Here is a 217,150-nt window from a genome sequence, read left to right on the forward strand (position 1 = left end):
CCGGCGCGGGCGCCCCCCCCCCCCCGGAACAGGAACCCGGATTTGGGGAACTGGCCCGAGGTACGGTAGAGTCTTATCTCGGCCCGGTGAGGTATCGGGGCGTATAGCTCAGGCGGTTAGAGCGCTTCGCTGATAACGAAGAGGTCCCAGGTTCAAGTCCTGGTACGCCCACGGAAGATCATGAAAATGATCGGCCACAACGGCAAGGAGACACTGTGAAGAAGTTGTTCGCGATTGCAGCAGCCGCAGCAGCAGGAGTCTTCGCCTTCAAGAAGTGGCAGGAAACTGCCGCGGAGAAATCCGCCTGGAAGGCCTCGACCGATAAGGTCGAGTAGCTCCATCAGGACCGGATTGGTTTTGACCGCCCCCACGGGTGGGATATACTGAATCTGGTTCAATTCGGGGGCATGGCGCAATTGGTAGCGCACCTGCTTTGCAAGCAGGGGGTTCGGGGTTCGAGTCCCCGTGCCTCCACCGAAAGAAAGTCCCGGTCACAACGACCGGGACTTTCTGCTTTAACCCGGCCTCCGCGTCCCGACCCGGAGCGTGCCGGTCAGCGGAACCGCTGGGCGGCAGGCACTGGCCATAACCTTGTCCCATGACCTTTTTCCTTGCGGCCGTGGGCGTGCTGGGTGTCTCAGCCTCCGGCCCCATTATGGCGGCAACAGCAGCTCCGGCCCTGGCCATCGCGTTCTGGCGCAATGCCCTGGGCGCCGTCATCATGGGTGTGCCCGCCGGTCTGCGGGACAGGGACGGGTTCCGCAGACTGAGCCGGACCGAACTGAAGTGGGCCGCACTGGCAGCTCTCGCCCTGGCCCTGCACTTTGCCTGCTTCATCTCCGCGCTGCGGCTCACCTCTGTCGCCGCCGCTACCGCACTCGTCTGCCTGCAGGCAGGCTGGATCGCGCTCTTTGACCTGTTCCGGGGAAACCGTATGGCCCGGCAGACCCTCGCGGGACTGTTCCTGGCATTCGCCGGCGTCGTAGTTATTACCGGTTTCGACGTTGCTCTCTCGCCGGAAGCGCTGACCGGTGATGCGCTGGCCCTCGCTGGCGGCGCCCTGGCCGGGCTCTACACGGTCGCCGGCGGCAAGGCCCGCCGGACCATGTCCACCGGCACCTACACAACCCTGTGCTACGGCGCCTGTGCCCTCATCCTGCTGGTCCTGTGTGCGGCGTTCAGGCAACCCCTCATTGGTTTCGAGCCCGCGGCCTGGGCCGGGATCCTGGCCGTCACGCTGATGGCCCAGCTGCTCGGCCACACGGTGTTTAACCATCTGCTGGCGGTGATCAGCCCGCTGGTGGTATCGATGATCATCCTGCTCGAGATTCCCGGTGCAGCCCTCCTGGCTGCGGTATTCCTCGGCGAGGCACTGCCGGGCGGCACCTACGCCGGGCTGGTGATCATTCTGGCCGGGCTGGCCGTTGTTCTCTGGGGACAGGCCCGGGGACGGGTCCCCGCCACCGGCGACAGGCTTGCAGGACAGATTCCCCCGGCGCCCCCGGCGCTGGGCGGAGACGTCGAAAAGTAACCTTTCTGAACTTCCGGAACCCGGCTTAAACCGAAAGGGACCCCGGAGATCCGGGGTCCCTTCCTGTTTTTTTGCGCTGTTACTTCTCCGGCTTGTCAGCCTTGGCCTCAGCAGAGGTGCCCGTGTGGGCACCAGCGGGCTTCGAAGCTGTGGCAGCGGCATCCTTGCTGTGCTTGGCGGCGTCTGCGGCCTTCTCGCCTGCCTTGGCGGCAGAGGAGGCTGCAGCTTCCTTGACGCCCTGCGCTGCTTCCTTGGTCTTCTGGGCCGCAGTGGCGGCGCTTTCCTTGGCCTTTTCAGCGGGCGCAGCGGGCTTGGGTGCGGCAGACGTGCTGCTATCGGCCGGCGCAGCCGGGGCCGGTGCGGGGACCGGAACGACGGCGGGCTTCGGCTGGGAAGGAGCCGGCGTCTTCCAGGGATCTTCAACCGGGCGGGAAGCCCGCCAGGCAGCAACTGCGGCCACAACCGCCGAAGCGACGATGCCGAAGACCAACCAGCCCTTGCCGCCGCGCCTCTGCTGCTTCTTGAGTTCCTTTGCCGCCTTGGCAGCTGCCTTTTGCGCCTGCTTCAGAGCCTTCTTGTTGCCGGTGGCTTTGGCCACCGCAGTCTGAACGGGCACCGAAGCATTTCCGAGTCCGCGGGAGACGGATTCAGCGGCGTCGCCAAGCCGGGTGGAGATCGTGGGGATGTAGCTGTCCACAACCTTGTCCTTGGCATGGGTCAGGGCCGGTGTCGCCTTGTCCAGGGTGGTCTGGATCCGCGGAGTGGCGTCGTCAACAACCTGGCTGATCCTGGGACCGACTTTCTGGAGTCCATCCTGGAGCCGGGGGGTCACGACGGCGACACCCTGAGCGATCTCATCGGCGGCACGTTTGAGCCCGTCCTGAATCTTCGGTGAAGCGGTTTCGATCCCCTTTTCGATGCGGGGAACTGCCCAACCAACGGCGGCCTCTACCTTGGGGGTTGCCCAGTCACGTGCCGATTCCACGCCTGCGGTGACATTCGCTTCGAAGTCACGGGCAATGCGGTCCTTCTTGTTCAAAACTACCTCCCGGGATAGTGACGGTTCAGCCTTAGCCTACGTGCAATGACTCTTCTGTGCTATCAGCGGGCCCCTGGGCGCCAAGTTTTCACTGTGCGCTGAACAGCCCGGATTCCGCGCGTATAAAGGGCTGCCGTGGAAGAATAAGCTCATGACTGCTATTCCTACCGCAAAAGCGACCCTCCATACCTCCAAGGGCGATATCCGGATCAACCTCTTCGGCAACCACGCGCCGAAGACGGTCAAGAACTTCGTCGGCCTGGCAACAGGTGAGATTGAGTGGACCGATCCGGCCACCGGCGAGAAGACCAGCCGGCCGCTCTACGACGGCACGATTTTCCACCGCATCATCAAAGACTTCATGATCCAGGGCGGCGACCCGCTGGGCCGCGGCACCGGCGGACCGGGCTACCAGTTCGACGACGAGATCAGCCCCGATCTTGACTTCACCACCCCGTACAAGCTGGCCATGGCCAACGCGGGGATCCAGATGGGCCGCGGCACGAACGGGTCTCAGTTCTTCATCACCTCCGTCCCCACCACCTGGCTGCAGGGCAAGCACACCATCTTCGGCGAAGTTGCAGACGATGAGTCCAAGGCCGTTGTGGATGCACTGAACGCAGTAGCCACCGACATGCGGGACAAGCCCACTGAAGACGTCGTGATCAACAGCGTCACCGTGGAACAGCTCTAACCCTGGTTGGCAGCACACCCCGGCCGGACCTCCGGCCGGGGTTTTCCCATAAGAGCCCCTGGAGCCAAACCCAACATGTCCTACGGAATTCCGGCCGGCCAGCCGGCCCCTGAAGTACCGGTCTGTCCGCGGCATCCGGACCGTGTCAGCTATATCCGCTGCCAGCGCTGCGGCCGGCCCGCCTGCCCCGAGTGCCAGCACAGTGCACCCGTGGGAATCCAGTGCGTTGACTGTTTCCAGGAGAGCCGCCGGAATGCCCCCGCATACCGGACCCCCTATGGGGGCGCCGCCCGGCCCGGAAAGCCGGTTGTCACGACAACACTGATGATTCTGTGCGGAATCGCCTACGCCCTGCAGTGGCTGGTTCCGGGTTTCTCCGAACAGTTTCTGTTCGCCCCGATCCTCGCGGCCTCCGAGCCCTGGCGGCTGTTCAGTGCTGCGTTCCTGCACTCCCCCGGATTTATTCTGCACATTGCGTTCAACCTTTATGCCCTGTGGCTCCTGGGCCGGTCCCTGGAACCACTGCTGGGGCGGGTCCGATTTATCCTGCTGTATCTGATTTCCGCCTTAGGCGGCTCCGTCGGGGTGCTGCTGCTGGCCCCCGCCTTCCAGGCGGTAGTGGGCGCCTCCGGTGCCATCTTCGGACTTTTTGGTGCTCTGTTCGTCATTCAGCGGCAGCGGGGCGGAGACGTTAAGGCCCTTCTGATCCTCATCGGCATCAACCTGGTGCTGGGGTTCGTCTATCCCAGCATCTCCTGGCAGGCGCATCTAGGCGGTCTGGTGACAGGAGCCGCGTGCGCTGCGGTGCTGGCCTACGCACCCAAAGGCCCGCGCCAGCCGCTGGTGCAGTTCGGCGGCCTCGCAGCGATAGCCCTGGTACTGCTCGGTCTCGCTTTTTTCTGGACCCCCAGCTTCTAGCGACCCGTTATCGCAGCTGGCCCCCGGTAAACCCGGGGGCCAGCTGCGTTTAAGCCGTCATCACCAGACCCACGCAGGTGAGTTATCCACAGAGATACCCACACTGTTAGTAACTTACAGGCGTGTAACTCAAGGGTCTGGAGCATCTCCGCCGCTCCAAATCAGGCGGCTAGCGGGTGGAGCGGCCCGTTACCCACAGGCACATTGGTGAGTTATCCACACCCGGTGGGAAACTGCGATGTGAAGTTATCCAGTGCACGGACTGAGTTACACACATGTAATTCCACAGCTGTGGATAACTAGATCCCTGTCAGCGCGGCAAATCCGGCCGGCTTGGCCACAGAGTTACCCACAGTTGTGGATAACTCTGTGCACATGGTGGGTACAACCTCGGGTCCGGCCCGAGTCGGTTGTCCCCAGTTTTTCCACCGGTGCTGTGGAAAACCGGGGAGATGTTCTGTGAAGCAGGCCTGCCCCAGCGGATCCCTGTTCTGAACAGGTTATGCACGCCTGTGGAAAACACCCTGTGGAAAAGCGGGCCGACTGTGGGTAAGGCTGTTTAAAACGCGAACTCCCGGCACACGCAGGAGTGCGTACCGGGAGCTGGGCCAGCTGGGGGTGTCTTACCGCCAGCGGGTTGTCATCAGGAAGCCGACGATCGCCAGGCCGAAGCCGACCAGGATGTTCGCTGATCCCAGCGCCGGAACCGGGTAGACACCCTGGGAGATGTAAAAGACGATGATCCAGATCAGGCCAACAAGCATCAGCCCGAACATGACCGGCTTGTACCAAACCGGGTTCGGTTTGGGCGCACTCTTGGCCTTGGCGGGAGCGGGTGCATCAGCGGCTGACGCCTTCTTGCGGGACTTCGACTCGGGCACGGATCCTCCTAGCGGAACCGGCTCACTTCACGCCGGTGCGGTTATGGTCTGCGGGAGCTCCGCACGCCCCGCTTCCACTGACGATATCCTGACTGGGTGTCGGCGGTAAGCTGGGGGGCTTGCAGGTTCCCCTCGTCCAATCGTAGCGAATGACCAGCAGCACAATGCCCGGTACCACCGGCTGAATATGGAGAGGACCGGGGACCGGTTGCAGAGTTCAACGGACAACATCACAGGGACAGTTCCTCCTGCACCCGAATCCCGCCGGGCCCGCCGCCGCCGTCTGCAGGGGGCACCCCGCGGCCGCGGATCCATGGCCGTTCAGGTCCTTGGGGAGCTGCTCATCACTGCGGGACTGGTGCTTGTCCTGTTTGTCGCCTGGGAACTGTGGTGGACCAACATCGAAGCTGACCGCCGGCAGGAACAGGCCATGGAGGAGCTTTTTTCCGGCTTTGACATCCCTGCGGCACCCGCCGAGGCGGCCGGCCCGGAAGGCTACGGCGATCCCCCGGTGCTTCCCGCTCCGGATGCTGACGGGGACACCTTTGCCGCCATTTACATTCCGCGTTTCGGTCCGGAGCATGCCCGCCCGGTTACCCAGGGAGTGGGAACGGAGGTCCTGGACACCCTGGGCCTCGGTCATTACCCGGAAACCGCAATGCCCGGGGACGTAGGAAATTTTGCTCTGGCCGGCCACCGGCAAACCCATGGCCAGGTCCTGGACGCCGTCGACACCCTGGTGCCGGGCGACCGTATCTACGTGCAGACGGCGGAGGGCTACTACACCTACATCTACCGGAACAGCCAGATCGTTCTGCCGGACCAGGTGGACGTGCTGGCACCGGTGCCCGCAGAGCCCGGCGCGGCGCCCACAGAACGAATACTGACGCTGACCACGTGTAATCCGCGCTTTGGCTCGCAGGAACGCTTCATCGCCTATGCGGTGATGGAATCCTGGCAGCCGGCTTCTGCCGGCCCCCCGGCCGAGATCGCAGCAATTGCAGCAGGCAAGACAGGAGGACAGGGATAAAATGTACGCTTGGATCTTCCGGCATCTGCCCGGCCCGCTGTGGGTGCGCATCATCACCTCCGTAGTGCTGGCCGCGGCCGTGGTGCTGGCACTGATGGTTTATGTTTTCCCCTGGTTCTCGGAATTCAGTTTCCTGAGCCCACTAACGGATTCAACGATTGGCGGTTCCTGAGGCAATGAGCACGCGTATCCTCGTGGTCGATAACTACGACAGTTTTGTCTACACGCTTGTGGGCTATCTCCAGCAGCTGGGTGCCCAGACAACTGTGGTGCGCAACGATGATCTGAGCCTGGATGAAGCCAAGGAGCTGGCCGCGGCCCGGGACGGTGTGCTCGTCTCCCCCGGTCCCGGAGCTCCTGCGGACGCCGGTGTCTGCATCGAACTCATCCGCTGGTGCGAGGAAAACGCCAAGCCGATGCTGGGGGTCTGCCTGGGGCACCAGGCACTGGCCGAAGCCTTCGGCGGCACCGTCACTCATGCCCCGGAACTGATGCATGGCAAAACATCGGAAGTTGAGCACCAGGGAACGGACGTGTTCAACGGGCTTCCCAGCCCACTGACGGCCACCCGTTACCACTCCCTTGCCGCTGTTGCGGAGCAGATTCCGGCTGAACTGGAAGTCACCGCCCGGACTGCCAGCGGCATCATCATGGGACTGCGGCACCGGAGCGCACCTCTGTCCGGGGTGCAGTTCCACCCGGAATCCGTCCTCACTGAAGGCGGCTACCAGATGCTGGGCAACTGGCTGGAAAGTCTGGGGCTGGAAGGCGCCGCAGCACACGCAGCAACGCTGAGCCCGTTGATCAGCTCCGGCTCGTAGTTCCTTCCGCCTCTAGTCGTCGTCCCGCCGGTTACCGGAGCTGGACGGGGACGCGGAGGAACTGGGTGATGCCGACGGCGACGGACTCGGCGGCTCCTTAGCCACCGTCAGCGTGACGGTGCTGCCCTGTGGAACATCCGATCCTGGCGGGGCGCTCTGATCAATGACGGTACCCGGCTTCACCACCGAGTTTTCGACTTCCTCCACTGCCACCTCCAGCCCGTAGGCAGGATCAGCCAGATAGGCGCGGGCCTCTTCGATGCTCACGTCCCGGAGATTGGGAACCGTGACCTTTCCTGAGGACAGCACCAGGTCAACAGTGCTGCCAACCTGGACCGACGTTCCGATCCCCGGCGTGGTTTCGATGACCCGGCCTTCCGGCACAACCGGACTGTTAGCCGTGACGGTATTCCCGCCCTGCAGCCCCATCAGGCGCAGGACATCCCTGGCCTGGGCCTCACTCATGCCGGGCAGGGTATTCGGGATTACCACCGCGGACGGGCCCTGGGACACGAACAGCGTGATGTCGGCGTCGAACAGTGTGTCTGTCCCGGCCGCCGGAGAGGTTCCGATGGCCAGACCGGACTCAACCGTGTCGCTGTACTGCTGTTCGATCACGGGTGCCCGGAACCCCTCGCCCATAATGGTGTTGATGGCCTCCGTCTGCGTCATATATTCCACATTGGGAATACTTCCGGTGGGTGGGGGCGGCGGCGGCTGGTTGGCCAGGCTGTAGGCGAAAACCCCGCCGGACGCGAGCAGCAGTGCCACCCCAAGGAACAGTGTGATGATCCAGGCCCGGCGGCGTTTCCTCTGCTTCGGGTCCCGCTCCTGGACAGTGCCTGCCGGCAGCCGGGAAAGGCCCTCTTCCTCGCGCAGGTCCTCGGCCGGCATGCTCGTGAGCGGACCGCCCTCCATGACGCGGGCCATGGCACGTGTGCGTGGTTCCTCTTCAGGCCATGCCTGGACAGAGGTCTTAGGGATCTGGATGGCTTCGGTGGCGGCGGTTCGCACCGGCTCCAGCTCACCGCGGCGTGCAGCCTGGAGGGCTTCGCTGAAGGCATGTGCGTTCTGATACCGCTCATCCCGGTTCTTAGCCAGGCCGCGCTCCAGCACGGAGTCCAAAGCCGGAGACACTTCCCCATTGAAGCTGCCGGCCTTGGGCGGCTGTTCCCGCACATGCTGGTATGCCACAGATACCGGGCTGTCCCCCAAAAAGGGCGGGCGTCCAGCAAGCATCTCAAAGAACAGGCAGGCAGCGGAGTACAGGTCGCTGCGTGCGTCGACCGTTTCGCCGCGGGCCTGTTCCGGGGACAGGTACTGCGCGGTGCCAATTACCGCCTGGGTCTGCGTCATCGTCGCAGCCGAGTCAGCGATGGCCCGGGCAATGCCAAAGTCCATCACCTTGACGCGCCCGTCGGCAGCAACCATAACGTTGGCGGGCTTGATATCCCGGTGCACAATCCCGGAGCGGTGGCTGTACTCGAGGGCAGCCAGCACACCGAGCGTGTAGTCCACCGCCGCGTCAATGCTGATCTCCCCGGCTTTGATGAGGTCGCGAAGGGTGCGGCCGGAGACGTATTCCATGACGATAAAGGGCAGACGGACCTCATCATGGGAGCCGTCCTCCGCTTCCTGGTCCCCGGTGTCATACACGGAGACGATGGAGGGGTGGTTCAAACCGGCGACAGCCTGTGCTTCCCGACGAAACCTGGATTGAAACAACGGATCACGCGCCAGGTCCGGCCGGAGCACCTTGATGGCCACTGAGCGTCCCAGCCGGGAGTCACGGCCGAGGTAGACGTCGGCCATGCCGCCGCGGCCGATGAGTTCACCTACCTCGTACCGCCCGTTGAGGATACGGTCAGTGTTCAGCGTTGGGTGTCCTTTCAGGAAATCCGCACTCATGGTCGTTAAGGACTGGCGGGGCCGGAAGCACCCGCAGCGGGTTGTGAGGGCTCAGCGGGAGGTCCGCTGGAGACAACTACCGTCACGGTCGATCCGGCGGGGACGGTTGCCCCTTCACCGGGGTTGACGCTGATGACAGTGCCGGCGGCGGCGTTGTCGGAGGGCTGCTGCACCTCGTCGGGCACGAGCCCCGCGGCCACGATCGCCTGACTGGCAGCGGACGCCTGCGAGTTCCGCAGCCCACCCGGGACCGTGACCATTTCAGGCCCGGATGAGAAGGTCACAGAGACAGCATCTCCCCGGGACAGCGCGCCCACGGGATTAACATCGAGCACGGTGCCTTCCGGCTGGTCCGAGGCAACGGGGACGCGGCTCACGGCCAAGCCCAGGGCACTGAGTTCCTGCGACACGCTGTTTACATCCCGGCCCTGGAACTGGGAGGCGTTGATGGTGATTTCCGGCGCCGTCGTGCTGGGGCTCGCCGAAGGGGTAGTCGGTGATGCCGAGCTTGTGGTCGGTGAGGCACTGCTCCGGGTGGGGCTGGCCGACGTCGACGGCGAGGAAGAGGTGGACGGCGACTTGGTGGTCTCGTTGTTGCCGGCCGGATCGGAGTTCAGGTTCACAGCGATGACCGCAATGATGGCGATCAGCGCCAGGGACAGGAACACGATGAGCGGAATGAGCCACTTTTTGCGCTGCGGCTGGTCATCGTAACCGTCGTCGCTGCCGTAGCCATCACCATCACCGTCACCGCCGTCGATGTCCTCGTCCGTCCAATCGCGCGAGGCTGCCAGGGCACCGGTTTCCTGCCCGTTGGCTGCCGAGGAAGCCACCGGCAGTGCGGAGGTCGCCGGCGAAGTATCCACCACGCGCGTTGCGGAGGTATTGCCGGGCATCGGAACCGGAGCCGTGACGGCACTGGTTGCCGCAGTTCCGGCGGCACCAAAGAGGAGCATGCCGGGGACGGCCTGCTGGGCGGCGCTGATATCGCCACGGCGGATGGCTTCAACAGCACGGGCCAGGGCCTCGGCATCGGCAGGGCGGTCCGCCGGGTCCTTGGCCAGCATGGACATGATCAGGGCCCGCACCGGAGCGGGAATGGACTCCGGCAGCGGCGGCGGAGTGTCGTTGACCTGGGCCAGGGCAATGGCGATCTGGGATTCGCCGGAGAACGGGCGGGTGCCGGCGAGCAGCTCGTAGCCGATCACACCGAGGGCGTAGATGTCGCTGGACCCCGTTGCCTGCTGTCCCGTTGCCTGTTCCGGCGCCAGGTACTGGGCAGTTCCCATGACCTGTCCGGTGGCGGTGAGCGGCACCTGGTCGGCAAGGCGCGCAATGCCGAAGTCGGTGATCTTCACCCGCCCGTCGGGCATGATCAGCAGGTTCCCGGGCTTTACATCGCGGTGCACCAGGCCCTGCCGGTGGGCGACAGCCAGTGCAGTGGCGGTCTGGCCAATGATCGAAAGGGTCCGGTCCGGGGAGAGAACCTTGTCGCGTTCGATGATGCTGGAGAGCGGCTGGCCCGGGACCAGTTCCATGACCAAATAGGCTGAGCCCTCCTCCTCGCCGTAATCGAAGACGTTGGCGATGCCCTCGTGATTCAGCAGGGCGGTGTGGCGTGCCTCGGCGCGGAAGCGGTTGAGGAAGCCGGGGTCGCCGGTGTACTCCTCCTTGAGGATCTTGATGGCAACGATCCGGCCCAGGACAAGGTCCCGTGCCTTCCAGACCTCGCCCATGCCGCCGATGGCTATACGATCGGTCAGCTGGAACCTGCCGCCTAAGGTGATACCCGAAGTAGGCCTCACTTATTCAACACCGCCTCTAGGAGTTTTTGCGCGCTTGGAGTGGTCAATTGGGAACCGGTGGCCAGGTCAACGTCTTCCATGACGATCGAGATGGCCACCTGGGGGTCGTCTGCCGGGGCGAACCCGGTGAACCAGGCGTTGTCGCCGCGTCCCTCGACTTCGGCGGTGCCCGTCTTGCCTGCCACCTTGAATCCGGGAACACGGGCCGCGGACGCGGACCCGTTGTCCACAACGCTCACCATCCAGTCCGTCAGCTGCGCGGCTGTGCCGGGGCTGACAGAGGTGTTGAGCACGGTGGGTTCCGGTTCGTCGATCACTGACAGGTCCGGTGCCCGGACCACCTTGATCAGGTTCGGGGTCATCTGTACGCCATTGTTGGCGATCGCAGCAGAGATCATGGCCACCTGCAGCGGGGTTGCCGTGACACTGCCCTGGCCAATGGAGGACAGTGCCAGCTCGGCCTGCCCCTCCGTGTCGGGGAACTGGCTGGCCGTGACATCGGTGGGGATATTCAGCGTCTGGCCGAACCCGAACTTTTCCGCCTGCTGCGCCACTGCGTCCTCCCCGACATCCCATGCAACCTGGGCGAAAACGGTGTTGCAGGACTGCTCGAGAGCGAACTCAAGGTCCGCTTCGCTTCGGGTGGAACACAGCCCGTTGGTGAAGTTCGGCAGCGAAATCGTGGTTCCCGGCAGCGGCAGGGCAGCAGGGTTCGGGATTACGGACTCCGCGTTGAATTTACCGGTTTCCAGTGCTGCCGCTGCGACCACCAGTTTGAAGGTGGAGCCCGGGGCCAGGAGGGACTGGGTTGCCGGGTTCGTGTACGGGGAGAGCCCCGGAACGCCCAGCAGTGCTTCCATGTTGGCCTCAACCTCGGGCGTGTTGTGACCCGCCAGGAGGTTCGTGTCGTAGGAGGGCTTGGAAACCATCGCCAGGATGTCGCCGGTCTTGGGATCCATCATCACGATCGATCCCTTCTGCCCGTCGGGAATCAGGTCGTAAGCCATCTGCTGGAGCTCCGGGTCGATGGTGAGCTCGACGGACGCCCCCTCAGCCTGCGCGCCGGAGAACAACTGGACCAGACGGTCGTAGAACTGCTGGTCACTGTTGCCGGTGAGTTCGTCGTTCATGGCCTGTTCCAGCTGGGTCACTCCATATACCAGGGAGAAGTACCCGGTGACGGCCGAGTAGACCTCGGCGTTGTTGTATACCCGCTGGAAGTTGAACTCGTCGTTGGAGGGCACCGATTCGGCGATCGGAACCCCGTCTACCAGAATCGAACCGCGGTTCTGGCCGAAGTCCTGGTAGAGGCTGCGGACGTTGATCGGATCCTTATTGAGCTGGTCCGCGGCGAAGAACTGCACGTACGTCAGCGAACCAAGGATGGCCAGGAACATGGCCAGTGCCACGATCCAGCTGTTGCGGATGGCCTGGTTCACGCGCCCCTCACCTCCGTGGTCTCGTTGCCGGAGCGCCGCAGCGGGTTCCCGGTTTCAGCAGGTGAGGCCAGGGCAGGCTCCATATCAGTAATCATGCCGGTGGCGGCGGGACGCCGGGCGGCGTTGGAAATCAGCAGCAGCAAGGCAATGATGATCCAGTTGGCCAGCAGCGAAGAGCCGCCGGCGGACATAAAGGGTGTGGTGAGACCGGTCAGCGGGATGAGCCGCGTGACTCCGCCGATCACGACGAAGCACTGGAGGGCGATGGTGAAGGACAATCCACAGGCCAGCAGCTTGCCGAACCCGTCCCGCGTACCGAGTGCCGCCCGAAAACCGCGCGAAACGAGCAGCACGAACAGCAGCACAATCGCAAAGACGCCGATCAGCCCGAGTTCTTCCCCGAGGGCCGCGATGATCATGTCCGAGTTCGCGTAAGTCACCAGGTCAGGGCGGCCTTGTCCGAGACCGGTGCCGGTCATGCCGCCGCTTGCCAGGCCAAAGAGGCCTTGAACGACCTGCCAGCTGCCACCGGGACTGCGGTTAATGACTTCCGGTTCAAAGGCGTTGAGCCAGCTGTCGATGCGCAGAGCCACATGGCTGAACAGCTGGACGGCAACCAGCCCGCCGGCGCCGATCAGGGCCAGGCCGATCAGTACCCAGCTGACGCGGCTCGTGGCGACATAGATCATGGCCATAAACAGGCCGAAAAACAGGATCGATGAACCCAGGTCCCGCTGGAAGACGAGGACTCCGATACTCACGCCCCAGGCGGCCATCATCGGGCCCAAGTCCTTGAACCGGGGGAACTGCAGCGGGCCCACCTTCCGGCCGGCAAGCAGGATCAGGTCCCGGTTGGTCGAAAGATACCCGGCCAGGAATATGGCGAGGGTGATCTTGGCGATTTCGCCTGGCTGGAACGTTCCGAAGCCTACGTTGATCCAGATTCGGGCGCCGTTGATGGTCAGGCCGAGCGGAGTCAGCGGCAGCAGGAGCAGGACGGCACTGACAATCAGTGAGATGTAGGTGTACCGGCGCAGGATGCGGTGATCCTTGATCACAAACAGCACACCGATCGCGGCGGCGACGGCAACCGTGCTCCACAGCAGCTGACGGTCTGCAGCCGAATCGCCTTCGACAATGTCCAGGCGGTGGATCATGGCCAGGCCAATACCATTCAAAGCCGTGACGATCGGAAGTATTACCGGATCGGCATATTTCGCCCGAATGCGAAGCACAATGTGGAAGGCCAGGACAAGTGCCACCAGGGTTCCGCCCTGGATCCAAAAATCCTCGTCAAAGGCGCGGTCCTCGTCGATGCCGACGAGCATATTGGCGCCAATGCCCACACCGAGGGCGAGCAGCAGCAGGACAGCCTCAACATTGCGCCGGGGCTTTGCGGGAGCGGCGAGTTCCGACATTATTTCTGCCCTCCACACGGGTTGGTGACGGTGGGCAGGGAGTCCGGATCCGCCGTGGCCTCCAACGCGTCAGCGAGCACAGTAGGTGAGGGCGAAGGGGCAGCATCGTCGGGGGCCGGGCAGAGAATCGCTTTTGCGGTGCCGCGCAGCTGGCTCACGATCTGTTCGGCATGTACGAGGTCCCTGGCAGGGACGGTGTCGTTCACCCGGCTGCGCCAGTATTCGGGCAGGCTGTCGACGGGAATGTCGGTTGTCTCCGTGACCTGTGACAGCTTGATGGGGCCCAGTGTCTGCGAGACACCGTTGAAGATAGCCACGCGGTTGTCCGAGGAACCTACGTAATAGCGGGTCTGGGTCCAGGCATAACCGACCCACAGCACCGAGGCCAGCAGGGCCGCCAGGACAGCGAGCACCACCACGAGGATCCAGCGCCTCCGCTTGGGCGGTGCCTCTGGTTCCGCGGCACTGTCATTGGTGCCGGCGTCGTCGGCCTTATGCATAAGCATGCGGGCAGCGCGGCGCTCCGCAGTCCGTTCCGTAACGATCGGAATCTGCCCGGTTTCCGTCGCCAGGGAAGCGGCTCCCACCAGGAGGTGGGGCCGGGAGGCAAGGTCCTGCCGGATCAGCTCGGCGCGGACGGGATTGTCAACATCCCGGTCTCCGTCACTTTCCGGAACCGGTGCCGGAACATCCCCGGCAGCAGGAGAAGGGTCAGGTTTGCTTCCCCGTGCTTCGGCAGGAGATGGAACAGATGCATTTGAGATAGCAGTGCCACCGGTGACCGGAGCGGGTTCCCGCTGCGGACGCAGGATATCCGGGGCGGCATCTGCCGGTTCTTCAGCGATTTCGACGACGGCAACAGTGACGTTGTCCGGGGAGCCGCCGGCAAGGGTGAGGTCCACCAGGGTGTCGACGGCATAGTCAATGTCTTTTGACCCGCGCAGGACGGACTCGATGTCGCTGTCGCGCAGGACGGCGTTCAGGCCGTCGGAGCACAGCAGCCACCGCTCTCCGGCCGTGACCTCGAAAGTGGCCAGATCGAGTTCAGGACTGGCATCAACATCGCCGAGGACCCGCATCAGGACATTCTTATGCGGATGAATTTCGGCTTCCTCGGGCTTCAGCCTGCCCTCATCGATGAGCCGCTGGACGAAGGTGTGGTCAACGCTGATCTGCTCGAAGACGCCGTCCTTGAGGCGGTATGCACGGGAATCGCCAATATGCGCGAGAGCTGCACGGTTCCCCTGAAGGAGCATGGCGGTAACCGTGGTTCCCATGCCGGAAAGTTCCGGAGACGTGGTCACCAGTTCCGAAAGCAGCGAGTTGGCCGCCTGGATCTCGTCGGCCAGCACGGTCACAGCTTCGTCGTCCAGGTCCGGGCGGTCCAGATGGACCAGATCCAGCACGGTGGACGCAGATGCCACGTTGCCCCCGGCGTGGCCGCCCATACCGTCGGCGACAACGGCGAGGTAGCGGCCCACGTACGCAGAATCGTCGTTCTTAAGCCGGACCATGCCCACATCTGAGCGGGCAGCGTAGCGAAGGACCAAAGCCACTGCTATGGCCTCAATTCGATGACCGTTTTACCGATGCGGATCGGCACGCCCGGGTCAACGGGCTGGGCACGGGTCAGCTGGGCGCCGCCCAGGAAAGTTCCGTTGGTTGACCCGAGGTCTTCAATGAACCACCGGCTGCCCTGCGGGAAAAGGCGGGCGTGCCTGCCGGAGGCATAATCGTCCTCCAGCACAAGGGTGGCTTCCTGGGCGCGGCCCAGCAGGATGGGGCTGGAGGCGAGTTCCAGGGTGGTGCCCCGGAGCGGACCTTCGGTGACGACCATCTGGCGGGCCGTCACCCGCGCGGGCGGCGGCGTTTCGCGTTCCAGGGCCGGATTCTTGCGGACCTGGCGGGCGGACGGTGTTCCGGTCCGGTTCCGCATGCCAAGCACCAGATCCCGCCGGATTGCTCCGACCACCCCGAGAACCATGACCCAGAGCAGGATCAGGAAGCCGTACCGCAGCAGGGTCAGCGTCAAAGAGCCGTCCACTAGCGCCCCCCGGAACGGATCGGAAGAAGACGGAAGGTGATGCGGGTCCGTCCCATGGCAATAGTGGAGCCGTCGGTGAGGATGGTTTCCCCCTGTACTTTCTGGCCGTTGACGTAGCTGCCGTTGGTTGAGCCCAGATCAATTGCCCTGACCGTGCCGCCTTCGGTACGGATTTCCAGGTGCCGCCGGGACACCCCGGTGTCGTCAACCAGGATGTCCGCCTCGGAGGATCGGCCAAGCACCACCGAGGCAGCATTCAGGGAATACCGCTGGCCGTCTATGTCCAGCACAGGCTGCATCCGGGTCGGGCTTTGGCGCGGGGCCGGAGGCTGAGCCTGGCGTGGCCCTCCTGAGTGGGACTTCTCGGTGGCGGAATCCACTTCAAGGGAACCGGGTTTGAGGGACGAATCCCGGGTAAAAGACACCCGGACAGGGCCTTGAAGGGTGTAGGACTGGCTGCGCGCGTGTTTGATGACGACGTCGCAAAGCTCTTCAGCGAGGGGCGCACCCCATTCCTGGGCGCGGGCAAAGTCTTCATCGGAAAGGCGGGCAGTGAAGACATTGGGGGCGAGCGTGCGGCCCTGTGCCAGCGTCATGGACTTCTCATCCAGCTCACGGCGGAGGGTGATTGCCAGTTCGAGTGGTTCAACGCGTCCCGAGGAACTGGAAAACGCCCCTCGGACCATCCGTTCGATGCCTCGTTCGACGTTGTCGAGTAGACCCATCTCTGCCTCCTTCCCTCTGCCTGGTGTTTTCTAACCTTGCTGACGGCTTCTTCCTGCGCTGTTCCGGGCCAATCCGCTGGTCAAAGGTCCGGCGGCCTGGCCCAGTGAGTGTAACTGCGGCACGCTTCCTGCCAGCCGTATGAAACGCGGACGTGCAGGCAGGCGGCGTGTCTATCCATTCCGATACTACTGGGGTCAGCTGATAAATGTCTTAACGCCTGGGCGGTGTCCCCGGCCGGTCTCCTGCGGTCCCGCTCACAATGCGGGACGGGTTTCGGTGCGTTGAACCGCCAGGGAGAACACTGTTTTCGGTGCGGTTCCAACCCCAGGAAGCGCGCTGTCAGGCCTCATCAGGGCCCGTTTAGGTGTTTGGCGGAAATGCCGGTATGCTTGATTCTGCTGTTCCCGAGGAAACGGAATACAGGATCTCGCCGATGTGGTGATATTCACGGTAATCCCGCCGAGGGAAGACACTTTGCGCGAGTGGCGGAACGGCAGACGCGCTGGCTTCAGGTGCCAGTGTCCGAAAGGGCGTGGGGGTTCAAATCCCCCCTCGCGCACCAATGAATATGGCCCCTGATCCGGTGTTTGAACTCCGGATCAGGGGCCATTTTCGTTAAGGAACGGTCATGTACCCCCGCCGGGTCTTTGGGCCACGGTTCGCGGGTGGCAGTGTCCACTTCCGCCGATGCCGGCGGCACGCGAACCGTTTCTCACTGACCAGCTAGGGAGCCCGGAGACAGATCCGGGCATCGAATGGAGAACACAGATGCCTGTTCGGCACTCCGCGGCCGGCCCGCGCCCGGCAACCGGGATCCCGCCGTGGATGATGGCTGTCGCCGCCATGCTCGCCGTGCAGCTCTCCAACGCCCTTTCGGTCGGAGTGGTTGAGCAGGTCGGTGCGGCCGGGACGGCTTGGCTGCGCATGTGTTTCGGAACGATGCTGCTGTGGATGATCGCCCGGCCGGCGTTCCGGTCGCTGCGCCGCAAGGATGTTCCGGCGCTGATCGTGCTCGGCGTAGTTACCGGATTTATGACCGCTTTTTTCCTCGGCGCCGTCGAGCGCATTCCGCTGGGCACGGCGGTCGCGATCGAGTTCCTCGGTCCGCTGACCGTGGCCGGTCTCATGAGCAAACACCGCAAAGCGCTGGTCTGGCCGCTGCTCGCCCTAGTGGGCATAGTGCTTCTGACCGAGCCGTGGCACGGGGACATCGACCTGGCGGGCGTCGGGTTAGCACTGGCGGCGGGGGCCTGCTGGGGACTGTACAACGTGTTTACGCAGCACGTAGGCGACCGGTTTTCCGGCATCAGCGGGCTCTCACTGACTATTCCGGTCGCGGCGCTGGCCACCATGCCGGCCGGCCTGCCGCAGGTCATTGGCGCAGATTTCACCTGGTGGGTGCTGCCTGCCGCTGCGGGCATCGCATTGATCAGCCCGGTCATCGCGTTCGGACTGGAAATGCTTGCCCTGCGCCACATGACCCACACCGCGTTTGGCACGCTGCTGTCCGTCGAGCCAGCCTTCGGGATCCTCCTGGGCCTGCTGATGCTCGGTCAGACTCCGGCGCTGATGCAGCTGCTCGGCGTCGCCATAGTCATCCTCGCGGGTGCCGCCGCGCAGCGTGACGGCACCCGTCCGGTGGCTCCGGTACCGGAGTCAGCATTGGAGCTGCAGAAGGGCTCCTGACCGGGACAAGCGGTTCTTAGGCGCGGGACTTCCTGGCTGCTTCGTCCTTAACCCGCTTGGCTTCGGCCCGGACAGCAGCGAAGCTGGCGCGTTCGGAAACAAGCCACTGGGGAGGAGCAGCGAGCAGCTCGGTGATCTGCGCCGTCGTCAGCGGATCCGTGATGCCGCCACGGGCGAGACCGCCGATGGAGATATTCAGTTTCTGTGCAACGACCGGCCGGGGGTGCGGCCCGTTGCGGCGCAGTTCGGCCAGCCATTCCGGGGGCGTGGCCAGCAGTTCATCGAGTTCGGCACGGGTTACAGGCTTCTCCTGGAACTCCTTCGGTGCCGCGGGAAGGTAAATACCCAATTTCTTAGCGGCCGTTTCAGGCTTCATGGATTGGGAAGATTTTTGGGACGTCATAGCTTAAGGGTATCCGCCGTCTCCACAGGGGATGGTGAGCTAGTGTGAACAGGTGCCCCAAGAGTCCCCGCCGCTGTCCGGTCCTGCGGTCCCGCCGCTGAAAATCGCCTATGTTCCCGGAGTGACACCGGGAAAATGGATTACCCGCTGGACCGAACGCCGCCACCGCGGCCTCGAAGCCGAACAGGTTGAGGAAACAGCCGTTTTGCAGCGTATGGAGAGCGGCTCGGCGGATCTGGTGTTCCTCCGCATTCCGGAAGAAGGATTCCGGCGCCCGGAGGGCCTGCACGCGATTGCGCTTTACCTGGAGCAGCCGGTGGTTGCCGCGCCCAAAGATCATCCTGTGGCGGCGTTCGAAGAGGTGGACCTGGCCGACCTGTCCGGTGAGAACCTCATGGAGGCAGCTGAACTCGGTGGAACTGCCATGGCGCTGGAGGTTGTTGCTTCCGGTGCCGGCCTGCTGATCCTGCCCATGCCCGTGGCCCGGGTCCACTCCCGGCGGGACATCATCAGCCGGCCCGTACACGGTGTGGCGGGGACCCGGATAGCCGTGGTGTGGCGCGAAGCCGCCGAGGACCCGGACATCGAAGAGTTCATCGGGATTGTCCGCGGCCGCACCGCCAACAGCTCCCGTCAGCCTTCGGCGCAGGGAGAACCCTCAAAGACCCGGAAATCCACGGCCCGCGGCAAAGCAGGCGCCGGATCCACCAGCGGCAGGACGGCTGCCGGCAGGACAGCAGGGGGCAAGGCTGCCGGCAGGAGCCGGAACAGCAATCCGGACAAAGCAGGCAAGTCCCGGCGCCGGCCCGGGAAGGGGCGCGGCTAACCCTGAGGCGCGCTGGCCTTAGGCCAGCAGTTCACGGAGTGCGGCGAATCCGGCTTCAATGACCCCGTAGATGGCATAGACCGAGACCGGGACCATGATCGCCCATTCCCGCCAGGACCCGGCGCGTCCGATGATCGGCACGGAGAGCGATCCACTGGCCTTCCACAACTTGGACAGCACCGGCATTGAGGCTATTTTGCGGGGGCGTTTAATCCGCAGCGGCCACAGCACCATGACGCCCTGATGGGTCAGCAGATCCCCGATGATGTGCACCCCGACACCGAGTCCCACGGCGACGGGGAGCCATCCGTTGTTCTCCGGCGCGTACAGGGCGATGAACAGCGACAGAAGAATAGCCAGCAGCCAGCTCCGGGCCGCTCCGCCGGCAATCTTCAGCGCTTTCAGGGCGAATCCCATCAGCAGGACCGACAGCATTCCGGCGCCGATCTCCACGGTTCCGAGGCCACGGATTTCCGCGGTCATGTTGCCCAGTGCGCCGGCAAGTGCGACGAACACGGCCAATCCCAGCAGGGAGTGGGTTCCGCGCCTGTGGCCGCCGCTGATCCGTTCCGTGATGCGGGCAAGGACCCGGGTCAGGGGCGGGAGTGAGTTGGCTATGGTTCCGCTGTGGTGGTCGAGATCCGGCAGCAACGCGGCGCCGGCTGTCAGCAGGGCTCCGCTGACAATGCCGAGCGGACTGACCGGGTACCAGCCCAGTGCGTAGGGGGCGGTTGAGGCTACGGCTACCCATGCCGCTGCGCCGCTCGCGGCGTGATGGCCACCCATCATGGTGTCTTGCGTTCCTTCCGGGCAGTCCATGCGCCGGGAATCCGGCAGTGTTACATGCTGTCACCTGCCACTGACATTGCCAGCGGCGGACGCCTGGTCCGTTGTGTCCGGGCCAGGTCCAGGCCGCGGCTACGCGATGTCCAAGAGCAGTCTGTCGAGGATCTCCGCCGTGATCTGGGCAGGGGTCTTGAGGATGTCAACGGTGAGTCCGGGCTCGTCAGCACCCAGCGGTTCCAGCGCAGAGAGCTGGGAGGGCAGCAGGGACGCGGGCATAAAGTGACCGCGGCGGGACTGCATCCGCTCGGCAAGAACTTCCGGCTGCCCGTTCAGGTGGACGAAGTGGACCTGTCCTTCCGCCTCCGCCAGCACATCGCGGTAGCTGCGTTTCAACGCCGAACAGGTGATGATGGTGCAGCGTCCGTTCTGTGCCTGGGTGCTCATCCAGCCGGTGATGGAGAAGAGCCACGGCCAGCGGTCGTCATCGGTCAACGGCACACCGGAAGTCATCTTTTCAATGTTCGCCGCGGGGTGGAATTCATCAGCCTCGGCGGCAATCCACCCCAGATGCTCGGAGAGCGCCGTAGCGGTGGTGGTCTTTCCTGAACCTGCCACGCCCATGATGACCAGATGCTGGGTGGGGGAATTCACGGTACTGCTCCTCAGGACGCCGTTGTCGCCGAAGATGGGATACCCACGCTTCGATCCATGGTGCAGTCAAAGGTATCACCATAGACTGAGGGTGGGATGCCCACTGAGGGGATACGCTGGATGAGCCTGGTCACGGACCTTGCCGGACCACAAAGGATGAGCCTTGCAGGACAATGGAGTTATTGAGCGGGACCGCCCTGCCGCCGAGGTGATGAACAACCGGATCATTGAGGTTGTCGGCAGCGAGATTGTGACCGGTGCCCTGACTCCCGGGACGCGGCTTACCTTAGACGGACTCCAGGAACAGTTTGGCGTCTCCCGTACCGTTGTCCGCGACTGTATGCAGATCCTTGAAGCCATGAACCTGGTGTATTCGAAACGGCGCATCGGGATTGTGGTCCTGGAAGCAGAACACTGGAACGTTTACGATCCGCGGATCATCCGGTGGCGGCTGGCCGGGCCGGGACGCAGCAGCCAGTTCCGTTCCCTCACGGAACTGCGCATCGCCGTCGAACCCCTTGCCGCCGCCGGGGCGGCACGCGCTGCAAGCGCTGAGCAACGCCGGGCCCTGGAGGATCTGGCGGCCCGGATGCGCCGTGATGCCGGTGATCCGGAAGCTTTCCTGGCAGCCGACATTGCCTTCCATGCACTGCTTCTACAGGCCAGCGGCAACGAGATGTTCGCTTCCCTGCGCACGGTCTTCGCGGAGGTGCTTTCCGGCCGGAGCCGGCAGAATCTCATGCCGGCCGGCCCCCGTCCGGAGGCGTTGGACCTGCATGCCGGTGTAGCCGAGGCCATCGGCCGGGAAGACCCGGCGGCAGCCAGGGCATGCATGGCCGAGCTGCTGGTTGAGGTTGAGGAAGCCATTCGGCTTCAGGGCTGAATGGCCGCAGGGAACCGGCCGGATCCTGCACTGGAAGGTGCCGGGCCCGGCCGGAAGGTGCGCGGACTAGACAGTGGCCTTTTCGTTGGCACCCTTCGCGGTCACAACTTTTGCGGTCGGCGTGATGTTTTCGGCGTCGACCATCCAGGCGTACTGTTCCAGCTTTCCGATGAAACCATGGAGGATGTCCGCCGTCGTGGGGTCCTCTTCGTCAACCTGGTCGTGGACGTCGCGCATCGTCTTGACGGTGCCTTCCAAGAGCGCGACAACGAGCGTTACTGTGTCCCGGGTGTCAACCAGGCCTGCGGGGAAGGGCGGCAGCGAGGTGCCTTCGGCGACGGCCCGGCTGCGTCCGTCCGGAACAGCCTGGAGGGCGCGCATGCGCTCGGCGAGCTCGTCGGCGAACAGGCGGGCGTCTTCAATGATCTCGTCCAGCTGCAGGTGGAGGTCGCGGAAGTTCTTGCCGACTACGTTCCAGTGCGCCTGCTTGCCCTGCAGGTGAAGCTCGATCAGGTCCACCAGAATGGCCTGGAGATTAGTGGTCAGCTGTTTTGATGCCTTCATGTTTCCTCCTGTATTGACGAAAAATGTTGACTCTAAGACCCAAGCCGGAAATGGGTTTCTCCCGTTCAGCTGTGCCTCTATAAGCAAGCTTACCTTCAGGTTGTGATCCATTGTCCAGTTCGTTACCGTGAGGGGACGGGGCTCAATCAGCAGCCTTACTATCGGACACTACTATCCGGTGCGTTCCGTTGGAACCGCCGATATCCGCGACCGAAAGGACAGTATGAACACCGTAGAAGAATCCATTGACGTTGCAGTGCCTGTGACCACCGCCTACAACCAGTGGACGCAGTTCGAGTCCTTTCCGCACTTTATGAAGGGCGTTGAGTCCGTCACCCAGGTCACCGACAAAGAGTCCCGGTGGGTTACGAAGATCGGCGGTGTGGAACGGACCTTCGACACCACGATTACCGAGCAGCACCCGGACGAGCGGGTGGCCTGGAAAAGCACGGATGGCAAATCCCACGCGGGCGTGGTGACGTTCCACCGGCTCAGCGACAACGAAACGCGGGTGACGGTCCAGCTGGACTGGGACCCGGAGACCTTTGCGGAGAAGGTTGGTGCCGTTGTTGGCGCCGATGACCACCGCGTTAAGGGAGACCTCAAGCGGTTTAAAGAATTTATTGAGTCGAGGGGAGCAGAGACAGGTTCCTGGCGCGGAAACGTGGACGCGGCCCCCACCGCCGCCACAGGAGACGGCGGCCTCAAGGCTGCCCCAACCGCAGACCCTTCGCTCGATGACCCGGAATCGGGTGGACCCAGGGCAGCGGGTATCTAGCCGCAGAAGCGGCAGGATCGGACGGAAAAGCCCGGTGTTTCCTACCCCAGCTTTGGGGAGGAAACACCGGGCTTCTGTGCGTCAGGAAGCGGGGCGTGCCGGCGTCCGCAGATCAGGCTGGATCCAGCCGTCAGGCCGGGTTCAGCCCCCGGGTGGCCGGTCCTTCGAGCAGTTCTCCACTGGCGGCAAAACGCGACCCGTGCAGCGGACAGTCCCAGGATGTTTCGGCGTCGTTCCAGGTAAGAATTCCGTGCAGATGCGGGCAGATGGCGGACCGCCGGGTAGTGACTCCATTTACCGTGCACACTGCCACAGGCGACCCTCCTTCCCGCACAACAACGCCGAGCCCCTCGCCCGGTGCGGCATCGGTGGTGCGGGCCAGGCCGCCGGCCCAGCCGCTGACCATCTGAAGGCCTACCTCGGCGTTGTCCTTGACGGTGGTCACGGCGTCCGGAACACTGATCCGGGCTTTGAAGAGGCCTCCCGCAGGGTCGGGCCGGCCCAGGATCCGGGAACTGATAGAGAGGGCGGCAGCCACACCATTGGTCATTCCCCACTTATTGAATCCGGTTGCCGCGTAGATCCGCCGTCCCAGCACCGGAAGCTCGCCAACATACGGAACGGCCGCCGCCGGCTGGTAGTCCTGTGCCGACCATTGATAGCGGGCTTCTTCCACACTGAAATGCTCCTGAGCCCAGCGTGAGAGGCCGGTCAGTCTGTCTCTGGTGTGCGCAGCCCGCCCCACCGGATGCCCGTTTCCGCCCGCCAGAAGGTACTTGGTGCCTCCTGCCTCCGCCGTCCGGAGCGACTTGGCAGGCTGATCCACGGAAAGATACATATCCTCCGGCACGGGACCCGTAATCGGGAAAGCCGCCGCATAGGAGCGCATTGGCTTCACGACGGCGAAATATCCTCCGCGGTCAAGAATCGGGATGCCTGTCGCCAGAACCACCGAGCCGGCGTCCAGATCTCCCGCGGCAGTGACCACCCGCACCCGTTCTCCGGTATGCAGCACTTCCGTGACACGTGATCCTTCCACCAGCACCCCGGACCGCTGTCTCAGTTCCGCCGCCAGCGCACCGAGTGCCTCCAGCGGATGAAACTGCGCCTGGTCCGGGAGTTTCAGGGCTGCTTCAACAGGGAACGGGAGTTCAGTTTCGACGCTGCTTTGGACCGGCAGTCCCGCGGCACGGCAGGCATCCCGTTCCTCCACGACCGCGGCGGCCCCCTGCGCGCTGACGGCGTAGGTCCAGGCATCCCGGGTCTCATAGCTGACGCCCGCATCGGCGCAGAACTGCAGCAGCCAGTCCTGACCGCGCCGGTTGGCGTTGACGTACTCGGTTGCGGTGCCGGTGTTGTGGTGCTTCGCCACCCCGGAGACCACGCTGCCCTGCAGGAGACTGACTTTTGCGGTCGTGTTGCCGGTGGTAACGGCGCCTACCGTGCGGGCTTCCAGCACGGCCACGCGCTGGCCGCTCCTTGCCAGTAAGACGGCGGTCACCAGGCCTGTCAGTCCGGCGCCGACGACCACGGTGTCGAAGGACGATTCGGGGACAAAGGTGTCGGTGGGGATAACTGGTGCGGTGTCGATCCATAGCGATGGCATGGGGGTCCTTCCTGCTGGAGCTCCAGCCCACAGGGTCGCAGGCCATCCGTCAAGGCTCCTGCGGGGCTCTTGTGAGGTAACCGCAGGGTGAATAGTAAGCCTACTTCCCAACCAACAGCCGCTGTGCAAGAGTTAAATGCGTACGATTACGGGCCTCCGTATGGCCGGAGTCCACGCTCTCCGCCGGAGTTAGGAGTTGGCCATGTCATACGCAAGCAGCAGTCAAGGACTTTCAGCCCGAAGGACAAGCGCCCAAGTGGCAGCCCTTGTTTTTGGAATTATTTTCCTGGTAATCGGCGTACTTGGTTTCATCCCCGGGATAACCGCCAACTACAGTGCGCTCTATTTTTCCGGCTACGATTCGGAAGCCGTCCTGCTGGGAGTCTTTCAAGTTTCCGTGCTCCACAACGTGGTCCACCTGCTCCTCGGGTTCCTCGGGCTGTGGATGGCCAGAACGCATTCATCCGCCAAGACCTACCTGATCGGTGCCGGTGTCCTTTACCTGCTCCTGTTCCTCTACGGGTTGATCATCCCGCTGAACGGGGCCTGGAACTTTGTGCCGTTCAATTGGGCCGACAACTGGCTGCACCTTGGCCTGGGGGCAGTGATGATCATTCTCGGATTCGTCCTTGGATCAGACAACACCCGGCGTACCAGCGGCAGCCGGGGATCGCCTGGAGAGGGACAGATTCCCAACTAGCAGCAGGAAATCCCGGAAAAGGCACGGCTGGAAAGCCGTGCCTTTTGCTGTTTTCTCCGTCCGATGTCTTCACGGTAAATTAGACAGCACCCTTAGAAAGGAGGGCTGGGTCTGTGTCGAAGAAGCTGTCTCACGCCGTTCTCTGCCCGTTGTGCACCAAGGATGCGCCCGCTGCTGACCGTTCTGCCGGGGGTGGCGCATGATCCGCCCGGTGCAGCTCGGGCCAGACCCGCTTTCCCATAGTGACGGCGCTGCCCTCACCGACCTGGGAACGCTGGCTGCTGAAACCAATGGTTCAGCCGTCGCCGCCCTGGAACTGATCAAGCCCGCCACCGCCAACGCTCCGCTTCCCGGGCAGGGGTCAACGCTCCGGCTTTGGGAGCTGCTGGCGACCCTTGGCGCGGCGGACCTCACCGCAGCCAGAGTGATTGAGCCGCACCTGGACGCCGCGGCGATCCTCGCCCAAGCCGCTGACGAAGCAGGCACAGGCAAATATGCCACAGAAGGAATAGACCCATCCGCCGGCGCCTGGGGGGTTTATGCCGCTGAGTCATCCGGTACCGTCCTGGTGGCGGACAAGCACGACGGCGGCAGCTGGCATCTGTCCGGCACGAAACCCTGGTGTTCCCTGGCTGCCCAGCTGGACTACGCGGTAGTCACCGCCCACACAGGGCCGGAGTCCCGGCGCGCATTCGCCGTCGACCTCCGGAATCCCGGCGTCCGGGCAGGACAGGGGCTGTGGGTGAGCCGCGGCCTTGCTTCAGTTGAGAGCAGCGCGGTTGACTTCTACGACGTTCCCGCCGTCCCGGTGGGCGCGGACAACTGGTACCTGGAACGCAGCGGGTTCGCCTGGGGCGGGATGGGGGTGGCTGCCTGCTGGTACGGCGGAGCGGTGGGGGTTGCCCGCCGGATAGCCAAGGCCAGCCGCCAGCGCCAGCCGGACCAGATTGCCCACATGCTGATTGGTCAGGCGGATGCGTCCCTGCATGCTGCCCGGCAGGTGCTGGCCGCTGCAGCCGCGGACATCGATGCCGGCCGCGCGGACGGTGCTGCCGGCGCCGTCCTGGCCCACCGTGTCCGCGCCGTCACAGCCGGGGCTGCCGAACGGGTACTCGCAGCCGCCGCGCACGGACTTGGCCCTGGGCCATTGGCTGCGGATGAGGAGCACGCCAGGCGAGTTGCTGACCTCCAGATCTACGTCCGCCAGCATCACGCCGAACGGGACCACGCCGCGCTGGGGAAGGCGCTCCTGGCCGAAGGCGGAGATCCATGGTGACCTTTACGCACCAGGACCCAACCCGAAGCGAGGAAGCCTGGCTGGAACTGCTGAGCGGTGTACCCGATCTGGAACAGATCCTGCCTCAGCGTCCACGGCGTCTGGTGGTTCTTGCAGCGCATCCGGACGATGAGACGCTGGGGGCAGGCGGTCTGATTGCGTCCCTGGCGGCTACCGGAACCGCCGTCGACGTCATTGTGGCCACAGCGGGGGAGGCCTCGCATCCGCACTCACCGACCCACACCCCCCAGGTGTTGTCCGAAGTGAGGGAGAAAGAGCTGCGCGGCGCCGTCGAGCAGCTTGCCCCCGGGGCCAGTGTCCGGCTGTTGGGCCTTCCCGACGGAGGCCTGGCCGGGCACCGCCAGGAACTGGCCCGGGTCCTGGCCGGGCTGGTGGCAGATGGCGGGGACGATGTGTGGCTGGCTGCTCCGTGGCGCGGTGACGGCCATACGGATCATGACACGGCCGGGGCCGTTGCCGCTGAGGTCGCCAAGACCATGCGGATTCCCCTGCTCGAGTACCCGATCTGGCTGTGGCACTGGGGAGCGGCGGCAGACCTTCCTGAAGGCCTGCATCTTTTCGGGCTGGATGGCACCTCGGAGAACCGTAAGAGTTTTGCGATGGCCGCCCACCACAGCCAGGTGGCCCCGCTCTCGGATGCTCCCGGAGACGAGGCGCTGCTGGCTCCGGACGTCCTTGAGCATTTCAGGCGACCGTTCGAAGCGTTCATCCTCACTGTTCCGCGGACAGCGCGGCGGGTCTTCGAGGAGCTCTATGCAGCCTCCTCGGATCCGTGGAACTTTGAGGAGAGTTTCTACGAACACCGCAAACGTGCACTGACCCTGGCGATGCTGCCGCGGGAGCGTTTTGCCCGGGTCTTCGAACCGGGCTGCTCCATCGGGGTGCTCACCGCGGGTTTGGCTGCGCGGTCGGACTCTGTGGTGGCCATGGACATCAGTGAACGGGCCCTTGTACTGGCCCAGGAACGCCTGGCTGGAACCGATGGCGTGGAGTTGGTTCAAGGCTCCATCCCTGCGAACTGGCCGGAGGGCAGCTTCGATCTGGTGGTAATTTCTGAAATCGGCTACTTCTTGACTGCCGGCCAGCTGCAGGAAACGGCGAAGCGCGCTGCCGCGTCCTTGACGGAGGAGGGTGTGCTGCTGCTATGCCACTGGCGGCATCCGAATGACGGTTGGCCGTTAACCGGAGATGACGTGCATGCGGCATTCCGTGCCGGCAGCGGGCTCCGGATCCTGGCAGAACACTGCGAGGAGGACTTCCGGATTGATGTCCTGACGCGCCCGCCGGTGCGCTCCGTGGCCCAGCGCGAAGGCCTGCTGTGACGCCACGCCACACCGGCGTCGTTATTCCAGCCCGTAACGAGGAAGAGCTCCTGCCCCGTTGCCTGGCAGCGGTAGCGGCAGCCGTGAAAAGCGCGGAATCTGAAGGTCCCGCACGGGTCAGCGTCGCCGTCGTTCTTGACTCCTGTACTGACCGCTCCGCGGCGGCTGCAGCAAAGGCAGGCCGTGACCACGGGCTGGAGCTGCACCTGTTGGAGACGGCAGCCGGGACGGTGGGCGCAGCGCGGGCGCTGGGTGTTGAGGCGGCGGTGCGGCTGGGGGCCCAATGGATTGCCAATACGGACGCGGACACCGTGGTGCCCCGTAACTGGCTTCTGACGCAGCACCAGCTGGCAGAGGCGGGCTACGGCCTTATCCTGGGCACGGTGGTTCCCGACTCCGCCGATCTGACTCCGGAGCACCTGAGCATCTGGCATTCGCGCCATCAGCTGGGCGAAAACCATCCGCACGTGCACGGTGCCAACCTCGGGTTCTCTGCCGAGTCCTACGCCGCCGGCGGCGGATTCGCTTCCGCAGCTGTGCATGAGGACATCCAGCTCGCCGAACGGATCAAAGCAGCGGGGGTGCCCTGGCTGGCCACTGACTGGATTCGGGCGGTGACTTCCGGACGCCGCGACGGCCGGACCCCCGAGGGATTCTCCGGGTTCCTCCGGCAACTGCTCAATTGATCCGTCCCACGCTGGGGGGCTATGGTGCAGGACTGCCGGGCTGGTTAGCGTGGGTGAATGGATACTTCAGAAATTCAGCAGCAGATCCAGGCACTGGTGGAGCGCGAACAGGCGCTGCGTGACGCCGGCCCTGCCGCGGACCCGGACCAGCATGCCGAGCAGCTCCGACAGGTAGGTGAACAGCTGGACCAGTGCTGGGATCTGCTGCGGCAGCGCCGGGCCCGCCTGGAGGCAGGCGAAAACCCGGATGATGCAGCCGTGCGGCCCGTGAGTGAAGTCGAGGGGTACCGCCAGTAAGGTCCTGTGGTCAGCGGGTGAGGGACCGCACCAGTGCCGCTGCGCCCACCGTCCGGCGGAACGGGCTGCGGCCGCCGAAGGCCTCGCCGGCGGCCCACCACATCATTGCCGCCTGGCTGGCCCGGTGCAGCAGGCTGCGGTAGCGCGGCGTCAGCGCCATGCCCGAAGCCGCGCCGAAACCGGCCCAGGCCAGCAGCGGCAGGTTAGGCGGCAGGAAGACAGTCTGCCTGCCGGCACGGTCGCGGAAAAATCCTGTGATGGCCATCCTCAAGCGCCTTTCCTGGTTTTTTTGCCGGCAGATTTCGCTGCTGGTTTCTTGGCTCCGGCTTCCTTCTCCGGTACGGCCCCGGACTTCTTTCCTCGGTTCTTCTCCACGCTTCGGCGCAGGGCTTCCATCAGGTCAAGGACCTTGCCGCCCTCTTCCTCGGATTCTTCGCCGAAGGTCTCCTGGGTATCGAGGGCTTCACCCTTTTCCAGCTTCGCTTCAATGAGCGTGCGCAGCTGCTCCTGGTACTCATCGGTGAAGCCGGAAGGGTCAAAATCGGAGCTGAAAGACTCCACCAGTGCCGAGGACATCTCCAGTTCCTTGGCCGAAATGCGGACGGTCTCCTCCAGCGAGGGGAAGGCCGCCTCCCGGACTTCGTCCTCCCAGAGGAGGGTCTGGAGGGTCAACACGTCGCCGCGGACCCGCAGTGCACCCAACCGGCTCTTCTGCCGCAGCGAGAACTGCACAATGGCGGTGCGCTCTGATTCCTCCAGGGTGCGGCGGAGCAGCACATAAGACTTGGTGGACTTCGAATCCGGCTCCAGGTAGTAGGTGCGGTCAAAAAGGATGGGATCCACCTGGTCACTGGGGACGAACTCCACCACTTCAATCTCCCGGCTCTTCTCGACCGGCAGGGACGCGAGGTCTTCATCGGTCAGGACGACCGTCTGCTCGCCATCGTCGTAGGCCTTGGCGATGTTCTTGTACTCCACCACTTCACCGCAGATTTCACAGCGGCGCTGATACCGGATGCGGCCGCCGTCCTTTTCATGCACCTGATGCAGGCTGACGTCGTGATCCTCGGTGGCCGAATAGACCTTGACCGGCACGTTGACCAGCCCAAACGCTATGGCACCCTTCCAGATGGCTCTCATGTACCAAGTGAACACCAAGCAGGCTGAGAGTTGCCAGACTTTGGCCGGACCTAAGTCCCCCGGGCGCAGCACGGTCTTTCCCGCCCACCCTTGGCGTCCGGTGGGCGCGTGCATACCCTGTGAGCAGTTTTCCGGTGCTCAGGCCGGCGCATCCGCCAAAGACCAGGTGACCACCCCAACCCGCCGGGAGCAGCCATGATTCAGGAAGCAGACCTTGAAGCACTCCGCGGGAGTGTCCGCGGCATCGTGAGCAGGCCCGGCGAGGCCGCCTACGCGGAAGACACTGCAGCCTACAATCTGTCCCAGGTGCACCGGCCGGAGGTTTCCCTGGGGGCGCTCGACGCCGATGACGTCGCCAACGCGGTGGCCTGGGCTGCGCAGCGCGGAGTCCCGCTCGGCGTGCAGGCGACCGGGCACAGTGCTTCAGCACCCATGGACGAAGGGCTGCTGATCAACACGTCCCGGCTGCAGAACGTTGCCGTGGACCGTGCGGCGGGAACGGTGACGGTGGGGGCGGGAGTCCGCTGGGCCGCTGTCCTGGAGGAACTGGTGCCGCTGGGCCTCACCGCTGCCCACGGTTCAAATTCCCGTGTGGGAGTGGTCGGCTACACCCTTGGGGGTGGACTTCCGCTCATGGGCCGGTCCCTCGGATTCGCAGCGGATCATGTGCGCAGCTTCGAGGTGGTCACGCCGGATGGAACGGCGCGCCGTGTTGATCCGGACCAGGAGCCGGAGCTGTTCGCCGTGCTGCGCGGCGGCAAGGGAAACTACGGAATAGTCACCGAAATGACCTTTGGGGCAGTGCCGCTCGGCGAGTTCTACGGCGGGCAGATAGTGTTCCCGGAAGAAGCCGCCGGGGAGGTGCTGGAGGCCTTCCGGCAGTGGGCGCCGGACCTGCCGCATGAGGCATCCGCGTCGCTGGCCTTTATGCATCTTCCGGACGTCCCTTTTGTTCCGGCAGAGCTCCGCGGGACCGCACCGGTTCTGCTGCGCTTTGGTTTCTTCGGCAGCCAGGAAGCGGGCAGTGCCCTGCTCGCGCCAATGCGCATGCTTCCAACGCTGAGGGACACGGTGAGCCCGATGGACTACGCCGCCGTGGATTCCATTCATGACGATCCCGCGGGTCCCCTGCCCAGTGTGGAGCGCGGCATGCTGCTCGCGGACTTCGGGGAGGAGGGTGCAGCGGAACTCCTGCGCCACATCGGCCCCGGTTCGGGCACACCCCTTGTTATGGCCGAACTTCGACTGCTGGGCGGTGCCCTGGCCACGCATCCCGCCGTGCCGGATGCGGTGTCCGGCCGCGGCGCCGGTTTCCACCTCTTTATCCTGGGAATCCCGGGGCTCCCCGCGGAAGACGCCGTCGAGGCAGCCCTGGTGCGGCTGGCCACGGGATTCGAACCCTATGCCGTCGGCAGCCTGATTAACTTCCATGGCCCGGCGGGGGATGAACAGGACAGGTCCCGTGCGTGGGGGCCGGAAGCATATGAGCGCCTGCGGTCGGCCAAAGCAACCTGGGATCCGCAGAACCTCTTCCGGTACGGCCATGCCGTTCCACCCCTTGGTTTAATGGACTCAGCAGCCGGCTGAGCTTCAGCCGGCGGTGTCGGCAGGCAGGGCAAGGCACGAAATGAACGGACAAAGCCAGATCCCCGGTGAGCTGAGCGTGGGGCAGGTGGCAGACCGAAGCGGCGTAGCTGTGTCTGCGCTGCATTTTTACGAACGGCAGGGCCTGATCCAGAGCCGCCGGACCGCCGGAAACCAGCGCCGCTTTGACCGCTCGGTGCTTCGGAGAGTGGCAGTGATCCGTGCGGCGCAGCGGGCCGGAATTCCGCTGTCCCATATCGCCTCGGCACTGGCGGAACTGCCCCACGACGGCGTTCCGGACCAGGCGGACTGGCAGCGCCTCTCGGCGGCCTGGCGCCAGGACCTGGACAGCCGGATCCACCAGCTGGAGGCCCTGCGGGACAGGCTCGGCGGGTGCATCGGATGCGGCTGTCTTTCCCTGGCTGAATGCGGGTTCGTCAACCCGGACGATGCCTCCGGGCTGCATTCGCACGGTGCACCCCTGCTGGAACCGGAAATTTGACCTCAACTAATGTTGAGGTTCTACGCTAAGGGTATGACTTCAACGGCAGTTACCAACCCTGTGGTGGATGAATTCAAGGACGCGTTCCGGGGCCATCCCGCCGGCGTCGCAATCATTACCGCCTCGGGGTCCGACGGTCCGGTGGGACTTACGGCCTCATCAGTCGCGTCCGTGTCCGCTCTCCCGCCCATCCTGGCGTTCTCACTGGCCTCGACCCAGGGGACCGCCGGTGTTATCGCTGCCGCTGACACCATTGTGGTCCACCTGCTCGGTGCCGATAATGCTGGCCTGGCGGCACTCTTTGCCGCACGCGGCGCAGAACGTTTCGGTCCGGACCTGGAATGGGACACCCTGCCCGGCGGTGAGCCGCTGCTGAAGGGGGTGCCACGTGCGCTGCTCTGCCGGGTGCTGTCCCTGACCCAGGCCGGAAGCTCGACCCTCGTCGCAGCCGCTGTGCAGGAAATTTACACCGGTCCGGCGGCCGCGCCCCTGGTCTACCACGACCGGACGTACCACCGCCTGAGCACGGACTCGGCTCTCTAACAGGTCCCTGACACGCCAGTACTAGGCCAGCGCCCGGGCGGCTGCGCCGGTCAGGGCTTCGGCGACCCGGGAGAGGGCGGGGAGATCCACCCGCCACTGCTGCCAGAACAGCGGGACGTCGAGGGAGTGGCCGGCGTCGAGCAGTATCAGCGAACCGTCCGTCAGCAGCGGTGCCGCCTGGAGGTCCGGGAGCACAGCCCAGCCAAATCCCAGCCGCGCTGCCTGCAGGAAGTCCCAGGATGCCGGAACGAAGTGGTGCGGCGGAGCCAGGCCGGGTCCGAAGCAATCTGAAAGCAGCCTTTGCTGCAGGGAGTCCTTGCGGTTGAACACCAGCATGGGTGCTGCGGCGGCGGAAGTGCGGTTCCAACCATCCGGAAGCCAGCGCCGGGTGAAATCCGGGCTGGCCACGGGGAGGTACCGCATAGTGCCCAATGCCTCTACCGAGCAGCCCTGCACCGCTGCGGAACTGGAGGTGACGGCTCCCATGGCCGTGCCGTCGCGCAGGCTCTGCGCAGAGTAGTCCTGGTCCTCCAGGGTGAATTCAAAACTGATGTCCTGCAGCGGGGCAAGTGCCGGCAGCACCCACGTTGCCATTGAATCCGCGTTGATGACCAGCTGCACCCGTGGCCGCCCGGCGTGCTCACCCAGTCCCAGCCGCCGCGCGGCGTCGGCCTCCAGAGCCGCGCTCTGCCGGGCCAGCCGGAGCAGGACAGCCCCGGGTTCCGTGACTGCGGCCGGCTTCCCGCGGCGGACCAGGACGGCGCCCACCTGCTTCTCCAGTCCCTTGATTCGCTGGCTAACGGCCGAGGGCGTGAGATGCAGGGCCGCGGCAGCCGCGTCGAATCCGCCGTGGTCGATCACGGCGCACAGCGCACGCAGCTGTTCAGAATTCAGGTCCACATTAGCGATTCTAAACTTCCGTAAAAACTTTTAGCTGGTTTTACCCCTCGGTTTTCACTTAGCGTCGCAGAGTGACCACAGTCGATTTGTCTGCCTTCTTCACCGGCCTGGGCAGCGGCCTGGCCCTTATTGTCGCGATCGGGGCGCAGAACGCCTTTGTGCTCCGGCAGGGTATCCGCCGGGAGCATCTGTTCCCGGTGCTGGCGGTGTGTATCCTCAGCGACGCCGTGCTGATTCTGCTGGGCACGGCAGGGATCGGAAAGCTGACGGAAACCGCGCCGCTGGTCCTTGATGTGATCCGCTGGGCAGGAGCCGCGTTCCTGCTGGCCTACGCCGTCCTGTCCTTCAGGCGTGCCATCCGGCCGGCTGCGCTGGAGGCCACAGGCGGTGGACGCCGAACAGTGGCCGCGGCGGTCCTCACCTGCCTGAGTCTGACCTGGCTTAATCCGCACGTGTATCTGGACACGGTGGTGCTGCTGGGCTCCTTGGCGGCTTCCCAGGGCCCTGAGGGCCGGTGGGTGTTTGCAGCCGGAGCTGTCGCGGCCAGCACCCTGTGGTTCAGCGCGCTCGGATTCGGGGCGCGGCTGCTGGCCCCGGTGTTTGCCCGGCCCATTGCCTGGCGGGTCCTCGATCTGGCTATCGGCGTTTTTATGGTGGTGCTGGCCCTCAGCCTGATGCGAAGCTCACTGTGACCGGCAGCATGCACGGAACGGTGGTAGGCTCCCCGGTAATCTGCGGCCGCTGCGGGCCACAACAACCGGGGGGCAGGACATGGGGACATCACAGCTGCTGGGTGCGCGCCAACGGCGGAAAAGGCCCGCCGCGGCTTGGGCGGCCCTGGCGGCAGCGGCTGGACTGCTGCTGGGTGGCTGTTCAGCGACGCCGCCCCCGTTCGGCATTTTCGACACCGAAGCCGGTGAACAGGACGTTCTCCCCAGATGGGTCAGGCTGGAGGTCGGCGGCGAAGAGGTCCGGTACCTGACCTCGAACGAGACGGCGCGCTACTACGTTTCCCGCAGCAGTACCGACCACTGTCTGGTGGTCGTCTTCGAAGACCGGGATGAAAGCTGGTCCGCCGCTTGCAATGGCGGGCTCGGAAGCGGCCTGGTAGTCGAAAGTACCGCGCCCGGCAGTCACACGGCCCTGGTGGTGGATGGCTACGCCGAAAGGAACAACATAGCCGAAGAAGGATGGCAGCAGCTGCACGAGAACGTGCTGGTCAAAGCCGGAAAGTCCGCTCCCTGAGATTTTCGTCAGTCGTCCGGGCGGATACGTTTGACGGGAGTGATTTCTCTTCAGAACGTCCGAAAGGAGTGCCATGTCCGATTACTTCGCGGGCGATGAACGGTCCATGCGTGAGCGGATGCAGGCGGGTGAAATGTACATCGCCGATGACCCGGAACTCGCCGCCGACAGCCGGCGGGCCATTTCGCTGGCCGACCGGTACGCCCGCCTCTGGCCCCAGGACCCCGATGCTGCCGCCGGACTGCTTCACGAACTGCTCGGCACGATCGGTGAAGGAACCGAGGTGCGCCCGCCGCTCTACGTCGATTACGGGAAGTACATCAGCATTGGTGCGCGGACGTTTATCAATTACAACTTCACCGCCCTGGACGTCGCGCGGATCACCATTGGCGATGACGTGCAGATCGGGCCGAATATCCAGCTGCTCACCCCCACCCATCCGCTGGAGCCGGGACCGCGGAGGGACAAGCTGGAAGCTGCCCGGCCCATCAGCATCGGGAACAACGTCTGGCTCGGCGGCGGCGTGATCGTACTGCCCGGTGTCAGCATCGGGGAGAACACGGTGGTGGGTGCCGGCGCCGTCGTCACGAAGGACCTGCCGCCCAACGTCGTCGCCGTTGGCAGCCCGGCACGCATCGTCCGGGAACTGGACGCAGACGCCTAAGGCGGCCGTTACCTACCGTGGGAGAGGCGGGAAGGATATTTCCGCCTTCGTCGAGACAGGAGAACCAGGAATGGGTCAGATCAGCGTTGGCACGGAAAACAGCACCTCCATCGACCTGTACTACGAGGACCACGGCTCCGGGCAGCCCGTTGTCCTGATCCACGGCTACCCCCTGGACGGGGCCTCGTGGGAAAAGCAGACGGCGGCACTCCTCGACGCCGGTTACCGGGTGATCACGTACGACCGGCGTGGTTTCGGCAAGTCCTCGAAACCCGCCACCGGCTACGACTATGACACCTTCGCTGCGGACCTCGATGCCGTGCTCACCACCCTGGACCTCCAGGACGTTGTCCTGGCCGGTTTCTCCATGGGAACGGGAGAAGTGGGACGCTACCTGGGCACCTACGGCTCGGCCCGGATCGCCAAGGCTGCCTTCCTCGGGTCCCTGGAACCGTACCTGCTCCAGACCGAGGACAACCCCACCGGCGTTCCGCAGGAGGTCTTCGACGGCCTGGTCGAGGCAGCCACCGCGGACCGGTATGCGTTCTTCACGGAATTCTTCAAGAACTTCTACAACGCCGATGACCTGCTGGGTACCCCGCGGCTCAGCCAGGAGGTCATCAACGCCGGCTGGAACCTGGCAGTGTCCGCAAGCCCGGTCGCCGCGGTTGCGGCGCAGCCGACCTGGCTGACCGATTTCCGCAAGGACATCCCCAAGATCGATGTGCCGGTCCTGATCGTCCACGGCACGGCAGACAACATCCTGCCCATCGATGCGACCGGACGGCAGTTTGCCAAGGCCCTGCCGTCCGCCGACTACGTGGAAATCGAGGGAGCGCCGCACGGCCTGCTGTGGACGCACGCTGCCGAGGTCAATGAAGCGCTGCTGAAGTTCCTCGCCAAGTAGGTAACCGCCCTCCCGGGCCCGGCGGCTTGGGATCGGTTACTGTTTGCTGCATCAATGGGGGAGGGGCCGGCGACGGCGGGTGCCGGGATGCCTGAGGCGCCCGCCCGCCGGTCACCCCGGGCCCCCGTACGACGAAGGGGATGGGTGCACGATGACCAGCAGGCGGAGCGACTTCGATCCACGGTACGACGAGGCGTATCAGCGTGGCGGCAATGCCGGGGATTTCCGGGACGCTGCCCCGCAGGCGCCACAGGTGATCGAAATCAGCGATGTCCCGCAGCACCAGGCCGGCGCCACGCCCCAGGCATGGGCAGATCTGGAGTTCCGGCAGCGCAGGTACCGGAGGATCGTCTGGGCGCTGGCCGGCGGACTGCTGGCTCTGGGCCTTTTTGGCCTCTTCGCGGACCTGGTCTTTCCGCCCGATCCTGCCTACATGCAATCAAACAACTACGGCTATATGACGGAGCACTGGTCCACCAGGCTGCGCTACGCGGCGCCGAATCTGATCAATCTGGGTGTCCTCGCGGCCATCGTGCAGCTCGTTCTGGAACAGCTGCAGATTTTCCGGCTCCGAACCGGCCGCTGAACCGGCGCCTGTACCGGCACTCGCGCTAACCCTGAATTACCCGCCCAACACAACAAGGAGAACCCATGAGCAGGAAAAAGACCTTCAAGGACCTTACGGCAGAGCAGAAGAAGGGACTGGGGATTCTCTCCGCCGTCCAGTTTCTGCTGGCAGGTGCTGCCCTGGTGGATATCTGGCGCCGCCCCCGGACGGAAATCCGTGGTTCCCGGGCCGCGTGGAGTGCTGCCTGCGCAGTGAACTTCGTCGGCCCGCTCTCGTACTTCGTGTTTGGCCGCCGCCGCTCCTAGCCCTTGGGCTGGGTGGAGTATTCCGGCCACGGGACATTCCAGTCCCCGTAACCGTCCCACATGGCCGCCGGGCCAACGCCCGTGTTCAGCACCTGCACCAGGTCTCCCGGCTCAAACGTGTCGTAAAAGTACTTGGCGCCTTCAGGTGACATGCCGACGCAGCCGTGGGAAACGTTGATGACACCCAGTGCCCCAATTGCGCCCGGAAGTGCTTCGTGCACAAACACTCCGCTGTTGGTCAGCCGGCTCGCCCAGGACGCATCGAAGGGTTCGTAATACGCCGGATCGCCCGGCTTCAGCCCGATGCTTTCGGCCCGGAACGGCAGCGTCGCGTGCTGGCTCATAACCACCTGATAACCGCTGGGTGAGGGCCATTCCTCGTCCCCGAGCGTCACCGGGAAGCTGCGGGTGAGCTGCCCGTCGATGAAGACCTGCATGGTTTTGGTCAGGTTATCAACGACGGCGATCCTGCTGTTGTGCACCGAGAAGGTCCGCGTCTCGTTGAAGTTCCCGATCATCGAGTTGCCGAAGTCCACGCCGAACAGGGCCATGTCCACGGTCACGGTGGAGTTCGGTTCCCAGAAGGTCTCCGGCCGGTAGCGGACCTTGGTGTCGGAGATCCAGTAGAACGCGCCCGTCTGCGCGCTTGAGCTGGTGACGGTGATGGCCTCTTCGACGGCGGTTTTGTTGGTTACCGGTTCGCTGAAGTTGATTTCGATGGGGTGGCCGATGCCAACCACGGATTTATCCAGCGGACCCATAAAGGCGTTGGCTTCGTGCGGAGGGGTCACGGTGTGGAACGTCTGCGATGAGGTTGTGGTTTTACCGTTGGTGTCCGCGAGCGTGAATTCGAAGGTGTACTCGGTGTTGAACTGCAGCGGCTCGGACGCAGTCCATTCAGTCTTCGCGCCGGACAGGTCGCCGGAGACTCCGGCGCCGCCGCCGCGAGGGGTCAGGGTGACGGAATCGATGGTCCCGTGTTCAACCTTGAGCGTAGGAACTGTGACGGGGTTGACCTCCACCGCCTGGTCAGCCGGTTCGGCTGTGAACTCCACGGGGACTGCGGGAGCCGCGGATTCACTGGGCGAGGAGGAGGGGCCGGAGGTCTGGGCGGAGGAATTCCCGCCCTCGAAGGCGCCGCTGGCAACGGCCACACCCACTGCCCCGCCGACCACCAGCACAGCTGCCGCTGCGGCCAGGGCTATCCACCGCTTACGGTTGCTCTTTTCCTGCACTATTCTTCCCCTACGTTCGTCTCTGGCTGAAGTTATCCTACGTTAGCCAGCCATCCTGAAAGTGCGCCGATGGACCGGGCGCTTTCCTCAGTCCTGCTCTGCCAGCCGGGCTGCCTGGCGGGTGATGTTCTTGGCCATGGACGGGAAGATCAGCCCGTGGAAGGGGTAGATCAGCCACCAGTACAACCGGCCCAGCAGCCCGCGGGGAAAGTAAATGGCGCGCTGGCTGTAGACGCTCCCGTCGCCGTCGGGGTCCACCCGCAGCTCCAGCCAAGCTTTGCCGGGAACCCGCATTTCCGCCCGCAGGCGCAGCAGGGTGCCGCGTTCGAGCAGTTCCACGCGCCACCAGTCCACAACGTCCCCGGTGAGCAGGGTGGCCGGGTTGCGGCGCCCGCGTGTCAGGCCGGCCCCGCCCACTGTCTTATCCAGCACACCCCGGATGGCCCACGCCATCGGCAGCGAGTACCAGCCGTTCTTGCCGCCGATTCCTTCGATAACCTGCCACACGTGCGCCGGATCGACGGCGGTGCGGCGCCGGCGCTGGTCCACGTAGACAGTCTGGCCCGCCCAGTCCGGGTCCGAGGGCAGCGGTTCCGAAGCCAGATCCGCGGCACTGGAGGCGCTGGCCCAGGTGGTTTCCACCTCACCGCGGGCTTCCTTGCCCAGTGCCCGGGCGACGGCGTCGCGGTAGTTGGTCAGGCCGCCTTCCGGCGGCGGGATGTACTCATCGATGTCCCATTCCTTGGCCACGGCATCATGCTGCAGCGACTCCACCAAAGGCCGGGACATGGAGAGCGGAATGGGGGTCACCAGCGCCACCCAGAGCCCGGCCAGTTTGGGTGCGGGAAGCGGCAGCGCATAGATCCGGCGTCGGGGCAGCCCCGCCACTTCGGCGTAGCCGTTCATGATGTCCGCGTACTCCAGGACCTCCCGGTCGCCGATGTCGAAGGTGCGGTTCATCCCCTCGGGGAGATCGACGGCGCGGGTCAGGTAGTGCAGGACGTCGCGGACGGCAATCGGTTCGATACGGCGGCGCACCCAGCTGGGAGCGGGCATCACCGGAAGTGTCTCGGTCAGGTGCCGGATCATCTCGAACGACGCGGAGCCGGACCCGATCACCACCCCGGCCTGGAACACAATCGCCGGAACCGCACCGTCCAGCAGAATCCGGCCCACGGCGGTCCGCGACGCCATGTGCGGTGACAACTCACCCGTCTCCGGATGCAGCCCGCCCAAGTAGACGATGCGTTTTACCCCGGCGGCCTCGGCGGCTTTGGCCACATTCCGGGCAATCGCCTCCTCCTGGGCAGCGAACCCTTTGCCCGACGCCATGGAGTGGACCAGGAAGTACACCGTGTCCACATCCGCAAAGGCTGATTCCACCGAGCCGGCGTCGGTCAGGTCTCCCTTAACGATCTCCACGTCGTTATGCCATGGCACATCGTTGAGTTTTTCCGGCGACCGGACCAGCACGCGGACCGTGTGGCCGTCCGCCAGCAGCAGGGGCACCAGCCGCCCGCCGATATAGCCGGTGGCACCGGTGACCAGGACCCGCTGAGCATCAGTCATTTTCCCAACATACACACCGTGGCTGGAGGCCGGGGTGTGCCGGCTGATCTGCCGTCCTTCCCACCGCAACATTTTGTAAGCATGCTGATCTCTACTGGCAATTGGCTCCGGATCCCGGTAAGACTAGAGGGCATGGCGAGAACGGGAACGGGCCCGAAGCAGCGGGAAACGGTCAATGTGGACGGACACCGGCTGCGCCTGACGTCGCTGGACAAGGTGCTGTACCCGGAAACCGGCACCACCAAGGCCGAGGTGCTCTCCTACTACGCGGCGGTTGCCGGGGTGATGATTCCCTACGCCCGCAACCGTCCGGCGACCCGCAAACGGTGGGTCAACGGCGTCGGAACCCCGGACAAGCCCGGGCAGGTGTTCTTCCAAAAGAACATTGACGATTCCGCGCCCAGCTGGGTTAAGCGGTACACGATTGAGCATAAGGACCACGCCAGCATTTATCCGCTGGTTAACGACCTCGCCACCCTCACCTGGCTGGCCCAGCTGGCTGCCCTGGAGATCCATGTGCCGCAGTGGCAGTTCGGTCCGCGCGGCGTGAGGCAGAACCCCGACCGCCTGGTCCTGGACCTTGACCCCGGGGAGGGCGCCTCATTGGCCGAGTGCGCCGAGGTAGCCCGGCTGGCCCGCAGCATTCTGTCCGATATGGGCCTGGACACCCGTCCTGTCACGAGCGGTTCCAAAGGCATCCACCTCTATGCCGCCCTGGACAGGAAGCAGACCTCTGAGGAGGTCAGCGCCGTGGCACACGAACTGGCGAGGGCGCTGGAAGCCGACCACCCGGAGCTGGTGGTCAGTGACATGAAAAAGACCCTGCGCAAAGGCAAGGTCCTGGTGGACTGGAGCCAGAACAACGCCAACAAAACCACCATCTGCCCGTATTCACTGCGCGGACGGTTCCTCCCCATGGTTGCCGCGCCCCGCACCTGGGAGGAACTGGAGGATCCGGAGCTGGAGCAGCTGACCTACGAGCAGGTCCTGGAACGGGTGGAGAAGATCGGTGATCCCCTGGCCGGCATGCACAGCGGCGAAGCCGACCCGTCCGGGCTTCCGCCGGACGGGGATTCGCCGCCCCAGGACAAGCTGCACAAATACCGCAGTATGCGGGATGCGGCGAAAACCCCCGAACCCGTGCCGCATGAGCCGGTGGCAGTGGAGGGGAACGGCAACAGCTTTGTCATCCAGGAACACCATGCCCGGCGGCTGCACTGGGACTTCCGGCTGGAGCGGGACGGTGTGCTGGTCTCCTGGGCGGTACCCAAGGGCCCGCCCAACACGCCGAACAAGAACCATCTGGCCGTGCAGACCGAGGACCACCCGTTGGATTACGGGGGTTTTGAGGGAACGATCCCGAAGGGCGAATACGGTGCGGGAGAGGTGACCATTTGGGACCACGGAACTTATGAGGCGGAGAAGTGGCGGCCGGGCAAGGAAGTAATCGCCACCGTGCACGGCCAGCCCGACGGCGGACTAGCCCGGGACGGATCAGCGGACCGGCGCTTCGCCTTTATCCACACCGGAGGTGAGGACGGTAAAAGCAACTGGCTGCTGCATCTGATGAAGGACCAGCGGCCGGGAGTCCCTCAGCACGCGGACACCCCGCAGGCCGACGCCGGGAAACAGAAGCAAACGCCGCCGCCGCAGGACAACCCGGCGCAGACGGCGTCCGCCGCAGCGAAATCCAAACCGGCGCCGCTGCCGCAGCCGGACGCGGCTGCCATTAAAGCTGACATCCGGGAGTCAGGCATGCCCGCGCTGAAGCCCATGTTCGCCACTCTGGGCAGCCGGGCGGACGTAAACGACGACGCCGAATGGGCCTTCGAAATGAAATGGGACGGTGTGCGGGCCATCGCCGAGGTCACTCCGGAAGGAACCCGGCTGATCAGCCGGAACGGAAACGACATGACCACCGCCTATCCCGAGCTGCAGGAGCTGGGGGAGCGGCTGAACGGCGAACGGGCGGTACTCGACGGGGAGATCGTGGCGCTGAACAAGGCCGGACGTCCTGACTTCGGTCTGCTCCAGCCGCGGATGCACCTGACCCGGGCCAAGGACGCCGAGGCGGCTGCCGCCAGGACCCCCGTCCAGTTCATGGCCTTCGACCTGCTGTGGCTGGACGGCAATTCCCTGGTGGAGCTGACCTACGGGCAGCGCCGCGAAATCCTGGAGCAGGCAGTGGAATCCGCGGATGCGGACGGCCACGTTCAGGTGCCGCCCGCCCTTGACCTCTCCCTGGACGAGGCTGTGGCTGCCAGCAAGGAGCTGGGACTGGAGGGTGTGGTGGCAAAGCGTTTGGCTTCGGATTACTCGCCCGGCCAGCGGTCCCGCAGCTGGATCAAACTCAAAAACCAGCTCACCCAGGAAGTGGTGGTGGTCGGCTGGCGTCCCGGACAGGGAAACCGGGCGAACAAGGTTGGTTCGCTGCTGGTCGCGATCCCGGACGGCACCGACTTGAAATACATCGGCCGGGTGGGCTCCGGACTCAGCGAACGGGACCTCGCCGCCGTCGGCTCCCGGCTGAAAAAAATCGGCCGCAAAACACCGCCGCTCGATGATGTGCCCCGGGCCGACGCCTCCGACGCCCGCTGGGTGCGTCCGGTCCTGGTGGGCGAAGTGACCTATGCGGAGCGGACCGGCACCGGTAAACTCCGGCACCCGGTGTGGCGCGGGCTGCGGCCGGACAAGAGGCCCTCCGACGTCGTACCGGAGGTGCCGGACGTTCCGGACCTGCCGGAAGGTCCAGAAACCTAACCCACCTGTCCAGACGTCCCCCAACGGGAGGAACAGCAGAAGATGACCGACACCCAAACACCCCAATCGCGTCTGCCCGGCACCGCCGTGCCACTCGAACCCGAACTGGACGGGGTTGATGCGTGGTGGAGGGCTGCGAACTACCTCTCTGCCGGACAGATTTATCTGCGGGACAATCCGCTGCTGCGCCGCCCGCTGGAACCGGCTGACGTCAAGGCCCGGCTGCTGGGCCACTGGGGAACCACACCGGGCCTGAACTTCATCTATGCCCACCTCAACCGGCTGATCAACGAATCCGGCCAGCAGTTCCTGTTCATCACCGGACCCGGCCACGGCGGCCCGGCCAACGTCGCGAACGCCTGGCTGGAGGGCACCTACTCGGAGATCTACAGTCACGTGGGCCTGGACGAGGAGGGGCTGCGCACCCTGTTTAAGCAGTTCTCCTACCCCGGCGGCGTCCCCAGCCACGCTGCTCCGGAGACGCCGGGGTCCATCCATGAAGGCGGAGAACTGGGCTACTCGCTGGCCCACGCCTACGGCGCCGTGTTCGACAATCCGGACCTGATCGCCGCCACCGTGATCGGCGACGGCGAGGCCGAAACCGGCCCGCTCGCCGCCAGCTGGCATTCGAACAGCTTCCTGGACCCGGCCGTTGACGGCGCGGTCCTCCCGATTCTGCATCTGAACGGCTACAAAATCGCCAACCCCACGGTTCTGGCGCGGATGCCCGAAGCGCAGCTGCTCAAACTCCTGGAAGGCTACGGCTTCCACCCGCACGTGGTGACGGTGGAGGATCCAGCCGCGGTCATGGCCGCGCATGAGGACTTCGCCGCTGCGCTGGGCACCTGCCTCGCCGAGATCCGCGCCATCCAGGAGCCCTACCGGACGGGGAGCAAACTGGCCGTCCCCGCGGACGCTCCGCAGGCCGCCGCCACCCATGAACGCGCCCAGGAGCACGCTCCGCGCTGGCCGATGATTGTTTTCCGCTCCCCGAAGGGCTGGACCGGGCCGCAGACCGTGGACGGCAAGCAGGTTGAGGGTACCTGGCGGGCCCACCAGGTGCCGCTCTCCGAAGTCCACGAGAACCCGGAGCACCTCGCGCAGCTTGAAGAGTGGCTGCAGTCCTACCGGCCCGAGGAACTGTTCGACGGCGCGGGGCGGCTCCGCCAGGAAATTGCCGGCCTGGCACCCGCCGGGGATGCACGGATGAGTGCCACCCCGTACGCCAACGGCGGGCACCTGCTGCGCGACCTCCGGCTGCCCGCCTACGCCGACTTCGCCGTCGAAACCGCTCAGCCCGGCAGCGAGCGGGTCAGTCCGATGCTGAACCTGGGCCGCTACCTGGCGGAAATTATCCGGCTAAACCCGGAAAACTTCCGCATCTTCGGGCCGGACGAAACGGCGTCGAACCGGCTGCAGGAGGTTTACGGCGTTACGGACAAGGTCTGGCAGCAGCGGATCGAGGCGGTGGACGAGCACCTGGCCCGCAGCGGCCGGGTGATGGAAGTGCTCAGCGAACACCTCTGTGAAGGCTGGCTGGAGGGCTACCTGCTGACCGGCCGGCACGGCGTCTTCAACTGCTACGAAGCCTTCGTCCACATTGTCGACTCCATGTTCAACCAGCACGCCAAGTGGCTCAAGGTCAGCCGGGAACTGTCCTGGCGCCAGCCCATCGCCTCGTTGAACTACCTGCTCTCCAGCCACGTCTGGCAACAGGACCACAACGGTTTTTCGCACCAGGACCCCGGCTTCATCGACCACGTGGTCAACAAAAAAGCTGACGTCATCCGGGTGTACCTGCCGCCGGACGCCAATACCCTGCTGGCCGTCGCCCAGCACATCCTCGGTACCCGGAACCGGGTGAACGTGGTGATCTCCGGAAAGCAGCCGGCCCCGGTCTGGCTGGCCCCGGAGGAAGCAAAACTGCACGTCAAGCGCGGCATCGGGGTGTGGGACTTTGCCGGCAGCGAAGACACCGGGCCGGGCGCGAAACCTGATCCCGACGTCGTTATGGGCTGTGCAGGCGACGTCCCCACCCTGGAAACCGTGGCCGCGGCTGCCCTGCTTAAGGAGCAGCTGCCCGAGCTGCGGATCCGCGTGGTCAACGTGGTGGACCTGATGCGCCTGCAGGACTCCGCCGAGCATCCGCACGGACTCTCCGACCGGGATTTCGACACCCTGTTCACCCAGGACAGGCCGGTCATTTTCGCCTACCACGGCTATCCGTGGCTGATCCACCGGCTGACCTACCGGCGCACCAACCACGGCAACCTGCACGTGCGCGGCTACAAGGAAGAGGGCACCACCACCACGCCGTTCGACATGGCCATGCTGAACCAGATTGACCGGTTCCAATTGGCCATCGACGTGCTGGACCGCGTACCGTCGCTCGGATCCACGCAGGCCGGTTTCCGGCAGTGGCTCCAGGACGAGCGGGAACGCTGCCGCCAGTACACCCGCGACGAGGGCCAGGACCCGCCCTTTATCAGCGGCTGGACCCTCGAAGAGGCACAGCGGTCCACCGCTGACTAAGATTTCCCGCGCCGGGCAACCGCCCGTGCGGGGATGGCATGATCCGTCTACACGAAGGAGAAATATGTCCACCGAGCAGTCAACCATTTCCGTTTCCCGCGTTATCGACGCCGCAGCAGGGGATCTTTTCCACCTGCTCTCCAACCCCGAACGGCATCCCGAACTGGATGGCGCCGGCATGGTGATTTCGGATGAGAAAACCGACCGCATCGCCAAGGTGGGTGATGTGTTCACCATGAACATGCACAACCAGAAAATGGGCGACTACAAGACGGACAACCATGTGACCGGCTTCGACCCCAACAAGCTCCTGGCCTGGCAGACCGCCGTGGCCGGCACGGAGCCGGCGGGCTGGGAATGGATGTGGGAGCTGGACGCACTGGGTCCGGAGTCCACCGAAGTCACGCTCACCTACGACTGGAGCAAGGTCACCGATAAGGAGACCTTGAAGAAGGTGTCCTTCCCGATGATCAGCAAGGATGAGCTGGAGGAGTCGCTGAATAAGTTGGCGGCTGCAGTGTCCGGCTCCTAGTTTCATAAAGCACGACGGCGGCCGGTTCCCTTCGCAGGAAAGGGAGCCGGCCGCCGCCGTTGTTCGGGAGCTGTGCTTAGACCGCGGACCAGCCGCCGTCGGAGGGCAGGATTGCGCCGTTGATGTTCACGCCGTCGTCGCTGAGCAGGAAGGTGATCGAGGCAGCGAGATCCTCGGCTGAGGCGATGCTCGGGACGTTGCTGCGGGCCGGGCCCAGGCGGGCTTCGCCGTACTCCGAGACTGTCCCGCCCATGGGAATACCGGTGGCCACACCGCCCGGAGCAACAGCGTTCACACGTATGCCTTCCTTGGCATACATAAATGCGGCGCTGCGGGTGATGCCCACAACGGCGTGCTTCGACGCGGTATAGGCCACACCGGAGGAGGAGCCGCGCAGGCCGGCCTCTGAGGTGACATTGACGATCGACCCGCGGCCGGCCGCCAGCATGGGCGGCAGGACCGCGCGGGTCAGACGGACGAGGCCGTCGACATTAACCGCGAAGACCTTCTGCCACATGGCATCGGAAACCTCGTGCAGCGGGCTGAAATCATCGTTGATTCCGGCCACGTTCGCCAGGGCATCGATGGACCCGCCGGCCGCGGCGATGATCCGGTCCACAGCGTCCAGATCGGTGAGGTCCGCGGACACGGGAACAATGGCTTCGCCCAGCTCCACGGCCAGTTCCTTAACCCGCTCTTCGGCAATATCCACCGCAATCACGCGGCCGCCTTCCCGGGCGATGCGGGCTGCCGTGGCACGGCCGATGCCGGCGCCGGCACCGGTCACAATGACGGTGCGTCCCTCGAACCGGCCTTCGACGGCCGGCAGGACCGTCTCTTCCAGCTCGGGCATCACCCCGCCGTTGGCCTGCTTCACCAGCTCATCGACCGCAGCCTGCGGCATCTGGCCCTGGCTGAGGTCCACCAGCTGCTGCAGTTTCAGGCTCCGCGCCGGGCCGAGAGCGGCTTCGTCGCTGCCGCTCTGCGCCAGGAAACCGCGCAGGATCGGGCCGCCTTCCGGGTGGGCCAGCCACTCCTCGATGGTGTTCCGTGCGGTCAGGGGTTTGGAAGCTGCCATGGACGTTCCTCTCGCTGAAGGGCGGCCGCAGGTGCCAGGCCGTTTGACCTCGAACTTACACGTCAATCCAAGGATCGGGTCAGATTGTCGACCCGGGCCGGTTCGCTCCGGTTCGGGCCATCGCTGCCGCCGCGGGCCGGAGCGATGTCCCCAATCGGCAGCAGAAACAAGGGTCAGTTCTCCCGCGCCCGATAGAGCTGCATCTGCCGGTAGCGCCGGCCCAGGGATTCGCGCCGCGGTTTGACCGGAGCGTCCTCCGGCTCGGCGGTGAGATCGATGTGCGCCTTGCCGAACCGCCAGAGCAGCAGGTCATCGAGCAGCCGGTCGGGCCCGGGCGAGTAGCGGTGGTCCAGGGCTTCGCGCACCCGGGTGATGGCGTCCGCCTGCAGCAGACCGGCCAAGTCCATGGTGGTCTTCAGCCCGTGGGCGGCCAGCAGCTCCGCTGCCCACCCCCAGTCGTCGCCGGCCTTGCGGTTGACGTGGGGCAGCAGGGTCATCCAGATATCGCGGATCCGGTTCGGGGTCAGCGGTGCACTGCCCTCACCGTCCTCGTCCCAGAAACCGGTGACCGTTTCATACCGCTCGTGGAGCTCAGCAAACTCGTTCTCCACCGTCTCCAGCATGGCCGCGGTGGCAATGAACTGCCGGTCGAAATACGGGCTCCACGCCCGCGGGTCGCCGGCCTTGAACCGGATGTCGTGTTCGATTTCAGACCAGGCATGGGCCAGCACGGTGCGGATCTGCACCTCGAAGAGGTAGCTGCCGTTGGGCTTCTGCGTGGGTTCCAGCAGCCGGTGGAACTCCCGCACCGTCTCATTCTGGATGGTGCGCAGAATCAGGTGCCGGCTGGAATAACCGTAGGTGCCGGATTCGATCGACCCGATGTCCTTCTCCCGGTCGCCGCGGCAGTCGAACTCGGCACGCTGCCGCTTGATCAGGTTCGCGGCTTCATCAACCTCGTGCGGCAGGGTCATGATCACACGGACACCCACCAGGTCCGTCAGGTTCCGCAGTGGGTCAGGGAACAGGAGGGTAGGGACTTCGCTGGCATCTTCGGCCGGGAGTGTCCGGGAAGCCTTGTCCCGGAAGGACTCCACGGTTTTGGTCCGGGAGGCGATGAACAGCGGCTTGACCGGGCTGTCCGCGAAAACTGCCCGCAGGCTGGCTTCCATCTCCGCCGTCACGGACTCCAGCGCCGGGCGGACCCGGGCATATTCATCCGTACTGGCCTGGACTATCGGCCGCAGCCGGTCATCCAGGGTGTCCCACGCGCTCACGATTGTCCTTTCGCCGTTTCTGCCAGCCTAGGCCACGCCGGTGACGGCGCGGGCGGACCTCCGCGTCCTGCGGATAGGCTCATCTCCAGATTAGGACGACGGCGGCCCAGTTGCGCGCCGGCCCAGTTGCGCGCCGGTCCGATGCCTGCCGCGGGGCCGGCACGGTCCGGAGGTGGGACCGGGCAAGATCCGGCGCCTGCCCGCGCCAGAAACAGGGGGAGCCATGCCGGAACGGTTTCAGTACGGGGATCATCCGGACCAGTTCGGCGAGCTTACGCTCCCGCCCGGGCAGCGGGCCCGGGGAACCGTGGTGATTATCCATGGCGGGTACTGGCGCTCCGGGTACACCCTGGACCTGGGCCGCCCGGCAGCGGCGGACCTCGCCGCCCGCGGCTGGGCGGTGGTCAACCTGGAATACCGCCGGGCGGGTAGCGGCGGCGGCTGGCCGGAAACCTTCCAGGACGTCGCCGCCGGCATTGATGCGTTGGCAGAACTGAAGGCTCTCCAGGACCCCCAGGGGAAAATCCCGCCCCCGGTTATTGCACTGGGCCACTCCGCCGGCGGCCACCTCGCGGTGTGGGCGGCGGGGGACCGCTGCACGGGAACCGGCGGCCCGGCCAGCCGCAGCCCGCGCGCCCGGGTACCGCTGGCCGCCGTCGTCAGCCAATCCGGCGTGCTGGATCTGCGCCGCGCCCACGACCTGGGATTAAGCGGCGGCGCTGTCAGTGACTTTCTCGGCGCCCGCCCGGACGAGGACCCGGACCGGTACCGGCTGGCCGATCCAACTCTGCAGGTCCCCGCGGCTGCTCCGGTTTTCGTCCTGCACGGAGACCAGGACGCGGATGTGCCGCTGGAGCTGGCGGAGTCCTACACGGCGGCGGCTGTGGCAGCGGGCGGCGCGGCGGAGCTGCGCCTGGTTCCCGGTGATCACTACGGCCTGATCACTCCCGGCACACCGGCCTGGAACGGCGTCCTCCAGGCGCTGGCTGACGCAGCCCAAGCTGCCGCCGGGTAGCGCCGCGCCCTGTCCGGTCGGTAGGTTGAGGGCGTGCTCACAGTCATTGGCGAAGCCCTGGTCGACGAAGTCCTCAGCGATACTGCACCCCGCAGGTCCCATCCTGGCGGGAGCCCCATGAATGTTGCCGTTGGCGTGGCCCGCCTGGGCCGCCCGGTCCAGTTTGTGGGCCGGTTCGGCGCTGATGCCTACGGGCTGCTGATTTCCGAGCATCTCAAGGAAAACTCAGTCCTGAACGCCTTCCCCGCGGATGACCGGCCAACCAGCGTTGCGACCGCCACCCTGGATCCCGCCGGCGGCGCACGGTATACCTTCGACCTTGAGTGGACGCTGCCGGGACTGGCGGATGCCTTGCCCCGGCTGCTGGAGGGCACCACGGTGCTGCACACGGGATCCATCGCGACCATGCTCTCGCCCGGTTCGGATGAGGTCCTGACCGCCGTCGAACGCGCACATCCCCAGGCCACAATCACTTATGACCCGAACTGCCGCCCCACCATCATCACCGATGTGTCCTACGCCCGGGACCAGGCGGAGAAGTTCGTCCGCCTGGCCGACGTCGTTAAGGCCTCGGAGGAGGATCTCGCCTGGCTCTACCCCGATGAACCGGCGGAGTCCTCCGCACGGCGGTGGCTGGGAATGGGCCCGGGAATCGTCGTCGTGACCCGCGGGTCCCGGGGACCCTGGGCCGTGGCTGCCTGCGGAGCCTGCGAGGTCCCCGCCGTGACCGTGAGCGTTGCAGACACCGTCGGTGCGGGGGATTCCTTTATGTCGGCGCTGCTGGCCGGGTTGATGGACCGGAACTTCGACGGCGGTGCCCGCCGGCCGGAACTGCGGAAGATCGGCGTCGGAGACCTGGAAGCGATCCTTGCCTACGCTGCCCGCGCCGCTGCGATCACTGTCTCGCGTCCTGGAGCCGACCCGCCCTACCGTTCCGAACTTCGCTAGCACCGGCTGGCTGCGGGCGGCGGGCTGCCCGGGGCATAAACACGCCGGCCGGGCTAGTCTGGAAGCCGACGAAAGGGCGGGACATGCGGCTGGTGGCAAGTGACCTGGACGGGACCATTCTGGGGCCGGACAACCGGATCAGTGACCGGACGGTCAACGCGTTCCGTAAATGCATGGACGCCGGAATTGAAGTCGTTTTCGTCACGGGACGTCCGCCGCGCTGGTTGAATCCGCTGCGGGAGCAGATTGGCCACACCGGAACCGTCATCTGCTCCAACGGGGCTATCCTCTACGATCTGCTGGCCGGCGAAGTCACCTGGTCCCGGCCGCTGGGGCTGGAGGGTATGTTCCAGGCTGCCGGCATTATCCGCAGCCTCTATCCCGCCGTCAGTTTCGCGGCCGAAACGGTGGAGGGTTTCCACCTGGAACCGGGCTTCCTGGAATCCGGCGGTGCTGACCTGCTGGGAGAAGTCACTCCGGCGCCCTTGAAACAGTCCCTCGGTGCTGATGCGCGCGTGGTGAAGTTTTTGGCCCGGGTGGATAACGTCCATCCGGATGAGTTCCTGGCGGCTGTCCAGCCTGCGGTTGCCCATCTGGTGTCCACCACGCACTCGGCACCCTCGGTCCCGCTGCTGGAGATGTCCGCCCCGGGACTGGACAAGGTAGTGACCCTCGCCGAATACGCCGGTTCGCTCGGGATCAGACCGGCCGAGGTAGTGGCGTTCGGCGATATGCCGAATGACCTGCGGATGCTGTGCTGGGCCGGCCGCGGGTACGCCATGGCATCCGGCCATCCGCAGGTGCGGGCCGCAGCGTCCGCCGTCGCGCCGTCCTTCGCCGAAGACGGCGTGGCGCAGGTGCTGGAGGACCTGCTCCGGGAGCTCTAATTCCTGCCGGCTTCATCCGCCGCCGGTCCGGACCCGCCGTCTGCAGCGGTGTTCCGCCGGTGAAGCAGCTGGTGGACGGTGATGATGATGGCCAGCCACGCCAGGCCGAGGGTCCATGCGACCAGCACATCCGTGAGCCAGTGATGGCCCAGGTAGACCCGGCTTAACCCCACCGCGGCAATAAAAACGGCGGCCCCGGCTAGAACGGCGGTCCGCACCCAGCGGGAGTGCAGGTACAGCACCAGGAGATACGCCAGGGTGCCGATAACCGCCAGGGAGTTCAGCGAATGCCCGCTCGGGAATGACGCTGAATATTCGTACGGCGGCACGGCGTCTTCCAGAGCCGGCCGGTGCCTGCCCACAATCGACTTTCCTGCCACGGTGAGCAGCAGGGAGCCCGCGGCGGCCGTTGCCACCAGCAGCAGCGGGGTCCAGCTGCGTTTCCACCAGCACAGGGCCAGGACCGCGGCACCGGCGATCAGCGGCAGGCCCACCGTGCCGCCCAGGTTCGTCAACCACGTGACCGCACTGTCCAGTGCGGGGCTGCGGACGGCCAAAGCCGCTTCAAGCACGGGCTGGTCCAGGCCGGCCACACCGTCCTCTTCCACCACAGCGTCGTAAACGCCGGCAGCAGCCAGGGTGAGGAGCAGGGCTGGAACCAGGCCGGCTGCCAGGGTCAGGACGAGGGCTCCGTGACGGCCCAGCACGCCGGTCACTGCGGCGAGCAAGTGCTCCAGCTGGCGGCGGGCGGCCTCGATCATTGTCCTAGTATGCCAAGGCGCCGGCCCAGCCAGTCGAGGTTGTTGACCAACCCTGCCTTCCAGACCGTCCAGGAGTGCCCGCCGTCGAGTTCCTGGAGCTGGACGTCCATCCCGGCGGCTTGCGCGGCGTCGAACACCTGCTGCCCCTGGGGTGCGTAGAGCGAGTCGTCCCGCCCCACCACCACGATTCCGGCACTGTCGGGGAAACGACCCTCCTTGAGCAGGTCCAGGGGGTTCTGCGCGGCGAACGCCGAAGCGTCACCGCCGAAGTAGGTCTTGATCAGGGCCCCGCGACCGTCCGGCACAGTGGGTTCGCTCTCCCCTGCGATATCCAGGAACGTGGGATAGACCTGCGGAAAGTTGACCGCCAGCTGCAGCGAACAGGTTCCCCCATAGGAGTACCCGGCAACAGCCCACTGCCGGGCATCGGTGAGTCCCGAGGCGAGGTTTTCCCTGACCCAGGCCGGAAGGTCCACGGACAGGTACGTCGCAGACCGGCCCGCGTTTGAGTCCAGGCACAGCGGCCAGTTGGCGGCCCCGGCGGCCGAGAGATCCGGCACAACGACGACGGGCGCCAGTCCGTTGTGCGCCGCAGCGAAATCATCCATGACCTGGGTGAGCTGCCCTGCGGTGAACCAGTCCGAAGGGGCACCCGGCTGCCCGTGGAGCAGGACCAGCACGGGAAGGTTCTGCGCCGGAGGAGAGGCAAGGTACGCGGGTGGCAGGTAGACCAGGGCGGGGTTGGACGGATACCCGGATCCCGATTCCGGGATGGTGACGGAGAAGACACTTCCCGTGTGCGGCATGTCCGGCGGCGGCTGCCAGGACGTTTCGTTGACCGGAGGGGGAACCGGCTCCGGCGGGGTGCGGGTGGGCAGAGGCCCGCTGGATGTCCAGGGCTGCGCGAAAAACGCGGAAAGGGTTGGGTATTGGCCAAAGGCCGTGTTAACCGCGGAGAAGAGCGCCGCAAGGACGAGGGCCCCGGCCAGGACGGGAAGTGCCCGCCGGACAAGTCCGCTGGCGGTCAGAAACCGCCGGACCGCCAGGAACTCAGCAAATATGGCCAGGAAGGAATATAAGTACAGATAGCGCGGCAGTGCCGCGTTCCACCAGTGAAACGCATACTCAGCCAGGAAGAACAGCACCAGGGTGAAAGCCGCTGCGGTCAGCGCCGCCAGGGGAACAACCCGGGTGAGGTGGCGTCTGGGCCCCCAGCAGAGCCAGATGACTGACAGCGCCCCCAAGCACAGCGCTGCGATCGGCACGGCGCCGGTGGTCAGGGGGACATTCATCGGAACCGGTCCTTCACCGCGGGGTGCCGACGATTCGGCGGGCCATGCTCAGCCCCTGGCCCACGGAGACGTGGGGCAGGTAGGCGCGGCTGAGCGAGTTTCCAATCGCCGGCAGAGCAGCAGCGTCCGGATAGGCCATGTACAGCGGAATGTAGCGCGGCGCGAATTTGGCTTTGAACGCCAGAAGGGACCGGAACCCGTAGACCGGTTCCAGGGCCGTGCCGAGGCGGTCCAGGAGCCAGTCCATCGCCGGAGGGTTCTCCTCCCGCCCGGCGCTGTCCCTGGCCCGCGCCAGCGGTGCGCCGGAAAGGCTGAGGAACCTGTACCCCTCTTCCTGCAGGGACAGGGCGGCCGAAGCGATCAGGAAGTCCATGGCCGCAGGAAATCCGCGGCTGCGCCGCCGCATAAAGTCCAGCGTCCAGCCGCGGATGCGGCCGTCCTGATAGACGGGCAGCCAGGACGTTACGCCGTGGACGGTCCGGTCCTCATCGATGGCAACCAGCAACCGGACCCCGGGATCCTCCATTTCCTCCAGCCCGCCGAGGGTAAATCCCATCTCCGGCATGTGCTTGTCTGCCACCCACTCTTCGGAAATGACATGGATCTGGTCGATCACGGACAGGGGTGCGGTGCCGAGCGTGGTCCATTCCGCATGGACGCCGGATTTTTCCGCCCGGTTCAGTGCCGTGCGCAGGTCCTGGAACTTCTTGCCCTTGAAGGCCAATGAGCCGAGTTCCAGGACAGTTTCTTCAGCGACCTGAAGACTGGCGAACCCCTGACCGGAGGTAATGCCCTCCGTTCCTGCACCCACCGAATAAAAGCAGGGGGTTGTGCCCTGGTCACCGCAGAATGCCAGGAACCCCAGGATGGCTTCCCGGCGTTCAGCTTCCGGGCCCACCGGATCGCCGACTGTCAGTGCCACGCCAAACCCTTCCCGGTAGGCGATGTAGGAGTTCCCGGTCGGGGCGAACCAGTAGGAGTTCCCGGCCCACAAGGTCATCCAGGACAGTGTGCCGCCGCCCTGGCTGGTCAGCAGAGCGCGGGCGCGGTCCACGTCCTCGGGGTGCTGCTCCGGCGCCGGGAGGAGGAAGGAGCGTATGAGCAGAACACAGGTGAGGGCCCAAAAGAGAACACCCACTCCCTCATACAAAATGGCTGCCGGAAGCGTCTGGGGAAGGAGGGAGGGCGAGTGGTTCCTCAGTTCCAGCACAGGGAGGAACCGTTGCGGCAGGTCCGCCAGCAGAGCCTGCGCCGTCGCTTCCGGAGTGAAACCGGTGCGGACCACATAGCCGCCGGCGACATAGCAGGCCGCAAGCACCACCGCGGAAAGAGCAACGCGCACCGTGAGCCTGCGGTAGGTGCCGGAGGGAGCCGAAACCGTAAACAGCCTCCCGGTGGCCGCCAGCAGCACAATGACAGCCACCGGAACCAGCATGGGCAGTACCAGGGCCAGCGGTTGTTCCACCTCGCCAAACTCGTACCGTTCTCCGGCAGGATTTCCGGTCAGGAACCGGTAGATCCGGAAACCGGCCGCCACCGTGAGGCCCGCCTGCAGGATCAGGGCGGCCACCCAGGCGAAGCGGCGGCCCCGGCGCAGTCCGTCCGAAAAAACCAGCAGCAGCACCTGCGGCAGGATGGCCAGGAAAAACCCTGCCGGACCGGCATGAAGCTCAAAGCGGGCGGCACTGCACTCGACCCGGCGTCCGGCGTCGGCGCACAGCTCGGCCAGATCCTGGGGGTTGGTTGTCTCCACATAGGTGAAGAGGTAGCGCAGCACGGACAGCGGGCCCACGGCGTGGGCGTTTAGGGCGGCCAGGACAGGACCAACAGCGGAGGCCAGCACCGCCAGAGCCACCAGCACCCGGGCCTCCCGGCGCGTGGAGGCGATCTTCCACCGCAGCCGGGGGCGGCGGTGGAACAGCAGCGGACCGCAGAATCCCCCCGTCACTGCGGCGCCAAGGGCCATAACGTCCTGGAAGGAACCCGAATACAGGGCCAGCAGTACCAGCAGGGTGAAGAGGAGCAGGCGCAGCCGCCGGCGCCAGAGGGTTTCGAGGCCTGCGCTGGCTGCTGCCGCCGCTCCGCACAGGAAGGCCACCGGCCCCACAAATGACTCCGCTGTCAGTTCCCGGCCCCAGTCGCCGAAGAAGAAGCCCGAGACGGCAGCGAAGCCGGTGGCGAGCAGGGCACCTGAGACCTGGGTGCAGAGGGCTGCCGCGAGGAACCGCCTGCTCCCCAGGATTTTTTCTGCGGCGGCTCCCATTACCAGCGCCAGGACGGTTCCGCTGATATAGCCGGGCAGGCCGTTGGCCCACAAAGCGGAAAGGAGCAGCGAGGGCCAGTATTCCGGCAGGGACTCGGAGGAGACGCTGACCCAGTCCAGCAGCGGTTCCTCCGGACCCGACGCGATGGTCGCGGTCAGGAGGCCGAGCACCCAGAACAAAACCACGAAACAGAGCGTTACCGGCGCCCGGCGTACGCTTCTCCGCAGCGCGTCCGCCGGCCACCGCACTAACCGCCGGCCCCGGTGCCAGGCAGGGACTCTGTGCTGCATTCGGCCACCTCCCTGGCTGCTGCGCCGCAGGCTCCCGCCCGTGCCGCCATTGTAGTGGCGCTCCCGGCACGGTGGACCGGTGCCGGGCCCCCGCAGCTGCCGCGCGCTGAGGATAAAGTACACCCTGTGAACCCTGCCGTGCCGAACTCATTGCCGTACTACGTTCCCCCAGCGCCGGGCTCCGCGCCCGGCCCGCTTGGCCTGTCCCACCGCGGCTTCTCTCCGGCGGGGCTGGAAAACACCATGTTTGCCTTCAAAGCTGCCGCGGAACTGGGATTCGGCTACTTGGAGACAGATGTCCGGACCACCAGCGATGGTGTCCTGATGGCCTTCCACGACGAGACACTGGACCGGGTGACGGACGCCAGCGGCCCCATCGCCAGCAGAAGCCTGCGGGAGCTGCAGGACGTCCGGGTGGGGGGAACCGAGCCCATTCCAACGTTCGAGGAGCTGCTGGTCCGCTGGCCCTGGATGCGCCTGAATGTGGACATCAAAGACACAGCCGGAGCCGAGGCGCTCGCAGCGCTGATCGAAAAGCACCAGGCCCATGACAGGGTCCTGGTCACCTCGTTCTCCGACCGGCGCCGGCTGCGCTGCCTGCGGAAGCTGAGCCGGCCCGCGGCCAGCTCCGCCGGATCCTTCGCCACCGCACTGCTGCTGCTTTCTCCTCTCGGACTGGGCCGCATGGTGGCCCGGGCGGGACGGTTCCAGTGCGTCCAGGTTCCGCTGCGTTTCCGGACGCTTCCGGTGGTGACTCCGGCATTCCTGCGGCGCTGCCACCGCGCCGGCATCCAGGTGCACGTCTGGACCGTCAACCAGAAGGAACTGATGGAGTCCCTGCTGGATCTCGGCGTCGACGGACTGGTCTCCGACCGCGCCGATGAGCTGGCAGCGGCGCTTCACGCCCGTGGTTCCTGGCCGCAGGGCCCGGCGGACTGAGGGCTCCCCGGCGCGCCTGGTGTCCCGCTGTCCCGGCCACGGAAACGCTGGCAGGATGGAACCCATGCGCGTCCTCATAGCCCCGGATAAGTTCAAAGGCAGCCTCAGTGCCGACGAAGCCGCAGCAGCCATGGCCCAGGGTGTACTGGCGGTGTATCCGGACGCCGAAGTCACCCGGCTGCCCGTCGCGGACGGAGGCGAGGGAACCCTTGAGGCGGCGCTGGCCGCCGGGGCGGTGGAACAGACCAGCCGCGTCCGGGGACCGATGGGCCGGGACATCACGGCCGTATGGGCCTTGGACGGTACGACGGCGGTCATCGAGACCGCTCGCTCCTCCGGGCTGATGCTGGTGGAACCCACCGTGCAGTCCTCCCTGGCCGCTTCGAGTTACGGCGCCGGCCAGCTCATCAGCGCGGCCCTTGACGCCGGCGCCAGCGAGATCATCCTCGGCATCGGCGGATCAGCCATGACCGACGGCGGTGCCGGTGCGCTCCAGGCGCTGGGACTGCAGATCCTGGCGGCGGACGGCAGCCCCGTGCCGCCCGGAGGAGCCGGACTGGCCCTCGCCGCCGCCGTCGACGGATCCGGCCTGGACCCGCGGCTGGCGGACATCAGCATCCGGATCGCCGCCGATGTCACCAACCCGCTGACCGGATCCGACGGCGCTGCGCAGGTTTTCGGCGGGCAAAAGGGGGCCGACAGCTCCGCCCGGCTGCTGCTCGACGAGGCGCTGGAGAACTGGGCCCGGCTGCTGAAGGAAGCCACCGGCGTCGACGTCGATATTCCCGGCGCCGGTGCAGCCGGCGGATTTCCGGCAGCGTTTCTGGCCTTCACGGGCGCCGTGCTGGAACCCGGATTCGGTCTTATCGCGGACCTGGTGGGGCTGATTCCCGCGCTGGCCGGCGCGGACCTGGTCCTGACCGGCGAAGGATCACTGGATGACCAGTCCCGGTTCGGCAAGGCTCCCCTGGAAGTTGCCCGCTTGGCGGCCAGTGCCGGGATCCCCGTGGTGCTGATTGCCGGGAGGATCACTCTGGACCCCAAGGATTTGGCGGAATACGGGGTGGAGGCTGCCGTCAGCCTGCTGGACCTGGCACCGAGCCCGGAAGACGCAATGGCCCGGGCAGACTATTACCTCGCCCGGGCCACCCGTGCGGCCCTCGAAGGGGCCTGAACCAGCTGTATCGCCGCTCTTAGCCGAGGCTGGAGGGCGTCGCGCCGACGTCTTCCTGCGGCTCGTCCGGCATGGTGCCCCGCCAGCGGGCGATCGCGGACATGCCGTGGTAGATCACCAGGGTTGCGGCCGTGCCAAGCGCAATGCCTTCAAAGGTCAGCCCGGCAACGTTCCAGGTGTAGTTGGCGATGCCGACCACCAGCGCCACGCCGGCCACGGAGAGATTGATCGGGTTGGAGAAGTTCACCCGGTTGTCGACCCAGATCCGCACGCCCAGGATGCCGATCATGCCGTACAGCACCACGCCGGCACCGCCGAGGACACCGGCGGGAATGGTGGCGATCAGGGCGCCGAACTTCGGGAAGAGGCTCAGCAGCACGGCCACGATGCCTGCCACCCAGTAGGCCGCGGTGGAGTACACGCGGGAGGCTGCCATAACACCGATGTTCTCGGCGTAGGTGGTGGTGCCGGAGCCGCCGCCGGACCCGGCCAGCATGGTGGCGACGCCGTCGGCCATCAGGGCACGGCCGGTGTAGGGGTCCAGGTTGCGGCCGGTCATCGCTGCCACGGACTTCACGTGGCCGATGTTCTCGGCAACCAGCACCAGCACCACCGGTACGAAGAGCCCGATGACGTTGAAGTGGAAGGTGGGCGCGGTGAACTCGGGCAGGCCGAACCAGCCGGCGTCGTTGATCGCCTCGAAGTCCACTTCACCCTGGATGATTGCGGCCACGTAACCGGCGAGCACCCCGACCAGGATCGAGAGCCGGCCGATCAGGCCCTTGAACAGCACGGTGCACAGCAGGATCGCCACCACGGTGATGGTGGCTGTGACCGGACCGGCCTCGTAGTTGGTTTTGGTGGTGGGAGCCAGGTTCAGGCCGATCAGCGCAACGATCGCGCCGGTGACGATCGGCGGCATGAGGACCTGGATCCAGCGGGTTCCGGCCAGCTGCGCTGCCAGGCCGATCAGGAAAAGCGTGGCGCCGGCCATGATGATGCCGCCCAGGGCTCCGCCGGGACCGTGCTGGTTCACGGCGGCACCGATGGGTGCAATGAACGCGAAGGATGAGCCCAGGTAGCTGGGAACTTTTCCTGCCGTGATGATCAGGAACAGGATGGTCCCGATGCCGGAGAACAGCAAAGTGGTGGCCGGCGGGAACCCGGTCAGCAGCGGAACCAGGAACGTGGAGCCAAACATGGCGACCACGTGCTGGGAGCCGATCCCGATGGTCCTGGGCCAGGAGAGACGTTCGTCGGGGGCTACATAGGCACCGGGCCGAATGGTCTTGCCATCGCCGTGAATCGTCCAGTCTGTGCCGAGCCTGCTCATACGTGTGCCTTCCAAAGGACAAGGGGGAATGAATCGTGGAGAATGTTACCGGTGCGGCATGGCTAGCACGCCTAAAGTTGCACGCCACCGGATATTTTACCGGCAAGGAGCGGGCCGTCCTGCGGGGGTGCTGATGGCGCCGGAGCCGTACCCCGCTGCGCGGGACCAGCAGGAGCAGCAAAACCAGGACCAGCAGAACCAGGGAACGAGGATCCGGGCATGAGCGCAGAAACTGAAACCCGTTGGGGAACCGGCGTTGAGAGCGTTCCGGCGCGCATAGCTGCGGTCCGGAAGACCTACGATTCCGGCCGGACCCGCCCGCTTTCCTGGCGGCGCGGGCAGCTGAAGGCACTGCTGGAGCTGCTCTCCGAACGCGAGGAGGACCTGGTCGCGGCTCTGCGTGCTGACCTGGGCAAGAATTCGCTGGAGGCCTACCTGACGGAGGTTTCCATCACGCGTTCCGAGACCGAATACGCGCTGAAACACCTGGACGGCTGGGCCCGTAGCCGGAAGGTGCCGGTTCCACTCGGCCTGCAGCCGGCGTCGGCCCGCACCGAACCCCAGCCCCTGGGCGTGGTGCTGATCATCGCCCCGTGGAACTACCCGGTGCAGCTGCTGCTGGCGCCGCTGATCGGTGCCCTGGCAGCCGGCAACGCCGCGGTCCTCAAACCCAGCGAACTTGCCCCGGAAACCTCACGGACACTGGCCCGCCTGCTGCCCCGGTATTTGGATTCCGAGGCCGTGGTGGTGATCGAAGGGGCGCAGGCGGAATCCGAAGCGCTGCTGAAGGAACGCTTCGACCACATCTTCTTCACCGGTGGTGAACGTGTTGGCAAGGTGGTGATGCGGGCCGCCGCGGAACACCTGACGCCGGTGACCCTGGAGCTGGGCGGCAAGTCTCCCGCCGTCGTGCTGGACGGGAACCTGGCCACCGTCGCACGGCGGCTGGTGTACGGAAAGCTGTTGAACGCCGGGCAGACCTGCGTGGCTCCGGACTATGTGCTGGCGACGCCGGACGTTGCACCGAAACTGGTGAAGCACCTCGGCGAGGCCATCCGTGAGTTTGTTGGCAAGGATCCGTCCCGGAGCCCGGACTTCGGCCGAATCATCAATGAAAGCCATTTCGACCGGCTCAACGCCTACCTCCAGGGCGGGACAGTCGCCTTCGGCGGGCGCAGCGACCGGGACAGCCTTTACCTGGAGCCGACGGTGCTGACCGGGGTCCCGCTGGACGCGCCCGTGATGCAGGAGGAGATTTTCGGGCCGATCCTGCCTGTGCTCACCGTGCCGGACCTCGGTGCCGCCCTGGACATCATCAACTCGCGGCCGGCTCCGCTGGCGTCCTACCTGTTCACCTCCTCTGCGGCGCAGCAGCGGCGGTTTGAGGAAGGAATCCGGGCCGGCAGCGTGAACCACAATGCGGCAATCGTGCAGCTGGCCGTCCCCGAACTGCCGTTTGGCGGCACCGGCGCCAGCGGAATGGGCGCGTATCACGGCAGGGCTTCCTTTGACACGTTCAGCCAGCTGCGGCCCGTATTCTCCAAGGGCACGCTGCTGGACACCCTGCGGTTCGCCTATCCGCCCTACAACGGGCTCAAGTCCCGGATCCTGCGCCGCCTGCTCTAACCGGCCAAAACTGCCTGCGGCTCCCGGCGAAGGCCAGGAGCCGCAGGCAGTTGGGTGATCAGCTAGGAGATGACGCCGTCGACGATCGCCTTGGCCTCGTCCTGGACCTGGCGCAGGTGCTCTGCCCCCTTGAACGATTCGGCGTAGATCTTGTAGACGTCCTCGGTGCCGGAGGGGCGGGCCGCGAACCAGGCGTTCTCCGTGGTGACTTTGAGGCCTCCTACGGCCGCGCCGTTGCCCGGCGCCTCGGTCAGGCGGGCGGTGATGTCCTCGCCGGCCAGGGTGGTGGCGGTGACGTCCGACGGCGCCAGCTTGGACAGCGCTGCCTTCTGTTCCCGGGTGGCCGGGGCATCAACCCGGGCGTAGACCGGATCCCCGAAACGGCCGGTGAGTTCGCGGTAGTGCTGCGACGGGGTCTTCTCAGTGACCGCTGTGATTTCGGAAGCGAGCAGGGCCAGCAGGATGCCGTCCTTATCCGTGGTCCAGGCCGTTCCGTCCAGGCGCAGGAAGGACGCGCCGGCGGATTCCTCTCCGCCGAAGGCCACTTCGCCGGAGAGCAGGCCCGGGACAAACCACTTGAAGCCCACCGGGACCTCCATCAGGCGGCGGTCCAGGCTGGCGGTGACCCTGTCGATCATGGAGGAGGAGACGAGGGTCTTCCCGACCATGGCATCCCCGCGCCAGCCGGAGCGGTTGGCATAGAGGTATTCCACGGCCGCGGCAAGGTAGTGGTTCGGGTTCATCAGGCCGGCGTCCGGAGTGACGATCCCGTGCCGGTCGGCGTCGGCGTCGTTACCGGTGGCGATGTCGTACTGGCCCGCCTGGGCGATCAGCGAGGCCATGGCGTGGGGAGAGGAGCAATCCATCCGGATCTTCTCGTCCCAGTCCAGCGTCATAAAGCCGAACTGCGGATCCACGCTGGGATTCACCACGGTGAGGTTCAGGCCGTAATGTTCACCGATGGCAGCCCAGTAGTCGACCGAAGCCCCGCCCATGGGATCGGCGCCGATGTGCAGGCCCGAGGAAGCGATGGCCTCCATGTTCAGGACTGAGCCGAGATCACCGACGTAGTGCTGCAGGAAATCGTACGACCCCACGGAGTCCGCCAGCCGGGCCTGGCCCAGCGGGATGCGCTTGACGCCCCGCAGCCCGTTTTCGAGCAGTTCGTTGGCGCGGTTAGCGATCCAGGACGTGGTTTCCGAATCTGCGGGCCCGCCGGAGGGCGGGTTGTATTTGAAGCCGCCGTCGGCCGGCGGGTTGTGGGACGGGGTGATCACAATCCCGTCCGCCTGGTCGGTCCGGGTGGCGTTGTGCGTCAGGATGGCGTGGCTCAGCGCCGGGGTGGGTGTGTAACCGGTCCGCGCGTCGATCAGCACGTTGACGCCGTTGCCCGCCAGTACCTCCAGGGCGGTGTTCTGTGCCGGTTCGGAGAGGGCATGGGTGTCCTTGCCCATAAACAGCGGTCCGGTGATTCCCTGGCCGGTGCGGTACTCCACGATCGCCTGCGTGATGGCGGCGATGTGCGGTTCATTGAATGCCGCGTTGAGTGAGCTGCCGCGGTGGCCCGAGGTGCCGAACGCGACGCGCTGTCCCGGATCCGAGAGGTCGGGTGCGACGTCGAAGTAGGCATCCAGAAGCGCCGTCAGGTCAACGAGGTCAGAGGGCTGGGCAGGGGTACCGGCTCGGTTAGACATAGAACCAAGCATGCCAAAGATTCCAGGATCTCCGCAGCGAAACGACGGAAAGTGCCCCCGTCGATGTTTCGCGAAGGGGGCACTTTCGGTATCTGCTGTCCGGACGCCGCTACTGAAGCAGGGTCCTGTCGTCCAGGCTGCCCTTGATCTTCTCGAACTCGTGCAGCAGGTCGGGGACGGTCATTTCGGCCTTCTGCGTGCTGTCCAGATCCAGGATGATCCGGCCCTCATGCATCATGATCAGCCGGGTGCCCAGGTCCAGTGCCTGCTGCATGTTGTGCGTGACCATGAGGGTTGTCAGCCGGTGGCGCTGCACAATCTCTCCGGTCAGCCGGGAGACCAGCGCGGCGCGCTGTGGATCCAGGGCTGCTGTGTGCTCATCCAGCAGGAGGATCTTGGGTTCGCTGAAGGTGGCCATCAGCAGGGACAGGGCCTGGCGCTGGCCGCCGGAGAGCAGCCCCACCTTGGACTTCAGCCGCCCTTCAAGGCCCAGTTCCAGGGACTTCAGTTCTTCCTGGAACAGTTGGCGCTTCTTGGCTGTGACACCCCAGCCCAGGCCGCGGGCCTTGCCGCGCTCGTAAGCGATGGACATGTTCTGTTCAATGCTCAGCTGGGGTGCGGAGCCGGCCATCGGGTCCTGGAACACGCGGCCGATGTAACGGGCCCGCTGGTGGTCCTGCAGCCGGGTGACGTCCCTGCCGTCAATGACGATTGACCCGGTGTCCGGCCGCAGCTTGCCGGAAACCATGTTCAGCAGCGTGGATTTGCCGGCGCCGTTGCTGCCAATCACCGTGAGGAATTCCCCGGCAGCCAGCTCCAGGTCGATGTTCGCCAGCGCAATCCGTTCGTTGACGGTTCCGGCGAAGAAGGTCTTCTGTACGTTCTGGATTTTCAGCATCGTTTCGCTTCCCGGCTAGCTCGACGTCGTAACGGTGGACTTCCGCAGGCTGCGGAAGGTGGGTAGCCGCCGGAACAGTTTCCACTGCGGCAGCACCAGGGCCACCACCACCAGCACCGCGGAGATGAGCTTCATATCCGAGGGGTTGAAGCCGATGTCCAGGGCCAGGGCAATGACGATCCGGTAGACGATGGACCCGAGGATGACGGCCAGGGTGGAGATGACGATCAGACGGCTGCCGAAGACGGCCTGGCCCAGGATCACAGAAGCCAGACCCACCAGGATCAGGCCAATGCCCATGCCGATGTCGGCGAAGCCCTGGTACTGCGCCACCATGGCGCCGCACAGGCCTACAAAGCCGTTGGAAAGTGCCAGACCGAGGATCTTCATCCGGTCGGTGCTGACACCAAAGCTGCGGATCATTTCCTGGTTATCGCCGGTGGCCTGCATAGCCAGGCCGAGGTCGGTGTGCAGGAACCAGTCCAGGAAGAGCTTGACGCCGATGGCCAGCAGGGCGAACAACGCAATGGAGACGATGCCGCCGAGGTAACCGTTCTCCCGCAGCGGCGTGATGAGGGTTTCTTCGCGCAGGAGGGGCAGGTTGGCCTTGCCCATGATGCGAAGGTTGATCGAGTACAGCGCAATCATGGTGAGGATGCCGGCCAGCAGCCCGTTGATTTTACCCTTGGTATGCAGCAGTCCGGTGACGCAGCCAGCCAGCAGACCGGCTCCGAAAGCGGCAGCCGTGGCGGCCAGGGGCGGAGCCCCGTTGATAATCATGACGGCCGCCACGGCCGCACCGGTGGTAAAGCTGCCATCGACTGTGAGGTCCGGAAAATCCAGGATGCGGAAGGTGACGTAGACACCCAGGGCCATCACCGCGTAGATAAGCCCCAGTTCAACAGCTGTGATCATGGAAGATCCGTTCCTTCAAGCAGGTAGTGATGGCAGTGAGCGGTTATTCGATGACCGTGTCGGCCTTGTCCAGCAGGGAAGCAGGAAGCTCGACCCCCATGTTGGCTGCAGCGGACTTGTTAACGAACAGCTTGATATCGTCCAGGGTTTCGATCGGCATGGTGGCTGGATCGGCGCCCTCCTTGAGGATCTTCACCGCCATCAGGCCGGTCTGGTAGCCCAGTTCTTCATAGTCGATGCCCCACGTTGCCAGGCCACCGCCTTCAACGCTGTCACCTTCGCCGACCACCAGCGGAATCTGCTTGGACTCGGCAATCTGGATCATGGACTCGAGGGCATTCACCACGTTGTTGTCGGTGGGGACGTAGAGCGCATCGACGTCCAGGGACTCGGCGGCCTGCTGCACTTCGGCAGAGTTGCTGACGGTGGCCAACTTCAGCTCCAGGCCGAGCTTCTTGGCGGTTTCCTTGGCGAGTTCCACTTGGACCTCGGAATTGACCTCACCGGAGCTGTAGACGATGCCCAAGGTCTTGGCATCCGGGGCGAGTTCCTTGATCAGCCCCAGCTGGTCCTCCACCGGGTTCAGGTCGGACGTTCCGGAGACGTTGCCGCCCGGGGCATCCCAGGAGTCGACGAGGCCGGCTTCCTCGGGCTCGGTGACCGCGGTGATCAGGATGGGAATGTCAGTGATGGCCTGGGCTGCCGCCTGGGCGGTCGGAGTTGCGATGGCGAGCACCAGATCCACCCCGTCCGAGGCAAACTTGGAGGCGATGGACGTGGCGGTCGCCTGGTCGTTCTGCGCATTCTGCTCGTCGAAGGTGATGTTCTCGCCTTCGGTGTACCCGTTTTCCAGCAGGGCACGCTTGAAGCCTTCACGGGAAGCGTCCAGCGATGGGTGTTCCACGATCTGGGTGATGCCGATGCGGACCATGTCATTGCTTCCGGCGGCTGTGTCGCCTCCGCAGCCGGTGGCTGCCAGCGATACTCCCAGCAGCAGGGCCCCCAGTGCCCCTGTCTTAGACCGTTTCATCGTTGCCCTTTCAGTGCGCTGCCCAGCGGCGGACGGCGCCGGGGCAGAGTGACGTGTGTCCGGGCGGGGCCCCGGATCCCTTGGACCGACGTCGTTAGCGGTCCTTCGGTGCTCGGGTGCCTTTGCGCACCGGCTGGTCCCACGATACTAACTGTGAGGGTGGTCACATTGTCTAATTCGACGCGCACTGAGAAGACAGTTGACTGGTTGCATGCGGCCATCAAGGACAAAAATCGTGCGCAGGTGAGGCAGCACCGTCAGATTGTCTAGGTAGCTGTCAGTTGTCCAGGGGTCCGGAACGCAGAAAGTGCCCGCCTGGTACTTCAGGCGGGCACTTTCTTGGCTGTGGGGGAGGGGTTACCGAACTCCGCCCATGAGCTTCTTGATCGACGGAGCGCAGAGGGCAAGGATGATGCCCAGCACGATCGCGGCGATGCCGAGGAAGGAGAAGTAGGACACCTCGGTCTCGGTGGAGTAGAACTGCGCGAGCCAGCCCGAGAGCGTGCTGCCCAGGGAAACCGAGAGGTAGAACAGGGCCACCATCTGGGTCGGGTAGGCCGCCGGGGCAAGCTTGGTCGCTGCAGAAAGGCCGATCGGGGAAAGCGAAAGTTCAGCGAACGTGAACAGCAGCAGGATGCCGGCCAGGGCCAGCAGGGGTGTGCTGTTGGGTCCGCCCCCGGAGAACGGGATGAAGGCCAGGAAGGCCAGTCCCATCACGGCCAGGCCGATGGCGAACTTAACCGGCGTGCCCGGCTGGCGGGTGCCCAGCTTGGTCCACATGCTCGCGAAGACGGCCGCGAAGATGATGATGAAGATCGGGTTAATCGACTGCACGAAGCTCGGCGGCATCTGCCAGCCGAACAGGTCCAGGTTGAGCGAGGAGTCGGCGTACAGCGCCACGACGGTGAACTGCTGCTGGAACAGGGCCCAGAAGGCGGTGCTGGCCACGAAGAGCGGCATAAACGAGTACACCCGGCGGCGTTCGAGCGTATTGACGCGCTTGCTGGTGAGGATCACCGCAAAGTAGCCGATCGACGCCAGCAGCGCCAGGATGGCCATAACGCTGACCAGGTTTTCGCTCGTCACGAGGCCGAAGCCGATGGCCAGTGCAACGACAACCAGCACGGCTGCGGCGATTCCGCCCATGCGGGCGTACTTGCTCTTAGGCAGCGGGTTGGCGACGATGTGGGCGGACTCGGGCAGGTGCTTGCGGGTCGCCGCGTACTGGGCCAGGCCGATGGCCATGCCGACGGCTGCCAGGCCGAAGCCGAAGTGGAAGCCCATGCTGTTCCAGACCAGGCCGGTCAGGATGGGGCCAATCAGACCGCCGATGTTGATGCCCATGTAGAAGATGGAGAAACCGGCGTCGCGGCGTTCATCCTTCTCCTCGTAGAGCGTTCCCACAAGGGCGGTGGCATTGGCCTTCAGGCCGCCGGAGCCCAGGGCGATCAGCACCAGGCCGATGGCCAGTCCTGCGTAGCCCGGAACCAGGGAGAGCGAAATATGGCCAAGCATGATGATGATGGCCGAGTAGAAAAGGGTCCGTTCCGAACCGAGGATGCGGTCCGCTACCCAGGCACCGAGGATGGTGGAGAGGTAGACGCCGCCGCCGTAGGCGCCGACAAGTCCTGCCGCGACCCCTTCGTTCATGCCCAGGCCGCCGTCGGTGACGGAGTAGTACATGTAGTACAGCAGGATGCCCTGCATGCCGTAGAAGGAGAACCGCTCCCAGAGCTCAACGCTGAACAGGTTGGCTAGCATCCGGGGGTGGCCGAAGAAGGCCTTGCGCGCAGGTGCTGCGGACGCGGGTTGTGTGGAGGGAGGACTTGAAGTCATGTCTCCATCGTCGCAAAGCCTAACGAAGGCACGTTTGAGCACTTAGCCCAAAAACCGGATGCTTCTAGGGGTTACAAGCAAGGTTATGTGTGTAGAATCACCGCAAATTGCTCACTTTTGTCCACATGTTGGACAAAGTGGCCCCAGATGAAGGCGTGGACCTGTTATTGGGACTCCAGCTGGGCGGCAACGGCAAGCAGTTCGGCCTCCGCTCCGGGGCGCCCGATGAGCTGGATGCCCATCCAGAGTCCTTCCGCGGTGCGGTAGGTGGGAACCGTAATGGCCGGCAGGCCGCTGACGTTCACCATGGACGTGTACGGCGAGTACTGGCACTGCCGCGCATAGTCCTCATCGGCGTCGCCCGTCCAGTACCAGCCGATGGGGCGGGGAGTCATGCCCAGCACCGGGGTAAGGATCATGTCCCATGCTGCATATTGCCGGATGGTGTCCTCCTCGAAGCCGCGCAGGATGTCCACGGCCTCGGCCAGATCTGCTGCGGAGCGCTGCAGGGCACGACGGCGCAGGGTTGCGGTCAGTGCCGTCAGCTCGGCTTCGCTCTCGGCCGGCAGCGGAATGTTGGCCAGCGGGGCGGTCCACACCAACCGGAATGCGTCCGGATACCGCTCGTCATAGTGCAGATCGGCTTCTTCAACACTGTGCCCTGCGCCGGTCAGGGCCAGGATCCCCGCTTCCAGCCCGAGGACCGCTTCGGGATCCAGAGTGATGTCGAGGCGTGACTCAAACGGGGAGCGGGTGCTGACCCCAATCCGGAACCTGCCCTCCGCCCGCAGCGCAGCCGCCAGAAACGTTCCTTGGCTGGCCGGAGCGGACGTGGCGTGGAAATTCGGCTCGGCCACCATGGCGTCCAGCAGCAGCGCCGCGTCCGCTGCGTTGCGCGCCAGGGGGCCGGCGACGACGAGCTGGCCGAGGTCGCGCTGCCCGCCGCCCGCCGGGATCCGGCCGCGGTTCGGTTTCAGGCCAACCAGTCCTGTGGCGGCAGCGGGAATGCGGACGGATCCCCCGCCGTCTGTGCCGGGTGCAAAGGGAAGCATGCCTGCGGCCACCGCCGCAGCGGATCCCCCCGAGGAACCGCCGGGGCTGAGGGCGGGATCCAGTGGATTACGTGCCGGCGGTGCAATGAGGTTCTCGCTGTAGCTGGTGAGGCCGAATTCCGGCACCTGCGTCTTGCCGAGACTGATGGCACCTGCGGTACGCAGGACGGACACCAGGGGTCCGTCCTCTGTGGCAGGCACCGCAGGCACTGCGGCGCTGCCCATGGTGGTGGGTACGCCGGCAACATCGGTGAGGTCCTTGTGTGCCAGCGGCATGCCGTGGAGCAGTGCCGGGGACTGGCCCCGGGCAAAGGCTTCATCGGCCCGGGAGGCCTCAGCCAGGGCCAGGTCCGCGGTCACCGCAATGAACGAACCCAGTGACGGATTCAGGGCGTCGATCCGGTCCAGGTAGTACCCTGCCGCCTCCCGTGCGGAAACCTCCCCCGCGGCCAGGGCATTTCTCAGCTCCAGGGCGGTTAGCCCGCCCAGCCCGGCAGGTTTATCTGCGGCATTCTGCACTGGCGGGCCAATGGGCATTGCTACCTCCGGGGTGGGGCTGTTTGGTTCTCTGGCGGTGCATCCCACTATAGGCTGGGATGCAGATCAAGGCCGCCCGTGCCAGCTGGCGCTCGCCGCCTTGTCAGGCCCGGAAAGATTATTGCGAGGAAGCTATGAGCGAGATGGAAAACGTGTCAGTGGAGGCCATTCCCGTAGGCGCCAAAATACTCGATGTCCGTGAGGACTATGAGTGGGAGGCCGGGCACATCGCCGATGCCGTGCACATCCCCCTGGACCAGCTTCCGGAACGCCTGGATGACCTTGACCCGGACGGCGATCTCGCCGTCATCTGCCGCACCGGCGGCCGCAGCGCCCGAGCCACGCAGTGGCTGGAAGCGCACGGCTACTCCGCCGTGAATGTCACCGGCGGCATGGGTGCCTGGCTCGAAGCAGGCAAGCCCATGGTCTCCGATACGGGGACGGAACCGACTGTCGTATGAGTGCTCCCGGCAAGGCTGCTGCGCGGGACTCCCGTCTGCCTGGAACCATGGTCTACACGTTTCTGGGGCCGGAGGGAACCTTCACGGAGGCTGCTCTGCTCCAGGTTCCCGGCGCCGAGGAGGCTGTCCGGATACCCTCAAGCTCGGTCAATGCGGCACTGGAAATGGTCCGCTCCGGACATGCCAACGCTGCCGTGGTGCCCATCGAGAACTCTGTCGAGGGCGGGGTCAGTGCCACCCTGGATGCCATCTCCGTGGGTCAGCCGCTGAGGATTCTGCGGGAGATCCTGGTCCCGATTACCTTCGTGCTGGCTGTCCGTCCGGGGATTGAACTGGCTGATATCCGCCGGGTTTCCACCCATAGCCATGCCTGGGCGCAGTGCCGCAACTGGGCCGAAGCGAATATTCCGCAGGCGGAATATCTTCCCTCCTCATCCACGGCGGCGGCCGCCGTCGGGCTTGCCGATGAGGAGGCCGGATTCGACGCCGCGATCTGCGCGCCGCTGGTTGCCTCCAGGCTGGGGCTGAATGTGATTGCCCGCGGAATCGGGGACTATGCGGAGGCTGTCACCCGGTTCATCCTGGTCAGCCTGCCGGGCCTGCTGCCCGAACCCACCGGCGCTGACAAAACCACCGTGGTCATCCCGCTGCCTGAGGACCGGCCCGGCGCCCTGATGGAGATCCTGGAGCACTTCATGGCCCGGGGCGTGAACCTGAGCCGCATCGAGTCCCGGCCCACCGGAGCTTTCCTGGGGGACTATTTCTTCAGTATCGACGCCGACGGGCACGTTTTCGATGCCCGCGTGGCAGACGCCCTGAAGGGGCTGCACCGGGTATCCCCGGACCTGCGGTTCCTCGGCTCCTACGCACGGGCAGACTACCGCCGTCCGGAAGTGCTGCCGCATACCTCGGACCAGGCCTTCGAAGCCGCTGATCAGTGGCTCGAGTCCCTGATAAACGGCTGACACCATGCCCCGCCTGCGCCGCAGTAACTGTGAACACCCGGGCTACACCCGGCGCCGCTGGGGCCGGGGGTTCAGTTACCGCGGCCTGAACGGGGAAGTGCTGCGGGACCCCGCGGAACTGCGGCGCATCCGCGGCCTGGCCATACCCCCGGCCTGGGAAGACGTCTGGATCAGTCCGTACCCGAACGGGCATATCCAGGCCACCGGGCAGGACGCGGCCGGGCGGCGGCAGTACATCTACCACCCGCACTGGCGTGAGCTGAAAGACCGGGAAAAGTTTGACCGGGCGCTTCAGCTGGCCCAGGCGCTGCCGGGGGCACGGCGGATTATCACCAAGCACCTGCGGGCTGAGGGGAACGGGCCTGAGCGTGCGTTTGCCGCCGCCCTGCGCATCATCGATTCGGGTGCGCTGCGGGTTGGCGGGTCCCGCTACGCAGAAATGAACGGTTCCTACGGAACAACCACGCTGCTTACGGAGCACGTCGCACTGGAAGAAACCCGCCTGATCCTGCACTTCCCGGGCAAAAGCGGGCAGGAGTGGCATGTGGAGCTCGACGACGAGGACCTGGCCGCAGCTGTCCGCCCCATGCTGGCGCGCCCGGACCCCGATACTGCCCTGGCCTACATTGGCGTTGACGGGCAGTGGCACAGTATTGATGCAGCCCAGTTGAACGGTTTCCTGAGGGAGGTTTCTGGGGGCGATTTCTCAGCCAAGGACTTCCGGACCTGGCAGGCTACGGTTTCCGCTGCCATGGGCCTGGCACGCGCTGACAGTCCCGGGGCCACCAAGCGGGAGCGGGAGAGGGCAGTGGCTGCAACTATCCGGGCGGTGGCGGAACGGTTGGGCAACACTCCTGCCGTGGCCCGGAAGTCCTACGTTGATCCCCGGATCGTTGACCGGTTCCGCAGCGGTGAGGTTATCCCCGTGGCTGGTTACTCCGCCTCCGAAACCGCTGTGCGGGAGATGCTCGGCGGATAGGGCTGCAAGTCACTGTCCAGCGGCGGGGAGGTGTGCGCGGGGTGATGTGGCTATGCCGGACAAGTTGTGAGGGCGCGGCCCCGGTGTCAGTTCCCGCGGACGCCGGGTGAAGCATTCCGTGCGCAGGTGTGTGCATGTGTGTGCGGGTACGTGTGTGCGTATGGCATGAGTGACGACAGCCCGTCCTGATCACGGTGACCGGCTCGGGGCAGGCGGATGGAAAAACTCCGGTTTGGCTGAAATCGTCCTTTTTGGGATTTCCCTGCCACGGCGCAGAGGAGGGAAACCCCATTCCGGGAGGATTTTCCCAATTCGGATGGAAATCGTGCCACAGGACGGCCGAGAAGTCCCAAACCGGAGGGGAGGGGGGACGGTCAAGGCTGACGGCACAGCCAGCGAGAACCGTTAGCACCTGATCCGGAGATGACACAGCCCCAGACCGTCGAGAGATTCGGCAGCGGAGAGGCTACTCCATGCCCGGTCGCTTCGCCTCCGAGGCGGCCGGGGCGAGAGATGACCAACGGAAAGACGCGCCTTTGCATGCCAGCCTATGGTAAGTATGCTTATAGACCCGATGCCGGGAGGTGTCCGGGCAAGCCAGCGAATGAAAGGCGGACCATGAGCGAGTACCCGAACGAAGAAGAGCAGCTCAAGAACCCCAAGCCCAGCGGCCAGTCCACGGGCGATGACAACTGGCGTGGAGACGCGGCGGACCAGGGCAACGACATCCGCTTCGCCGAGGAGCAGGAACTCATCCGCGAACAGGCTTCCCCGGAATCTGTGCGGCGGGATGACGAGGGTGAATACACCGACGCCGAAGGGTCCAAGGAGCCACCGGCCGGCAAGGACAGCACGCACGGCAGGCATGGGACTTCCGGATCCAAGGAAACCGAAGGCGGTTACACGGATTCCGAGGGCACCCAGGACTGACCTGACTCCGGCAGCAACTGACCCGGCGCCGCCAAAAAGCGCGTAGCCGGGCCTGGGGTGCTGAACTGACGTTGCAACCCTGAACAAACGTTGCCCCGGACCCGCCGCTGTCTGACCGCTCGGGTCAGTACCCCTAAGCGGCGGGTCCCGGGGTGTCCGCAGCAGCGGCCAGGGCGCGGATCCGCAGTGACTGCGGATCAATGGTGACGGACACACTGGTGGCCGCACCGCTGAGGTCGCCGTCGAGCTGTGTGATCGTAGGTTCTTCGGTACTCACCGTGATCGTGCGTGCCCGCTGGTATTCGATCAGTGGAAGCTCCCGGCGGTTCCGGGTCACCACTTTGCCCAGCACCGCTGCCCAGCCAAACACGGTGCGCGGACTGAGCACCACGATGTCCAGCAGCCCGTCGTCGACCGCGGCCAGCGGGATAAAGTCGATCCCCGCGGGCAGCTGTCCGGTATTCGCGAACAGAACGCTGCTGACCTTCCGGACCTCGGCCGGACCGTCGTCGATTTGGATGCGCATCCGGCGCCGCGGCCCCGGGAGCAGTCTTATCCCTGCCTCGCTGTAGGCCAGCCATCCCACCCGCTTCTTCAGCCCTTCACGGGTTGCCGCGATGACCTCCGCGTCCAGGCCGATCCCGCCCATCACGAGGAAGTTGCTGGTGGCTCGGTGGCCGGTGTGGGAGTTTTCCACCACGATGCGGCCCATGTCGATCCGGCGTTCGGCGCCGTGCAGGGCCGTCTGGATACTGGCGTGCAGATCATTCACCGGGAAGCCGAGGTTGCGGGCAAGCAGGTTGCCGGTGCCCAGCGGGAGCATGCCCATGGCTGCCGGTGAGTGCGCCAGGGCGCGGGCAACCTCACGGATGGTCCCGTCTCCTCCGGCGGCGAGGACGACGTCGGCCCCGGCCGTGAGGGCCTGCTGCGCCTGGGCGAACCCTGGGGATTCGATCGTGGTCTCCAGGATGAGCGGCGGCTCCCAGCCGGCCAGCTCGCAGGCTTGCACCACGGCGGTCCGGGCGGGACCGGCCTGCGCCTTGACCGGGTTGATGACCATGGCGACCCGCTGGTTGGGCGCGGCTACCGGACGGGTGACCCGTTCCGCGGCGGCCTGCCGCCGGTGCCGGCGGGAGGTTATCTGCCACGTGGCCACGGAAGCGATGACGGCGGTGGCCAGGAGCAGGATTAGCGCTAATTCGGCAGGCATGGTGTCCTCAAGACTAGCCGCAGCAGGGCGTGCAATCCCCGAAGTGGGTTTTCGGTACCCTTGAGACGTGATCGATGTTAATGAACTGCGAGAAAATCCCGACAAGTTCCGAGCTTCCCAGCGCGCCCGGCTGGCCGAGCCGGAGCTGGTGGACGCAATCATTTCCGCGGATGCCCGCCGGCGCGAGTCCCGTACCCGCTACGAGACGCTGCGTGCGGAGCAGAACGCCTTCGGCAAGCGCGTAGCCCAGGCCAAGGGCGAGGAGAAGCAGGCGCTCCTGGCTGAGGTCAAGGAACTCGCCGCCGCAGTCAAGGCTGCCGGCGCCGAGGCTGACGCGCTGCAGGCAGAGCAGGAAGCTCTCGTCCGCCGCGTAGCCAACGTTGTTGAAGAAGGTGTTCCCGCCGGCGGCGAAGACGACTTCACCGTGCTCAAGACGGTCGGCAAGCCCCGCGACTTCGAGGCCGAGGGCTTCACCCCGCGTGACCACCTGGAACTGGGCGAACTGCTGGGTGCCATCGACATGGAGCGCGGTGCCAAGGTTTCCGGTTCACGCTTCTACTTCCTGCGCGGCGTGGGTGCCCGCCTGGAGCTCGGCCTGCTGCAGATGGCCATGGACCAGGCCGTCAAAGCCGGCTTTGTTCCGATGATCACCCCCACGCTGGTCCGTCCGGAAACCATGCAGGGCACCGGCTTCGACGTCGCCCACGACGCCGAGATCTACCGCCTGGCCGAGGATGACCTGTACCTGGTGGGCACCTCCGAGGTTCCGCTGGCCGGGTACCACGCTGACGAGATCATCGACCTCAACGGCGGCCCGGTCCGGTACGCCGGCTGGTCCTCCTGCTACCGCCGCGAAGCCGGCTCCCACGGTAAGGACACCCGCGGCATCATCCGCGTGCACCAGTTCAACAAGGTGGAGATGTTTACCTACACCAAGGTTGAAGACGCCGCCGCGGAACACCAGCGCCTGCTCGCCTGGGAAGAGGAAATGCTGGCCAAGGTGGAGCTGCCCTACCGGGTCATCGAAACCGCTGCGGGCGACCTGGGTATGTCGGCCGCCCGCAAGTTCGACTGCGAGGCGTGGGTTCCGACGCAGGGCGCGTACCGTGAGCTGACCTCCACCTCCAACTGCACCACGTTCCAGGCCCGCCGCCTGAACATCCGTGAGCGTGAGGACGGCAAGACCCGCGCGGTCGCTACCCTCAACGGCACCCTGGCCACTACCCGCTGGATCGTCGCGATCCTGGAGCACCACCAGAACCCCGACGGCTCAGTCAACGTTCCCAAGGCCCTCCAGCCCTACATGGGCGGCCTGGAAGTATTGCCCGTTCTCTGACTCCTGCTCTGCGGGCCGGCCGGCTCATCCGCCGGCCCGCAGACCGGACCCGGTGCCGGTCCTCTGATCCTGTTCCTCCCGGGTTCGCAGGGTGTTCACCCGGAGTGTGAAACGCGTCCTACCGGTATTCACCACCGTCTGTTTATATAAAGCGATGACAACTCTCACTTCCGCCGGCATCGAAGACCGGCTCAGCTCAGATACCAAACACCTCGTGGCCCTCGACGTCGACGGAACCCTCGTTGACCATGACGGCCACATGTCTCCCAACGTACGCTCCGCAGCCATGGACGCGATTGCCGCTGGCCATCACCTGGTCATTTCCACCGGCCGCTCTTTCGGGGCCGCGCTGCCCGTGCTCAAGAACATCGGACTGACCGAGGGCTACACCGTCTGCTCCAACGGCGGCGTGACCCTCCGTGTGGACAGTTCGCTGCCCGAAGGCTACGAAATCGTGGACCGCGTGGTCTTTGATCCGCGCCCGGCACTGGATGCCCTCCGCGTCCAGCTGCCCACCGCAAAATTTGCCCTCGAGGACCACGAAGGGCGCTTCCTTTCCACGGAACGCTTCCAGGACGCCAGCTTTGGTGCCGAAGCGCAGGCCGTGGACTTCGAGTACCTGCGCGAGAGCAAGGCCGTCCGCGTAGTGGTTTTCAGCACCGACAGCACAGCCGAGGAATTCGGCGACGCCGTTGCGGCAATCGGGCTGCACGGCGTCACCTACTCCGTCGGCTGGACCGCGTGGCTGGACATCGCCGCGGCTGGAGTCACCAAGGCCTCCGCCCTCGAACAGGTCCGGCGCCGGCTGGAGATCGACCCCCGGAACACAGTGGCCGTCGGAGACGGCCGCAATGACATCGAAATGCTGTCCTGGGCTGCCCGCGGGGTAGCCATGGGTCAGGCGCCGCAGGAGGTTCTTGCCTCGGCAACTGAGGTCACCGGAACGGTCTATGAAGACGGCGCCGCCGCGGTGCTCCGCAGCCTCGTTGAAGCCCGCTGATTCCGGCCGCGAAACTCTATGGCACCGGGCCGGGAAGCAGTGCCTCCGCAGGGTGCTGAACGCCCGCAGCGGCCGCCCGTCCTGGCGTCCTTAGCGGTCTGACGGTTGCGGCGGCCGGCGGGCCTGGCGGCCGGAAGTCCTGAACCGCGCCTACCGGCCGTAAGTCATCGCCGCGGGCGGAAGGGCTGCCGGTCCCGCTGCCAGGTCAAGCAGTCTGGCCGCGGCAGGCCGGGTGGCCCACTCCTCGGTCCAGTACGAACGGACCACGGCTTTGCTCACCGCCTGGGTGGTGATTCCGAGCGCCTCTGCCACGTACTTCTGCTGGCCGCGTGCGCCCGGCGTCATCAAGTCCAGGACCTTCCATTCCGCTGCCGTCCGGCCCGCAACGATCTGGCCGAGCAGCCGCAGCACTGCCTCCGCCTCCGCCGCAACCTGGGCATCGGGTCCTTCCACGGCCAGGGGGATCCGGTCACCGGTGCGCTGCGCGCGCTCAACGGCCCGGCGGGCGTAAACCAGGCCGAATCCCTCTGCCTGCATCACATCGGCGGGCAGGGGCCGGTGCACTTCGCCAACGCCGAGGCCCACGTGCCACCGGCGGGCGCGGACTGCCGCCAGGGCGGCGCCGACCGCCGCCGCCGGATCGGTCAGGATGCCCTGGGCTTCATCGCCTACTGAGCGCTGGAACGGCACTGCTGCCGGAATGTGCCGCAGCGAGCGCAGCAGCTCCGGAACCTGGTCTCCCACCTCACGGGTATCCCGCTGGTTGATGGTCAGCACAAAATGCATGGCATCAGCATGCCAGAGACTGCCTGCAAACAACCGAAAACGGTTGATTGGGCGCGGCGCGTCCCGATGCGCATCCAGCACCCCTGCCCGGGGATGCCTGACGCAAAAATATAATGCCTTTACATTTCTCCGGACCCCACGTAGCGTCGCGTGCACATACCAAACCCGTCAACGGAGACAGGACTTTCAGGATGCCGCTCACCAAACAACCACGTCCGATCGTCATCATTGGGGCTGGGCCGGCGGGGATGGCGGCTGCGCTGTCCCTGCACGCCGTGGGGCTCAAACCGGTGCTTCTGGAGCGTTACTCAGAGGCCCGCCCGGCCGGGAACATCCTCAATCTGTGGCCGCCACCCATCAAAGCCCTCCGCGAAATGGGAGTGGACACCACTGACCTCGGCGCCCCTTGCCGGACGACCTTCCGCAACGTCCACGGTCACATCCGGGCTGACATCCAGATCCCGGCGGAGGTAGTCCAGGAGTATGGCGGCGGATTTATCGGGCTGCTGCGCCCGGAGCTGTACCGGCGGATGCTGGCTGCTATGCCCCCCGGCGTGCTGCGGACCGATCAGCGGGTTGCCGGAATTGTGGATCACGGCAACGGTGTCCGGGTGGACCTCGCGGACGGCACGAACATTGAAGCGGCAGTGGTCCTGGGCGCGGACGGAATCGACTCGATGGTGCGCACCTCGCTCTGGGGGGCCAGCGAACGGCGCGAACACAAGCTCCACATCATCGGTGGATATACCTTCGACGACGTCCCCGGGCTGGAGCGCAACGAGGTCGTCCTCACGCACAGCCGGCAGGTGCAGGGTACCTATTCCTCAATCCGGGACAAGGGGCGGGACGGTGTTCAGTGGTGGGTGCTTGAGGCGTGGAATCCGGCGGCACCGGCACCGGATGACCTGCAGGCACACGCACTGAACCTGGCCCGGCAGTTCCCGGGTCCTCTCGCCGGCCTTGTGGGCGCAACCGGGAAAGGACAGATTCAGCGCTGGCCCATCCGTGACCGGAAGCCCCTGAAAGCCTGGTCGAAAGGACGGATTACGCTCGCGGGCGACGCGGCACATGCGACCTCCCCGTACGCCGCCTACGGTGCCGGGATGTCCATCGGCGACGGCTACGTCCTGGCGCAGTGCCTGACCGGCGTCGACCTCGATGACACCGCTGCCGTGACCGGAGCCCTGCTCCGCTACGACCAGCGCCGGATTGCCCACACCACCTCTCAGGTCCAGCAGGCATATGTGCTTGGCAAGGCGTTTCACCATGCACCGGCGGCACTTCGGCCGATCCGTGATTTCCTCCTCGACCACACGCCGCTGCTCCAGCGGCAGGTCGGAGAGAAAAGCCCCGGCGAGATCGTTGCCCAGCTTCATGAGATGGGAACGGGACTTGCCCGGTCCGTCTAGCCTTAGTCCATGAGCCCATCCCCGTCCCGTGCGGAACGCCTACCGCAGCAGGAGAGGAGCAGGCGCACCTGGGACCGCGTGCTGGAGGCCGGAACCGAGCTTGTTGCCGAAGAAGGATGGTCCGGACTGACCATCACGGGTGTCTGCCGCCGGGCAGGCGTCACGGCCCCCTCGATCTACGCCCGGGTGGACGGCAAGGCAGGGCTGTTTCTTGCTGTTCATGAGCGCCAGCTCGCGCAGATGCGGGTCACCGAAGATGAACTCATCGCCCGGTACGTCCGTGACGGTGCGCCGGCAGAGCAGGCCGCGGCGGCGGCAGCCACGGTCATAGCCGGAGTGTTCGAGATTCACGGAAAGATGCTTCGGTCACTGATCGACCGCAGCGCGCACGATTCCCAGATGCTGGACCGGGGCAGTGCCGCCTCCCGTGCGCTGCTCTCCCGGCTGGCTGAACACATCCCCCTGGATGAAGGCCGGACGTGGATGCTCCTGCGCGCGGTCTACGCTGCCTGCGTCATGCGCACCATGTACGGCGCGTCCCTGCTGCAGCCGGCCGGCAGCGGCGGGCCATCGCTGGAGGAGGAAGCGGTCAGCCTCGCCCGGACGATCGCCTCCGCCGGCGCTGTACCCGGCTAAACGACAAAGCGGCCGTCCACCCAATGGGTGAACGGCCGCTTCGCCGGAACAGCGGAAAACGTTAGTTGTTCGCGGGGTCGGCGTCGACGTCGCGGCCCTGGGGCTCGTCCTCTTCGCTCTTTTCGCCCAGCGCCTCAAAGCGTGCCAGGGACGCCTCGACCTCAGCCTCGGCGGCTTCGCGGCCGGCCCAGTCAGCGGCTTCAACCCACTTGCCCGGCTCCAGGTCCTTGTACTTGGTGAAGAAGTGCTTGATTTCATCGAGCAGGAAGTCTGAAACGTCGGACAGGTCCTGGATGTGGTCAAAGCGGGGGTCCGCCGGAACGCACAGCACCTTGGCGTCGCCGCCGCCGTCGTCCACCATGTTGAAGACGCCGATCGGGCGGGACTCCACCAGGACGCCGGGGATCAGGTCGAAGTCCTGCAGCATCACCAGGGCGTCCAGCGGATCGCCGTCTTCGCCCAGCGTGTTTTCGAAGTAGCCGTAGTGGGTCGGGTACTGCATGGAGGTGAACAGCACGCGGTCCAGGCGCAGGCGGTGCGTCTCATGGTCAATTTCATACTTGACGCGGGATCCCTTGGGGATCTCGATCGTGACGTCGAGTTTCATAACGGCTCCTTGAAAGCGGCCCTTCGGCCACGCAAACGGACAGACGGTTTCTGCACAATTCATGCAGGGATCATGAACTAATGAACAATGGACGCAGCCGGAATTCCCCGTCCATTTGGGAATGTCCGTTTGGCTCGCCGCGCCGGTCTAGTGTTAAAGATATATGTCCTGAGGCGTTTCCGGGTTCTTCCCGGTCCCTGCCGCCTCTCAGCGCCCGCCGCGGAGGCGGAATCGAAGGCATCAGGGAAGTAACGAGACTGAAATTGGTGGCCCGTGGCTAGGATGTTCTCCGGCATTGCCCTTGTGCTGGCCTTTGCCGTCCTGCTCGTGCCCCTGGCCGTCTATGCCGGGCCTCCCGTGCTGAAGGCCCTCAGCGGGACCGGTGTTGAACGCCAGGCGGCGGTTCCCTCCTATCAGCGGCCCCCGGCGGAAATGACCCAGGTCCCGTACGCGGCGACGCTGGACCCTTCGGCGCCTTTGCCGGATGCCGCTGTTCTCGCGGCGCTGCTCGACGGCGAACTGGAGCTCACCGGCAGCGGAACCGTTTCCGCCGTCGTCACCGATGTCCGCACCGGGACCGTTCTCTACGACCGGAACGGCGCGGCCGCCGGGATGCCCGCCTCCACACTGAAGATCCTGACGGCGGTGGCCGCAGCCTCCACGCTGGAGCCGGACTCACGGTTCGAAACCACCGTCCACGCCGCCCCGGCCACCGGCGGCGGGACAGCGCTGGTGCTGCGCGGCGGCGGTGACGTGCTCCTGGGCTCCGGAATCTCCGACGACGACGCCGTGGTGGGCCGGGCGGGCCTGGCCAGTCTTGCCGAAGAGAGCGTCAAGGCCCTGGGGTCCTCCGCGGGGACCGTGCGCATCCAGGTCGATGACACCCTGTTTTCCGGGCCGTCCCTCTCCGATGCCTGGAATGCGGCCGACGTGGAGGCCGGCGAAATTGCGCCCATTTATCCGCTGGCCGTCAATTCCGCGTGGACTGATGAGTCCCGTCAGTCCGGAGAACGCGAGGAAGACGCCGCCCTTGCCGCCGCCGAGGCTTTCCGTGCGGCGCTGGCCGAGGCGGGCCAGGACCGGGGGCTCGAGGTGGCGGAGAGCGTCGAGCGCGGAACCGTTCCTGCCGGTGCCCGCCGGATTGCCGCCGTCGAATCCGCGACCGTCGCCGAGCAGCTTGAGCAGATGCTGCTGATCTCGGACAACTATCTGGCCGAGGCGCTGGCCCGCTCCGCAGCCCTGGCCGCCGGGCGGGACGCATCCTTTGCCGGAGCCGTGGACACGGTGAAGGCCCAGGCCGCGGCCCTGGGCATCGACACCACCGGCATGGCGCTGGCCGATGTGTCAGGACTCGCGGCGGAGAACGAAGTCAGTGCCAGGCAGCTGACCGAGGCAGTAACGCTGGTGCTTACGTCCAACGACGAAGGCCTGCGCGCCGTGGCCCGCGGCATGCCCGTGGCCGGGCTCAGCGGGACCCTGCAGGGCCGGTATGACGATGATGCGGACGACGCCGCCGGGGCCGGGCTGGTCCGTGCCAAAACCGGAACGCTCTTCGAAGTCACGGCGCTCGGCGGCTATGTCACCGATGCGGACGGCCGGCTCCTGGCCTTCGCACTGGTGGCGCGCGGACTGGAGGGCAACACGGGACAGGCCCGCAGCGCCGTCGACTCCGCGGCAGCAGTGCTTGCAGGCTGCGGCTGCCGCTGAGCGCGCACCCGGATTGCTGCCGGCGGGAGCGCATTCGGCTGCGGCTGTGATCGAATGGAGCAATGGAGAGCAACCAGCAGCACCTGAGCCAAGAAACCGCCGCCCGCCTGGTGAACTGGGACTTCGCCGCTGCGACAGCTGCCACCCTCGTGGCGCCCGGCCCCAAGATGTCCCGGCGCGAAATCCAGGACGCCGTCGCGGACCTGCGCCGGCAGGCTGACGACGCCGTTTCCCACGTCCACCGGATCACCGGGCTGGACGCTGCGGAGAACCTGCGTGATTCCCAGGTCCTGATCGTGGACCGTGCATCCTGGGCCAAGGCAAACTCGCAGAGCTTCGCCGCCCTGATGAATCCCATGCTGCAGCACCTGGCCAAAACCCGGCCGGAAGCCGTGAATTCCACGAATACGGCCGTGGCAGGCACGCTTACCGGCGCCGAACTGGGTGCGGTCCTGGCCTTCCTGGCCAGCAAGGTCCTGGGGCAGTACGACCCGTTTGCGGCGCTGGCTTCGGACAACCCGGCTAAGACGGCAGGCCGCCTGCTGCTGGTGGCGCCCAATATCATCAGCACAGAGCGTGAGCTCAACGTGGACCCCACCGACTTCCGTCTGTGGGTCTGCCTGCACGAGCAGACCCACCGGGTGCAGTTCGCCGCAGCGCCCTGGCTGCGCGACCACATGCTGGAGCAGATCGGCGCGCTCAGCAGCGGCCTGATGGACAAGACCCAGGGCCTGCCGGAACGGATCAGCCAGCTGGCCAAGCAGCTGTCGGCCGCCGCAAGAAAGGACAAGCAGGACACGCCGTCCAACGGTGTTCCGGCCCGGCAGACCGACGTCCTCTCCCTGCTCCAGGACCCCGAGGACAAAGCCCGGCTCTCCCACCTCACCGCCGTGATGAGCCTGCTCGAAGGCCACGCCAACGTGGTGATGGACGCCGTGGATGCCAGCATCATTCCCAGCGTGAAGACCATCCGCCGGCGATTCAACGACCGCGGTGCGAACCGGGGCTGGCTGGATAAGTTCTTCCGCCGGATCATGGGGCTGGATGCGAAGATGCGGCAGTACGCTGACGGATCCAAGTTTGTGCGGGCCGTGGTGGACAAGGTGGGTATGGAAGGCTTCAACCGGGTCTGGGAAGGCGCGGAGAACCTGCCCACCGAGGCGGAGATCCACAACCCTGATCTCTGGATCCAGCGGATGGGTCTGTAAAGCACCAGTGACCGATTCACCAGCTTCCCCCATGCCCTCCTCTGTGCCTTCCCCCGTGCCTTCCCCCGTGCCTTCCCCCGTGCCCGCAGCACGCCCCCGCCAGCGGCTGAACCCCACGCTCGGAAAGGCCCGCGGCCTGCTCCGCGACGCCCTGCGCGACGCCGGGATCCAGCCCGGCGGAGACGCGCCACCCGTGCTCCTGGTCGCCTGCAGCGGCGGGCCCGACTCGCTGGCGCTCGCAGAGACAGCCAGCTTCTTCAACCGCCGCGGTGACTACCGGGTAGGTGCCGCCGTCGTCGACCATGGGCTGCAGCCCGGCTCCGCCGACGTTGCGCAGGCCGCCGCCGCCAAGCTGGCAGCGATGGGGCTTGAACCGGTGACCGTTCACCGGGTGCACGTGCCGGAAACCGGCATGGGCCCGGAAGCGGCCGCCCGGAGCGTGCGGTATGAGGCCCTGGATGAGGCCGCCGACGCGTCCGGGGCAGCTGCTGTGCTGCTCGGGCACACCCTCGATGACCAGGCAGAGCAGGTGCTGCTGGGCCTGGCCCGCGGTTCCGGCACCCGCTCGCTGGCTGGCATGCCCGAACGCCGCGGCCGCTACCTCCGGCCGTTCCTGGGACTGCGGCGGGCCGAGGTGGAGGAAATTTGTACCGCCCGGGAAGTTGATCCGTGGCATGACCCAACCAATGCGGATCCCGCCTACGCCCGGTCCCGGGTCCGCACCACGGTCCTGCCGTTCCTGGAACGCGAGCTGGGACCTGGAATCGCGGAGGCCCTCTACCGCAGTTCACGGATCCTGGCCCAGGACGCCGACTACCTCGAGGCACAGGCTGCCGAAACCTATGCGCGGCTCCGGCAGGAATCCGCCGGCGCGGCGGCCCCGGATGAGATCCTGCTCTCGGAAGAATCCCTGCGCGCCCTGCCTCCGTCCCTGCGGCAGCGGGTCCTGGCCCTGGCCGCCGTCGAGCTTGGCGGCGCCCAGCCGAGCTGGGAACGCGTGCGTGCCGTGGAGGCCCTGCTGCGCCGCGAAGGCTCGGCAGGACCGGTCCAGCTGGTGGGAAAGGTCAGTGCCTACCGCCAGGTACGCGGCAAACCGGTTCCCCAAGGGGACCCAAGCTATGGCAATCTTGTTTTTAGGAAAAAGAGCAGCGCCTAACTTCAGCTGCAACATCTCGTACCCGGGAGCCATTCGTGGATTCACACGACGTCCAGTCAGACCTCAAACACGTTCTTTACACCAGGGAACAGATCGCCGATCGGATCAAGGAGCTGGCGGCCGAGATTGACCGCGACTACGCCGGACGCGACGTCCTGCTGGTCGGAGTCCTCAAGGGCGCCGTTATGGTGATGGCGGACCTGTCCCGCGCGCTGCACAGCCACGTGTCCATGGACTGGATGGCCGTGTCCTCCTACGGCTCCGGAACCCAGTCCTCCGGCGTCGTCCGGATCCTGAAGGACCTCGAGACAGACCTGCTGGGCAAGCACGTGCTGATCGTCGAGGACATCATCGACTCCGGCCTGACCCTGTCCTGGCTGCGGACCAACCTGGAATCCCGTGGCCCGGCCAGCGTGGAAATCTGCGCACTGCTGCGCAAGCCCGCTGCGTCAAAGGTGGACATCGACGTGAAGTACGTCGGCTACGACATCCCGAACGAATTCGTGGTTGGCTACGGCCTGGACTTCGCCGAGAAGTACCGCAACCTCGACTTCATCGGCACCCTGGCGCCGCACGTTTACGAGTAAGCCGAGTAAAACCAGGCGCGTTCGTGCCCTGCCCGCTGACCCGGGGCCGCGGCAGCCAGCAGTGAAGCTGCCGGCCGCCGCACCGGGGCAGCGGGCTTTTCGCTATCCTCATGAGGCGGATCACGCCGCCGGGATACGCCCTGAGGGAACTAATGCACCCCGTGGCCCGTGTATTTCTGGGGACGGTGTATAGCTAGAGACTGCTAGCCAACGAAATCCCGCGCACTATAAAGCGTTGTTGATCAGGAGGGACGGGGCATCTGCCCTGACGACGAATGAAATCCAAGAACTTCTTCAAGGGACCGATCATTTGGATCGTGCTGGCGCTGGCCGCACTGCTGATCATCCTTCCCAACCTTTCCAACTCCGGCGCGTCTCAGGTGGACACGAACGTGGGCCTGCAGCTGCTGCGGGACAACAAGGTGGAGCAGGCGAAGATCTATGACGGTGACCAGCGGGTAGACCTCACGCTCCGTGAGCCGTATGAAGACAAGGGGGAGAACGTCCAGTTCTTCTTCGGATCCGCCCGCGGCGAGGACATCGTCGAGGCCGTGAACAACTCCGACGTCGACGGCTTCACGGACCAGCCGGTCCAGACCAACTGGTTCACCAGCTTCCTGGGCCTCTTCCTGCCCATCATCATCCTCGGCGTGATCTTCTGGTTCCTGCTCTCCCGGATGCAGGGCGGCGGTTCCAAGGTGATGCAGTTCGGCAAGTCCAAGGCCAAGCTGACCAACAAGGACATGCCCCAGGTGACCTTCGCCGACGTCGCCGGCGCTGACGAGGCAGTGGAAGAGCTGCACGAAATCAAGGAATTCCTGAAGGAACCGGCAAAATTCCAGGCCGTCGGAGCCAAAATCCCCAAGGGTGTGCTGCTCTACGGCCCGCCCGGCACCGGTAAAACGCTCCTGGCACGTGCCGTGGCAGGCGAGGCCGGCGTGCCCTTCTACTCCATCTCCGGCTCGGACTTCGTGGAGATGTTCGTTGGCGTGGGTGCCTCCCGCGTCCGTGACCTGTTCGAACAGGCCAAGAACAACGCACCGGCCATCATCTTCGTGGACGAGATCGACGCCGTCGGCCGTCACCGCGGCGCCGGCGTGGGCGGCGGCAACGACGAACGCGAACAGACCCTGAACCAGCTCCTGGTGGAGATGGACGGGTTCGACAGCAGCACCAACGTCATTCTCATTGCCGCGACCAACCGTCCGGACGTGCTGGACCCGGCCCTGCTGCGTCCGGGACGGTTCGACCGGCAGATCGGTGTGGAAGCCCCGGATATGCAGGGTCGCCTGCACATCCTGCAGGTCCATGCCAAGGGCAAGCCGATGGCCCCGGGCGTTGACCTGGAGTCCGTGGCCAAAAAGACCCCCGGCTTCACCGGTGCCGACCTGGCCAACGTCCTGAACGAGGCCGCCCTGCTGACCGCACGGTCCAACGCCCAGCTCATCGACGACCGCGCCCTGGACGAGGCAATCGACCGCGTGATCGCCGGCCCGCAGAAACGCAGCCGCGTGATGAAGGAACTGGAACGCAAGATCACCGCGTACCACGAAGGCGGCCACGCCCTGGTGGCAGCGGCCCTGCGCAACACCGACCCGGTCACCAAGGTGACCATCCTGCCGCGCGGCCGCGCCCTGGGCTACACCATGGTGCTGCCGCAGGACGACAAGTACTCAATCACCCGCAATGAACTGCTGGATCAGCTCGCGTACGCCATGGGCGGCCGGGTCGCGGAGGAAATCGTGTTCCACGATCCGTCCACCGGAGCCTCCAACGACATTGAAAAGGCCACTTCCACGGCCCGCAAGATGGTGACCCAGTACGGCATGAGCGAACGGATCGGTTCCGTGAAGCTCGGCTCCGGCGGCGGCGAACCGTTCCTGGGCCGGGACATGGGCCAGGAACGGAACTACTCCGATCAGGTGGCCTACGTGGTGGATGAGGAAGTCCGGCGCCTGCTGGACAACGCGCATGACGAGGCATACCAGATCCTGACCGAGAACCGGGACGTGCTGGACCGGCTGGCACTGGAACTGCTCGAACGCGAGACGCTGAACCAGGCGGAGATCGCCGAGATCTTCCACGATGTCCGCAAGCGGGACCTCCGTGAAGTCTGGCTCTCCAAGCCGACCCGTCCGGTCCACGATATTCCGCCGGTTGTTTCGCCGCGTGAACGCCAGGAGGCAGCTGCCGCCGGTGAGCCGGATCCGGACACCGTGGCCCCGCAGGACCAGATCGCCGACGCCGACATCCCGCAGGATTTCGACGTCACCAGTGACGGGCTCCCCGAGCCCGAAAACAGCGGCCAGGGCAGCCACCACGGCTCCCCCCGCAACAGCGAATAGCGCAGGCCGGACGGCGGCCGGGTGTTGGCCGGCCGCCGTCCGGGCCGCTTCGGCGTCCACGGTAGGATCAAGCAGTGACCGATTTCGACGACGAACTAACCTTGACCGAGCTGACCGACACGGCTTCACCGGTTGACCAGCCCCGGATCGAACGGGCCGTACGGGAAATTCTGCTCGCGATTGGGGAGGATCCGGACCGGGACGGCCTGCTGAAGACGCCCGAACGCGTAGCCAAGTCCTACGCGGAGATTTTCGCCGGGCTGCACCAGAGCCCCGAGGACCTGCTGGCCACCACCTTTGACCTGGACCATGAGGAAATGGTGCTGGTCAAGGACATCCCGTTCTACTCCACCTGTGAACACCACCTGGTCCCCTTCCACGGGTCCGCCCATATCGGGTATATCCCCTCGCATGACGGGAAGGTGACCGGACTGAGCAAGCTGGCGCGCCTGGTGGACGTCTACGCCCGGCGCCCCCAGGTCCAGGAACGGCTCACCACCCAGATCGTCGATGCGCTGATGAGCAATCTGGAGCCGGTGGGAGCCATTGTGGTCATCGAGTGCGAACACCTGTGCATGTCCATGCGCGGCGTGCGGAAACCCGGAGCCAAGACCGTCACCTCCGCGGTCCGCGGCCAGCTCCGCGAGACCGCCACGCGTGCTGAAGCAATGAGCCTGATTCTCGGACGATAGGACGCTACGAATGGATTCCCTCGCCGCCGCCCCCGGAACCGGGCCGGCCACTAACCCGCTGCCCGTGATCCGCGCCGGCGTGAAGCCGCGCCGGTTCGAGGACCTGCCCACCGGACGCACGCTGGTCATGGGTATCCTCAACGTCACCCCCGATTCCTTCAGCGACGGCGGAGAACACGCCACCACTGACGCCGCTATCCGCGCGGGCCTGAAGATGCACTACGACGGCGCGGACATCATCGACGTCGGCGGCGAGTCCACGCGGCCCGACTCCGAGCGCATCAGCGAGGAGGAGGAGCAGCGGCGGATCCTTCCCGTGGTCCAGGCACTGGTGAAAGCCGGAGCCCTGATCAGCGTGGACACGATGAACGCCTCCACGGCGGAAAAGGCCATCGAGGCCGGTGCCGGCATCATCAACGATGTGTCCGGTGTGCAGCTGGATCCCCGGATGCCGGAACTGATTGCCCGGACCAAAGTGCCGTACATCCTCATGCACAGCCGCGGCAGTGTCCGCAGCCAGGATCCCCGGGCCGACTACGGCGACGTGGTGGAAGAGGTCATTTCCGAACTGACGACACTGCGTGACCGTTTCTACGAGGCCGGGGTGGCACCGGAACAGATCATCCTGGACCCGGGACTGGGCTTCGCCAAGAACGCCGAACACGACTGGTCGCTGCTGCGCAACATTGACCGGTTGACCGTGCTGGGGCACCGGGTGCTCATCGGCGCCTCCCGCAAGCGTTTCCTGGGCTCCCTGCTCACCACGGCGGGCAAGGCGGCACCGCCTGCTGAACGGGACAACGCCACCCTGGCCACCTCCGTCCTCGCGGCCAGCCAGGGCGTCTGGGGCGTGCGGGTGCACGACGTCGCGGCCAATGCCGACGCCGTCAAAGTCACCGCCGCCTGGCAGGGCTAACCGTGTCCCTGCCAGCCGGCCAGCCGGCCCAGCGGGACCGGATCCGGCTCAGCGGTCTCAGCGCCACCGGCTACCACGGAGTTTTTGACCACGAACGGCGCGAAGGTCAGCGCTTCGTCGTCGACCTGGTGCTTTACACGGACCTCCGGCCGGCCGCAGCCGCCGACGATCTCACCCTGACCGCCCACTACGGCGAGCTGGCGGAACAGGTCTGCGCGATCATCGAAGGCGAACCGGTGAACCTGATTGAAACCCTCGCCGAACGCATCGCCGCCCACGTCCTGAACGCCTTCCCGGTGATTGAGGCCGTGGACGTCACGGTGCACAAGCCGCAGGCTCCCATCACCGTCCCCTTCGGCGATGTCGAGATCCTGATCCACCGGGAGCGGGCATGAACACGCCCGCGGCGCGCACCATCCTGGCCCTGGGAAGCAACCTCGGAGAGTCCCGCAGCACCCTTTCCGACGCCGTCGCCGCCCTGGCCCGCCACCCGCAGATGACCCTCGTGGACGTTTCCCCGGTGGCCCGGACCCGGCCCGTCGGCGGGCCGGAACAGCCGGACTACCTGAATCTGGTCGCTGCCTTCGACACCACTCTGGACCCGCACGCGCTGCTGGACCACTGCCACGACGTCGAAAACCGGCACCACCGCAAGCGCGAGGTGCGCTGGGGGCCGCGGACGCTCGACGTCGACATCATCACGTACGGCACGGAACGGGTTGACGATCCGGACCTGACCATCCCGCACCCGCGGGCCGCGGAGCGTGCCTTTGTGCTGCAGCCGTGGGCCTGGATGGACCCCGGAGCCGTCCTGGACGGTATCCCGGTGGCAGAATTGGCTGCCAGGGCAGCCGACCTGCCCGGGCTTGAACGCTTCGAGGGGGAGTGAACTCCGCGTGAGGACCATCAGGTACCGCTGGCTTGCCGCCACCGCCGTGGTCTTTGGGATCGCCGGCTGGCTGGTGAATTCCTGGGCCACCCGCAACGGTTACCCGGCTCCGGTCCTGAACCTGACGGCACTGATCACCCTGGCGTTCATCGTCGGGTTTACCCTCTTCCTGGGCCTGCGGGTCCGCCGCTGGCGGGACGGCAACCGTGAGAAGCAGCTGGACCCGATCGCCGCCGCCCGGACCCTGGTCCTGGCGCAGGCAACCGCCTACGCCGGGGCGCTCCTGCTCGGCTGGCACGGCGGCATCTTCCTGGACCAGGTGAGTCTGTGGGAGATGCGCCCCAACCACGCGCCCACCTGGGCTTCGCTTGCCATGTCAGCCGGCGGAATCATCATGATCGCCACCGGGCTGGTCGTGGAACGGTTCTGCAAACTGCCTCCGGAGGATAAGAACGGCAGTGAAAACAACATGCCAGATGACGGAGGGGACTATGCGTAGCCGAGCCATCGATCCACAGGACGTGGACTGGCAGCGGGTCTCCCCGCGGTTCCTGACGCTGCGGGTGCTCTCCCTGGCCGTGGAGGCAGTTATCACCCTGGCCGTGGTCTCGGTGCCCCTGGTGCTCCGTTCCCTGGAGATCTGGCCCGGCTTCCCTGCCTGGATCGCCTGGGGACTTCCCGCACTGTTCCTGGTCATGTTCATCTGGCGCGGAATCCTGCTGCCGCGTCAGGTCCGGGCCATCGGCTATGCCGAACGGCGGGAGGACCTGCTGCTGCGCAGCGGCATTTTCTTCCAGCGCACCCTGGTGGTCCCGTACGGACGGATGCAGTACGTGGACGTTGGCGTTGGCCCGCTGGAGCGGATGTTCGGCTTGTGCACACTCAAGCTCCACACCGCGGCCCCGGGAACCAACGCCACCATTCCCGGCCTCCCCGCCCCGGAGGGTGAACGCCTCCGCGAGCACCTGTCTGCGCGCGGCGAGGCGCAGCTGGCGGGCCTGTGACAGCCGCCTCCGGGGACCGGGAAAACCAGGAACTCCCGCCGGGCCCTGTCCCAGCCGCCGAACCGGACTGGAAGCGGGTCCACCCCGTCTCCCCGCTGGTCCGCGGCTGGATTGCCCTGGCGGCGATCGCATACTTCGTGGGGCGGGACCGGGTGGAAGCGATCATCCGCAACGAGTCCGGTTCCGGACCGCTGCCGGCCGGAACGCCGGTACTCTGGGCGGTGCTCGGGCTGCTGGCCGTGCTCCTGGTTGTTGCCGGTATTTTCTTCCTCTCCTGGTGGTTTACCCGGTACCAGGTCACGGCAGACCACGTCCGGGTCCGTTCCGGTGTTCTCTTCCGCCAGCACCGGCAGGCCCGCCTGGACCGGGTCCAGGCAATCGACATTGTCCAGCCGCTGCTTGCGCGGCTTTTTGGGCTGGCTGAGCTTCGCTTCGAAGTGGCGGACGCCGGAGAATCCGCGGTCCGTCTGGCCTTCCTGCGCCTGGACGAGGCACGGACGCTGCGCGCCACCATCCTGGACCGCGCGTCCGGAGCCGAAGCGGAGACCGGCACGAGTAACGACGGCGCGGAGCGCACCCCCGCTTCGGAAGCGCCGGAGTACCCGGTCCTCGCCCTGGCCCCGCAAAGGGTGCTGGGCGCAACACTGCTCTCCGGCAACACGGTATTCCTGCTTCTGGGTACAGCCTTTGTAGTGATCCTGGCTGCCGTGACCCAGTCCGGCATCTCCCTCGCCATCATCATTCCGGTGGTCCTCGGCGTTGCCGGCGGCTACTGGTCCACCTTCAACAGTGCCTGGAACTTCCGCGCTGCCGTATCCCGGGACGGGATCCGGATCCGCTACGGACTGCTGGATACCCGGACCCAGACCGTCCCGCCCGGACGTATCCAGGCTGTCGCGGTCTCCCAGCCGCTGCTGTGGCGGCTCACCGGCTGGTACCGCATCTCCGTGAATGTGGCCGGTTACGGGACCGGCGCCACCTCGGAAGGCGCTGCCCGCACCCGCCTGCTTCCGGCGGGAACACTGGAAGAAACCATGCAGATCCTGGCCATCGTCCTGCCCAATCCCGGTTCAGCGGATCCGCGGGGACTTTTTGCCGCCGGGATCGCAGGCAGCGGGGAAGACCACGGATTCACCGTCTCCCCGCGGCGGGCACGGTGGGTCGCGCCTCTGCAGTGGCGCCGCAGCGGCTTCGCAGTGACACAGACGGCGCTGCTGTGCCGGTCCGGACGCCTCTGGCGGAGCCTCGCCGTCGTCCCGCATGAGCGGGTCCAGTCCATGGCGCTGGAACAGGGCCCCCTGGCCCGGAAGCTAAGGATCGCGGACCTGCGGCTGCATTCCACACCCGGGCCGGTCGCCCCGCGGATCCGCCAGATCGACTCCGCTGCCGCCCTGGAGCTGTTCGACGAGCAGTCCCTGCGGGCCCGCGACGCCCGCCGGCGGGACCGGACCGAACGCTGGCTGCACCGCGAAACGGCCACCGGACCGGCGCCGGCCGCCGCGGGAGCCAACAATCCGACCGACGTGCCGCCCGGAACGCCGCTGCCGGACGGGCAGGCAGGCGCTGCTGCGGATTTCCCGGAACCGCCGCAGACACCGAAGGCACCGCCGGAAGCGCGGTCCGCCGGCACCCCCGCCACCACGACTGAGGAGAACTGGAATGAACACCGCTGATCAGCGCCGGCGGGGCCGGCTCGGAATCGGCATCATCGGTGCCGGAAAAGTGGGCGCCGTCCTGGGTGCTGCGCTCCGGGCGGCCGAACACGCCGTCGTCGGCGTCTCTGCGGTGTCAGAGGCCAGCCGGGAACGGGCCGAGAACCTGCTCCCCGGCGTGCCGATCCTGGAAATCCCGGACATTGTGGAGCGTTCGGAACTGGTGCTGCTCGCAGTGCCCGACGACGCCCTGCCGCCCCTTGTCTCCGGCCTCGCCGCCACTGGCGCCTGGCAGGCCGGGCAGCTGGTGGCCCACACCTCCGGCCGGTTTGGTACAGAGGTGCTGGAACCTGCCCGCCGGGCCGGCGCGATTCCGCTGGCCCTGCACCCCGCCATGACCTTCACCGGCATGAGCCTGGACCTGACCCGGCTGGCCGACTGCTCCTTCGGCGTCACCGCCCCCACGGCCGTGCTGCCGATTGCCCAGGCACTGGTGGTGGAGATGGGTGCCGAGCCCGTGGTCATTGATGAAGCGGACCGTGTTCCGTACCACGCAGCCCTGGCGCACGCCTCCAACCACCTGGTGACCATCGCCGCACAGTCCTCGGAGCTGCTGCGCAGCCTGGGCGTGGAACAGCCTGCCCGGCTGCTGGGCCCGCTGATGCGCGCTTCGCTGGAAAATGCCCTGGCCTCCGGAGAACATGCCCTGACCGGTCCGGTGGCCCGGGGGGACACCGGCACAGTCCAGGCGCATACGGAGGCGCTGCGGGACGGGGCTTCCCCGGACCTGGCAGCTGCCTACCGGGCGCTCTCGGCAGCCACTGCCCGGCGGGCAGTTGCGCGCGGGATGCTCAGTGAGGCCCAGGGAGAGGCCATTATTAAGGTATTGAATTCCGACCCAGAAGGACCCCGGTGACCCATCCCCGGTTGGCAGCAACCCCCGCAGAACTCAGCAAGGCACTGGCCGAACTCCTCGAGGCGGCCGGCAAGGACCGCCCCGGTCTTGGACTGGTCCCCACTATGGGGGCCCTCCACCAGGGCCACGCTGCGCTGGCACAGGCCGCCCGCGCCGAGAACGACGTCGTGGTGGCCAGTATCTTCGTCAACCCGCTCCAGTTCGATGACCCGGAGGACCTCGCGCGCTATCCCCGCACGCTGGAAGCGGACCTGGACCTGCTCGGAGCCGCGGGTGTGGACCTGGTGTTCGCCCCCACCGAGGAAACCCTGTACCCCGGAGGCCTGCCGCTGGTCCGGGTCAGCTCCGGCAGCCTGGGAACCCGCTTTGAAGGCGCGTCGCGGCCCGGACACTTCGACGGCGTCCTGACCGTGGTTGCGAAACTGCTGCACTGTGCCCAGCCGCCCGTCCCCGCCGCGTACCGGGCGTACTTCGGCCAGAAGGACGCGCAGCAGGTGGCACTGATCCGCCGCATGGCCGCCGATCTCAACTTCCCCGTGCAGATCCGGCCGGTGCCCATCGTCCGGGCAGCGGATGGCCTGGCGGAGTCCAGCCGCAATGTCTTCCTCAGCCCGGAAGACCGCCGGAACGCACTGGTGCTCTCCACCGCCCTGCGCCAGCTGCGGGACCGCGCCGCGGCGGGCCGGCCGCTGGACCTGCCTGCCGCGCTCGAGCTCATCAGGGAGCAGGACGGTGTGGAACTGGACTACCTGCAGGTTGTGGACCCGCTCACCCTGGACCCTGTCCCGGCCGGCCCGGAAGATACGCTGACCGGTCCTGCCCTGGCCCTCGCAGCGGCCCGCGTGGGGGGAATCCGGCTGATCGACAACATGGAACTGCCGGTCTGAACGGCGGTTCCCGGGCAGCACCGTCCGGGACCCGCCGCCCGGCTGGGTAGACTTAAGAACCGTGACCACCTCTAGCCCCGTTCCCGAAGCAGCCGATTCCTCCGAGCAGATGCGCATCCGCGCAGAAAAGCGCGCCAAACTGCTTGAACGCGGCGAGGAAGCCTACCCCGTAGGCGTGGAGCGCACCCACTCCCTGCGCGAGGTCCGGGAGAAATACGGACACCTGCAGGCCGATGAGACCTCCGGCGAGACGGTGGGCGTCAGCGGCCGGGTGATCTTCATCCGCAATACGGGAAAGCTGTGCTTCGCCACTCTGCAGGAGGGGAACGGTACCCGCCTGCAGGCCATGCTGTCCCTGGCCTCGGTTGGCGAGGAAGCCCTTGCGGACTGGAAGGCGCTGGTTGACCTGGGAGACCACGTCTTCATCCGCGGCGAAGTGATCTCCTCCCGCCGCGGAGAACTCTCCGTGATGGCCGAATCCTGGTCCATGGCGTCCAAGGCCCTGCGTCCGCTGCCCGTCCTGCATGCCGGCCTGAACGAGGAAACCCGGGTCCGCCAGCGGTACGTGGATCTGATGGTCCGTGACGAAGCGCGGGAGATGGTCTACAAGCGGGCATCGATCATCCGCGCAGTCCGCGACACCCTGCACGATCACGGCTACGTCGAAGTCGAAACCCCGATGCTGCAGCTGATCCACGGCGGCGCCGCTGCCCGGCCGTTCGAAACCCACCTGAACGCCTTCGACCAGCCGATGACCCTGCGCATCGCCACCGAGCTGTTCCTCAAGCGCGCGGTTGTTGGCGGGATTGAGCGTGTCTACGAACTCGGCCGCATCTTCCGCAACGAAGGTGTGGACTCCACGCACAGCCCTGAGTTCACCACTCTGGAGTGCTACGAGGCCTACGCCGACCAGTTTGTTATGGCCGAGAGGATCAAGGAGATCATCCTCAACGCGGCCGATGCCGTGGGTACCCGGCAGATCGAAACCGAAGCCGGAACGATCGACCTCGACGGTGAATGGCGCTGGCTGGCAGTCTACCCGGGCCTGTCCGAAGCCGTTGGAACTGAGATTACGCCGGATACGGACGCGGAAACCCTGCGCCGGATTGCCGGTGAAAAGGGCGTGAAGGTGGACCCGAAGTGGGACGCCGAGAAGCTCGTCGTCGAACTGTTTGGCGAAATTGTCGAGCCGACGCTGCTGCAGCCCACCTTTGTGTACGACTACCCGCCCTCGGCCCAGCCCCTGGCCCGCCCGAACCGCAACGATCCCCGCCTGATCGAGGCCTGGGACCTGATTATCGGCGGGATGGAGCGGGGAACCGCGTTCTCCGAGCTGATCGACCCGGTGATCCAGCGCGAACGCCTGACCGAACAGTCACGCCGCGGTGCTGCGGGAGACGAGGAAGCCATGTCGCTCGACGAGGACTTCCTGCGGGCCCTGGAGTACGGTGCACCGCCCATGGGTGGCATCGGCCTGGGCATCGACCGCCTCGTGATGCTTTTCACGAACGTTGGAATCCGGGAAACAATTCTGTTTCCTCTCCTGAAACCGGAAATGGGTTAGAAGATGGAATATGTGGAAGTTCTACTGCCCTCTATTTGTGTCGCAGCTCTCTTCTTTTTCGTAATGAAGGCGCTGTTGAACGCTGATCGTTCCGAGCGAAAAGCCCTGGCAGAAGCTGAACTCGAAGCTGATCAGAAGGCTAACGAAAGGCCGGAGCCGGCAGGCAGCACCGCCGAACCAGCTGATAAAGAATAGTTTTGAAAAGGCCTCCTCTGCTTTGACGGGGCATAACCAATTGCGTCATACTCGAAGTAGTCTCGAATTATCTAACATTCCGCTGCTTTGACTCATAGGAGCCTGACATGGCGCAAAAAGTAAAAATCATTCTGGTTGACGATCTTGACGGTGGAAGCGCGGATGAAACAGTCCGTTTCGGACTCGATGGGTCACAGTACGAGATTGACCTCTCAACTGACAATGCGAAGAACCTCCGCGCAGCATTGAAGTCTTATGTAGATGCCGGCCGTAAAACCAGCGGACGCACGGGACGCCCCCGCAGCACGGGCGCCGCACGCAGCAATGAGGCAGCCCAGATCCGCGAATGGGCCCGGAACAACGGCTACACCGTTTCGGAGCGTGGACGTGTCAACAGCGAAATTATCGAGGCTTACCGCGCAGCCCAGGGCTAACACCCTGCGTGAGGTCACGCCCATGGCGAACACGCCCCTTAACCGGGGTGTGGAGCCGTAGCATCGAATTACGCGTTAGCTAGGAGTGTGCCTCATGTTTGAAAGATTTACCGACCGTGCCCGTCGCGTTGTCGTGCTTGCCCAAGAAGAGGCACGCATGCTCAACCACAACTACATCGGCACCGAGCACATCCTGCTTGGGCTCATTCATGAGGGCGAGGGTGTTGCTGCCAAGGCCCTCGAATCCCTGAGCATTTCCCTGGGTGCCGTCCGCGAGCAGGTGCAGGAGATCATTGGTCAGGGCCAGCAGGCCCCGTCCGGACACATCCCCTTCACGCCGCGGGCCAAGAAGGTCCTGGAGCTCTCACTGCGGGAAGCCCTGCAGCTGGGACACAACTACATCGGCACCGAGCACATCCTGCTGGGCCTCATCCGGGAGGGCGAGGGCGTTGCAGCGCAGGTCCTCGTCAAGCTGGGTGCAGACCTGAACCGGGTCCGCCAGCAGGTCATCCAGCTGCTCTCCGGCTACCAGGGCAAGGAGCCCGTCTCCGCCGGTGGCCAGCAGCAGGAAGGCCAGCCGGCGGGCTCGGTGGTGCTCGACCAGTTTGGCCGCAACCTCACACAGGCAGCGCGTGAAGGCAAGCTTGATCCGGTCATCGGGCGCGAGCACGAGATGGAACGGGTCATGCAGGTGCTGTCCCGCCGCACCAAGAACAATCCCGTCCTGATTGGCGAGCCCGGCGTCGGCAAAACCGCCGTCGTCGAAGGCCTCGCACAGGCGATTGTCCGCGGCGATGTCCCTGAGACCATCAAGGACAAGCAGCTCTACACCCTGGACCTCGGTTCGCTCGTTGCCGGTTCCCGCTACCGCGGTGACTTTGAGGAACGGCTCAAGAAGGTCCTGAAGGAAATCCGCACCCGCGGCGACATCATCCTCTTCATCGATGAGATCCACACCCTTGTGGGCGCCGGTGCCGCTGAAGGCGCCATCGACGCAGCCTCGATCCTGAAGCCGATGCTGGCCCGCGGGGAACTGCAGACCATCGGCGCCACCACGCTCGATGAATACCGCAAGCACATTGAGAAGGACGCGGCACTCGAACGCCGTTTCCAGCCGATCCAGGTCAACGAACCTTCCGTTGCCCACGCGATCGAAATCCTCAAGGGCCTGCGGGACCGCTACGAAGCGCACCACCGCGTGTCCATCACCGATGCGGCACTGGCCTCGGCAGCAACCCTTGCCGAACGCTACATCAGCGACCGCTTCCTGCCGGACAAGGCCATCGACCTGATCGATGAAGCCGGTGCCCGGCTGCGCATCCGCCGAATGACTGCTCCGCCGGAGCTGAAGGAAATCGACGAGCGCATCTCCGCCCTGAAGATGGAGAAGGAGTCCGCGATTGACGCGCAGGACTTCGAAGGTGCTGCCTCCCTGCGGGACAAGGAGCAGAAGCTCCAGGACCAGCGTGCGGAAAAGGAACGCCAGTGGAAGTCCGGCGGCCTGGACGACATCGCCGAGGTGGACGAGGAACTGATCGCCGAAGTTCTGGCGAACTCCACCGGCATCCCCGTGGTGAAGCTGAACGAAGAAGAATCCACGCGGCTGCTCAAGATGGAAGATGAACTGCACAAGCGGGTCATCGGCCAGGATGAAGCCATCAAGTCGATCTCGCAGGCCATGCGCCGTACGCGTGCCGGCCTGAAGGATCCGAAGCGTCCGGGCGGTTCGTTCATCTTCGCCGGCCCCACCGGCGTCGGTAAGACCGAGCTCGCGAAGGCACTGGCAGAGTTCCTCTTCGGCGACGAAGAAGCCCTGATCACCCTGGACATGTCCGAGTACTCCGAGAAGCACACGGTTTCCCGCCTGTTTGGTGCCCCTCCCGGATACGTCGGCTACGAAGAAGGCGGGCAGCTGACCGAAAAGGTCCGCCGCCGTCCGTTCTCCGTGGTGCTGTTCGACGAGGTTGAGAAAGCCCACGCGGACCTGTTCAACTCGCTGCTGCAGATCCTGGAAGACGGCCGCCTGACCGACTCCCAGGGCCGGGTGGTGGACTTCAAGAACACCATCATCATCATGACGACCAACCTTGGCACCAAGGACATCTCCAAGGGCGTTATGACCGGCTTCCAGTCCGGCACGGACACCAAGACCGGTTACGACCGGATGCGGGCCCGGGTCACGGAGGAGCTGCGCCAGCACTTCCGCCCCGAGTTCCTCAACCGTGTCGATGACACCGTGGTGTTCCCGCAGCTGACCCAGGACGAAATTGTCCAGATTGTGGACCTGTTCCTGGAGCGCCTGGGCAAGCGCCTTGCGGAGAAGGGAATGAGCATCGAGCTCACCCCGGCCGCCAAGGTTCTGCTGGCCACCCGCGGCTACGATCCCGCAATGGGCGCCCGCCCGCTGCGCCGCACCATGCAGCGCGAGATCGAGGACCAGCTCTCCGAGAAGATCCTCTTTGGAGATCTCAAGCCCGGTGAACTGGTTTCCGTTGACGTGGAGGGCGAGGGCGACGACGCGAAGTTCACCTTCGTGGGTCACGGAGCCCCGCGTGCCATCGAAGAAGCCCCTTCGGCCATCGAGGCCGGCGTGGGCGACACCAAGTAGGACCAAGCAAAACCAAGCAGAGGGAGCTCCCGGAAATCCGGGGGCTCCCTCTGCGTTAACCCCCGGCCGCCGAATCCGGTTCGCTGCCGCACCCGGAGAAAGTCCTAGACTGAACCAATGACGCTTACCGCACAGACCGCACCGGTCACTGTCCGGCGTGCCCGCACCTCCGACGTGCAGTACATCCGTGAACTGGTGGCCCCGCTCGCCGACGAACGGGTCCTGATCGCCAAGGAGGCGGTGGCCTACTACGAGGGACTGCAGGAGTTCCGGATTGCCCAGGACGCCGAAGGAAACGTGATTGGCTGCGGCGCCCTGCACGTTATGTGGGAGGACCTGGCTGAAGTCCGCACTCTGGCGACACATCGGGACTGGCGGGGCCGCGGCGTCGGCCACCTGCTGCTGGAGCAGCTGCTTGCCGATGCGGTGGAGATTGGAGTTTCGCGGGTTTTCTGCCTGACCTTCGAGGTTGATTTCTTTCAACGCCACGGTTTTGAGGTGATGGAGAATCAGTCCGCAGTTGATCCGCAGGTTTATTCCGAACTCCTGCGCTCCCAGGATGAGGGAGTGGCTGAATTCCTGGACCTTGCGCGGGTGAAGCCGAATACGCTCGGCAATACCCGGATGATTCGAACTGTTCGCGGGTAGTGAACCGGCCATAATTACTGGCATATGCGCCGGCAATCAAGTACAGTAAGGGTACTTAGCATCCACTAATGCCGGTGGTTGTCCCGGGCTAACCGAATGGTTGTCCCACAGCGGGAACGCCGCCGGTCGATCAGAAAGCGGGTACCTATTATGGGCGCAGATGACAAGATGCAGAACAAGGGCGAAGAAGTCGGCGGCAAGGTGAAGGAAGGCCTGGGAAAGGTCACCGGAAACGAGCGTATGGAAGCCGAAGGTCAGGGAGACCAGGCCAAGGCAAACGTGAAGCAGGCCGGCGAACACGTCAAGGATGCTTTCAAGGGTAAGTAACCCCAGCGCACGGATCACTTTCCGTGCACCTCTTCCGGCCGCTGTTGTCGCTGTTGGCCGGGGAATACTGAAGGAAGGGCCCGTGGCCCTTCCTTCAGTGCGTTCGGGTGTCTTCCAAGCCTGTGCAGCGTCCCCGCCGCGGGGTAGGGTTGCCTGAATCAGTGAACGGGCAGGCGCCGTCGCCTGTCCGGTTTCCAACCCGTCTTCTGTGGGTAAGAGGAGCGTCAGGCCATGAAGAAACTCATCAATGATCCCCGCTCGGTGGTCGCTGAATCCCTGGAGGGATTCGGGCAGGCCCACCACGACCTCGTTACCGTCCACACCGACCCCGCCTACGTCCTGCGCCGGGACGCGCCGGTGTCAGGGAAGGTCGCACTGGTTTCGGGCGGCGGAAGCGGCCACGAGCCGCTGCACGCGGGCTATGTCGGCAGAGGAATGCTCGACGCCGCCGTGCCGGGGGCTGTTTTCACCTCGCCCACGCCGGACCAGATCCTCCCGGCCATCACCGGCACGGATTCCGGTGCCGGAGTGCTGCTGATCGTGAAGAACTACACCGGTGACATCCTCAACTTTGAGACAGCAGCGGAGCTGGCCCAGGTGGAAGACATCCAGGTCCGGACCGTTGTGGTCAATGACGACGTCGCGGTGGAGGACTCGCTGTATACGGCCGGACGGCGCGGGGTGGGCGGCACGGTACTGCTGGAACGGATTGCCGGCGGCGCGGCCGAGCGCGGCGATTCCCTGGACGCGGTGGCTGCGGTTGCAGAGCGGGTGAACGCGAATGTCCGCTCCATGGGTGTTGCCCTCAGCGCCTGCACGGTTCCGCACGCGGGTGAACCGAGCTTTGAGCTGGCTGAGAACGAGATTGAGCTTGGCGTCGGCATCCACGGTGAGCCGGGGCGGCGGCGGATGCCCATGGCAGACGCAGATTCGATCACCGACCAGCTGCTCGAACCGGTCCTCGCCGATCTGAAAACGGCTTCCGGGGACCGGGTGCTGCTTTTCGTCAACGGTATGGGCGGCACCCCGCTGAGCGAGCTGTATATCGTTTACCGCCATGCCGCCAAGTTCCTGGCGGACCGCGGCGTGCACGTGGAACGTTCCCTGGTGGGCAACTACATCACCGCTTTGGAAATGCAGGGGGCCTCGGTGACCGTGCTGAAACTTGATGACGAGATGATCGATTTGTGGGACTCGCCGGTGCAGACGGCGGCCCTGCGGTGGGGAGTGTAGGAATGGATCTGAACGCCCAGTGGGCCGCTGCCTGGATGCGCGAAGCAGCTGCGGCCATGGCCGGCAACCGGCAGCGCCTGATCGACCTGGACCGGGCAATCGGCGACGCCGACCATGGGGAGAACATGGACCGCGGCTTCAGTGCGATTGTGGAGAAACTCGACGCAGACGGCGTCCCAGCCACCCCCTCGGAGGTCTTCAAGCTCGCGGCCATGACACTGATGTCCAAGGTGGGCGGCGCCGCCGGGCCGCTGTATGGCACGGCGTTCCTGCGCGGTTCCACCGCCGTCGCCGGCAAGGAGGAGCTGAGCGCTGAGGACGTTGTCGCCTTCCTGACAGCCGCCCGCGACGGGATTGTCAGCCGCGGGAAGGCTGAACCGGGGGACAAGACCATGGTGGACGCCTTTACCCCCGCGGTCGAAGCAGCGCAGACGGCTGCCTCCGCTGAAGCCAGCGGAGCCGAAACCCTCTCGGCAGCCGCGAACGCTGCCGAGGCAGGCCTGGCCGGTACGGAGCCGCTCATCGCGCGGAAGGGCCGGGCCAGCTATCTCGGGGAGCGCAGCGCGGGCCACCTCGATCCCGGCGCAGCGTCAACAACCCTCATCCTGCAGGCGGCGGCCTCCGCCGCCGGGGAGAAGGCATGAGGGTCGGGCTCGTCATCGTTTCGCACAGTGACAAGCTCGCCGAGGGCCTCTGTGAACTTGCCGGTCAGATGGCCCCCGATGTTGCCCTCATCGCCGCCGGCGGCACCGACGACGGCGGAATCGGAACCAGCCTGGAAAAAATCCAGGCGGGCATCGCCCGGGCGGACGGCGGAGCCGGCGTAGTGCTGCTTGCCGATCTCGGCTCGGCTGTGATGACCGCGGAGATGGCGCTGGAGTTCCTCGAAGAGGATCAGCGCGAAAAGATCCGGCTCGCTGACGCGCCCCTGGTCGAAGGTGCTGTTGCCGCAGCCGTGGCTGCCCAGACCGGACAGGACCTGGCCGCCGTGGTCCGTGACGCGGAAGCGGCAGCCGCATCGATGGCCGGAGCGGCAGCGGAAAGCGGTGCAGCCCCGGCGGATGCCGCGCCCGAACTCGATGACATTGACCAGGACGACACCGGAGTGCTGGAGGCGTCGTGGGAGCTGATCAACCCCATGGGACTGCACGCCAGGCCGGCTGCGGTAGTGGCTCAGGCCATGGCGGACCTGGACGCGGACATTACGATCAACGGCGTCGACGGCAAGTCGGTGATGATGCTGATGACCCTGGGGCTGAAGGCGGGGGACACCCTCACTGTTTCGGCGCACGGACCGGATGCGGAGCGCGCGGTGGAGATGCTGGGTCTGGAAGTCCGGAACGGATTTGGGGAAATCTAGGCCGGCAGCCGCAGGCCGTCCCCGGAAAGCTCAGCCAGGCCGTCACGCACCAGACCGTTCAGTGCCCGTTCGAGCTGCTCCTGCGGCGCTGACAGGGCGTGCAGCGCGGCCAGCGGAGTAGTCACCGTTTCCTGCCCGGCGGCCAGGTCCACCGGGCCGGCGAGCAGCAGATCGCGCAGCACCGGCCCCTCAGCTTCCCGGAGCACCGCCATCATGGCCCCGCGCACCTGGCGGTCGGTTCCGTGCCAGGCCTGGCCCTTGGGCACGTAGTGCGGCTCCGGCCGGCCGGCGCGCACCCAGGCGCAGTCCGCCAGCACCGGGCAGTCCTCACAGCTGGGGTTCCGGGCAGTGCAGACCAGTGCGCCGAGTTCCATCACCGAGGCATTCCAGGCGACCGATCCGGCGTCGTCGTCAGGCAGCAGCGAGACCGCCAGGCGCATCTCCGCCGCCGTCAGGGACTGCGAAGGAAGTGCGTTGCCGGTCACCAGCCGGGCGTGGACCCGGCGGATGTTCGTATCCACCACCGTTTCGCGCTGCCCGAAGGCGAAGGCCGCGACGGCCGCCGCGGTGTAGTCCCCAACCCCGGGCAGGGTGAGCAGAGCCGCATGGGTATCCGGAACCAGGCCGCCGTGCTCAGTGACTATGGCTGTGGCTGCCGCATGCAGGCGCAGCGCCCGCCGGGGATAACCCAGCCGGCCCCAGGCGCGGACGGCCTCGCCGCTGGGTTCTGCCGCCAGGGCAGCCGGCTCCGGCCACCGCTGCATCCATTCCTGCCAGACCGGCAGGACCCGGACAACCGGAGTCTGCTGCAGCATGACCTCGCTGACCAGGACGCCCCACGGACTGCAGTCCGGTTCGCGCCACGGTAGCGGGCGGGCGTTGCGGGTGAACCAGGAAGTGATCCGGCTGTGCAGCTGCGAAAGATGCTCTGCCTGCTCCGGTTCCATGCGCTTCCCTCCGTGTTGACCAGCAATACTCTACTGACCGGCGTGGGGTCCGCCGTAATCCCGGCCTGGCTCCCTAGCCTTAAACCATGGCGGCAAAAGGATCCAGCAGAACCCAGCCCAGCAAAGCGGTGTACCGCCGGCGCCGGCTGGTCCTGCTGCTTGCGGTTGTCCTTATGCTCGGCGTCCTGATCTGGGGAGGCTCCGCCCTGGCGGGGGCCCTGCGCAGTGACAACGACGCCTCGGCCTCGGAGGCATTCCTCGCCGCACCGGATTCCTCCTCGCCGTCCAGCCCGCAGAGCAGTGCACCGGGCAGTGCCGGCGCATCGGACCCGGCTGCATCCGGCAAGTCCGAGGAGCCCGATACCAAATGCCCGCCTGCGTCGGTGAAGGTGGCAGCATCCACCGATGCCCCCGCTTATCCAGCCGGGAGTAATCCTCTGCTGACGCTCTCGGTGACCAACACCGGCACGGCACCGTGTGAAATCAATGTCGGCACCAACCAGATGGAATTCATCGTCACCAGCGGCTCAGACCGGATCTTCTCCTCCGCGGACTGCCAGGACGGCGGAGCGGACCTGATGAAGGAATTTGCTGCCGGCGCCACCGAGAAGGCCAACTTCACCTGGGAGCGGCTGCGTTCAGCGCCCGGGTGCGGGGCCGTTGCCAGCAACCCGAATCCGGGCTGGTACGTCTTTACCGCCCGTCTGGGAGAGGTCACCAGCGAGAAGGCCGTTTTCCAGCTGGACTGATCCGCCGAACGGGTGGCCTGGCTGCGCAGCCAGTTACATAAACCGGTCCAGCAGGCTCGTTTCGGCAATCCGGGACAGGCCCTCGCGGACCGTGCGGGCGCGCTGCTCGCCGATTCCGTCCACCTGCATCAGGTCTTCGATGTTCGCTGCCATCAGGTTCTGCAGGCCGCCGAAGTGGTCCACCAGCCGGTTGGACACCGCTGGGGGAACACTCTTGATGTTGCTCAGCAGACGGTAGCCGCGCGGTTGGACCACCGCTTCCAGCGATTCCTGGCCGGGCTGGAAACCGACCACCGTGGCGATCCTGCCCAGATCCACCATGTCCGAGGAACTGAGGTTCTGCAGCGTTGCCATGCGTTCCTCAATGTCATCCACGCTGCCGCTGGCGTCTGCGTAGTCCCGGATGATCATCTCGCTGCCCGGGCCCAGCCCGGTGGTCAGTTCCTCGAGCTGAAGGGACAGCAGCCGGCCGTCAACCCCGAGTTCCAGGACATACTGCGAGATTTCTTCGGAGATGCGGCGCACCATTTCCTGGCGCTGGAGCGTGACGGCGACGTCCCGCATGGTGACCATCGCTTCGATTTCCAGTGCGGAGAGGGAGTTGGTGACCTGGTCCAGGCGGGCCCGGTACCGCTCCAGGGTGGCGAGTGCCTGGTTGGCGCGGGCCGCCACCGGCTCGGAGCCTTCCAGCACATGGCGCAAACCGCCCACGTAGAGCTGGATGATCTGCATGGACTGGCTGACCGATATGACGGGGAAGCCGGCCTGGATGGCCACCCGCTCAGCGGTGCGGTGCCGGGTTCCGGACTCGTGCGTCTCGATGGTGTGGTCCGGCACCAGCTGGACAGCGGCGCGGAGGATATTTGCGCCGTCCTTGTCACAGACGATCGCGCCGTCCATCTTGGCCAGTTCACGCAGCCGGGTGGAGGAAAACTCAATGCCAATGTCGAACCCGCCGGAGCAGATGGAATCCACCGTGCGGTCGAACCCGAGGACGATGAGCGCGCCGGTACGGCCGCGCAGAATCCTCTCAAGCCCGTCGCGCAGTGCAGTTCCGGGCGCTACCCTGGCCAGGGTGGCCTTCAGCGCATCCTCGGGGGTGCGAGCCGCCATTGTCACTTCCTTCCGGCCAGTCCGGCCCGGGGTGTTCTGGGCATGGGTGCGCAGACACTTCACCATAGTAATGCGCGAAAAGGCAGCGTTTTGCACATCCGGCACCGGAGTATGACAAATGAAACATGATGCCCGGTCCGGCGGGAACGGCCTAGAAGAGCAGTTCCAGGGCCTCGGAGAGCGTTGACACCTCTTTCACCTTGAACCCGGCAGGCACCTGGCCCGGCCCGTTGGGGGACGCCGGAACCACGGCATGGCTGAAACCAAGCCGTTCGGCTTCCTGCACCCGGCGCGCGATGCCGGGGATGGGGCGTACTTCTCCGGCCAGCCCCACCTCACCGAAGGCGATGAGCCGGGCGGGCAGCGGTTTGTTCATTTTGGCGGAGGCAACGGCCAGCGCGACGGCCAGGTCGGTGGCCGGTTCCGTCAGTTTCACGCCACCTACTGTCGCCACGTAGCTGTCGTCTTTGGCCAGGTTCATTGATGCCCGCTGCTGCAGCACAGCCAGCAGCATCGCCACCCGGGCCGAATCCAGACCGCTGGTGGCTCGGCGTGCCTGGGCATTGCCCGTTTCGGCCAGCAGCGCCTGCACCTCCGCAACGAGCGGACGCCGCCCCTCAAGGGTCACCGTGATGCAGGTGCCGGAAACCGGGTCCTTGGTCCGGGAAACAAAGAGTCCGCTGGGATCAGCGAGTCCTTCAATGCCGTCCTCGGTGAGGTCGAAGCAGCCGACTTCGTCCGTGGGCCCGTAGCGGTTCTTGACGGCGCGGAGCAGCCGCAGACGGGAGTGCCTGTCGCCGTCGAACTGGCAGACCACGTCCACCAGGTGCTCCAGCAGCCGCGGGCCGGCGATGGAACCGTCTTTGGTCACGTGCCCGACTAGCAGCGTGGTCATATTGCGGGTCTTGGCCGCGTTGATCAGGGATGCCGCGACCTCGCGGACCTGGCTGACGCCGCCGGCACTGCCGTCAACGGCTGCGCTGCTGAGGGTCTGGACGGAGTCAACGATCAGCAGGGCCGGTTTGACCTGGTCCACCTGGCCCAGCGCCTGGCCAAGGTCGGTTTCGGCGCTCAGGTACAGGCTGCCGGACACCGCGCCGATCCGCTCCGCACGCAGTTTGACCTGGGCGGTGGACTCCTCGCCGGTGACATACAGAACGTCCCGCCCCAGGCCGGCCACGCGGGAGGCGACGTCCAGGAGCAGGGTGGACTTCCCGACGCCGGGCTCCCCGGCCAGCAGGATGACGGCACCGGGCACCAGCCCGCCGCCCAGGACACGGTCCAGTTCCCCGACGCCGGTCGGCTGGTAGGCGGCCGTGGTGGCATCGACGTCGGCAATCAACTGGGCAGGGCGGGCAACCGTTGCTGCCGCCGTAGTGCGGGCCAGGACCTCTCCGGCTTCCTCCACCGTTCCCCACGCCTGGCACTCACCGCACCGGCCCACCCACTTGGCCGCGGTCCAGCCGCACTCGGTGCAGCGGTAGTTGGCAGTCTTCACCCGGGATGTCTTCGTGGCCATGCCATCAGGCTATCCCGCGGCACTGACAGTGCCCGGCCGGAAAAGACGCCGGGCACAGGGGAAAGCTAGACCTTGGAAAGGCAGCTCACTGCTTCCTCATGGGTGAGGCCGGTGGCTTCGAGCAGATCCACAACCAGGGGGCGGAACAGCATCACCAGGGCATCGCCGTGCAGGTCGGTGACGGCCAGGGACGCCGGGTGCAGGCGGGAGCCGACGGCGGCCAGCTCATTCCGGGCCTGGCGCAGGTGGCGTTCGCGCATGGCAGGGGATTCGCCGCCGCCGAGCGCGCGGGCCAGCACATCAACGGCGTCGGCCGTGTCATTAATGACCTCGGAGACCTTCTCCACCGCCTCATCCGAAAGCGCTGCATGGTTGATCACCGATGTGGTCCGGCGGGCCAGCACACGGGAATTCCGGATCGCCAGGTCCAGGTAGCTGACCGAGCCGCGCAGGTCCCCCAGCTCGGCGAGGTAGCGGCGGTAGGCCGGGGAAATCCGGGCGACCTCCCGCGCGTCCCGGATACTGCGCGAGAGCATGTCCAGCTGCGGCTGGGTGTTGCGGGCCCGGACCAGCGCGTGCCAGGCCAGGGTGGAATCGCTGCGGGCCAGGGCATCAGCGGTCTGGCGCAGCACAGCGGAGAGCTCGCTCAGCAGTTCCCGCACATTGGACTTCGGTTCCCGCCGGGGATCACGCGGCGCCAGCATGGTGACAACCAGTGCGAAGACGCCGCCCACCACGGCGTCCGCGCTGCGGGTAAAAACACCGCCGTCGGGAGCCGGAAGCAGCACCACGAGCAGTGACTGCAGGCCCAGCTGGGTGGTGAAGATGACTCCGCGGTCCAGGAAGCGGGCCAGCAGGAGGGAAATAAAGAGGACGACGCCGGCCTGCCAGAGGCCGTTGCCAAGCAGATGCAGCAGGAGTTCACCGACCGTGATGCCCAGGGTGCAGCCGATCCCGACCTCCAGCACCCGCCGCATCCGCGGTTCCCTGGAGAACCCCAGGGAGATCAGCGCGGCCGTCGCCGCGAACAGGGGCCCCTCGTGGCCCAGCACATACTCAGCGAAGGCATAGGCACCCACCGCGCAGATGGTCATCTGCAGGGCGGGGAGGACCGAGGCGCCGCTGCGTTTGAGGCCCACCCGGATACGGTCCCGCAGGAAACCGCGGGTGGCGGAAAGACGGTCACGGGCGGGCATGCCAACAGTCTAGGCGGCGGGGGCCGGTCAATGCCGAGCCGGCGGGAGTGTGACCCCGGTCAGGGGCCGGCGGGAGCATTCCGCGGACCGACGCAATGGCCGGTGAAGAAAGGCCCGTTTCCGGTTCCGGCGCAGAATTCCCGAACTGCTTGACCCGGGTTAACCTTCCGTTCACCTTGGCGGGCCAGTCTCAATCCGGGACGACCAAACGTCCCAGCGAACAGACTCCCGGCGTTGACGCGCCGGATATACCACCCTTGAAAGGGACCACAATCGTGAAGGTATTCCGCTTTGGCCGCACTGCGGCCGTTCTTTCGGTGGCAGCACTGTCCCTGGCCGCATGCGGCAGCGACAACGCCACCGACGCCGCCGGCACTGAAACTTCTGCCTCCGCTTCCACCGTCTCGGGGACGCTCTCCGGTGTTGGCGCCAGTTCCCAGGCAGCGGCCATGGACGCGTGGATCGCCGGATTCAACGCCGCCAACCCCGGCGCATCGATTCAGTATTCGCCGGACGGTTCCGGAGCCGGACGTGAGGCCCTGCTGGCCGGCGGTGCGCAGTTCGCCGGCTCGGATGCCTACCTGAAGGATGAAGAAACTGCCGCTTCACAGGAGGTCTGCGGCCCGGACGGAGCCTTCAACGTTCCCGCCTACATTTCCCCGATCGCCATCGCCTTCAACCTGGAGGGCATCAAGGAACTGAACCTGGACGCCGCCACGATCGCCGGCATCTTCCGCGGCGAGATCAGCACCTGGAACGATGCGGCCATCGCCGGGCAGAACGAGGGCGTCAAGCTGCCCGCCACCCCCATCACCGTGGTCCACCGGGCAGATGACTCCGGAACCACCACTAACTTCACCGACTACCTCGCTGCCGCGGCTCCGGAGGTCTGGACCACGGAGGCCGACGGCGAATGGCCGGCAGAGCTCGACGGCCAGGAGAACGCGCAGGGCACCAGCGGCGTCGTCTCCGCGGCAAGCGCCACCGAAGGTGCGATTACCTACGCTGACGCCTCCGCAGTCGGCAGCATGGGCAAGGTCTCGGTCAAGGTGGGGGACGAGTACGTTGCCTACACCTCCGAGGCCGCGGCCAAGGCTGTGGAAGCCTCGACGCCGGTCACCGGTGAAGGCCGCCCTGACGCGGACATGGCTATGGACCTGGCCCGCGACACCACGGAATCCGGCGCCTACCCTGTGGTTTTGGTCTCCTACCACATCTACTGCACCACCTATCAGGACCAGGAGACGGTGGATCTGGTCAAGGCTTTTGGTGAATACGTCGTCAGCGATGAGGGGCAGGCAGCAGCTTCCGACGCCGCCGGTAACGCCCCGCTGTCCGCTAACCTGCAGGAGCAGGCCGTTCAGGCCCTCCGATCCATCAAGGCCGCGTCCTAAGACCCGGCCAGCCGCGGCAGGCCCCCGCACAGCGCCACGGCGCGCTGCGGGGGCTTTGCCCGGCCAGGGAGCCAGCTTGAAGTTCACCGGCTGACAGTGAAAACTGGCGAGTGCGGTGTCTTGTCCACAGTGAAGCAAGTTGCCAACAAAAGTTCGAAGGGTTGTGCAGTGTCAAGCAAGTCAATACAGGGCGCCGGCGGTGCCGGCCGCGCAGGAGACAAGGTCTTCTCCGGCATCACACTGCTGGCGGGTTGCCTGATCCTGACTGTCCTGTTCGCAGTGGCCGCGTTCCTGCTCTGGCAGGCGCTTCCCACCTTCACTGCACCCTCGGCGGACATCTCGGGCGGATCAGGCTTCTTCACCTATATCTTCCCGCTGGTCATTGGCACGGTCATCGCGGCCGCGATCGCACTCCTGATCGCCACTCCGGTGGGAATCGGCGTCGCCCTCTTCATCTCGCACTATGCTCCGCGCCGGCTCGCCCAAAGCCTCGGCTACGTCGTGGACCTGCTGGCAGCGATTCCCTCCGTGGTGTACGGCGCCTGGGGCATGACAGTCCTGGCCCCCGCCCTGGTGGGACCGTACAACTGGCTGGCCGAGAACGCCGGCTGGATCCCGATCTTCGCCGGCCCCGCAAGCCAGACCGGCAAGACCATGCTGACCGCCGGCGTCGTGCTGGCCGTGATGGTGCTGCCGATCATCACCTCCCTGACCCGGGAGATTTTCCTGCAGACTCCGAAGCTGCATGAGGAAGCGGCGCTCGCCATGGGCGCCACGCGCTGGGAAATGATCCGGATGGCCGTGCTGCCCTTCGCCCGCCCGGGCATCATCAGCGCCGTCATGCTGGGCCTGGGACGCGCCCTCGGCGAGACCATGGCCGTTGCCCTGGTGCTCTCCTCCGGCGGACTGATTGCCAGCCTGATCCGGCCGGGCAACCAGACCATCGCCGCAGAAATTGCCCTCAACTTCCCCGAGGCCTACGGGCTGCGGCTGTCTGAACTGATCGCCGCCGGCCTGGTCCTGTTCGTGATCACCCTGATCGTCAACGTGATTGCCCGCTGGATCATCAGCCGCCACAAAGAATTCTCGGGAGCCAACTGATGATTGAAACCACGCTGACCCGTTCTTCCGCCCTGACCAAGAACAAGCTCCCCGGCTACGCCATGTGGGCCGTGCTGGCCGCTTCGATCGTCCTGGGAGCGGCGCTCTCGGCCCTGCTCGGGTTCCACATCGCTTCCTTCGCCATCTTCGCCGCCATTCTCTTCGTGGCCGGCAGCACCATCGTGACCCGAATGGTGGAAGGCAGCCGGCGGGCCACCGACCGGTTCGCCACCAACCTGATTTTCGGTGCGTTCATCCTGGCGCTTGTCCCGCTCATCTCGGTCATCTTCACCGTGCTGGTCCGCGGCCTGCCCGGCCTAAGCCCCGACTTCCTGTTCACCTCCATGGGCGGCATGACCGGAACCGTGGACAACAACACCGTCGAAACCGGCGGCCCCGTCCTCGGCGGCGCCTACCACGCGATCATGGGCACGCTGCTGATCACGCTGTGGGCAACCATCATTTCCGTGCCGATTGGCCTGCTGACCGCCGTCTACCTGGTGGAATACAGCCGCGGCGGCCCCCTGGCCCGGGCCATCACCTTCTTTGTCGACGTGATGACAGGCATCCCGTCGATCGTCGCGGGCCTGTTCGCCGCCGCGTTTTTCGGGCTGCTCTTCGGCCCCGGAACCCGCACGGGCTTTGTCGCCGCCGTCGCGCTTTCGGTCCTGATGATCCCCGTGGTGGTGCGTTCCACCGAGGAAATGCTGAAGATCGTTCCCAACGAACTGCGTGAAGCCGCCTACGCCCTGGGTGTGCGGAAATGGCGGACCATCCTGAAGGTCGTCGTTCCCACCGCCATCTCCGGCATCGCCTCCGGCGTGACCCTGGCCATCGCCCGCGTGATCGGGGAAACTGCGCCGCTGCTGGTGACCGCCGGATTCGTGAACACCATCAACCTGAACGTGTTCGCCGGCTGGATGTCCAGCCTGCCGACGTTCATCTACCGCCAGCTGATGAGCCCCACCTCGCCCACCAACACGGACCCGAGCACCCAGCGTGCCTGGGCCGCGGCGCTGCTGCTGATTGTCATGGTCATGCTGCTGAACCTCGGCGCCCGCCTCGTTGCCCGGATCTTCGCGCCCAAGACCGGCCGCTGACCCTCCAGACCCGGCCGCTGCGGCGGCACCGGAGAATCCGACTGGATGCTCCACCGGAACAGAACAGAAGGAAACACATGTCCAAGCGAATCGACGTCAAGGGCCTCAACGTCTTCTACGGCGACTTCCTGGCGGTCGAAGACGTCAGCATCAAGATGGAACCGCGGTCAGTCACGGCGTTCATCGGCCCGTCCGGCTGCGGCAAGTCCACCTTCCTGCGCACCCTGAACCGGATGCACGAAGTCCTTCCGGGCGCACGCGTTGAAGGCGAAGTGCTGCTCGACGGCGAGAACCTGTACGGACCCGGCGTTGATCCGGTGACCGTCCGCAGCCACATCGGCATGGTCTTCCAGCGGCCCAACCCGTTCCCCACCATGTCCATCCGGGACAACGTGCTGGCCGGAGTGAAGCTGAACAACAAGCGCATTTCCAAGTCCGACGCCGATGACCTGGTGGAGAAGTCCCTCACCGGCGCCAACCTCTGGAAAGAAGTCCGGGACCGGCTGGACAAGCCCGGTTCCGGCCTTTCCGGCGGGCAGCAGCAGCGCCTGTGCATTGCGCGCGCCATTGCAGTGTCTCCCGAGGTGATCCTCATGGACGAGCCGTGCTCCGCCCTGGACCCCATCTCCACGCTGGCCATCGAGGACCTGATCGAGGAGCTCAAGAGCGACTACACGGTTGTGATCGTCACGCACAACATGCAGCAGGCCGCCCGCGTCTCGGACAAAACAGCGTTCTTCAACATCGCCGGCACGGGTAAGCCCGGCAAACTGATCGAGTACGACGACACCACCGTCATCTTCAACAACCCGTCGGTGAAGGCCACCGAGGATTACGTCTCCGGACGCTTCGGATAACCCCACCTCTACAGCCGCAGGGCCGGACACCGCTGGTGTCCGGCCCTGCGGCGTCTGGGCGGCTTCTGCGGGGCGCGGAGCCTACAGGAGCGGGCTCAGGGCCAGGAAGAAGATTCCGCCCAGCAGGGCCGCGGCAGGGGCCGTGATCAGCCAGGTCCCCAGGATGTTGCGCAGCGGGATGAACCGGACGGCGGCAAACCGCCGGTTCGCGCCGGCGCCGACAATGGCCGCCGTCATGGTCTGGGTGCTGGAGAGCGGGATGTGCAGCCACAGTCCGCCCAGGAACAGCATTCCGGTGGCCACCGCCTGCGCGCTCATGCCGCGCAGCGGATCGATCCGCACCAGCCGGTAGCCGAGCGTATGGGTGATCCGCCACCCGCCGAACAGCGAGCCGGCGGCCAGCGCGGTGCCGGCAAAGACCTGCACGCCCCACGGGATTTCCGTCCCGGTCGAGTAGCCGGCGGCCACCAGCCCGAGCACCAGCACCGCCATCGTCCGCTGCCCGTCCTGCATGCCGTGGCCCACCGAAAACGCGGCGGAAAGCACTGACTGCGCAATGCGGTTCCCGGCGTCGCCGCGGCGCAGCGAGCTGTACCGCATCAGCCACATCACCGGGTAGACCAGCAGATAGGCCAGCACAAAGGCAATTACGGGGGAGAGCAGCAGCGGAAGGGCGATCTGGTCCCAGAGGATCCGGAAGGACTCGGTGATGCTGGGCCCGCCGACCAGGGCCGATGCGGCGCCGGAACCGATAATGCCGCCCACCAGTGCATGCGTTGAAGAGGACGGCATCCGCCGCCACCAGGTCCACAAGCCCCAGGCGCAGGCCGAGGCCAGGCCGGCCATAAGAATCCCCAGGCCGCTGCTGCCCGGGGGCAGCTTGACGAACAGGTCAGCCAGGACCAGGGCCAGGGCCGTGCTCATGAGGGCGCCCAAAAGGTTGAAGACACTGGCCAGCACGACGGCGACGCCGGGTGTCAGGGCACGTGTCCGGACCGCTGCGGCAACGGAGTTGGAGACGTCGTGGAAGCCGTTGATGAAGGCGTAACAGCCCGCGAAGGCGAAGACGGCGACGAGCAGTGCGGTGGTCAACCTACGATTCCCGCACGAGGATGTTGCCGACATAGGTGCCGACCCGGCGGAGTTCCTTGGACGCCGCGGCGAGCTGGTCGGCCAGGTCCCGGTGGCGGATGTAGGACAGGGCCTTGTGGTCGTTCATCAGTTCGGCCAGCCACATCCGGTGGGTCCGCTCCACCCGCTTGCTCAGGCGCAGCATTTCGATCCAGTAGTCTTCGAGGTCTTCGAGGGACGCCAGGGTGCGCATGGCGGCAACGGTCAGCTCGGACTGCCGGCCCAGGACCTCGAGCTGTTCGGCGGCCCGCCGGGAAACGTTCGTCAGCTTGTAAAGCGAAATGATCTCTGCCGCGCTGTCCAGCCGTTCCATCACGGTCAGCAGGATGAGGGACAGGTCATAGAGGTCTTCGCGGGGCAGCGGATTGATGAAACTGGTCCGCATCTGAGTCATCAGGGCAAAATGCAGCTCGGTGGTTTCCGCTTCCAGCGTGTGCAGCTCTTCGGCGAGGCGCGGAAACTCAGCAGACTCGGCGCCCAGCGCCTCCGACAGGGTCGCAGTGCCGCGCACCGCTTGGACCGCCATGCGGGAAAGCAGGTCAAGTCCCGCGCTTTCCTGGGGGAACAGCCGGAGCTTCATCGGACAGGCCGGGTGTGCTGGGAGCTCATCACACCGGTAAGAATATCCGATGGGGAAGATGGGAGCGGTGCCGGACCGGGAGCGCCTCTCGGCGGAAGGCCGCTCGAAGCGGCTCTAAGTTGAAGCCCGGGGGTTCCGCGGTCCGACACCAATTTCAGTTTTCTACTCCCCGTCCCTGATGTCAACTGGAGTGTCCACAGGCCTCCGCAGCGGCGCGTGCGGCCTAGTCCAGCTCTCCGCGGCGCCACGCCTCGGCGGAATACTCCAGATCTTCGGCTGTCACCACCAGCTGCCGGGCATTGCGTGTCAGCTCGGTGGCACGGGCACTGTTGCCTGCTTCCGCCGAGTCCGCATGGTGGGTTTCGCCCAGTGAGATGACCCGGCAGAATGCAGCGAACCGCTCCAGGGCGACGTCGAAGTCCCCCTTGAAGGCGCCGGACAGGATCGTATCCGCCATGGCCCGCACCTCATCCGCGCCCAGCGGCTCGGCAACACCGGCCACCACCTTGGAGACCTGCGCGGCTTCCTTGCCGGCGGCATACAGAGCGGCAACACGCTCGGGGTTCTGCTGGACCGCCGCACGGAGGGCATAGAGCCGCCAGAGAGCGCCGGGGAGGGAGCGCGCGGGGCTGGTCGCCCAGATCTCCGCTACGGCTTCGAGGCCCTGCTGGTCTCCCAGTTCCACCAGACGGCGGGTGACCTCCGGATCGTCACTTTCCCGGCCATGACTGACCAGGGCCTGGGCCGCCAGATGGGCAGCCTCGGAAACCCGGGCAGGGTCCGCTCCGCCCGGATGGTTGGCAAAGTCCATGGGTGCATAGAGCTTCGGCTTGTGATGGCGGGGGGCTGACGAATCCGGATCACTCATGGTTTGAGAATACTCCCGCCGGCACAGGGAATCGAGGCGGCTGCCCGCCTCGGAAGCCGGACCCGGAAGGGCAGCCGGAGCAGCCGTTGCTGGAACAGCGGAGAGGGTTTCCACGATTCCTTGGCCGTGCGATAAAGTGGAAAAGTCAACGCGGCAGGTGTGTTCTGTTTCTCAGGATCAGCACCTGCTCTGTTGGTGGGGGCCTTTAGCTCAGTTGGTAGAGCATCGGACTTTTAATCCGTGGGTCGTGGGTTCGAGCCCCACAGGGCCCACCAGCTGGCCGCCGGGCGAATGAACCGGCGGCCTTGCGTCCCTCACCCGCCGGCACTGTGCACGGACCGGGCCGTCGCCGGAGGGCTGCCAATCTCCTGAACACTGTGGCCCGAACACCGCGTTCTGGTCACGCTCGCCCGCTCAATGCGCGTCATAAGGAACCAGCGCATTTCATTGCGCAGCCGGCACCACCCGATCAAATACCACCGGCCGTTGGTGGACGCGAAAATCACCGGTTCGACATCGCGGATAGTCTTGCTGCCGTCCCCCGAGGTGTAGTGGATGCGCACAACATATTGATCGGCCATCGCGTCTTCAAGCGCGGATCTGACTGTCCGCGCCGGGGCCGGTTCCGGGTTTACCCAGATACGGCGAGCAAGCTCGTCAGCCCGTTTCCGGGTCCGCGGGTCAAGGACGTCCAGGATCTTCCGGATGCCGGCTGAGGCAAGGTCGGAGTAGGGGGCGTCCGGGGCAGCCGAGACAGCCGCGAGGAGCGCCACAGCCTGGGACGGGGACAAACTGATCGGCGGGAGGCTGGACCGGGCGGCCAGGCCGTAGCCGCCGCCGGGGCCCGGACGCGACCAGATCGGCACCCCGCTGTTCTCGAGCGCGTCGAGGTCCCGCTTGACCGTGCGCACCGACACGCCGAATTCGCCCGCCAGCCGGTCCGCCGTGCACCCGCGGGCACCGCTGCGCCGCAGCATCTCGGTGAGTGCGTGGAGCCGCTCTCCTCTTTTCATCGTTCTACCCCCAGCCAAGAATCATGCCAGAAATAGTGACACACCAGTGTCCAATCGGCCTGCGAAGATCGTGGCATGACAACCGACACGCAGAGCCCGACCATCCTTCTGATCCCCGGACACTGGCTGGGAAGCTGGGCCTGGGACGAGGTGCTGGAGCACCTCACTGCCATGGGCCGGCGGGCTGTCCCGATCACCCTGCCCGGCCTCGACGAATCAGACCCGGAAAGAGCGTCCAGGACGCTCGACGATCAAGCTGCGGCGATCGAGCAGGCCATGGCCGTGGACTCCGGCCCGGTCGTCATCGTTGCGCACAGCGGGGCTAACGCCCCCGTCAGTCTTGTGCTCGACCGGCATCCCAGCCTGATCCGCAGGGTGATCTGGGTCGACAGCGGCCCGGCCGCGTCCGGCACCGCCTTCGCCCCGGACGCCCCCGCGGAAATGGAAGAGCTTCCGCTGCCGCCCTTCGAAGCGCTTGGGCAGCAGGCCAGCCTCGAAGGCCTGAGCACCGGCGTTCTGGAGCGTTTCCGGAGCCGGGCAGTGCCCGAGCCCGGACCCGTACTGCGCCAGAGCGTAGAGCTCAGCAACGATGCCCGGTTCAAGGTGCCGACCACCCTCGTCTGCTGCTCGATCCCGAGCAGCCAGATGATGGAGCTGGCCAGCTCCGGCCATCCCGTGTTCGCCGAAGTTGCCAGACTCGAGAACATGGACCTGATCGACCTCCCGACAGGCCACTGGCCCATGTGGAGCCGTCCCGCCGACCTTGCCGAGGTTCTCGCAGCAGCAGCTTCACAGGCCGGCTATAGCGCACAGGCAGGGGCCGGCAGCATCAGCTGGCCCTGCTGCATTCACAAAAGGGTTTACCGGGGGTGGGAACCGGCGCCCGGCTGCATGGCCGGTGACGGGTAGACGGTGAAGACGCGCTGGCCGTCCAGCCACTGGGTGAGCCGGCGGGCTTCGGCTGCCAGCGCTTCGTCCTCATCCGGGGAAAGACTGGCGTCGAGCAGCCGCAGTTCGACGGCACCGTCCGGGTCCTGCACCCACGCCCCGGCAACGCGTCCGTTGACCCAGGCCGTGGTCCCGGCATTCCCAATGCTGTCGAACAGCTGGGGTCCATGTCCGCCGAGATAAAAGCCCCGCTCCTTCCACCCCATGACCGTCGGATCCAGCAGCGGCAGGAGCGCAGCCCACGGTTCGGGGGCAGCAACGGGCTCCAGATCGTCGGCGCGCAGCCACCCTGCCGAACCGTCCGCCAGAGACACCGTTTCCGCGCCGAGGTCATCAAGGGCCGTCCGGACCGCACCCTTGGTGCCGCCAAGCCACCAGGCGATGTCTTCCACGGTGCCCGGCCCGTAGGACCACAGCCACCGGTCCACCAGCTCGGCGTACCCCTCGCGCGATCCAAGGGCACCGGGAACCGGCTGTCCCCACCACTCCTGCACTGTTGTCCAAGTAGGGCGGCTGGCGTACCAGGCTCCGGCATTTCCGGCCCGCGCAACTGCGCCGTCGAAGCCCAGCTGGGCGAGTACACGCGGTGCGATTGCCACCGGCCCGCCCCAGGACTTCCCCGGCGCCTGCACGATCACGCCATCGGCTTCGGGTACCTCTTCCCGGATCTGCTTGGAGGACCGCTGCACGCCGTCGGCCAGGCATTCGAGCACCGCATTCTCGGCCGCGGCAAGCCAGGCGGCACCGTGCCCTTCGCCGGCCGGTCCCCAGCGTTCGAGGTCCCGGACCAGCCGCCTGCGGTGGGCTGCTGCCACCCGGGCCGCCGCACTGCCCCAGACCGCGGGCACCAGCTCCCGGGGAAACACGAAGAGGGTCTCGCGCATGGACTGCTGCTTGACGAGCGAACGGGAATCGTAAAGCGCCCGTTCGACGTCGTCGACGCTGAGCTGATTGGTGCGCGCCCAGCAGGACAGGTGCACGCTCGGCGCCTCTGTTGCGTGCAGGCACACCAGCGCCCGGGCCGCCTCCTCCGGTGATCCGGCCTTTGCCGAGGGCGCCAGGGCGTGCCGCACCCCGATGCGGGCGCGGCGCTCCTCATCGCTGACCAGGCGGATGGGCCGGGTCAGGACTTCACCAGGCGGGCGATGGCGTCGGAAGCTTCCTTGATCTTCTCGTCCGCTTCCGGACCGCCGGCCTTGGCTGCATTAACGACGCAGTGTTTGAGGTGGTCATCGAGCAGGGCCAGGGCGACGTTCTCCAGGGCCGAGGTCAGGGCACTGATCTGGGTGAGGATGTCGATGCAGTAGGTGTCTTCATCCACCATGCGGTGAATGCCGCGGGCCTGTCCCTCGATCCGCTTGAGGCGGGCGAGGTAACGGTCTTTGTCACTGATGTAGCCGTGGGCGGTTCCGCCGGACGGCTTGGTGCTGGCAGCCATTGTGATGCTCCTGATTCGTGATGCTGGTTAGTTGCTGGTGGTGCTGGGCTGTGGGGTGCTGCCGGTAAAGCGGGCGGCACTGGTGGCCGGCGAAAGGTCCAGGCGCCGCAGCAGCTGGGCGTTGAGGGCGACGACGACGGTGGACGCGGACATAAGGACCGCACCAACGCTCATCGGCAGCACGAACCCCGCCGGGGCCAGGACCCCCGCAGCCAGAGGCACGGAAATGAGATTGTAACCGGCGGCCCACCACAGGTTCTGCTTCATCTTCCGGTAGCTGGCCCGGGAGAGATCGATGACCGAGAGCACCGAGCGCGGGTCGGAACTGGCCAGGATCACTCCGGCCGAGCCGATGGCGACGTCGGTGCCCGCCCCGATCGCGATTCCCACATCGGCCTGGGCCAGGGCAGGGGCATCATTGACGCCGTCGCCAACCATGGCGACCCTCCTGCCTTCAGCCTGGAGCTCCGCCACCTTCGCGGCCTTGTCTTCGGGACGGACTCCGGCGAAAACCCTGTCGATGCCCAGTTCCCTGGCCACGGTGCCGGCGACCGCCTGCGCGTCGCCGGTGATCATCACCACCTGCGCGCCGGTGGCGTGCAGAGCGTCCACCGCCTGCCGGGACTCGGGGCGGATCTCATCGGCCAGCCGAAGGGCGCCAATGACCGCACCGTCCGCGACAACGTGCAGGATGATGGCGCCTTCAGTCCGCCAGGTATCTGCGATCGGCAGTTCGGCGGCCGCGTGTTCCTGGAGCAGGTAGGGCCCGCCGACTTCCACCGTTGTGCGTCCGTCCGGTCCGGCGACGGCGGCCTTCACCCCAACCGCCGGTGAGGAGAAGAAATCCGATGCCCTGGGCACGCTCAGGCCGCTGGTACGCGCGGCACCGGTGATCGCCTTGGCCAGGGGATGCTCACTGTCAGCTTCGGCAGCAGCAGCCAGTGCAAGGACAGAGTCCGCCGTATGTCCGTCAACGGGTTCGACGGCGGTCACCGTGGGTTCCCCCTTGGTCAGCGTGCCCGTCTTATCAAAGAGCACCGCGTCCACGGAGCGCATGGACTCCAGCGCCAGGCGGTCCTTAATCAGCACACCGCCGCGGGCGGCGCGCTCGGTCGCAATCGAAACCACCAGCGGGATCGCCAGGCCCAGCGCGTGGGGGCAGGCGATGACCAGCACGGTGATGGTGCGGACTACGGCGTCGTCCGGCAGTCCGAGCAGGGACCAGACGACGGCGGTGATGGCCGCGGAGCCGAGGGCGAACCAGAACAGCCAGGCCGCCGCCGTGTCGGCGATCCGCTGGGCACGCGAGGAAGAGGCCTGGGCATCCGCCACGAGTTTCTGGATACCGGCCAGGGCCGTGTCATCCCCGGTTGCCGTGACTTCGACCCGCAGGCCGGAATCGGCCGCAACGGTCCCGGCGACCACGGCATCGCCACGGCCGCGGCGGACGGTCCGGGACTCACCGGTGACCATCGATTCGTCCATGCTGGCCGAGCCCTCAACGATTTTCCCGTCGGCAGGAACGGCGGAGCCGGGGCGGACGACGACGATGTCTCCCACCGCCAGGTCTGCGGGAGAGACCTTGATGACCCCGTCCCCTTCAACCTTCTCCGCTTCGTCCGGAAGCAGGGCAGCGAGCGAATCCAGTGCGGAGGTGGTCTGGGCCAGGGACCGCATCTCGATCCAATGGCCCAGCAGCATGATCACAACCAGCAGGGCCAGCTCCCACCAGAAATTCAGCTCAGCATCGAGCAGACCCAGGCTCGCGCCCCAGGACGCAATGAAAGCCACCGTGATCGCCAGTGCAATCAGCAGCATCATTCCGGGTTTGCGGGAGCGAACCTCAGAAACGGCCCCGGTGAGGAAGGGTTTGCCGCCCCAGACGTACATAACCGTGCCCAGGATCGGGGACACCCACCAGACCCAGGAAGCGTCCGGAAGGTGGTAGCCGATGAGGTGGGCGAACATGTCATTGAACCCGACCACGGGAACGGCGAGGACGAGCATGATCCAGAACAGCCGCCGGAACTGCCCCACGTGGTCACCATGCCCCCCATGTCCGTGACTGCCGTGCCCGTGGGCATCGTGATCCGCAGGGGCGTGGTCCGCATGCCCGCCATGGTCTGCCGCTGTGCTGCCGCCATGCCCGGCCACCGTCTGGCTGTGGTGGCCGGCATGGGGGACGGGTCCAGCGGAGGATTCAGGATCGTGGGGATGTTCGTGCCTGCTCATGCATCCACCCTATACCCCCTATGGGTATAGAACCAGTCCTGAAAACCGCAGGCCGAAGTCCCGCAGCACGCCCGGCTAAGCCGGCGCGGAGCTGTTTTTCAGCAGCTTGTGCGTACCGTCGCACCAGGGTTTGATCTTTGATCCACCGCAGCGGCACAGTGCCACAGTTTCCCGGTTTTTGGGAACGGGGGTGCCCTCGGCGTCGACAATCTCAAAGTCTCCGCGCACCAGCAGCGGGCCGCCCGGGCAGGCCATAACTGATACCGGCTCAAGGGTGCCGGCCGGTCCGTTCCGGTCCTGCGGGGCTGCAACCACGCTTACGCCGGTGGCCTCGACCACCGCGGCCTCTGAGCCGTCCCGGGCTGCGCTCACGGCGAAACCCCGGCTGCGGCGGCATCGGCGGCCAGGGCGGCGGCCGCCGGATGCTGATCCGGGCCGGCATCACGCAGCGCCGATTTGCCCTGCTTCCATGCTGCCAGTTGAAATTCGCCCTGCAGTGCGTCAAGGGTCAGGACGGTCGAGGCTCCGAACAGGATGTCCGGCAGAAGGTCAGGTTCGGCCTCGGCGAGGCCGCCGGCGAGGTCGCGGGCGGCAATCTGCTCGTGCACGGCGTCGGCCTCGACGTGCTCATCGAAATAGAAGGTGACGTCGGAGTCGAATCCCGCCCGGCGGAAACCCTTGGCGTAGAAGGAATTCGGGATGGAGGATGTCATCTCGAACGCGGCCAGGTGCCCTGCGATGCTGCCACGGAGGCGGCGGTTCAGTCCGAAGAGGGACATGGCGTTGGAGGAGGCGAGCACGAGTGCCGGAATCCTGTCCAGATAGCAGCCGTACCGGGTATCCAGTCCCAGTCCCTCCATGGTGCGGGCGAACAGCTTCGAGTGCATCCGCTCCGGCCGTCCGCCGCCGTACTCATCCGCCTGAATTTCCACCAGCGCGGCCTTGGCCCGTCCGACCGGAAGCCGGGGGATGGCCCAGCTGTGGGGATCCGCTTCGCGCAGCTGGTACACGGAGCGCAGAATCAGGAATTCGCGCAGCTGATCCACGGTGGCGTGACGGGCGACGAAACGGGACACGGAGGGACCGTCATCCTCAGCCGCCAGGCCGAAGAGAATCTGAGCCACAGCTTCAGCGTCCGGCTCCGGCGCCTCCGGAGCGGGAACCACGTTCCGGAGGGTCGCTTCGAAGGCGGATTCAAGCACCAGCCGCAGCCGGATCAGCTCCGGCTCCCACTCCAGTGCGGGATCCACGCCATCCAATCCGCTGTAGTGCAGCTCATAGAGGCAGAACAGGGCAAGCTGAATATCGTCGTCGCGCAGCAGGTCTTCGGTGGCAGCAACAACGCTTTCACCCAGGGCTGTGAGCTGGTCGAACCTCCCGGGCGCGGCACTGCCGCCGGCCAGCAAGCTGTCGAGAAGCGCGGAGGTCAATACTCCGCGGGGGGCAGGTAGCAACATGTCGTTCCTTAGTTGTGAGGCGTCATGCGATGCTGGAGGTCCAGCAGTTCCAATGGCAACTCCGGATGTAAGCATACTTGGTATTTTCGGGTTATCCCGAACCCTGCCGGTGCCGGCAGGGACAGCAAAAGGGGGACGTTATGCCTGGCATGGACGGCAGCTTCCTGGCTGCGATTCCTGCAATCCTGCTTGCGGCTGCGGCAGTTCTCTTCACCGCGCCCGCACTGGATGCCGCACTGCGCCGCGACGACGGCGAACGTCTGTTCTGGGTGGGCTTCACCGGGCTGCTGACCGGAATCCTCGCGGTAGCCTGGGCGGGACTGGCGGGTACCGGTGCCGCCGCTGCCACCGGCCTGGTCCTGGTGGCGGGATCCGCCGGAGCCTGGATCTGGCTGCGCCGCCGGCACCGTGCCAGGAAACAGGCACGCGCCGAAAGGATCTTCTCCAAGCGGCTCCATGGCCTGGACCGCCGGCGGGAAACGGTTCTGCGCGAGTGGAGTTCCTATGAGCTCGACCCGTGGAAAGGGGTCGAATATCCGGGGCTGGGAGATGTGCGCCAAGCGGAGACGAGCCGGCTGGCACGCGCGTCACGGGATGCCCTGGCGGCGCAGGAGGCTGCTCAGCTGCCGTCGCACGGGAGCGATGCGCTGGGGACCTATGCTGCCGCCGTCGACCGTCTGGAAGAAGCCTGGGAAGCGGCGCGTCACGCCGCACGGCGGCGGGCCGGGTGAAACTGCCGTTCTGCCGCGGACACTGCCTGTTAATTGGAGCTGGCTCCCGCCTCTGCATATGGGGGGAACACAGAGGGGGGAGCCAGTTCCAGAAGTATACTAACTGCTTACCGGAGAATCCAATCGAGGAGGGGCAATGGGGGTAGCCGCCAAGGCATTCCAACATTGGCGCGCAACCGTAGCCCCGGATGAATCCACTACAGACCTGTGCCGGATGACCGGAATCAAGCGCTCAACGCTCGCCCAGCAACTGGTCCGCAACAAGGTTTCCATGGCCACAGTGATCCGGGTGGCCCGGGCCTACGGGCAGGATCCAGTCACGGCACTGTCCTCCTTTGCGGAGTTCGCCGGCCTGGAGGAAGGCAGGCGTGAGCCCACCAAGGCTGAACTCATCAGCCAGGTGCCCTATCCCTGTATCCTCAAGGCGCTCCTGGAGCGGGCCACGGCAGCCGAAGGCGGAGAAATCCCCGAACCCGAACTGTGCTCGTATCCACACGCCGGATCGGTGCGGCAGTGGTTCGACGCCATTGACCCGGGCGATCTCCGTCAGCAGCTTTCGGCAGCCACCGGAACGGCTCCCCAAAACATTTCTGCGCAGCTGACCGCTGGCCGCCTGGCGCCGGACCTCGCCATAGCCGCTGCCCGGCTTGCGGGTGTATCCCTCACGAGCGGGCTGGTGGTTACCGGTGTGCTGCTCCCCGAAGAGGGTGGGTGGCCGCCAAGGGGACGCGAGCAGGCCATAGCAGAGCTTTCCGACGTCGAGCTGGTGACGCTGGCGAGAGACCGCCTTGATGCACTGTCGAAGGTGCTGCGTAAGCGGGAACTGGATGCAAAGTTTGATCACGCACTTTTGGAGAATCTGGGATGACCGTAGCCGTTGCCGTCCAAGTGGCGGCCTTTGGACTTAGTGCCCTGCTCGCCCTGCTTCGGTTCCCAGGAGCTCTGCGGGGCCGGAACCGCGGAATGTTTACCTGCATGGTGCTGATAGCACTGGCGATGGCACTGAGTCTTCCGGTGTTCTACAACGCCGTGGATGCCCTGCTGGGTGGACGAAATCTCACCAACCTTGTGCTCCGGCTGGCGTTGTATGCGGTATTCGTCATTCTTGGAGTGAAGGCCGCGGCAGCTTTTGGCGCCCCGCGGGCCGGGAAACTCATTGTCGGGCCCATTGGCCTCGTGGTGCTCGGCCTAACGGTGGGGTTGACGGTGTACCTTTTTGCGGCCAGTGAGCTGCCGGTTTCTTCGGCGGGCCTGATGATTTACGACGACCAGCGGTCAGTCCAGTTGTATGCATCGGTGGGCCGTCTCTATCCCGGATATGTGGCGGCGTGTATCTGCCTTCCGGCGCTCGCAGCCGCCGCCAACACACGGCTCAAGCCACTCCACCGCCTGGGTGCGGGGCTTGTCGGTTCCGGGCTGGTCATCGTTGTGATCTTCTGTGCCCTTATCGAGTTGTTCTTCATTGGGGTCTTTGGGCTGCTGCTGCCGTTTACGGCGGTCATCCTGGTCACCCTGGGGCTGACAGTCATGTGGGTTTCACATCTTCGCCAGCGCCGAAGGCCGTCCCGTAACCTCCTGGCGGAAAGTTACCAAAACGTGAGTTGAATTTCACAGATTTTGTTCACAAGTTCATGACCCTGTGCCAGACTAATGAATATGTAACGTCCGCTGCCTGTGGGGGGTCAGCGAGAAGTTGCTACCGAAGCCAGCGGCCCCGTGCCGCTGGCTTCGTTGTTCCCGAAGGGAACGGGGTTGGGCGGGGATCCCGGCCCTACTCGGCGTCCAAATCCGTCTCCAGGATCTTGACCAGTTCATCCAGGGCAGCGTCGGCTCCTTCCCCTTCGGCCCGCAGGACGACGACGTCGCCGTGCGAGGCGCCGAGACTCATCAGCGCCAGCATGCTCGTGGCATCCATTGCATCTTCTGCCGGGTCGCCCTCCTTGCCGATCGTGACCTCCACCGGCTGCGCTGCGGCGGCTTCCGCGAAGACGGAAGCCGGGCGGGCATGCAGCCCAACGCGGCTGGCTATGGTTGCAGAACGTTCTGGCATCGGAGGTTCCTTCCGGTTGGGTTGGCTGAAGCTTCGCCGCGGCGCGGCAGCTACAGACCGAGTTGTTCGAGAATGGGCAGCTTGGCCCGGACCTGCGTCCTGGCTTCGCCGGCAGTGTGGGAGGAGAGCGCCAGGCCTGCAAGCTCCCTCGCCTGAGCCAGGGTGACCGAGGCCAGGACCGTTCCCACGCTGGACAGGGCCCGCGGTGTCATGGACAGGGTATTCACGCCCAGGCCGGTCAGGACGACGGCGAGGGCTGGATCGGCGGCCGCCTCACCGCAGACTCCCACGCTCCGGGACTTGCCGTCCGCTGCTGCCGCCTGGCCGGCGCCGTCCACGGTCATGCCGATGAGCTGCAGGACGGCGGGCTGCCAGGGATCGTTGAGCGTGGCCAGGGTACCGAGCTGACGGTCCGCCGCCATCGTGTACTGCGTGAGGTCATTGGTGCCCAGAGAGGCGAATTTCACTTTGGCGAGCACGGCCTGGGCCTTGATTGCCGCGGCCGGGACCTCGATCATAACGCCCGCGGTTGCCAGTCCGGCAGCGGCACACATCACCGCGAAATCGCCGGCCTCATCGGCCGTTGAGATCATTGGTGCCATGACCCACACATCCGCCTCGTGCGCTCCGGCCGCTGCGGCAATGGCCTCCAGCTGACGTTGGAGGACACCCGGCGAGGAGCGGTCAGTGCGGTATCCCCGGACGCCAAGGGCGGGGTTGGGTTCCGTGGCGTCGGTCAGGAACGGCAGGGGTTTATCAGCCCCGGCATCCAGGGTCCGGATGACAACCTTGCGGCCAGGGAAGGCCTTGAAAACGTCGCCGTAGGCGGCCACTTGTTCCTCGATGCTGGGTTCGGTGTCCCGCCCGAGGAAGCAGAACTCAGTCCGCAGCAGACCCACGCCCTCGGCCCCTGCGGCGGCAGCGGCGGCCGCGTCCTTACCCGACCCCACATTTGCCAGCAGCGGCACCCGGTGTCCGTCCGACGTCGTGCCGGTTCCGTCGAAGACGGGAAGTGAAGCCCGCGCGGCGTACTTCTGCGCGGCTTCGCGTTCAGCCGTGCCGGGATCCACCACCACATGTCCGCTCGCACCGTCGAGGTAGATTTCCGCACCGTCGGCAATCGAATCGGCGTCCGCCGCTCCCACCACCGCCGGCAGCCCCAAGGAGCGGGCCAGGATGGCGGTGTGGGACTGGGGTCCGCCGCCGCTGGTGACCAGGCCGATGACGAGGGAGGGATCCAGTGTGGCGGTATCAGCCGGTGCCAGTTCCTCGGCCGTGAGAATAAAGGGAACGTCCGACGCCGGGATCCCGGGAGCGGGCAGCCCGTCCAGCTGGGCGACAATGCGGGCCCGGACGTCCAGGACATCCTGGGTCCGTTCGGCCATGTACCCGCCCAGGCTCTGGAGCATCGCGGCAACCTCGAGCCCGGCCTCCCACACCGCGCGGTCTGCTGACATGCCGTTGTTGATGTGCTTGCCGGCCGCCTTCAGCAGCATGGGGTCCGTTGCCATCATCGCGGTGGCGTCGAGGACCGCCCTGGCATCGCCTGACGCTGCGGCTGACCGCCGCTTGAGGTCCTCCCGCACACTTTCCGCTGCATCTTTCAGGCGTTCCTTTTCCGCGTCCACGGAACTGCCGGGACCGAACTTCGCCCCAGCGTCGGGTTCCGGGACGGGCGGGGGCATCCGCAGCGACGGGCCGAGGACGCGGCCCGGGCTGACTCCGATTCCCTTGATGGTGCGCATTTCCGTACCTCTCTGTGGGCTCATTCCAAGCCCCTAGGCCACAACGGGTTCTTCTGCCTTTTTGGGGGCGGTTGTGCGTTTCAGGCCCACCAGTACCAGTGCCGTGACGACCATACCGGCCAGGATGGCCACGATAAACATCAGCACATTGCCGATGGCGAAGAAGACGAAGATTCCTCCGTGCGGAGCCTGGGACGTTACACCGGCTGCCATGCAGATGGCACCCGCAACGGCGCCGCCCAGCATGGTGGACGGGATAACGCGCAGCGGATCCGAGGCAGCGAACGGGATGGCGCCCTCGGAAATGAACGCGGCGCCCAGCAGCCAGGCCGCCTTGCCGTTCTCCCGCAGGGCCATGCTGAACTGGCGCTTGTCCAGCACCGTGGCCAGGGCCATGCCAAGCGGCGGCACCATGCCGGCGGCCATCACCGCGGCCATGATTTCCCAGGGGGCCGGATTCTCGAACGATGCTTCGCCGAGTCCGGCGACGGCAAATGCATAGGCGACCTTGTTGATCGGCCCGCCGAGGTCCGCACCCATCATCAGGCCCAGGATGACACCAAGGCCGATAGCTGCCACTCCGGTCAGGCCGGAGAGCCAGTCGTTCAGGGCAAGGGTGAGCGCAGCGATGGGGCCGCCCAGGACCAGCAGGAGCAATCCGGAGGCTATCAGTGAGGCAAGCATTGGAATGATGACCACGGGCATCAGGCCGCGCAGCCAGTTTGGCACTTTCCAGCGGCCTATCCACATGGCCACATAGCCGGCGAGGAGACCGCCGGCGATGCCGCCGAGGAAGCCGGCGTCCATAAAGAGCGCCACGGCACCGGCGGTGAATCCCGGCGCAATTCCGGGCCGGTCCGCGAGGGCGTAGGCGATGTAACCTGCCAAAGCAGGGACCAGGAAGCCGAGGGAAATGGTTCCGATTTTCCAGAACACGGCGCCCAGGTAGGCCAGCAGCCCTTCGGGCGGGAGGTCAAAGATGCCGGTTCCGGCCAGCAGGGTATCCCCGTTGGCTACACCGGCCTCGTCGGAGAGGGCGAGTTCATATCCGCCCAGCAGGAAGCCCAACGCGATCAGCAGGCCGCCGCCGGCCACGAAGGGAATCATGTAGCTGACGCCCGTGAGCAGGGCCCGTTTCAGCTGCCCGCCGAAGCTCTCGCCCCCGGCGGCCGCCCGCTCATCACCGCTGTCTCCTCCGCCGCCGGCAACCTTCCGGGAGTTTGGATCCTTCGCGGCGGCCAGGGCCTCGTCAATCATGACCCCGGGCTCATCGATTCCGCGTTTGACCGGGCCGCTCACCAATGGTTTGCCGGCGAACCTGCCCTTGTCCCGGACATCAACGTCCACCGCGAAGATCACGGCGTCAGCGTTCTTGATAATTTCCGGATCCAGCGGGGTCGAGCCCGCCGAACCCTGGGTTTCCACCTGGAGGTCGATCCCGCGTTCGGCGGCTGCGGCGGCCAGGGAATCGGCGGCCATGTAGGTGTGGGCGATTCCAGTGGGGCAGGCGGTGACGGCGACCAGGTGCTGCGGGTTTGCTGTGCCGGACCCGGCCGCGGCTGCCCCATCCGCCGCAGCCGCTCCGCTGCCGTCCGGTCCCCGTGTCTCCCGGGCACCGGCTGCCCCCGCCCCGGCCGCTGCTCCCGCCCCGGCCGCTGCGGCTGCTCCGGAAGCGCTCCCGGCCTGGTGGGCGCCGGCCCCGGGTTCGCCCGCGCCCGCCCCGCCCGGCGCCTGACCGCCCTCCGGCTGCTGGTCCAGTCCGAGTGCTCCATCGACGAGTTCCACCACGGCCTGTGGTGTCTCGGCACTGCGCAGCGCGGCCGTGAAGTCTTTCTTAATCAGTGACCGTGCCAGTTTCGCCAGCAGCTGCAGGTGTTCCTGGTCGGCTCCTTCCGGAGCTGCGATGAAGAAAACGATGTCCGCCGGTCCGTCCTTGGCACCCCAATCCACCGCAGGCTGCAGGCGCGCCATGGCCAGACTGGCCTGGGTGACGGCGGCGGAACGGCAGTGTGGAATGGCGATGCCGCCAGGGACACCGGTTGCCGTCTTCTGCTCCCGGGCCATGGCATCGGCGTACAGCTCATCAAATCCCGTGGCGCGGCCGGCGGCGACCACCTTTTCCGCAAGGTAACGAATGACCTGGTCCCGTGAACCGCCGAGATTGCGGTCGAGTGTGACCAGCTCCGGTGTAATGAGTTCTGACATCAGGATTGCTCCTTAGATGAGGTTGGTGCAGGTCCGCGCCTGGTGCTGGAGGCAGGAACCGACTGCGGCTCCACCGGAGTGACGGTGACCTCCTCTGGCCGGGTCTCGTCCCATGAAGGCACTGTGGTGCCGGGCAGTGCGGCGGCCGCTGCACCGTGGGCTACAGCCTGCCGAAGACAGTCCTGGGGCTGATGTCCGGCAGATTCGGCCAACAGGTAGCCGGCGAGTGCGGAGTCGCCCGCACCGACCGTGGAGCGGGGCGTGACGGGAGGGCGGGTCGCCAGCCAGGCGCCGTCGGGCGTTACCAGGAGGGCGCCTCTGGCTCCGAGCGTGGCCAGGACAGCCCCCACTCCCCGCTCGATCAGCGTACGCGCTGCACCGGCGGCGAGGGCGGGGTTTGCTTCAAGTTCCTCGCCGGATGAGATGCCGGTGACTTCCGCCAGTTCATCTCCGTTGGGTTTCAGCAGGTTGGGCGCCGCTCCGTGCAGCAGAGCTCCCAGCAGGGGCTGCCCGGAGGAATCGATGGCCAGGGCGGGTGTGTTGCTGGGAAAGCGCCGCCGAAGGGCATCCGCGGCCACAGCGTAGTAGTCCGCCGGGACGCCGGGCGGCAGTGATCCCGCCAGTACCAGCCAGCGGGCCGGCGGGTCACCTTCGGGACCGGCGCAGGCCTCCAGTGCCAGGGCCAGCAGGCGCTCCTGAATCCCTGCGTCCAGTTCCGGGCCGGGGAGGTTGACCTTGGTGGTGGTTCCGTCCGGTTCGGTAAGCGTGAGATTGGCGCGCAGCGCCGCTCCGATCGGCAGGTTCCGGTAATCGACCCCCGCAGACCGCAGGCCCGCCATCACCGGATCCTCGTCGTCCCCGGGCAGAACGGCCAGGCACCCGGCACCGGAAGCCTTCAGTGCCCGGCACACGTTAACGCCCTTCCCGCCGGGTTCCTCGTGGAATCCTGCGGCCCGCTGGACAGTTCCGCGGGCCAGAGTCCCGGAGAGTTCCACCGTCCGGTCCAGGCTGGGGTTGGCGGTCAGCGTCACTATGGCGCTCCGGTTCGTCCCTGAGTACATGAGCCCCCGCTATCAGCAGCCGCGGCGCACATCTATGCGCTGTTTGAAACTGTAGATTCCCTGCCGTGCCCAACACAATGCCCGGCCGCCGGGCAGGCGGACGTGGGAGCAAACGCGCACCGGCCCCTACTCTGGAGGCATGCATCACCTCATCTGGTCAGCCCCTGCCGCCGAGCGTCCGGGCACCCACCTTCTGATCATGCTTCACGGCTACGGCTCAGATGAAACTGCCATGCAGGAACTGTTCCCTTCCCTGCCGCCCGGCGTCACCGGAGCAGCACTGCGGGGCAGCTTCGACGTCGGCGGGACTTTCGGCTGGTTCCTGCTGGATCCGACGCTGGATTCAGATCCCGCGGAGGTTCTGCAGGCAGGGACGGAGCTGCTGGCCACGATCTCCCTGCTGGAGCGGCAGGGGAGCTTCACGGGTGTTTCGCTGCTCGGGTTTTCCCAGGGGATGGCGATGGCCGTGACCGCGCTGCGGCTGCGGCCGGCGGCATTCACCAGCGCCGTGGGGCTGTCCGGGTTCGTGGTTGAAAGCGAGCTGCTGGCCATGGCGGAGCCGCTGTCCCCGCGGATCCCGTTCTTCTGGGGCAGGGACCGGGCCGACTGGGTGATCCATCCCGATGCCACGGCAGCCACCGGCCGGTGGCTGGAGCTCAATACCCAGCTGACCGCCAGGACGTACCCCGGTATGGGGCACCGGATCGGAGCGGAGGAAAAGCGCGATACCGCCGTCTTCCTACGCCGTTTCGCCTCGGCAACACAAAAAAATAAGGTCACTGAGTAACGCTCTGACTAGGCACGATACAAAAAACTGAGACAAATCTATGGAAAACTGACTTCGCATAAGCATGCTTATGAAGTAGGCTTATGGAAAGCGTGGCCCACAGGCCATGTTGACTTTCACCAGTCACTCACACAGCGAGGAGTATTCACATGGGTATCATTGCTTTCCTTATTCTGGGACTCATTGCAGGTGCTATTGCGAAGGCTCTGCTTCCGGGACGCCAGGGCGGCGGATGGGTTATCACCCTCGTTCTCGGCGTTGTAGGCGCCCTTCTGGGCGGTTTCATCGGTAACGCCATCTTCAACGTTGGCCTTGAGAACTTCTGGTCGCTGCAGACCTGGATCGTGGCCATCCTTGGCTCGATCGTCGTCCTGCTGGTTTACGGCATGATCACCAAGCGCGGTGCTCGGGCCTAACCAGGCAAGGGCGCGGGCTAGGCCCGCAGCCAGCGAACGGGTCCACGGAAGAAATTCCGTGGACCCGTTCGTCTTTAACTTCGTCCGCGTAGGCTAAGCGGGCGGATGGATCCGGTAAACGTAAGGAGCATGTCCATGGGCTTCAAGACCACCAGTGCACTCAGGGTTGCCGGCGGGGCTGTTTTTGACCGGGACGGCAAGCCGAAGTCCCACATTGCCCGCGGCATCGAGCGGGCCGTGGAAGTGCAGCGACCTCTGGTGCTGGCGAATATCCGCCGCCTCCAGCGCAGGCACCCCGAGGCCTCAGCCGCGGAACTGGTCAAAATCCTTGAGCACCACTACCTGGCCGCCGTCGCCGGGGGAGGCGCCGCCGTCGGCGCCACCGCTGTTGTTCCCGCGGTGGGAACCGCCGCGGCCCTCGGGCTGTCCGCGGCCGCGACCTTTGGCTTCCTGGAAGCCACCGCGCTCTACGCCCAGTCCGTGGCGGAGCTGCACGGTGTCCGGCTTCAGGATCCGGAGCGGTCCCGCACCGTGGTCATGGCGATCATGCTGGGCGAAGAGGGAACAGCCATGATGCAGCAGCTGAGCAAGGGAAAGCCCTGGGGCAGTGCCATGGGCACCGCATCCTCGGGAATGCTGGGCAGCATCGGTTCCTCCATCCGCAAACAGTTCATGCGGAAGATGCTGGCCCGGCAGGGTTCAGTCATTATTGGGCGGGCTCTGCCCCTGGGCATCGGGGCTGTGATCGGCGGTGCCGGGAACTACACCATGGGCCGCTCGGTCATCAAAGCCACCCACCGGGCGTTCGGCGACGTTCCGGGGGCTATCCCGGGCGAGCTTGCCGCGGAAATCCGGGCCCTTCCTGAGCGCCGGTCCGCCTAGCCGAAGACGGCGTGGGCCACCGTGAAGATGGCCAGTCCGGCGAGGGAACCCACCACGGTGCCGTTGATCCGGATGAACTGCAGGTCCTTACCGACCTGCAGTTCGATTTTCTCCGAGGTTTCCTCGGCATCCCAGCGTTCCACGGTTTCCGTGATCACTCCGGCGATGTCCTTGCGGTAAGTGCGCACCAGGTAACCGGCTGCGTCCGCAATATAGGCGTTGACCTTCGCTGCAAGTTCCGGGTCGCTGACCAGGCGCGCACCGAAATCCTGGACGGCTGCCTTGAAGTTGGTGGTGAGTTCGCTTTGGGGATCGTCCACGGCATCGGCGAGTGCCGTCTTGATGGTGCTCCAGGTTTGGGTGACCAGTTCCCGCACCCGGGGATCGTCCAGCACCTGCTCCTTGATGCGCTCGGCCTTGGCCATGGCTTCAGGATCATGCTGCAGGTCCCGGGCAAGGCCGCGCAGGTAGTTGTCCAGCGCTACCCGGACCTGATGGTTCGGGTCCTGTTGTACGGCCGCGAGGAAACGGTTCAGCTCCACCTGGACGCGCTCGCCCACCAGATCATCCAGGAAACCCGGAACCCAGGAGGGGGACCGTTCAGCGACCAGCCGGGAAACGACGTCGGGGTTCGACTGCACCCATTCGCTCAGGCTGTCCACCAGCAGATCAACCAGCTGGTGGTGGTGGCCTTCCTCAAAGATCCGTTCAGCCATCCGGCCGGCCGGAGGCCCCCAGGGCACATCCACCACGTGCCTGCGGAACATGGATTCCAGGACGTCCCGGACGGCCTCGTCGTCGAGCACCCGGAGGATGCCGCGGATCGCCGCGGCTCCTTCCTTCGCAACGCGGTCCGCGCTTTCCGGACGGGCCAGCCAGGCACCGGCCCGCTGCGCTATCCCGATGGAGGCCAGCTTGGCTTCCACAACCTCATCGGAGAGGAAATTGTCCTCCACGAAGTCACCCAGGGTGGCACCGATCTGGTCTTTGTTGCGCGGGATGATCGCCGTGTGCGGGATCTTGAGCCCCAGCGGATGCTTGAAGAGGGCAGTCACCGCGAACCAGTCCGCCAGGGCACCAACCATGCCGCCCTCAGCGGCAGCCCGGACATACTGCAGCCACGGGTACTGGTCCTGCAGGGCGAAGGCCACAACAAAAATAAGGCCCAGAATAACCAGCAGGCTGGTGGCCACGAGCTTCATCCGGCGCAGGGCGGCGGCTTTCACCGCATCCTTTTCCAGCAACGGCGTGCTCATCGGTGTGCCCCGGAACCGGCTGCAGGCCGGGCAGTCGAAAGGAAAGCGGCGGGCCTGAAAAACGGGCGACCAAACATGGGCAGCAACTCCTGGACTAGAACGCGGGTCAACGTACTGCAGGCATCCGGCTCTTCCGGAGCCTGCGCCAACCGGCACTGCCATCTAACCAGCACCGGAGACACCCGCGCCACGCGCAGCAGGATTCACCCGCCCCCTGCGCGGCATCACGCACCCGGTGCCACGCGGGGTCAGCGGGCCGGCAGCACAGCCGGCTGGCGTAGCGTGGAGCGCGTGCAGAAACACCGCGGCGAAAGGCCAGACATGCGATCCCTCATCTACGCCCACCGCGGCTCCAGCGGTGCCTACGCGGAGCATACGCGTGCGGCCTATCTGCAGGCCCTGGCCGACGGCGCTGACGGCGTGGAGTGCGATATTCACCTGAGTCAGGACCGCCAGCCCGTACTCATCCACGATGCGGCGGTTGACCGCACCTCAAACGGGACGGGGCCGGTCGCTTCCCATACCGTGGAGCAGCTGCGGCAGCTGGACTTCAGCGGCTGGAAACAGGTCCCGGTTCCGGCTGCCTACGGGACCAACGCCCAACAGTTCCTCACCCTGGCCGAACTGCTGGACCTGCTCGCCGGAGCCGGCCGCCGGATTTCCCTGGCGGTCGAATTCAAGCAGCCCGGGCCTTTCGGGCTGGACCTGGAGGACACCGTCCTGGCTCTGCTCAAAGCCCGGGGCTGGGAACCGGAGACCTCCCGGCTGGGGCTGATCACGGTCAGCTTCATGAGTTTCAGCCCGGACTCCGTCCGCCACCTGCGCCGCAGCGTGCCGGCCGCCTTCGTCTGCCAGCTGCTGGCCGACGTCGACGACGCCGCCATTGCCGAGGCAGCGCTGCTGCTGCCGCCGGGGTTCGATACCGCCGGAATGCTGAACCGTGCGCTGGCCGAGGGTGAAGAGATCGTATCGACGGGTGAGGCGGGCATTGCTGGTCCGGGCGTCGAGTACCTGCGGGCGCATCCGGAACGGGTCGCCGGATGGGCGGCGGCGGGCACCACCATCCGGGCATGGACGGTTGACGATCCTGCCGATGCGCAGGCAGCGTACCGGCTGGGAGTGCAGGAATTCACCACCAACTATCCGCAGACGCTGCGCAGTGTCCTGGCCGCACTGGAGCGGGCAGACCAGGGCGGGAACGGCTAAGCCCGCACCATAGGCCGCGGACGCGGTGTGTGGTTGAGTGGTGCAATGGCCACTCCGATCGAGGACTACGCCCTTATTTCAGATCTCCACACCGGAGCGCTGGTATCCCGTGCCGGGAGCATGGACTGGTTGTGCCTGCCACGCTTTGATTCGCCCTCGGTCTTCGGTGCGCTCCTTGGGACCAAGGATCACGGCCGCTGGCTGCTGGAACCGGTCGCCGAAGGGGCCAGGGTGCTTTCCCGCACCTATCTGGATGCCACCTTCATCCTGCAGACCGTCTGGCGGACCGACGGGGGAGAGGTCCTGGTCACGGACTTTATGCCTGTTGGCGACCGGCGGGCGTCGGTGATCCGGCGCGTGCGGGGACTGTCCGGCACGGTTCAGATGCGCCAGGAACTGGAGGTCCGCTTCAACTACGGGGACACTGTCCCCTGGATGCGGCGGGAAAGCCCGGCGGGGACCGAGCAGCTGCTGGCTATCGCCGGACCGAGCGCCATGGTGCTGCACGGCGGCAATATCCCCCACGGCAGCGACCACCGGCATACCGGCGAGTTTACGGTCAGCATGGGGGAGACCGTGGACCTGGAACTGCTGTGGTACCGCTCGCACCGGCCTACGCCGGCAAAAACCGACGTGGATGCTGCCCTGGCGGCCACCAGACGGTACTGGCAGGACTGGGCCGGGCACTGTGTGGACCTGGACCGCTACCAGGAGCCGGTGCGGCGCTCGCTGCTGGTGCTGCGGGCACTAACCCATGAGGACACCGGCGGAATCGTGGCGGCACCCACAACGTCCCTTCCGGAGGAGTTCGGCGGCACCCGCAACTGGGACTACCGGTACTGCTGGCTGCGGGATGCGGCGCTCACGCTGGAGGCCATGATGACCCACGGCTACCAGGATGAGGCCCTGCACTGGCGCAACTGGCTCCTGCGCGCGGTGGCCGGGGACCCTGAGGACCTGCAGATTATGTACGCGGTGGACGGCGGCCGGGATCTTCCGGAGCGGATTCTGCACCAGTTCCCCGGGCATTCCGGTTCCCGTCCGGTCCGGCTCGGCAACGGTGCCGTGGGTCAGTACCAGGCCGACGTCGTGGGCACCGTCATGGTGTCCCTGGCCCGCCTGCGGGAGCGGGGCGTGAAGGAGGACAATTTCTCCTGGGCGCTGCAGCGCGCCCTCCTGGGTTTTCTGGAACGGCATCTGGAGGACCCGGACCACGGTATCTGGGAGGTCCGCGGGGAACCGCGGTTCTTCACGCACTCCCGCGTCATGATGTGGGCGGCCTTCGACCGCGCAGCGCGTGCGGTGCGCGAAGACGGCCTGGAAGGACCGGTGGAGCTGTGGGAGGCTCTGCGGGACGGTCTGCGTGTGGAAATACTGGCGCGGGGATATGACCCGGAACTGAATTCGTTCGTGCAGTGTTACGGCAGTACCCTGCCGGATGCCTCCCTGCTGCAGCTGCCGCACGTGGGTTTCCTGCCGTACGACGATCCCCGGATGCTCGGCACGGTGGCCCGGCTCGAGGACACGCTCCTCAACCCGGACGGCCTGCTGCTGCGCTATGAAAGCACCTCTGGTGTTGACGGGCTCGAGCCGGGAGAGAACCCGTTCCTCGCCTGCAGTTTCTGGCTGGCTGAGCAGTATGCCCGCACCGGGCGGATGCGTGAGGCCCTGGATCTGATGGACCAGCTGGTGGGCTACGCGAACGAGGTTGGTCTCCTCAGCGAGGAATATGACACGGTGAACGGGCGCATGGCCGGAAACTACCCGCAGGCCTTTTCCCATCTGGCGCTGGTGCGGGCCGTTGACGCCGTCCACGTGGCCGAAGCGCAGCGGCGCGGATCCCCCGCCCGGTCCGCGGACCCCGTAGACGCAGCGTCCCTGGACCGAAGCATCTGAAGAAACACCGCCGGGTCCGCGGCCCTGCCCTGCGCCACAGAGGCGCAGGGCAGGGGTGGATGGCCTAGTTCAGGCCCGGCTGGAAGACGACCTTGATGCAGCCGTCCTCCTTCTTCTGGAACTTTTCGTACAGCTCCGGAGCGGCGTCCAGCCCGGCACGGTGGGTGACCAGGTCCGTGACACCCAGCGGATCCGCCGGATCCTCCACCAGCGGCAGCAGGTCATCGACCCAGCGCTTCACGTTGCACTGGCCCATGCGCAGGTTCAGCTGCTTGTCGAACATGGTCATCAGCGGCATGGGATCGGCGGCGCCGCCGTACACCCCGCTCAGTGAGATGGTGCCGCCCCGGCGCACGGCATCGACCGCGCTGTGCAGGGCCGCCAGACGGTCCATCCCGGCGGTTTCCATGGTCTTTTGAGCCAGGGCGTCCGGCAGGGTTCCGACTGCCGCCTGGGCGAAAGCAGCCATGCCGGAGCCATGCGCCTCCATGCCCACGGCGTCCACCACCGCATCCGGGCCGCGGCCCTGGGTCATCTCCCGCAGCTCGTCCCCGAGGTCCTTGGACAGGTCCAGCACCTCTGCGCCGTAGCGTGCCGCAAGGTCACGGCGCTCGGCCTGGGGTTCGACGCCGATCACGCGGTAGCCGAGGTGGGTTCCGATCCGGGCCGCGAACTGTCCCACCGGGCCCAGGCCATAGACCGCCAGCGTGCCGCCGTCGGGCACATTGGCGTACTTCACGCCCTGCCAGGCTGTGGGAAGGATGTCGGAGAGGAACAGGTAGCGGTCATCGGGAAGCTCGGATCCGACGACGATGGGACCGTAATCCGCGTGCGGTACCCGGAGGTATTCGGCCTGCGCGCCGGGCACTGAGCCGTAAAGCTCGGAGTAGCCAAAGAGCGCGGCACCCATGCCCTTGTCGCGGACCTGTGTTACTTCGCACTGGGTCTGCAGTCCCTGGCGGCACATAAAACACTGTCCGCAGGCGATCTGGAACGGAATGACTACCCGGTCGCCACGCTTGAGGTTGGTGACGGCGCTGCCGACTTCCTCCACGATGCCCATGGGCTCGTGCCCCACGATGTCTCCAGCATTCATGAAGGGGCCCAGAACCTCATAAAGATGCAGGTCCGAGCCGCACAACGCGGTGGAGGTGATCCGGATAACCGCGTCCGTGGGCTGCTCGATCACCGGATCGGGTACTTCCTCGACGCTGACCTTACGTTTGCCCTGCCATGTCACTGCTTTCATGCCGGCCTCCTGCTCGTTGCTGCGGGATGAGTTACCCCCATCCTGCCAAATTGATAAGGCTGCTGACAATTGAGCGGCCGGAAGTCAGCGGAAAAGGACGGGTGCGCCAGCCGCCGGATCCGGCTTAGCGGCGCGGAATGAACGGCGAAAGCACCGCCGTGTCCCGGTGCAGAAAGGCCAGCTCAAAGGCCTGCACATTCCCCAGCGGAACTCCCGGGGCCTGGGCCTGGACCCTGGGCGGGGGACAGACCGGCAGGCGCGCTGGCAGCTGGACCGAGACAGTGGTGTGCCCGCCGTCCAGGGGCAGCGAAGGGATCCGGTCCGCCTGGAGCATCAGGTCGTCCAGGGCAGTGGCCGCCAAATGCCGGGCCTTGGTCAAATTGATAACTACATGGGCACCGAGGGTGGCGGTGTGCCTGAGGATTTCCAGCAGGTCCGGGCAGTTCTCCGGGACCAGGCAGCCGCGCACTTCCAGGCACGCCGATGAGGTTTTCGTATCGATTCTTACCAGTACCCGCAGGGTGTGCTCCATGCCGACTCCACGAATGAGGGATCTACGGCTTCTGCTTAACCTGCCCCACAGCGTAGCAACGCAATTCCGGGTATGCCGCACCGTGAGCCGCTGCGCGGGGTCATTGGCCCGGTACCCGGCGGTAGGGGTTGCTCCGCTGCGAAAGCGTGTTCATTATTCGCGGCCGGCAGCCAGCACGGTTTCCGCCGTCGCCTCCGCAATCGCTTCCTCTTCGTCCGTGGGAACCACCAGTACCTCGATCGCCGAATCGGCGGTGCTGATCCGGCGGACCTCGTTTGACCGGACACTGTTGGCGGCCTCATCGATCCGGACGTTCAGGGCGCCGAGCAGCGCCACGACCCGCGCGCGGAAGGCGGCGTCGTTCTCTCCGATTCCGGCGGTGAAAATGATGGCCCGCGCTCCGCCCACGGCCACGTGGTAGCCGCCGATGTATTTGGCCAGGCGGTAGGCGGAGATCTCCAGGGCGAGTTCCGCCTGCTGGTCTCCCGCCTCGGCAGCGCTGGTGATCTCCCTCATGTCCGTGTTGCCGCTGAGGGCCAGAAGCCCCGACTCCCGGTTCAGCAGCGAGTCGATGTCATCAGCGCTGTACCCTTCACGGGCCAGGAAGACCAGGATTGAGGGGTCGATGTCGCCGCTGCGGGTGCCCATCACCAGTCCTGCCAGCGGGGTGAAGCCCATGGAGGTATCGATGCTCCGGCCCCCCTGCAGGGCAGTCACCGATGCGCCGTTGCCCAGGTGGGCCACAACGGCGTCGAACTCCTCCAACGGTATGCCCAGGAATTCGGCGGCCAGTTCGCTGACGTAGCCGCAGCTGGTGCCGTGGAAGCCGTACCGGCGGATCCCGTACCGGCGGTAGAGGGGCGTCGGGATCGCATACCGCCAGGCGCGCGGCGGCAGGGTCCGGTGAAACGCGGTATCAAAAACAGCCACCTGCGGGATGCCCGGATAACGTTCGGCGACCGCCCGGATGCCCATGGCACTGGCCGGGTTATGCAGCGGCGCCAGCGGGCTAAGCCGTTCAATGGCGCGGGTGATCTCATTGTCCACCAGCACCGGCTGGCTGAAGCGCTCGCCGCCGTGGACCACGCGGTGGCCGACGGCTTCGATCTTTTTCTCCTGCAGAGCCTGCCCGACCTCCTCGCTGAGCCGCAGCAGCGCGGCCCGGTGGTCCGGTACCTCCGACTCGCCTATCCGGTCGATGAGCCCTTTGGTCAGAATTTCGTGGGTGTCAGTATCACGCACCTGGTATTTCAGCGACGAGGAGCCTGAGTTAACCACCAGAATCAGCATTTAGTCCTCCTGCGCCTGGATGGCCGTAATGGCCACCGTGTTGACTATGTCCTCCACCGTGGCTCCGCGGGAGAGATCGTTGACGGGTTTCCGCAGTCCCTGCAGAACCGGCCCGACGGCGACCGCTCCGGCGGACTGCTGCACCGCCTTGTAGGTGTTGTTGCCGGTGTTCAGGTCCGGGAAGATGAACACGGTTGCCTGCCCGGCCACGGAGGAGCCCGGTGCCTTGGATGCGGCCACGGACGCATCCACGGCGGCGTCGTACTGGATGGGGCCCTCGACGGGGAGCTCCGGGCGGGCTTTGCGCACAATTTCGGTGGCTGTCCGCACCTTGTCCACCGCCTCCCCGTACCCGGAGGTTCCGGTGGCATAGGACAGCATGGCCACGCGCGGCGCCACGCCGAACTGCGCGGCGGTGTCCGCGGAGGCCTGGGCGATGTCCGCCAGCTGTTCGGCATTCGGATCCGGGTTTACCGCGCAGTCGCCGTAGACCAGAACCCGGTCCTGGAGCAGCATCAGGAAAACCGAGGAAACGATCTGGGAGCCCTCCTTGGTGCGGATGAACTCCAGGGCCGGCCGGATTGTGTTGGCCGTGGTGTGGGCGGCGCCGGAGACCATGCCGTCGACCCGGCCCAGCTTGACCATCATGGTTCCGAAATATGCCCCCTGGGCCATACGTTCCTGGGCGTCCTCCAGCGTGACACCCTTTTTGGCCCGCAGCTGCTGGTATTCCCGGGCGAAATCGTCCCGCAGTCCGCTGGTGGCCGGATTGATGATGGTGACTCCGCTGAGGTCGATGCCTTCGCTGGCAGCGAGCTCACGGACCTCGACTTCCGGTCCAAGGACCGTGAGCGCGCAGACATCCCGGCGGTGCAGGATCTCCGCCGCCCGCAGGATCCGCACGTCCAGGCCCTCGGGCAGCACGATGTGCCGCCGCTTGGCCCGGGCCCGGACGATCAGCTCGTTCAGGAAACGCAGGGGTGTGGTCTTTTCCGGGCGGGGGAGCTCCAGCCGCTCCAGCAGTTCCTGCTCGTCCACGTAGCGGGACCAGACGCCCAGCGCTGCTGCGACTTTGCGGCGCTGGCCGGAGGCGATCTCCCCGCGGACCTGGCTGACGTCCCGGGCCGCGGTGTAGGTGTCGCTGTCCACGGCAAAGACGGGAAAGGGTGCCTGGGCGAGCAGCGCCAGGACACCGGCGTCCAGCGGCAGGCCGCCGGTGAGGATCATCCCGCTGGGTACGGGGAATTCCGCCGAGAAGGAGGACGCCAGGGCGGCGACCATCACGTCCGCGCGGTCGCCCGGGGCAATCACCAGGGAGCCGTCGGCGAGCTGGGTGATGAAGTTGCTGACGGTCATCGCCGCGACCTTGATGCCGGTGACGTCGCGTTCCAGGGACCTGCTGCCGGCAATCTGCCGGGCGGCGAGGGCCTTGGATACCTCGGAGATCGAGGGCTGGGAGATTTCGTTCAGTTCCGGGAGCACGTAAACCGGGCGGTGGGAGGCACCGGGCCGCACATGCGCCCGGACTTCGTCCACTGCTGATTCGTCGGCCCGGTTGACCATAATGGCCAGGAGGTCGCACTTGGCGGCCGCCAGCTGGCGGCGGGAGACGTCCACTGCGTCGGCAACCTCATCGACGGACATGTCCCGCGCATTCACCACGGCCATGACCATGGCCCCGAGGTTGTTCGCCAGGCGGGCATTGAGATCGAACTCCAGTGCGACGTCGTGCCCGGAAAGGTCGGTGCCCTCCACGATCACCACATCGCAGTTCGCGGCAATCTCGCTGTAGATCGCCATGCAGCGGGCATCCACTTCGCCGCGCTCCCCGGCGACCAGCAGCGCCCTCAGCTCGGGGCGGGTCAGCCCGCCGCGGCAGTTGGAGGTGCTCAGATTGAACCGGCGCTGCATCAGGCGGACCACCGGATCATCCTCGCGGTCGGTTCCTTCAACGATCGGCCGGAAGAACCCCACCCGGTCGGCGTGGCGGTGGAGCATGTCCGCCAGGCCCAGACTGATCAGTGTCTTTCCCGATCCCGGCGTCATCGCGCTTACGTAGATTCCGCGGGCCATGGGAGCATCCGATCTCTAGGAGGGGCCGGCACCCGGTCTTCGTGGGCCAGGCCACCTCTATCCTCCCAAAAGCCACCTGCACTTCGCTACCGCCCTGTGACTACACTTGAATCCCTCGGCCCCACTGGGGCCTTCCTGACAGTGCCCCACAGCAAGGATCCCGGAGTGAGCCTTTTCCGCACCAAGCCCATTGAGAAATCACTGGCCGACGCCGACGAGGAAGGCCGCCGGCTTCGGCGCTCGCTGACCACGTGGGACCTGATGATCATGGGTGTCGCCGTTGCCGTCGGCGCCGGGATCTTCTCCGTGGGCGCCAAAGCCGCTGCCGACTTCTCCGGTCCCGCCGTCACGCTGTCCTTCGTGCTGGCTGCGGTTACGTGCGCGCTGGCAATCATGTGTTACGCCGAGTTCGCCACGGCGATTCCAGTGGCCGGATCCGCCTACGTCTTCAGCTACGCCACGATGGGGGAGCTGGTCGCCTGGATTATCGGCTGGAACCTGATCCTGGAGCTCTTTACTGCGGCAGCCGTGATCGCCAAGTACTGGGGCATTTACCTCAGCGAGGTCTTCGCCCTGATCGGCTGGGACATCCCGGCCAGCATCTCGCTGGGCCCGATCGAGATGACCTGGGGACCGTTCCTGATCGTGGCAGTTTTCACCGTGCTGCTGGTGATGGGGACCAAACTCTCGGCACGGGTAGGCAACGTCTTCACGCTGATCAAGATCGGCGTCGTCCTCTTCGTGATCGTGGCCGGTTTCTTCTACATCGACTTCGAGAACTACACCCCGTTCATTCCGGACGCCGTGTCCACCGCGGGTGCCGGGACTGAGGGTGTGATGGAGCAGTCGCTCTTCTCCTTCCTCACCGGTGCTGCCCCGGCCCAGTACGGCCTCATGGGCGTTTTCGCCGGCGCCGCCGTAGTGTTCTTCGCCTTTATCGGGTTCGACGTCGTTGCCACCTCCGCCGAAGAGGTCAAGGACCCGGGACGCACCCTTCCTCGCGGTATCTTCGCCGGCCTGGCCGTGGTCACCGCGCTGTACATCGGGGTTTCCCTGGCCCTGACGGGCATGGTTTCGTACACGGAGCTGGCCTCGGCGGAAGCACCCAACCTCGCCACAGCGTTCACCCTGGTGGGGAACACAGGTGCCGCACAGGTCATCGCCATCGGCTCGCTGATCGGACTCACCACGGTCATCATGGTGCTGCTTATGGGCCTGGCCCGGGTGGTGCTGGCAATGTCCCGCGACGGGCTGCTGCCGCGGGTCCTGTCCAAGACCAGTTCCAAGCACGCCACCCCGGCCCGCCTGCAGATCCTCTGCGGTGTGCTGGTGGCACTGGTGGCCGGGTTCACCCAGGTGGACGTCCTCGAGGAAATGATCAACATCGGCACACTGTCGGCCTTTGTGGTGGTCAGTGCCGGTGTGCTGGTGCTGCGGCGCAAGCGTCCGGATCTCAAGCCGGACTTCCGGGTACCGTTCGGCCCGGTGCTTCCGGTGCTGTCCACCCTGCTTTGCCTGTACCTGATGACCAACCTGTCGGTGGAAACCTGGATCCTCTTCGCCGGCTGGCTGATCCTCGGATTTGTGGTGTACTTCGGCTACAGCCGCCGCCGTTCACGGCTGAACCCGGCAGTGGAGGAGAAGGAGGCTGCCGCCAAGCGGGCTGAAGCCGGGGAAGCCTAAGGCTGTGTTGCGCGGTGCTACGGAGCGGTTCAACTTTGTCCGGACCGGTGGCAGACTGGGCGCATGCTTGTAGCCTTCTCAGTCGCCCCCTCCGGCGTGGGTCCGGAGACCGGCCCCGCCGGTCCGTCCGCAGACGCTTCGGTGCACGACGCCGTTGCCGCCGCCGTGAAGATCGTCCGCCAGTCCGGCCTGCCGAACCGCACCGACGCCATGTTCACCACCATCGAGGGTGAATGGGATGAGGTCATGGACGTGGTCCGGCGCGCCACCGAGGCCGTGGGCCGGTATGGCAGCCGGGTTTCGCTGGTGCTGAAAGCTGACATCCGGCCCGGCCACACCGGTGAACTGACCGGCAAGGTCGAGCGGCTGGAAAAGGTCCTGGACGCCGAAGACGAATACCGCGGGCACTCCTGATGGCCGGCCAGCACCAGGGCATCAGGGCAGAGCACGGCAGCGGCGACTGGGCCGACGTCGATTCCTACCTCACCGGCGTCGTCGTCCATCCCGATGAGGCGCTGGTGGCTGCCGTGGAGGACGCCGCCGCAGCCGGCCTTCCGCCCATCGAAGTGAGCCCGGGGCAGGGCAAGTTCCTCATGCTGCTGGCGCGGCTGGCCGGCGCCCGCCGGATCCTGGAGATCGGCACCCTCGGCGGGTTCAGCACGTCCTGGCTGGCGCGCGGACTGCCGGCGGACGGTTCCATGGTGACCTGTGAGTACGTGCCCCTGCACGCGGAGGTGGCGCGGAAGAATCTGGACCGCGCCGGCGTCGGGCAGCTGGTGGACATCCGGGTCGGAGCCGCCCTGGACACCCTTCCCGGGCTGGAAGGCAGCGAACCGTTCGACCTCGTGTTCATCGACGCGGACAAGGAAAACAACCCGGCCTATCTGGAGTGGGCCATCCGGCTTTCCCGGCCCGGCACGGTAATCGTCCTGGACAACGTGGTGCGCTACGGCGGAGTGCTGGATCCCGACGGCGACTCAGCCATCCAGGGCACGCGCGCCGCACTGAAACTGATGGGTTCACATCCGCGGCTGGATTCCACGGCCATGCAGACCGTGGGCGCCAAGGGCTGGGACGGCTTCGCCCTGGCCATCGTGACCTAGGCACCTGGCGGGTTCTGCCGCGCCTAAGCTGGAAGCATGAGCTTTGCGCATTTCCCGATGGCTGACGCCTGATGGGCAGGAAACGTCCCGGCCGCAACACCCCGGAACAACCAGCAGGCGGCGGTACCGGACCCGTGCCCGGCCGCTACGAGATTGATACCGGTACATGCGAACTGCTTCCGGACCAGTTTTCCGCCTCCGGCTGGCTGCTGAAGATCAACGGAGTGCACTCCTCCCACATTGACCTGGAGGATCCGCGGGAACTCGACTTCGAGTACATGCGCTGGATCGCCGCGCTGGTCGAGTCCCGCTTCGATCCGGAGACCAAGCTTCGGGCGCTCCATCTGGGCGGAGGCGCATGCTCCATGGCCCGGTACTTTGCCGACGTCTACCCGAATGCCCGGCAGGTGGTCGTGGAACTGGACGGCCGGCTGGCGGAGTTGGTGCGCGGGTGGTTCGATCTGCCGCGGGCACCGCTGATGCGGCTGCGGGTCGGCGAGGCCCGTGAGGTCACGGAGTCGCTCAGCGAGGACAGCAGGGACCTGCTGATCCGAGATGTCTTCGCGGGAGACAAGACCCCGCTGCCGCTGACCACTGCCGAATTCCTGGGCCACGCCAAGCGGGTGCTCGGCCCCGAGGGCCTGTATGTGGTCAACTGCGGGGATGCCCCGGACCTGCGCACCGCCCGGCGGGAAGCCGCGACGATCGCCGCCGCCTTCCGGCACACGGCGCTTATCGCTGATCCGCCCATGCTCAAGGGCCGCCGCTTCGGCAACATCATCATCGCCGGGTCCGACGTCCCCTTCGCGGAGGACACGGCACTGCCGCGCAGGCTGCTCGGCGGAGCCGTGCCGGCCCAGCTCTGGGACGATTCCAAGGTCCGCGCGTTCGCCCGCGGCTCCCAGGTGCTCCGGGACGCCGAAGCGGGGCTCCCGGCAGCCGGCTGATGACTGGCCTAAGGCAAGTGGTGCCCCGACCGGATCGGCCGGCGCACCACTGTTGGCTGGCTTGTTTGGCCGGAACCTACACGCCCAGCGCCGCTTCGATCGGACCGACGCAGAAGAAGACAGCGAACGCCGCGGCGACAATCCACATCACAGGATGGATTTCCTTGGCCCGGCCCTGGAAAACGCGGATGAGCACGTAGGAAACGAACCCGGCACCAAGGCCGTTGGCGATCGAGTAGGTGAACGGCATCAGGGCGATGGTCAGGAAGGACGGCAGCGCCAGTCCGATGTCCGACCAGTCGATCTTGCCGACCTGGCTGACCATCAGGTAGCCGACGACGACGAGCGCCGGGGCCACTGCCTCGAACGGCACCAGGTAGATCAGCGGGGTCAGGAACATGGCCGCAATGAACAGCAGGCCGGTGACGATGGAGGACAGGCCGGTGCGGGCGCCTTCACCGATGCCGGCACCGGATTCCACGAACAGCTGGTTCGAGGAGACACTGGCGCCGCCGCCGACGATCGCGCCGGCCGCGTCCACCAGGAGCACACGCTCCACGTTGGGGATGTTTCCGTCCTTGTCCATGCTTCCGGCTTCGCTGGACAGGCCGACCATGGTGCCCATCGCATCAAAGAAGATGCTCAGGAGGATGACGAAGGCCAGCAGGGAGGCGCCGATGATGCCCAGCTTCTCAAAGGAGCCGAAGAGGTTGAAGTTACCGATCAGCGACAGGTCAGGTGCGCCCCACTCGGGCATGCTCGGGGTGACCAGCGACCAGCCGGTTGCCTTGCCCGCGCCCTGGCTTCCCGGCGATGCCACAGCTTCGATGATCACGGCGAGCACGGTGGAGGCCAGGATGCCGATCAGGATCGCGCCGCGGGTCTTGCGGGCCATCAGGCCAATCGTCAGGATCAGGCCGAACGCAAACACGAAGGTGGGCCAGCCCAGCAGTTCCCCGCCGTCACCGAGCTGCACCGGAACGGTGGTGCCCGCGGCGTCGGGGATGCGGCGGACGAAGCCGGCGTTGACGAAGCCCAGCAGGGCGATGAACATACCGATGCCCACAACGATCGCGGTCTTCAGGCTCGCGGGAACGGCCTTGAACACGGCTGTCCGGAACCCGGTGAGGACCAGGATGAACATGGTGATGCCCGCCAGCACCACCAGGCCCATCACGTCCTGCCAGGTCAGGTTTTCGTTGGTGGCCACAGTCACGGCTACGAACGCGTTGACGCCCAGGCCGGTGGCCATGGCGAACGGGTGCTTGGCCCAGGCTCCCATGATGATGGTCAGCACGCCGGCAACCAGTGCGGTCGCTGCTGCGATGGCGGGCCCGCCGAGGGAGCGGCCGGTGCCGTCTTCCCCGCCAAGGATCAGCGGGTTCAGCACCACGATGTAGCTCATGGCAAAGAAGGTGGCCAGACCTCCACGGATCTCCGTCCCTACCGTGGAACCGCGCTTGGAGATTTCAAAATACCGGTCCAGTCTGGAACCTTGCTTGAGCATGGCGGATTTCCTCTGAAGATGTTGTGGTGTCTGGGAGAGCGGACTTGCCGCATTCCGATAATAGTCCTGCGCGGAAGCAGGCCCTTAACCGTGCGTACGCGTGTTTGACCTAAGTCACAGTGCTGGCCCCCTGCGCAGTAGGCTGGTTTCAGGAGCCCGGCCGATGTGGGTTGGGCGTGTACCCGAGGGGAGCCGGTAATGTCCGATTCAGAGTGGAATGCGGCAGCCGCCCGGTCAGGGATAGTGGTGGGCCTCGACGGCTCGGACCAAAGTATCTGCGCGCTGACCTGGGCTGCGCGGGAGGCGCGGCGGCGGGACGTGCCGCTGCATGTGGTGACGGCCTACACGGTTCCCATCTTTGCTGCATCGTCGATGGACGCCGGCTACACGGCCATCGATGACGCCGTGATCCGTGACGGCGCCCGCTCCGTCCAGGAGCAGACCCTGGCCAAGGTGTCCCTGCACGGCCTGGAAATCATCCCGCGTGTTGAAAGCGGAGACGCGTCCGCCGTCCTGCTCGAACTCTCCGAAGACGCGGAGCTGATGGTTGTGGGCTCGCGGGGCCGCGGCGGATTCGTGGGCAGGCTCCTTGGCTCCGTCTCCAGTGCGGTGCCCGCCCATGCCAAGTGCCCCACCGTTATTGTTCCGCTGCGTACGGCCGGAAGGCTGCCGGAATCCGGAGTGGCCGCACCGGCGGGTTCCCCGGTGGCGGACGACGTGCATCAGGCAGTCGTGGTGGGTGTGGATGGTTCCGAGCATGCACGCGCGGCATCGCTGGCTGCCGCGGAGCAGGCCCGCAGCATGGGCCTGCCGCTGCGGATCGTGTGTGCGCTGCCGCCGTTCAGCGGCTCGCTGGCCTGGGTGCCGGCGCCGCTGGACGTCGAAGCACTGCACGAGGAACTGATGGTGCAGCTCAGTGCGGGACGGGAATGGCTGCAGAGCCACTTCCCGGATCTGGAGATCTCAGTGGAGCTGGTGGACGGGCCGCCCGCCGAACTCATGGTGGAACGCACGGCGATGGCCGAGCTGGTGGTCCTGGGCAGCCGTGGCCGCGGCGGTTTTGCCGGCATGCTGCTGGGCTCCACCAGCCAGAGCGTGCTGCACCACGCCAAGGGGCCGGTCATGGTGGTTCCCGATCATGAGGATCCGCGCCTGGCCGACCGGGCGAAGTTCGGTCCGATGGTGGAGCAGTAACCCGCCCGCGAACCGGTGCCTAGGCGTGCCGTTCACCTTCGTGGACGGCATGCCGTTCGGGCTCGAGCTGGAAGGTGCAGTGCTCGGTGTCGAAGTGGCTGGAGAGGCAGGTCCCCAGCCGGTCCAGGATCGTGTCCATCCCATGCGGCGTCAGGAATTCCTCATCCACCACCACGTGGGCGGAGAAGACCAGGACGCCGGAGGTGATGGTCCAGATGTGGATGTCATGGGCGTCGCTTACGCCTGCGACCGAGATGATGTGCTCACGGATCATTTCCACGTCCACACCCTGGGGTGTGGCTTCGAGCAGGACGTCTATCACCTCGCGCAGCAGGGACCACGCGCGCGGCAGGATCATGCCCGCGATCAGGAATGATGCCCAGACGTCCGCCTGCTGGTAGCCCGTCAGCATAATGACGAGGGCGGAGACCACGACGGCGGCGGAACCCAGCAGATCCCCCAGGACCTCCAGGTAAGCGCCGCGCACGTTCAGGCTCTCCTTGCGGCCGCCTCGCAGGATAAGCAGTGACACCAGGTTGGCGAGCCCGCCGATGACCGCCGCGAAGAGCATAATGCCGGTCTGCACCTCCGGGGCGTCCCCGATCCGTCTGATCGCTTCGGTGAAGATCACGACGGCGATCACGATCAGCAGCAGCGAGTTGGCCAGCGCGGCCAGGACCTCGGCGCGCTGGTAGCCGTAGGTGCGTTTCGACGTCGCCGGCCGCCCGGCGATCCAGGCTGCGAGCAGCGCGATGGAGACGCCGGCGGCGTCGGAAAGCATGTGCCCGGCATCTGCCATCAGGGCCAGTGAGCCGGAAACCAGGGCGCCCGCGGCCTGGATGACGACCACGGAGATGGTGATCAGGAAGACGGCAAGCAGCCGGCGGCGGTGCTTTCCCGTGGCGGTGCCCTGCGGCAGGCCGTGGCTGTGGCCCGAATGATCCCCCACGCCTAGCCCCACCCGAGTTCGTGCAGGCGCGCGTCGTCGATCCCAAAGTGGTGGGCCACTTCATGGATGACGGTGATCCGGATTTCGTCCACCAGTTCCTCCCGGGTTCCGCACATCCGCGTGAGCGGGCCGCTGAAGATGACAATCCGGTCCGGCAGAGAGCCCGCTCCCCACCACGAGTCCCGTTCGGTCAGGGGGGTCCCGTCATAGAGCCCCAGGAGCTCGGTGGCGGGGTCCTCGCCGGGGCCGGGAACGTATTCGTCCTCGATGAAGACGGCCACGTTGTTCATGGCCTTGGCCAGGTCCGCGGGAATGGAGTTCAGGGCGTCGTCGACCGCGGCTTCGAAGTCGTCGGGAGTCATCTCGATCGGCACGCTTCCACTCTAGTCTCTGCCCGGCAGGAGGGCTCAGGGGACGCTATTGCTTCCCTGAAGACGGCGGCGTTCACGCCGATTTTGGAAATCCGGGAAGTAGGCCCTATAGTTTTATAGGTCCGCAGCCGGGAAATCTGACTGAGACTGAACAGCCACGCAAATGCAGTGCGAAGTTCGGAATCAGCCAAGTTGAACGCTGCGTGTTCTGAGCCCCCATCGTCTAGCGGCCTAGGACACCGCCCTTTCACGGCGGCGGCACGGGTTCGAATCCCGTTGGGGGTACTCACGCAAGTGGTAATTGACCGGCCAAAAAGCTGGTAGAGTTGACACTCGTGAAATGCAAGGCCCTGTAGCGCAGTTGGTTAGCGCGCCGCCCTGTCACGGCGGAGGTCGCGGGTTCAAGTCCCGTCAGGGTCGCTCAGATTTTCTGAAGCGATTTGGAAGATCTCGGTGATCATCGATTCGATGATGCCCGGCTCTGTAGCTCAGTTGGTAGAGCGTTCGACTGAAAATCGAAAGGTCACCGGATCGACGCCGGTCGGAGCCACCAGCTAAAAACCCCCGGTTTGCCGGGGGTTTTTTCGTTTAACTGGCCCGTGCCCCGGCGCTCAGGGCTGGATGACAGTCCGTTCTCCGGGTTCGTCCCGGTGGCCCCATGCAGCGGTGATGTCGCGCAGTGACGCGATCCGTGGCCGGATGGCGACGGCGCCCGAGGCGATGGCTGCGGCGAGGCCCGGGAGGTTCGCGCGCCGCATGTCGATTGATCCGAATCCGCTGCCGCTGATCCGCAGCGCGTTGGAACGCAATGCGGCGCCGTCGATGGTGGCTGTGGATCCCGCTGCGGCGCCGATATGGACCCAGTCAAGCAGGCGTGCGTGGTCAGTGCGGGCGGTCACGATCGCTCTGACTGCCAGTTCCGCAGGCTTGCCCCACAGGTAATCGAGGGCGACATCGACGTTGGCCGCGGTTTCCGCGAGGGCCGCCGCGGTGGCATCGGTGTTCGGAGAAAGAACCACGATGTCGTCAGCGCCATCGGCGAGGTTCTGTTCAAGCCGCTCACGGCTGCGGCCGGCGGCAACCACCCGCCCGGCACCGAGGTGGCGGGCCACCTTCACGGCCATGGAACCGGCCGTTCCGGTCGAGCCCAGGACAAGAACGTCCTGACCCGGGGCAAAGGGAACCCGGGCGTGAAGTGCAATCCATGACGACATCGCCGGATTCATCGTGGCGGCAGCGACGGCGGGGTCTATGTCAGCAGGCAGCGGAACCGCGTCGTCGGGATCAATCAGGGTGCGTTCGGCGAGCGTGGCGCTCCCGGGGCCGCCCACGTAGGCCAGCGATCCGTCCGGCCGGCGTACAACGCCGTCCATGCCGGGCACAAAGGGCAGGGCGCCTGGGCTGGCGTAGTGCTGGCCGGATGCGATGGAGCGCGTCACGGGGTGCAGGCCCACAGCGAGCACGTCGACGAGTTCATGATGTCCACCGGCCTGCGGGGCGGCGAGTGTGCGGTAGCGGGGAGCTTCCCCAAAGGCTTCGATGAGTGCGGCGTTGATGGTTTCCATTTTTCCTCCAATTAGTACGTGCCACGTACTATATAGTACGTGGTGCCAACTATCTAGTAGGGTTTCAGCATGGAATCGACAGAGAATCAGACCTTGACGGAGGCTGCCGCCCGACTCACGTTCTCCGTGCAGGCCCGGCTAAGCGGGCATGCGGCCACCGCCGGACTGTCAGTTCAGCAGGCCCGGCTTCTGGGCTTTCTGCGGGACCGTGAGCCCACGATCAACGAGATTGCAGCCGGACTGGGACTGGACAAGTCCAGCGCGAGCGGCCTGGTTGACCGTGCCGCCCGACGCGGTCTTGTGGGGCGCACACAGAACGCCTCCGACGGCCGGTCCGTGCGGATCCTGCTCCTGCCGGAAGGCCGGGAACTCATCGAAGCAGCAAACAGGGCCTTCGAGGAGGACATGCACCAACTGTTCAGCGGCCTCACCCCCGGCGAGGTCCGGGAGTGGACGGTTCTCACCTACAAGCTGCTGTCGCACGACGGCGAAGGCCCGGCACCCGTCTGAACCTCCGTCGGTGCGTGCTGGAGTGGGTATCCAGCCGGCACCCTTTCCTTCCCCTCTCTTTCCGGGTTCACTGGGACGCCCGACCACTACCTGGAGGACAACGATGTTTCCAAGCAGCGAGCGATTCGAATGGGAGTCCGTCAGCCCCCACGAAAACCAGGAGCTCAGCGAGGCGGAGTGCTGGGCCCTGCTGAGCGGAGAAGACACCGGGCGCATCGCGTTCCTGCAGGACGGGAGACTGCTGGTCCTTCCGGTGAACTACCTGGTGCATGAGAACGCTGTGTACTTCCGGACCAGCAGCCAAAGCGGGCTGGCGCGGCTGCCCGGAGACCTCAACACCTCCTTCCAGGTCGATTCCCATGACGGGGAGCGTATGGACGGCTGGTCGGTGCTGGTCAGCGGGAGGGCCAACGCCGTCCAGGACGAAGCGCAGCTCACCACCCTGTGGGGCCTGAAGGCCACACCGCCCTACGGCGGCGGCGAGCGGAACCTGTTTGTGGGCATTGACCCCACCGAGGTCACGGGCAGGCGGGTGCGGATGGGCTGACCCCTTCCCTGCCCAACCAAGCAGGTGAGGGGCTAGGCTTGGCTGTTATGGATGACGCCCAGAACACACCCGGGTCCGGTCCCGCGGATCCCGGAGCACAGCCAGCATCGCCGTTGCCGTCCCGAGGGGGAACGCCTGCTGTTCCTCCGGCGCCCGCCACCGCAGTCCCCGTGCCTGCCGCGCCTGTATCCGCAGGCTCCGTATCCGCTGCGCCCGACGCTGCCAGCGCGCCGGCACCCGCTGCCGCATCCAGCGCAGCCGGCGGGCGGACCGCTATCTCCGAACAGGCTGTCGCGAAGGTTGCGGCCATTGCCGCCCGCGCCGTCCCGGGTGTACACGCCCTCGGCTCCGGCGGTGGCCGGACGCTGGGCGCGGTGCGTGACGCCGTCGCGGGTTCAGACAGCAGTGCCACCGCCGGCGTGCACGTCGAAGTGGGAGAGACCGAAGCGGCGGTGGATATCACCCTCGTCGCCGAGTACGGTGTCCCGCTGACCGGTATTGCCGACAGTGTGCGGCAGGCGGTTTATACCGCGGTGGAGAACCTGGTGGGACTGAACGTCGTCGAGGTCAATGTCTCCATCGCCGACGTGCACATTCCTGACGCTGCGGAAAACCGCGGCGTCAAACGCCCCTCCGGCGTAACCAACCAGGAGTAGCGGTGAGTGAATGGCGTGCCGGCACAGAACGTATATCCAACGCGGCTCCGGTCCCGGACAGGACCGAAAGTAAGGCAGGAACTATGAAACCGACCGTGGTGGGCATGGCCGTAGGGGCAGTGCTGGCCTTTACCGCCCTGCTTTTCGACTTCTGGGGCTTCCTCCTGATGGCACTGTTCATAGCAGTCGGAGCCTTCCTGGGCCGGGCTGCAGAGGGCAAGGTCGACTTCCGCAGCGTGCGGGATGCGCTGACCGGGCGCCGTTCGTCCTCGTGAGCACTGCCCTTATGAGCGCACCCGCCGGAACCCGTACGGCAGCGAAGCTGGCCGGGCACAACCGGATCAGCACCCAGGCACTGACCAGCACGGCACAGGCAGTGGCGGCAGAGTATTTCGGCGTGCCGGCCTCGGCGATCCGCGTCACCTGGAGCGATGACGAGGGCCTGCTCGCACTGTCCCTGGCGCTGCCCGTGACAATGCCGCCGCTGGACGCCGTCGTCAAGGACCCCGGGCTGGTGGAGCGCACCGGCGGGTCCGTGTGGCAGCGCGTCCATGCGGCCAAACCGCTGCTGCTGCAGCGCATCACCTACCTCACCGGTTCGATTCTTTCCCTCGTGGACATCCGGGTGACCGGTATCCGGGTGCAGGAAGGGAGCCGGGTCCGTTGAGCGGGACAACTGCCGCGCCGCCGGCCGAAGACATCATCAAACGGATCCTGCGGCGGGAAACCCATGCCGCCCGCACGGTCCCTGCGATCATTGCCGCGGTTCTGGGCATCCTGTTCTGTCTTTACGTCCTGCTGGAATCTGTCCTGCAGTCCCTGGGCCAGGAAGAATGGCTGATCGATCCGCCGACCTTCGCCCACTGGCTCGCCGGCCTGCCGCGGGACGTGGACCCGGTCTACCTGGGATTGGCCGGGAGCCTGATTTTCCTGGCTGGACTATGGTTTTTCCTGATGGCTGTCCTCCCGGGACGCCGCGCCCGCTACGCCATTCCCAACCCCCGTGCCGCCGTCGTGGTTGAGGCGGAAGTGCTGGCAGCGTCGCTGGCCCGCCGCAGCCGGCTCACCGCCGGTGTCAGCTCGGGACAGGTCCTCGTCACGGTGGGACGGACCCGCGTTGAGGTGCGCATCCGCCCGACGTCGGGGATCCCGGTGGATGCGGACGCCGTGCGGGCCGCAGTGGAGGACGAACTTGCGCTGACCGGACTGGATCCCCAGCCCGCCGTCCACATCCAGGTTTCCACGATGGGGGCGATTGGTCAGTGAACCGCACACCGAGAACCCTGAACCGGATCCTGCTGGGGGTAGGTGGTCTGCTGCTCCTGGCCGTTGGCAGCGGGCTGGTCCTGCTCAGCACCAGTGCGGCGGCGGCCAGCTGGTGGCAGGACACCGCGCCGTCGCTGGTGGCCAAGGCCGGCCGGGTGCTCGAAGGCACCGCCATGCCCGGCCAGTCCCAGAGCTGGTTGTGGCCGCTGCTGGCACTGCTCACAGCGGTGACCGCTGTGCTGCTCGTCTTCTGGATCGCCGCGCAGGGCCGCGGCCGGGTGGACACGCTGGTATCGGAGTACGACGACGACGGCGCGCCCGGGCGTATCGCGGTCAGCGGCGCTGTGCCTGAGCAGGCACTGCGGGCAGCGCTGCAGCAGGATCCGGACGTGATGTCGGTGGCGGTGAGTACCTGGGAACTGCGCTCGGGGACCGGACTGCGCGTCCGGATTACACCCCGCCAGGGGGCTGCCCCGCACCTGGTTGCCGCTGATGCCACGAACCTGGTTGACGCCCTGGACAGCGCTCTGGGCCGCAGTTCCACCGTGCTGATCACACTGGAAGCCGGCCGGCGCTACCGGCTCGGCCGGGAAGACCGGGTGCGCTAACCCTGCCCCAGCGTCTGGACGGTTGGGAGCCGGGTGGCAGGTGCTGGAGTCTAGGAGGCGCGGGCCAGCTGGCGGATGGGAATCCAGCGTCCAGCCAGCCGGCGGTAGGCGGCCGCTGCTCCGGTCATGTCTCCCTCGGCGAGGGATTCGATGCCCAGCCGCACGTCGGACGGGGAGTCGTCGGGATAGACCAGCTCCGCCACCGGCCCGTAGTCCAGCTCCAGCACGGCATCCGGGGAGAAAACGTCCAGCCAGGCAACCAGATCGGTAAGTTCATCCAGCAGATCCAGTTCCGGTGCTGCCAGCGCCAGAGCCGCCGCGGCATGCCGCGCCCGCTCAATGCACTGCTGGATCGGTGCGGAGAGCCGGACGGTGAGGACGCGGCCGTCGTCTTCAATAACCTCTGCCTGATCGTCCTCATGGATCAGGACGAACCAGCCGAACGGCACCCCCCAGGTGGCCGAGCGGGTGTGGAGCTTAGCCAGGGAATCGGCAAAAGCATCCGGATCGATGCGGGCTGCGTGGGCTTCGCGGGCGACCTCCGGCAGCAAAACGTCCACCAGCGGTCCGTTGACCGTCTCGCCGAGGGACTCGGCAGCCAAGGACGTCCGCACGGCCAGCTGATTGGGGCAGTAGAGGCGGGTGGTGGATCCATCCGGGCGGGGATGGTGCAGCACCCGGACCAGGTCCGTGGAATTATGCGGGAAAGGATCCGAGACGGCCCGGACCAGGCGCCGGACAGCGTCGCTGCGCTCCAGGACCTCCGTCTCATGCCGGGCGCGGGAGCGCTGGGCCAGGATCCTTAGCTGCTGCTCGTCGTCGAACGCATCCAGCGGTTCATAGACGCGGAGGTAGGACACGTAGGGGAACGTGTGCCACGCGGAACCTCCGGATGCCCCGGCCACGGCTAATCCAGCTCCACAATCACGGGCGCGTGGTCAGAGGCACCCTTGCCCTTGCGTTCTTCCCGGTCGATGTGCGCACCGGTGACCCGTGCTGCGAGGGCGGGAGAGCCCAGGGCGAAATCGATGCGCATGCCCTGCTTCTTGGGGAAGCGCAGCTGGGTGTAATCCCAGTAGGTGTAGACACCGGGGCCTTCGGTGTAGGGCCGGGAGAGGTCCTGGAATCCTGCGTCCAGGAAGGCCTGGAACGCGGCACGTTCGGGTTCGGTGATGTGGGTGGCGTTCTGGGCGCGGAACCAGTCGATGTCCCAGACATCCTCATCCCGCGGTGCGATGTTGAAGTCGCCCATCAGCGCCAGGTTGAGCTGGGGATCCGCCTCCACCCAGCCTGCTGCCTGATCCTTGAGGATCTTCAGCCATTCCAGCTTGTACGGCATGTGCGGATCGTTCACGGCACGGCCGTTGGGCACGTAGAGGCTCCAAATCCGTACTCCGCCGCAGGTGGCGCCGATGGCCCGGGCCTCGGCGGCCGTGGTTTCCTCGGTCTTGCCGAAGTGCGGCTGACCCGGGAACGTGCGTTCGACGTCGTCGAGCCCCACCCGGGACGCGATGGCAACACCGTTCCACTGGTTCAGCCCAAAGTGCGCAACTTCGTAGCCGTTGGACTCGAACATGTCCCACGGAAAGTTCTCATCCTTGGCCTTCGTTTCCTGGATGGCGAGGACATCCACGTCGGAGCGCTGCAGCCAGGCTTCAACGCGGTCGGCACGGGCACGGATGGAGTTCACGTTCCAGGTAGCAATCTTCACCCTTGCTACGTTACCCAATCCGGGCATCGGCGTCCTGCGGTGCCGGCTCGCGCGTCCCTGGGGTTCGAGCGTCCCGGGCGAGTCCTGGGTGCTTGAGCCGGGTGCCCGCGTGGGTGTCTGGGGGCCGCCCTCCGAGCGGACCGGAACGGCGGCAACGAAATTCCTGTGCTCGCAGAACTCGCAAGGAATATTAAAGCCGCCTAACCCGGTCCGTCCGGCGCGCTGGTTCTGCGTCCAGGTCCGGGGTGCTGGATGGGCAGGTATGGCGGGTTCTGTGCGGTTTAGGTCGCCAAAGCTGCGCATCCGGCGTGTGGAAATCCGCTGGAAGGGGCCGCACGGCGGGGATATCGGCCTTGCGGGTGCTGGGTGGGCAGGTATGGCGGGTTCTGTTCGGTTTAGGTCGCCAGAGCTGCGCATCCAGCGTGTGGAAATCCGCTGGAGGGAGCCGCACGGCGGGGTTATCGGCTTTGCCGGTGCTGGGGAGCTCGGCTAGGGGTGGGGGACCGCATGATGCGAACCCCAATCCATCCGGCGAGGTCCTCTGCGACACGCGTTCCCCCTCCTATGCATACTGGGGGTGGCGCTACGCGGAGCCCGAAGACCGCAGCCTTGTGGTGAGCGCGTGGGCATGCTGGAGCAGCAGGCTGCCCAGCTCTGGACGCCGCTCAGCCGTGAAACGGGACTCGATGCCAGTGAGGCTCAGGGCCCACGCCGGCTGGCCTGCACCGTCAAAGACCGCTGCACCCATGCCCCAGCTGCCGGTGACGATCAGTTCCGGGTTGACTGCATACCCGGTGGCCCGGGTTTCGGCGATCCGGGCCCGGAGTGACTCCCGGTCATGCTCAGCACCAAATTCCCTGGAGAGGTCGGAGTGGGCGAGATAGCGCTCAATGGCGTCTTCGGGCAGAAAAGCCAGGATGGCGAGGCCCGCCGAGGCAACTCCCAGAGGAAAACGCTTACCTTCGTACAAAACGAACGATCTGATGGGGAAGGCCCCGTCTTCCCGCAGCAGGCACACGCTCTCATCCCCGCGGCGGACGGAGAAGAAGGCGCTCTCTCCGGTTGCTTCGGCGAGGGCCCTGACATGCTCGCGGGCGATGCCGGTGACGTCATAGCGCTCGGCAGCCACCGAGCCCATCAAATACAGCTCGGGGCCCAGCAGCCAGCGGCCGGTCCGCTGGTCATGATCCAGGAAACCCTCGGCCGCAAGCGAGGCCAGCAGCCGATGCGCGGTGGGACGCGGCAGTGACGTGCTGCGGGCGACGTCGCTGGTCCCGATGCCGTGAGGCATGGCGGCGCTGACGGTCCGCAGAACCTGCGAGAGGCGGTGGACTACCTGGGCGCCTTGGACCGTTTCCTTCATGTCCACATTATGAACGCAGGTGCCTGTCCAAATCACGTTGTGAGCAGTTTTGTTGCTGCGCCAGCACTTCCTTGACCCCGAACTGGCAACTCCCTAGCGTCGATTCTCAGAGGTGGCACAAGGTCCACAATGTGGTCGGAGAGGTGTGAACAAGTGGGGTCAAAGACTTTTAGCAGCGCAGCGGAGGCCTTGGCCGGAACCGTGCGTGACGGGATGACCATCGCGGTGGGCGGATTCGGCCTCAGCGGCATCCCGGCCAACCTCATCCAGGCACTGCGGGACAGCGGTGTCACCGGGCTGACCATTGTTTCCAACAACATGGGCGTGGACGGCAAAGGCCTTGGGCTGCTGCTGGAAAACAAGCAGGTGTCCAAAGTGCTGGGTTCCTACGTCGGTGAGAACAAGCTGTTCGCGGAGCAGTATCTGTCCGGGGACCTCGAGGTGGAGTTTGTGCCGCAGGGAACTCTCGCGGAACGGCTGCGTGCCGGCGGCTCCGGGATTCCGGCGTTCTACACGCCCACCGGAGTGGGGACACCAGTGGCGGAGGGTAAACCGGAAGCAGTTTTCGATGGACAGCGGGCCATCCTTGAGCGCGGCATCATTGCCGATGTTTCCCTGGTGCGGGCGCACCAGGCAGATCCGGAAGGAAACCTGCGGTACCGGATGACGGCGCAGAACTTCAACCCGCTGGTTGCCATGGCCGGACGGCTCACCATCGCCGAGGCTGAGGTGCTGCGGCAGGACTTCCTGGACCCGGACCAGATACATACGCCCGGCATTTACGTCCAACGGGTCGTGGGTGCGGGAAATGCCGAAAAACACATCGAGCAGCGGACCGTTCGGGTCCGGACGGAGGCTTAGAGCATATGTGGACACGAGACGAGATGGCGGCCATTGCTGCCTCCGAGCTGCAGGACGGCCAGTACGTCAACCTTGGGATCGGCATCCCCACCCTGGTGGCTAACCATCTGCCCGACGGCGTGAACGTGTCCCTGCAAAGCGAAAACGGGCTGCTGGGGATGGGTCCGTTTCCGTTCGACGGGGATGAGGACGCCGATCTGATCAATGCCGGCAAGCAGACCGTGACCGTACTTCCGGGCGGCAGTTTCTTCGACTCGGCGACGTCCTTCGGCATGATCCGCGGCGGCCATGTGCAGACAGCCATTCTGGGGGCACTTCAGGTATCCGCCGCCGGTGATCTGGCGAACTGGACCATCCCCGGCAAACTTGTCAAAGGGATGGGCGGGGCGATGGACCTGGTCGCCGGAACTCCGCGAGTCATCGTGATCACCGATCATGTCTCCAAGGACGGGGAACCGAAAATCGTGCAGCAGTGCGACCTGCCGCTGACCGGTGTTGGCGTGGTTGACCGCATCATCACCGACCGTGCCGTTTTTGACATTGTCGACGGCGGACTGGTGCTTCGGCGCACAGCACCCGGAGTGCGGCCGGAGGATCTGGAAGCCTGCACCTCCGCACCGTTTCTGGTCGACCTGGAAACAGCTGCAGCATGAAGGCGCTGGTAGCCGGATATGCCCGGACTCCCTTCGCCCGATTCAACGGGGTGCTGGGCTCCGTTCCGGCAACGGAGCTGGGAGGTCATGCGGCGGCCGCAGCGCTGCGGCGGGCCGGTATCCGCCCCGATCAGGTGGACCGGCTGGTGGCGGGGCAGGTGCTGCAGGGCGGAGCCGGCCAGAATCCAGCCCGGCAAACCGCCGTGGCGGCAGGTATCGCGTTGAACGTCCCGGCCCTGACTCTGAACGCCGTCTGCCTCTCCGGGATGGAAGCCGTTGCCGAAGCCGCCAGGCTGGTTGCTACGGGGGAAGCTGACGTGGTGGTCGCCGTCGGCCAGGAATCCATGACCCGGGCGCCGCACCTTTTCCACGGCAGGCAAGGGCAGCGCTACGGAGCGTTGGAAGTGCTCGACTCCCTGGAATCCGACGGGCTGAGCGATGCCTTTGAGCGCCGTTCCATGGGCGCATCGACCGAGGACGGGAACACTGAGCTGGGTTTGGACCGGGAAACCCAGGACGCCTGGGCCGCCCGTTCACACCAGTTCGCGGCGGTGCACGCGTCCGCGCTGGCGGCGGAAATAGCCCCCTATACGGTGGCGTCCCGGCGCGGGGAAACGGTGGTCGACGCCGACGACGGCGTGCGCCCGGACAGCACCGCGCCCTCGCTTGCCGGGCTGCGTACCGCCTTTGCCGGGGACGGAACCATCACCGCCGGAAACTCATCTCAGATCAGCGACGGCGCGGCCGCGGTGGTAGTTGTCAGTCCTGAAGCTGCCGGACGTCTGGGGCTGAACCCGCTGGCGGTGATTGAATCCCATGCGCTCGTGGCGGGGCCGGGGGTGCGGCTGCATGCCCAGCCGGCTAACGCCATCCTTGCCGCGTTGAAGGGGGTGGCGGCGGAGGTCGAGGACCTGGCCGTGGTGGAGATTAACGAGGCGTTTGCCGCCGTCGCCGTCCACTCGGCGCAGCTGCTGGGTGTGGATCCGCAACGGGTCAATCCGCGAAGCGGGGCCATCGCCCTGGGGCATCCCATCGGGGCCTCCGGAGCGCGCATCGTCGGGTCCCTGGCGCTTCAGCTGGCCGCGAAGGGCCCCGGCGCATGGGGTGCTGCTGCGATTTGCGGCGGCGGCGGGCAGGGCAGCGCTGTGGTCCTGCGCTCGGTTTAGGCACCCCGTTCCGGTCAGCCGCGCACCGCGGCGGACCGGAACGGCAACTACGGGTGCGGGACCCGCCCTACTTCCACCAGGAATCAAGCACAGAGACCGGGGTCGTGCGCTTGTGCCGGGTGGCGAGGTAGCGCTTCTCGATCTTCTCGGCGGTTTCCTCGGAGACTTCGCGGCCCTCGAGGTAGTCGTCGATCTGGTCGTAGCTGATGCCCAGTTCCGTCTCGTCCGTCTGGCCTGGGACGCCGTCGAGCAGGTCGGCGGTCGGGACCTTGCCGGCCAGGGCGTCGGAAGCGCCGAGGAAGGAAACCAGCTGCCGTACCTGGCGCTTGTTGAGGCCGAACAGCGGCAGGATGTCTGCGCCGCCGTCGCCGTACTTGGTAAAGAATCCGGTCACGGATTCGGCGCCGTGATCGGTGCCGATGACCAGCAGGTTGTGTTGGCCGCCAACGGCGTACTGGGCGGTCATCCGGACCCGGGCCTTGATGTTGCCCTTGTTGAAGTCGCTGAGGTTCTCACCGGACATGGCGGCGTATTCCTTCTCGAAGCCGTCCACGGCGTCCGCGATGTTGTACACCCAGGAGGTTTTGGGCTGGATGAACTCCAGGGCGGCCTGGGCATCGTCCTCATCGTGCTGCACACGGTAGGGCAGGCGGAGGGCGATGAAGTCCGCGTCGGTGCCCTCGGCGTTCAGCTCTTCGACGGCGAGCTGGGCCAGGCGCCCGGCCAGGGTGGAATCCACGCCGCCGCTGATGCCCAGCACGAATCCCGCGGTGCGGGAAGCGGACATGTACTCCTTGAGGAAGCCCACCCGCCGGCGGACCTCCGCAGCCGGATCGATGCTGGGCTGCACGCCCATTTCGGCAATGATTTGTGCTTGTAGTTCGCGCATGGCGTTCAGCCTATCCAACGCGGGCTGAATCCAGCAGGCTCAATGGAGCAGGTCCGGTGCCGCAGGTGATGCGAATCACCCTGGCCGGAGGGTGTGGATGCAGTGCCGGAAGCCGGAAGCAGGCCGGGGTGCTCCGATAGGATGAGGACCATGACTTCCCCGCAGACTGCCGCGTCCCGTGCCCGCCTCCTGGAACTAATCAAGGAACTGGCGGTGGTGCGTGGAAAGGTGATCCTCTCCAGCGGCAAGGAAGCCGACTACTACATTGACCTGCGCCGCGTCACGCTCCAGCACGAAGCCTCCCAGCTGGTCGGCGAAGTAATGCTGGACATGATCGAATCCGCCGGGATCAGCTTCCAGAGCGCCGGCGGCCTGACCATGGGGGCAGACCCCGTGGGCACGGCCGTGATGAACGCTTCGGTCCGCGCCGGCGGCACGGTGGACGCCTTCGTGGTCCGCAAAGCACAGAAGTCCTACGGCATGGGCCGCCAGGTGGAGGGTCCGGATGTCTCCGGCCGCGACGTCGTGGTGCTGGAGGACACCTCCACCACCGGCGGATCCGCGCTTGCCGCCGTCGAAGGTGTCCGCAAGGCGGGCGGTAACGTGGTGGCCGTCGCGGTGATTGTGGACCGCGATACCGGTGCCAAGGAACGGATCGAAGCCGAAGCCGGCGTCCCGTACCTGTTCGCCTTCGGCAAGGATGAACTCGGCCTCGACTAGGTCCAACACCTGCAGCGGGAGCCTATGACGGATGACCCAGAGAAGGTCCTGCGCTCCGCGTCGGACCTGGGGCGCTATTCCCGGCGGCGGTTCCTGGTGGGAGCCGCCGCAGGCCTGACGCTGGCCACTGACCTGTTTGTCACCCGGCTCATCCAGGAGGGCCGCGAGGAACTGGAAATCCTGCCGGTGCGCGACGACGAAGCGGCCTCCCGCTTCCCGCGGGCCATGTGGTTCCTGTTTCCCGGGTACAAGACCAGCTGGGAAGAAGCCGTCTGGATCCTCAATTCGCTGCGGCCGGCCCTGGCCAGCCGCGGCCAGCTGGCCGCCGTCGGCTACTCCAACAAGGGCCTGGACGTGGACACGGTGGAAGCCGAGGTTTTCCGCTACATCCGCACCCGCCGGATTAACCGCGTCTACTTTTACGGGCACAGTTTCGGCGGGATGCTCGCCGTGGAAATCGCTGCCCGGCTGCTGGCCCGCGGTGTGCAGGTGGAAATCATTGTTCTGGACTCCAGCCCGTCCGGCCGGTTCGATGTGCTGGACGCAGGCATGATCCGGGGCGTGGTTTTCCTCTACGAGGCCGGCGCGCGGATCCCCAGCACCCTCCGCGGCGGGTACGAGCTGGGGGAGCGGATCCTGCACAAGGACGAACGCAGTTGGAGCACCATCGCGGATCAGACGCTGGAGCAGCTCTCGCCGCTGGCGCCGTCGAGCACCCTGATCCAGTCCGAATCGTCCTACATTTACCACTACAACGCAGCAGCCTTCGCCGGGGCCATCGGGAAGGCCGAGCTGGCGTTCCTCGGCAACCCGGCCGACACCACGGTGAATTATTACACCGCCCGGCAGCGCTGGACCGAACTGTTCCCGCAGAACATGGTCTCCAACGCCCTGGTCACCGACGGCGCCCGTCCGGCGCACGCCAGTCCGCAGTGGAACCCGGTGATTTACCAGCGGGCGGTCCAAGACATCCTGGACACCTACGCGCCCCTGCCGGCCACCGGCGGGGGCGGCAGCAAAACGCCGTTCTAGACGGTGTTGATCAGGTCCGCCACGGAATTAATGACCTGGGACGGGCGGAACGGATAGCGGCTGATGTCCTCCCGCTGGGTGATCCCGGAGAGCACCAGCACCGTGGTCAGCCCGGCTTCGATGCCCGCGACGATGTCCGTGTCCATCCGGTCCCCGATCATGCCGGTGGTTTCCGAGTGCGCGTCGATCTTGTTCATGGCCGAGCGGAACATCATCGGGTTTGGCTTGCCCACAATGTAGGGGGCGCGGTCGGTGGCGGCGGTAATCAGTGCCGCGATCGCACCCGTCGCCGGGATGGGTCCCTCCGCGGAGGGACCGGTGACATCCGGGTTGGTGGCGATGAACCGGGCCCCGTCCAGAATCAGCCGGATGGCCTTGGTGATGGTGCCGAAGGAATAGGTCCGGGTTTCGCCCAGGACCACGTAGTCCGGGTTCGTGTCCGTGAGGATCAGCCCCGCCTCATGCAGCGCCGTCGTCAGTCCCGCCTCGCCGATCACGAAGGCGCGGCCCGGCGAAGAGGAGTTCTTGAGCTGGTCCTTGAGGAACTCCGCGGTGGCCAGCGCCGAGGTCCAGAGGTTTTCCTCCGGAACTTCCAGGCCGGACGCATGCAGCCGGGCGGCCAGGTCCCGCGGCGTGTAAATCGAGTTGTTGGTCAGCACCAGGAACCGCTTGGAGGTGTCCACCCAGCGGTTGATCAGCTCCGAAGCTCCCGGAATCGGCTGGTTCTCATGAACCAGTACCCCGTCCATGTCGGTCAGCCAGCACTCGATGTTCTCGTTTTCGCCCACGGTTCCCCTCTTCCTGCGCTTGCTCCTGGCAGTTCTGCGTGCCGGACGACGCCGGCACAGACCTCCTCCGCCCGGTGCGGATGCGGGATGGTCCAGTCTTTCACCTTACGCTGGAAGGGTGATAGAGAGCCCTGAAACATTACCCGTTCCCGAACCCGGACCGGTGGACCCTGCAGTCCCCGAGGTCGGCGTCGGACCGTGGGAAGGGCCCTGGCCCGAGGGGGAGCACTGGGACCCTGAACTGCTGGCCGCCGGCGACCGCCGGAACGTGGTGGATGAGTACCGGTACTGGAAGCACGACGCGATCGTTGCGGATCTGGACACCAAACGTCATGAATTCCATGTGGCCATCGAAAACTGGCAGCACGACCTGAACATCGGCTCGGTGGTGCGCACGGCGAACGCCTTTCTGGCCAAGGAAGTGCACATTATCGGACGACGCCGGTGGAACCGGCGCGGCGCCATGGTCACCGACCGCTACCAGCACGTCCGCCACCACCCGACGGTGGAGGACTTCACCGAGTGGGCGCGGTCGGAGGGCCTGGTGATTATCGGCATCGATAACTTCCCGGATTCCGTGCCGCTGGAAACCTACGACCTGCCGCGCAACGCCGTCCTGGTCTTCGGCCAGGAAGGTCCGGGCCTGACGCCGGAAGTCCATGCAGCGGCCGAAGCCACCCTCTCGATCGCGCAGTTTGGCTCCACCCGCTCCATGAATGCCTCCGCGGCGGCGGCCATCGCGATGCACGGCTGGGTCCGCCGGCACGTTTTCGGGCAGAAAGTCTCCTGACCTCCGGCGAAGGCGTTTAGTCACCCTGCTGCTCCGGGGACACTTGTGGCTAGGATGGGAGGAGCCAAAGAGGGCCCGGCCCTGCCGCATTTTCTCAACTTCGTTAAGGAGTCAGCATGCCTATTGCAACCCCCGAGATCTACGCAGAGATGATCGACCGGGCCAAGGCGGGGGGATTCGCATACCCGGCGGTGAACGTCACGTCCTCACAGACCCTCAACGCCGCGCTCGCGGGCTTCGCTGAGGCCGGCTCTGACGGCATCGTCCAGGTCTCCACCGGCGGTTCGGCGTACTGGTCCGGAGCCTCGGTCAAGAACATGGTCACCGGTTCCCTGGCCTTCGCCGCTTACGCCCGCGAAGTCGCCAAGAGCTACGACGTGAACATTGCACTGCACACCGACCACTGCCCCAAGGACAAGCTGGACGACTTCGTGCTGCCCCTGCTCGCTGCCTCCGAGGAGCGCGTCAAGCGCGGCGAGGATCCCCTCTTCAACTCGCACATGTGGGACGGTTCCGCCGAAACACTGGACGAAAACCTCAAAATCGCGCAGGACCTGCTCGCCCGCACCGCGGCTGCCAAGATCATCCTCGAAGTTGAAATCGGCACCGTCGGCGGTGAAGAGGACGGCGTGGAGAACGAGATCAACGAGAAGCTCTACACCACCGTAGAAGACGGCATGGCCACCATTCAGGCCCTCGGCGACGGCAGCAAGGGCCGGTACCTCACCGCGCTGACCTTCGGCAACGTGCACGGCGTGTACAAGCCCGGCGGCGTGAAGCTGCGCCCGGAAATCCTGCAGGAAATCCAGACCGCTGTCGGTGCCTCGATCGGCAAGGAAACCCCGTTTGACCTGGTCTTCCACGGCGGCTCGGGTTCCTCCGCGCAGGAAATCGCCGACGCCGTGTCCTACGGTGTGGTGAAGATGAACATCGACACCGACACCCAGTACGCCTACACCCGCCCGGTCGCGGACCACATGTTCCGCAACTACGACGGCGTCCTGAAGGTCGATGGCGAGGTTGGCAACAAGAAGCAGTACGACCCCCGCGTCTGGGGAGCCTCCGCCGAGAAGGGCATGGCCGCCCGCGTGGTCGAAGCAGCACAGTCCCTCGGATCGGCAGGAAAGCACCTCTAATGTCAGACGAATTCCGCAAGAACCTGCTCGGCCCAGAGCCCACCTACCTGCCCGAGGAAACGGACGTTCTGGCCCGCCTCGCCGCCGGGGATGAGCCCGTGGACCTGGCCGCTAGGTTCCCTACGTCCTCCCTGATCTGGGCGCTGCTTGCCGACGAAGCCTACGCCGAGGGCCAGCCCGTGGAGTCCTACGCCTACGCCCGCGTCGGCTACCACCGCGGCCTGGACGCCCTGCGCCGGGCCGGGTGGCGCGGCACGGGCCCGATCCCGTGGGAGCACGAGCCGAACCGCGGGTTCCTGCGTGCGCTGTACGCCCTGGGCCGCGCGGCCGCTGCGATCAACGAAGCCGAAGAGGTGGACCGGATCGAGAAGTTCCTGGACAGCTCCGATCCGGCCGCCAAGGCCGCAATCGAAGCCGCATAACTGAACAGCACCAGCTGAAACATCACCGGAGGCGCCTTCCCCAGCGGGAGGGCGCCTCCAGCGTCTAGCCGGTGAGGACCGACGGCGGTTACCAGCCCCAGGTGCCCGGCGGGGCGGTTACCAGCCCCAGGTGACCGACGGCGGTTACCAGCCCCAGGTGCCCGGCGGGCCCTTGAACGGGCCGGTTACGCGGCTGGTAATCCAGCCGCCGTAAAAGTCCCCGTCCTGCGGCTGCACCTCCTCGCCGTCCACCCGGACAGAGTCCATCAGCCCCGGGTACAGGGCGGCCGTATCGGCCAGCTCCTCGTAACCGGGGGCCGGGTGCGGATAGGCCCAGGCGGCCCGCGCGGCACGGTGGCCGCCGGCGGCGACGTCGTAATAGGAGGCAGCACCTTTGAATTCGCAGTGGGTCACGCCCGGCACCGGGTGCAGCACCCCCGGGGCGAAGGCGTTCAGGGGCAGGTAGTAGACCGGCGGATGGCTGGTTTCCAGCACCCGCAGCGCCGAGGTTGTCTGCGCCACCAGCGTCCCGCCCAGCCAGACCTCTACGGACTCATCGCTCGGTTCGACCCGGGGTGGCCGCGGGTAAGACCAGACGGATTCGGTATGCGGGTGAAAACGGTTCGCCATGGCCCGCTCGTTTCTTTGCGTGCCGCCTCACGGGCGGTAATGGTGGTGGTGACGGCCATGATCTGCGGCCGGGCAGGCACCGAAGAGAAACCGAACCGCACCGGCGGGCTGACCGGCGCCAGCTGCCCGAGGTCCTGCCCGTTCCAGGAGCATTCCGCCGCTGCGACACGCCGGATGGAGCGCACACCGTAATACTCCAGCCGGTCCCCGGTGGTTCCCGCGGTCTGCACACCCCGCACGATCAAACCAGCCAGCGGGTTCACCGCCCGGAGCCAGCGGGGATGGACGGCCAGCGGCGCGGGAACCACCTCGAGCAGGCTGCCCAGCAGAGTCACCCGGCCCAGTTCCGCCCGCAGCCGCAGCGGGCCGCCGTCGACCGCCAGCGTCCCGCCCTGCAGCCGTGCGCTGACGGGAACAACGTCCACCGCGTCGAAGGTGTAGGTGGAGGAAACATACCGGGCAATGTTCTCGTCAGGGGCCAGCAGCAGGCGGGAACCGAACCGGTTCTCCACCATCACGTCGGTGAACGGGCCGAACGGAGACTCGGGCCAGTGGCCCACAACCAGGCGGGTCCCGGAGGCGGTGCCCAGCCCGGCGATATAGCCGCGGAAGCGCTCCATGGCTTAAACCGTACGCCCAGCGGGCCGCTTCCGAAGGGGCTGAGCTGGAGATCGGCTAAACTTGACTGGTAAGAGCCCCGCAGCTTGAGCGTGTTCCACGCCACGAGTGCAGGGGCGTTCTCATGCACGGTAGCGGTTCGGCGCCTGGCGCGGCTCCCTAGCGTAACTAATGGGGGAGGATCCCATGCCAGCAATTGTCATCGTCGGCGCCCAGTGGGGCGACGAGGGTAAAGGTAAGGCCACCGACCTTCTCGGCGGCCGCGTCGATTACGTCGTCAAGCCCAACGGCGGAAACAATGCCGGCCACACCGTCGTCGTCGGCGGTGAAAAGTACGAACTGAAGCTGCTTCCCGCCGGCATCCTCAGCCCCAACGCGATCCCGGTGATCGGCAACGGCTGTGTGGTGAACCTCGAAGCCCTCTTCGACGAAATCGACGGGCTGGAAGCACGCGGGGCGGATACCTCGAAGCTGCGGATCTCCGCCAACGCCCACCTTGTTGCCCCGTTCCACCAGGTGATGGACAAGGTCACCGAACGCTTCCTGGGGAAGCGTGCCATCGGCACCACCGGCCGCGGCATCGGCCCGGCTTACATCGATAAGGTGGCACGCCTCGGCATCCGCGTGCAGGACATCTTCGACGAGTCGATCCTGCGGCAGAAGGTCGAAGGCTCGCTGCGGCAGAAGAACCAGCTGCTGCTGAAGGTCTACAACCGCCGCGACGTGGATGTGGAAGAGATGGTGGAGTACTTCCTCTCCTACGCCGACCGGCTGCGCCCGATGGTCATTGATTCGGTCTATGAGCTGAACAAGGCCCTCGACGAAGACAAGGTCATCCTAATGGAAGGCGGCCAGGCCACGTTCCTGGACGTTGACCACGGCACCTACCCGTTTGTGACCTCCTCCAACCCGACCGCCGGCGGCGCGTCGGTGGGCTCCGGCATCGGCCCCACCCGCATCAACCGCGCCGTGGGCATCATCAAGGCCTACACCACCCGCGTTGGCGCCGGCCCGTTCCCCACCGAACTCTTCGATGACATGGGCCTGTACCTGCAGAAGACCGGCGGCGAGTTCGGTGTGAACACCGGGCGCCCGCGCCGCTGCGGCTGGTACGACGCCGTGCTGGCGCGCCACGCTTCCCGCGTCAACGGCTTCACGGACTACTTTGTGACCAAACTGGACGTGCTCACCGGCATCGAGAAGATCCCGGTCTGCGTTGCCTACGACGTCGACGGCGTGCGCTTCGACGAGATGCCGATGACGCAGACCGACTTCCACCACGCCAAGCCGATCTTCGAGTACTTCGACGGCTGGACCGAGGACATCACCGGCGCGAAGACCCTCGAGGACCTGCCGGAGAACGCCCGGAACTACGTGCTGGCGCTGGAAAAGCTCTCCGGCACCCGGTTCTCCGCGATCGGCGTCGGCCCGGACCGCGACCAGACGATCGTGATCCGCGACCTGATCAGCGAGTAGGTTCTTACCGCAAAGACCCCGCAGCCCGGTTGGCTGCGGGGTCTTTTGCTAGGTCCGCCGGCCCGGCGTGGCGTCAAGGCCGAGGCCGGCCAGCCGCTCAGCGGATTGTGGTTGCGGCCGCGTACGGTCAGGAATCGCTGCCCTTGGCTCGTTCGGCTTCTTTCCTCGCGTCCAGGATGTCCTGAAGGGTGAGCATGGCCTCCTCAAAACGGTGCTCACCGGTATGTGCTGCCCAGTCCCGTTCCATTTCGGTGACTTTCGCTGAGGCCTCGGCAAGCATTCTCCGCCCCCTGGCGGTGGGCACAATCAGCTTTGCCCTCGCGTCGGTTGGATCCGGTTCACGGGCCAGATAACCCAAGGACTGGAGCTCATTAACCAGCTCCGAGGTGGCCGCCAGACTGAGCTGGGCCCGCGCTGCCAGCCGCGTGAGCCGGATTCCCTTGGTCCCAACATTTCCCGTGATCTGGAGATGCGCGGGGCGAATGTCTCCGTAGCCATGAGCCTCCGCCTCCGCTAAGAGTTCCCGCCGGAACTCCGCGAGCAGCCGCCCCAGCAGCTGGCCCACGGGCAGCCGGCGCCCGCCCTGAAACGGTTTTTCGGAACCCCTTGACGCGGTATCACTCACGGAGGAGAGTCTAGTTAATTGCTTCGGAAACCGAAAGAACAGTGAGCGTCGGGAGGCGCAAAATGAGTACGCAGCATTCTGAAGTATCAGTAGTGGAGACCGTTCTTGGGCCGTTGTCCGTGACTCGGACCGGCTCCGGGCAGCCGGCTTTCCTCTGGCACAGCATGTTTCTGGATTCGGAAACCTTTGATCCGGTGACAGAGAAGCTGGGCCGGCACCGTGAACTGTTTTTGGTGGATGGTCCCGGTCACGGGAACAGTCCAGGTCCGCGGGAAATCTATGACCTGCACGATTGTGCCGTGGCAGCGGTCCAGCTGCTGGATGCATTTCGAGTCGATACGCCCGTTGACTGGCTGGGCAATGCCTGGGGTGGGCACGTGGGCATCCTGCTCGCAGAGGGATGGCCCTCCAGGCTCAGGACGCTGACCATGATCGGCACACCCGCTTATCCGCTGCCAACGGCCCAGCGGCTGAAGACGGCGTTGCTGGTGGGAATGTTTCGGGTCATTGGTCCGTCCCGGCTCAGCGGTTTGGTGGTGGACGCGCTGGTGGGAGCTGATGGAGAACCGGGCTCCCGCGCTGCAGCCGAGGAGGCCGTGCGCGATTCATTCAGGAGAGGGGACAAACAGGGCAAATACTGGGCCATGCGGTCCCTCATGCTGCGCCGCCCGGATCTCAGCGCAGTCTTCGAACGTGTCCAGACACCCACACTTCTCATAGCCGGGCAGAATGACGCTATGTATGACCTCGACAAGGCGGAGCTGCTGGCAGCGGCCATGCCCAATGCAGTGCTCATGCCCGTTGCCGGCGGAGGGCACGCGGCACCCCTGTACGTTGCCGCAGACGAAGTGTCTCAGGCGGTTCTGGAGTTCTGGGACACCGGGCGGCTCCCCGTCCGGTGACGGTCTGCCGGGTTCGGCTGCCCTACTCGGCTCTCCCCGAGAGGATGCAGAACTCGTTGCCCTCGGGATCGGCCATCACAACCCAGGACACCTCCGGTCCCTGGCCGACGTCGGCCAGCACAGCGCCAAGGGCGAGCAGCCGCTCGACTTCCTCCTCCTGGGTGCAGCCGTCCGGCACCAGGTCCAGATGCAGCCGGTTCTTGGCGGTCTTGGGCTCGGGGACGGGAATGATGTCGATCGGCGGACCCAGAAAGCCGTTGCGCGGCGCCAGACTGATCCCGCCGTCGAACTCCTCTGCCACCCGGTAATCCAGCGCCCGGGTCCAAAATCCGACCAGCAGGGGGACATCGACTGCGTCCAGGGCAAAGGATGAGAATCTGCTGCTCACGGCTGGCTCCTTCGGCGGCGCGGAAAAGTACCTGCGAACCTAACAGCGGCGTTCTCCGGGCGTCAACGCTGTACAAACTCGGGCCCAAACGAAGGCCATAGTTCCCGAAAGTCCTGACGGCGGTGAAGGCCGCGGCGTAGCGTGGCCCTATGACTACCCAGGCGCGTGCCGCGATTCTGCGCGGAGTCCATGAACCCTTCGAAATTACTGACGTGACCCTTGATGATCCCCGGCCGGACGAGGTCCTGGTCCGGATCACCGCCGCGGGCGTCTGCGGAACTGACCTCGGTGTCCAAGCCGGGCACATACCCTTTCCGCTGCCCGGAGTCCTCGGCCACGAAGGTGCCGGCGTGGTGGAAGCCGTTGGATCCGGCGTCACCTCCGTTGTGCCCGGCGACCAGGTGCTGCTGAGCTTTTCCAGCTGCGGGGTCTGCCGGAACTGCCGTATGGGCCACCCGGCCTATTGCACAGATTTCCTGGACCTAAACCTCATTGGCGGGCAGCGTATGGACGGCAGCGCCACCATCACCAAGGACGGGCTGGGGGTCCACGGACACTTCTTCGCCCAGTCCTCCTTTGCCAACTACGTCCTGGCCGACGCCCGCGGCGTCACCAAAGTGGACCCCGAAGCAGACCTGTCCCTGCTGGCCCCGCTTGGCTGCGGCATTCAGACCGGTGCCGGAGCCGTGCTGAACGTCCTGCGGCCCGAGCCCGGCTCCACCCTCGCCGTCTTCGGCGCCGGTCCCGTGGGCCTGGCCGCCGTGATGGCCGCCGCGCTGTCCGGTTCCACCCGGATTGTGGTGATGGACCTGGTGGACTCGCGGCTGGAGCTGGCCCGCGAACTTGGGGCCACCGACGTCGTCAATTCCGGCAGCACCGATGCACTGCAGGCCCTGTTCGAACTGACCAACGGTGACGGGGTCACGCACGCCCTCGAAACCACGGGCAGCACCCGGGTGGCGGCCACTGCCGCGGATGCGCTGGCGCCGCTGGGCAAGCTCGGCCTGATCGGCGCTCCGGCCGCCGGATCCACCATGGAACTGGACGTGAACTTCATGCTCAACGGCCGCCAGGTCATCGGCATTACGGAAGGCGATGCCACGCCGCAGCTGTTCCTGCCCGCGCTCGTGGAACTGGTCCAGCAGGGCCGGTTCCCGCTGCAGAAGATGATCACCCGGTACGGGTTCAACGAGATTAACGACGCCGCAGCCGCAGCGAAAGCGGGGGAGGTCCTGAAACCTGTGCTCCACTTTGAGGACCTGCACTAGGCTGGAGGAGAGTCCGGTCCTCAAGGCAAGGCGGTAGTCCATTGTTGGTCAGCGTAGGTCAGTTCAGCCCCTCGGGGGACGTCAAGGAAAACCTGGCGGCGATGCGTTCGCTCGCCGAGCAGGCCAAGGGCGAGAACTCGGAATTGATCGTGTTCCCCGAGGAGTCGATGTTCAGCATCGGCAAGGTCGAGGGGACGCTGGCTGCGGCGGTCGACGCCGGGTGGAGCACCTTCGTCCAGCAGCTTTCCCTCCTGGCCGCGGAACTGAAAATCGCCGTGATTGCCGGCGGGTACGAGTCCTCCGGAGAGGAACGGCCCTACAACACGCTGGTGGCGATCGAGTCCGACGGCCGGATCGCAGCGACCTACCGGAAGCTCCATCTTTACGATGCGTTCAGCTACCAGGAGTCCACCCGGATCAAGGCAGGTGACCGCGGGATCCAGGTAGTGGAACTCGGTGGTCTGCGGGTGGGCCTGATGACCTGTTACGATCTCCGGTTCCCCGAGCTGGCCCGGGCCCTGGCCGTCCAGGGTGCGGATCTTATTGCGGTTCCGGCAGCCTGGTTCAAGGGCGAGCACAAGATCGAGCACTGGGAGACGCTGCTCAAGGCCCGGGCGATTGAGAACACCGTGTGGATCGCAGCCGCGGGGACCTCCAGCGGCCACACCATCGGCCACTCGGCCATCCTGGATCCCATGGGCGTGCCGCAGGTCTTCCTGGGCGAGGAGTCCGCCGGAGTGGCCACGGCAGAAGTGACACGGACCCGGATTGAAGAGGTCAGGGAATTCCTGCCCGTCCTGCAGAACCGCCGGTTCGCGGTGAACGAGCAGATCGACGCCGCCAGCTAGCTTTAGTGCCGCGGCGGGCTCCCGGGCTGCCGGCTGCCTCCTGCTGGCTGGACCGCGGTCTCCCGGGCTGCCGACTGCCTCCTGCTGGCTGGACTGCGGTCTGCGGACAGCGGCCTCCTGCTGGCTGGACTGCGGCCTGCCTGAGGCTCGCTCCGGTTTGGGACAAATCGCACGCCATGGGACTTTCCTGCCGTGGCGCCACGCAGGAAAGTCCCCATGTGGCGGGATTGTCCCAAAGGGCAGGGAAACCAGTGCGCGCGGTGTCCCCAACTGGCGGGATTGTCCCAAAGGGCAGGGAAACCAGTGCCCGCGCTGTCCCCAACTGGCAGGAATGTCCCATAGGGCAGGGAAACCAGCTAGCTCCGAGAGGCGTCGGCAGAAGGCTCCGGCAGTTTGATCGGCTGCCGCCCCTTCCCATGGATCAGGAACTGGTAGGCGGCCAGCATCAGCAGAATCCACACCACGCCGACGATCAGGGCCGTCCGCCCCGGACCGGTGAAGGCGAGGATAACGGTAACCAGGCCCATAAAGGCCAGCGTCACCTGGTTCAGCACCGGCCATCCCGGAAACGCGAAACCAGCTGACGGGATTCCATCCCGCCGCATCTGGCGCCGCATGCGGTGATGGCTGAGCAGGATCGAAGACCACGTGAAAAGGGTGGCGAAAGTGGCCGTGGAAGCGACCACCAGGAACAGCTGCTCAGGGATCCACAGGTACAAGCCCAGCCCGGCGATGAGGCTGGCCATGATGATGGCCACCGGCCAGACCGGAACACCGAACCGTGAGACCCGGGTGAATGCCTGCGGAGCGTGCCCCTGCTCGGCCAGGCCGTACATGGTGCGGGAAGCGGCATAGAAGATCGAGTTCATGGCGGACAGTGCCGCGGTGAGGACAACGGCGTTGATCAGATGTTCGGCGAAGGGGATGCCCAGCCCGGCGAAGACCTGCACAAAGGGGCTGCCTTCGGAACCGATCCGGTCCCACGGCAGAAGGCAAAGCATCACACCCAGTGACAGGACGTAGAACAGCAGGATCCGCACGGGCACGGTGTTGACGGCCTTGGGGATGGCCCGCGCCGGATCGCCGGTTTCGCCGGCGGTCACACCAAGGGTTTCGACGCCGCCGAAGGAGAACACCACGATTCCCAGGCTCATCACGATGCCCCATACCCCGAATGGAGCGAACCCGCCGTGATCCACCAGGTGGTTGACGCCTGGTTCGTATCCGCCGGTGCTGACTCCGAACACGATCAGGTACAGCCCGCCGGCAATCATGGCGACGATGGTGGAAACCTTGATGAGGGTGAACCAAAACTCCAGTTCGCCGAAGACACTGACCCGCATCAGGTTCAGCCCGCCGATCAGCAGCATGGCAGCGATCATCCAGATCCAGCCCGGGGTGTCCGGGAACCAGAGCCCCATGTACATGCTGACCGCTGTCATGTCCGCGATGGCAACGATGATCATCTCGAAGGCGAACGTCCAGCCGGTCAGGAACCCCATCCGCGGGCCAAGATAACGGCCGGCGTACTGGGAAAAGGAGCCGGCTACCGGGTGGCGTACCGCCATTTCACCCAGGGCACGCATGACCAGGAACACGGCGCAGCCGGCGATGATGTAGGCGATGAGCACGGCGGGGCCGGCCGCCTGGATGGTCTCGGAGGAGCCGTAAAAGAGGCCCGTGCCAATGGCGGAGCCGAGGGCGATAAAACGGATGTGCCGCAGTGAGAGACTGCGTTTCAGTTCTGATTCGTGGTGCGTGGTGGAGTTGCTGAGCGTCATCAATATCCTGTGCCGCGGGGCTTGGCCGCGGGTTGCTGGTCCAGCGCGGAGCTGGTTTTGTCGATTCCGGCTGGCCGCGCTGCCTCCGCCATGGGGAAGGCGGGGCCCCGTTAAGTCTCCCACATACGCTGCCTGCAGTGTCCGGCCGGGCGGCTGAAGGAGGCGGGGACCGATGCGTGGAAAAGCTTTCGGCTGCCGCGTAACCTTTGCGGCACCCGGAGCGATTACCCCTGTGAAATGACCGCGCCGGGGCTTATCCCCCCAAAAAGCCCCGGCGCGGCCATTTCCCCGCCGGCGCTGCCTCAGCGGGGTACGATGTGGTTCGTCCCTCGTCCCACATCCGAAAAGACCCGCCTTGGCTGACCCGCTGACAGAGCAGATGGTCTCTGAGGCGCGCGCAAACAATCCGGCGGCCCTGCGTTCGGTCTACGAGGCCCTGGCACCCGCGGTTCTGGGGTATCTCAGGTCCAAAGGCTGTGATGATCCGGAAGCCCTGGCGCAGGAGGTTTTCCTGACAGTCTTCGCCAAGCTGGCCGCCGTCCGCGGCGGTGCGGCCGGACTGCGGACCTTCACGTTTTCGGTTGCCCACGCCAGGATGGTCGATGACCTCCGCCGGCGCGAACGCCGGCCAGTGACTGTGCCCTACGATCGGCTGGCAGATACCCGGTACACCAACTCAGCTGAAACAGCAGTCCTGGAATCTACGCTGGCAGCGGAGCTGCTCCTTGAAGGACTCACCGCGCAGCAGCGTGAGGTTCTGCTGCTGCGGGTTGTGGCAGACCTGTCCCTGGAGGATTCCGCCGCGGTAATGGGCAAGACGGCCAACTCCGTCAAACAGCTTCAGCGCAGGGCACTTATTGCCCTCAAGGAACGGATCGCAGAAAAGGAGGCGGAGGAACGGCATGTCCAGCTGCCCCAATGACGAGGAAGCAATCCGGTGCCTCTTGGCGGAATCGGGCGTAGAAGCCACCCAGGAACTGGAGGAGACGCTTCGGCGGATCCGGGAATCCGGGCGGGAACCCGCGCCGGCGCCGTGCGCGGAACTCGAAGCACTCTTCAGCCCAGGGGTAACGCCCCTGCGGAAATCCACCCGCCGGCGGGGTTTCCTGCTCGGCGGCGCGGTGGTTGCCGCCATGGCTGCCGGCACCACGGGGGTGGCCGCAACCAGCCAGGACTTCTGGATCACGGCTGAGGCATCATATGAACCTGCCCCTTTCACCTACGAAGAGGTTCCGGCCCCCACGCCGGAACCTCCCCTGGAATCTGCCGCCGTCCCTGCCGCTGACCCGGCCGCCGCCGCTGACCCGGCCCCCAGCGCTGACCCGGCCGGGACGCCGGCGCCGGTAAAGCCAACAGAGCCGGTCCCGGCACCCGCTGCGGAGGACTCTTCCGCTCCTGCCCTCGAGGCTCCGGCCCCAGCCGCCGATGAAGCGCAGCCGGTGCCGGGCGGCAACCGGAGCTGGCCCGGCAGTGGCCGCGGCCAGGGCGGCGGGCCTGCGGAACGGGCCCAGTGGCGCAACAGCGGCGGCTGGGCTGACGGCGAGTCCCACAGCCAGCCCCACAGCCAGCCGAACAGTGAGAAGTCCGGCAGTTGGCCGGGGCAGTACCCGGGCAGGGGAGCGGAGGGAGCTGCCGGGCCCGGCTACGCCTGGCAGACCGCCGGCGGCGGCTGGAACCACGGCGGCTCCGGCTGGGGGCCCGGCTCCCGCTAACACGGCGGCTGGAACCACGGCGGCTCCGGCTGGGGTCCGGGCTCCCGCCAGCGCGGCTGCCCGGACCGGAACCCGGCGCTATGCCGTGAGCTGGCGCTTCGAGGAGATAACCCCGGTGTTAAAACCGGCCAGGTTCAGGCCGCCGTGGAACCGGGCATGTTCGATCTTCACGCAGCGGTCCATCACCACGTTCATTCCGGCGGCCTCGGCCTCCCGGGCAACGTCCTCATGCCAGGAACCCAGCTGCAGCCACAGCGTCTTGGCGCCCACGGCCTTGGCCTCTTCCAGGACGGTGGGCAGGTCATCGTGCCGGCGGAATACGTCCACGATGTCCGGGGTTTCCGGCAGGTCCGCCAGCGAGGCGTAAACCGGCTGGCCCAGGATCTCCTTCGCCACCGGGTTCACGAAGTACACCTTGTACGGCGAGGAGGAGAGCAGGTATGTGGCAACGAAGTAGGAGGCCCGGGATGGTTTGTCCGAGGCACCCACAATGGCAATCGACTTGGCCGAGCGGAGCAGGGCAAGGCGTTCAGGGGCGCTGGGGCCAACCCAGCTGCGGTTCTCAGACATTGCTGGACTCCTGGGATTCGACGGCGGCTGTGACGGGCACGGAGCAGGACGCGGCTTCGGCGGCGGGGACGTCAGCTGCTGCCGTTCCCGAAGCCGCCGCGGCTGCTGCGGTGAGGCCCTGGTCCAGGTCCCAGAGGATGTCCTCCAGGTCCTCCAGCCCCACGGAAATCCGCACCAGGTCCTCCGGCACACCGGCCGCGGCCAGCTGTTCCGGGGAGAGCTGCTGATGTGTGGTGGAACCCGGGTGGATGACCAGGGTGCGTGAATCGCCGATGTTCGCCAGATGGGAGGCGAGCTGCAGCGATTCAATGAAGACCTGCCCGGCAGCGCGGCCACCCTTCACTCCGAAGCTGAAGACCGAGCCGGGACCCTTGGGCAGGTACTTCTTTGCCCGCTCGTGGTGCGGGTGTGATTCCAGTCCGGCGTAGGACACCCAGGCCACGCGGTCATCGGCTTCGAGCCACTCGGCCACGGCCTGGGCGTTGCGCAGGTGCTCATCCACCCGCTGGGCCAGGGTTTCCACGCCCTGCAGGAGCTGGAAGGCGGACTGCGCGGAGAGGGTGGGTCCGATGTCGCGCAGCTGCTCGGAGCGCAGCTTGGTCAGGAAGCCGTATTCGCCGAAGTTCCCCCACCAGGAGATGTTGCCGTAGGAGGGAACCGGTTCGGTCATGGCCGGGAACTTGCCGTTGCCCCAGTTGAAGGTACCCGCCTCGACGACGACGCCGCCCAAGGTGGTGCCGTGCCCGCCAATGAACTTGGTGGCGGAGTGGATCACAATGTCCGCGCCGTGCTTGAACGGCTGGACCAGGTAGGGCGTGCTCAGGGTGGCGTCGAGGATCAGCGGCACACCGGCGTCGTGCGCTACCTTGGCGAGGCCCTCGATGTCGGCGACCTCGCCGCTCGGGTTGGCCACGACCTCGGCGTAGACCGCCTTGGTGTTTTCCTGGATAGCTGCGGCGTAGTCCGCCGGATCCGTGCCGGGAACGAAGGTGGTGTCGATGCCGAAGCGGCGCAGGGTGACGTCCAGCTGCGTGACGGTGCCGCCGTAGAGCTGGGACGCGGCCACGATGTGGTCCCCGGCCTGGCACAGTGCCGCGAAGGTGACGAACTCGGCTGACATGCCCGAGGCGGTCGCGACCGCGCCGATGCCGCCTTCCAGGGAGGCGATGCGTTCCTCGAACGCGGCGACCGTGGGGTTGCCGATGCGGGAGTAGATGTTGCCGTACTTCTGCAGCGAGAAGAGGTTGGCGGCGTCGTCGGTGTCCTTAAAGACAAACGACGTCGTCTGGTAGATGGGGACGGCGCGCGCACCGTGGATGGCGTCGGGCGTGCCGCCCGCGTGCAGGGCGCGGGTGCGGAATCCGAACTGGCGATCACTCATGGAACTGAGTGCTCCTTCCTTAGGGGGACCGCTGTGAAGCGGTAAGGCAATGGTTGCGTTATTAAGCGGTGGAAACCAACAATATTGAGGACAGTTGCGCCGCCGGTCAGCCCCGCCGCGCTTCGCAGGCCGCGTGAATCGCCGGGATGCACGGTTCGTTCTGCAGGCTGGTGGTGTCGCCGAGCGTGGTGCCCTCGAACAGCTGGGTCAGCAGCCGGCGCATGATCTTGCCGGAGCGCGTCTTGGGCACATCGGGAACCACGACGACGGCGGCAGGCTTGGCGATCGGCCCGATTTCCTTCGCCACGTGGTTGCGCAGCTCTATCGTCACCGCGTCCGCGTCCTTTGACGCAGCCTCGGTGAGGACCACAAACGCGGCGATCGCGTGCCCGGTCTTTGGATCGGCGACCGGGCAGACCCCTGCTTCCACGACCCAGGGGTGGGACACCAGGGCGGATTCGATCTCGATCGTGGAAAGCCGGTGTCCGGAGACGTTCAGGACGTCGTCCACCCGGCCCAGGATCCAGGTGTCGCCGTCGTCGTCATACCGGGCGCCGTCGCCGGCCAGGAACCAGCCCTGTTTTGCGTACTGGCGCCAGTAGGAGGACAGGTAGCGCTGCGGATCGCCCCAGCAGGTGCGGGCCATGGACGGGCCGGTCCGGTCCACCACGATGAAGCCCTGAGTATTGGCCGGGACGTCATTGCCGTCCTCGTCCACAATCCGGGTGGAAACGCCGGGCAGTGCGCGGGAGGCGCAGCCGGGCTTGAACACGGTGTCGGTCTGGCGCGGGGAGAGGATGGTGGCTCCGGTTTCGGACTGCCACCAGGTATCGATCACCGGAACCTCGCCGCGGCCGACGTTTTCCCGCAGCCAGCGCCAGGCTTCCGGGTTCACGGCCTCGCCCACGGTGCCGAGCAGCCGGATCGAGGACAGGTCCCAGGTGTCCGGAACGCCGTCGGGGAACCAGCCCATCAGGGAGCGGACCAGGGTGGGGGCCGTGTAATAGCTGGTGACCTTATAGCGTTCGATGATCTCGAAGTGCCGCCCGGGGTGCGGGGTGTTCGGAGTGCCCTCGAAAATCACCTCGGTGACGCCGTTGGAGAGCGGACCGTAGATTTCGTAGGTGTGCGCGGTGACCCAGGCCAGGTCGGCGGTGCACCAGTGGACGTCGTCAGCGCGGGCGGTTTCGTCCGGGTTGGCGAAGAGGAACTCGTAGCTCCAGGACGCCTGCGTGAGGTACCCGCCCATGGTGTGCACCAGGCCCTTGGGCTTCCCCGTGGTGCCGGAGGTGTACATGATGAACAGCGGGGTTTCGGCGTCGAACGCTTCCGGTTCGTGAATCTCGGAGGCGGTGTCCACGGTCTCGTGCCACCAGACGTCCCGGCCCTCGGTCCAGGCGATCCCGCAGCCGGTCCGGCGGATGACCAGGACGTGCTCGATCGCGTTCTCGCCGGAGACGGCTTCATCCGCGTTGTCCTTGACCGGGACGGCTGCGCCGCGGCGGAACTGCCCGTCGGTGGTCACCAGCAGCTTGGCGCGGGTGTCCTCCACCCGGAACTTCAGTGCCTCCGCGGAGAAGCCGCCGAAAACCAGCGAGTGCACGGCGCCGATGCGGGCGCAGGCCAGGGTGATGATGACGGTTTCGGCAATGACCGGGAGGTAGATGACCACGCGGTCACCCTGTTCGATGCCGAGCGACTGCAAGGCATTGGCGGCGCGGGAGACTTCCCGCTGCAGGTCGGCGTAGGTCAGCGTGCGCCGGTCGCCGGGCTCACCCTCGAAGTGCAGGGCCGGTTTGTCCCCGCGGCCGGCGGCAACGTGCCGGTCCACGCAGTTCACCGCGACGTTCAGCTTGCCGCCGGCGAACCACTCGATTTCAGGGACTGAATATTCGGCGTCGGCTTCGGGCACCTCTGGCCCGCTGAGCCGCTGCGGCGGGGTGAACCGGTGCGCGGTGTGCCACGGTTCCTCCCACTGCAGCCGCCTGGCGGCTTCCTCCCAGAACGCGATGCGCTCTGCTTCGGTGGCAAACTCCGGCTCTGCGGCCGGCTGCGCTGCTGTTGTTACGCCCACTTCTTCACTGCCCACTTTTCTGCGAGGCCCAGCAGGGCATCCGTTGTTTTGCCAATAACCGCCAGCAGCACGATCGCCAGGAACATCCGGTCGGTGCGGCCGTTGTTCTGCGAGTCGGTGAGCAGGAAGCCGAGCCCCATGGAGGAGGCGATGAGCTCAGCTGCCACCAGGAACAGCCAGGACTGTGCCAGCGCCAGCCGCAGGCCGGAAAAGACGGCGGGGACGACGGCGGGCAGCTGCACCGTGGTGAGCAGCCGGATCCCGTTCAGCCCGAAGGCCCGCGCAGCTTCCACCAGGTTTTTGTCCACATGGCGCAGCGCCAGCGAGACGGTGGTGAAGACCGGGAAGAAGGCGCCGATGGTGATCAGCGTGACCTTGGAATCCTCCCCGATGCCCATCCAGAGGATCAGCAGCGGGACCAGGGCCAGCGACGGAACGGCCCGGATGGCACCGAACAGCGGGCCAAGCAGGACGTCGGCCAGCCGGGACAGGCCCAGCAGGGCGCCGAGCGCCAGGCCCAGGGCGGCGCCGGCGGCAAAACCGGTCAGTACGCGCTGGGTGGAGATGGCGATGTGCGTTCCCAGTTCCCCGCGTTCCAGCAGGTCGACGGCGGAGCTCAGCACCGCGCCCGGCGATGGCAGCTGCACGGCGCTGAAGACCCCCTGCACCGAAACCAGCTGCCAGAGCGCCAGGATCAGCGCCGGCACCAGCAGCCCCAGGAGCACCCGGACCCAACCTATGGACAAGGCGCCGGAGGGTCCGGTTTTGCGCTCCGGGCCGGAAGGCTGCGGGGGAAGCGCCGCCGGCGGGCCCTGGACGCCGCCGGGAACAGCCGAGCTTGCGGTCAGGTACGAATCACTCATTAGGATTCCTTGATGGCTTCCGCGTCGGCCTGCTTCGCGAAGGAATCCTCCAGCAGGCTGGCAATGGCGTCGTCAATGGTGGACTGCTGGGCGACGTCACCGGTCTCGACGAACGTGGGGCCGATCTTCTCCAGGACCGAACGCTGGGCGTCACCCGGAACGGCGTTCACGTCCAGGTTGCTGCGCTCCAGGATCACGGTCTTGGCAACCTCGAGATCCAGACCGGCGACGTCGGCCAGGATCTGCGCGGTTTCCTCCGGGTTTTCAGCGGCCCAGGCGCGGGCCTTTTCATAGGCGTTCACGACCGCCTGTGCCAGTTCGGGCTTTTCCTCGAGGAAGGACTCGGTGGCGTTCAGGAAGCCGTACGTGTTGAAGTCCAGGTTGCGGTAGACCAGTTTCGCTCCGGCCTGCTCGGCACCTGCCATGATCGGATCCAGTCCGGCCCAGGCATCCACGGCACCGTTTTCCAGTGCGGTGCGGCCGTCGGCGTGCTGCAGGTTTTCCACCGTGACGTCGGAGGTGCTCAGGCCGGCTTCCTCCAGGGCCTGGACCAGGAAGAAGTAAGGGTCGGTGCCCTTGGTCGCGGCGACCGACTTGCCGGCCAGATCCGCCACCGAGGTGATGTCCGAGTCCGGGCCGACCACCAGGGCGGACCATTCGGGCTGGGAGTAAATGCTGATGGTCTTGATCTCCGAACCGTTTGCACGGGCCAGCAGGGCAGCGGATCCGGCGGTGGACCCGACGTCGATCGCTCCGGCACGCAGTGCCTCATTCGCCTTGTTGGAGCCGGCGGACTGCACCCAGTTCACGTCCACGCCCTGCTCTGCGAGAGTGGCCTCCAGCCAGCCCTGGTCCTTGATAACCAGGCTCAGCGGGTTGTAGGTGGCGAAGTCGATGTTGAGGGTGCCGCCGTCGGCCGTTGAGTCGGCGGCCCCGGCGGACGAGTCCTCACCGGCGACGCAGCCGGTCAGGGCCAGCGAGAAAGCGGCGGCGGTGGCGGCGAGCACCGCGAGCGGACGGCGGGAGGCACGGGAACGGCTGTTCATGGGGGGATTCCTTTGGCTGAATAAACGCTGATGTGTGAGACAGGTGATGCTGCAGGGTGGGGCTGCGTGCGGACACGAAGGCCCCGCGAAGGCCCGCCGGCAGGGCCGGCGGAGGTAACCGGGGTGGTTTGGCTAGTGCCGGTCGACGCCGAGGCTCGCCAGGAGCTCGCCGCGCATTCGCGCCAGTTCTGCGGAGGCGCGGTCCCGGGGACGGGCGCCCGGCACGGTGATGGTCTGCGTGATGGTGGCACCGGGTTTGCCCGGTTCACGGCCAAGGACGATGATGCGGTCCGCGAGCTGCAGCGCCTCGTCGACGTCGTGGGTCACCAGCAGGACGGTGGCCGGGGCGGCCCGGTGCACCTCCAGCAGCAGATCCTGCATCTTCAGGCGGGTCAGCGCGTCCAGGGCACCGAACGGTTCATCCAGCAGCAGCACTCCGGGCCTGCGGGCCAGCGCCCGGGCCAGTGAGGCGCGCTGCGCCATGCCGCCGGAAACGGCCCGGGGCTGGTGCTTGGCGAAGCTGTCCAGTTCCACCAGCTTCAGCAGCTCGGCAACCTTCGCCTTGCCCTCGGACGCGCTGGTGCCCTTGGGCAGGCCGATCGCGACGTTGGCCTGCAGGGTCTGCCAGGGCAGCAGGCGGGGTTCCTGGAAGGCCACGGCACAGCGGTCATCAATGCCGCGGACGGCGGTGCCGTCAATCCGCACGCTTCCGGTGGTCGCGGCGTCGAGCCCTGCGGTGGCGCGCAGCAGCGTGGATTTGCCACAGCCGCTGGAACCTAGGATGGCGAGGACTTCACCCGGACGCACCTCGAAGGTGATGTCCCGGAGCACCACATGGGTGTCTGCGCCGGAGCCGAAGCTGCGGCCTACGCCGTCGAAGGTTACGGACAGGGCGGTGTCCGGTGCGGTGACCGCGGTGGCGGACACGGCAGGGGACCCGGAGGAAAGTACTGCAGTCATTGAACACTCCATCGGTCCTGGCAGTAGCACCCTACGGAAAACGTCCTGGGCCGGGTTACCGGCCTCCTGCGACGTCCACCTTGTTATCGCCGCGTTTCAAGGAGAAAACGCGCCGACCAGGGTTGCTGCGGCTTCACTGATCCAGGTCTCTCAGCCGCTCGGGATGGTCAAGGCATAACTAAACGCCCCCGGGCCGCCCGCAGGCAAGTCCCGGCGTAACAATCCGCCGTGGCTGCTTCGCGGCGAACCCAGCTCACGCCGTCGGGCATTACGCCGCTGTGCGCCGGATGATTAACCGCGTAGGGACCCCAGCGCAGGATGGCTGGTGAGTCCATTTGCGCCGTAGAGCGCCCAGACGATGTAGGCCGCCGCAAGTGGCGCTTCCGGTCCGCCGATCAGCAGCGGATCGCCCTGATGGAATTCCAACACCACACTGTTGTTCTCCGGCTCGGGATAGCAAGCGGCCACGTGGGAATAATGGAAGCTCAACCAGCGGCCATCGACTTGGCAGAGGATGCGGCGATCGGTCAAAAACATTGCCGTGCGTCTTGCGTCGCGCCAATGCTGGCGTGAGGCAGCTTCTGCCGCTCGGCGCCGAGAATTATTGGCCAAGGCAGTTACCCCCACCCCGGCAAGCACAAAAGCCGGCTGGCCCCAAAAGAAACCGCTCGTGTGGACATATGTACCGGGCGATCCGTAAAAGCGGGCATAGTCAGCGGTGATTTGGAGGTGAAGGTTTTCGCCCGGTTCGAGAACCACGCCCCACACCTGCATGGCAGGAGGCAGATGGCCTCGGCTCAATTGTCCGGTCAACGCCTGCGCTTTATTCCAAGAATCTTCATAATGCAGCTGGAGGTCACGTTGTGCCTGTTCCGTACGGGTGTAATGGCCTTTTCCCCGTCGGAACGAGCGGAATACCCGGTATCCGTTCGTAATTGCCTTGATGGTTAGGTAAATGGTGCCGACCAGCCAAACGCCAAGGGCAGCAAGAAGTAAGAGGGCATATCCAAGATCCATCGAAGCACCACTGTCCGCATCATTCTCACCGTATGCAGTGAAAACCAGCCGCAAGGCGATATAGGCAATGGGGATGAGCGCCAAGGGAAGAATCCAGGCGAGGTGTCTTCTCATTTCGCTACCCTAAGGGATTCTTCGTCGACAGGCAGCCACGCCGGACCTTCCTGTTGAGAACGGATTCCCCAGCTCCCGCCGTCGGGCATTACGCTCCGTGACACAGCCCGGCTTGCGCGCCACCGGGGGCAGTGCCCCATACTGGGCGGGCAGGATCATGAGTCCCAACGCGAAGCTCTGGCTGGTTGGGCGGCAACCCTCTCCCGTGGCGGGGTGCCCCAGATGACGATCCGGTCGCGGGCGCATTCGCCGGCGGCAAGTACGGCGCTCCTTGACGGTGCGTCCACCCGTAAAGGATTTACATGGCTAACCCGTCCGCACCCCGGCAGATCCGCTTCAACGCCTTCGACATGAACTGCGTGGGGCACCAGTCGCCCGGCCTGTGGCGCCACCCCGAGGATCAGTCCTCGCGGTACAACGACATCCGTTACTGGACCGAACTGGCCAAGACCTGCGAACGCGGGCTCTTCGACGGGATCTTCATCGCCGATGTGCTGGGCACCTACGACGTCTACGGTTCCTCCAACGAGGCCACGCTGCGCCAGGGCACCCAGGTCCCGGTGAATGATCCGCTGCTGCTGGTCTCCGCCATGGCCCTGGTCACGGAGAACCTTGGTTTCGGTGTTACCGCGGGCACGGCCTACGAGCACCCGTACCCCTTCGCCCGCCGGCTCTCCACCCTGGACCACATCACCAACGGCCGGGTGGGCTGGAACGTGGTGACCGGCTACCTGCCCTCCGCCGCGCGGAACATGGGCCAGGAAGACCAGCTGGAGCACGACGAACGCTACAACCACGCGGACGAGTACCTCGAAGTGGTCTATAAGCTGCTCGAGGGTTCCTGGGAGGACGACGCCGTGGTCCGGGACCGCGAGTCAGGCGTCTTCACCGACCCCTCGAAGGTGCACGACATCAACCACGAGGGCAAGTACTTCAAGGTGCCCGGCATCCATATTTCCGAGCCGTCCCCGCAGCGCACCCCGGTGATCTTCCAGGCAGGCGCCTCGCCCCGCGGCATCGCGTTCGCCGCGGAGAACGCCGAAGCCGTGTTCGTGGGAGCCCCCACGGTGGAGAAGCTCAAGGCCACAGTCACCAAGATCCGCGACGCCGCTGAAGCCGCCGGCCGGGACCGCTACTCGATCCGGATTTACACGCTGCTGACCATCATCACGGCAGCAACTCCGGAAGAGGCGCAGGCCAAGCACGAGGACTACCAGCGCTACACCAGTGACGAAGGGGCGCTTGCCCTGATGTCCGGCTGGATGGGGGTGGACCTTTCCACCTACAACCTGGACGAGCCGCTGGGCAACGTGAAATCAAACGCCATTCAGTCCGCCGCCGGGAACTTCCAGAAGGTGAAGGACGACGGCGAGCCCTGGACTGTGCGGGACATCGCCGAATCTGCCGGGATCGGCGGGCTGGGTCCGCGGCTGGTCGGTTCCGGTGCCGAGGTTGCCGAGGAACTGATCCGCTGGGTCGAGGAAACCGACGTGGACGGTTTCAACCTGGCCTACGCGATCACCCCCGGCACGTTCGAGGACGTGGTGGAATTCGTGGTGCCGGAACTGCAGAAGCGCGGCGCCTACCCCACGGACTATGCTCCCGGAACGCTGCGGAACAAGCTCTTCGGCGCCGGTGACAAGCTCCCCGACACCCACCGCGGCGCGAAGTACCGCTTCGCTCCGGCCATCAGCGGGTAATTTACGCTCTCCCCACCGGCGGCGGCGCCGCCGGTGGGGGTAAAACCGGCTGCGGCACACCCCGGGGGGAGGAGTGTGCCGCAGTCTTTTTCCGCGCGTGCGGCTAACTGCGCCCCGCCGGTACGCTCGGCTGGACCGGCTCGGCCTGGCCAGCCGCGGAAGCCGACGCTTCAGCTGTTTGGTCCAGCTCCTGGATGTCCTCACCGGAACGGTCCTTGGCGGCCAGCAGTGAGATCAGTGACATGCCGGAGAAAGCCGTCCATAGTCCGGCGACGAGCCACAGGGATCCGCCGCCGGCGATCACCAGGGCGGTGGCGATCATGGGCGTGAAGCCCGCACCGAGGGTGGCCGCCAGCTGGTAGCCGATCGAAGCACCGGAATAGCGCACGGAGGTGGGGAACAGCTCACCGGCAAAGGCTCCGTAGGGGCCGGAAGTGAATCCCTGCACTAGGGACAGGCCCAGGAAAATGGCCAGCATAAAGGCCACGGTGGAACCCATGTCCAGCAGCGCCATCACGGGGAAGGCCAGGATCATGGCGCCGATGTTGCCCCAGATGAGCACGCGGCGGCGGCCCATCCGGTCCGAAAGCTTGGACGCCACAATAATGACGAGGATGGTGCTCACCCCGCCGAGGGCCTTGATGTTGAGGACTTCGGTCTGGGCCAGGACGGCCTGCTGCACGGCGTAGGAAATAGCCCACGCGCCCATCAGTCCCTGGGCCATCTGCCCGGACAGCCCGGCGCCGATGGCAATAAGCAGCGCCTTGGGGTGCTCGCGGAACAGTTCGGCAGCGGGTACCCGGCGCTTCTTTTCCTCGGCCTTGGCGGAGAGTTCGCTGAAGATCCGGGATTCGGAGACCTTCATGCGGATAAAGATGGCGAGGCCCATCAGGACGGCGGAGAGCAGGAACGGAACGCGCCAGCCCCAGGACAGGAACTGTTCCGGCGGCAGGGTGGACATGGCGGAGAGCATCAGGGTGCCCAGGATGGTGCCGGCCGGGGCGCCCATGTAGGCGAAGGCGGAGGCGAACCCGCGGGATTCCTTCTTGGCGTTCTCGAACGCCAGGAGCATGGCCCCGCCCCACTCCCCGCCGACGGCGATGCCCTGGAACAGGCGCAGGGTCACCAAGAGGATCGGCGCCCATACCCCGACCTGCTCGCTGGTGGGCAGCAGGCCGATCAGAGTGGATGCGATTCCCATCATGAGCACGGTGGTGACCAGGATGGTCTTCCGCCCGACCCGGTCACCGAGGTGGCCGAAGATGACGCCGCCCAAAGGGCGTGCGACGTATCCGACGGCGAGGGTGCCGAAGGAGACGAAGATCGCGACCTGCGGGTCCATGCCGGCGAAGAAGACCTGGTTGAAAACGATTCCGGCGGCGGTGGCGTAGAGGATGAAGTCGTAATACTCGACGGCGGTGCCCAGGAAGCTGGAAAGCAGGATCCGGCGCATTTCCCGCGGTGAGGCGTGGTAACCGCCGTCCGGGGCGGAGGGGGTGCGGTGCTGGGTGCTCATAGTGGTTACCTCAAAGTCTTAGAGGGCGGCTGATGCGCTGGAAACGCACCGGCGGGCGGCAGGTCCGCCGGTGCTGCCGAAGGGAATGATCTCCAGGTCATCGGGGATGCTGAGGGCTCCGGTGAAGGTGGTCCGGGCCTCGGTCCACGCCTCGGGCGGGGAATATGTCGGCACCAGGTGGTGGAGCGCGAGGTGGTGCGCCCCGGCTTCTGCGGCTATCCGGCCGGCTTCCGCAGCGGTGGTGTGGGCGCGGCGGTGGTGGTCCATGGTGGCCTGGAGCATCTGTGCGTCCGTGTACTGGCGGGCCAGGATGTCCAGGTTGATCGCTTCATGCAGCAGGAGGTCAGTCCCGCGGGCAAGCCGGACTATGTTGGCGCACGGTGCCGTGTCTCCGGAGATTGTCACTGAGCCGGCTGCTGTGTCGAAGCGGAAGGCAAAGGCCGGGGCCGTTGGATGGTGGCTGACCAGCACGGCCGTCACGGTGACGTTCGAGTCGCGGAACACTTCCACCGGCTCCATGTCAGGAGAAACGTTCGTATCAGGATCAAAACCGAGACTGGCCGGAAGAGTGATTTCGCGGGGCTGGAACTGGTCCGCCGGACTCTTGGCCAGGGAATCAAAAATCCTGTCGTTGCAGTCGGTGGCGTAAGCCGACAGCAGGCCCTCGACCAGGCCGGCGACTCCCGGCGTCGGGCGTTCGGGTGCAATGGCGGCCGGCACCGTGGTGGCCCGCGGTGACAGCGGCGGCAGCTTGCCCCGGTCTCCGGGGCCGATCACGGGGATGGGGCCCCGGGGTGTGTTTTTGAGTTCGAAGGCACCGAACAACAGCAGGGAAGGCAGGTCCACGGTGTGGTCGGAGTGCATGTGGGTGATGAAGATTCCGCCGAGGTCGGCCATCTGCAGACCGGCGGCGCTGGCCTGGCGTCCGGCCCCCTGACCGCAGTCCACGAGGTACCAGGTGCCGTTGACTACCACCGCCGTCGCAATTCCGAAGCGCGGGGTGCCCTGATGATCCTTCCACCAGCGGGGTCCGCCCGCGGTGCCGAGGGTGATCACGTGGGGAAGGGAATCGGGTACTGCCATCGGGTTTGCTCCGTCGGTTGCTGTTTTGCGGACTCCCTCAAGGATGGTGTCCTGCATCACATTTACCTAGCTATAATTACTGGCTAGACCCATAAGGGGGCTTTATGAGTGAAGTCACGCTGCGCCAGCTCGAGTACTTTGCGGCGGTCGCGGAGACCCAGTCGATCACCGGGGCAGCGCGGCGCTGCCACGTCTCACAGGCGGCGGTGAGCCTGGCCCTGTCCCAGCTGGAGCAGGCACTCGGCGTAAGCCTGGCCATCCGGCGGCGCGGCAAGGGCGTCTCTCTGACACCGGAAGGGCAGGTTGTAGCCACCCGGGCCCGGCAGATGACGGACCAGGTTGCGGACCTGGCAGCGGTGCTCGACCAGGTGCACGGCCAGTTATCCGGCCGGCTGGTCATCGGAGTGTTCAGGACGCTGGCGATGCACGCGGTTCCGGTGCTGGTGGACTGGTTCACCACCCGGCATCCGCAGGTGGAACTGGACTTCGTGGAAGGCAGCGGACCGGATATCCAGGAAGCCATGCTCGCCGGGCGGCTCCAGCTGTGTGTGGTGTACGAAGCGCAGGTGCTGCCGGACTGTACGGCCGAGCTGCTGATGGAAACCCGCAGGCAGGCCGTCCTCAGCCCGGAACATCCCCTGGCAGGGCAGCGCACGGTGAGCCTGGCCGAACTGGCACCCTTCCCGGCAATTCTCATGGACGAGGAACCGGCTCTCCAGCGGACCATCGCCGAGTACGCCCGTGCCGGAGTGGAGCCGGATGTCCGCTGGCGGTCGGCAAGCGTCCAGGCCATCCACAACGTGGTGGGCCGGAACCTGGCGTATTCCCTGCTGATGCAGCCTTCGCCGGTCTCTCCGGAGGGGCAGCCGCTGACTTTCCTGCCGCTGGCCGGGAACAGTTCCACAAATTCCGTGATGGCCGCGCTGCCGGCCGGGGTGACCCGCAGTGCCTTGGTGGAAGAGTCCCTGGCCGCGCTCCGGGCTCATTGGGGCACCGCCGGCCCATTGACCCGGCCCGGCGGCCCTCCTACGGTGGAGTGACGGCCCGCCAGCGGCCCCCACTCCAGCGAAGGAGAAGCCATGGACCCCACAGCCGGCGCCTCGGGACGCGTACTGTCCGCCGACGGAACACCAATCGCCTGGGAACGGCACGGGGAAGGCCCACCCCTGGTGGTGGTGGACCCGATCATGATGGACCGGACCACCTCGGGAATGGCCGGTGTTGCCGAGCGGCTTGCTTCGGGCCACACCGTCTACACCTATGACCGGCGGGGGAAAGGCGAAAGCGGCGACGGGGAGGAATACACGGCCGAATCCGAGGTCGATGATCTTCTTGCGGTCGTGGAAACTGCCGGCGGGACAGCGGATGTGCTGGGCACCTCCTCCGGTGCGATCCTGGCGCTGCGGGCAGCTTCGGAATCCGCCGTTATCTCCAGCGTGGTGGCCGTGGAACCGCCCCTTTCCGATGATGGTGACTCCGGGACGGACATCCGTCCCCAGCTCGCGGCACTCATCGAAGCCGGCGACCGCGCCGGCGCGATCCGGCTGTTCCAGGAATCCATCGGTGTCCCCGGGGACATGATTCAATCCTCGGGGCCCAGCCAGTTCGAAGCCGCGGCGCACACCATTTCCTACGACCTCACGCTGATGATCGACACGGATATCCGCAGCCTGACCGGAGTCCGGGTGCCGGTCCTCGTTTTGGCCAGCAGCGGCAGCGATGAGCGGCTGCAGGAGTGGGCGCGGAACACTGCGGAGGTGCTTCCTGAAGGCTCATTCCGGCTCCTGGCCGGCGGATGGCATGGCATTGAAGATGCCGAGCTGGCCGCCGCCGTCGAAGCGTTCCTCGCGTAGGGCAGAGGCTCGCGCCCCCACGGGCGTGCTGCCCGGCGCGTAAGGTAAGAATGTCTTCAGCACGACCGACCGGAGGAGGCGGCCCCATGACGCACCGTAATGATCCTGAGGTCATATCCCGCCTGCTCTCGGCCCGAGGCCGGTGGGCTGTGGTGGGGCTGTCCACCAATCCGCTGCGCCCCGCCGTGGGGGTGTCCCGGTTTATCCAGGACACACTGGGGATGGAAGTCATCCCGGTGAACCTCAAGGGAGAGGACGTTCACGGGAACAAGGGCTACACCCGTCTCGCCGAAGTTCCCGGCCAGATCGACGTCGTTGACTGTTTTGTGAACTCCGCGAGGGTGGGCAGCGTTGTGGACCAGGCCATCGATGCCGGCGCGAAGGCGGTGTGGCTGCAGCTGGGTGTTATTGATGAAGCGGCTGCCCAGCGTGCGCACGACGCCGGGCTCGACGTCGTGATGGACACCTGCCCGGTGATCGAAGCCGGGCGCTACGGACTGTAGGCCAGCCGCAGGTCTCTGTCCCTACCCCCGCTGATCCACCGGCAGCGACCGGTGGACCTGCCATGCCGCGCGCATCTGCTCCCGGGTGCCGGAAGGATTGGCAGCGTGCCACTCGCGGGAGAATCGGTTCAGCTCAAACTGCTGGCCGATCGGCCGGGGTGCCTCTCCCCGGGTGGCGTGCCAGTGATCGAGCGCCGCGCCCATGGTTGCGGTGCCGTCATTGGCGGCGAAGAACTCCCGCATGGGTGCGTCGAACCGGAAGCCGGGGCCGAGGGCATTCACGAAAAATTCCCGCAGGACCTGGCTGCAGGGATGCCCGGCCGGGATCACGGTATGAATCGTCAGCGGGGGCACCAGGCGGCGGACCTGGTTCTGCCGCGTGGCCCGGGCAGGCGCTTCGGGCAGGGGTTCGCCGGCCAGGAAGGCCGCAACCCGGTCGCCCAGTAATTCCTTGGATCCGGAGGCGGGCAGCCCCTGGGCCCGGGCAAAGCCAACGAGCTCTTCCTTCAGCCAATACCAGCGCCGGAACTCGGCCGCGGTGAGAGTGGGGGAGAGGGCCGGGCGTTCCGAAAGAGTCACTGCTCTATCCTCCCTGACCCGGGCGGATACGGCTGCAGGCACCGCCTCGGTATTTTTGTGGCGGCCCCCGTCGGTATCAGGGTCAGTGCGCCGCGCCCATCTCCACCAGGAGCACACCGCCGATGATCAGGATGATGCCGAACCCCATCAGCCAGGTCAGGGCCTCCTTGAACAGGATCCGCCCCAGGACCGCGGTCAGCGCCACGCCGGCGGCAGCCCAGATTCCGTAGGCAACGCCCAGCGGCATCCCGGTCCGGAGCGTTGCTGACAGCAGCACGAAGGCGCCCACATAGCCGGTTACCACGACGGCGTACCAGCCGGGCGCGGAGAGCGCAGCCTTCAGCGAGAGGGAACCGGACACTTCCAGCAGGATGGCGCCAGCCAGGAAAAGCCAGCCTTTCATGCGTGGTTCGGACCGGCAGCGGTGGAGGCTGTTCGGGAATCCGTCATACATCCATCCTGCCCTACCGGCGGCGTCTGGTGGGTCACCACGAACGCAGAACCGGACGCAGCGGGCCGGGCCGGGTTACGTAACAAAGCCGCTGTGTGACGCCCGGAGCGTCACACAGCGACGTGCCGGGCCATACACTGACATGTTCTTGCCGGGCTGGGGCTGTCCCGGCTTACATGGACCCGTAACCATCCAGAGCGGCTGAGAGACCTGGCTCCATGACGCCGCAGCAACCCCTTCCGTAATCCTGCGGAGGAGAGGGGTGCTACCGCCAGGACCGATGGAGAAGCACCCGCTTTCTTTTGGTCTCCCCTGGGTGCGCCTCAGCGCATCCAGGGGTATGCCGTGCGGTGCTCACCTCTTCCCGGGCAATGACCGAAGGAGGACGGCATGATTCGGATCGAGAATGTTTCGACCGTTTTTGGCACCGGGGATTCCCGTTTCACAGCTGTGGATGACGTGTCACTGGAGATTCCGCGGGGCAGCATCCAGGGAATCATTGGCTTCTCCGGGGCCGGTAAATCCACGCTGCTGCGCAACATCAACCTCTTGGAACGCCCCACCTCCGGACGGATCCTGGTGGACGGTGTGGACGTCACTGCCCTGGATGACGCGGCCCTGCGCGCCACCCGGCACGGGATCGGCATGATCTTCCAGCACTTCAACCTGCTGAACAACCGCACCGCGGCGCAGAACGTGGAACTTTCGCTGAAGTTCTCCGGGGTCAAAAACGCCGCCGAGCGCCGCCGCCGGGCACTCGAGGCGCTCGCCGTCGTCGATCTGTCCGACAAAGCGGGAGCGTATCCGGCCAAGCTTTCCGGCGGCCAGAAGCAGCGGGTGGCAATCGCCCGGGCGCTGGCCACCGAGCCGAAGGTGCTGCTGTGCGACGAGCCCACCTCCGCCGTCGACCCGCGGACCACTGCCTCCGTGCTGCAGTACCTCAGCGATGTGAACGCCCGCTTCGGCATCACGATCGTGGTGGTGACCCACGAAATGAACGTCATCAAGGCGATCGCAGACAATGTGGCCGTGATGGAGGACGGGCGGGTAGTGGAACAGTTCGCGCTCACGGACCTGCAGCAGCCCGGTTTCAGCCCCGCCACCTCGATCGGCCGCTACCTGATCTCGGACGAAATCAGTCTGGACCGTGCCGACAGAAAGCCGGCCGGCCGCCGGCTCGAAGGAGCCCACCGTGCTTGAGCGCATCATCGAAGTCTGGCCCGAACTGCTCACAGCCCTGGGCCAGACCGGCATCATGCTCCTGGTGGCCATCCCGCTGGCCGTGCTGATCGGCACGCCGCTGGGTGTCCTGCTGTACACGCTCGGCCCCAACGGGCTGGTCCACAAGCCCAAACTGCACCGGGTCCTGGATTCGCTGGTCAACCTGGTCCGGTCCTTTCCGTTCCTGATCCTGCTGATCGCGATCATCCCGTTCACCCGCTTCGTCGTGGGCACCACCATCGGCACGGCGGCGGTGATCGTGCCGCTGACCATCAACGCGATCCCGTATTTCGCCCGGTTCGTGGAACAGAACATCACCGCTCTCGGCGGGGGTGTGGTGGAGGCTGCCCGGTCCATGGGCGCCACCCGGGGGCAGATTGTCCGCGACGTCCTGCTCGTGGAAGCACGGCCGGGGCTGATCAGCTCCGTGACCATCATGACGGTCAGCTTCATCTCCTATTCCGCGATGGCCGGGCTTGTCGGCGGCGGCGGAATCGGCGACTTCGCCATCCGCTACGGCTATTACCGCTACGAAACCGGGCTGATGATCACCGCGATCGTCCTGATGATCCTGCTGGTGCAGGCCGTCCAGCTGGGCGGCTCTTGGATTTCCCGGCGCGCGGACAAGCGTCTTTAGCCTTCAACCGAAAGAACCACCATGCCTATCCCCAGTACCCGGTTTTCCGGGCCCCGGCCGCGCCTGCTGCTGAACGCGTTCCTGATGAACACCACCAGCCACATCCGTGGCGGCCAGTGGCGCCACCCGGACGCCGAACAGCACCGGTTCAACGAGCTCGGCTTCTGGACGGACCTGGCCCGGCAGCTCGAAGCGGCGAAGTTCGACGCCCTCTTTTTCGCCGACGTCGTGGGCCTGTATGGAAACCACGACGGCGGCTGGGCCTCGCATGTGCGCCGCGGCCTGCAGGTGCCGGCCAACGATCCCGTACTGCTGCTCGCGGCGCTGGCCGGAGCCACCTCGGAGATCGGTCTGGCGGCGACATCGTCGGTGGTGCAAAGCCACCCCTTCCAGTTCGCCCGGCAGATGTCCACGCTGGATCACCTCTCCGGCGGCCGCGCCGGCTGGAACATCGTCACCTCGGTGCTGGAGAACGCACACCGCAATTTCGACGGCGCCGGGCTCACGGAACACGACCGCCGGTATGACTGGGCGGATGAGTATACGGACGCGGTGTACAAGCTGTGGGAAGGCTCCTGGGACGACGGCGCGCTGATGCAGGACAAGGCCTCCGGTGTCCACGCGGACCCGGAGAAGGTGCACAAGATCCACCACCGCGGCGAGCGCTACTCCATCGACGGACCGCACCTGAGCGCGCCGTCCGCGCAGCGCACCCCCGTGCTCTTCCAGGCCGGCAGCTCCGGACGCGGCCAGCAGTTCGCGGCGGCCAACGCCGAAGCCACGTTCATCTTTGCGCCGAACCCCGCCCATGCCGCCAAGGTGGCGGCCGGGGTCCGGTCCCGGGCCGTCGAGGCCGGGCGGTTGCCGGACGATGTCAAGGTCTTCACCGGACTGTCCTTTGTGGTCGGCGGCACCGAAGCCGAAGCCCGGCGCAAAAAGGCCGAACTGGACGAATACCTGGACCTGGACGCCGTGATCGCGCACATCGGCGGCGGCCTGGGAATCGACCTCGGCGGGCTCGATCTTGACACCCCGCTTGGCGACGTGCAGACCGAAGGCGGCCGCGGCGTGCTGCAGGCCATCATCGACTCCACCCCGGGCGGCAACCCGACCCTGGCTGACGTCGCCCGGTACCGGACCGAAGCGCAGCAGATCACCGGCACACCGGAGCAGATTGCCGATGAACTCGAGCGCTGGCAGGACGCCGGCGTGGACGGCATCAACATCATCAATGCTGTGCTGCCCGGCTCCTACACCGATTTCATTGGCGGGGTGCTGCCGGAACTGCGCCGCCGCGGGCTGGCCCAGAACGAGTACGCGCCGGGAACCCTGCGCGAAAAGCTCTTCGGCAACGGGCCGCTGCTGAACGAACGCCACCCGGCCGCCCGCTTCCGCGGAGCCTTCACCGCCGCTGCCCACGAAACCGGCCTTGCAACCGCAGGAGAAACCCGATGACCGCCAGCCTGCTTCACCGCTACGGCCGCAGCACCAGTGCCGGCCAGGAACATTGGTTCGCACTGGCCGACGAGGTTGCCGCGATCCTCGGTGCCGACGCCCTGGAACGGGACCTGGCGAACAAACCGCCCTTCACCGAGGTGGAAATCCTGCGACGGTCCGGCCTGCTGCCGCTGACCATTCCCACCCGCTTCGGCGGCGCAGGAATTGACTGGCCCACGGCGTTCGAGATTGTGCAGCGGATCGCCCGGGCGGACAACTCCATCGGCCAGCTGCTCGGCTACCACTACATTTTCCAGTCCTTCCCGTACCTCGACCTGGACGAGGAACGCGGGCAGGCACTCGCGGACGAATGCCTGGCCCAGCAGTGGCTCTGGTCCTCCACCGGCACCCCGCAGGGACCGCAGGCCACCGCCCGGCGCGTCGACGGCGGCTACCGTGTCACCGGTAAAAAGCCGTTCTCCACCGGCAGCCGGGTCGCCGACAGGATTTACGGCCGGGCAATTGTCGACGGCGGAGACCGGCTGGCGCTGATCATCGACACCGCATCCGAGGGAGTGATCCGCCACGACGACTGGGACGTCCTTGGCTCCCGGCTTACGGCAACAAACACCATCGAATTCCGCGACGTTTTTGTGCCGGGTGGGGACGTGATCACGAATCTGGGAGCGCACGACGGCGAACGCCGTCCACACCAGGTCCTCACCACCCCCGCATTCCAGCTGCTCTTCGCGCATGCCTACCTGGCCGCAGCCGAAGGCGCCGTCCTCGCAGCCCGGGACTACACGCGCAGCAGTGCGCGGCCCTGGTTCCACGCCGAGGTGGAGTCCGCTGCGGAAGATCCGTTTATCCAGAACCACTACGGCTCCTTCACGGCCGCGCTGCAGACGCTGGCCGCCGTCGTCGACCATGCCGCCACGGCGCTGCAGTGGGCCTGGGATGCCGGGGAGGAGCTGACCGCGGCGGACCGGGCCGGAGTGGCCGAACAGATTGCCGCTGCGAAGGTTACCGCCCACGAAGTGTCCCTGGACGTCACCGCACGGGTTTTCGACGTCACCGGGGCACGCGCTGCGGGCAGCAAATACGGCTTTGACCGCTACTGGCGGGACGTCCGCACCCACACCCTCCACGATCCGGTGGCCTACAAATACAACGAACTCGGCCGCTACTTCCTCAACGGCACCGAACCCGTTCCCTCCGCCTACCGGTAACCACTCACGTCACCCACCCCTTACGAAGGACAACCATGGAACGCAGGAACTTTCTCAAGCTGGCCCTGGCGGGCGCAGGCGCCGCCTCGCTCACCGCCGCCACCGGCTGCGGCCTCACCGGCGGGGCGTCCGCCTCGGATGACAAGACCATCAAGATCATTGTCACCGAGTCCGCCCCCTATCAGGAGCCCACGAAGATCGCCGTCGAACTGCTCAAGGCCCAGGGCTGGACGCTGGAACCCACGTACGTCACCGACATCGTGCAGCCGAACCTGGCCGTCTCCAACGGCGAATTCGACGCCAACTACTTCCAGCACGGCGCCTACCTGCAGCAGTTCAACGTGGACCAGAAGCTGGAAGTTCAGCCGCTGTTCTACGTCTACGGCTCACCCGGCGGCATCTGGTCCGAGCGCTACTCCAGCCTGCAGGAACTCCCGGACGGCGCCCGGATCGCCTTGCCGGTGGACCCCTCGAACAACGGCCGCGCGCTCCTGCTGCTGCGCGACGCCGGGCTGCTGGAACTGAAGGACGGTGTGGGGGTGATCCATACGTCGCAGGAAACCATCACCGCCAACCCGAAGAACCTGACCTTTGTGGAAGTGGACCAGCAGTCGCTGTCCAAGACGCTGCCCGACGTCGACGCCGGGTTCCTGTTCGTGCGCCTGGCCGCCGAAATTGGACTCTCACCTGATGACGCCCTGGCGTTCGAGAAGGAAGCGGACCAGATTCCGTTCCGGTGCGTCGTCGCCGGAACAGTGGAATTCGCAGAAACCGAAAAGGCGAAGGTACTCAAGGAGGCCTACCAGTCACCCGAGGTCAAGGAGTGGTTTGCCGGCTACATGGACGGTGTGCTGCCCACACCGTGGGACGCTGACCCGCTTGAGGAACTCGACTCCTGGTGGCAGGCCTAAAGCTTGCCGAAGCGGGCCCGCATAATGCCCAGGTACAGGCCGTAGCAAATCAGCCCCACCCCGACGGCGCCCAGCGCCAGCCAGCCCTGGGGCGCCTCCTTCAAGGCGTGCAGGGCGCCGTCCAAACCGGTGGACTTCTGCGGGTCCGCGGTGGCGGCGGCAGCAATGACCAGGCCGCCCAGAATAAGCAGTGAGAGGCCCTTCGCGGTGAAACCCGTGATCCCCGTGATGGTCACTGCACGCTGCCAGGGTCCGCTCGGGATCGGTCCGAGGTTCTTCCGGAACGTCCGCATCACGCCCTTGTAGACGAAGTAAATCCCGATGCCGGCGACCACCGCACCGATCAGGCCCACCAGGATCTGGCCTGCGGGCTGGCTGAGAAGCCGGGCCGTCCAGGTGGCCTGGTTCTGCCCGCTGTCACTGGAACCACCGAGCGCGAAAACACCGAAGCTGATGCCAATGGCGCCGTAGACAACAGCTGAACCGGCATCGGTCGCCCGTTTCTTCCAGACTTCCTTCCGGCTGCCGGCCGAGTCAAGGAACGCGCGGCTGACCTGGAACAGCGCCAGCGCAAGGCAGCCAAGGAAACAGGCCCAGATCAGGAAGATGCCACCCGGCCGGGAAGCGAGCGCGGACATCGCACCGGAGGAGTCGGCACTGCCCCCGTCACCGAACGCGATCTGCAGCGCAATGAGGCCAATCAGGGCGTGCAGCAAGCCACTGGCCACGTAGCCCATGCGCGCTGCCCGCTCAAATGACTTGGAGTCGGCAGCACGCTCTGCGGCCTGCGTCATCCTGCCCCCGCCGGCGTTTGCCCGGTCCTTGCCCAATCCATCCTCCAAAGGTTGCCGGCGCCCGGTGGGGCCGCCGAAGTAGTGCGTGTGCTTAGTGGTTTCTCCATCCTGCCATCTGTGGTGCGCGGGACCTACGCGGCGCTAAGGTCAATTCATGGACGCCGCAACCCTGAGGCAGTACTGCCTGTCCCTGACCGGAGCCTATGAGGACTTTCCGTTTGGCCCCGAATCCTCGGTGTTCAAGGTGCGTGCAGCCGGTGCAGGGCGGCCGGCCAAAATGTTCGCCCTGTCCGCCCTGGCCGGCGATCCGCTGACCATCAGCCTCAAATGTGAACCCGAGCTCGCGCAGCAGCTGCGGGCCGCCAATCCGGAAATCACCGGGGCCTGGCATATGAACAAGACCCACTGGAACCAGCTGGACCTCACCGGAAACCTGGCTGATGACGTGGTGCGGAACCTGGTGGAGGATTCCTATGACCTGGTGGTGGCCTCCCTGCCCCGCCGGGACCGGGAATCCCTGGCCTGGAAGGGGCTGGCCGGGGGATGACACAGCGGAAACTGACCTACCTGGATCCCGGCCGGACCGAACGCCCGTACCCGGTGCCGCTGGAGGGCGGCTGGCCTCCGCGGTACCGGCTGGTGCTGCGAGAGGAACGCATTCCTGTGAAGGATCCGGCGCTGGGGTTCCTGCGCCTGGTCGACGGCGTGCTCGGCTGGGACCTGCACCGCGGCAGCGGACTGTGGGTGGATCCCGGTACACCCCGCGCCCGTCCGGGATTGGAAATGTCCTCCGGCGTGGGGATCGGCCCGCTGCGCTGGCACGCGCCGTGCCGAGTCCTGTGGAGCACTGAACCCATGCTCGACGACGGCGGCCGTCCGGTGCCTGGCCAGCGGGCAGGTTTCGGGTACGGCACGCTGCGCGGACACCCCGAGGCCGGCGAGGAAGGGTTCTACGGTGAGCTCAGCGAAGACGGGCAGCTGTATTTCCGGGTTGCCGCGTTCAGCCGGCCCGCGAACCTGCTCATCAAAGTCGGCGGTCCGCTGAACCGGCGCACGCAGCAGATGTTTACGAACCGGTATTTCCGGACCGCCCGGCGGCTGGCGGCGGGAAAGGCGTAGGCCGACCTACCAGCTCACCCCTCGGCGTCGGGCAGCTGAGTCCTGTGGTGGAGGACAAAGGCCAGGTCCGGGCCCGAGGATTCCACCGGCATAAAGCCCGCTGTCAGGAGCAGGGACATCGAGGCATCGTTCTGTTCGTCGGTATACGCGGTCACCCGTTCAACACCCGGCTGGGCCAGCGCGAAGCGGCTGAGCGCAATCAGAGCCTCGGTGGCATACCCGCCGCCCCGCCGTGAGGGAACAATGTTGTAGGTGACTTCCACGGCGCCGTCGACCGGAGCGCCCAGGAAACCGATGGTCCCAATGACGGCCCCACCGCGCTCGCGGATCAGCCGGGCACCGAAAATCCCGGCCCGGGGGCCAAGCAGCCCGGCCTGAAAGTACTGCGTGGCCGCGTCCTCATCGACGGCCTGCGGAAAGTCCTCAGCCCAGGACGGGCACCGGACACCGACAATCAAAGCGTCAACGTCTGCCGCTGACATCTCCGCCAGCTCCAGCCGGGCGGACAGCAGGCTGCCCGCGGGCACCTGCTCCTCAGAAATTGTGGTCACGATGAATATTCTTCCCTATGGATTCACCCGGAAACGTCCATTCGACGGCAAAAATATCCAGTGTCCACGGTTTCTGCAAGCTCCAAGATTCCACTGGTTCCCCGGGAGAATCCCGCCCCCGCCTCCGGTACGGCAGCACACCGCGTAACACGGGGCAGCAGGGCGTCATTGACCTTCATTTCCTACCCTTTACGGCAGCTGCAGCGGCATACTCGTCACCAAGATCAAGAGTCCCAACGACAAGCTCTGGCTGGTTGGGCGGCAACCCTCTCCCGTAGCGGGGTGCCCCAGATGAGGATCCGGCCGCGCACAGACCGTGCCAGGCAAGTACGGCCCCTCTTCGGCGGCTCCCCAACCGGGTGATTGCTGCGCGCCGTCGGCAGGCGGGTGCCTTGGACTGAAGGACGCGATATGACCATCGTCGATAACGAAGTAGAGCTGCAGGCCGCCCGTTCGCCCTGGAACGGGCATGCTTCCCCCGAAGAACTGGATCACTGGAGCAGGACCGCGGAGGATGTTGCCGCCGCACTGGCCGCGGACGTCCTGGAACGGGACCGCCGGAACGTCGACCCGCATGCCGAGGTGGAACTGCTGCGGCGTTCCGGGCTGCTCAACCTGATCATCCCCGCGGAGTGGGGCGGCCGGGGCGGACACTGGGAAAGCGCGCTGCATGCCGTGCGGATCCTGGCGCGGACGGACGCGTCGATCGCGCAGATCCTTGCCTACCACTACGCCAACCTCGGCGCCGTCGTTTTCTACGGCAGCGCAGAGGTGCAGGAGCGTCTGTTCCGCCGCTCGGCGCAGGCCGGCTGGTCCTGGGGTGATTCGGTGAATCCCGTGGACCCCAGCCTGGAACTCGTTCCGGACGGGAACGGCTACCGGCTGGAGGGCATCAAGCATTTTTCCACCGGTGCGTCCGTGGGCAATGCCATCCTGGTCAACGCGGTCATTTCCGCCGGCGAAGACCAGGGGAAATTCCTGGCACTGGCGGTTGATCATGACCGGGCCGGAATCGAATATCTCGGCAACTGGGATGCCCTGGGCCAGCGCCTTTCCGCCAGCGGTTCGGTGAAGTACCGCGGCGTGCAGATCACGTCGGAAGACATCATCGGCGAGGTGGGTGAGGAACCGTTCTCCACGCTGGTCACCCCCTACATCCAGCTGGCCTTCGGCAACCTCTACCTGGGTATCGCCCAGGGAGCCCTGGCACGCGGACGTGAGATTACGCTGGGCCGCAGGAACTCCTGGTTCCTTTCCAGCGCCGAAACCTACGCCCAGGATCCGCTGACCCAGCGGGTCTACGGTGAACTGGATTCCCGCATCGCTGCCGTGGAGGCGCTGGCGGACCGGATAAACCGCCGGTTCGACGGCGTGATTGCCGCCGGCGGCCAGCTGACCGCCGAAGCACGGGCGGAGCATGCCATTGAGATCGCCCGGCTCAAGGTGGTCTCCAGTGAGGTGGGCGTGGACACGGCCAACCGTATCTTCGAGGTGACCGGATCATCCTCGGCGAAGTCTGCGGTAGGCCTGGACCTCTTCTGGCGCAACATCCGCACGCACAGCCTGCATGATCCGGTCGACTACAAAAAGGTTGAGGTCGGGGCCAACTACCTGCTCGGTGAAGTCCAGCCGATTTCGCTCTACACCTAAGCCCGGGCTGCGGCGCAGCACCACCACCCTGCCCGGACGGGCGAAACCAGGAGCACCACTATGACTGACACTCTCACCGACACCTCCACGGCCCATGCCAGGGCCGCCGCCAAGTACCGGCCGGTCTTCGAACGCATCGCGGCCGGGGCGCTGGACCGCGAGCTGGCCCGGGAACTTCCGTTCGAACAGATCAACTGGCTGCGGGAGGCCGGCTTCGGGGCCGCCCGCATCCCCGCTGAGTTCGGCGGGGACGGCCTGGGCTGGGCGGAATTCACCGATCTGCTGATCGAGCTGGCAACGGCGGACAGCCATATTCCACAGGCCCTGCGCGGACATATCGCACTCGTGGAGGACAGCCTCTACCACCACGGCCGGGGTGACGACCGCAGCGGCTGGCTTCGGCGCTTCGCAGCCGGCGAGCTGGCCGGCAACGCCTGGACCGAACCCGGCGCCGGCGGCACGGCCACGGTCCTGGCCGAAACGGACGCCGGGCTGGTGCTCGACGGGCGGAAGTTCTACACCACGGGCACCATCTTCGCCGATTGGATCGACGTCACCGCCAAGCGGCCGGACGGCTCCCACGTCTCGGTGATCGTCGCCACCCGGACCTCCGGCGTCGAGACCTATGACGACTGGGACGGTTTCGGCCAGCGGCTGACCGGCAGCGGGACCACGGTTTTCACCAATGCTGCAGTGGACCCCGCCCACGTGTTTGCCTTCGAAAACCGGTTCCCGTACCAGACCGCGCTGTACCAGCACATCCTGCTGGTGGTCCTCGCGGGAATCGCGCAGGCGGCCGTTACCGAAGCCGGCACCCAGGTGCGGGAGCGCAAACGGGTTTTCGGCAACGGTAACGCACCTCTGGTCCGGCAGGACCCCCAGATCCTGCAGGTGGTCGGCGAGATCAGCGCAAAAGCCTACGTAGCCAGGGCCGCAGCACTCAGCGTGGCGCACAGCCTGGACCGGGTCTTCGCGGCCCGGGAGCAGGGCGCCGACGTCGAGAAGGCGGCGAATATTGCCGCTGAGCTGGAATCTGCCCGGGCCCAGACCGTACTGAGCACGCTGGTGCCGGAGGCGGCTGGAGCGATCTTCAACGCCCTCGGCGCGTCCTCCACCAGCGCCAGCAAGGCCCTGGACCGGCACTGGCGGAACGCGCGCACGGTGGCGACCCATAATCCGTTCATTTACAAGGCCCGGATCGTGGGGGACTGGGAAGTCAACGCCGCTGAGCCCCCGTTCATCTGGGGCATCGGGGAAGCGGCGGCACAGGAAGCTGCCGGCGCCGCGGGGCTACCGCTCCCGGCCGGTACGCGGGACCAGCCGGGGACGGCCGGCTGACCCCGCAACGCAGAACACCCGCCCGGGAATCCCGGGCGGGTGTTCTGCATGGTCGAAAGGTTAGCCGAAGTACTTCGGCAGGGTCCCTTCGTGGGCTGCCTTCAGCTCGTCCAGGGGCAGGGTGAAGTGGCCCTGGAAGTCCAGTGCGCCGATCTCGGTATCCACCACGCCGATGCGCGAGTGCGCGAAGCCGCGGGCGGAGCACATGTCCTTGAACCGGACCTCTTCGCTGCGGGCCACGGACACGACGGCGCGTGCCTGGGACTCGGAGAAGAGCAGCGTGAAGATGTCCACGCCGTCGCGCTCTGCCACTTCGTCCAGGCCGATCCGGGCGCCAACACCGAAGCGCAGTGCCATCTCGGACAGGGCCGCCGCGAGGCCGCCTTCAGAGAGGTCGTGCGCGGAGTCGATCATGCCGTCGCGGGAGGCGTTGATCAGCAGGTCGCCGAGCAACTTCTCCGCCTGCAGGTCCACCTTCGGCGGCTGTCCGCCCAGGTGGCCGCGCAGGTTCGCGAACTCGGAGCCGTCCAGCTCATCGCGGGTGACGCCCATCAGGTAGATGGCCTGGCCGTCTTCGCGCCAGCCCGACGGCGTGCGGCGGGAGACGTCGTCGAACACGCCGAGCACGCCCACCACGGGGGTGGGGTGGATGGCGACGCCGCCGGTTTGGTTGTAGAGCGAGACGTTGCCGCCGGTGACGGGCACGCCGAGTTCCTGGCAGCCGTCTGCCAGGCCGCGGACGGCTTCGGCGAACTGCCACATGACCTCGGGATCCTCGGGGGAGCCGAAGTTCAGGCAGTCGGTGACGGCCATCGGGCGGGCGCCGGAGGTGGCGACGTTGCGGTAGGACTCGGCGAGGGCCAGCTTGGCGCCTTCGTACGGGTTCAGGTAGGTGTAGCGGCCGTTGGCATCGGTGGAGATCGCCACGCCCAGGCCGGTTTCCTCGTCAACGCGGATCACGCCGGCGTCGTCGGGCATGGCGAGGGCGGTGTTGCCCTGCACGTAGCGGTCGTACTGGTTGGTGACCCAGGACTTGTCGCACATGTTCGGGGAGGCCATGAGCTCCAGGATGGCCTGCTTCACGGCTTCGCCGCCGAACGGGCGGTCGGCCTTGAAGGAATCCGCCTGCACGCTGTCCTGCCACTCGGGCCGGTTGAACGGACGGTGGTAGACCGGACCTTCGTGGGCAACGGTGCGCGGGTCGACGTCGACAATCGTCTCGCCGTCCCAGTCGATGACCAGGCGGCCGGTGCCGGTAACTTCACCCAGCCAGGAGTACTCAACGTTCCACTTGTCCATGATCGCCTCGAACGCTTCCACGTTCTCCGGCGTCACCACGGCCATCATGCGTTCCTGTGACTCGGACATCAGGATTTCGCCCGGAGTCAGGGTCGGATCGCGCAGCAGGACCTTGGTCAGCTCCACGTGCATTCCGCCGTCGCCGTTGGAAGCCAGCTCCGACGTCGCGCAGGAAATGCCAGCGGCGCCGAGGTCCTGGATGCCCTCCACCACGGAGGCCTTGAACAGTTCCAGGCAGCACTCGATCAGGACCTTCTCGGCGAAGGGATCGCCAACCTGCACGGCGGGGCGCTTGGACGGCTTGGCGTCGTCGAAGGATTCGGAGGCCAGCACGGAGGCGCCGCCGATGCCGTCGCCGCCGGTGCGGGCACCGAAGAGAACCACCTTGTTGCCGGTGCCGGAAGCGTTGGCCAGGCGGATGTCCTCGTGGCGCATGACGCCCACGGCCAGTGCGTTGACCAGCGGGTTGCCCTGGTAGACGGAGTCGAAGACGACCTCGCCGCCGATGTTCGGCAGGCCCAGGGAGTTGCCGTAGCCGCCGATGCCGGAGACGATGCCGTGCACCAGACGCGCGGTGTCCGGGTGGTCAATTGCGCCGAAGCGCAGCGGATCCATCACGGCAACCGGGCGGGCACCCATGGAAATGATGTCGCGGACAATGCCGCCGACGCCGGTCGCAGCGCCCTGGTAGGGCTCCACGAAGGACGGGTGGTTGTGGGACTCCACCTTGAAGGTCACGGCCCAGCCGTCACCGATGTCGACGACGCCGGCGTTCTCACCGATGCCGACCAGCAGGTGTTCCTTCATCTTCTCGGTGACCTTCTCGCCGAACTGGGAGAGGTGCACCTTGGAAGACTTGTAGGAGCAGTGCTCGGACCACATGACCGAGTACATGGCCAGCTCCGCCGCGGTGGGGCGGCGGCCCAGGATTTCGACGACGCGGTTGAACTCGTCTTCCTTGAGTCCCAGTTCAGCCCACGGGAGCGGGGTGTCGGGGGTGGACGCCGCGTGCTCGACGGTGTCGATGTTGAACTTCTTCTGCTCGGTGGCAGAGCCTGCGGACACGGTCATTATTTGCCTCCGGCAACGAGCGAGGTGAGTACTGAGGTGAAGATGCCGATCCCGTCGGTGCCGCCGCCCAGGGCAACGTCACCGTACGCGGAGGAATCCGGGCCGAAGCCGGCTTCGATGGCGTGCTCAGGATGCGGCATCAGGCCGACGACGTTCCCGGCCGCGTTGGTGATGCCGGCGATGTCCCGGCGGGAGCCGTTGGGGTTGAAACCGTCGTAGCGGAACACCACGCGGCCTTCGCCTTCCAGCTCATCCAGGGTCTTTTCGTCGGCGACGTACTGGCCGTCCTGGTTCTTCAGCGGGATGACCATGCCGGAATTTTGCGCATAGGCGGAGGTCCAGGCGGTGGAGGTGTTCTCGACCCGCAGCAGCTGGTCACGGCACATGAACTTGAGGTGGTCGTTCTTGATCATCGAGCCCGGCAGCAGGTGCGCTTCGGTGAGGACCTGGAAGCCGTTGCAGATGCCAAGGACGGGCATTCCGCCCTTGGAGGCGTCCACAACCTTTTCCATCAGCGGAGCGAACCGGGAGATGGCGCCGGCGCGCAGGTAATCGCCGTAGGAGAAGCCGCCGGGGATGATGACGGCGTCAACGCCGTGCAGGTCCGCGTCGCCGTGCCAGAGTTCGACGGCGGTGCCGCCGGCCAGGCGCACGGCCCGGGCGGCGTCGCGGTCATCGAGGGTGCCGGGGAAGGTGATCACGCCAACCCGGACCGCACGCAGGGCGGAGTTTTCCGGCGCGGCGGAGTAGTCGCCGATCAGCGGGGTGCTCAAAATCAGGCCTCCGAAATAACTTCGACGCGGGTGACGTCTTCGATCACGGGGTTGGAGAGCAGCGTGGCAGCCGCGGTGCGGGCCTGCTCCAGGATTTCCGGAGTGACATCTCCGTCAACGGTGAGTTCGAAGCGCTTGCCCTGGCGGACACCGGTGAAGCCGGTCAGGCCCAGGCGGGGAAGGGCGCCGGCAATAGCTTTGCCCTGCGGATCCAGGATTTCGGGCTTGGGCATAACATCAACAACGATCCGGGGCATCCGGTGACTCCTGTGAGTAAAGAGGGGTGTGGCCGCGGATGTGCCGTCTCACGCTGATCCAGCGCTCCGCGAGCTTGCCGTTTCATTCTAAGGCTAAGCACCTCTATCCGGCGCATCGGCGGCGCCCCGGTGAAGACACAGAAAAGGTGCCCTCTTCCGGAGGAAAAGGGCACCTTCCGTTGTTTCCGGGTGCTGGTCCCGGCGGCGGGTCTTAGGCCGGCAGCTCGATCTGGAATCCGCAGGAGCAGCGCAGGATGCTGGTCTCCAGCCGGACATCCGAGGGCACCGCATTCTGGTGTTCGGTGCTGAGGGGTTCCGAGAGGGAAATCGTCCGGCTGTCCTTGGGCTGCATGGGTTCCCCGCAGTGCAGGTATTCCGTGTCGCTGGGCTCGGAGACCGCGCGGCGGGCCCACAGCGGCGAGTGACGCACGGGGTGCCCATAGAAGCGGTCGCATTCGCCGCAGGTATAGCTGATTTCGAGGAACTCGGCGGCGTCTGCCGTCGTCGAGTTCTCGACTGACTCGATGATCAGGAACTCATCTGTTCCGCAGTAGGAGCACCATGGCACCAGCTCGGCAGGAGCTTCCGCGGCGGCCGGGGCCTTCATCCGCGGGTCTTCGGGTGTTGCTTCGATCGACAATCTGGGTTCCTCCGGTGTTTTCCGGCGCCCCGGGGCGCGGTCCGTGTCGTGGATAGTAAGCAAGCTGATTCAATAATAGAACATTTTGGGCGGACCGGTAGCGGTGGAATGGTCCCGCTCACAGATAGGGTGAAGCCGTGAAACACGTCACCGCCCACCCTGCCCTGGTCCGCTGGTCCATGAACCTCTGGCCACCCTTTGCGTTCTCCGGTATCCGGATCACCGAACTGCCGGCCGATTTCATGTCTGCCACCGTGCGGCTGCGCCTGCACTGGTGGAACCGGAACGTTGCCGGCGTCCACTTCGGGGGTTCCCTGTTTGCCATGACGGACCCGTTCTGGATGATGCTGGTCCTGCGGCACCTGGGCGCGGAGCACATTGTCTGGGACCGGGCAGCGGAGGTGGACTTCATCAAGCCGGGCAAGGGTGACGTCTACGCCCGTTTCCAGATCACGGGCGAGGACATTGACCGGCTCAGGAAGGCGGCCGCCGGCGGAGCCAAGGTCCTGGAATGGTTCACGGTGGAGGTTGTGGATGCCGACGGCGACGTCGTCGCCCGGGTGCGCAAACAGGTTTATCTCCGCCGTAAGCGGGAAACCCCTGCGCCCGGCGCAGCCGCTACTGCACCGCTGCTGCCGCCCCAAGCAGACCGCTCAACGCTTCCCAGCGGCTGATCTGGCAGCCGTCCGTCAGTGCGAACACGGTGTCTACGGCGTCGCCGTCCACGGTTCCCGTGACGGTCGCCCGCTGCGGGCCGCCGTACTGCATGGTGCAGGAAACGCTGGTTCCGGGCTCAGCCATCAGCGCCGGTCCGCCGTCGGCCAGTGCCGCGCAGGCTGCCGCGGGATCCGGGGCGCCGGAGCTGCCCACTGGTGCCGCGCCGTCGCACGCTAAGGTCCAGGTGTCCGTGACGGACTCTCCATCGGCCATGAGCTCGACCGTCAGCGATGTGGCGGCGCCCGGAGCCGGGGTGCCCGTGGGGCTGCTGGGGGTGGCCGAGGCGGAGGAAGAGGAAGGAGCGGACGACGGCGGTTCCTGGCCTGCGCCCGGATCGGAACCTCCGCAGCCGGCCAGTGCAAGGCCGGCGACGGCGGCGAGGAGTAAAGCGGTGCGGGACAGACGAAGATGACGCGGCATGAGTGAGACCTCCCTGAGCGGATGGGGTACAGCCTAACCGCTGACGTTCAACCGCTACCCGTCCAGCTGCTCCTGAAGCGGTTCCAGCAGGTTCAGGATCCGGGCCCGCAGCTGCTGGGACTCCTCCGAAAATCCGCGCTGCGCGGACGCGTACTGCGCCCGCCCGGCGGGAGTCTCCACCGGAATCGGCTCATAACCCCAGTCCTGCAGGTCGTACGGGGAGGCGCGCATGTCCATCTCGCGGATCCGCCAGGCGAGCTCAAAGCAGTCCATCACCAGTTCGCCGGGAAGCAGCGGCACCAGCTTGTACACCCATTTGTACAGGTCCATGTTGGCGTGCAGGCAGCCGGGCTGTTCCAGGTCCCGCTGCGTTTCCCGGGTGGGGGTGAGCTCATTCAGGCCCACCGCCTGCGGGGCGTAGAAGCGGAACGCATCGAAGTGCGTGCAGCGGATCCGGCTCTGTTCCACCAGCTCGTCGGTCCCCTCGGCCCCCAGGCGCAGGCCCAGGTACTCGTGGCGGACGCCGTTGACTTCGGATTTATAGGCCATCGCCCACTCGTGCATGCCGAAGCAGCCCAGCGCCGCCTTCCGCGCCGCCGTTCGGGAGAGCAGCATCCGGGTGAACTCCACCGCCGGTCCGCGGGCGGCCGCAAACGCATCGAGGTCCACCGTGACGGCGGTGCTGCCCACACTCAGTCCGGCGGCGGCGGTTTCCTCGTCCGACAGCGGCCGGTAGAACTTCCAGTCCAGCCGCTGCGCCGCCTCCGGTCCGGTGAGCACGACGCCAGCGCCCGGGTGCCAGCGCAGCAGCTGGCCTGGTTTCTGCGAATAGTAGGTAAAAAGGAAGTCTTCGACCGGGTGTTTCCTGCCGGCCGACCGGCGCTGGAGGTAGCCCTCGGTGAAAGGGCGGACGCGTTCTTCGTAGGCCGCCTGCCGGGGGAGCCACTCGTCCTCGGCGAGGACTATTTCGGCGGGAATGAACTGCACACCGCCCATTATCCCAGCTGCGGCTGCTGGGTGGCCGCGATAAGCCGGCGCATGGTGGCGTTGAGTTCCAGCACCTGGTCGCGGGAGAGCTGGAGGCGGGCCATCATGGCGCCGGGGACCTCCACTGCTTTGTCCCGCAGTGCGAGGCCGGCGTCGGTCAGGTTCACTGCGAGGGCACGGTCATTGCCGGGTGCGCGGTTCCGCGTAACGAGCCCGGCACTTTCCAGGCGCTTCAGCATGGGCGAGAGGGTGGCCGGCTCCATCAGCAGGGTGTCGCTGAGGTTGCGCACCGTGCGGGGGCTGTCCTCCCACAGGGCGAGCATCACCAAATACTGCGGGTGGGTGATGCCCAGGTTTTCCAAAACCGGGCGGTAGGCTCCCACAACGGACCGGGACGCCACTGACAGGGCAAAGCAGAGCTGGTGTTCCAGCAGCAGATCCTCTGCCTGGTTCACGGGGTTCGTCACTGTTCTCCGATCCTTAGTGCACTAACAGTTAGCGTACAGTAGGTTACTGATACACCTCGGAAGGGACATCAGATGGCAGGCAAGGAAAGCTTAACCGCGCGGTTCATGCGGACAACGGGCAAGGCCCGGTTGATTTTCGGTCCCGCGCAGAGTTCGTCGTTGAACCATGCCATGACCGAGGAAAACAAGCGCCTGCTCGAAGCCCAGCAGGCCGAGGAGAAGGCCAAGTGGGAGACCGTTACCCGGGCCGACGGCAGCAGCTACATCCTGCCCCGCAAAACGGACTGAACCCGCACCGAACTTGTGCACGGGGGTTCCTCCGGAGCCGCGGAAATCTATCCTTAAAGGACACCTTTGCCTTGAAGGAGGGGTTCCCCATGGCAACGATTGTTCCGGAACCGGGCGAGGGCAGTGAGCCCCGTCTGCCCAGCGATGAAATTCCCGAGGCTGCGGAGTTCGACGAGTCGGAGATCGTCGTCGAAACCGACAGCGAGGGGCATCATTACGGTGTTGACCGTGACTTCGTTGACGGCAAGCCGCACCGTGACCCGGCCGAGCCGGTGATCTACAAGGACTACTTCCACGCTCCGGTGTTCCGCGAGCACCTGTACTAGTCCCGGACACAGCAGAGGGCGCCCGGTATCCGGACGCCCTCGGGAAGCTGTGCTGAAATGCCTTAGCGGCCGGTGCCGCCGTACACGGTAGCCTCGGCGTCGCCGTCGAGCCCGAACGCTGCGTGGACCGCGCGGACCGCGTCATCCAGCAGCGCTGCGCTGGTCACCACGGAGATGCGGATTTCCGACGTCGAGATCATGTCGATGTTCACGCCGGCCAGGTGCAGTGCTTCGAAGAACCGGGCCGAGACGCCCGGGTTGGAGCGCATCCCGGCGCCGATCAGAGAGAGCTTGCCGATCTGCTCGTCGTAGTCGATGGAGTCGAAGCCGATGGTGGCCTTGGCTGCGTTGAGCACGGCCATGGCGGCCTGCCCGTCCACCATCGGAAGGGTGAAGGAGATGTCCGTCTTGCCGGACCCCTTGGTGGAGACGTTCTGGACGATCATGTCGATGTTGGTGTTCGCGCCGGCGACGATCCCAAAGATCTCCGCAGCCTTGCCGGGAATGTCCGGGACACCGACAACCGTGAGCTTCGCTTCGGAACGGTCGTGTGCAACGCCGGAGATGATGGGCTGTTCCAAGGGTTCTCCCTCTTGAATCTTGATCTTGTCGTCCGGGCTGGGCAGTACCCAGGTCCCTTCGTGCTGGCTGAAAGAGGAGCGCACATGCAGCGGAACGCCGAAGCGCCGGGCGTATTCCACGCAGCGCAGGTGCAGGATCTTGGCGCCCGAGGCGGCCATTTCCAGCATTTCCTCGCTGGAAATCTTGTCGATCTTCTGCGCGTTCGAGGCCACGCGGGGATCGGCGGTGTACACGCCGTCCACGTCGGTGTAGATCTCGCAGACATCGGCGTTCAGGGCAGCGGCGAGGGCGACGGCGGTGGTGTCGGAGCCGCCGCGGCCCAGGGTGGTGATGTCGTGGCTGTCCCGGCTCATGCCCTGGAAACCGGCCACAATGGCGACGTCGCCCTTGTCGATCGCGGTTTTGATCCGGTGCGGTGAGACGTCGATGATCCGGGCCCGGCCGTGGATGGCGTCCGTAATCATGCCGGCCTGGCTGCCGGTGAAGGACTGTGCGGAGGCACCGAGTTCGTTAATTGCCATGGCCAGCAGCGCCATGGAGATGCGTTCGCCCGAGCTGAGCAGCATATCCATTTCGCGCGGGTGGGTGCCGGTGGTGATCTGGCCGGCCAGGTCCAGCAGCTCATCGGTGCTGTCTCCCATGGCGGAAACGACAACGACGACGTCGTTCCCGGCGCTCTGGGTGTCCACCACGCGCTTGGCAACGCGCTTAATGCCTTCGGCGTCCGAAACGGAGGAACCGCCGAATTTCTGCACTATCAGGCTCATGCGTACACGCTCTCTGGAACTCTTCTTCGTTGCTGCCCGGCGGCGCTGCGCCGCACCGGCACTATCCGTGGAAAAGGCCGCCCGCGCGGCCACTGCTCAAAAGTCTATAGTGGCCCTGCGGCGGCGCCGAAATGCCGCCGACATGCCGCTCAACCTCTCCTTAACGATCTTAGGCCGCCGGCCGGATGTCCCGGCAGTAACCCATCGAGGCGGTATTCCCGTGGAACGGCCGGCTGGCAAGTCCGGCGTATAGTCTGGCCGCATGGGGACAATTGAGCCCGGCGGCATGTCCGCCGAGGGCATGCAGGGCAGTTTTGGAACTGGCACGACGCCGGCTGCCCGCCCCCGGCCGCAGGCTCACCCCGGGTGCGCGGATCGCCTGGCGACGCCCGAGCCGCTGCAGCTGACTGTTCTGGGTTCCGCCTCCCCATATCCCCGTGCGGACAACCCGTGTTCCGGTTATCTGGTCTCCCACCGCGGTACGCGGATTTGGGTGGATGCGGGCAGCGGCACTTTGGGACCACTGCAGGAGCACGTCCCTCTGGCGGACCTGGACGCCGTCTGGATCTCGCACCTGCACGCCGATCACTGTGCCGACCTGCTGACTGCGTATTACGGTCTACTGTTTGCCGACGTTCAGCGAGCCGCCCCGCTTCCGCTGTTTGCCCCTGCCGGGACCGCCGACCGGCTGGCCGGTTTCCTGACGAACACCGCTCACCCCTCACAGCGCAGCCCGGTTGAGTCCGCCTTCCGGATCACGGAACTGCACGACGGGCACCAGACCGTTGTCGGTTCCCTGCGGCTGACCAGCCGTGCCGTGGAGCACGGCATGCCGGCGTTTGCCCTGCGGGTGGATGCTGACGGCGGCTCTTTGGTGTACTCCGGTGACACCGCGCCCTGTCCGGCGCTGACGCAGCTTGCCGGCGGTTGTGATGCGCTGCTCTGCGAGGCGGACAGCGCCGGCGAGCCCGTGGACGGGGAGAAGGTGCACCACACGCCGGAGGACGCCGCAGCTACGGCGCTCGCCAGCCGTGCCGGACGGTTGCTCCTCACACACGTTGGCCCGTTCCTCAGTCCGGCCGAGGCCGTGCAGCGCGCCGCGGACCGGTACAGCGGCGCCGTCGACTATGCCGGACCGGGCAGCAGCTTCACCGTCGGCGCAGCTGATCGTGAGGCGGCGTCTTGATCCTGCGTCTCGAGACTGCGTCTTGAGGCCTCGTCTTAGGTGAGGTTGCGCGGTTGCCGCAGGTGAGCCTGCCGCTTAGGTGAGGTATCGAGGTTGCCGCTTCGGCGAGCCTGCCGCTTAGGTGAGGCTGCGGCGGCCTTCGAAGGCGCGGCCGAGGGTGATCTCGTCGGCGTACTCGAGGTCGCCACCCACCGGAAGCCCGGAGGCCAGGCGGGTGACGTTGATGCCCAGGGTCTTGAGCATGCGCACCAGGTAGGTGGCCGTCGCTTCGCCTTCGAGGTTGGGGTCCGTGGCGATGATGATTTCGGCGATCTTCTCATCGGAGAGCCGGCTGAGCAGTTCGCGGATGCGCAGCTGGTCGGGACCGATGCCGGCGATTGGATTAATGGCGCCGCCGAGCACGTGGTACCTGCCCCGGAAGGAGCGGGTGCGTTCCACGGCAATGACGTCCTTGGACTCTTCCACCACGCAGATCATGGTGGGATCGCGGCGCGGGTCACGGCAGATGTTGCATGTCTCCTGCTCCGTGACGTTGCCGCACACCTGGCAGAATTTCACCTTCTCCTTGACCGTGGTGATCGCGGACGCCAGCCGGGACATATCCCCGGGATCCGATTCCAGAATGTGGAACGCGATCCGCTGTGCCGACTTGGGGCCCACGCCCGGGAGGCGGCCCAACTCGTCGATCAGTTCCTGAACCGCACCTTCGTACACATGGCCTTCTTAGCAAATAGTTGTTGGACTGGTCAGCGGCGCATGTCTTGTCCGTCGAGGCTGCGTTCCTCGATCAGCCGGCCGCCCAGGATGCGTTCGATGGCCTTGCGGCCCACCAAACCCGAGTCCTCGAGAGTTACATCGTCGGCGCTTGGCACGTCTTCGATGTAGCCCAAGTCTACGTTGCCCCGCCCTGCGGCAGGCTGCGCCGTGCCATTGCGCTGGGCTGCTTCGTTCAGCAGCTTCTGGTACCGGCTCAGCGGACGGTTACCCTGGCCGCTGCCCGGGGCCGCAGGCGTTTCCGCCGGCTGGGACCGGGCCGGCTGCGGCGCCGTCTGGACTGGTGCCTGTGCCCGCGGCGAACTGGTTCCCCGTGCCGATCCCTGCGCTGCCGGCGTTCCGGCCGAAGTGCCGGAAGGCGCTCCGGCAGGAGAATTCTGGCTGGTCATCTGGCGGCCGGGTGTCTGGCCCCAACCTGCGCCTGCGGACTGGCCCGCGGGGCGCGTTGCAGTGGTTCCGGCCCAGTTGGTGTTGGCCCATTCGTCGTCGCTGACTGCGCTGCTGACGTGGATGTCGTCCGGCGGTGCAGCAGTTTCCCAGGCGTTGCTCTCCGGCATATCCGCTGGATCTGACGGTTCCTGGGGCCAGTCATCGGGCAGAGGTGCTGCGGGACGCGATGCTGCGGGACGGGACTTTGCGGGACTGGACGCTGAGGGACGGCCCGCCGGCCCCGCGAACCGGGACGGTTCGGAAGCACCCGGGGCAGGCTGGGATGGCCCGGACCCGGAAGCGTCAGGAGCTCGCCGGGCTGGCCCGGAAGTGCCCGGTGCGGGGCGCGTTGGCCCGGCACCCGGGGCTGGCTGTGATGGCCCGGACCCGGAAGCATCAGGAGCTGGCCGGGCTGGCCCGGAAGTGCCCGTTGCGGAGCGCGTAGGCCCGGCACCCGAGGCTGGCTGGGATGAGCCGGACCCGGAAGCATCTGGAGCTGGCCGGGCTGGCCCGGAAGCGCCCGTTGGCCCAACACCCGAGGCTGGCTGCGCGGCAGTACCCGGGGCGCGGCCAACGTCCGAATGGGCGGTCTCGCGTGCATCCGGGCCTTGAGCCTGCGGGCGTGCTTCGGGACGGGCTTCAGATTCGGCCTCCCGCGAAGGCGCTGCAGCAGGACGGTCTGCAGCGGTTGCTGCGCCGGCAGGCGGCTGTCCGTTCGTCTCGTGGGCAGGCCGCGGTTGCGAAGCCCGCTGGTTCGTCAGGTTGGATGGATGCTGACCTGCCGCATGTTCCATCGCAGCTGCCTGTTCCGCCCCGGCCGGTCCTGCCCAGACTGGCGCCGCGCCGGCGTGGACTGCCGCAGCAGGAACAGTGTGGCCGCCGCGCTGGGCGGGAGGTGCCGCAAATGGTGCCGCGGAGGCATGGGTAGGCGCGCTGGCGGGCACAGGAGCGGGGGCACCTGCCGTGGGCTGCTGGGGAGCCGGTGCCGGAACCTGTGCCGGCGGGTTAGGCCGGCTACCAGCTTTTGGGCCGGGTTCACCCGCTGCCGCGGTGCTGTCGTGTACCGCGTTGACCTGGCAATCCACACCGAGGACCTGGTGGATGGCCTTGCGAAGGTTCTCCAGATGGTCGGGCCGGTTGAAGTTGGTTGCGGCGCCCGGATTCGAGAATGCGAGCTCCAGTACCCGGCCATCGAAGGCACGCGGCGAAGCGTTCTTGCTGACGTTCAGCCAGGTCGCACGGCGGATGCTGGTGAGGGCATCCATAATTTCCGGCCAAGCCCGCCGGATCATTTCGATCTGACCGCCACCGCCACTGGCGCCGCCACCGACGCTGCCGCCGCCACTGGCGCTGTTGCGTCCGGCCTCCTGCGGAGCAGGCGAAGCTGGCTGCGACCCCCCGGCCGGGGCCGGCTGGCCATTTGTCCCCGGTGCACCGGACTGTGTCGCGGGCACACCGGACTGTCCGGAGGGCATAGCGCCGGACTGCGTTGCAGGTGTACCGGGCTGTCCGGATCCGGCACCGGACTGTGTTGAAACTACCCCGGACGGGGTCTCGCTTTGCCAGGTCTGCGGTGCTGGAGCGGTATCGCCGGAAGCTCCGGGTCCGTTCTGCGGCTGCTGGCGCGGTGCCGCCGGCGCTGATGCCTGTCCGGTCGATGCCTGTCCGGCTGGGGCCTCCGCGCCGCCGTTTGGAGAGGTCCAGGAATGTGATCCCTGTACATCCGGGGTATTTCGAGCGGGAACAGGTGCTGGCTGGCCCGAAGTTTGCTGTTCCGCCGCTTCGCGCGAAACGTCGTCCCACGTCCGGTTCGATCCGCCCGGCGCCGCAGAGGTGTCGGAGGCAGGCTGCACCGGTGCAGGGGAGGAAACGGCGGGAGCGGGTGTCGCCCAGGTTCCGCCCCAGTCCGCTGCCGCGGGCGCGGGTTCCACCGGGGCCGGCTGGGGTGCTTCCGGCTGGGAAGCCGGCTGGCTGGCGGCAGGTGCCGCTGCTGCGTGACGCCGTGCCGCCGTCGGGCGTTCAGCTGCCGGCACGGATGCCGGTGCCCCCTGCCCTGACTCGCCGCCTGCATAAGCCGGGGCGCCGTCTCCGGCGTAGCTGAGGCGCCGTTCGAGCCGGTCCACTCGGGCTGCCGTGCCGCGTTCTGACTGGTCAGCAGCGGGCAGCAGGATCCGGGCGCAGAGAAGTTCCAGGTGGAGGCGCGGTGAGGTGGCGCCCGTCATTTCGGTCAGGGCCGTGTTGGTGATGTCCGCGGCGCGGGAGAGCTCAGCGCCGCCGAACTGGGCGGCCTGCGTGTGCATCCGGCTGATTTGGTCTTCCGGAACCCCGCGGAGCACGGCAGCTGCGCTGTCCGGCATGGCGTTTACCACAATGAGGTCGCGGAACCGCTCCAGCAGGTCCTCGACGAAGCGTCGGGGGTCCTGGCCGGTCTGGATCACGCGGTCGATCGCGCTGAAGACGGTAGTTGCGTCTCCGGCAGCGAAGGCGTCGACGACGTCGTCGAGCAGTGCCACGTGGGTGTACCCCAGCAGGTTCACGGCCAGCTCGTAGTCCAGTCCCGATTCGCCGGCACCGGCCATCAGCTGGTCCAGGACGGACAGCGAATCGCGGACCGAACCGCCGCCGGCCCGGATGACGAGGGAGAGGACACCGGGGGCCACGGGCACGTTCTCCTGGCCGCACAGCTTGTCCAGGTAGGCCAGCAGCGGTTCCGGGGGCACCAGGCGGAAGGGATAGTGGTGGGTGCGGGACCGGATGGTACCGATCACCTTGTCCGGTTCCGTGGTGGCGAAGATGAACTTGATGTGTTCCGGCGGCTCTTCCACGATCTTGAGCAGGGCGTTAAAGCCGGCCGAAGTGACCATGTGGGCTTCGTCAATGATGAAGATCTTGTAGCGGTCGCGCACGGGGGCGAAGGTGGCGCGTTCCCGCAGATCGCGGGCGTCATCCACACCGCCGTGGCTGGCGGCGTCGATTTCAATGACATCGAGGCTGCCGGAACCGTTACGGGCCAGCTCAACGCAGCTGTCGCACTTGCCGCAAGGCGTCGGCGTCGGGCCTTCTGCGCAGTTCAGGCAGCGGGCGAGGATGCGGGCAGACGTGGTTTTGCCGCAGCCGCGCGGGCCGGAGAAAAGATAGGCATGATTGACGCGGTTCTTTGAGAGGGCCGCCATCAGCGGCTCGGTGACATGCTCCTGGCCGATCACGTCCCCGAAGTTCTCGGGACGGTAACGGCGGTAAAGGGCTGTACTCACAGATAGAACCCTATCGGTTGGCACTGACGGTTCGCATCCGGTCCCGGGGCGGTTCAACAGCCGCTGTTTCCGGATAAATTAAAGACCCCCCATGCACCTGCCAGAGCCCGCTTACCCTTGCTACCTTCCGGTCCTGGGGGAGTTCACAGGATGACACCACATGAGGGGCCGCCAACAAGTCTACCCGATTTTTTGCCTGCCCATTCCGGGGTGGTTCGCGGGGTGGAAAGGATGTCCGAAGGCATCGGAAGCACATCAGGCAGGGAGTGCCCGACGCCGGCCCGAGGGCTTCCGCCGCCGGCCGCCACTGCTGGCGGTGCTGGTACGTCATTTGCGGAGCAGGGTTGGCTGGGGTGGTGGCAGCATGGCTGCCGCGTTCGCAGGATTACTGGCCTAAATAGGTAGTTGCCGCCCTGTGTAGGGGATCTTTATAGGGCGATCTTCGAAGGGGCAGCGATCTGCAGTGCGGGAACGGCAGGTCAGCCACGTCGGATGAGGCTCGCCAGATGCGGTCGGATCAGGGCGAGCGGTACACGGGTCCAGGACTGGGGTCTCGGCGGGGCACTCCTGGGCGGGGGAAGCCTGGAGACCTTCCCGCTATCTCCATCCGTGCAAGGCACCTTCCTTGATAGGCGCTGTCCTGAATAGGCGCGGTCCTTACACGGCACTGTCCTTACAAGGCGCTGTGTGGAAGCAGGGCACTAAGTGGAACTCCCTCCGTCTGGTGCTGGTTCGTGGGCTGCACCGGCTCTATATGGCACCGGCGATCTAGAGCCGGCCGGCAGGAGCCGGCGCCTCTAGAAGGGTCCCTATATATGGAGCGCTTGGATCCCCCTATAGGAGAGGGCTGCTTCGGTGCCTCCCAGGAGTGCAACTGGGAGGGCAGTGGCAGGACGGTGTGCGGGGAATGCAGGTGCCCGTCCCCGTATCCTGCGGGGCGGGCCGGGCGCGTTTCTGGCCGCTTTTGGGACGTGGCGCAGGACACCCTGATCCGATTTGCACGCTCGCCCGGCGCCGTGTAATGTTTTCTGAGTCGCCGCGGCCGGGACGCTGAGAAAGCGCCCGAAGCATGGCGGCCAAACCCCAACAAACTTTGATGGTGGATCCACTGCGCGCCTTGTGTGCCGGCGGAAAAGCCTGACAATGAATGCTGGGTTCGGACAGCCGGTTTGAACGGTTCGGAACGATTTCCACGGAAATCCGCCGAATTGCAAAAACCGGAAAGATGAAATAGAATTATGAAACACCGCAGCGGTGCGAAAAGAAAAACAATAACCGGAAACGGAATGGTTTTTCTGAGTAGACCGGATGCGACTGTTGTTTGAGAACTCAATAGTGTGCCAAGTTTATTGATACCAATTATTTTGATTGGTTGAATTGGCTGTCCCGCC

General features: G+C 66.1%; 214 protein-coding genes, 7 tRNA genes, 1 other RNA gene, 1 pseudogene and 3 riboswitches. Of the genes and pseudogenes, 129 read left to right on the plus strand and 94 right to left on the minus strand.

Going from position 1 to position 217,150, the window contains the following annotated elements; all coding sequences use genetic code 11:
* The first annotated feature begins 97 nt into the window (after positions 1 to 97).
* The 4 genes from H9639_RS06090 (at position 98) to H9639_RS06100 (ending at position 1,531) form a co-directional block, all read left to right on the plus strand.
* Positions 98 to 171, plus strand: a tRNA-Ile gene (locus tag H9639_RS06090).
* A gap of 44 nt (positions 172 to 215) precedes the next feature.
* Positions 216 to 335 carry a DLW-39 family protein gene (locus tag H9639_RS16815; protein ID WP_318242001.1) on the plus strand — a complete coding sequence of 40 codons (120 nt, stop codon included), beginning with the start codon at positions 216 to 218 and terminating at the stop codon, positions 333 to 335.
* Between the two features lie 66 nt (positions 336 to 401).
* Positions 402 to 474, plus strand: a tRNA-Ala gene (locus H9639_RS06095).
* Positions 475 to 598: 124 nt separating this feature from the next.
* Positions 599 to 1,531 (plus strand): DMT family transporter, encoded by a 933-nt coding sequence (locus tag H9639_RS06100; RefSeq protein WP_191807222.1) that lies wholly within the window; start codon positions 599 to 601, stop codon positions 1,529 to 1,531.
* A 79-nt stretch (positions 1,532 to 1,610) separates the two neighbouring features.
* On the opposite strand, the gene H9639_RS06105 is transcribed toward H9639_RS06100, so the two are convergent.
* Positions 1,611 to 2,570: a hypothetical protein gene (locus H9639_RS06105; RefSeq protein WP_191807223.1), complete on the minus strand. Its 960-nt coding sequence runs from the start codon at positions 2,568 to 2,570 to the stop codon at positions 1,611 to 1,613.
* Between the two features lie 151 nt (positions 2,571 to 2,721).
* Here H9639_RS06105 and H9639_RS06110 point away from each other — a divergent pair, with 151 nt between their 5' ends.
* Together H9639_RS06110 and H9639_RS06115 are read left to right on the plus strand one after the other, a co-directional pair.
* Positions 2,722 to 3,264, plus strand: a complete 543-nt coding sequence (locus tag H9639_RS06110; RefSeq protein WP_191807224.1) for a peptidylprolyl isomerase — start codon at positions 2,722 to 2,724, stop codon at positions 3,262 to 3,264.
* Between the two features lie 75 nt (positions 3,265 to 3,339).
* Entirely contained in the window at positions 3,340 to 4,182 is an 843-nt protein-coding gene (locus tag H9639_RS06115) for a rhomboid family intramembrane serine protease (RefSeq protein WP_191807225.1), read from the plus strand.
* Positions 4,183 to 4,805: 623 nt separating this feature from the next.
* Here the strand turns inward: H9639_RS06115 and H9639_RS06120 are convergent.
* Positions 4,806 to 5,063 (minus strand): cell division protein CrgA, encoded by a 258-nt coding sequence (locus H9639_RS06120; protein ID WP_191807226.1) that lies wholly within the window; start codon positions 5,061 to 5,063, stop codon positions 4,806 to 4,808.
* A 208-nt stretch (positions 5,064 to 5,271) separates the two neighbouring features.
* Between H9639_RS06120 and H9639_RS06125 the strand changes: the two genes are divergently transcribed.
* Genes H9639_RS06125 through H9639_RS06135 form a run of 3 tightly spaced genes read left to right on the plus strand, consistent with a single transcriptional unit; the run spans position 5,272 to position 6,914 of the window.
* Positions 5,272 to 6,093 (plus strand): class E sortase, encoded by an 822-nt coding sequence (locus H9639_RS06125; protein WP_404799729.1) that lies wholly within the window; start codon positions 5,272 to 5,274, stop codon positions 6,091 to 6,093.
* Position 6,094: 1 nt separating this feature from the next.
* Positions 6,095 to 6,265 carry a hypothetical protein gene (locus H9639_RS06130; protein WP_191807227.1) on the plus strand — a complete coding sequence of 57 codons (171 nt, stop codon included), beginning with the start codon at positions 6,095 to 6,097 and terminating at the stop codon, positions 6,263 to 6,265.
* Between the two features lie 4 nt (positions 6,266 to 6,269).
* Complete coding sequence (locus H9639_RS06135) at positions 6,270 to 6,914, plus strand: aminodeoxychorismate/anthranilate synthase component II (RefSeq protein ID WP_191807228.1); 645 nt, start codon at positions 6,270 to 6,272, stop codon at positions 6,912 to 6,914.
* A gap of 12 nt (positions 6,915 to 6,926) precedes the next feature.
* On the opposite strand, the gene pknB is transcribed toward H9639_RS06135, so the two are convergent.
* From pknB to H9639_RS06170, 7 genes are read right to left on the minus strand one after another with little or no spacing between them, the layout of a single operon-like run.
* Positions 6,927 to 8,822 carry a Stk1 family PASTA domain-containing Ser/Thr kinase gene (gene pknB / locus H9639_RS06140; protein WP_225219251.1) on the minus strand — a complete coding sequence of 632 codons (1,896 nt, stop codon included), beginning with the start codon at positions 8,820 to 8,822 and terminating at the stop codon, positions 6,927 to 6,929.
* Between the two features lie 5 nt (positions 8,823 to 8,827).
* Positions 8,828 to 10,627: a protein kinase domain-containing protein gene (locus H9639_RS06145; RefSeq protein WP_191807229.1), complete on the minus strand. Its 1,800-nt coding sequence runs from the start codon at positions 10,625 to 10,627 to the stop codon at positions 8,828 to 8,830.
* Positions 10,624 to 12,066: a peptidoglycan D,D-transpeptidase FtsI family protein gene (locus tag H9639_RS06150; RefSeq protein ID WP_191807230.1), complete on the minus strand. Its 1,443-nt coding sequence runs from the start codon at positions 12,064 to 12,066 to the stop codon at positions 10,624 to 10,626. The genes H9639_RS06145 and H9639_RS06150 overlap by 4 nt, the downstream gene beginning before the upstream one ends.
* On the minus strand, positions 12,063 to 13,484 hold the full coding sequence (locus H9639_RS06155) for an FtsW/RodA/SpoVE family cell cycle protein (RefSeq protein WP_191807231.1): 1,422 nt from the start codon (positions 13,482 to 13,484) through the stop codon (positions 12,063 to 12,065). The genes H9639_RS06150 and H9639_RS06155 overlap by 4 nt, the downstream gene beginning before the upstream one ends.
* Positions 13,484 to 15,040: a PP2C family protein-serine/threonine phosphatase gene (locus H9639_RS06160; protein WP_318242002.1), complete on the minus strand. Its 1,557-nt coding sequence runs from the start codon at positions 15,038 to 15,040 to the stop codon at positions 13,484 to 13,486. The genes H9639_RS06155 and H9639_RS06160 overlap by 1 nt, the downstream gene beginning before the upstream one ends.
* 2 nt (positions 15,041 to 15,042) lie before the next feature.
* Positions 15,043 to 15,528 carry an FHA domain-containing protein FhaB/FipA gene (locus H9639_RS06165; RefSeq protein ID WP_449657886.1) on the minus strand — a complete coding sequence of 162 codons (486 nt, stop codon included), beginning with the start codon at positions 15,526 to 15,528 and terminating at the stop codon, positions 15,043 to 15,045.
* Positions 15,528 to 16,253 (minus strand): FhaA domain-containing protein, encoded by a 726-nt coding sequence (locus H9639_RS06170; RefSeq protein WP_191807232.1) that lies wholly within the window; start codon positions 16,251 to 16,253, stop codon positions 15,528 to 15,530. The genes H9639_RS06165 and H9639_RS06170 overlap by 1 nt, the downstream gene beginning before the upstream one ends.
* 477 nt (positions 16,254 to 16,730) lie before the next feature.
* Between H9639_RS06170 and H9639_RS06175 the strand changes: the two genes are divergently transcribed.
* Both H9639_RS06175 and H9639_RS06180 read left to right on the plus strand, forming a co-directional pair.
* Positions 16,731 to 16,816 (plus strand) — tRNA-Leu (locus H9639_RS06175).
* A gap of 206 nt (positions 16,817 to 17,022) precedes the next feature.
* Positions 17,023 to 17,940, plus strand: a complete 918-nt coding sequence (locus H9639_RS06180) for an EamA family transporter (RefSeq protein WP_225219252.1) — start codon at positions 17,023 to 17,025, stop codon at positions 17,938 to 17,940.
* A 16-nt stretch (positions 17,941 to 17,956) separates the two neighbouring features.
* On the opposite strand, the gene H9639_RS06185 is transcribed toward H9639_RS06180, so the two are convergent.
* Positions 17,957 to 18,343, minus strand: a complete 387-nt coding sequence (locus H9639_RS06185; RefSeq protein WP_191807233.1) for a DUF5997 family protein — start codon at positions 18,341 to 18,343, stop codon at positions 17,957 to 17,959.
* A 52-nt stretch (positions 18,344 to 18,395) separates the two neighbouring features.
* On the opposite strand from H9639_RS06185, the gene H9639_RS06190 reads away from it, so the two are divergent.
* Complete coding sequence (locus H9639_RS06190; RefSeq protein ID WP_318242003.1) at positions 18,396 to 19,169, plus strand: LysR family transcriptional regulator substrate-binding protein; 774 nt, start codon at positions 18,396 to 18,398, stop codon at positions 19,167 to 19,169.
* An 18-nt stretch (positions 19,170 to 19,187) separates the two neighbouring features.
* On the opposite strand, the gene H9639_RS06195 is transcribed toward H9639_RS06190, so the two are convergent.
* Both H9639_RS06195 and H9639_RS06200 read right to left on the minus strand, forming a co-directional pair.
* Positions 19,188 to 19,958 carry a metal-dependent hydrolase gene (locus H9639_RS06195; protein ID WP_191807234.1) on the minus strand — a complete coding sequence of 257 codons (771 nt, stop codon included), beginning with the start codon at positions 19,956 to 19,958 and terminating at the stop codon, positions 19,188 to 19,190.
* A 129-nt stretch (positions 19,959 to 20,087) separates the two neighbouring features.
* Entirely contained in the window at positions 20,088 to 20,606 is a 519-nt protein-coding gene (locus H9639_RS06200) for a gluconokinase (protein ID WP_318242004.1), read from the minus strand.
* 163 nt (positions 20,607 to 20,769) lie between these two features.
* Between H9639_RS06200 and H9639_RS06205 the strand changes: the two genes are divergently transcribed.
* Complete coding sequence (locus H9639_RS06205) at positions 20,770 to 21,489, plus strand: FadR/GntR family transcriptional regulator (RefSeq protein ID WP_225219253.1); 720 nt, start codon at positions 20,770 to 20,772, stop codon at positions 21,487 to 21,489.
* A 66-nt stretch (positions 21,490 to 21,555) separates the two neighbouring features.
* On the opposite strand, the gene H9639_RS06210 is transcribed toward H9639_RS06205, so the two are convergent.
* On the minus strand, positions 21,556 to 22,053 hold the full coding sequence (locus H9639_RS06210) for a Dps family protein (protein ID WP_191807235.1): 498 nt from the start codon (positions 22,051 to 22,053) through the stop codon (positions 21,556 to 21,558).
* Positions 22,054 to 22,276: 223 nt separating this feature from the next.
* Between H9639_RS06210 and H9639_RS06215 the strand changes: the two are divergent.
* A pseudogene (locus H9639_RS06215) lies at positions 22,277 to 22,726 on the plus strand (SRPBCC family protein); the annotation flags it as partial.
* A gap of 235 nt (positions 22,727 to 22,961) precedes the next feature.
* Here the strand turns inward: H9639_RS06215 and H9639_RS06220 are convergent.
* Positions 22,962 to 24,437 (minus strand): FAD-dependent oxidoreductase, encoded by a 1,476-nt coding sequence (locus H9639_RS06220; protein ID WP_191807237.1) that lies wholly within the window; start codon positions 24,435 to 24,437, stop codon positions 22,962 to 22,964.
* A 202-nt stretch (positions 24,438 to 24,639) separates the two neighbouring features.
* On the opposite strand from H9639_RS06220, the gene H9639_RS06225 reads away from it, so the two are divergent.
* The 5 genes from H9639_RS06225 to H9639_RS06245 all read left to right on the plus strand — a co-directional run bounded on the left by H9639_RS06225 (position 24,640) and on the right by H9639_RS06245 (position 28,739).
* Positions 24,640 to 25,137 carry a DUF4383 domain-containing protein gene (locus H9639_RS06225; protein ID WP_191807238.1) on the plus strand — a complete coding sequence of 166 codons (498 nt, stop codon included), beginning with the start codon at positions 24,640 to 24,642 and terminating at the stop codon, positions 25,135 to 25,137.
* Between the two features lie 199 nt (positions 25,138 to 25,336).
* On the plus strand, positions 25,337 to 26,413 hold the full coding sequence (locus H9639_RS06230; RefSeq protein ID WP_191807239.1) for an acyl-CoA dehydrogenase family protein: 1,077 nt from the start codon (positions 25,337 to 25,339) through the stop codon (positions 26,411 to 26,413).
* A complete protein-coding gene (locus H9639_RS06235) occupies positions 26,407 to 27,756 on the plus strand; it encodes a bifunctional PIG-L family deacetylase/class I SAM-dependent methyltransferase (protein ID WP_191807240.1) in 1,350 nt (449 codons plus the stop codon). Before H9639_RS06230 ends, H9639_RS06235 begins: the two co-directional genes overlap by 7 nt.
* Positions 27,753 to 28,442 (plus strand): glycosyltransferase, encoded by a 690-nt coding sequence (locus H9639_RS06240; protein WP_191807241.1) that lies wholly within the window; start codon positions 27,753 to 27,755, stop codon positions 28,440 to 28,442. Before H9639_RS06235 ends, H9639_RS06240 begins: the two co-directional genes overlap by 4 nt.
* A 57-nt stretch (positions 28,443 to 28,499) precedes the next feature.
* Entirely contained in the window at positions 28,500 to 28,739 is a 240-nt protein-coding gene (locus H9639_RS06245; protein ID WP_191807242.1) for a DUF2630 family protein, read from the plus strand.
* Positions 28,740 to 28,749: 10 nt separating this feature from the next.
* Here the strand turns inward: H9639_RS06245 and H9639_RS06250 are convergent, their stop codons facing one another.
* Positions 28,750 to 29,004, minus strand: coding sequence for a hypothetical protein (locus tag H9639_RS06250; RefSeq protein ID WP_191807243.1), 255 nt, complete (start codon positions 29,002 to 29,004; stop codon positions 28,750 to 28,752).
* Between the two features lie 2 nt (positions 29,005 to 29,006).
* Entirely contained in the window at positions 29,007 to 29,879 is an 873-nt protein-coding gene (gene ku / locus H9639_RS06255; protein WP_191807244.1) for a non-homologous end joining protein Ku, read from the minus strand.
* Positions 29,880 to 30,074: 195 nt separating this feature from the next.
* Here ku and H9639_RS06260 point away from each other — a divergent pair, with 195 nt between their 5' ends.
* The 3 genes from H9639_RS06260 to H9639_RS06270 are packed head-to-tail and all read left to right on the plus strand — an operon-like array spanning position 30,075 to position 32,508.
* Entirely contained in the window at positions 30,075 to 31,466 is a 1,392-nt protein-coding gene (locus H9639_RS06260; RefSeq protein WP_191807245.1) for an FAD-binding oxidoreductase, read from the plus strand.
* A 40-nt stretch (positions 31,467 to 31,506) separates the two neighbouring features.
* Positions 31,507 to 31,965, plus strand: coding sequence for a redox-sensitive transcriptional activator SoxR (soxR, locus tag H9639_RS06265; RefSeq protein ID WP_191807246.1), 459 nt, complete (start codon positions 31,507 to 31,509; stop codon positions 31,963 to 31,965).
* Between the two features lie 33 nt (positions 31,966 to 31,998).
* Entirely contained in the window at positions 31,999 to 32,508 is a 510-nt protein-coding gene (locus tag H9639_RS06270) for a flavin reductase family protein (RefSeq protein ID WP_191807247.1), read from the plus strand.
* Positions 32,509 to 32,529: 21 nt separating this feature from the next.
* Here H9639_RS06270 and H9639_RS06275 read toward each other — a convergent pair whose 3' ends face one another.
* The gene (locus tag H9639_RS06275) at positions 32,530 to 33,408 is read right to left on the minus strand and encodes a LysR family transcriptional regulator ArgP (RefSeq protein WP_191807248.1); all 879 of its coding nucleotides are present in this window, start codon (positions 33,406 to 33,408) and stop codon (positions 32,530 to 32,532) included.
* Positions 33,409 to 33,479: 71 nt separating this feature from the next.
* Between H9639_RS06275 and H9639_RS06280 the strand changes: the two genes are divergently transcribed.
* The 6 genes from H9639_RS06280 (at position 33,480) to H9639_RS06305 (ending at position 37,097) form a co-directional block, all read left to right on the plus strand.
* Positions 33,480 to 34,100, plus strand: a complete 621-nt coding sequence (locus tag H9639_RS06280) for a LysE/ArgO family amino acid transporter (protein WP_191807249.1) — start codon at positions 33,480 to 33,482, stop codon at positions 34,098 to 34,100.
* A gap of 79 nt (positions 34,101 to 34,179) precedes the next feature.
* Positions 34,180 to 34,653 carry a hypothetical protein gene (locus H9639_RS06285; protein WP_191807250.1) on the plus strand — a complete coding sequence of 158 codons (474 nt, stop codon included), beginning with the start codon at positions 34,180 to 34,182 and terminating at the stop codon, positions 34,651 to 34,653.
* Positions 34,654 to 34,726: 73 nt separating this feature from the next.
* A complete protein-coding gene (locus tag H9639_RS06290) occupies positions 34,727 to 35,317 on the plus strand; it encodes a sugar O-acetyltransferase (protein ID WP_191807251.1) in 591 nt (196 codons plus the stop codon).
* A gap of 70 nt (positions 35,318 to 35,387) precedes the next feature.
* Positions 35,388 to 36,224, plus strand: coding sequence for an alpha/beta fold hydrolase (locus H9639_RS06295; protein WP_191807252.1), 837 nt, complete (start codon positions 35,388 to 35,390; stop codon positions 36,222 to 36,224).
* 151 nt (positions 36,225 to 36,375) lie between these two features.
* A complete protein-coding gene (locus tag H9639_RS06300; protein ID WP_191807253.1) occupies positions 36,376 to 36,810 on the plus strand; it encodes a hypothetical protein in 435 nt (144 codons plus the stop codon).
* A gap of 65 nt (positions 36,811 to 36,875) precedes the next feature.
* On the plus strand, positions 36,876 to 37,097 hold the full coding sequence (locus tag H9639_RS06305) for a PLD nuclease N-terminal domain-containing protein (protein ID WP_191807254.1): 222 nt from the start codon (positions 36,876 to 36,878) through the stop codon (positions 37,095 to 37,097).
* Here the strand turns inward: H9639_RS06305 and H9639_RS06310 are convergent.
* Entirely contained in the window at positions 37,094 to 38,332 is a 1,239-nt protein-coding gene (locus tag H9639_RS06310) for a L,D-transpeptidase (RefSeq protein ID WP_191807255.1), read from the minus strand. The two genes, H9639_RS06305 and H9639_RS06310, sit on opposite strands and share 4 nt — an antisense overlap.
* 87 nt (positions 38,333 to 38,419) lie before the next feature.
* Complete coding sequence (locus H9639_RS06315; protein ID WP_191807256.1) at positions 38,420 to 39,901, minus strand: SDR family oxidoreductase; 1,482 nt, start codon at positions 39,899 to 39,901, stop codon at positions 38,420 to 38,422.
* Positions 39,902 to 40,033: 132 nt separating this feature from the next.
* Between H9639_RS06315 and H9639_RS06320 the strand changes: the two genes are divergently transcribed.
* From H9639_RS06320 to H9639_RS06330, 3 genes are all read left to right on the plus strand, one after another.
* The gene (locus H9639_RS06320; protein WP_191807257.1) at positions 40,034 to 42,661 is read left to right on the plus strand and encodes an ATP-dependent DNA ligase; all 2,628 of its coding nucleotides are present in this window, start codon (positions 40,034 to 40,036) and stop codon (positions 42,659 to 42,661) included.
* Between the two features lie 42 nt (positions 42,662 to 42,703).
* The gene (locus H9639_RS06325; protein ID WP_191807258.1) at positions 42,704 to 45,193 is read left to right on the plus strand and encodes a phosphoketolase family protein; all 2,490 of its coding nucleotides are present in this window, start codon (positions 42,704 to 42,706) and stop codon (positions 45,191 to 45,193) included.
* Between the two features lie 64 nt (positions 45,194 to 45,257).
* Positions 45,258 to 45,725 carry an SRPBCC family protein gene (locus H9639_RS06330; protein ID WP_191807259.1) on the plus strand — a complete coding sequence of 156 codons (468 nt, stop codon included), beginning with the start codon at positions 45,258 to 45,260 and terminating at the stop codon, positions 45,723 to 45,725.
* Between the two features lie 76 nt (positions 45,726 to 45,801).
* Here H9639_RS06330 and H9639_RS06335 read toward each other — a convergent pair whose 3' ends face one another.
* Together H9639_RS06335 and H9639_RS06340 are read right to left on the minus strand one after the other, a co-directional pair.
* Positions 45,802 to 46,803: an SDR family NAD(P)-dependent oxidoreductase gene (locus H9639_RS06335; protein ID WP_191807260.1), complete on the minus strand. Its 1,002-nt coding sequence runs from the start codon at positions 46,801 to 46,803 to the stop codon at positions 45,802 to 45,804.
* Between the two features lie 173 nt (positions 46,804 to 46,976).
* Entirely contained in the window at positions 46,977 to 48,083 is a 1,107-nt protein-coding gene (locus tag H9639_RS06340; protein ID WP_191807436.1) for a GTP pyrophosphokinase, read from the minus strand.
* A 220-nt stretch (positions 48,084 to 48,303) separates the two neighbouring features.
* Between H9639_RS06340 and H9639_RS06345 the strand changes: the two genes are divergently transcribed.
* The 3 genes from H9639_RS06345 (at position 48,304) to H9639_RS06355 (ending at position 50,930) form a co-directional block, all read left to right on the plus strand.
* Positions 48,304 to 49,095, plus strand: coding sequence for an alpha/beta hydrolase family protein (locus H9639_RS06345; protein WP_191807261.1), 792 nt, complete (start codon positions 48,304 to 48,306; stop codon positions 49,093 to 49,095).
* 33 nt (positions 49,096 to 49,128) lie between these two features.
* The gene (locus H9639_RS06350) at positions 49,129 to 50,043 is read left to right on the plus strand and encodes a carbohydrate kinase family protein (RefSeq protein WP_191807262.1); all 915 of its coding nucleotides are present in this window, start codon (positions 49,129 to 49,131) and stop codon (positions 50,041 to 50,043) included.
* A gap of 83 nt (positions 50,044 to 50,126) precedes the next feature.
* Positions 50,127 to 50,930: an HAD family hydrolase gene (locus H9639_RS06355; protein ID WP_191807263.1), complete on the plus strand. Its 804-nt coding sequence runs from the start codon at positions 50,127 to 50,129 to the stop codon at positions 50,928 to 50,930.
* Here H9639_RS06355 and H9639_RS06360 read toward each other — a convergent pair.
* The 3 genes from H9639_RS06360 to H9639_RS06370 are packed head-to-tail and all read right to left on the minus strand — an operon-like array spanning position 50,927 to position 55,432.
* Positions 50,927 to 51,691 carry a phosphatase PAP2 family protein gene (locus H9639_RS06360; protein WP_191807264.1) on the minus strand — a complete coding sequence of 255 codons (765 nt, stop codon included), beginning with the start codon at positions 51,689 to 51,691 and terminating at the stop codon, positions 50,927 to 50,929. The genes H9639_RS06355 and H9639_RS06360 overlap by 4 nt on opposite strands.
* The gene (locus H9639_RS06365) at positions 51,688 to 52,983 is read right to left on the minus strand and encodes an alpha/beta hydrolase (protein ID WP_191807265.1); all 1,296 of its coding nucleotides are present in this window, start codon (positions 52,981 to 52,983) and stop codon (positions 51,688 to 51,690) included. Before H9639_RS06365 ends, H9639_RS06360 begins: the two co-directional genes overlap by 4 nt.
* A gap of 13 nt (positions 52,984 to 52,996) precedes the next feature.
* The gene (locus H9639_RS06370) at positions 52,997 to 55,432 is read right to left on the minus strand and encodes a bifunctional lysylphosphatidylglycerol flippase/synthetase MprF (RefSeq protein ID WP_318242005.1); all 2,436 of its coding nucleotides are present in this window, start codon (positions 55,430 to 55,432) and stop codon (positions 52,997 to 52,999) included.
* A gap of 231 nt (positions 55,433 to 55,663) precedes the next feature.
* Between H9639_RS06370 and H9639_RS06375 the strand changes: the two genes are divergently transcribed.
* Both H9639_RS06375 and H9639_RS06380 read left to right on the plus strand, forming a co-directional pair.
* The gene (locus H9639_RS06375; RefSeq protein WP_318242006.1) at positions 55,664 to 56,476 is read left to right on the plus strand and encodes a glycerophosphodiester phosphodiesterase family protein; all 813 of its coding nucleotides are present in this window, start codon (positions 55,664 to 55,666) and stop codon (positions 56,474 to 56,476) included.
* Positions 56,477 to 56,540: 64 nt separating this feature from the next.
* Entirely contained in the window at positions 56,541 to 57,650 is a 1,110-nt protein-coding gene (locus H9639_RS06380) for a glycerate kinase (protein ID WP_191807267.1), read from the plus strand.
* 19 nt (positions 57,651 to 57,669) lie between these two features.
* On the opposite strand, the gene H9639_RS06385 is transcribed toward H9639_RS06380, so the two are convergent.
* Positions 57,670 to 58,983, minus strand: coding sequence for a uracil-xanthine permease family protein (locus H9639_RS06385; protein ID WP_191807268.1), 1,314 nt, complete (start codon positions 58,981 to 58,983; stop codon positions 57,670 to 57,672).
* 219 nt (positions 58,984 to 59,202) lie between these two features.
* Between H9639_RS06385 and H9639_RS06390 the strand changes: the two genes are divergently transcribed.
* The gene (locus tag H9639_RS06390) at positions 59,203 to 60,609 is read left to right on the plus strand and encodes an aldehyde dehydrogenase family protein (RefSeq protein ID WP_191807269.1); all 1,407 of its coding nucleotides are present in this window, start codon (positions 59,203 to 59,205) and stop codon (positions 60,607 to 60,609) included.
* Positions 60,610 to 60,671: 62 nt separating this feature from the next.
* On the opposite strand, the gene pgm is transcribed toward H9639_RS06390, so the two are convergent.
* The 6 genes from pgm to H9639_RS06420 form a co-directional block, all read right to left on the minus strand.
* Entirely contained in the window at positions 60,672 to 62,303 is a 1,632-nt protein-coding gene (pgm, locus tag H9639_RS06395; RefSeq protein ID WP_191807270.1) for a phosphoglucomutase (alpha-D-glucose-1,6-bisphosphate-dependent), read from the minus strand.
* A 109-nt stretch (positions 62,304 to 62,412) separates the two neighbouring features.
* A complete protein-coding gene (locus tag H9639_RS06400) occupies positions 62,413 to 63,201 on the minus strand; it encodes an ABC transporter ATP-binding protein (protein WP_191807271.1) in 789 nt (262 codons plus the stop codon).
* A gap of 15 nt (positions 63,202 to 63,216) precedes the next feature.
* The gene (locus H9639_RS06405; RefSeq protein ID WP_191807272.1) at positions 63,217 to 64,116 is read right to left on the minus strand and encodes an ABC transporter permease; all 900 of its coding nucleotides are present in this window, start codon (positions 64,114 to 64,116) and stop codon (positions 63,217 to 63,219) included.
* 43 nt (positions 64,117 to 64,159) lie between these two features.
* The gene (locus H9639_RS06410) at positions 64,160 to 65,146 is read right to left on the minus strand and encodes an ABC transporter substrate-binding protein (RefSeq protein WP_191807273.1); all 987 of its coding nucleotides are present in this window, start codon (positions 65,144 to 65,146) and stop codon (positions 64,160 to 64,162) included.
* Positions 65,147 to 65,503: 357 nt separating this feature from the next.
* On the minus strand, positions 65,504 to 66,982 hold the full coding sequence (locus tag H9639_RS06415; RefSeq protein ID WP_191807274.1) for a peptide MFS transporter: 1,479 nt from the start codon (positions 66,980 to 66,982) through the stop codon (positions 65,504 to 65,506).
* 164 nt (positions 66,983 to 67,146) lie between these two features.
* Positions 67,147 to 68,571: an amidase gene (locus tag H9639_RS06420; protein WP_191807275.1), complete on the minus strand. Its 1,425-nt coding sequence runs from the start codon at positions 68,569 to 68,571 to the stop codon at positions 67,147 to 67,149.
* A 134-nt stretch (positions 68,572 to 68,705) separates the two neighbouring features.
* Between H9639_RS06420 and H9639_RS06425 the strand changes: the two genes are divergently transcribed.
* From H9639_RS06425 to H9639_RS06440, 4 genes are all read left to right on the plus strand, one after another.
* On the plus strand, positions 68,706 to 69,032 hold the full coding sequence (locus tag H9639_RS06425) for a rhodanese-like domain-containing protein (protein WP_191807276.1): 327 nt from the start codon (positions 68,706 to 68,708) through the stop codon (positions 69,030 to 69,032).
* Positions 69,029 to 69,997, plus strand: coding sequence for a prephenate dehydratase (gene pheA / locus H9639_RS06430; RefSeq protein ID WP_225219254.1), 969 nt, complete (start codon positions 69,029 to 69,031; stop codon positions 69,995 to 69,997). Before H9639_RS06425 ends, pheA begins: the two co-directional genes overlap by 4 nt.
* 4 nt (positions 69,998 to 70,001) lie before the next feature.
* Positions 70,002 to 70,976, plus strand: coding sequence for a DNA topoisomerase IB (locus H9639_RS06435; RefSeq protein WP_191807277.1), 975 nt, complete (start codon positions 70,002 to 70,004; stop codon positions 70,974 to 70,976).
* A 618-nt stretch (positions 70,977 to 71,594) separates the two neighbouring features.
* Positions 71,595 to 71,906: a hypothetical protein gene (locus H9639_RS06440; protein WP_191807278.1), complete on the plus strand. Its 312-nt coding sequence runs from the start codon at positions 71,595 to 71,597 to the stop codon at positions 71,904 to 71,906.
* 133 nt (positions 71,907 to 72,039) lie between these two features.
* Here H9639_RS06440 and H9639_RS06445 read toward each other — a convergent pair whose 3' ends face one another.
* Positions 72,040 to 73,116 (minus strand): diacylglycerol/lipid kinase family protein, encoded by a 1,077-nt coding sequence (locus H9639_RS06445; protein WP_191807279.1) that lies wholly within the window; start codon positions 73,114 to 73,116, stop codon positions 72,040 to 72,042.
* 67 nt (positions 73,117 to 73,183) lie between these two features.
* Between H9639_RS06445 and serS the strand changes: the two genes are divergently transcribed.
* Both serS and H9639_RS06455 read left to right on the plus strand, forming a co-directional pair.
* Positions 73,184 to 74,452 (plus strand): serine--tRNA ligase, encoded by a 1,269-nt coding sequence (serS, locus tag H9639_RS06450; RefSeq protein WP_191807280.1) that lies wholly within the window; start codon positions 73,184 to 73,186, stop codon positions 74,450 to 74,452.
* A 154-nt stretch (positions 74,453 to 74,606) separates the two neighbouring features.
* Entirely contained in the window at positions 74,607 to 75,452 is an 846-nt protein-coding gene (locus H9639_RS06455; protein ID WP_191807281.1) for an HAD family hydrolase, read from the plus strand.
* Between the two features lie 150 nt (positions 75,453 to 75,602).
* Here H9639_RS06455 and H9639_RS06460 read toward each other — a convergent pair whose 3' ends face one another.
* Entirely contained in the window at positions 75,603 to 76,238 is a 636-nt protein-coding gene (locus H9639_RS06460; RefSeq protein ID WP_191807282.1) for a hypothetical protein, read from the minus strand.
* A 191-nt stretch (positions 76,239 to 76,429) separates the two neighbouring features.
* Here H9639_RS06460 and H9639_RS06465 point away from each other — a divergent pair, with 191 nt between their 5' ends.
* Together H9639_RS06465 and H9639_RS06470 are read left to right on the plus strand one after the other, a co-directional pair.
* Positions 76,430 to 77,647 carry an FAD-dependent oxidoreductase gene (locus H9639_RS06465; RefSeq protein ID WP_191807283.1) on the plus strand — a complete coding sequence of 406 codons (1,218 nt, stop codon included), beginning with the start codon at positions 76,430 to 76,432 and terminating at the stop codon, positions 77,645 to 77,647.
* 9 nt (positions 77,648 to 77,656) lie between these two features.
* Positions 77,657 to 78,283 carry a TetR/AcrR family transcriptional regulator gene (locus H9639_RS06470; protein WP_191807284.1) on the plus strand — a complete coding sequence of 209 codons (627 nt, stop codon included), beginning with the start codon at positions 77,657 to 77,659 and terminating at the stop codon, positions 78,281 to 78,283.
* Positions 78,284 to 78,344: 61 nt separating this feature from the next.
* On the opposite strand, the gene H9639_RS06475 is transcribed toward H9639_RS06470, so the two are convergent.
* A complete protein-coding gene (locus H9639_RS06475) occupies positions 78,345 to 78,890 on the minus strand; it encodes an inorganic diphosphatase (RefSeq protein ID WP_191807285.1) in 546 nt (181 codons plus the stop codon).
* A 282-nt stretch (positions 78,891 to 79,172) separates the two neighbouring features.
* Here H9639_RS06475 and dacB point away from each other — a divergent pair, with 282 nt between their 5' ends.
* From dacB to dhaM, 23 genes are all read left to right on the plus strand, one after another.
* Positions 79,173 to 80,597, plus strand: a complete 1,425-nt coding sequence (dacB, locus tag H9639_RS06480; RefSeq protein ID WP_225219332.1) for a D-alanyl-D-alanine carboxypeptidase/D-alanyl-D-alanine endopeptidase — start codon at positions 79,173 to 79,175, stop codon at positions 80,595 to 80,597.
* A 62-nt stretch (positions 80,598 to 80,659) separates the two neighbouring features.
* Complete coding sequence (locus H9639_RS06485) at positions 80,660 to 81,805, plus strand: zinc-dependent metalloprotease (protein WP_191807287.1); 1,146 nt, start codon at positions 80,660 to 80,662, stop codon at positions 81,803 to 81,805.
* Between the two features lie 79 nt (positions 81,806 to 81,884).
* The gene (gene tilS, locus H9639_RS06490) at positions 81,885 to 82,961 is read left to right on the plus strand and encodes a tRNA lysidine(34) synthetase TilS (protein WP_404799730.1); all 1,077 of its coding nucleotides are present in this window, start codon (positions 81,885 to 81,887) and stop codon (positions 82,959 to 82,961) included.
* Between the two features lie 35 nt (positions 82,962 to 82,996).
* Complete coding sequence (hpt, locus tag H9639_RS06495) at positions 82,997 to 83,548, plus strand: hypoxanthine phosphoribosyltransferase (RefSeq protein WP_066300669.1); 552 nt, start codon at positions 82,997 to 82,999, stop codon at positions 83,546 to 83,548.
* Between the two features lie 275 nt (positions 83,549 to 83,823).
* Positions 83,824 to 85,893 (plus strand): ATP-dependent zinc metalloprotease FtsH, encoded by a 2,070-nt coding sequence (gene ftsH / locus H9639_RS06500; protein WP_191807288.1) that lies wholly within the window; start codon positions 83,824 to 83,826, stop codon positions 85,891 to 85,893.
* Between the two features lie 74 nt (positions 85,894 to 85,967).
* The gene (gene folE, locus H9639_RS06505; RefSeq protein ID WP_191807289.1) at positions 85,968 to 86,585 is read left to right on the plus strand and encodes a GTP cyclohydrolase I FolE; all 618 of its coding nucleotides are present in this window, start codon (positions 85,968 to 85,970) and stop codon (positions 86,583 to 86,585) included.
* Between the two features lie 10 nt (positions 86,586 to 86,595).
* Positions 86,596 to 87,501, plus strand: a complete 906-nt coding sequence (gene folP / locus H9639_RS06510; RefSeq protein WP_191807290.1) for a dihydropteroate synthase — start codon at positions 86,596 to 86,598, stop codon at positions 87,499 to 87,501.
* A 2-nt stretch (positions 87,502 to 87,503) separates the two neighbouring features.
* Complete coding sequence (folB, locus tag H9639_RS06515; RefSeq protein ID WP_318242007.1) at positions 87,504 to 87,896, plus strand: dihydroneopterin aldolase; 393 nt, start codon at positions 87,504 to 87,506, stop codon at positions 87,894 to 87,896.
* Positions 87,893 to 88,390 (plus strand): 2-amino-4-hydroxy-6-hydroxymethyldihydropteridine diphosphokinase, encoded by a 498-nt coding sequence (gene folK, locus H9639_RS06520; RefSeq protein ID WP_191807291.1) that lies wholly within the window; start codon positions 87,893 to 87,895, stop codon positions 88,388 to 88,390. Before folB ends, folK begins: the two co-directional genes overlap by 4 nt.
* 7 nt (positions 88,391 to 88,397) lie before the next feature.
* Positions 88,398 to 88,889 (plus strand): DUF3180 domain-containing protein, encoded by a 492-nt coding sequence (locus H9639_RS06525; protein ID WP_191807292.1) that lies wholly within the window; start codon positions 88,398 to 88,400, stop codon positions 88,887 to 88,889.
* Complete coding sequence (locus H9639_RS06530) at positions 88,882 to 89,394, plus strand: PH domain-containing protein (protein WP_191807293.1); 513 nt, start codon at positions 88,882 to 88,884, stop codon at positions 89,392 to 89,394. Before H9639_RS06525 ends, H9639_RS06530 begins: the two co-directional genes overlap by 8 nt.
* Positions 89,391 to 91,067, plus strand: coding sequence for a PH domain-containing protein (locus H9639_RS06535; RefSeq protein WP_318242008.1), 1,677 nt, complete (start codon positions 89,391 to 89,393; stop codon positions 91,065 to 91,067). The genes H9639_RS06530 and H9639_RS06535 overlap by 4 nt, the downstream gene beginning before the upstream one ends.
* Positions 91,054 to 91,962, plus strand: coding sequence for a Rossmann-like and DUF2520 domain-containing protein (locus tag H9639_RS06540; protein WP_191807294.1), 909 nt, complete (start codon positions 91,054 to 91,056; stop codon positions 91,960 to 91,962). The genes H9639_RS06535 and H9639_RS06540 overlap by 14 nt, the downstream gene beginning before the upstream one ends.
* Entirely contained in the window at positions 91,959 to 92,849 is an 891-nt protein-coding gene (gene panC, locus H9639_RS06545) for a pantoate--beta-alanine ligase (RefSeq protein WP_318242009.1), read from the plus strand. The genes H9639_RS06540 and panC overlap by 4 nt, the downstream gene beginning before the upstream one ends.
* 109 nt (positions 92,850 to 92,958) lie before the next feature.
* Positions 92,959 to 94,413: a lysine--tRNA ligase gene (lysS, locus tag H9639_RS06550; protein ID WP_191807442.1), complete on the plus strand. Its 1,455-nt coding sequence runs from the start codon at positions 92,959 to 92,961 to the stop codon at positions 94,411 to 94,413.
* Positions 94,414 to 94,416: 3 nt separating this feature from the next.
* Positions 94,417 to 94,608, plus strand: a complete 192-nt coding sequence (locus H9639_RS06555) for a hypothetical protein (protein WP_191807295.1) — start codon at positions 94,417 to 94,419, stop codon at positions 94,606 to 94,608.
* 107 nt (positions 94,609 to 94,715) lie between these two features.
* Positions 94,716 to 95,042: a histone-like nucleoid-structuring protein Lsr2 gene (locus tag H9639_RS06560; RefSeq protein WP_191807296.1), complete on the plus strand. Its 327-nt coding sequence runs from the start codon at positions 94,716 to 94,718 to the stop codon at positions 95,040 to 95,042.
* 94 nt (positions 95,043 to 95,136) lie between these two features.
* Positions 95,137 to 97,650, plus strand: coding sequence for an ATP-dependent Clp protease ATP-binding subunit (locus H9639_RS06565; RefSeq protein ID WP_191807297.1), 2,514 nt, complete (start codon positions 95,137 to 95,139; stop codon positions 97,648 to 97,650).
* A 117-nt stretch (positions 97,651 to 97,767) separates the two neighbouring features.
* Complete coding sequence (locus H9639_RS06570; protein ID WP_191807298.1) at positions 97,768 to 98,298, plus strand: amino-acid N-acetyltransferase; 531 nt, start codon at positions 97,768 to 97,770, stop codon at positions 98,296 to 98,298.
* 150 nt (positions 98,299 to 98,448) lie between these two features.
* Positions 98,449 to 98,625, plus strand: coding sequence for a CsbD family protein (locus tag H9639_RS06575; RefSeq protein WP_191745266.1), 177 nt, complete (start codon positions 98,449 to 98,451; stop codon positions 98,623 to 98,625).
* A 231-nt stretch (positions 98,626 to 98,856) separates the two neighbouring features.
* Complete coding sequence (gene dhaK, locus H9639_RS06580) at positions 98,857 to 99,858, plus strand: dihydroxyacetone kinase subunit DhaK (RefSeq protein WP_191807299.1); 1,002 nt, start codon at positions 98,857 to 98,859, stop codon at positions 99,856 to 99,858.
* A 2-nt stretch (positions 99,859 to 99,860) separates the two neighbouring features.
* Positions 99,861 to 100,502 (plus strand): dihydroxyacetone kinase subunit DhaL, encoded by a 642-nt coding sequence (dhaL, locus tag H9639_RS06585; RefSeq protein WP_191807300.1) that lies wholly within the window; start codon positions 99,861 to 99,863, stop codon positions 100,500 to 100,502.
* Entirely contained in the window at positions 100,499 to 101,218 is a 720-nt protein-coding gene (gene dhaM, locus H9639_RS06590) for a dihydroxyacetone kinase phosphoryl donor subunit DhaM (protein ID WP_191745263.1), read from the plus strand. Before dhaL ends, dhaM begins: the two co-directional genes overlap by 4 nt.
* Here dhaM and H9639_RS06595 read toward each other — a convergent pair.
* Positions 101,215 to 102,165, minus strand: coding sequence for an A/G-specific adenine glycosylase (locus H9639_RS06595; protein ID WP_191807301.1), 951 nt, complete (start codon positions 102,163 to 102,165; stop codon positions 101,215 to 101,217). The two genes, dhaM and H9639_RS06595, sit on opposite strands and share 4 nt — an antisense overlap.
* Before the next feature lie 86 nt (positions 102,166 to 102,251).
* Here H9639_RS06595 and H9639_RS06600 point away from each other — a divergent pair, with 86 nt between their 5' ends.
* Entirely contained in the window at positions 102,252 to 102,914 is a 663-nt protein-coding gene (locus H9639_RS06600; protein WP_191807302.1) for a hypothetical protein, read from the plus strand.
* A gap of 33 nt (positions 102,915 to 102,947) precedes the next feature.
* Here the strand turns inward: H9639_RS06600 and disA are convergent, their stop codons facing one another.
* The 3 genes from disA to H9639_RS06615 all read right to left on the minus strand — a co-directional run bounded on the left by disA (position 102,948) and on the right by H9639_RS06615 (position 106,742).
* Positions 102,948 to 104,027, minus strand: a complete 1,080-nt coding sequence (gene disA / locus H9639_RS06605) for a DNA integrity scanning diadenylate cyclase DisA (RefSeq protein WP_191807303.1) — start codon at positions 104,025 to 104,027, stop codon at positions 102,948 to 102,950.
* Positions 104,028 to 104,178: 151 nt separating this feature from the next.
* On the minus strand, positions 104,179 to 105,546 hold the full coding sequence (gene radA, locus H9639_RS06610; RefSeq protein WP_191807304.1) for a DNA repair protein RadA: 1,368 nt from the start codon (positions 105,544 to 105,546) through the stop codon (positions 104,179 to 104,181).
* Between the two features lie 65 nt (positions 105,547 to 105,611).
* Positions 105,612 to 106,742, minus strand: a complete 1,131-nt coding sequence (locus H9639_RS06615; RefSeq protein WP_191807305.1) for an FUSC family protein — start codon at positions 106,740 to 106,742, stop codon at positions 105,612 to 105,614.
* A gap of 275 nt (positions 106,743 to 107,017) precedes the next feature.
* Here H9639_RS06615 and pstS point away from each other — a divergent pair, with 275 nt between their 5' ends.
* From pstS to pstB, 4 genes are all read left to right on the plus strand, one after another.
* Complete coding sequence (gene pstS, locus H9639_RS06620) at positions 107,018 to 108,136, plus strand: phosphate ABC transporter substrate-binding protein PstS (protein ID WP_191807443.1); 1,119 nt, start codon at positions 107,018 to 107,020, stop codon at positions 108,134 to 108,136.
* A gap of 168 nt (positions 108,137 to 108,304) precedes the next feature.
* On the plus strand, positions 108,305 to 109,237 hold the full coding sequence (pstC, locus tag H9639_RS06625) for a phosphate ABC transporter permease subunit PstC (protein WP_191807306.1): 933 nt from the start codon (positions 108,305 to 108,307) through the stop codon (positions 109,235 to 109,237).
* Positions 109,237 to 110,337, plus strand: a complete 1,101-nt coding sequence (pstA, locus tag H9639_RS06630; protein ID WP_191807307.1) for a phosphate ABC transporter permease PstA — start codon at positions 109,237 to 109,239, stop codon at positions 110,335 to 110,337. The genes pstC and pstA overlap by 1 nt, the downstream gene beginning before the upstream one ends.
* A 77-nt stretch (positions 110,338 to 110,414) precedes the next feature.
* On the plus strand, positions 110,415 to 111,194 hold the full coding sequence (gene pstB / locus H9639_RS06635; RefSeq protein ID WP_191745254.1) for a phosphate ABC transporter ATP-binding protein PstB: 780 nt from the start codon (positions 110,415 to 110,417) through the stop codon (positions 111,192 to 111,194).
* Positions 111,195 to 111,275: 81 nt separating this feature from the next.
* Here the strand turns inward: pstB and H9639_RS06640 are convergent, their stop codons facing one another.
* From H9639_RS06640 to H9639_RS06650, 3 genes are all read right to left on the minus strand, one after another.
* Complete coding sequence (locus H9639_RS06640) at positions 111,276 to 112,286, minus strand: inorganic phosphate transporter (protein WP_225219257.1); 1,011 nt, start codon at positions 112,284 to 112,286, stop codon at positions 111,276 to 111,278.
* A gap of 1 nt (position 112,287) precedes the next feature.
* Positions 112,288 to 112,905, minus strand: a complete 618-nt coding sequence (locus H9639_RS06645) for a DUF47 domain-containing protein (protein WP_191807309.1) — start codon at positions 112,903 to 112,905, stop codon at positions 112,288 to 112,290.
* 223 nt (positions 112,906 to 113,128) lie between these two features.
* Positions 113,129 to 113,773: a hypothetical protein gene (locus tag H9639_RS06650; RefSeq protein WP_191807310.1), complete on the minus strand. Its 645-nt coding sequence runs from the start codon at positions 113,771 to 113,773 to the stop codon at positions 113,129 to 113,131.
* A gap of 199 nt (positions 113,774 to 113,972) precedes the next feature.
* Here H9639_RS06650 and H9639_RS06655 point away from each other — a divergent pair.
* Positions 113,973 to 114,048: transfer RNA gene (locus H9639_RS06655), tRNA-Lys, on the plus strand.
* A 39-nt stretch (positions 114,049 to 114,087) separates the two neighbouring features.
* Here H9639_RS06655 and H9639_RS06660 read toward each other — a convergent pair.
* A complete protein-coding gene (locus tag H9639_RS06660; protein WP_191807311.1) occupies positions 114,088 to 114,786 on the minus strand; it encodes a helix-turn-helix transcriptional regulator in 699 nt (232 codons plus the stop codon).
* Between the two features lie 75 nt (positions 114,787 to 114,861).
* On the opposite strand from H9639_RS06660, the gene H9639_RS06665 reads away from it, so the two are divergent.
* Entirely contained in the window at positions 114,862 to 115,695 is an 834-nt protein-coding gene (locus H9639_RS06665) for an alpha/beta fold hydrolase (RefSeq protein WP_191807312.1), read from the plus strand.
* Here the strand turns inward: H9639_RS06665 and H9639_RS06670 are convergent.
* The 5 genes from H9639_RS06670 to H9639_RS06690 all read right to left on the minus strand — a co-directional run bounded on the left by H9639_RS06670 (position 115,647) and on the right by H9639_RS06690 (position 120,861).
* A complete protein-coding gene (locus H9639_RS06670) occupies positions 115,647 to 116,861 on the minus strand; it encodes a winged helix DNA-binding domain-containing protein (protein ID WP_225219337.1) in 1,215 nt (404 codons plus the stop codon). The genes H9639_RS06665 and H9639_RS06670 overlap by 49 nt on opposite strands.
* Positions 116,858 to 117,172 carry a metal-sensitive transcriptional regulator gene (locus H9639_RS06675; RefSeq protein ID WP_191807313.1) on the minus strand — a complete coding sequence of 105 codons (315 nt, stop codon included), beginning with the start codon at positions 117,170 to 117,172 and terminating at the stop codon, positions 116,858 to 116,860. The genes H9639_RS06670 and H9639_RS06675 overlap by 4 nt, the downstream gene beginning before the upstream one ends.
* Before the next feature lie 27 nt (positions 117,173 to 117,199).
* The gene (locus tag H9639_RS06680) at positions 117,200 to 119,404 is read right to left on the minus strand and encodes a heavy metal translocating P-type ATPase (protein WP_191807314.1); all 2,205 of its coding nucleotides are present in this window, start codon (positions 119,402 to 119,404) and stop codon (positions 117,200 to 117,202) included.
* A gap of 75 nt (positions 119,405 to 119,479) precedes the next feature.
* Positions 119,480 to 119,776: a CDGSH iron-sulfur domain-containing protein gene (locus H9639_RS17260; RefSeq protein WP_404799731.1), complete on the minus strand. Its 297-nt coding sequence runs from the start codon at positions 119,774 to 119,776 to the stop codon at positions 119,480 to 119,482.
* Positions 119,773 to 120,861 (minus strand): iron-containing redox enzyme family protein, encoded by a 1,089-nt coding sequence (locus tag H9639_RS06690; protein ID WP_191807315.1) that lies wholly within the window; start codon positions 120,859 to 120,861, stop codon positions 119,773 to 119,775. The genes H9639_RS17260 and H9639_RS06690 overlap by 4 nt, the downstream gene beginning before the upstream one ends.
* 140 nt (positions 120,862 to 121,001) lie before the next feature.
* Here H9639_RS06690 and H9639_RS06695 point away from each other — a divergent pair, with 140 nt between their 5' ends.
* The 3 genes from H9639_RS06695 to H9639_RS06705 all read left to right on the plus strand — a co-directional run bounded on the left by H9639_RS06695 (position 121,002) and on the right by H9639_RS06705 (position 123,197).
* A complete protein-coding gene (locus H9639_RS06695) occupies positions 121,002 to 121,592 on the plus strand; it encodes a hypothetical protein (RefSeq protein WP_191807316.1) in 591 nt (196 codons plus the stop codon).
* 214 nt (positions 121,593 to 121,806) lie between these two features.
* Positions 121,807 to 122,460 carry a hypothetical protein gene (locus tag H9639_RS06700; protein WP_318242010.1) on the plus strand — a complete coding sequence of 218 codons (654 nt, stop codon included), beginning with the start codon at positions 121,807 to 121,809 and terminating at the stop codon, positions 122,458 to 122,460.
* Positions 122,457 to 123,197, plus strand: coding sequence for a hypothetical protein (locus H9639_RS06705; RefSeq protein WP_191807318.1), 741 nt, complete (start codon positions 122,457 to 122,459; stop codon positions 123,195 to 123,197). The genes H9639_RS06700 and H9639_RS06705 overlap by 4 nt, the downstream gene beginning before the upstream one ends.
* A 166-nt stretch (positions 123,198 to 123,363) precedes the next feature.
* Here H9639_RS06705 and H9639_RS06710 read toward each other — a convergent pair whose 3' ends face one another.
* From H9639_RS06710 to H9639_RS06725, 4 genes are read right to left on the minus strand one after another with little or no spacing between them, the layout of a single operon-like run.
* Positions 123,364 to 123,642, minus strand: coding sequence for an HPr family phosphocarrier protein (locus H9639_RS06710; RefSeq protein WP_191807319.1), 279 nt, complete (start codon positions 123,640 to 123,642; stop codon positions 123,364 to 123,366).
* Between the two features lie 50 nt (positions 123,643 to 123,692).
* A complete protein-coding gene (ptsP, locus tag H9639_RS06715; protein WP_191807446.1) occupies positions 123,693 to 125,387 on the minus strand; it encodes a phosphoenolpyruvate--protein phosphotransferase in 1,695 nt (564 codons plus the stop codon).
* Positions 125,388 to 125,420: 33 nt separating this feature from the next.
* Positions 125,421 to 127,592 carry a PTS fructose transporter subunit IIABC gene (locus tag H9639_RS06720; protein WP_191807320.1) on the minus strand — a complete coding sequence of 724 codons (2,172 nt, stop codon included), beginning with the start codon at positions 127,590 to 127,592 and terminating at the stop codon, positions 125,421 to 125,423.
* A complete protein-coding gene (locus H9639_RS06725; protein ID WP_191807321.1) occupies positions 127,592 to 128,653 on the minus strand; it encodes a 1-phosphofructokinase family hexose kinase in 1,062 nt (353 codons plus the stop codon). The genes H9639_RS06720 and H9639_RS06725 overlap by 1 nt, the downstream gene beginning before the upstream one ends.
* Before the next feature lie 139 nt (positions 128,654 to 128,792).
* Here H9639_RS06725 and H9639_RS06730 point away from each other — a divergent pair, with 139 nt between their 5' ends.
* From H9639_RS06730 to H9639_RS06740, 3 genes are all read left to right on the plus strand, one after another.
* Positions 128,793 to 129,440: an alpha/beta hydrolase gene (locus H9639_RS06730; RefSeq protein WP_191807322.1), complete on the plus strand. Its 648-nt coding sequence runs from the start codon at positions 128,793 to 128,795 to the stop codon at positions 129,438 to 129,440.
* Between the two features lie 149 nt (positions 129,441 to 129,589).
* Positions 129,590 to 129,856: a GlsB/YeaQ/YmgE family stress response membrane protein gene (locus H9639_RS06735; protein ID WP_066300776.1), complete on the plus strand. Its 267-nt coding sequence runs from the start codon at positions 129,590 to 129,592 to the stop codon at positions 129,854 to 129,856.
* Positions 129,857 to 129,991: 135 nt separating this feature from the next.
* Positions 129,992 to 130,738, plus strand: a complete 747-nt coding sequence (locus H9639_RS06740) for a hypothetical protein (RefSeq protein ID WP_191807323.1) — start codon at positions 129,992 to 129,994, stop codon at positions 130,736 to 130,738.
* Here the strand turns inward: H9639_RS06740 and H9639_RS06745 are convergent.
* Complete coding sequence (locus tag H9639_RS06745; protein WP_191807324.1) at positions 130,735 to 131,994, minus strand: DUF445 domain-containing protein; 1,260 nt, start codon at positions 131,992 to 131,994, stop codon at positions 130,735 to 130,737. The two genes, H9639_RS06740 and H9639_RS06745, sit on opposite strands and share 4 nt — an antisense overlap.
* A gap of 321 nt (positions 131,995 to 132,315) precedes the next feature.
* On the opposite strand from H9639_RS06745, the gene H9639_RS06750 reads away from it, so the two are divergent.
* Positions 132,316 to 133,200, plus strand: coding sequence for a glycerophosphodiester phosphodiesterase (locus H9639_RS06750; RefSeq protein ID WP_191807325.1), 885 nt, complete (start codon positions 132,316 to 132,318; stop codon positions 133,198 to 133,200).
* Positions 133,201 to 133,227: 27 nt separating this feature from the next.
* On the plus strand, positions 133,228 to 135,096 hold the full coding sequence (locus H9639_RS06755; protein WP_318242011.1) for a glycoside hydrolase family 15 protein: 1,869 nt from the start codon (positions 133,228 to 133,230) through the stop codon (positions 135,094 to 135,096).
* 64 nt (positions 135,097 to 135,160) lie between these two features.
* On the opposite strand, the gene H9639_RS06760 is transcribed toward H9639_RS06755, so the two are convergent.
* The 4 genes from H9639_RS06760 to pta all read right to left on the minus strand — a co-directional run bounded on the left by H9639_RS06760 (position 135,161) and on the right by pta (position 140,240).
* Positions 135,161 to 136,345, minus strand: a complete 1,185-nt coding sequence (locus H9639_RS06760; protein WP_191807327.1) for a zinc-dependent alcohol dehydrogenase — start codon at positions 136,343 to 136,345, stop codon at positions 135,161 to 135,163.
* A 124-nt stretch (positions 136,346 to 136,469) separates the two neighbouring features.
* Complete coding sequence (locus H9639_RS06765; protein WP_191807328.1) at positions 136,470 to 136,877, minus strand: hypothetical protein; 408 nt, start codon at positions 136,875 to 136,877, stop codon at positions 136,470 to 136,472.
* Positions 136,878 to 137,030: 153 nt separating this feature from the next.
* Positions 137,031 to 138,167: an acetate/propionate family kinase gene (locus H9639_RS06770; RefSeq protein WP_191807329.1), complete on the minus strand. Its 1,137-nt coding sequence runs from the start codon at positions 138,165 to 138,167 to the stop codon at positions 137,031 to 137,033.
* The gene (gene pta, locus H9639_RS06775; protein ID WP_191807330.1) at positions 138,168 to 140,240 is read right to left on the minus strand and encodes a phosphate acetyltransferase; all 2,073 of its coding nucleotides are present in this window, start codon (positions 140,238 to 140,240) and stop codon (positions 138,168 to 138,170) included.
* Positions 140,241 to 140,405: 165 nt separating this feature from the next.
* Here pta and H9639_RS06780 point away from each other — a divergent pair, with 165 nt between their 5' ends.
* From H9639_RS06780 to H9639_RS06795, 4 genes are all read left to right on the plus strand, one after another.
* The gene (locus H9639_RS06780; protein ID WP_191807331.1) at positions 140,406 to 141,923 is read left to right on the plus strand and encodes an APC family permease; all 1,518 of its coding nucleotides are present in this window, start codon (positions 140,406 to 140,408) and stop codon (positions 141,921 to 141,923) included.
* A 63-nt stretch (positions 141,924 to 141,986) separates the two neighbouring features.
* Positions 141,987 to 142,337, plus strand: a complete 351-nt coding sequence (locus H9639_RS06785; protein ID WP_191807332.1) for a thiamine-binding protein — start codon at positions 141,987 to 141,989, stop codon at positions 142,335 to 142,337.
* Positions 142,337 to 143,026: an O-methyltransferase gene (locus tag H9639_RS06790; RefSeq protein WP_191807333.1), complete on the plus strand. Its 690-nt coding sequence runs from the start codon at positions 142,337 to 142,339 to the stop codon at positions 143,024 to 143,026. The genes H9639_RS06785 and H9639_RS06790 overlap by 1 nt, the downstream gene beginning before the upstream one ends.
* Positions 143,027 to 143,097: 71 nt before the next feature.
* Entirely contained in the window at positions 143,098 to 143,973 is an 876-nt protein-coding gene (locus tag H9639_RS06795; RefSeq protein WP_191807334.1) for a spermidine synthase, read from the plus strand.
* 76 nt (positions 143,974 to 144,049) lie between these two features.
* On the opposite strand, the gene H9639_RS06800 is transcribed toward H9639_RS06795, so the two are convergent.
* Complete coding sequence (locus H9639_RS06800) at positions 144,050 to 145,480, minus strand: NCS2 family permease (RefSeq protein ID WP_191807335.1); 1,431 nt, start codon at positions 145,478 to 145,480, stop codon at positions 144,050 to 144,052.
* Between the two features lie 198 nt (positions 145,481 to 145,678).
* On the opposite strand from H9639_RS06800, the gene H9639_RS06805 reads away from it, so the two are divergent.
* Positions 145,679 to 146,674: a universal stress protein gene (locus tag H9639_RS06805; RefSeq protein ID WP_191807336.1), complete on the plus strand. Its 996-nt coding sequence runs from the start codon at positions 145,679 to 145,681 to the stop codon at positions 146,672 to 146,674.
* 19 nt (positions 146,675 to 146,693) lie between these two features.
* On the opposite strand, the gene H9639_RS06810 is transcribed toward H9639_RS06805, so the two are convergent.
* Entirely contained in the window at positions 146,694 to 147,623 is a 930-nt protein-coding gene (locus tag H9639_RS06810) for a cation diffusion facilitator family transporter (RefSeq protein WP_191807337.1), read from the minus strand.
* Between the two features lie 2 nt (positions 147,624 to 147,625).
* Entirely contained in the window at positions 147,626 to 147,985 is a 360-nt protein-coding gene (locus tag H9639_RS06815; protein ID WP_191807447.1) for a metallopeptidase family protein, read from the minus strand.
* Between the two features lie 221 nt (positions 147,986 to 148,206).
* Between H9639_RS06815 and H9639_RS06820 the strand changes: the two genes are divergently transcribed.
* From H9639_RS06820 to H9639_RS06830, 3 genes are all read left to right on the plus strand, one after another.
* Positions 148,207 to 148,279: transfer RNA gene (locus H9639_RS06820), tRNA-Glu, on the plus strand.
* Positions 148,280 to 148,340: 61 nt separating this feature from the next.
* Positions 148,341 to 148,414, plus strand: a tRNA-Asp gene (locus H9639_RS06825).
* A 57-nt stretch (positions 148,415 to 148,471) separates the two neighbouring features.
* Positions 148,472 to 148,547 (plus strand) — tRNA-Phe (locus tag H9639_RS06830).
* A 58-nt stretch (positions 148,548 to 148,605) separates the two neighbouring features.
* Here H9639_RS06830 and H9639_RS06835 read toward each other — a convergent pair.
* Positions 148,606 to 149,559 (minus strand): quinone oxidoreductase family protein, encoded by a 954-nt coding sequence (locus tag H9639_RS06835; protein ID WP_191807338.1) that lies wholly within the window; start codon positions 149,557 to 149,559, stop codon positions 148,606 to 148,608.
* 69 nt (positions 149,560 to 149,628) lie between these two features.
* On the opposite strand from H9639_RS06835, the gene H9639_RS06840 reads away from it, so the two are divergent.
* The 7 genes from H9639_RS06840 to H9639_RS06870 all read left to right on the plus strand — a co-directional run bounded on the left by H9639_RS06840 (position 149,629) and on the right by H9639_RS06870 (position 153,146).
* Complete coding sequence (locus H9639_RS06840) at positions 149,629 to 150,069, plus strand: MarR family winged helix-turn-helix transcriptional regulator (protein WP_191807339.1); 441 nt, start codon at positions 149,629 to 149,631, stop codon at positions 150,067 to 150,069.
* A 103-nt stretch (positions 150,070 to 150,172) separates the two neighbouring features.
* Entirely contained in the window at positions 150,173 to 150,616 is a 444-nt protein-coding gene (locus tag H9639_RS06845) for a pyridoxamine 5'-phosphate oxidase family protein (RefSeq protein ID WP_191807340.1), read from the plus strand.
* A 170-nt stretch (positions 150,617 to 150,786) separates the two neighbouring features.
* Positions 150,787 to 151,272: an Asp23/Gls24 family envelope stress response protein gene (locus H9639_RS06850; protein WP_318242012.1), complete on the plus strand. Its 486-nt coding sequence runs from the start codon at positions 150,787 to 150,789 to the stop codon at positions 151,270 to 151,272.
* A gap of 83 nt (positions 151,273 to 151,355) precedes the next feature.
* Entirely contained in the window at positions 151,356 to 151,547 is a 192-nt protein-coding gene (locus H9639_RS06855) for a DUF2273 domain-containing protein (RefSeq protein ID WP_055242076.1), read from the plus strand.
* A complete protein-coding gene (locus H9639_RS06860) occupies positions 151,544 to 151,939 on the plus strand; it encodes a hypothetical protein (protein WP_404799732.1) in 396 nt (131 codons plus the stop codon). The genes H9639_RS06855 and H9639_RS06860 overlap by 4 nt, the downstream gene beginning before the upstream one ends.
* Positions 151,936 to 152,538 (plus strand): DUF6286 domain-containing protein, encoded by a 603-nt coding sequence (locus H9639_RS06865; RefSeq protein ID WP_191807342.1) that lies wholly within the window; start codon positions 151,936 to 151,938, stop codon positions 152,536 to 152,538. Before H9639_RS06860 ends, H9639_RS06865 begins: the two co-directional genes overlap by 4 nt.
* Positions 152,535 to 153,146 carry a hypothetical protein gene (locus tag H9639_RS06870; protein WP_191807343.1) on the plus strand — a complete coding sequence of 204 codons (612 nt, stop codon included), beginning with the start codon at positions 152,535 to 152,537 and terminating at the stop codon, positions 153,144 to 153,146. The genes H9639_RS06865 and H9639_RS06870 overlap by 4 nt, the downstream gene beginning before the upstream one ends.
* A 50-nt stretch (positions 153,147 to 153,196) precedes the next feature.
* Here the strand turns inward: H9639_RS06870 and H9639_RS06875 are convergent, their stop codons facing one another.
* The 3 genes from H9639_RS06875 to H9639_RS06885 form a co-directional block, all read right to left on the minus strand.
* Positions 153,197 to 154,006: a hypothetical protein gene (locus H9639_RS06875; protein WP_318242013.1), complete on the minus strand. Its 810-nt coding sequence runs from the start codon at positions 154,004 to 154,006 to the stop codon at positions 153,197 to 153,199.
* 47 nt (positions 154,007 to 154,053) lie between these two features.
* On the minus strand, positions 154,054 to 154,857 hold the full coding sequence (locus H9639_RS06880) for an exodeoxyribonuclease III (RefSeq protein WP_191807345.1): 804 nt from the start codon (positions 154,855 to 154,857) through the stop codon (positions 154,054 to 154,056).
* A gap of 583 nt (positions 154,858 to 155,440) precedes the next feature.
* A complete protein-coding gene (locus tag H9639_RS06885; RefSeq protein ID WP_191807346.1) occupies positions 155,441 to 156,220 on the minus strand; it encodes an IclR family transcriptional regulator in 780 nt (259 codons plus the stop codon).
* A 213-nt stretch (positions 156,221 to 156,433) separates the two neighbouring features.
* Here H9639_RS06885 and H9639_RS06890 point away from each other — a divergent pair, with 213 nt between their 5' ends.
* Genes H9639_RS06890 through H9639_RS06900 form a run of 3 tightly spaced genes read left to right on the plus strand, consistent with a single transcriptional unit; the run spans position 156,434 to position 158,900 of the window.
* Complete coding sequence (locus tag H9639_RS06890; RefSeq protein ID WP_404799736.1) at positions 156,434 to 157,081, plus strand: CoA transferase subunit A; 648 nt, start codon at positions 156,434 to 156,436, stop codon at positions 157,079 to 157,081.
* A 5-nt stretch (positions 157,082 to 157,086) separates the two neighbouring features.
* Positions 157,087 to 157,734: a CoA transferase subunit B gene (locus H9639_RS06895; RefSeq protein WP_191807348.1), complete on the plus strand. Its 648-nt coding sequence runs from the start codon at positions 157,087 to 157,089 to the stop codon at positions 157,732 to 157,734.
* Positions 157,731 to 158,900, plus strand: coding sequence for an acetyl-CoA C-acyltransferase (locus H9639_RS06900; RefSeq protein ID WP_191807349.1), 1,170 nt, complete (start codon positions 157,731 to 157,733; stop codon positions 158,898 to 158,900). Before H9639_RS06895 ends, H9639_RS06900 begins: the two co-directional genes overlap by 4 nt.
* Positions 158,901 to 158,967: 67 nt before the next feature.
* Here the strand turns inward: H9639_RS06900 and nadE are convergent, their stop codons facing one another.
* On the minus strand, positions 158,968 to 159,789 hold the full coding sequence (gene nadE / locus H9639_RS06905) for an ammonia-dependent NAD(+) synthetase (RefSeq protein ID WP_191807350.1): 822 nt from the start codon (positions 159,787 to 159,789) through the stop codon (positions 158,968 to 158,970).
* 150 nt (positions 159,790 to 159,939) lie between these two features.
* Here nadE and pyrE point away from each other — a divergent pair, with 150 nt between their 5' ends.
* Together pyrE and H9639_RS06915 are read left to right on the plus strand one after the other, a co-directional pair.
* Complete coding sequence (gene pyrE / locus H9639_RS06910) at positions 159,940 to 160,509, plus strand: orotate phosphoribosyltransferase (RefSeq protein WP_191807351.1); 570 nt, start codon at positions 159,940 to 159,942, stop codon at positions 160,507 to 160,509.
* Between the two features lie 24 nt (positions 160,510 to 160,533).
* The gene (locus H9639_RS06915) at positions 160,534 to 161,541 is read left to right on the plus strand and encodes a thioesterase domain-containing protein (RefSeq protein ID WP_191807352.1); all 1,008 of its coding nucleotides are present in this window, start codon (positions 160,534 to 160,536) and stop codon (positions 161,539 to 161,541) included.
* On the opposite strand, the gene H9639_RS06920 is transcribed toward H9639_RS06915, so the two are convergent.
* Positions 161,538 to 162,290: an HAD-IIA family hydrolase gene (locus H9639_RS06920; protein ID WP_191807449.1), complete on the minus strand. Its 753-nt coding sequence runs from the start codon at positions 162,288 to 162,290 to the stop codon at positions 161,538 to 161,540. The two genes, H9639_RS06915 and H9639_RS06920, sit on opposite strands and share 4 nt — an antisense overlap.
* A gap of 202 nt (positions 162,291 to 162,492) precedes the next feature.
* Here H9639_RS06920 and H9639_RS06925 point away from each other — a divergent pair, with 202 nt between their 5' ends.
* From H9639_RS06925 to H9639_RS06935, 3 genes are all read left to right on the plus strand, one after another.
* Positions 162,493 to 163,119 (plus strand): TrmH family RNA methyltransferase, encoded by a 627-nt coding sequence (locus H9639_RS06925; RefSeq protein WP_318242014.1) that lies wholly within the window; start codon positions 162,493 to 162,495, stop codon positions 163,117 to 163,119.
* 116 nt (positions 163,120 to 163,235) lie between these two features.
* Complete coding sequence (gene fbaA, locus H9639_RS06930; RefSeq protein ID WP_191807354.1) at positions 163,236 to 164,255, plus strand: class II fructose-bisphosphate aldolase; 1,020 nt, start codon at positions 163,236 to 163,238, stop codon at positions 164,253 to 164,255.
* On the plus strand, positions 164,255 to 164,677 hold the full coding sequence (locus tag H9639_RS06935) for a DUF3151 domain-containing protein (RefSeq protein ID WP_191807355.1): 423 nt from the start codon (positions 164,255 to 164,257) through the stop codon (positions 164,675 to 164,677). The genes fbaA and H9639_RS06935 overlap by 1 nt, the downstream gene beginning before the upstream one ends.
* A gap of 144 nt (positions 164,678 to 164,821) precedes the next feature.
* On the opposite strand, the gene H9639_RS06940 is transcribed toward H9639_RS06935, so the two are convergent.
* Positions 164,822 to 165,307 (minus strand): DUF427 domain-containing protein, encoded by a 486-nt coding sequence (locus H9639_RS06940; protein ID WP_191807356.1) that lies wholly within the window; start codon positions 165,305 to 165,307, stop codon positions 164,822 to 164,824.
* Entirely contained in the window at positions 165,223 to 165,927 is a 705-nt protein-coding gene (locus H9639_RS06945) for a hypothetical protein (RefSeq protein ID WP_318242015.1), read from the minus strand. Before H9639_RS06945 ends, H9639_RS06940 begins: the two co-directional genes overlap by 85 nt.
* A gap of 184 nt (positions 165,928 to 166,111) precedes the next feature.
* On the opposite strand from H9639_RS06945, the gene H9639_RS06950 reads away from it, so the two are divergent.
* Positions 166,112 to 167,401, plus strand: coding sequence for an adenylosuccinate synthase (locus H9639_RS06950; RefSeq protein ID WP_191807357.1), 1,290 nt, complete (start codon positions 166,112 to 166,114; stop codon positions 167,399 to 167,401).
* Between the two features lie 127 nt (positions 167,402 to 167,528).
* Here H9639_RS06950 and H9639_RS06955 read toward each other — a convergent pair whose 3' ends face one another.
* Positions 167,529 to 168,026 carry a MarR family winged helix-turn-helix transcriptional regulator gene (locus tag H9639_RS06955; protein ID WP_318242016.1) on the minus strand — a complete coding sequence of 166 codons (498 nt, stop codon included), beginning with the start codon at positions 168,024 to 168,026 and terminating at the stop codon, positions 167,529 to 167,531.
* Positions 168,027 to 168,088: 62 nt separating this feature from the next.
* On the opposite strand from H9639_RS06955, the gene H9639_RS06960 reads away from it, so the two are divergent.
* Positions 168,089 to 168,928, plus strand: a complete 840-nt coding sequence (locus tag H9639_RS06960) for an alpha/beta fold hydrolase (RefSeq protein WP_191807358.1) — start codon at positions 168,089 to 168,091, stop codon at positions 168,926 to 168,928.
* 22 nt (positions 168,929 to 168,950) lie between these two features.
* On the opposite strand, the gene H9639_RS06965 is transcribed toward H9639_RS06960, so the two are convergent.
* Positions 168,951 to 169,316: a VOC family protein gene (locus H9639_RS06965; protein ID WP_191807359.1), complete on the minus strand. Its 366-nt coding sequence runs from the start codon at positions 169,314 to 169,316 to the stop codon at positions 168,951 to 168,953.
* A gap of 149 nt (positions 169,317 to 169,465) precedes the next feature.
* Between H9639_RS06965 and H9639_RS06970 the strand changes: the two genes are divergently transcribed.
* Complete coding sequence (locus H9639_RS06970; protein ID WP_191807360.1) at positions 169,466 to 170,584, plus strand: NAD(P)-dependent alcohol dehydrogenase; 1,119 nt, start codon at positions 169,466 to 169,468, stop codon at positions 170,582 to 170,584.
* A gap of 41 nt (positions 170,585 to 170,625) precedes the next feature.
* Positions 170,626 to 171,432 carry a carbon-nitrogen hydrolase family protein gene (locus H9639_RS06975; protein ID WP_191807361.1) on the plus strand — a complete coding sequence of 269 codons (807 nt, stop codon included), beginning with the start codon at positions 170,626 to 170,628 and terminating at the stop codon, positions 171,430 to 171,432.
* A gap of 356 nt (positions 171,433 to 171,788) precedes the next feature.
* On the opposite strand, the gene H9639_RS06980 is transcribed toward H9639_RS06975, so the two are convergent.
* A complete protein-coding gene (locus H9639_RS06980; RefSeq protein ID WP_191807362.1) occupies positions 171,789 to 173,213 on the minus strand; it encodes an amino acid permease in 1,425 nt (474 codons plus the stop codon).
* A 355-nt stretch (positions 173,214 to 173,568) separates the two neighbouring features.
* Between H9639_RS06980 and H9639_RS06985 the strand changes: the two genes are divergently transcribed.
* The gene (locus H9639_RS06985) at positions 173,569 to 174,135 is read left to right on the plus strand and encodes an RNA polymerase sigma factor (RefSeq protein WP_191807363.1); all 567 of its coding nucleotides are present in this window, start codon (positions 173,569 to 173,571) and stop codon (positions 174,133 to 174,135) included.
* Positions 174,116 to 174,925, plus strand: coding sequence for a hypothetical protein (locus tag H9639_RS06990; protein WP_191807364.1), 810 nt, complete (start codon positions 174,116 to 174,118; stop codon positions 174,923 to 174,925). Before H9639_RS06985 ends, H9639_RS06990 begins: the two co-directional genes overlap by 20 nt.
* Positions 174,926 to 175,003: 78 nt before the next feature.
* Here the strand turns inward: H9639_RS06990 and H9639_RS06995 are convergent, their stop codons facing one another.
* The 7 genes from H9639_RS06995 to H9639_RS07025 all read right to left on the minus strand — a co-directional run bounded on the left by H9639_RS06995 (position 175,004) and on the right by H9639_RS07025 (position 182,950).
* Positions 175,004 to 175,495 (minus strand): CoA-binding protein, encoded by a 492-nt coding sequence (locus H9639_RS06995; RefSeq protein ID WP_191807365.1) that lies wholly within the window; start codon positions 175,493 to 175,495, stop codon positions 175,004 to 175,006.
* Complete coding sequence (locus H9639_RS07000; protein WP_191807366.1) at positions 175,488 to 176,876, minus strand: O-acetylhomoserine aminocarboxypropyltransferase/cysteine synthase family protein; 1,389 nt, start codon at positions 176,874 to 176,876, stop codon at positions 175,488 to 175,490. Before H9639_RS07000 ends, H9639_RS06995 begins: the two co-directional genes overlap by 8 nt.
* A 106-nt stretch (positions 176,877 to 176,982) precedes the next feature.
* Positions 176,983 to 178,950 carry an acetate--CoA ligase gene (gene acs, locus H9639_RS07005; RefSeq protein ID WP_191807367.1) on the minus strand — a complete coding sequence of 656 codons (1,968 nt, stop codon included), beginning with the start codon at positions 178,948 to 178,950 and terminating at the stop codon, positions 176,983 to 176,985.
* Positions 178,941 to 179,813, minus strand: a complete 873-nt coding sequence (locus H9639_RS07010) for an ABC transporter permease (RefSeq protein WP_191807368.1) — start codon at positions 179,811 to 179,813, stop codon at positions 178,941 to 178,943. The genes acs and H9639_RS07010 overlap by 10 nt, the downstream gene beginning before the upstream one ends.
* Positions 179,813 to 180,859 carry an aliphatic sulfonate ABC transporter substrate-binding protein gene (locus H9639_RS07015; RefSeq protein ID WP_191807369.1) on the minus strand — a complete coding sequence of 349 codons (1,047 nt, stop codon included), beginning with the start codon at positions 180,857 to 180,859 and terminating at the stop codon, positions 179,813 to 179,815. Before H9639_RS07015 ends, H9639_RS07010 begins: the two co-directional genes overlap by 1 nt.
* A 132-nt stretch (positions 180,860 to 180,991) precedes the next feature.
* Entirely contained in the window at positions 180,992 to 181,819 is an 828-nt protein-coding gene (locus tag H9639_RS07020) for an ABC transporter ATP-binding protein (RefSeq protein ID WP_191807370.1), read from the minus strand.
* A 291-nt stretch (positions 181,820 to 182,110) separates the two neighbouring features.
* The gene (locus H9639_RS07025) at positions 182,111 to 182,950 is read right to left on the minus strand and encodes a hypothetical protein (RefSeq protein WP_191807371.1); all 840 of its coding nucleotides are present in this window, start codon (positions 182,948 to 182,950) and stop codon (positions 182,111 to 182,113) included.
* Positions 182,951 to 183,103: 153 nt separating this feature from the next.
* Positions 183,104 to 183,218: riboswitch (SAM riboswitch) on the plus strand.
* A gap of 34 nt (positions 183,219 to 183,252) precedes the next feature.
* Between H9639_RS07025 and H9639_RS07030 the strand changes: the two genes are divergently transcribed.
* Positions 183,253 to 184,650, plus strand: a complete 1,398-nt coding sequence (locus H9639_RS07030; protein ID WP_191807372.1) for an LLM class flavin-dependent oxidoreductase — start codon at positions 183,253 to 183,255, stop codon at positions 184,648 to 184,650.
* Positions 184,651 to 184,753: 103 nt separating this feature from the next.
* Here the strand turns inward: H9639_RS07030 and H9639_RS07035 are convergent, their stop codons facing one another.
* Positions 184,754 to 186,166: an MFS transporter gene (locus H9639_RS07035; RefSeq protein WP_191807373.1), complete on the minus strand. Its 1,413-nt coding sequence runs from the start codon at positions 186,164 to 186,166 to the stop codon at positions 184,754 to 184,756.
* Between the two features lie 18 nt (positions 186,167 to 186,184).
* Entirely contained in the window at positions 186,185 to 187,306 is a 1,122-nt protein-coding gene (locus tag H9639_RS07040) for an MBL fold metallo-hydrolase (protein WP_225219260.1), read from the minus strand.
* Between the two features lie 47 nt (positions 187,307 to 187,353).
* Between H9639_RS07040 and H9639_RS07045 the strand changes: the two genes are divergently transcribed.
* From H9639_RS07045 to H9639_RS07055, 3 genes are all read left to right on the plus strand, one after another.
* Positions 187,354 to 188,289 (plus strand): LysR family transcriptional regulator, encoded by a 936-nt coding sequence (locus H9639_RS07045; protein WP_191807374.1) that lies wholly within the window; start codon positions 187,354 to 187,356, stop codon positions 188,287 to 188,289.
* A gap of 39 nt (positions 188,290 to 188,328) precedes the next feature.
* Positions 188,329 to 189,102, plus strand: coding sequence for an alpha/beta fold hydrolase (locus tag H9639_RS07050; protein ID WP_191807375.1), 774 nt, complete (start codon positions 188,329 to 188,331; stop codon positions 189,100 to 189,102).
* 86 nt (positions 189,103 to 189,188) lie between these two features.
* Positions 189,189 to 189,605, plus strand: coding sequence for a CoA-binding protein (locus H9639_RS07055; RefSeq protein ID WP_191807376.1), 417 nt, complete (start codon positions 189,189 to 189,191; stop codon positions 189,603 to 189,605).
* Between the two features lie 21 nt (positions 189,606 to 189,626).
* Here the strand turns inward: H9639_RS07055 and H9639_RS17160 are convergent, their stop codons facing one another.
* Positions 189,627 to 190,184, minus strand: coding sequence for a DUF6434 domain-containing protein (locus tag H9639_RS17160; RefSeq protein WP_191807377.1), 558 nt, complete (start codon positions 190,182 to 190,184; stop codon positions 189,627 to 189,629).
* An 82-nt stretch (positions 190,185 to 190,266) separates the two neighbouring features.
* On the minus strand, positions 190,267 to 190,587 hold the full coding sequence (locus H9639_RS07065; RefSeq protein ID WP_191807378.1) for a DMT family transporter: 321 nt from the start codon (positions 190,585 to 190,587) through the stop codon (positions 190,267 to 190,269).
* Between the two features lie 233 nt (positions 190,588 to 190,820).
* Positions 190,821 to 190,922, plus strand: a riboswitch (SAM riboswitch).
* 103 nt (positions 190,923 to 191,025) lie between these two features.
* On the opposite strand from H9639_RS07065, the gene H9639_RS07070 reads away from it, so the two are divergent.
* From H9639_RS07070 to H9639_RS07090, 5 genes are read left to right on the plus strand one after another with little or no spacing between them, the layout of a single operon-like run.
* A complete protein-coding gene (locus tag H9639_RS07070) occupies positions 191,026 to 191,835 on the plus strand; it encodes a methionine ABC transporter ATP-binding protein (RefSeq protein WP_191807379.1) in 810 nt (269 codons plus the stop codon).
* Positions 191,828 to 192,493: a methionine ABC transporter permease gene (locus tag H9639_RS07075; protein ID WP_191745181.1), complete on the plus strand. Its 666-nt coding sequence runs from the start codon at positions 191,828 to 191,830 to the stop codon at positions 192,491 to 192,493. Before H9639_RS07070 ends, H9639_RS07075 begins: the two co-directional genes overlap by 8 nt.
* A gap of 21 nt (positions 192,494 to 192,514) precedes the next feature.
* Positions 192,515 to 193,948, plus strand: a complete 1,434-nt coding sequence (locus tag H9639_RS07080) for an LLM class flavin-dependent oxidoreductase (protein WP_191807380.1) — start codon at positions 192,515 to 192,517, stop codon at positions 193,946 to 193,948.
* Positions 193,945 to 195,159 carry an acyl-CoA dehydrogenase family protein gene (locus H9639_RS07085; RefSeq protein ID WP_191807381.1) on the plus strand — a complete coding sequence of 405 codons (1,215 nt, stop codon included), beginning with the start codon at positions 193,945 to 193,947 and terminating at the stop codon, positions 195,157 to 195,159. The genes H9639_RS07080 and H9639_RS07085 overlap by 4 nt, the downstream gene beginning before the upstream one ends.
* A gap of 35 nt (positions 195,160 to 195,194) precedes the next feature.
* Positions 195,195 to 196,070 (plus strand): MetQ/NlpA family ABC transporter substrate-binding protein, encoded by an 876-nt coding sequence (locus H9639_RS07090; protein ID WP_191807382.1) that lies wholly within the window; start codon positions 195,195 to 195,197, stop codon positions 196,068 to 196,070.
* Here H9639_RS07090 and H9639_RS07095 read toward each other — a convergent pair.
* Positions 196,067 to 196,864, minus strand: coding sequence for a DUF1206 domain-containing protein (locus H9639_RS07095; protein WP_191745177.1), 798 nt, complete (start codon positions 196,862 to 196,864; stop codon positions 196,067 to 196,069). The two genes, H9639_RS07090 and H9639_RS07095, sit on opposite strands and share 4 nt — an antisense overlap.
* Before the next feature lie 154 nt (positions 196,865 to 197,018).
* On the opposite strand from H9639_RS07095, the gene H9639_RS07100 reads away from it, so the two are divergent.
* Both H9639_RS07100 and H9639_RS07105 read left to right on the plus strand, forming a co-directional pair.
* Complete coding sequence (locus H9639_RS07100; RefSeq protein WP_191745176.1) at positions 197,019 to 197,411, plus strand: MmcQ/YjbR family DNA-binding protein; 393 nt, start codon at positions 197,019 to 197,021, stop codon at positions 197,409 to 197,411.
* Positions 197,408 to 197,983, plus strand: a complete 576-nt coding sequence (locus H9639_RS07105) for a DUF1990 family protein (protein WP_191807383.1) — start codon at positions 197,408 to 197,410, stop codon at positions 197,981 to 197,983. The genes H9639_RS07100 and H9639_RS07105 overlap by 4 nt, the downstream gene beginning before the upstream one ends.
* Before the next feature lie 14 nt (positions 197,984 to 197,997).
* On the opposite strand, the gene H9639_RS07110 is transcribed toward H9639_RS07105, so the two are convergent.
* Positions 197,998 to 198,534 carry a GNAT family N-acetyltransferase gene (locus tag H9639_RS07110; protein WP_191807384.1) on the minus strand — a complete coding sequence of 179 codons (537 nt, stop codon included), beginning with the start codon at positions 198,532 to 198,534 and terminating at the stop codon, positions 197,998 to 198,000.
* Positions 198,535 to 198,756: 222 nt separating this feature from the next.
* Positions 198,757 to 198,870: riboswitch (SAM riboswitch) on the plus strand.
* A gap of 75 nt (positions 198,871 to 198,945) precedes the next feature.
* Here H9639_RS07110 and H9639_RS07115 point away from each other — a divergent pair.
* Positions 198,946 to 200,184: an acyl-CoA dehydrogenase family protein gene (locus tag H9639_RS07115; RefSeq protein WP_191807385.1), complete on the plus strand. Its 1,239-nt coding sequence runs from the start codon at positions 198,946 to 198,948 to the stop codon at positions 200,182 to 200,184.
* Between the two features lie 60 nt (positions 200,185 to 200,244).
* Entirely contained in the window at positions 200,245 to 201,522 is a 1,278-nt protein-coding gene (locus H9639_RS07120; RefSeq protein WP_191745172.1) for an acyl-CoA dehydrogenase family protein, read from the plus strand.
* A 60-nt stretch (positions 201,523 to 201,582) separates the two neighbouring features.
* Here the strand turns inward: H9639_RS07120 and purL are convergent, their stop codons facing one another.
* The 4 genes from purL to H9639_RS07140 form a co-directional block, all read right to left on the minus strand.
* Positions 201,583 to 203,892, minus strand: a complete 2,310-nt coding sequence (gene purL / locus H9639_RS07125) for a phosphoribosylformylglycinamidine synthase subunit PurL (protein ID WP_191807386.1) — start codon at positions 203,890 to 203,892, stop codon at positions 201,583 to 201,585.
* Complete coding sequence (gene purQ / locus H9639_RS07130) at positions 203,892 to 204,668, minus strand: phosphoribosylformylglycinamidine synthase subunit PurQ (RefSeq protein WP_191807452.1); 777 nt, start codon at positions 204,666 to 204,668, stop codon at positions 203,892 to 203,894. Before purQ ends, purL begins: the two co-directional genes overlap by 1 nt.
* Entirely contained in the window at positions 204,668 to 204,922 is a 255-nt protein-coding gene (gene purS, locus H9639_RS07135) for a phosphoribosylformylglycinamidine synthase subunit PurS (RefSeq protein WP_066300964.1), read from the minus strand. Before purS ends, purQ begins: the two co-directional genes overlap by 1 nt.
* Before the next feature lie 211 nt (positions 204,923 to 205,133).
* Positions 205,134 to 205,562 carry a hypothetical protein gene (locus H9639_RS07140; RefSeq protein WP_191807387.1) on the minus strand — a complete coding sequence of 143 codons (429 nt, stop codon included), beginning with the start codon at positions 205,560 to 205,562 and terminating at the stop codon, positions 205,134 to 205,136.
* A gap of 137 nt (positions 205,563 to 205,699) precedes the next feature.
* Between H9639_RS07140 and H9639_RS07145 the strand changes: the two genes are divergently transcribed.
* Positions 205,700 to 206,236: a DUF4442 domain-containing protein gene (locus H9639_RS07145; RefSeq protein WP_318242017.1), complete on the plus strand. Its 537-nt coding sequence runs from the start codon at positions 205,700 to 205,702 to the stop codon at positions 206,234 to 206,236.
* Here H9639_RS07145 and H9639_RS07150 read toward each other — a convergent pair.
* From H9639_RS07150 to H9639_RS07160, 3 genes are read right to left on the minus strand one after another with little or no spacing between them, the layout of a single operon-like run.
* A complete protein-coding gene (locus H9639_RS07150; RefSeq protein WP_191807388.1) occupies positions 206,181 to 206,699 on the minus strand; it encodes a serine protease inhibitor in 519 nt (172 codons plus the stop codon). The genes H9639_RS07145 and H9639_RS07150 overlap by 56 nt on opposite strands.
* 54 nt (positions 206,700 to 206,753) lie before the next feature.
* A complete protein-coding gene (locus H9639_RS07155; RefSeq protein WP_191807389.1) occupies positions 206,754 to 207,695 on the minus strand; it encodes a 3-methyladenine DNA glycosylase in 942 nt (313 codons plus the stop codon).
* Positions 207,695 to 208,153: a MarR family winged helix-turn-helix transcriptional regulator gene (locus tag H9639_RS07160; RefSeq protein ID WP_191807390.1), complete on the minus strand. Its 459-nt coding sequence runs from the start codon at positions 208,151 to 208,153 to the stop codon at positions 207,695 to 207,697. The genes H9639_RS07155 and H9639_RS07160 overlap by 1 nt, the downstream gene beginning before the upstream one ends.
* 72 nt (positions 208,154 to 208,225) lie before the next feature.
* On the opposite strand from H9639_RS07160, the gene H9639_RS07165 reads away from it, so the two are divergent.
* Positions 208,226 to 208,441 (plus strand): hypothetical protein, encoded by a 216-nt coding sequence (locus H9639_RS07165; RefSeq protein WP_191807391.1) that lies wholly within the window; start codon positions 208,226 to 208,228, stop codon positions 208,439 to 208,441.
* Positions 208,442 to 208,530: 89 nt separating this feature from the next.
* Entirely contained in the window at positions 208,531 to 208,767 is a 237-nt protein-coding gene (locus H9639_RS07170; protein ID WP_191807392.1) for a hypothetical protein, read from the plus strand.
* Positions 208,768 to 208,829: 62 nt separating this feature from the next.
* On the opposite strand, the gene H9639_RS07175 is transcribed toward H9639_RS07170, so the two are convergent.
* Positions 208,830 to 210,116 (minus strand): aspartate kinase, encoded by a 1,287-nt coding sequence (locus H9639_RS07175; RefSeq protein ID WP_191807393.1) that lies wholly within the window; start codon positions 210,114 to 210,116, stop codon positions 208,830 to 208,832.
* 262 nt (positions 210,117 to 210,378) lie between these two features.
* Between H9639_RS07175 and H9639_RS07180 the strand changes: the two genes are divergently transcribed.
* Entirely contained in the window at positions 210,379 to 211,302 is a 924-nt protein-coding gene (locus H9639_RS07180; RefSeq protein WP_225219261.1) for an MBL fold metallo-hydrolase, read from the plus strand.
* Positions 211,303 to 211,419: 117 nt separating this feature from the next.
* Here the strand turns inward: H9639_RS07180 and recR are convergent, their stop codons facing one another.
* The 3 genes from recR to ffs all read right to left on the minus strand — a co-directional run bounded on the left by recR (position 211,420) and on the right by ffs (position 215,932).
* Positions 211,420 to 212,016, minus strand: a complete 597-nt coding sequence (gene recR / locus H9639_RS07185; protein WP_191807394.1) for a recombination mediator RecR — start codon at positions 212,014 to 212,016, stop codon at positions 211,420 to 211,422.
* Positions 212,017 to 212,048: 32 nt separating this feature from the next.
* A complete protein-coding gene (locus tag H9639_RS07190; RefSeq protein ID WP_191807395.1) occupies positions 212,049 to 215,759 on the minus strand; it encodes a DNA polymerase III subunit gamma and tau in 3,711 nt (1,236 codons plus the stop codon).
* Positions 215,760 to 215,836: 77 nt separating this feature from the next.
* Positions 215,837 to 215,932: signal recognition particle sRNA small type (gene ffs / locus H9639_RS07195), an RNA gene on the minus strand.
* Between the last annotated feature and the right edge of the window lie 1,218 nt (positions 215,933 to 217,150).

The organism is Arthrobacter gallicola, assembly GCF_014836775.1.
Taxonomy (GTDB): Bacteria; Actinomycetota; Actinomycetes; order Actinomycetales; family Micrococcaceae; genus Arthrobacter_B; species Arthrobacter_B gallicola.

Excerpts from the sequence above, each read along its gene's own strand:
- H9639_RS06185 (WP_191807233.1), bottom strand. The coding sequence starts at position 18,343 with ATGACGTCCCAAAAATCTTCCCAATCCATGAAGCCTGAAACGGCCGCT.
- H9639_RS06675 (WP_191807313.1), bottom strand. The coding sequence starts at position 117,172 with ATGGCTGCCAGCACCAAGCCGTCCGGCGGAACCGCCCACGGCTACATC.
- H9639_RS06800 (WP_191807335.1), bottom strand. The coding sequence starts at position 145,480 with ATGCTCAAGCAAGGTTCCAGACTGGACCGGTATTTTGAAATCTCCAAG.
- H9639_RS07055 (WP_191807376.1), top strand. The coding sequence starts at position 189,189 with ATGACGCACCGTAATGATCCTGAGGTCATATCCCGCCTGCTCTCGGCC.
- H9639_RS06600 (WP_191807302.1), top strand. The coding sequence starts at position 102,252 with ATGGCGGCAAAAGGATCCAGCAGAACCCAGCCCAGCAAAGCGGTGTAC.
- lysS (WP_191807442.1), top strand. The coding sequence starts at position 92,959 with ATGCGCATCCGCGCAGAAAAGCGCGCCAAACTGCTTGAACGCGGCGAG.
- H9639_RS06595 (WP_191807301.1), bottom strand. The coding sequence starts at position 102,165 with ATGGAACCGGAGCAGGCAGAGCATCTTTCGCAGCTGCACAGCCGGATC.
- H9639_RS06895 (WP_191807348.1), top strand. The coding sequence starts at position 157,087 with ATGTGGACACGAGACGAGATGGCGGCCATTGCTGCCTCCGAGCTGCAG.
- H9639_RS06785 (WP_191807332.1), top strand. The coding sequence starts at position 141,987 with ATGCTTGTAGCCTTCTCAGTCGCCCCCTCCGGCGTGGGTCCGGAGACC.
- H9639_RS07020 (WP_191807370.1), bottom strand. The coding sequence starts at position 181,819 with ATGACTGCAGTACTTTCCTCCGGGTCCCCTGCCGTGTCCGCCACCGCG.
- H9639_RS06795 (WP_191807334.1), top strand. The coding sequence starts at position 143,098 with ATGGGCAGGAAACGTCCCGGCCGCAACACCCCGGAACAACCAGCAGGC.
- H9639_RS06355 (WP_191807263.1), top strand. The coding sequence starts at position 50,127 with ATGCGGCTGGTGGCAAGTGACCTGGACGGGACCATTCTGGGGCCGGAC.
- H9639_RS06575 (WP_191745266.1), top strand. The coding sequence starts at position 98,449 with ATGGGCGCAGATGACAAGATGCAGAACAAGGGCGAAGAAGTCGGCGGC.
- H9639_RS06720 (WP_191807320.1), bottom strand. The coding sequence starts at position 127,592 with ATGTCAGAACTCATTACACCGGAGCTGGTCACACTCGACCGCAATCTC.
- H9639_RS06615 (WP_191807305.1), bottom strand. The coding sequence starts at position 106,742 with ATGCCCGCCCGTGACCGTCTTTCCGCCACCCGCGGTTTCCTGCGGGAC.
- H9639_RS06320 (WP_191807257.1), top strand. The coding sequence starts at position 40,034 with ATGGCGAGAACGGGAACGGGCCCGAAGCAGCGGGAAACGGTCAATGTG.
- H9639_RS06660 (WP_191807311.1), bottom strand. The coding sequence starts at position 114,786 with ATGAAAAGAGGAGAGCGGCTCCACGCACTCACCGAGATGCTGCGGCGC.
- H9639_RS06285 (WP_191807250.1), top strand. The coding sequence starts at position 34,180 with ATGGGGACATCACAGCTGCTGGGTGCGCGCCAACGGCGGAAAAGGCCC.
- H9639_RS06890 (WP_404799736.1), top strand. The coding sequence starts at position 156,434 with ATGACCATCGCGGTGGGCGGATTCGGCCTCAGCGGCATCCCGGCCAAC.
- folP (WP_191807290.1), top strand. The coding sequence starts at position 86,596 with ATGGATTCCCTCGCCGCCGCCCCCGGAACCGGGCCGGCCACTAACCCG.
- H9639_RS06415 (WP_191807274.1), bottom strand. The coding sequence starts at position 66,982 with ATGACTTCAAGTCCTCCCTCCACACAACCCGCGTCCGCAGCACCTGCG.
- H9639_RS07120 (WP_191745172.1), top strand. The coding sequence starts at position 200,245 with ATGACTGACACTCTCACCGACACCTCCACGGCCCATGCCAGGGCCGCC.
- H9639_RS06700 (WP_318242010.1), top strand. The coding sequence starts at position 121,807 with ATGACCGGAATCAAGCGCTCAACGCTCGCCCAGCAACTGGTCCGCAAC.
- ku (WP_191807244.1), bottom strand. The coding sequence starts at position 29,879 with ATGAGAGCCATCTGGAAGGGTGCCATAGCGTTTGGGCTGGTCAACGTG.
- H9639_RS06335 (WP_191807260.1), bottom strand. The coding sequence starts at position 46,803 with ATGGCAGCTTCCAAACCCCTGACCGCACGGAACACCATCGAGGAGTGG.
- folK (WP_191807291.1), top strand. The coding sequence starts at position 87,893 with ATGAACACGCCCGCGGCGCGCACCATCCTGGCCCTGGGAAGCAACCTC.
- H9639_RS06110 (WP_191807224.1), top strand. The coding sequence starts at position 2,722 with ATGACTGCTATTCCTACCGCAAAAGCGACCCTCCATACCTCCAAGGGC.
- purL (WP_191807386.1), bottom strand. The coding sequence starts at position 203,892 with ATGACCGTGTCCGCAGGCTCTGCCACCGAGCAGAAGAAGTTCAACATC.
- H9639_RS06915 (WP_191807352.1), top strand. The coding sequence starts at position 160,534 with ATGACGGATGACCCAGAGAAGGTCCTGCGCTCCGCGTCGGACCTGGGG.
- H9639_RS06195 (WP_191807234.1), bottom strand. The coding sequence starts at position 19,958 with ATGATGGGTGGCCATCACGCCGCGAGCGGCGCAGCGGCATGGGTAGCC.
- H9639_RS06710 (WP_191807319.1), bottom strand. The coding sequence starts at position 123,642 with ATGCCAGAACGTTCTGCAACCATAGCCAGCCGCGTTGGGCTGCATGCC.
- H9639_RS06815 (WP_191807447.1), bottom strand. The coding sequence starts at position 147,985 with ATGACTCCCGACGACTTCGAAGCCGCGGTCGACGACGCCCTGAACTCC.
- H9639_RS07095 (WP_191745177.1), bottom strand. The coding sequence starts at position 196,864 with ATGACGCAGGCCGCAGAGCGTGCTGCCGACTCCAAGTCATTTGAGCGG.
- H9639_RS06650 (WP_191807310.1), bottom strand. The coding sequence starts at position 113,773 with ATGAGTGATCCGGATTCGTCAGCCCCCCGCCATCACAAGCCGAAGCTC.
- H9639_RS06995 (WP_191807365.1), bottom strand. The coding sequence starts at position 175,495 with ATGTCTGAGAACCGCAGCTGGGTTGGCCCCAGCGCCCCTGAACGCCTT.
- H9639_RS06290 (WP_191807251.1), top strand. The coding sequence starts at position 34,727 with ATGTCCGATTACTTCGCGGGCGATGAACGGTCCATGCGTGAGCGGATG.
- H9639_RS07025 (WP_191807371.1), bottom strand. The coding sequence starts at position 182,950 with ATGAGAAGACACCTCGCCTGGATTCTTCCCTTGGCGCTCATCCCCATT.
- H9639_RS06530 (WP_191807293.1), top strand. The coding sequence starts at position 88,882 with ATGCGTAGCCGAGCCATCGATCCACAGGACGTGGACTGGCAGCGGGTC.
- H9639_RS07170 (WP_191807392.1), top strand. The coding sequence starts at position 208,531 with ATGGCAACGATTGTTCCGGAACCGGGCGAGGGCAGTGAGCCCCGTCTG.
- H9639_RS06760 (WP_191807327.1), bottom strand. The coding sequence starts at position 136,345 with ATGAAAGCAGTGACATGGCAGGGCAAACGTAAGGTCAGCGTCGAGGAA.
- H9639_RS07010 (WP_191807368.1), bottom strand. The coding sequence starts at position 179,813 with ATGAGTGATTCGTACCTGACCGCAAGCTCGGCTGTTCCCGGCGGCGTC.
- H9639_RS06390 (WP_191807269.1), top strand. The coding sequence starts at position 59,203 with ATGAGCGCAGAAACTGAAACCCGTTGGGGAACCGGCGTTGAGAGCGTT.
- H9639_RS06730 (WP_191807322.1), top strand. The coding sequence starts at position 128,793 with ATGCATCACCTCATCTGGTCAGCCCCTGCCGCCGAGCGTCCGGGCACC.
- H9639_RS06250 (WP_191807243.1), bottom strand. The coding sequence starts at position 29,004 with ATGGCCATCACAGGATTTTTCCGCGACCGTGCCGGCAGGCAGACTGTC.
- H9639_RS06940 (WP_191807356.1), bottom strand. The coding sequence starts at position 165,307 with ATGGCGAACCGTTTTCACCCGCATACCGAATCCGTCTGGTCTTACCCG.
- H9639_RS06695 (WP_191807316.1), top strand. The coding sequence starts at position 121,002 with ATGCCTGGCATGGACGGCAGCTTCCTGGCTGCGATTCCTGCAATCCTG.
- H9639_RS06455 (WP_191807281.1), top strand. The coding sequence starts at position 74,607 with ATGACAACTCTCACTTCCGCCGGCATCGAAGACCGGCTCAGCTCAGAT.
- H9639_RS07045 (WP_191807374.1), top strand. The coding sequence starts at position 187,354 with ATGAGTGAAGTCACGCTGCGCCAGCTCGAGTACTTTGCGGCGGTCGCG.
- H9639_RS07090 (WP_191807382.1), top strand. The coding sequence starts at position 195,195 with ATGGAACGCAGGAACTTTCTCAAGCTGGCCCTGGCGGGCGCAGGCGCC.
- H9639_RS06380 (WP_191807267.1), top strand. The coding sequence starts at position 56,541 with ATGCGCGTCCTCATAGCCCCGGATAAGTTCAAAGGCAGCCTCAGTGCC.
- H9639_RS06725 (WP_191807321.1), bottom strand. The coding sequence starts at position 128,653 with ATGTACTCAGGGACGAACCGGAGCGCCATAGTGACGCTGACCGCCAAC.
- H9639_RS06115 (WP_191807225.1), top strand. The coding sequence starts at position 3,340 with ATGTCCTACGGAATTCCGGCCGGCCAGCCGGCCCCTGAAGTACCGGTC.
- H9639_RS06100 (WP_191807222.1), top strand. The coding sequence starts at position 599 with ATGACCTTTTTCCTTGCGGCCGTGGGCGTGCTGGGTGTCTCAGCCTCC.
- H9639_RS06960 (WP_191807358.1), top strand. The coding sequence starts at position 168,089 with ATGAGTACGCAGCATTCTGAAGTATCAGTAGTGGAGACCGTTCTTGGG.
- H9639_RS06260 (WP_191807245.1), top strand. The coding sequence starts at position 30,075 with ATGATTCAGGAAGCAGACCTTGAAGCACTCCGCGGGAGTGTCCGCGGC.
- H9639_RS07015 (WP_191807369.1), bottom strand. The coding sequence starts at position 180,859 with ATGAACAGCCGTTCCCGTGCCTCCCGCCGTCCGCTCGCGGTGCTCGCC.
- H9639_RS07175 (WP_191807393.1), bottom strand. The coding sequence starts at position 210,116 with ATGAGCCTGATAGTGCAGAAATTCGGCGGTTCCTCCGTTTCGGACGCC.
- H9639_RS06840 (WP_191807339.1), top strand. The coding sequence starts at position 149,629 with ATGGAATCGACAGAGAATCAGACCTTGACGGAGGCTGCCGCCCGACTC.
- dacB (WP_225219332.1), top strand. The coding sequence starts at position 79,173 with ATGTTCTCCGGCATTGCCCTTGTGCTGGCCTTTGCCGTCCTGCTCGTG.
- H9639_RS07180 (WP_225219261.1), top strand. The coding sequence starts at position 210,379 with ATGGGGACAATTGAGCCCGGCGGCATGTCCGCCGAGGGCATGCAGGGC.
- H9639_RS06540 (WP_191807294.1), top strand. The coding sequence starts at position 91,054 with ATGAACACCGCTGATCAGCGCCGGCGGGGCCGGCTCGGAATCGGCATC.
- H9639_RS07065 (WP_191807378.1), bottom strand. The coding sequence starts at position 190,587 with ATGAAAGGCTGGCTTTTCCTGGCTGGCGCCATCCTGCTGGAAGTGTCC.
- H9639_RS06745 (WP_191807324.1), bottom strand. The coding sequence starts at position 131,994 with ATGAGCACGCCGTTGCTGGAAAAGGATGCGGTGAAAGCCGCCGCCCTG.
- H9639_RS06305 (WP_191807254.1), top strand. The coding sequence starts at position 36,876 with ATGAGCAGGAAAAAGACCTTCAAGGACCTTACGGCAGAGCAGAAGAAG.
- H9639_RS06560 (WP_191807296.1), top strand. The coding sequence starts at position 94,716 with ATGGCGCAAAAAGTAAAAATCATTCTGGTTGACGATCTTGACGGTGGA.
- H9639_RS06405 (WP_191807272.1), bottom strand. The coding sequence starts at position 64,116 with ATGATCACAGCTGTTGAACTGGGGCTTATCTACGCGGTGATGGCCCTG.
- H9639_RS06300 (WP_191807253.1), top strand. The coding sequence starts at position 36,376 with ATGACCAGCAGGCGGAGCGACTTCGATCCACGGTACGACGAGGCGTAT.
- H9639_RS06435 (WP_191807277.1), top strand. The coding sequence starts at position 70,002 with ATGCCCCGCCTGCGCCGCAGTAACTGTGAACACCCGGGCTACACCCGG.
- pheA (WP_225219254.1), top strand. The coding sequence starts at position 69,029 with ATGAGTGCTCCCGGCAAGGCTGCTGCGCGGGACTCCCGTCTGCCTGGA.
- H9639_RS07100 (WP_191745176.1), top strand. The coding sequence starts at position 197,019 with ATGGACGCCGCAACCCTGAGGCAGTACTGCCTGTCCCTGACCGGAGCC.
- pstB (WP_191745254.1), top strand. The coding sequence starts at position 110,415 with ATGTCCAAGCGAATCGACGTCAAGGGCCTCAACGTCTTCTACGGCGAC.
- H9639_RS06920 (WP_191807449.1), bottom strand. The coding sequence starts at position 162,290 with ATGGACGGGGTACTGGTTCATGAGAACCAGCCGATTCCGGGAGCTTCG.
- H9639_RS06950 (WP_191807357.1), top strand. The coding sequence starts at position 166,112 with ATGCCAGCAATTGTCATCGTCGGCGCCCAGTGGGGCGACGAGGGTAAA.
- radA (WP_191807304.1), bottom strand. The coding sequence starts at position 105,546 with ATGGCCACGAAGACATCCCGGGTGAAGACTGCCAACTACCGCTGCACC.
- H9639_RS06470 (WP_191807284.1), top strand. The coding sequence starts at position 77,657 with ATGAGCCCATCCCCGTCCCGTGCGGAACGCCTACCGCAGCAGGAGAGG.
- H9639_RS06740 (WP_191807323.1), top strand. The coding sequence starts at position 129,992 with ATGGGCTTCAAGACCACCAGTGCACTCAGGGTTGCCGGCGGGGCTGTT.
- H9639_RS06945 (WP_318242015.1), bottom strand. The coding sequence starts at position 165,927 with ATGGAGCGCTTCCGCGGCTATATCGCCGGGCTGGGCACCGCCTCCGGG.
- disA (WP_191807303.1), bottom strand. The coding sequence starts at position 104,027 with ATGGCGGCTCGCACCCCCGAGGATGCGCTGAAGGCCACCCTGGCCAGG.
- H9639_RS06645 (WP_191807309.1), bottom strand. The coding sequence starts at position 112,905 with ATGAAGCTCCGGCTGTTCCCCCAGGAAAGCGCGGGACTTGACCTGCTT.
- H9639_RS06130 (WP_191807227.1), top strand. The coding sequence starts at position 6,095 with ATGTACGCTTGGATCTTCCGGCATCTGCCCGGCCCGCTGTGGGTGCGC.
- H9639_RS06325 (WP_191807258.1), top strand. The coding sequence starts at position 42,704 with ATGACCGACACCCAAACACCCCAATCGCGTCTGCCCGGCACCGCCGTG.
- H9639_RS06460 (WP_191807282.1), bottom strand. The coding sequence starts at position 76,238 with ATGCATTTTGTGCTGACCATCAACCAGCGGGATACCCGTGAGGTGGGA.
- H9639_RS06665 (WP_191807312.1), top strand. The coding sequence starts at position 114,862 with ATGACAACCGACACGCAGAGCCCGACCATCCTTCTGATCCCCGGACAC.
- H9639_RS06330 (WP_191807259.1), top strand. The coding sequence starts at position 45,258 with ATGTCCACCGAGCAGTCAACCATTTCCGTTTCCCGCGTTATCGACGCC.
- dhaK (WP_191807299.1), top strand. The coding sequence starts at position 98,857 with ATGAAGAAACTCATCAATGATCCCCGCTCGGTGGTCGCTGAATCCCTG.
- H9639_RS06680 (WP_191807314.1), bottom strand. The coding sequence starts at position 119,404 with ATGAGCAGGCACGAACATCCCCACGATCCTGAATCCTCCGCTGGACCC.
- H9639_RS07115 (WP_191807385.1), top strand. The coding sequence starts at position 198,946 with ATGACCATCGTCGATAACGAAGTAGAGCTGCAGGCCGCCCGTTCGCCC.
- H9639_RS06900 (WP_191807349.1), top strand. The coding sequence starts at position 157,731 with ATGAAGGCGCTGGTAGCCGGATATGCCCGGACTCCCTTCGCCCGATTC.
- H9639_RS07030 (WP_191807372.1), top strand. The coding sequence starts at position 183,253 with ATGGCTAACCCGTCCGCACCCCGGCAGATCCGCTTCAACGCCTTCGAC.
- H9639_RS06465 (WP_191807283.1), top strand. The coding sequence starts at position 76,430 with ATGCCGCTCACCAAACAACCACGTCCGATCGTCATCATTGGGGCTGGG.
- H9639_RS06485 (WP_191807287.1), top strand. The coding sequence starts at position 80,660 with ATGGAGAGCAACCAGCAGCACCTGAGCCAAGAAACCGCCGCCCGCCTG.
- H9639_RS06360 (WP_191807264.1), bottom strand. The coding sequence starts at position 51,691 with ATGATCGAGGCCGCCCGCCGCCAGCTGGAGCACTTGCTCGCCGCAGTG.
- H9639_RS06155 (WP_191807231.1), bottom strand. The coding sequence starts at position 13,484 with ATGTCGGAACTCGCCGCTCCCGCAAAGCCCCGGCGCAATGTTGAGGCT.
- H9639_RS06445 (WP_191807279.1), bottom strand. The coding sequence starts at position 73,116 with ATGCCTGCCGAATTAGCGCTAATCCTGCTCCTGGCCACCGCCGTCATC.
- H9639_RS06315 (WP_191807256.1), bottom strand. The coding sequence starts at position 39,901 with ATGACTGATGCTCAGCGGGTCCTGGTCACCGGTGCCACCGGCTATATC.
- H9639_RS06230 (WP_191807239.1), top strand. The coding sequence starts at position 25,337 with ATGATCCGCCCGGTGCAGCTCGGGCCAGACCCGCTTTCCCATAGTGAC.
- H9639_RS06475 (WP_191807285.1), bottom strand. The coding sequence starts at position 78,890 with ATGAAACTCGACGTCACGATCGAGATCCCCAAGGGATCCCGCGTCAAG.
- H9639_RS07070 (WP_191807379.1), top strand. The coding sequence starts at position 191,026 with ATGATTCGGATCGAGAATGTTTCGACCGTTTTTGGCACCGGGGATTCC.
- H9639_RS06770 (WP_191807329.1), bottom strand. The coding sequence starts at position 138,167 with ATGCTGATTCTGGTGGTTAACTCAGGCTCCTCGTCGCTGAAATACCAG.
- H9639_RS06420 (WP_191807275.1), bottom strand. The coding sequence starts at position 68,571 with ATGCCCATTGGCCCGCCAGTGCAGAATGCCGCAGATAAACCTGCCGGG.
- H9639_RS06555 (WP_191807295.1), top strand. The coding sequence starts at position 94,417 with ATGGAATATGTGGAAGTTCTACTGCCCTCTATTTGTGTCGCAGCTCTC.
- nadE (WP_191807350.1), bottom strand. The coding sequence starts at position 159,789 with ATGCGCGAACTACAAGCACAAATCATTGCCGAAATGGGCGTGCAGCCC.
- H9639_RS06970 (WP_191807360.1), top strand. The coding sequence starts at position 169,466 with ATGACTACCCAGGCGCGTGCCGCGATTCTGCGCGGAGTCCATGAACCC.
- H9639_RS06245 (WP_191807242.1), top strand. The coding sequence starts at position 28,500 with ATGGATACTTCAGAAATTCAGCAGCAGATCCAGGCACTGGTGGAGCGC.
- H9639_RS07150 (WP_191807388.1), bottom strand. The coding sequence starts at position 206,699 with ATGCCGCGTCATCTTCGTCTGTCCCGCACCGCTTTACTCCTCGCCGCC.
- H9639_RS06440 (WP_191807278.1), top strand. The coding sequence starts at position 71,595 with ATGAGCGAGTACCCGAACGAAGAAGAGCAGCTCAAGAACCCCAAGCCC.
- H9639_RS07165 (WP_191807391.1), top strand. The coding sequence starts at position 208,226 with ATGGCAGGCAAGGAAAGCTTAACCGCGCGGTTCATGCGGACAACGGGC.
- H9639_RS06690 (WP_191807315.1), bottom strand. The coding sequence starts at position 120,861 with ATGTTGCTACCTGCCCCCCGCGGAGTATTGACCTCCGCGCTTCTCGAC.
- H9639_RS06295 (WP_191807252.1), top strand. The coding sequence starts at position 35,388 with ATGGGTCAGATCAGCGTTGGCACGGAAAACAGCACCTCCATCGACCTG.
- H9639_RS07080 (WP_191807380.1), top strand. The coding sequence starts at position 192,515 with ATGCCTATCCCCAGTACCCGGTTTTCCGGGCCCCGGCCGCGCCTGCTG.
- ptsP (WP_191807446.1), bottom strand. The coding sequence starts at position 125,387 with ATGCGCACCATCAAGGGAATCGGAGTCAGCCCGGGCCGCGTCCTCGGC.
- H9639_RS06270 (WP_191807247.1), top strand. The coding sequence starts at position 31,999 with ATGACTTCAACGGCAGTTACCAACCCTGTGGTGGATGAATTCAAGGAC.
- fbaA (WP_191807354.1), top strand. The coding sequence starts at position 163,236 with ATGCCTATTGCAACCCCCGAGATCTACGCAGAGATGATCGACCGGGCC.
- H9639_RS06170 (WP_191807232.1), bottom strand. The coding sequence starts at position 16,253 with ATGGGTCTACTCGACAACGTCGAACGAGGCATCGAACGGATGGTCCGA.
- H9639_RS07035 (WP_191807373.1), bottom strand. The coding sequence starts at position 186,166 with ATGAGCACCCAGCACCGCACCCCCTCCGCCCCGGACGGCGGTTACCAC.
- H9639_RS06570 (WP_191807298.1), top strand. The coding sequence starts at position 97,768 with ATGACGCTTACCGCACAGACCGCACCGGTCACTGTCCGGCGTGCCCGC.
- H9639_RS06935 (WP_191807355.1), top strand. The coding sequence starts at position 164,255 with ATGTCAGACGAATTCCGCAAGAACCTGCTCGGCCCAGAGCCCACCTAC.
- H9639_RS06425 (WP_191807276.1), top strand. The coding sequence starts at position 68,706 with ATGAGCGAGATGGAAAACGTGTCAGTGGAGGCCATTCCCGTAGGCGCC.
- dhaL (WP_191807300.1), top strand. The coding sequence starts at position 99,861 with ATGGATCTGAACGCCCAGTGGGCCGCTGCCTGGATGCGCGAAGCAGCT.
- dhaM (WP_191745263.1), top strand. The coding sequence starts at position 100,499 with ATGAGGGTCGGGCTCGTCATCGTTTCGCACAGTGACAAGCTCGCCGAG.
- pknB (WP_225219251.1), bottom strand. The coding sequence starts at position 8,822 with ATGAGTGCGGATTTCCTGAAAGGACACCCAACGCTGAACACTGACCGT.
- H9639_RS06210 (WP_191807235.1), bottom strand. The coding sequence starts at position 22,053 with ATGAAGGCATCAAAACAGCTGACCACTAATCTCCAGGCCATTCTGGTG.
- H9639_RS06385 (WP_191807268.1), bottom strand. The coding sequence starts at position 58,983 with ATGAGCAGGCTCGGCACAGACTGGACGATTCACGGCGATGGCAAGACC.
- pgm (WP_191807270.1), bottom strand. The coding sequence starts at position 62,303 with ATGTCTAACCGAGCCGGTACCCCTGCCCAGCCCTCTGACCTCGTTGAC.
- H9639_RS06235 (WP_191807240.1), top strand. The coding sequence starts at position 26,407 with ATGGTGACCTTTACGCACCAGGACCCAACCCGAAGCGAGGAAGCCTGG.
- H9639_RS06885 (WP_191807346.1), bottom strand. The coding sequence starts at position 156,220 with ATGAAGGAAACGGTCCAAGGCGCCCAGGTAGTCCACCGCCTCTCGCAG.
- pstA (WP_191807307.1), top strand. The coding sequence starts at position 109,237 with ATGATTGAAACCACGCTGACCCGTTCTTCCGCCCTGACCAAGAACAAG.
- H9639_RS06855 (WP_055242076.1), top strand. The coding sequence starts at position 151,356 with ATGAAACCGACCGTGGTGGGCATGGCCGTAGGGGCAGTGCTGGCCTTT.
- H9639_RS06980 (WP_191807362.1), bottom strand. The coding sequence starts at position 173,213 with ATGACGCTCAGCAACTCCACCACGCACCACGAATCAGAACTGAAACGC.
- H9639_RS06705 (WP_191807318.1), top strand. The coding sequence starts at position 122,457 with ATGACCGTAGCCGTTGCCGTCCAAGTGGCGGCCTTTGGACTTAGTGCC.
- H9639_RS06735 (WP_066300776.1), top strand. The coding sequence starts at position 129,590 with ATGGGTATCATTGCTTTCCTTATTCTGGGACTCATTGCAGGTGCTATT.
- H9639_RS06845 (WP_191807340.1), top strand. The coding sequence starts at position 150,173 with ATGTTTCCAAGCAGCGAGCGATTCGAATGGGAGTCCGTCAGCCCCCAC.
- H9639_RS06565 (WP_191807297.1), top strand. The coding sequence starts at position 95,137 with ATGTTTGAAAGATTTACCGACCGTGCCCGTCGCGTTGTCGTGCTTGCC.
- ftsH (WP_191807288.1), top strand. The coding sequence starts at position 83,824 with ATGAAATCCAAGAACTTCTTCAAGGGACCGATCATTTGGATCGTGCTG.
- soxR (WP_191807246.1), top strand. The coding sequence starts at position 31,507 with ATGAACGGACAAAGCCAGATCCCCGGTGAGCTGAGCGTGGGGCAGGTG.
- H9639_RS06835 (WP_191807338.1), bottom strand. The coding sequence starts at position 149,559 with ATGGAAACCATCAACGCCGCACTCATCGAAGCCTTTGGGGAAGCTCCC.
- H9639_RS06750 (WP_191807325.1), top strand. The coding sequence starts at position 132,316 with ATGCGATCCCTCATCTACGCCCACCGCGGCTCCAGCGGTGCCTACGCG.
- H9639_RS07000 (WP_191807366.1), bottom strand. The coding sequence starts at position 176,876 with ATGAGTGATCGCCAGTTCGGATTCCGCACCCGCGCCCTGCACGCGGGC.
- H9639_RS06805 (WP_191807336.1), top strand. The coding sequence starts at position 145,679 with ATGTCCGATTCAGAGTGGAATGCGGCAGCCGCCCGGTCAGGGATAGTG.
- H9639_RS06790 (WP_191807333.1), top strand. The coding sequence starts at position 142,337 with ATGGCCGGCCAGCACCAGGGCATCAGGGCAGAGCACGGCAGCGGCGAC.
- H9639_RS06345 (WP_191807261.1), top strand. The coding sequence starts at position 48,304 with ATGCCGGAACGGTTTCAGTACGGGGATCATCCGGACCAGTTCGGCGAG.
- H9639_RS06400 (WP_191807271.1), bottom strand. The coding sequence starts at position 63,201 with ATGCTGAAAATCCAGAACGTACAGAAGACCTTCTTCGCCGGAACCGTC.
- H9639_RS06135 (WP_191807228.1), top strand. The coding sequence starts at position 6,270 with ATGAGCACGCGTATCCTCGTGGTCGATAACTACGACAGTTTTGTCTAC.
- pta (WP_191807330.1), bottom strand. The coding sequence starts at position 140,240 with ATGGCCCGCGGAATCTACGTAAGCGCGATGACGCCGGGATCGGGAAAG.
- H9639_RS07155 (WP_191807389.1), bottom strand. The coding sequence starts at position 207,695 with ATGGGCGGTGTGCAGTTCATTCCCGCCGAAATAGTCCTCGCCGAGGAC.
- H9639_RS07050 (WP_191807375.1), top strand. The coding sequence starts at position 188,329 with ATGGACCCCACAGCCGGCGCCTCGGGACGCGTACTGTCCGCCGACGGA.
- H9639_RS07105 (WP_191807383.1), top strand. The coding sequence starts at position 197,408 with ATGACACAGCGGAAACTGACCTACCTGGATCCCGGCCGGACCGAACGC.
- H9639_RS06765 (WP_191807328.1), bottom strand. The coding sequence starts at position 136,877 with ATGGAGCACACCCTGCGGGTACTGGTAAGAATCGATACGAAAACCTCA.
- H9639_RS06990 (WP_191807364.1), top strand. The coding sequence starts at position 174,116 with ATGTCCAGCTGCCCCAATGACGAGGAAGCAATCCGGTGCCTCTTGGCG.
- H9639_RS06365 (WP_191807265.1), bottom strand. The coding sequence starts at position 52,983 with ATGAATGTCCCCCTGACCACCGGCGCCGTGCCGATCGCAGCGCTGTGC.
- pyrE (WP_191807351.1), top strand. The coding sequence starts at position 159,940 with ATGACTTCCCCGCAGACTGCCGCGTCCCGTGCCCGCCTCCTGGAACTA.
- H9639_RS06225 (WP_191807238.1), top strand. The coding sequence starts at position 24,640 with ATGTCATACGCAAGCAGCAGTCAAGGACTTTCAGCCCGAAGGACAAGC.
- H9639_RS07040 (WP_225219260.1), bottom strand. The coding sequence starts at position 187,306 with ATGCAGGACACCATCCTTGAGGGAGTCCGCAAAACAGCAACCGACGGA.
- H9639_RS06220 (WP_191807237.1), bottom strand. The coding sequence starts at position 24,437 with ATGCCATCGCTATGGATCGACACCGCACCAGTTATCCCCACCGACACC.
- H9639_RS06410 (WP_191807273.1), bottom strand. The coding sequence starts at position 65,146 with ATGAAACGGTCTAAGACAGGGGCACTGGGGGCCCTGCTGCTGGGAGTA.
- H9639_RS07085 (WP_191807381.1), top strand. The coding sequence starts at position 193,945 with ATGACCGCCAGCCTGCTTCACCGCTACGGCCGCAGCACCAGTGCCGGC.
- H9639_RS06180 (WP_225219252.1), top strand. The coding sequence starts at position 17,023 with ATGCCTGTTCGGCACTCCGCGGCCGGCCCGCGCCCGGCAACCGGGATC.
- purS (WP_066300964.1), bottom strand. The coding sequence starts at position 204,922 with ATGCCCCGGATCGTTGTTGATGTTATGCCCAAGCCCGAAATCCTGGAT.